The following is a 226,855-nucleotide window of genomic DNA, read 5'->3' on the forward strand; positions in this document are numbered from 1 at the left end:
TTCGGCAACACCATCGGTACCGCGCTGGCGGGCATCGACATGTGGATGCGTACGCTGAAGATCGGCCTGCCCTTTACGATGAAGCACAAGCCCGATGCCGAGAAGCTTTGGCGCAAGGACGCGTCGACGAAGATCGACTATCCCAAGCCCGATGGGGTGATCAGCTTCGACCGGCTGTCGTCGGTGTTCCTGTCGAACACCAATCATGAGGAGGATCAGCCGGTTCATCTGCAGCTCAAGGATCCGGCGATTCCGATTTCCTACAACCTGCCCCTTTATGACGAACCGGCGCAACGCTATTGTCCCGCGGGCGTCTATGAAGTGGTCGGGGTGGACGAGGGTAATCCGCGTTTCCAGATCAACGCGCAGAATTGCGTTCACTGCAAGACCTGCGATATCAAGGATCCGACCCAGAACATCAACTGGGTCGTGCCAGAGGGCGGTGGAGGGCCGAACTATCCGAATATGTAGGCGTCTGTTTGCTTCGATGATGCTGGTGCTGCCCGCCGCGGCGGGTGCATCGGTGGATCCCGGCAGCGCATTGCATGCCTATATGCGGGGGCGGCTGGCCGATGAGGATGGTGCTCCCGGCCTTGCGCTCAAGAGCTATCGGCAGGCGCTGGCCAGTGACCCGGCCAGCCTGGAGGTCGCAAGGCGCTCCTATTTCCAGGCGGTGATAAGCGGCGACATGGCGCTGGCGCTGCGTTCCGCCGCCGTGCTGGAGAGCGAGGGCATTCTCCCTCGCGACGGCACCCTGCTTCGGATTGCGGACGCGCTGAACCGCAAGGATTGGCCAGGCGCCCGTCTGTTGGTCGACCATATGGTTGCGGAGGGCAATTTCGCCTTTCTCGCGCCGATCATGCGCAGTTGGATTTCGGTGGGGGAAGGGCGTTATGCCGCGCCTGTCATCGATCCTGATGACCGCTTCGCTTCGCTGGCAAGGCGTTATCTGGGCGAGCATCTGGCGCTGCAGGCCCTGGGCAGGGGCGATCTTCAGGCCGCCCAGCCGGCGATCAATCGGGCCCTCGCGCTTCGGACTGCGGACACGGACGAAATGCGGCTGCTTTTCGCCGGGCAGTTGGCGGCGCGAGGCGCGAAGGCGGAGGCGCTTGCGCTTCTGCCTGAAACCCAGGCCAATTTCACGCGGGCGCGCGACGACATCGCCAGCGGCAGGGCTCTCTCGCCCTATGGCAGGGCGCTGACGGCGGGGCAGGGTTTTGCCCGGCTGCTTGCCCGGTTAGCTGCCGATATATCCTCGGATGGCAGTACGGGGTCGCTGGGAATCAGGCTTGCGCGAATCGCCGCCTTTGCCGATCCCAACGGGGCTGCGCCGCGCATCGTCGCCGCAGATCTGCTGAGCCGCGGCGGCTATGTGGCCTATGCCGTCGAGGAAGCCCGGATGGTTCCCGGTGCCGGCTGGTATGGTGCGCTGGCCCAGGCTGAACTGGTCGAGGCGTTGGCGGCGGCGGGCCAGCGGCCGGAGGCGATAGCGCTTGCTCGCAAACTGGCGGCCGTGCCCCATGCGGAGCCGGAGCGCCACGTTCGGTTGGGTCAGTTGCTGATGCAGGAAAAGGACTACCGGGCGGCCGCAGAGGCCTTCCGCACGGCGCAGGCCGGCTATTCGAACGACGCCGTTCCCTGGACGCTGCTGTTGTTCGAAGGTAGCGCGCTGGAACAGGGCGCGCGCTGGGACGAGGCGCGTGCCGTGCTGGAGCGGGCCGCGAGATTGGCGCCCGATGAACCCGCTGTGCTCAACTATCTGGGCTATGCGCAGATCGAGCGGCGGCAGAATATGGACGCGGCGCTGGCGCTGCTGAAGAAAGCGAGCGCGCTGAAGCCGGAGGATGCATCGATCACTGATTCCCTGGGCTGGGCGCAGTTCGTGACGGGTGACATCGATGCCGCGGTGCCAGTTCTGGAGCGGGCAGCGGCCGGAGCGCCGTCGGACGCTACCATCAACGAACATCTGGGTGATGCGCTTTGGGCCGCGGGACGCCGATATGAGGCCCGCTATGCCTGGCGCGCGGCAGCCATCTTCGCTGAGGGAGAGACGGCGCGGCGCCTGGCTGCCAAGACGAGAGAGGGGATGAAGCCCGAATATGCCGCACGCTGAAGCGGAGAATTTTGCCGGCTGCCCGTTTGAGGCCGGCGAACTGGTTGAAACCGCATTCGCCAAGATCAATCTGGCGCTGCATGTCCGCGGGAAACGGGCAGACGGTTATCATGCGCTGGAAAGCCTGTTCGTCTTCACCGAATTGGGTGACCGGCTGACCGGCCACATACGCGCCGATGGTCAAGTCAGCCTTGAAATAGACGGACCCTTTGGATCGCTGCTGGATGCCGGCCCGGATAATCTGGTGATCCGCGCCGCCCGCGCGTTGCAGGCGCATCTGGGGGAAGATCTTGGCGCTGATCTGAAATTGACCAAGATTCTGCCCGTCGCATCGGGAATTGGCGGAGGTTCGGCCGATGCCGCGGCTACACTGCGGTTGCTGACGCGGCTCTGGAACGCTCCCATGCCGCCGGAGGTCCTGGAGCGCATCGCCTTGTCCCTTGGGTCGGATGTACCAGCATGTATCGGCAGCATCCCGCAAATGGTGCGCGGAAGGGGTGAGATATTGCAACCGCAAGCCGTCGAAAACCTCTCCGCGATGCCGATCCTGCTCGTCAATCCCGGCGTCGCCCTGTCGACCGCGCAGGTCTTCGGTCGCTGGGATCAGCGTGATCGAGGACCGCTTGAGGCAATGGGGCTGGAGCAGCTTGTGAGCGAGGGACGCAATGATCTGGAGCAGCCTGCCATTGCCATGGAGCCGGTCATCGCGGATGTGCTGGCGGCGCTGGGTGCCTGCGCCGGATTGCGCCTTGCCCGGATGTCCGGATCGGGCGCGACATGTTTTGCCCTGTTCGATACGGATCGGCGGATGGCGGAGGCGGCGACCGCCCTGCGTGCCGCTCAAAGCGGATGGTGGATTGCGGAGACAAGGATCAGGGCGGCATGAGCGAGGCCTTCACACAGATCGACGGCGGCGACCTCAACATCCTGATCATTGCTGATCATGCGTCGGCTCACGTCCCAACGGACATCGATCTGGGAATTGATGCCGCCTTGCTGAGAGATCATATCGCGATCGACATCGGCGTGGCGGAGGTCAGCGCGCTGCTGGCGAGGGAATTGGGCTGCAAGGCGGTGCTGGGTGGCGTTTCGCGCCTCGTCATCGACCTTAATCGGGAAGAGGATGCGCCCGGCCTGCTGCCCGTCATGAGCGACGGCCACGTCATTCCGGGAAACCGTCATGCCGACCTGGCCGAACGGATGATACGCTTCCATCATCCCTATCACCATCATGTGGCGCGGCTGCTCGACGGCATGGCTTCGCCGTTCATCCTGTCGGTCCACAGTTTCACGCCCGGCCTTGCCAGCGATCCGAGCCAGAAGCGCCCCTGGGATATCGGCGTCCTCTATAACCAGGACGGCAGGGCAGCGCGGATCGCCATTCCCATGCTGGAGGAGGCGGGTCTGAAGGTAGGGGATCAGTTGCCCTATTCGGGCAAGGTGCTGAATGCCACGATGAACCGCCATGCGGAGGGGAACGGCATTCCCTATCTGGGGATAGAAATGCGACAGGATCTGGTCGGCGATGCTGAGGGGCAAAGGCGATTTGCCGGCATATTGGGGCCCGTGGTCCTGGAATGCCGCAGGCGTTTGGCCTGATGGCCGGCGCGCAGGAATGACAAGGCCCGGCGTCCTAGTTGGCAGTTTCTTCCTGTGCCTGGCGCTGGCCGGATGCGGCCGTCGTTCAGGGGCTGGGGAACAGGCTGGCGAAGGACAGGAAAGGATTTCCTGCGCAATCGGTCCAGGCGTAGGGTGGACAGAGGATTGCCTGGTCGAACAGGATCGCGATCTGCTGACCGTGCGTCACGTGGATGGCGGCTTCCGGCGCTTCCAGATAGTCCATGACGGGCGCGGGGTCGTGCCCGCGGATGGAGCCGAGCAGGCCGCGATTGTGGTCGTCGGCAAGGGCATGATCGAGTTGAGCGTCGGACAGGATCGCTATCGCCTTCCAGCGCGCCTTTCCGAAAGGAAGAGTTGATGCAGAGCCATGCGATCCTGACGGCAGCCGAGATGCGGCAGGCGGAACAGGCCGTCATCGCCGCCGGCGTCCCCGAATATACGCTGATGGAGCGCGCAGGGGCCGCAACTGCAGAGATTATCTGGCGTGCAGGTGGAAAACGCGATCTGCTGGTTCTCTGCGGTCCCGGCAATAATGGTGGCGACGGGTTCGTGATCGCGCGACTCCTTCGGGCGCGTGGCGTGCCGGTGCGCGTCGCTGCTCTTGACGAAAGCCGGACGGAATCGGGCATGAAGGCGCGTACGGCATGGGGTGGTCCCGTTGAAGCCTTGCTTGATGCCGCGCCGGCGACGCAGATCGTGGACGCATTGTTCGGGACAGGCCTGTCGCGTGGATTGGACGCGAAGGTTGCGGGGACATTGCGCGCCCTCACCGAACAGGCGAGCTTCAGCTATGCCGTGGACCTGCCGAGCGGGGTGGAGACGGATGGCGGCGCACTTCTGTCCCATGTACCCGTCATGGGGGTCTGTATCGCACTGGGTGCGTTCAAGCCCGCGCATCTGTTGCAGCCGGCGGCCGGATGCTGGCGGCGGCTGGTCTGCGCTGACATCGGCATCGACGTCTCCGGTGCGAAGATGCACCGGCTGGCGCGGCCGCAACTGGATCCGCCGGGGGCTGCCGCGCATAAATATAGCCGTGGGCTGGTGGCAATTGTCGGCGGCGAAATGGCCGGCGCAGGACTGCTCGCGAGCGAGGCGGCTGCGCGCGCAGGGGCGGGCATGGTCCGTCACTTGGTTCAGGAAGTGGCCCATGGCGGTCCGGCCGCCATCATCGCACAGCATACCCGTGAGGCGGACGATGTGGCGAATGCTCTGGATGACGGCCGGTTCAGGGCCGTCCTGGCAGGGCCGGGGCTGGGGCGCGGGAGCGTGGCTGCCGATCGGTTGAAGGCAGCTCTTGCCGCTGGGCATCCCCTCATTCTGGATGCCGACGCATTGGTCCTGCTCGCGGAACCGGGGTTGGACGCCATCCCGCCGAATTCGATCCTGACACCCCATGAGGGGGAATTTGTCCGCCTGTTCGGCGACTTGCCGGGCAGCAAGGTGGAGCGCGCGTTGGCGGCGGCGAAGCGGGCGCGCTCCACGTTGATCTACAAGGGCAGCGATAGTGTCATCGCAGCGCCCGACGGTCGCGCCGTTCTTTCGCCACCGGGTTCCTCCTGGCTATCGACGGCGGGGACGGGAGACGTCCTGGCGGGACTGGTCGCCGCTCGGCTCGCCGTCACGGGAGACGGATTCCGGGCGGCGTGCGAAGCGCTGTGGCTGCATGGTGAGGCCGCAAGACGGGCGGGAGCGGCCTTCATCGCGGACGATTTGCTTGTGGAACTGCCAGCGGCTATCGCATCCCGCCTGTGACCGATCCTGATACCGAAATCGTCGTCCGCGTCGCCGCCAAGGGCGATGGCGTGACCGCCCATGGCCGCCATGTTCCGCTTGCTGCGCCGGGCGACCGGATAGCGGAGGATGGCCGCATGCTGCGGGGCCCGCATCATGTCGACGCGCCATGCGTACACTTTCCGGCCTGCGGCGGATGCGAGTTGCAGCATATTGACGATGCAAGCTACGCGGAGTTCGTGACCGCGCGCGTTACGGGAGCCCTGGCGGGACAGGGCGTGACAGCCGACCTGCTCCTGCCGCCGCATATCTCCCCGCCGAAGGTTCGCCGCCGCGCATCGCTGCGGGCGAGCAGACAGGGGCGCAAGGTCGTCATAGGCTTTGCTGAATCGGGCAGCCACAGGCTGATCGACCTCACGATGTGTGAAGTCCTCGATCCCCGCCTGTTCGCGCTGACGGGGCCGCTGAGGAATCTGTGTGCAGTCATCCTGCCGGAAAAGCAGGCCGCACATGTGCGGATGTCGCTGACCGATCAGGGCGTCGACCTTTTGCTGGAAGGCGTGCGGATTGAAGGGCTTGCCGCCGATGAGGCGCTTCTGGCCTTTGCGCAGAACCATCGACTCGCTCGCGTGACCATCGATGAGGGGGACGGGCCGCAGACCCGATGGGAGCCGGATTCGGTCACGGTCAGCTTTGGCGGCGTGCCGGTCGCCTTTCCGCCTTTCGCCTTTCTTCAGGCAACACCTGATGGTGAGGCTGCGCTTGCGCAGGAAGCGGGGGCAGCCATGCCGGCGGAGGGGGCCATTGCCGACCTCTTCTGCGGCCTTGGCACATTCGCCCTGGCATTGGGGGACGGGCGCCCGGTCTATGCGGCGGAGGCTGCGCGTGATCTTGTCCTCTCCCTCAAATCGGCGGCAAATCGCGCGCAGCGCCGGATGGTGGCCGATCATCGCGATCTGTTCAGGCGGCCGTTGACGACTGCGGAGATCGACCGCTTTGCCGGGGTCGTCATCGATCCGCCGCGCGCTGGCGCCAGGGAACAGGTGATGCAGCTTGCCGCGTCGCGCGTGCCGGTCATCGCCTATATCTCTTGCAATCCTGCCAGTTTCGCGCGGGATGCGGCGCATCTGGTTGCGGGCGGCTACCGACTGGAAAGAGTGCGTCCGGTGGGGCAGTTCCGCTGGTCCACTCATGTGGAGCTGGTCGGCATCTTCCGGCGCTGAAAGCATTAGCCCCTCGCCGCGGGGGAGTGCGGCGAGGGGCCTTGCATCCTCTCCTTTAGGGGGAGGCCTTCGCCTCTACCCGAGCTTGATGACAGTTGCGCGACGACGGGCCGGAACCGCATCGACATAGAGGCTGGCCATCGGCTCATCCTCCACTTCGACGACCGCTTCCGACGTGAAGCCGTTGAAGCCAGTGCGCATCGCAGCGCCATAGGCGCCGAGCATGCCGATCTCTATATAATCGCCCGCCTGCACGTCGTCCGGCAGCATGAAGGGGCCGACCATATGATCCATATCGTCGCAGGTGGGGCCATAGAAGGAGAAGCCGGTCAACTCCGCCTCGCTCTCTTCCCCACGCAGCAAGGCCACCGGGAAGCGCCAGCCGATATGAGCCGCGTCGAACAGGGCGCCATAGGCACCGTCATTGATATAGAGTTCGTTGCCCCGACGCCGTTCGACGCGCACGACGACCGAGCTGTATTCGGCGGACAAGGCGCGGCCGGGTTCGCACCACAGTTCGGCCGAATAGCTGATCGGCAGGCTTTCGAACCCGCGGTGGATCGCGTCGAAATAATTTTCGAGCGCGACCGGCTCCATGCCCGGATAGATGGACGGGAAACCGCCGCCGACATCGATGATGTCGACCGTGACCGCCGCATCGACAATGGCGGCGCGCACGCGCTCTATGGCGTCGCTATAGGCCTGCGGGCTCATCGCCTGGCTGCCGACATGGAAGCAGATGCCCAGCGCATCGGCCGCCTGACGCGTCGCCAGCAGCAGTTCGCGGGTCTCGCCCAGCTCGGCGCCGAATTTCGACGCAAGGCTGAGTTCGGAATGTTCGGAAGAAACGCGCAGCCGCACGCATAGCTCAAGATCGGTCGCATCGTTCGTGGCGCGCATGATCTTCGCCAGCTCGTCCAGCGTGTCGAGCGAGAAGGTGCGCACGCCATGGACGTGGTATGCCTCCGCAATCGCTTCCTCTGCCTTCACCGGGTGCATGAAGCAGAGCTTGCCTTCGCCTTGCAGCGTCTCCGCCACCAGGCGCACCTCCGCGATGGACGCCACGTCGAAATGCGTGATGCCCGAAGCGAAGAGAGTGCGGATCAGATCGGGAGACGGATTCGCCTTGACCGCATAGAGCGAGCGTCCCGGAAACTTCTCAGAGAAGAAGCGGGCGGCCCGGGCCGCAGCCTGGGGACGAATCAGCGTTACCGGTGCTGCCGGTTTGAGGGCGGTCGCTACCCCCAGCGCGCTATGATGCTTGTGCAACTCAAGGGACCTCCAGTGTAGTCGTTGGCAAAGAAGCTGCCTTGCGGTGGAAGTCCCATGGGGCAGCGGAAGGGCGATATATGCGGCAGGGGTCCCGCTGTAAAGCGCGTGTGTAAAATTTGTTGCGCTGGCGGCTATGAGATGTGCGTCAGGAGAGACGGGACTTGAAATCCTGGTAGGAAAACTGCCGGATTTGCCTGAGTTCGTCGGTTTCGGAGTTCCAGAGCCAGATGGCGGGCAACGGCACGCCATTGAATGTGTTGGTCTTTACCATGGAATAATGGGCCTGATCGAGGAAGGCGATCCGTCGTCCCGGAGTCGCGCCGCCGGGCACGCGATAGTCGCCGATGATGTCCCCGGCGAGGCAGGATGGACCGCCGAGTCGCGTGACGGGCCCATCGGATTGCTCATGCAGCATGGCCGGGCGGTAGGGCGCCTCGATCACATCGGGCATGTGGCAGGTGGCGGAGATGTCCGTGATCGCGACGGGCATGCCGTTGTCGATCACGTCGAGGATTTCACCGACCAATATGCCCGCGTCCAGCGCCATCGCCTCACCAGGCTCGATATAGAGTTCAAGGCCGGTTCGGGCCTTTGTCGCCTGGAGGAAGGCGATCAGTTCGTCGATCTGGTAATCGGCGCGCGTGACATGGTGCCCGCCGCCGAAGTTCAGCCATTTGAGGCCGCCGACATGGGGCATGATGCGCGATTCGATGGCGGCCCAGGTACGCTGGAGCGGCAGGAAATCCTGCTCGCACAGATTGTGGACATGAAGCCCGTCGACGCCCACCAGATGTTCGGCGCGCAGTTGGTCGATGGGAAAGCCGAGGCGGCTATGGGGTTGGGACGGGTCATATTTGGGCACTTCGCCCTCCGCATGGAGGGGGTTGAGGCGCAGGCCGATGTCGAAGTTCACACCGTTCATTCGAGCATCGTCGATGATCGGGCGCAGGCGTGCGATCTGGCCGGGGCTGTTGAAGATGACATGGTCCGAAATGCGGAGGATTTCGGCCAGATCTTCGGGTTTGTAGGCAGCGCAGTAAGTGGCGACTTCGCCGCGATATTCTTCCCGGCCCAGGCGCGCTTCATAAATGCCGGAGGCGCAGACGCCGTCGAGATATTCGCCGATCACCGGCCCAAGCGACCACATGGAAAAGGCCTTGAGCGCGCCCAGAACCCTGATGCCCGCGCGGTCGCGAATGTCGCGCAGGACCGAGAGGTTGCGGCGCACCGCAGCCTCGTCCACCACGAAGGCGGGCGAAGGGACGCGGTGCAGGTCGAAATGGGCGAAGGCGGCGGGATCGCCGGCTTTGGTTTCCATCTATGTTCCATTCGATGCCGTGTTCCTGCGCAGGCAGGAACCCAGTTCAGACGGCGGGACTGGGCTCCTGCCTTCGCAGGAGCGCGTTGATTTAAAAGTCCAGCGGCGCGGCCAGTTCCTTCACCTGCCAGGGCAGGCCGTGCGCGTTCAGCATGTCCATGAAGGGATCGGGATCGAACTGTTCGATGTTGAACACGCCGCCACCTTCGGATTGCGGGGCCTTCCACGCGCCGGTGAGCATCAGCGCGGCACCGATCATCGCCGGGACGCCGGTGGTGTAGCTGACCGCCTGGTTGCCGGTTTCGGCATAGGCGTCCTCATGGTCGCAGACATTGTAGACATAGACCGTCTTCTGGCTTCCGTCCTTCAAGCCGGTGGCGATGTCGCCGATGTTCGTCTTGCCCTTTGTGGTCGGACCCAGGCTGGACGGTTCGGGCAGAACGGCCTTCAGGAACTGGAGCGGGATGATCTCCTGACCGTTGTACATCACGGGATCGATGCGGGTCATGCCGACATTCTGGAGCACTTCCAGATGCTTGAGGTAAGCGTCGCCAAAGGTCATCCAGAAGCGGATGCGCTTGATTTCGGGATAGTGTTTGGCGAGGCTTTCCAGTTCCTCATGATACATGAGGTACATGTTCTTTTCGCCGACCTGATCGAAGTCGAAGACCTGCTTGTGCTTGAGCGCCGGGCCTTCGACCCATTTGCCGCCCTCCCAGTGGCGCGACGGCGCGGTGACTTCGCGGATGTTGATTTCCGGATTGAAGTTGGTGGCGAAATGCTGGCCGTGGTCGCCGCCATTGCAGTCGAGAATGTCGAGCGTGTCGATCCGGTCGAGCAGATGCTTCTTGATGTAGGACGCAAAGACGCTGGTCACGCCGGGGTCGAAGCCCGAACCCAGCAGGGCCGTGATGCCGGCTTCCTTGAAACGCTCCTGATAGGCCCATTGCCAGCTATATTCGAACTTGGGCGTGTCGCGCGGTTCGTAATTGGCGGTGTCGAGATAGTCGGTCTTGGTCGCGAGGCAGGCGTCCATGATCGCCAGGTCCTGATAGGGCAAAGCGAGGTTGACGACCAGCCTGGGCTGCACCTTCTCGATAAGGGCAATGGTTTCCTCGACATTGTCGGCGTCGACCTGCGCCACGTCGATGGTGACGCCGGTGCGGGCCTTGACCGATTCGGCGACCTTTTCGCAAGAGACGATGCGGCGGCTGGCGAGCGTGATGTGGCTGAAGATATCAGGGTTCATCGCCATCTTGTGAACCGCGACAGACCCGACGCCGCCCGCGCCAATGACCAGAACCTTGCTCAATTCAACTGCTCCATAGCTGTGCCGCGCCTGACGCGCGAAAGCGCCCATATAGGGGCTGTGCGTGACAGCGCAAAGTCAGTCTGTTCAGAAGCTGGCGCCGTCGACTTTTTTGATTTTGAGCACGTCGATATCGACGTCCGGCACGCAGCGCAGGTTGATGGCGCGCATCGGGCCATTGGGCGACTTGCCGAGCGCGAAGGGCTGCGTGCCGCAGGTGGCGCAGAATTGATGGGTGATGTTGTGCTTGTAGAATTGATAGTCGGTGAGCTTGTCCGCGCCGCTGTCGAGGGTGAACTGGTCGGCGGGTACGAAGGTCAGCACGAAGCCTTTGCGGCTGCAATGGGAGCAGTTGCAGGTCATGGCTTCGCTGGGCGCGTCGGCGGCGACGGTGAAGGTGACTGCGCCGCAGTGGCAGCTTCCGGTGTAGGGCATGGGGACTCTCCTTTTGAGGGGAGTTTATGGCGTTGAGATGTTTAAGGGAATGACGGAGTTGGGTGGGAAAGTCGCTGTTCGACTATGGGAGCTTACGAACGCTCCCCAGATAGTCACGCTTGCCAATCGGGACGCCGCTCATGCGCAGAATGTCATAGGCTGTGGTCACGTGAAAATAGAAATTGGGTTGGGAAAAGCTCATGAAGAAGTCCCTTCCTATGAAATTCCAGAGCAGCTTGTCCCCGATCGTGAATGTCATCGGTTTGTCGCTCAACTTGTCCAAGTCGGCGACGCTGAGCGCCTCAAGCGCCTTCATCGCTTCGCCGACCCTGGCCTTTAGGCCGTCGAAGCTGTCGGGCGGCGGCGTAGTATCCGGCGAAAAATTCCCATGCTGGACGCCATGGATCGCGCCGATTGAGTGGACCGTGCAGCTTTTTACCTGATAGGCAAAGTCGAACATGTCAGGGGCAAGCCTCGCATAGATCAATTGCCCAGCCGGGAGCCCCTGCTCATTGCAATAGGCTTCCGCTTTTTCAAGCAGTCCCAGGACCGACTTCAACAGTTGAAGGCAACCCGGCACGAAGGCATCGTAGAGCGTCATTGTCCATCTCGTCCTTTGCGGAAGGCATGAAACAGGATGGACTATGTGATGGCGCATCTCACCGAGGTCCGCAATTGGTCGCTTTCATCCAACAGCGCCTGACTTCGCTTCGCTCAGCAAGGCTTCCATCCTTCTCCCGCCGAGTGAGAAGGATATGGGGCGTCAGCTTACCAGCCGCTTCAATCCCGTCACCGTATCCGCTTCCGACGCAGGCTTGTCCCGCCTGATCCGGGCGATGCGGGGGAAGCGCATCGCCAGGCCCGATTTGTGGCGTTTGCTCTCATGGATGCTGTCGAAGGCGACCTCCAGCACCAGCGATTTCTCTACCTCGCGCACCGGGCCGAAGCGGTTTGTCGTATTGGTGCGCACGAAGCGGTCGAGCCATTTCAGCTCCTCGTCGGTGAAGCCGCTATAGGCCTTCCCAACCGGCAGCAGTTCGCCATCCTCCGTCCAGCAGCCAAAGGTATAGTCCGAATAGAAGGACGAGCGTTTGCCGTGACCGCGCTGGGCGTACATCATCACGCAGTCGGCGGTCAGCGGATCGCGTTTCCATTTATACCAGAGCGCGGCCTTCCGCCCGGCGACATAGGGGCTGTCGCGGCGTTTGAGCATCACGCCTTCGATGGCGGCGTCGCGGGCGCCTGCGCGGATGTCGGCTAGCTGGGAGAAATCCTGCGCTTCTATGAGGGCGGAGATGTCGAAGCGGTGGGGTGCCAGCCGGGGGACGATGATTTCGAGCCTTGCGCGGCGCTGAGCCCAAGGAAGGGCGCGCAGGTCTTCGTCGGCGTCGAGCAATATGTCGTAGAGACGGACGAAGGCGGGATAGTCCTCCATCATCTTCGTCGTGACGGCCTTGCGGCCCAGGCGTTGCTGGAGCGCGTTGAAGCTGGCGGCCTCGCCACCCTGAAATTCGCCTTTGACGAGCAGTTCGCCATCGAGGACCGCGTGATGGTGGAAGGCTTCGGCTATGTCGGGGAAACTGCCCGTGATGTCGTCGCCTGCGCGGCTGTAGAGGCGCGTCTGCCCGCCCGTGCCGACGATCTGGACGCGAATGCCGTCCCACTTCCATTCGGCGGCATAGTCGGAGAGGTCGACGCTCTCCACCTCCAGCGGGTGGGCGAGCATGAAGGGCCGGAAGAAGGGCGTGCCGGCGGGGTCGGGGCGATCGGAGCGGCCCTCCGCCCAGGCGAACAGTTCGGCATAGGGCGGCGCGAGGGCGTGCCAGCATTCTTCCACATCGTCGACATCCAGGCCAAAGGCCTGGGCGAAGCCGGTCTTGGCGAGGCGGGCCGAAATGCCTACGCGCAGGCCCCCGGTCGCCAGTTTGAGGAGGGCGAAGCGGCCCGGGGCGTCGAGATGGTCCATCATCTTCGCCAATGTCGCGGGCGCGGCGGCCCGGCTGGTGTCATGGAGGCGGTCGACCATGGCGGAAAGGGTGAGGGAGCCGTCATCCACCTCCTGCGGCTGGTCCTGCGCCTTGGGCCAGAGGAGGGCCACGGTTTCGGCGAGGTCGCCGACATAGTCGCGGCTCATGTCGAACAGCACCGGATCGACGCGGGCGCGGGTCATTTCCGCTATGGTAGAGGCCTTGACGGTTTTCAGGTCCAGATTGCCGGTGAGGGCGGCGAGCGCCCAGCCACGGTCCGGGTCGGGGGCGTTGCGCATATAGCTGGCGATCAGGTCCAGCTTGCCGTTGCGGGAGCGGGTGTAGACGAGGCCGTCGAGGAGTTGGGAAAATTGTCTCATCTCACCAGCCGCGCACCTTTCTCTGGAAGATTGGCGATGGCGTCGAAGGGGGCAGTCCAGAGGAGGAGATCGCCGGGCGCATCACCCCTCATCCTCATCTTCGCGGCCGACCAGCGCGAGGGCGCGGGCGCGCATCTGGTGGGTCATGCACCAATGGAGCAGGGCTTCCTCCCGGCCATGGGTGATCCAGGTTTCTGCGGGGGCGACTTCGCGGATGGTGTCGGTCAGCTCGTCCCAGTCGGCATGGTCGGAAATCACCAGCGGCAATTCCACATTGCGTTGCCGGGCGCGCTGGCGGACGCGCATCCAGCCTGACGCCATGGCGGTGATGGGGTCGGGCAGGCGGCGGCTCCAGCGGTCATTGAGGGCGGAGGGTGGTGACAGGATGATGCGGCCGCGCATTTCTCCGGCGGGGAGGCCGGTTGCCGGGCGGAGATCGCCCAGGGGGACGCCGAACTGTTCGTAAAGGGCGCACATCCGCTCCAGCGCGCCGTGGATGTGGATCGGGTCGCGATGCCCCCTGGCGCGCAGTTCGCAGATCAGGCGCTGCGCCTTGCCAAGGGCATATGCGCCGACCAGGATGCAGCGTTCCGGATTGGCGTGCAGGGCCGCAAGCAGCCGGTCGACCTCGCTGCCCGTATCGGGATGGCGGAAGACGGGAAGGCCGAATGTCGCTTCGGTGACGAAGATGTCGCAGGGCACGGGTTCGAACGCCTTGCAGGTGGGATCGGGGCGGCGCTTGTAATCGCCGGTGACGACGATGCGTTCGCCCGCATGGGACAACAGGATCTGCGCTGAACCCAGCACATGGCCGGCGGGCACATAGCTGATCGTGACCCCGTTCATGCGGATCTCTTCGCCATAGGAGACCGCCGTGCCCGATGCGGTGCCGTAGCGCAGGGCCATGATCGCCAGGGTTTCCCGCGTCGCCCAGACATGGCCGTGCCCGCCGCGCGCATGGTCGGCATGGCCATGGGTGACGAGGGCGCGTTCCTGCGGGACGGAAGGATCGATCCAGGCATCCGCGGGGCGGACATAGATGCCGGTGGGGTGTGGTTCGATCCAGTGAGGCATTGCTGAGGAAGAAGGTGGAACGCGCCGCTTGGTTCCGCAAGGGCTTCATATTGTCGTAACCGGATCGTCACGGGGACGACATGCCATTGCCGTAAGCGCGCCCGGACGACCGATGGCGAGGAGGCGCGGCACATGGCATCTACGGCTCACCAGAATGTTATACGCGCGGTGCACCGGCATCGGCATCTGTCAAGGCAGGGGTTGTTGGAGCGGGCCTTCACCTTCGCCTTCCGGGGCCTTGTCTACGCGCAGATCTGGGAAGATCCGCAGGTCGACATGGAAGCGCTGGCGATCGGGCCGGACAGCCATGTCGTCACCATCGCTTCGGGCGGGTGCAATGTCCTGAGCTATCTGACGGCCAATCCCGCGAGGATCACCGCGGTCGACCTTAACACCGCGCATATCGCGCTCAACCGGCTGAAGCTGGCGGCGGCGCAGGCGCTGCCCGACCATGAGGCGTTCCATCGCTTCTTCGCCAGGGCGGACAGCAAGGAGAATGTGGCGGCTTATCGCGCCTTCGTCGCGCCTGTGCTGGACGATGCGACGCGGCGCTATTGGGAAGGGCGGGATTTCATCGGGCGTCGGCGGATCGGCGGCTTTGCGCGGGGGATCTACCGGCATGGGCTGCTCGGGCGCTTTATCGGTGCGGCACATCTGCTGGCGCGGCTGCATGGCGTCGATCCGCGCCGGATGCTGGACGCGAAGTCGCGCGAGGAGCAGCGGGCGATCTTCGAAACAGAATTGGTGCCGGTGTTCGACAGCGCGTTCATGCGGTGGCTGACGAGCCAGCCTGCTTCGCTCTTCGGCCTTGGCATTCCGCCCGCGCAATATGAGGCGCTGGCCGGGGACGAGCGGATGGACAGCGTGCTGAAGGCGCGGCTGGAGAAGCTGGCCTGCGGTTTCGACCTCAAGGACAACTATTTTGCGGTGCAGGCCTTTGGACGCGGTTATGCCGGCGGGACTGGCCCCTTGCCGCCCTATTTGCAGGCGGCGAACCATGCAGCCGTGGTGGAACGGGCCGGGCGGGTGGACGTCCGGCATGGGAATTTCACCGACTTCCTGGCGTCGCAGCAAGCCGGGTCGGCGGATCGCTACATCCTGCTCGACGCGCAGGACTGGATGGATGATGCACAGTTGAATGCGCTCTGGGCGCAGATCACGCGGACGGCCAGGCCCGGTGCGCGGGTGCTGTTCCGGACGGCGGGCGAGCCGAGCATCCTGCCGGGCCGGGTCGATGACGCGTTGCTGGCGCGCTGGGTCTATCGGGCCGGGGAATCACGCGACTATACGGCGCGGGATCGTTCGGCCATCTATGGCGGCGTCCACCTCTATGTGCTGGGCGACGCGTGATGACGGGCGGGCATGGGGGGCTGATGGACAGCGTCTATCGGCGCCAGCGGCATATTTATGACCTTTCCCGCAAATTCTACCTGCTGGGGCGCGATGCTCTGATTGCCGATCTGACCCCGCCGGCCGGTGGGGCGGTGCTGGAGATTGGTTGCGGCACCGGGCGCAACCTGATCGCCGTGGGCAAGGCCTGGCCGGAAGCGCGGCTTTACGGGGTCGACATATCCGAAGCGATGCTGAAGACGGCGCGGAAGGCCGTGATGAAGGCGGGGCTGGCGGATCGCGTCGTGCTGGCGCAGGGCGATGCCTGCGCTTTCGATGCAGGGGCGCTGTTCGGGCGGGAGCGGTTCGAGCGGGTGTTCATCAGCTATGCGCTGTCGATGATACCGGATTGGGAAAGCGCTTTGCGGCAGGCCGCAGGGTGCGTGGCGCCGGGCGGCAGGCTGGAATTTGTCGATTTCGGGCAACAGGATGATCTGCCGGGCTTCTGGAGGCGCGCCCTGTTCGGATGGCTCGCCCGATTCCATGTGTCGCCGCGGGCGGGACTGGGGCAGGCGATCGGAAGAGTGGCGGCGGACCTGGGCGGCTTTCCGCATAGCCGGAGCCTGTATCGGGGCTATGCGGTCAGGGGCAGGTTGATCCGGCTGTGAATCTTGGAAGGTGACCGTTCAGGCCGCCTTCCTGAATTCCAGTTCCAGACGATCCCAGATTTCCACCAGGGCATCGACCAGTTCGCGCATCATCGCTTCGCTGTGCGCCGGTCCCGGCGTGAAGCGCAGGCGTTCCGTGCCGCGCGGCACGGTGGGGTAATTGATCGGCTGCACATAGGCGCCATATTCCGCGAGCAAAATGTCGCTGATCCGCTTCGCCTTGACCGGATCGCCCACCATCAGCGGGACGATGTGCGTCACCGATGGCATGACCGGCAGGCCGGCTTCGGCCATCAGGCGCTTCAGGGTCGCGGCGGACGCCTGCTGGCCTTCGCGTTCCTCGCTCGACTGCTTGAGGTGGCGCACGCTGGCCAGCACGCCGGCCACGAGTACCGGGGAGAGGGAGGTGGTGAAGATGAAGCCCGGCGCATAGCTGCGGATCACGTCCACGATCATCTGGTCGGCGGCGATATAGCCGCCCATGACGCCGAACGCCTTGCCCAGCGTGCCTTCGATGATGGTCAGACGATGTGCGACATCATCGCGTTCCGAAATGCCGCCGCCGCGCGGGCCGTACATGCCGACTGCATGAACCTCGTCCAGATAGGTGAGCGCGTTGAATTCGTCCGCCAGGTCGCAGATCGCCGCTATCGGGGCGACGTCGCCGTCCATCGAATAGACGCTTTCAAAGGCAATCAGCTTGGGCACGTCGGGATCTTCGGCGGCGAGAAGTTCGCGCAGATGGTCGACGTCATTGTGGCGGAAGACGCGCTTTTCGCAGCCCGAATTGCGGATGCCCGCGATCATCGAGGCGTGGTTCAGTTCGTCGGAGAAGATGATGCAGCCGGGCAGGATCCGGGCGAGGGTAGAGAGCGTCGCTTCATTCGAGACATAGCCCGAAGTGAACAGCAGCGCGCCTTCCTTGCCGTGCAGGTCGGCCAGTTCCGCCTCCAGATCCACATGATAATGGGTGTTGCCGCCGATATTGCGGGTGCCGCCGGAGCCTGCGCCGACATCGTGCAGCGCCTCTTCCATCGCGGCGACGACCTTGGGGTGCTGGCCCATGGCGAGATAGTCGTTGGAACACCAGACGGTGATGGGCTTTGGCCCATTATGGCCGTGGAAGCAGCGGGCGTTGGGGAAGGCGCCCTTGTTGCGCAGGATGTCGATGAAAACGCGATAACGGCCTTCGCTATGCAGCCGGTCGATCGCCTGCGTGAAGATGTGCTTGTAGTTCACCTGAAAGCCCAGTCCCTATTCCCGCTTCCCCTCTTTCGAGGGGCATTTACCTGCTGTGTCCGCCCATTACCAGTGATAAACGTTCGCAGCCTTAGGGAGAATTACCTATCACACTGATAGAAAGGCTTGCGATTGGACCAAAGGTCCACCCGTTTCAAAGGCCCTCCATCCGCTGCAGCCCATAGCCGGCAAGCGCGGCGCGCAGAGGTTCGACGCCCTGGTCCAGCCGCGTGAACAGCGCTGTTCCGGGGGACGGGGCGGACGGCCATTCCTGCCCCACTGTCAGGTAGGCGATGCGGCGCGCAATGCCCTCACCCCCATGCACGAAGCGGAGCGGGCGCGGCGATGCGGCGGCCAGTTCGGCCTCTACCAGCGGAAAATGCGTGCAGGCGAGGACCACTATGTCCATCCTGTCGCCGCCGGGCTGATCGAGCAGGCCGGCCAGCGCGTCGCGCGCTATGGCGGGATCGAGCGGTTCGCCGCGCAATTTCGCCTCGGCAAGCTGGACCAGCGCGGCCGACCCATGGCGCAGGACCGTGCAATCGGCGCCATGTTCGGCCGCGAGCCGGTCGACATAGGGCTGGCGCACCGTGGCGTCCGTGCCAAGCACGCCGAAGACGCGGCTTTGGGACAGCAGGGCGGCGGGCTTGATCGCCGGCACCGTGCCGACGACGGGAATGTCGAGCGCCGCGCGCACCGCCGGCAGCGCGATGGTGGAGGCGGTGTTGCAGGCGATGACGGCCAGTCGCGGGCGGTATCGTTCCACCAGCCGGCCCAGCAGGGCGGGAACGCGGGCGGCGATTTCCGCCTCGCTCTTGGTTCCATAGGGGAATCCTGCACTGTCGGCCGCATAGACGACCGGCGCGTTGGGCAGTGCGGCGCGTGCCGGGCCAAGGATGGAAAGCCCGCCGACGCCGGAATCGAAGAACAGCAGGGGTGCATGGGGTGCGACGGTCATTATGCCCGATATGTCGCGACGTCCGGCATTCCTGTCAACGGGCGGCCTGTCAACGGCTGGGCTGTCAACGGGCGGCCTTTCATCGGGCGGCTGCCCAGGCCGGGTTCCGGTGTGTGCAAGGCGCCCCTCCAAGGGTTGCCCGGCGCGCCGGGAACGCTATGGTCGCGCCGCAACCATAATGGCGAGATCATGACTCCTCCCTGGCTACTTCCCGCATTCGTCCTGCTGATCGGTTATCTGCTGGGTTCCATTCCCTTCGGCCTGCTGCTGACGCGCGTCACCGGCGCGGGCGACCTGCGCAAGATCGGGTCGGGGAATATCGGCGCGACCAATGTGCTGCGGACGGGGCGCAAGGGGCTGGCGGCGGCGACGCTGCTGCTCGACCTGCTGAAGGGCGCGGCGGCGGTGCTGATCGGTTCGGCGCTGATCGAGGGCGGTGGGCCGATGGCGGGCGCCATGGCCTTTATCGGCCATTGCTATCCGGTCTGGCTCCGTTTTGCCGGTGGCAAGGGCGTGGCGACGATGATGGGCGTGGTGACGGCGCTGTACTGGCCGGCGGGAATCGTCTTCGCGGTCGTGTGGCTGGGGGCGCTATTCGGGACGAAATGGTCCTCCGTCGGCGGCATGTCGGCGGCGGTGAGCGCGCCTGTCGCCATGTGCTGTTTTGGCCGGATCGACCTGGTTCCCGTCGCGCTGGCGCTCGCGCTGATCGTGCTATGGCGGCATCGGGCGAATATCGCGCGGCTTGCCAGGGGGACGGAGCCGAAGGTCGGTGCTTCGAAAAAGGCTGTGGCCGGGGAATGAGCGAGCAGGAGCGGTTCAACCGCCTGCGCCTGATCCGTTCGCCGCGCATCGGCCCCGTGACATTCCGCCAGTTGATGGCGCGCTTCGGCACGGCGGGAGAGGCCTTGCGCGCCGTGCCGGACATGGCGGCGCGGGGCGGGGGCAAGGCGAGCATCATCGACGCGCAGATCGTCGAACAGGAAATTGCGCGCAGCCGGGCGGCTGGCGCGCGCTATCTCATCATCGGCGATGCCGATTATCCCTTCCTGCTGGACCAGATGGAAGGCGCGCCGCCGGCGCTGATCGTGCGCGGGCATGTGTCGCTGGCGGGGCGCGAATGCGTGGCGATGGTGGGCGCGCGCAATGCCTCCGCCGCGGCATGCCGTTTCGCCCGAACGCTGGCGCAGGAACTGGGGCAGCGAGGCGCCGTGGTGGTTTCGGGGCTGGCGCGGGGAATTGACACCGCCGCGCATCAGGGCGCGCTGGAAAGCGGCACCATCGCCGTCATCGCCTGCGGCATCGACATCGCCTTTCCGCCTGAAAATGCCGAGTTGCAGGAGCGGTTGGCGGAGGAAGGATTGCTGGTCACCGAGCATCCGCCGGGCACGCTGCCCCTGGCGCGGCAGTTTCCGGCGCGCAACAGGATCATCGCCGGGCTGGCGAGGGGCACCGTTGTCGTCGAGGCGGCGCCCAGGTCCGGTTCGCTGATCACGGCGCGGCTGGCGGGCGAGGCGGGGCGGGAGGTCATGGCCGTGCCCGGTTCCCCGCTCGATCCCCGCGCCCAGGGATGCAACCAGCTGATTCGGGAGGGCGCGGTGCTGATCCAGAGCGCGGCCGACGTGATCGAGGCGATCGGGGCCATCGATCCGCGCATGGTTCGCCAGCCGGGAAGCGATTTTTCGGGCGAGCCGCCGTCGGGCGACGTGGCCGATCGGGAGCGGGCGTCGATCGTCGCGCTGCTGGGTCCGGCGCCCGTGCCGGTGGACGAACTGATCCGCTTGTCCAGCCTTGGCCCCGCGGTCGTGCAGACGGTGCTGCTGGAACTGGAGCTTGCAGCGCGGCTGGAGCGGCATGCGGGGGGAAAGGTCAGCCTGTCCTGAGCGCGAGCGTTATGCCGCATGTTCGGATGCCCGCTGCATCGCGGCGGGTTGACGGGGGGCCAAAACAGCTTTCAGACTCGCGCGTGTACGTGAGAGACAATTTGAACCGGGGCATGAATGCAACTTGTCATCGTTGAATCGCCGGCCAAGGCGAAGACCATCGAAAAATATCTGGGCGGCGATTTCCACGTGCTGGCCAGCTATGGGCATATTCGCGACCTGCCGCCGAAGGACGGGTCGGTGGACCCCGACAACGGCTTTGCCATGAGTTGGGAAAATTATGGCGACAAGGGCAAGCAGCTGAAAGCCATAACCGATGAAGCCAGGAAGGCGACGCGCCTGATCCTGGCGACTGACCCTGATCGCGAAGGGGAGGCCATCAGCTGGCATGTGCAGGAGGTGCTGCGCGCCAGGAAGGCGCTGCCGCAGAAGGTCGACCGCGTCACCTTCAACGCGATCACCAAGCAGGCGGTGACGGACGCGATGGCGCAGCCGCGCGCGTTGGACGAGGATCTGATCGACGCCTATCGGGCGCGGCGGGCGCTGGATTATCTGGTGGGCTTTACCCTGTCGCCGGTGCTGTGGCGCAAGTTGCCGGGCGCCAAGTCGGCGGGGCGCGTGCAGTCGGTGGCGTTGCGGCTGGTGGTCGAGCGCGAACGCGAGATCGAGAGTTTCGTGCCGCAGGAATATTGGTCCGTCGCGGCCGAGATGGAGCAGGGCGGACAGGGCTTCACCGCCCGGCTCGTCAGGTGGCGCGGGGAGAAGATCGACCGGCTGACCATCGGCAGGGAAGGCGACGCCATGGCCGCGAAGGCGGATGTGGAGGCGGGGCGCTTCACCGTCGAGAAGGTCGAGACCAGGCCGGTTTCGCGCAACCCTCCGCCGCCGTTCACGACCTCGACGCTCCAGCAGGAGGCGGCGCGCAAGCTCGGCTTCTCGGCCAGCCATACGATGCGGGTCGCGCAGCAGCTCTATGAGGACGGCGCGATCACCTATATGCGTACCGACGGCGTGCAGATGGACGGCAGCGCCATTTCCGCCGCGCGCAAGGCGATCGCGGAGCGCTATGACGGCGGCTATCTGCCCGAAAAGCCGCGCCAATATCAGACCAAGGCCAAGAATGCCCAGGAAGCGCACGAAGCCATCCGTCCGACCGAATTTGGTCGTGAAAAGGTCGGTTCGGGCGATCATGCGCGGCTTTACGACCTGATCTTCAAGCGGGCGCTGGCAAGCCAGATGGCTTCGGCGCGCATGGAGCGGACCACCGTCGATCTGGTGGATGCGACCGGGCAACATGGGCTGCGCGCCACGGGTCAGGTGGTGATCTTCCCGGGATTCCTGGCGCTCTATGAAGAGGGCCGTGACGATCCAGAGCGCGGCTCCGGCAAACAGGCCTCCGCCGATGCCGAGGAGGATGACAGCAAGCTGCTGCCGCGCATGGTCGCGGGCGACGCGCCGGCGAAGAAGAAAGTGACGGCGGAGCAGCATTTCACCCAGCCGCCGCCGCGTTATTCGGAAGCGTCGCTGGTCAAGAAGCTGGAGGAACTGGGGATCGGGCGTCCGTCCACCTATGCCTCCACGCTTCAGGTGCTCAAGGACCGCGACTATGTGCGGGTGGAGAAGAACCGCTTCTTCGCCGAGGAGAGCGGGCGGCTGGTGACGGCCTTCCTCGAGCGTTTCTTCGAACGCTATGTCTCCTATGACTTCACCGCGGGGCTGGAAGAAGAACTGGACGATATTTCCGGCGGCCGCGCCCAGTGGCAGGCGGTGCTGGAAGCCTTCTGGCGCGACTTCAAGCCGAAGACCGCCGAGGTGATGGAGCAGAAGCCGTCCGACATCACGGCGGAGCTGGACAAGTTCCTGGAGCCGATGCTGTTTCCGCCCAGGGCCGACGGCAGCAATCCGCGCGCCTGCCCCATGTGCGGCGACGGGCAGTTGGCGCTCCGTGGTGGACGCTTTGGGGCGTTCATTGCCTGCTCCAACTATCCCGAGTGCAAATATACGCGGAAGTTCGGCCAGCCGGGCGGCAAGGAAGGCGACGAGGATACGGGTCCGGAGGTGCTGGGCAAGCATCCGGAGACCGGGCAGGACATCGTCCGGAAATCCGGGCGTTTCGGCCCCTATATCGAGATGGGCGAGGGGAAGGAGGCCAAGCGCGGTTCCATTCCCAAGGACCTGCCCGATGGCGAGATGACGCTGGATTGGGCCGTGAAGCTGTTGAGCCTGCCCCGCGAGGTCGGGCTGCATCCGGAGACGGGCAAGCCGATCGTGGCCAATATCGGGCGTTTCGGCCCCTATTTGCTGCATGACGGCAAATATGGCCGCCTGTCATCGACCGCCGAGATTTTCGAGGTGGGGATGAACAGCGCCGTCGCCAAGCTGGCCGACGCGGCGAACAAGGGCGGACGGGGGGCTTCCTCGCGGGAGCCGTTGAAGGTGCTTGGCAAGCATCCGCGCACGGAGGCCGAGATCAAGCTGATGGCGGGGCGCTATGGCTCTTATGTGACCGATGGCACGACCAATGCGACCTTGCCCAAGACGATCGAGCAGGATTCCTTGACGCTGGAGGAGGCGGCGCAGCTGATCGACGCGCGGGCTGCGGCGGCGCCGGCGAAGAAGGGGAAGAAGGCTCCGGCGAAAAAGGGTGCGGCCAAGAAGCCTGCTGCGAAAAAGGCGCCTGCGAAGAAGAAGGTGGCGGCGGAATAGCCATCCTTCAAGCGAGGCGCGACGTGCTCCTGCCCGCGCAGGAGCACGTCGCATTATTGGATGGATTCACTCCACCCAATCCAGACCGATGTCGCGGTAGATGAAGCGGTCATCCTCCCAATCCTCCTTCACCTTGACGTGGAGGTAGAGATGGACCTTGACGCCCAGCAGGCTGGCCAGTTCGGCGCGCGCCTTTGATCCGATTTCCTTGAGGCGCTGACCGCCCTTGCCCAGCACGATCGCGCGCTGGCTGGGGCGGCCGACCAGTATCTGCTGGTGGATTTCGACCGAACCGTCCTCGCGCTCGCTATATTTTTCGGTGTCCACTGCGGCGGCATAGGGCAGTTCGGCATGGAGTTGGTGATAGAGCTGTTCGCGGGTGATCTCGGCGGCCAGCATGCGATCGGTGGCGTCGGAAACCTGATCCTCAGGGAAATGCCAGGGGCCTTCCGGCATGGCCCTGGCAAAGGCGGCCTTGAGTTCGGGAAGGCCATCGCCGGTGGCGGCGCTGACGAAAAATGTCTCGGCGATATCGAGCTGCTCATAGAGCTTCTGGGTGTGGACCAGCAGCTTTTCCTTGATGGCGATATCGACCTTGTTGAGGATCAGCCATTTCTTTTCCGGGCGGGCGGCGAGGGCGGAAATGATCGGTTCCATCTTGGCGCCCAGCCCGGCCTTGCCGTCGACGACCAGCGCGATCAGGTCAGCGCCCTGCGCGCCGCCCCAGGCGGCCTGCACCATGGCGCGGTCCAGCCGGCGTCTGGGCGCGAAGATGCCGGGCGTGTCGACCAGCACCATCTGTGCCGCTCCCTCGATCGCGACGCCCATGACGCGGGTCCGGGTGGTCTGCGCCTTGGGGCTGGTAATTGCCACTTTCTGGCCGACAAGGGCATTTACCAGCGTCGATTTGCCCGCATTGGGGGCGCCGACGATGGCGATTACGCCGCAACGTTGATTGTCGAGATCGATCGTCAAACAAGAACTCCGTTCACCCGGCGCCTTTCGCCGGGCTTCTTTCCTACCGTAAAATCAGGCTTTGGGACAGGATCAGCCGCCCAGCTTTTCCAACAGGGCCTTTGCCGCCGCCGTTTCCGCTTCCTGCTTGGAACCGCCCGATGCGCTTGCCTCGCCCGCGCCCCTGATGCTGACGGTGACCGTGAATTTCAGGGCGTGGTGCGGGCCGGAGCGGTCGGTCATCGCATATTCCGGCGGCTTGCGCTTGTTGGCGGCCGCCCATTCCTGAAGAGCGGATTTGGGGTGTTTGGGCGCGCTCGCCTGGGTATCGACGCGGTCGGCCCAGAGGCGGCGAACCAAGGCGCGGACTTCCTCCAGCCCGCCTTCCAGATAGAGCGCGCCGATCAGCGCCTCCATGACGTCGCCCAGGACATTGTCGCTGTCCGCCGCGCCATCGTCGCGGGCCTGCTTTCCCAGCACCAGATGAGCGGGAACCCCGGCGCTGCGGGCGACGTCGGCGCAGGTCTCGCCCGATACCAGGGCGTTGAAGCGGCGGGAGAGCTTGCCTTCCGGTTCGCCGGAAAAGCGGTCATAGAGCCATTCTGCGACCAGCAGGCCGAGTATGCGGTCGCCAAGAAATTCCAGCCGTTCGTAATTCACCGCACTGGCGCTGCCATGGGTCAGCGCCTGATCGAAGGCGGCCGGATCCCGCGGCGTGCGGCCGATCAGGGTCTTGAGCCAGCCTTCGGTGTCCGGTTTCGTCAAAAGCCTTCCCCGATCCGGCTCCAGCGCGCGGCGGTGAACCATGTCCAGGGCAGCAGCCAGTTCGCGCTGCCGTCGGTCGAGAAGACGGAGACCATCGCCTTCCCCACCAGATTTTCCTCCGGCACAAGGCCGATGCCGCCGCCTTCGACCGCCGGGAAGCGGCTGTCCGCGCTGCGATCCCGATTGTCGCCCATCATGAAGAGATGGCCTTCCGGCACGACCACCGTGTCGCGGTCGTCGGCCGCGCCGTCCGGCACCAGGTCAAGCACATTGTAGCTTTTGCCGCCCGGCAGTGTCTCCCGATATTGGGGATAGCGGCACTGGCGCCCGCCATCGGGTGCGGCTTCCTCGAACTTCGGGCGGTAGCAGGGGGAGGGACTGCCTTCCTTTTCCGCCGCGTCGACCATATTGGGGGTGACGGGTATGACGAGGTCGGCCACCTTCTGCTTGGGAATCGCCTGGCCGTTCAGATAGACGGTGCCGCCGCGTACCGAGATCATGTCGCCGGGCAGACCGATGACGCGCTTGATATAGTCGTTCTTCTGGTTTGGCGGCGCCTTGAACACCACCACGTCGCCGCGATGGGGCGTGGATGCGAAGATGCGGCCGGGGATCAGCGGGATGCCGAAGGGCAGGGAATAGCGCGAATAGCCATAGGGCCATTTCGCCACCAGCAGATAATCCCCGATCAGCAGGCGCGGCTGCATCGATTCCGACGGGATGTTGAAGGGCGATACGATGAAGCTGCGAAGGACGAAGACGAACACCGCCAGCTTTGCGAGAAACCAGAGGAAATCCCGCGTTTCGGATTTTGCGCTCATGCTTTGGTCGTCTTTTCCTTCATTTCGCCCTGAAAACAGGCCGTCGCGGCTTTTGCGGGTTAGTAAAGCCGCCGTCAAGCGCGCTAGAGCGCGTCGCGTCAAATCCGACTCATCCAGCGCGTTCTATTCTTTTGATGTCGCATCGTTTTTGCGCAAAACCGGTTCCCGCTTCTGCGCACGATGCTCCAGGATGGATCGCCATTCAGCGCTGACGGCCCGCACATGATGATTTGCCGCGCTTCCGATGTTCCTATGCTGCACGAAAAACCGCCATTTTTCGGTTCGTCATCCTATGAAAGGCAACCTTTTTCGACGACCGGGAGATCGTCACCCGATAGACCCTTGCCGCCTGATTTTTCCTGCTTGACGGTGCAATAGCGGAACGACTTGGCTAGGATGGCAAGAATCGACAGGTGCAGCGTCGGTGTCGACCAACAGCGAAACAAGAGGATATTCCCAATGCCCAGCCCTGCACTGGCAGCGCTTTCGGCTCTTCCCCAGGCTGATCTGAAGTCCATCTTCACGACCGATCCCGACCGGTTGAGCAAATTCACCCTGACGCACGGGCCGATCCGCTTCGACTGGTCGAAGACGCACCTGACCGACGAATTGTTCGACGGTTTCCTGAAGCTGGCGGAGGAACAGGGCTTTGCCGCGCAGCGTGACGCCCTGTTCGCGGGCGAGGCGGTGAACAACACGGAAGGGCGCGCCGCCGAACATCCCGCCGAGCGGGGCGAGGGCAATGCGGACAGCGTGGTGCGGGCCAAGATGTTCCATGCGCGGATGCGCGCGCTGATCGATGCGATCGAGGGCGAGGCGCTGGGGCCGATCCGGCACATCCTGCACATCGGCATCGGCGGATCGGCGCTGGGCCCCGACCTGATCATCGACGCCTTGGGCGGGGACGGCGCGCGCTACGATGTCGCGATCGTCTCCAATGTGGACGGCACCGCCATGGAACGGGCGATTTCGCGTTTCGACCCGGAAGCGACGCTGATCGCTGTGGCGTCCAAGACCTTCACCACGACCGAAACCATGCTGAACGCGGCGAGCGCGATCAACTGGATGGTCGAGGCGGGCGTGGAAGACCCTTATGGCCGGGTGATCGCGCTGACGGCGGCGCCGGACCGGGCGATCGAATGGGGCGTGGACGAAACCCGCGTGCTGCCCTTTGCCGAAAGCGTGGGCGGGCGTTATTCGCTGTGGTCGTCCATTGGTTTTCCGGCGGCGCTGGCGTTGGGCTGGGACGCTTTCGAGAGCCTGCTGGAAGGGGCGGCGGCGATGGACCGGCATTTCCGCCTGTCCGATCCCAAGGCCAATGCGCCTTTGATCGCGGCCTTTGTCGATCAATATTATGCACGGGTGCTGGGTTGCCAGACGCGCGCGCTGTTCGCCTATGACGAGCGGTTGCGGCTGCTGCCCTCCTATCTCCAGCAACTGGAAATGGAGAGCAACGGCAAGAGCGTGACGCGGGACGGCCAGCCGGTGGACGGTCCCACGGCGCCGATCACCTGGGGCGGCGTCGGCACGGACGCGCAGCATGCGGTGTTCCAGTTGCTGCACCAGGGTACGATCCTGACGCCGGTCGAATTCATCGCCTCGATCGAGCCGGGCCATGCGCTTGATCCCGCGCATCACCGCGCGCTGCTGGTGAACTGCTTTGCCCAGGGCGCGGCCCTGATGCGGGGCAAGGACAATGCGGCCGATCCGGCACGGGCCTATCCCGGCAATCGTCCTTCGACCACGATCCTGCTGAATGACGTGACGCCGGAGGTGCTGGGCGCCCTGATCGCCTTCTACGAGCATCGGACCTTTGCCAATGCGGTGCTGATGGGGATCAATCCCTTCGACCAGTTCGGGGTGGAACTGGGCAAGGAGATTGCCAGGTCCATCGAGGCGGAGGGGCCGAGGGGGTTCGATCCCTCGACCATGGCGCTTATCGACATCGCGCTGGGCGGTGTTTGACGATCGGGTCTTTCCGGTTTCGGGAAGCAAGAAGCATTTGTAACTCCGCTGGCGAAGCTCCATATGCGGGCCCAGTCCAGCGGAGGGATGAATGAGCAATTACGACTTCGACCTTTTCGTCATCGGTGCGGGATCGGGAGGGGTCAGGGCGTCTCGGGTGGCCGCAGCACATGGCGCAAAGGTCGCCGTGGCCGAGGAATATCGCGTCGGCGGCACCTGCGTCATTCGCGGCTGCGTGCCCAAGAAGCTGCTCATCTATGGCGCGCATTTTGCCGAGGACCTGAAGGATGCGCGGCGTTTCGGCTGGAACGTGCCCGACTGCGGTTTCGAATGGACGACGCTGCGCGACAATGTGCTGGCGGATGTCGACCGGCTGGAGGGGCTCTACAGGAACACGCTCGACAGCCACAAGGTCGAGCTGATCGCGGAACGCGCCACGATCACCGGGCCGCATGGCGTGAAGCTCGCCAGCGGGCGGCAGGTGAGCGCGAAACATATCCTCATTTCCACCGGCGCCTGGCCCATCATTCCCGATATCGAGGGCGCGGAGCATGGCGTGACGTCCAACGAGGTGTTCCATCTGGAGGAATGCCCCAAGCGGATCGTGATCGTCGGCGGGGGCTATATCGCCAATGAATTTGCCGGCATCTTCCACCAGTTCGGCAGCTATGTGACGATCGTCAACCGATCGGGCACGCTGCTGCGCGGCTATGACGAGCAGATCCGCGACCGATTGCTCCAGATATCGACGATGAAGGGGATTAATTTCCGCTTCAATGCGGAGATGGAGAAGATCGAGAAGAATGAGGACGGCACTTTATGCGTCCGGTTCAGGAACGGCGATCCCGTCGCCTGCGACCTGCTGGTCTTCGCGACCGGGCGCAAGCCGCATGTCGATGGGCTGGGCCTGGAAAATGCCGGGGTCGAGTTGAACGACAAGGGCGCGATCAAGGTCGATGAATATAGCCGCACGAGCTGCGAGAGCATCTATGCGGTGGGCGACGTCACCGACCGGATGCAACTGACGCCGGTGGCGATCCGCGAGGGGCATGCCTTTGCGGACACGGTGTTCGGGGACAATCCGCGCACGGTGGATTACAGCTGCATCCCCTCCGCCGTGTTCAGCCATCCGCCGCTGGCCGGCGTCGGCCTGACCGAAGCGCAGGCGAAGAACAAGCTGGGCACGGTGAAGGTCTACACGTCCGACTTCCGGCCGATGAAGAACGTGCTGGCCGGGCGGGACGAGCGGGCGCTCTACAAGATGGTGGTGGATGCGACCACCAATCGCGTGGTCGGGCTGCACATGATCGGGCCGGATGCGCCGGAAATATTGCAGGCGGCCGCGATTGCGGTGAAGGCGGGCCTTACCAAGCAGCAGTTCGACGACACGGTTGCCCTGCATCCGAGCATGGCCGAGGAACTGGTGCTGCTGAAATAGGATCGGGAGCGGAGGACGGGCTGCCCGGACGGGTTCAGCCCTCCGCCACGAAGGTCAGGACCAGCGCGTCGCGCCAGGCCGGTTGCGCCGGATCGACGCCATGGATCTCAGTGACGCCATGCAGGATGCGGTGGTCGTCGATCAGTACGGCATCGCCCGCCTGCGCCAGGGTGAATTCGCCGAGCGGCTGGCCGTCGGGAGCGCCGATCCGGGTCACGCCCTCGCCGACATTGCGGCGGTCGACCAGCATCACGAACACCCAGTCCACGCCGTCGCGGTGCATGCCCTCCGGCGTCGGGCGGCCTGCCTCCGCCAGGCTTGCCTCGATACGGAACTGATGCATTTCGACATGCTGCGGCCCGGCGAGCGGGAAGCTGTGCGCGCAGAAGGCGAAGATGGAACGCATCGCGCCATTGTCGATCGTGGCCTGTTCCACGGGATCGAACCAGCGCTGCACGTCGCCGTTCAGCGGATTATAGTCGCGGCTCTGGAAATGGGGCTGATGCGGTTTGCGCGTGAACCGGCCCTGGTCGTAGGCGAAGGTCGCGTGGCGGCGGCGGCGGTAGCGACCGCCGTCCGCCATGTAGAGGTCGGGACCAAGATCGTTCCAGCTGCGTACGAGCGCTGCCCAGTGGTCCGCCGCGATCGCGAGCTGCCCGAACAGCCGGGAACCGTCCAGGCGCGCGAAGCCGGCGGCCTCCAGTTGCTGCCTAAGGGCGGTGTCCGCCAATATGTCCGTGTCGCGCATCCATCTTTCCTAACGGAACGGACGGACGAGCGACAGGGCCAGTTCCCGCATTCAGGATTGCCGCATGTTCCCGGGCTCAGGCGATCGTCGGAACGATCCCGCCCTCCGCCCTTATGGCGGCGCCGTTGGTGACGGCAGCGAGCGGGCTGGCGAGATAGGCGACCATCGATCCGATCTCGTCCGCCTCTATCAAACGGCGGATGAGGGAGAGCGGACGCATCGTCCGGAAGAACTCCGCCTCGCGATCGGCCTCCGGCGCGTCCTTGTTGTCGACTACGGACTGGATGAAATCGACTATCCCTTCCGACCGGGTGGGGCCGGGGAGGACGGAATTGACGGTCACGCCGGTGCCCCGGGTCTGTTCGGCAAGGCCGCGGGCGATGGCGAGCTGGGCCGTCTTGGTCATGCCGTAATGGATCATCTCTCCTGGGATCACCAATGCGCTTTCGCTGGCGATGAAGATGATGCGGCCCCAGTTCCGGTCGAGCATGCGGGGGAAATAATGGCGGGCAAGGCGCGCGCCGCTGACCACATTGACCTCGAAGAAGCGATGCCAGTCCTCATCCGAAATTTCGGTGAAGGGCCTGGCCTCATAGATGCCCAGATTGTTGACGAGGATGTCGATATCGGGCGCGGCCTCGACAAGGGTGGCTGCGCCGGCGGCCGTGGCTGCGTCGGCCAGTATCGGCCGGATCCTGCCCGATTGGGCGAGTTGCGCGGCGGCCTCCTCCAGCTTGTCCTGGTTGCGGCCGGTGATGACGACTTCGACACCTTCTTCGGCAAGGCGTTTGGCTATGGCAAAGCCGATTCCGGCGGTCGATCCGGTGACGAGCGCGGTCTTGCCGCTGAGTTTCAGATCCATGGGGCAACTCCTGTCTTGCGTGGTTGGGCGCAGAGATAGGAGAAGCAGTCATTGATGATTAGAATGATCATCTTCACTATAGAAGTGATTCAGGATCATGAGTGGCATATGGATAACCGCTTCGGGGACATAGAGACATTTCTGGCCGTGGCGCAGGAGGGCAGCCTTGCCTCCGCCGCCCGGACATTGCGGCTGACCCCGTCCGCCGTCAGCCGAAGCGTCGCGCGGCTGGAGCAGCGTCTTGGCGTCACCTTGCTGCGGCGGACAACGCGATCCCTGGCGCTGACCATGGAAGGCGCGGCCTATCGGGACCGGATGACCGCCCTGATGGCGGAAATGACCGATGTCGAAAGCAGGCTGGGGCAGGAGGACCAGGGACCGCGAGGGCTGTTGCGGGTGAATGCCTCCGTATCCTTCGGCATCCACTGCCTCTTGCCGATCCTGCCCCGGTTTCTGGCGCGGCATCCGGCGGTGACGGTCGATCTGGCGCTATCCGACGCGGTGGTGGACCTGGTGGAGGAGAGGGCCGACATCGCCGTCCGGATCGGACCGTTGCGCGACACGCGGTTGCGGGCGAAGAAGCTGGGGCACAGCCGCATGGTGCTGGTCGCCAGTCCCGCCTATCTGGCTGAGCGGGGCACACCGCGCACGCCCGACGATCTTGAAGGGCATGACTGCCTGCAATTCAGCTTTCGCAGGTCGGTGGACAGCTGGGCGTTCCGGATCGGGGGGCGCACGGTGATGCGGCCGGTACAGGGGCGCTTCTTCGGCAATTCCGGCGAGGTCGTTCGGCAGATGGCGATCGCGGGCGGCGGCATAGCGCGGCACGGGCGGTTCCACGTCGCCGCCGACCTGCGGGAAGGTCGGCTGGTCGAGGTGCTGGGCGATTTCAGCACGGGCGACGGCGAGGATATTCACGCCCTCTATTCCGCTCAGGACCGGCTGGCGGCGCGGCTGAGGGCCTTTCTAGACTTTCTGGAGGAAGAGCTGGAACTGCCGGTTTAGAGCGGGCTTCGATCTGGATTCCCTTTCTTAAGCAGCGATGCCTGGAAATCGCTCTAGCCAATCCAGTAGGGCACGATCTGGCGGTTGTCGGGATCTACGCGGATTGGTCGGTCGGCCGGTGGGAAGGCACGCTGGTCGCAGCTTTGGCGGGGGCAGAGGCGGCAGGTAACGCCTATGGGGGTCGCCGCGCCCTCCACCTCCAGCTGCAGGCCGTCGGCATAGACGAAATTGGCGGCGTGCGCGATTTCGCAGCCCAGCACGACGGCGAAGCGGCGCGGCGTGCGGCTGTAGCTGCCGGAGGGTTTCACCAGCCCCTTCGCCATGGACACATAGCGGACCCCGTCGGGCGTTTCGCCGAGCTGCACGTTGATCCGGTCGGGGACCGCCACCGCTTCATGGACGTTCCAGAGCGGACAGGCGCCGCCGAAGCGGGCGAACTGCAATCGGGTGGCGCTATGGCGCTTGGTGATATTGCCGGCCATGTCGACACGGCAGAAGAAGAAGGGGATGCCCCGCAGGCCGGGCCGTTGCAGCGTCGAGAGGCGATGGCAGGCCTGTTCGAAGCTGACGCCGAAGCGGCGGGCGAGGCGGTCTATGTCATGGCGCACTTCGCGAGCGGCTTCGCGGAAGGGCGCATAGGGCATCAGCAGCGCCCCCGCGGCATAGTTGGCAAGGCCGATGGCGAGCAGGCGGTCCGCGCCGGGGACGGGCAATGCCGCCTTGTTGACGACGTCGGCGATCACGGCCTGCCCCTCCAGCATCGTCAATTGATGGGCGAGCATGAACTTGCGGCTCTCGGTCGGGAGGGCGGCGTTCACGAACAGCCGCTTTTCGCTGCTGGTATAGGAGCGGAGAGCGGAATCCGGCGTTTCCGCGATCAGCGTTTCAATGCCGTGGCGACGGGCGAGCGCCTCCACCAGCATGCCTTCGTCGAGCGTCTGGCCGGCGGTGAAGCTGGCAGCCATGTCCTCCGCCAGGCAGTCCAGGACATGGACGTAATTGCCCGCTTCGTGGAACCAGTCGCGCGCCGCCTCCCAGGGGAGGCGGGCCTGCACCGCATGGTCGTTGGCGATCGCCTCCTCGATCATGTTGATGCGTTCATTGGCGCGCATATGGGCATTGTACAGGTCGACATAGCGCGCCGCGAATTCGGGGAATTGCAGGTGCAGCTTCTCGATCCGTTCAGGCTCCATCGGGACGCCGGGCAGTTCGGGATGGGCAAGGGCGAAGGTGAAGGCGCCAAGAAGCTGCTCCTCCTCCCGGCTGTCGAAGCTGGCCCAGTCAGTGGGAAAGGCGCTGGCGACGGCCGCCTTGACCTTCGCCGTCAGGGGGCGGTCGTCATTCTCAAGCTGACTGAGATAGGATACCGATATGCCGAGCGCATGCGCCATGGTCGACTGGTCCATGCGATGGTCCAGGCGGAGCTGGCGCAGGCGCGGACCTGCGAAGATTCGATTGCCACGAGCCATGGATCGTCCATAATTTGCAAAATCGCGATTTGCAAATTGGCAAAATTGCATTTGCGAAAATGCGGAAAGATTGAAATGGGGCGGACATAGACGTCCGCGACACGCCGGAGAAAAGCCAGATATGTCGAAGCTCGCCATTATCGAACAGCTCGAAGCCAAGCGGGAGGCCGCCCGTCTGGGTGGCGGACAGCGCCGCATCGACGCGCAACATGCCAAGGGCAAGCTGACCGCGCGAGAACGGCTGGACGTGCTGCTGGACGAGGACAGCTTCGAAGAGCTGGACATGTATGTCGAGCATAACTGCATCGACTTCGGCATGGATGGGCAGCATATCCCCGGCGATGGCGTCGTCACCGGATCGGGCACGATCAACGGCCGGCTGGTTTACGTCTTTTCGCAGGATTTCACCGTCTATGGCGGCGCGGTGTCGGAACGGCACGCGATGAAGATCTGCAAGATCATGGACATGGCGCTGAAGGTCGGTGCCCCTGTCATTGGCCTGAATGACTCGGGCGGCGCGCGCATCCAGGAAGGCGTGGCATCGCTGGCGGGCTATGCGGAGATTTTCCAGCGCAACGTGCTGGCTTCGGGCGTAGTGCCGCAGATCAGCGTGATCATGGGGCCGTGCGCGGGCGGTGCGGTCTATTCGCCTGCCATGACGGACTTCATCTTCATGGTGAAAGACAGCAGCTTCATGTTCGTGACTGGCCCGGACGTGGTCAAGACCGTCACCAACGAGGTGGTGACGCAGGAGGAACTGGGCGGCGCGGTGACGCATACGACCAAGTCCGGCGTGGCGGACGTGGCGTTCGAAAATGACATCGAGGCGTTGCTGGCGGTGCGCGACTTCGTCGATTTCCTGCCGGCGTCCAACAAGGAACCCGTGCCGGAACGGCCGAGTGCGGACCCGTGGGACCGGATCGAGGAAAGCCTGGACACGCTGATCCCGGCCAATGCGAACCAGCCCTATGACATGCATGAGCTGATCCGCAAGGTGGTGGACGAGGGCGATTTCTTCGAGGTGCAGCCAGCGCATGCAGGCAACATCCTCTGCGGCTTCGGGCGGATCGAGGGCAAGACGGTCGGCATCATCGCCAACCAACCGATGGTGCTGGCGGGTGTGCTGGACATCAACTCGTCCAAGAAGGCCGGGCGGTTCGTGCGCTTCTGCGACGCGTTCGAGATTCCGATCGTCACCTTTGTCGATGTGCCGGGCTTCCTGCCGGGAACGGCGCAGGAGCATAGCGGCATCATCAAGCATGGCGCGAAGCTGCTGTTCGCCTATGCCGAGGCGACCGTGCCGAAGATCACCGTCATCACGCGCAAGGCCTATGGTGGCGCCTATGACGTCATGTCCTCCAAGCATCTGCGCGGCGACCTCAACTATGCCTGGCCGACCGCCGAGATCGCGGTGATGGGCGCGAAGGGCGCGGTGGAGATCATCTTCCGCGGCAAGACGCCGGAAGAGATTGCCGAGAAGACGAAGGAATATGAGGACCGCTTCGCCAATCCCTTCGTGGCGGCGAGCAAGGGCTTCATCGACGAGGTGATCCAGCCGCACTCCACCCGCAAGCGGATCGCTCTGGGCCTGCGCAAGCTGCGCAACAAGAGCCTCGAAAACCCGTGGAAGAAGCACGACAATATTCCGCTCTGAGGAGAGGGCAGTCATGAAACTCGGTCGCTTGAACCATATCGGCGTTGCCACCCCCTCGCTGGAAGCGTCGCTGGCCTATTATCGCGACGTCATGGGCGCGACGCTGACGCACGAGCCGTTCGACCTGCCCGCCCAGGGCGTGAAGGTGTGCTTCGTCGATACGCCGGGCGAAAATGGCACGGCGGGCACGCAGATCGAGCTGATCGAGCCTTTGGGCGAGAACAGCCCGATCCACGGCTTCATCGCCAAGAACCCGGCCGGTGGGCAGCATCATATGTGCTATGAAGTGCCCGACATTCATGAAGCCAAGGCCTGGTTCGAAAAGCTGGGCAAGAAGGTGCTCGGCGAGCCGCGCATCGGCGCGCATGGGACGCTGATCTTCTTCGTCCACCCCAAGGATATGAACGGGGTGCTCACTGAAATCATGGAAACGCCGAAAGAGGGCGCGCATTGATATGACCGAGAAGCCGACGCTGGACCAGTGGGCCGCCGCCGCCGCCAAGGAGGTGAAGGGCAAGGATCTGAACTGGCATACCCCGGAAGGTATCACGGTGAAGCCGCTCTACACGGCCGAGGACGTGACCGTCGATCCGGGCCTGCCCGGCTTCGCACCGTTCACGCGCGGGGTGCGCGCGTCCATGTATGCGGGGCGCCCCTGGACCATCCGGCAATATGCGGGCTTCTCGACGGCAGAGGAATCCAATGCCTTCTATCGCCGCAATCTGGCGGCGGGGCAGAAGGGGCTCAGCGTCGCCTTCGACCTTGCCACCCATCGCGGTTATGACAGCGACCATCCCCGCGTCGTCGGCGACGTCGGCAAGGCTGGCGTGGCGATCGACACGATCGAGGACATGAAGATCCTGTTCGACGGCATTCCGCTCGACCAGATGTCGGTTTCCATGACGATGAACGGCGCGGTGATCCCGATCCTCGCCTTCTTCATCGTCGCGGGCGAGGAGCAGGGGGTCGAGCGCAAGTTGCTCGACGGGACCATCCAGAACGACATCCTCAAGGAGTTCATGGTCCGCAACACCTATATCTACCCGCCTGAACCGAGCATGCGTATCATTTCGGACATTTTCGGCTATACCAGCCGCGAGATGCCCAAGTTCAACAGCATCTCCATCTCCGGCTATCATATGCAGGAAGCTGGGGCGACGCAGGTGCAGGAACTGGCCTTCACCATCGCGGATGGTGCGGAATATGTGCGCTATGGCGTGGCTTCGGGCCTCGATATCGACAAGTTCGCGGGGCGGCTGAGCTTCTTCTTCGCCATCGGCATGAACTTCTTCATGGAGATCGCCAAGCTGCGCGCTGCCCGCGTGCTGTGGCATCGGGTCATGACGAAGCTGGGCGCGAAGGACGAGCGCAGCAAGATGCTGCGCACCCATTGCCAGACGTCGGGCGTGTCGCTGACCGAGCAGGACCCCTATAACAACGTCATGCGCACCACCATCGAGGCGATGGCGGCGATGCTGGGCGGCACGCAGTCGCTGCACACCAATGCGCTGGACGAGGCGATCGCGCTGCCGACGGATTTTTCGGCCCGCATCGCGCGCAACACGCAGATCGTCATCCAGGAAGAGACCGGCATGTGCAATGTCGTCGATCCGCTGGGCGGCAGCTATTATATCGAGAGCCTGACCCAGCAACTGGTCGACGCGGCGCAGGAGATCATCGACCGCGTCGAGGCCGAGGGCGGCATGGCGAAGGCCGTGGGCGCCGGCTGGCCCAAGGCGATGATCGAGACCGCCGCCGCTGCCCGTCAGGCGCGGGTCGACCTGGGCGAGGACGTGATCGTCGGCGTCAACAAATATCGCCTGGCGAACGAGGACCTGCTGGAAACGCTGGAGGTCGACAATACCAAGGTTCGCGAGGCGCAGATCGCGCGCATCAACCGGGTGAAGGCGGAGCGCGACGAGGCTGCGTGTCAGGCCGCGCTGGATGCGCTGCGTGCAGCGGCGGCCGGGCCGCAGTCGATCGAGAACAACCTCCTTGCCCATGCGGTCGAAGCGGCGCGGGCGCGTGCCACGCTGGGCGAAATCTCCTCCGCCATGGAGGACAGCTTCAACCGTTACGGCACGGTGCCGACGCCGGTGAAGGGCGTCTATGCCGAGCCTTATGCGCAGGACAGCCGCTGGAAACAGGTACTTGACGGGGTGCAGGCCGTCGAGCGGCGCCTCGGTCGCAAGCCGAAGATCCTTATCGCCAAGATGGGGCAGGACGGCCATGACCGGGGCGCCAACGTGATCGCGTCCGCCTTTGGGGACATGGGTTTCGACATCGTGTCGGGTCCGCTGTTCCAGACGCCGGAGGAAACGGTGGTGCTGGCGCTCGACAGCGGCGTCGATGTGGTGGGGGCTTCGTCGCTGGCCGCGGGGCACAAGACGCTGATCCCCGAACTCATCCGGCAGCTTCGGGAAAAGGGTCGGAACGACATCAAAGTGATCGCGGGCGGGGTCATTCCGCCGCAGGATTATGACTTCCTCCGTGACGCGGGCGTTCAGGGGATTTATGGACCGGGCTCCAACGTCGTGGAATGCGCCGCAGATGTGCTGCGCCTCCTCGGCCACAACATGCCCCCGGCGGGGCTGGAGGAAGTCGCATAATGACACTCACTGCCAAAGTCCTTGGCCGCACTGACTGGACCCGCGACGAGATCGCCGCGCTGTTCGACCTGCCCTTCAACGACCTGATGTTCGAGGCGCAGTCGATCCACCGGGCGAATTTTCCGAGCAATGAAGTGCAGTTGTCGACCCTGCTGTCGATCAAGACGGGCGGCTGCCCGGAGGATTGCGGCTATTGCAGCCAGTCGACCGAGGCGGAAAGCGGCCTCAAGGCCACCAAGCTGATGGACGTGCAGGCCGTGCTCCAGGCGGCGGCGCAGGCCAAGGACCATGGTTCGGGCCGTTTCTGCATGGGCGCTGCGTGGCGCAATCCCAAGGAACGGGACATGCCCAAGCTCATCGAAATGGTGAAGGGCGTTCGCCAGATGGGCATGGAAACCTGCATGACGTTGGGCATGCTGTCGTCGACCCAGGCGAAGCAGCTCGCGGATGCGGGGCTGGATTATTATAATCACAATATTGACACTTCGCCGGAAAATTACGCCAACGTCATCACCACCCGGACCTTCGAGGATCGGATCGAGACGCTGGAAAATGTGCGCGATGCAGGCATCAATGTGTGCTGCGGCGGGATCGTCGGCATGGGCGAGACGCGGAGCGACCGGATCGGCTTCCTGCATGCCCTGGCCACCATGCCCCACCCTGAGAGCGTGCCGATCAATGCGCTGGTTCCCGTCGAGGGTACGGTGTTGGGCGACATGCTGAAGGACACGCCGCTCGCGAAGATCGACGAGGTGGAGTTCGTCCGCACCGTCGCCGTGGCGCGTATCGTCATGCCGCAGTCGATGGTGCGGCTCTCGGCAGGTCGCGAAAGCATGAGCGAGGCGTGTCAGGCGCTGTGCTTCATGGCGGGCGCGAACAGCATCTTCACCGGCGACAAGCTGCTGACGGCGGCGAACGCTGGCGACGACAAGGATAGTGCGCTGCTTTCCAAGCTTGGGCTGACACCGATGATGGCGCAGCCGCATGGGCATCTGGAAGCGGCGGAGTGAGAAAGAGGCTGCCGCTGTTAATCGGCGGCTTCTTCACCTTCATCCTTGTCCTTTGGACTATCCAGACAATCGTTTTCCTTAGAGATCATACATAAAGAGCGGAAGCCGAGGACATAGATGGCAATCACCAAGATCCTGATCGCGAACCGTGGCGAAATTGCGTGCCGCGTCATCCGCACGGCGCGGAAGATGGGCATCAAGACCGTGGCGGTCTATTCGGATGCGGACGCGCGCAGTCCCCATGTGCTGATGGCGGATGAGGCGGTGCATCTCGGCCCGCCGCCTGCTGCCCAGTCCTATCTGCTGGCCGACAAGATTATCGAAGCCTGCAAGGCGACCGGCGCGGACGCGGTGCATCCGGGCTATGGCTTCCTTTCCGAGCGTGAGAGCTTCCGCAAGGCGCTCGACGCCGAGGGCATCATCTTCGTGGGGCCGCCCGCCAATGCCATCGCCGCGATGGGCGACAAGATCGAGTCCAAGAAACTCGCCAAGGCCGCGGGCGTCAATGTGGTTCCGGGCTATGTCGGCGTGATCGAGGATACGGAGCATGCCGTCCGCATCTCCAACGAGATCGGCTATCCGGTGATGATGAAGGCTTCGGCCGGCGGCGGCGGCAAGGGCATGCGCCTTGCCTATAGCGAGCAGGACGTGCGCGAGGGCTTTGAGGCGACCAAGCGTGAAGGTCTCAACAGCTTTGGCGACGACCGCGTCTTCATCGAGAAGTTCATCGAAAGCCCGCGCCATATCGAAATCCAGATACTGGGCGATCAGCACGGCAACATCGTCTACCTCAACGAACGCGAATGTTCGATCCAGCGCCGCCACCAGAAGGTGGTGGAGGAAGCGCCTTCGCCCTTCGTATCCCCTGAAATGCGCAGGAAGATGGGCGAGCAGTGCGTCGCCCTGGCCCGCGCGGTCGGCTATTTCAGCGCGGGTACGGTCGAACTGATCGTGTCAGGCGCGGACAAGACCGGCGACGGATTCTACTTCCTGGAGATGAACACCCGCCTGCAGGTGGAGCATCCGGTCACGGAAGAAATCACCGGCCTTGACCTGGTCGAGCAGATGATCCGCGTCGCCAATGGCGAGGAACTGTCCTTCCGCCAGGAGGATGTGAAGATCAACGGCTGGGCGATCGAGAACCGCGTCTATGCGGAGGATCCCTATCGTGGCTTCCTGCCTTCGACCGGCCGCCTGATCCGCTACAATCCGCCTGAAACGGGTGCGGACGAAACGGGCGCGCTGGTCCGCGTGGATGACGGCGTGGTCGAAGGCGGCGAGGTCAGCATGTTCTACGACCCGATGATCGCCAAGCTGATCACCTGGGCGCCGACCCGTCTGGAGGCCATCGACAAGCAGATCGCGGCGCTGGACCAGTTCGAGATCGAGGGGCCGGGGCACAATATCGACTTCGTCTCCGCGCTGATGCAGCATGAACGCTTCCGTTCGGGCAACATCACCACCGGCTTCATCGCGGAGGAATATCCGGAGGGGTTCACCGGCGCTCCGGCTTCCGAAACGCTGCTGAAGCGCCTGTCGGCCATCGGTGCCTTCGCCGCGATGGCGCAGGCGGACCGGGCGCGGCGGATCGACGGGCAGTTGGGCAAGCGCCTGTCTCCGCCGACCGATTGGCAGGTGAAGATCGGTGACGCGATCCACGATGTCGTGATCAACGGCGATGACGTCACGGTCGACGGCGAAGCCATGGAACTGGCGCTGGAATATACGCCCGGCGACCGGCTGATCGAGGCGGAGTTCGGCGAGGAGCAACTGGCGGTGAAGATCGCGCCGGTGCGGTCGGGCTTTGTGCTGACCGTCCATGGCGCCAGCCACAAGCTGCGCATCCTGCCCGCCCATGCCGCGGTGCATGCCCGGCACATGATCGAGAAGATCCCGCCAGACCTGTCGCGTTTCCTGATCTGTCCGATGCCCGGCCTTCTGGTCGCGCTGAACGTCCGGGAAGGGGACAAGGTCGAGGCTGGCCAGCCGCTTGCCGTGATCGAGGCGATGAAGATGGAGAATATCCTGCGCGCGCAGAAGGCGGGCGTGATCAAGAGCGTGTCCGCCGCGCAGGGCGAAAGCCTGCCGGTGGATGCGATCATCCTGGAACTGGAATAATCGGGCGGCGCCAAGGGAAAGTCGGGATGCGCCTCTCGACTTTTCCACCGCCGGCATTGCGAGCGATCGGTTCCGATCGCATGGAAATCGCTCTGGATTTCTTGCTTTCCGCGATTTCTTAACCAGCGATCGGTTCCGATCGCTTGGAAATCGCTCTAGCATGACCGTATGCATGTGAACCACGATTCCGGGGCGGTCGCCGCCGACCCCATCGGCTTCGACGATTTCCTGAAGGTGGACATCCGCGTCGGCACCATCGTTTCGGCAGAAGCTTATCCGGAGGCGCGCAAGCCCGCCTACAAGCTGCTGATAGATTTCGGGGCTGCCATCGGGCTGAAGAAATCAAGCGCGCAGATCACCGAAAATTATGCGGTCGAGGAACTGGCGGGCCGGCAGGTCGCGGCGGTCGTCAATTTTCCGCCGCGGCAGATCGGGAAATTCATGTCCGAGGTGCTGACTTTGGGTTTCGCGGATGAGGCGGGAGCGGTGATGCTGTTCGCGCCCGACCGGGTGGTGCCGAACGGGTCTCGCCTGTTCTGATCGGTAGGGCATAACCGGCCGGGGCAGATGCGCTGCCGATGCCGATCGCGCTTGCAGGGGTTCGGTGCGGCGGTAGAACGGGCTCAGGGAAATCGTGCAGTCGAACGGGGGTGGAATGAGGGACGATGCGGCCGACGCTGACTATGTGATGGACGCAAGGCGCGACCGGCTGGTAATCACCGCGTCGGCGCTCGGCACATTATTCGAATGGTATGATTTCTACATCTACGGCGTGTTGGCTCCGATCATCGGCAGGACATTCTTCCCGACCGACAATCCGACCGTCGAACTGCTCTATTCTCTCGCGGGGTTCGCCGTCGGCTTCGGCTTCAGGCCGCTGGGCGCCGTGTTGTTCGGCTATCTGGGCGACAGACTGGGGCGGAAATATACCTTCCTGGCGACGATCATGCTGATGGGGGCAGCAACGGCGGGGGTCGGGCTGACGCCTTCGGCCGCAAGCATCGGCATTGCCGCGCCGATCATCCTCATCACGCTGCGCATTGCGCAGGGACTGGCGCTTGGCGGCGAATATGGCGGCGCCGCCATCTATGTCGCCGAACATGCGCCCCCGCGCCGGCGCGGCTTTTACACCAGCTTCATCCAGGCCGGCGTGATCGGCGGCTTCATCCTTTCCCTGATCGTCGTGATCGGCACGCAATGGATCGTCGGCAAGGCGGTATGGGACGATTGGGGATGGCGGCTGCCCTTCATCTTCTCGCTGGCGTTGCTGGCGATTTCGCTCTGGATGCGGCTGATGCTGCGCGAAAGCCCGGTGTTCGTGGCGATGAAGGCGGGGGGGCGCGCAATCCCGCAACCCGCTGAAGGAAGCCTTCACCTATCCCGGCAACAAGCGGCGGATGCTGGTGGCGATGATCGGGATCGCGGCGGGCTTTACCGTCATCGCCTATACGGTGATGTTCCAGGCGCTCTATTTCCTTCAGAACGGGCTGCATGTCGCATCCGGCATGGCGCAGCTCCTCGTTGGAGGCAGCGCTTTTGCGGGCGTGGCGGCGTTTATTTTCTTCGGCTGGCTGTCCGACCGGGTGGGCCGGAAAAAGCCCATCGTCATCGGCTATGCGCTGGTCCTGCTGCTGCTGATGCCGCTTTATCAATTCATGGGCAGCATGGCCAATCCCGCCCTCTATCAGGCGGCGCAGCGCGCGCCGGTGGTCGTGAGCGGGCCTGATTGCCGCTTCGACCCCTTCGCCAAGGTTCAGCCGACCGCCTGCGGCAAGTTGCTCGATCATTTTTCCAAGCGCGGCATCCCGTATGAAAAGCGCGAGGCCGCGGTATCCTCCGTCAGCATCGGTGCGGCGAGTGTCGCCGATATCAGCGCGCAAGGGCTGGATGCCGCGCTGCATGACGCGGGCTATGCCTCCGCGCCCGTGACGCCGGACTGGCCCCGCGCCATGCTGCTTTTCATGGCCCTGTTGCTGCTCTGGACGCTGTCGGGGGCGACCTATGGGCCGGTGGCGGCGTTGCTGTCGGAATATTTTCCGGCGCGGATACGCTATAGCTCGCTGTCGATCCCCTATCATATCGGGACCGGCTATTTCGGCGGGTTCCTGCCGCTGGTCAGCCAGTATATCGTGGCGCGGACGGGGGATCCCTATGCCGGGCTGTGGTATACGATGGCGGTGGTGGCGGCGGCGCTGTTGACCTGCATCATCGCCCTGCCGGAAACGCGCGGGGCACGGATGGATGCCTGATCCCTCGACGCTGGCGTCGTGCAGCGCTATCGGACAGGCGATGGCTGATTTTTCCGCACCGCTGCGCCTGCGCCTGGATGGCGACGCCCTGCTTGCCAATTGGCGCTGGTTGAAGCGGCTGGGCGGCGCAGCGGCATGCGGGGCCGCGATCAAGGCCAATGGATATGGGCTGGGCAGCACGGCGGTCATGCGGCGCCTGCTGGAAGTGGGGTGCCGGGATTTCTTCGTATCCAACTGGGCCGAGGCGGCCGTGCTGGAGCCGTTGGCCGGCGAGGGCGTGTCCCTTTCCGTGCTGCATGGCGTGCGGGAGGAGGACATGACCGTTGCGCTGGCCTCCCGCGCCAGGCCGGTGCTGTGCACGGAGAGGCAGATTGCCCGATGGAGGGCGGCCGGCGGCGGGCCGTGCGACGTCATGGTCGACACGGGCATGAACCGGCTGGGGCTGGATTGGCGGGGTGATGTGTCAGCGCTAGTTGCGCGGATGGACATTGTGACGCTGCACAGCCATCTGGCCTCCGCCGACGAGGATACGCCGCTCAGCCAGGACCAGCTCGAACGGTTTTCAGCGCTGCGGAGCCAGGTGAAGGCGGCGCGCTACAGCCTGGCGAACAGCGCGGGGATCTGCCTGGGCGCGGCCTATGCCTTTGATATGACGCGGCCGGGAATAGCGCTCTATGGCGGAGTGCCGCGCGAGGAGGCCGCCGGACATATCAGGCAGGTGGTCTTTCCCGAGGCCCAGGTGCTGCAACGCCGCCGCGTCCGGGCTGGCGATACGATCGGCTATAATGCGACCCATCGGGCAGCGGCGGAGATGGAGATCGCGGTGGTGAACCTGGGCTATGCGGACGGATATCTGCGCGGTTTTTCCGGGCGGGGTTCCATGACCGTGGGCGACAAAAGCCTGCCGGTGGTGGGGCGGGTGTCGATGGACTTGACCGCTGTCGACGTGTCCGCATTGCCCGACATTGCGGAGGGGGATTGGCTGGGCGTCGATTATGCGCTGGTGGAGGCGGCGGCGGTTTCCGGCTTGTCGCAATATGAGTTGCTGACCGGCCTTGGCGCGCGCTTCGATCGGATCTGGCGCTGACATGAAAAGGGCCGCCGATCCGCAAGGGGATCGGCGGCCCAGCCATTATTCCATCACTCGCTCAGGGCCGTTCGACGCACATGGCGACGCCCATGCCGCCGCCGATGCAGAGGGTAGCAAGGCCCTTCTTCGCGTCGCGCTTCTGCATCTCGTAGAGCAGGGTGGTGAGGACGCGGGCGCCGGACGCGCCGATCGGATGGCCGATGGCGATCGCACCGCCGTTCACATTGACCTTTTCAGCATCCCAGCCCAGTTCCTGGCCGACGGCCAGCGCCTGCGCGGCGAAGGCCTCGTTGGCTTCGATGAGGTCGAGATCCGCGAGCGACCAGCCAGCCTTGGCCAGCGCCTGGCGACTTGCCGGGGCCGGGCCGATACCCATGATCGAGGGATCGACGCCGCAGGTCGCGAAACCGGCGATGCGCGCCAGGACGGGCGCGTTGCGCCTTGCCGCTTCGTCGGCGCTCATCAGCACGAGGGCGGCGGCGCCGTCGTTGATGCCGCTGGCATTGGCGGCGGTGACGGTGCCGTCCTTCTTGAATGCGGGGCGCAGGGCCTGCATCGCATCCAGCGTGGCACCGGCGCGGATATATTCGTCGGCGTCGACGATGGTGTCACCCTTGCGTCCCTTGACGGTCACTGCGGCAATCTCATCCCGGAAGCGGCCCGATGCGCGGGCGGCCTCCGCCTTGTTCTGGCTGCTGACGGCGAATGCGTCCTGCGCTTCGCGGCTGATCTGATATTTTTCGGCCAGGTTTTCGGCCGTGATGCCCATATGATAATTGTTGAAGGCGTCGGTCAGGCCGTCATGCGTCATCGTGTCGATGAAGGAGATCGGTCCCATTTTCGCGCCGGCGCGCAGATATTGGGCGTGCGGCGCGAGGGACATGCTTTCCTGGCCGCCCGCGACCATGATGCGCACATCGCCCGCCCGGATCGCCTGTGCCGCCAGGGCAACGGCGCGCAGGCCCGAACCGCAAAGCTGGTTGAGGCCGATGGCGGTCCGCTCGACCGGGATGCCGGCGTTGACGGCGGCCTGACGGGCGGGGTTCTGGCCCTGGCCGGCGGTCAGCACCTGGCCCAGGATGACTTCGTCCACTTCCTCCGGCGCGACGCCGGCCTGTGCAAGTGCCGCGACGATGGCGGTGCGGCCCAGTTCATGCGCAGGAGTCGATCCGAACGCGCCCATGAAGCTGCCGACGGCGGTACGCTTGGCAGCGGTGATGACGATGTCTGACAAAGCCTGATCCTCAATTCCAGGGGGTGATGTTTTCGCGGCTGCACATATCATCATCCGCCATGGCTGGAAAGCCATTGGGACAACGGCTCCCACAGCATTGCCCGGGCCGCGCCGCCCACGATCATGCCGACATGGCCAAGCATCAAGCTTATGTTCTCTGCCATCTGTGGCGCGGCGGCGGCGGGGACGATGCGGTCGGTTGTGGAACGGATCGAAAGCGTGGGACAGGAGAGCCGGCCGGGATCGATCGCCAGTCCGTCGACATGCCATTCGCCCCGCCCGCTCGCATTCGCAGCGTAGAACCCCTCGAAAAGATCACGACCCGCAGCAAAGCTGAGCGGCGGGCCGCCATTGGCCCAGTCCTCCACCGCGAGAAAGGCCTGTTCTTCATGAGAATGGGGCGCCATGTCGGCGAAGGCGGCATATTTGCGAATCGTCCGGCCAGGATCCATCGCCCAGAAGCCGGATTGCAGCACCTCCATCGGTACATAGCCCAGTCGCTCGCACATCGGCCTGGAGCCCTGCCAGAGCGACCCGATCTCCTGAAGGTCGGCGGCCGGGAAGCCGTCGAAATTCCAGGGGGCCGCGATCGTCGCCAGCGCCCGTGCCGGTTGCAATGCCGCCGCCGCGATCGCCAGATTTCCGCCAAGGCAATATCCGACGATGATCGGTGTCCGCTGCAGGCTGCCAAGCATCGGCAGCAGGCGCTCCGTCACGTGCCGGTCGAGGCCCAGCGCGCCATCGTCCGCGGCCGGCGTGCCCCAGTCGACCAGATAGGCATCATGTCCTGCTGCACCCATGTGGCGCAGCATGGAGCGGCTGGCCGAGAGGTCCAGCACCTGCGGCGGGTTGATCAGCGAAGGCACGAACACCACCGGATGGCGCCCGTTTTCCGTCCCATATCGAAGCAGCCTGGCGCTGCCCGCGCGGGCGACGACGGGGACCGGAGCGGGCGGGGCAGGGCGGTCAGCCTCCTGATATCTCCGCAAGCCCTGGAAAGCGCGTTTGCGCAGTTCGGCATCGCTCTCCGTTTCGCGCCATAAAATATTGAGAAAAAGGGGTAAGGGCCGCGGTCCATGTTGCGGCGCGGCATTCGCTTGTGCTATTGCGGAAAATACAGGTGTGGGAGAGGTATCCATGGCCAAATCTAAGACCGCGAACGAATCCGAACCGGTCGTTATCAAGAAGTACGCTAACAGGCGGCTCTATAACACAGAAACGTCGAGCTACATCACGCTGGATCTTTTGTCGCAGATGACTCGTGAGGGGCGCGAGTTCGTTGTCGTCGATGCGAAGACCGGAGAGGACATCACGCATAATGTCCTGACGCAGATCATCATGGAGGAGGAGCAGAGGGGCAAGAACATGCTGCCCGTCAACTTCCTGCGCCAGTTGATCGCGATGTACGGCGATTCCATGCAGTCCATGGTGCCGCAATATCTGGAAGCGTCGATGGACGCGTTCCGCAAGAACCAGCAGCAATTTCAGGAAGCCATGAAGGGCGCCTTCGGAGGAGGCCCGCTGGCCGAGATCGCCAAGCGCAACATGCAGATGTTCGAAGCGGCGGCGAGCGCCTTTGGCACCGGCATGCCGGGGATGCCCGGAATGCCGGGCATGACGGCGCCTGCGCCGGCAACGGCTGCCGATGAGAGCAAGGATGACGAGATCGCCCAGCTCAAGGCGCAACTGGCGGCGCTGAATGCGAAGATCGACAAGCTGAGTTGAGATCTTGGCAAAGGCCGACAGACTTGAGCGACTGGACGTCCGTCGCGAGGAAATGGAAGCGGAGTATCGTGACGCGCTGATCGCGGCGCTCCGCGAGACGGCAAGCGGCCGCTGGGGCTTGTTCGGCCATAATGACGATCGCTGGGCGCGGGCAAATGCCCAGCCGGCGATCGATCGCCTGGAAGAGCTGGCCGACGACATCGACCGGCTTCGCAGCCAATTGAGCCTCGACGTCTTCGCACTGCACCGGGAATTTCTGGCTGCTCGGGGCAAGCCCGCTGCCGATGCCGTCGGCGAACCCAAACAAGCGAAGGCCTGGCTGGAACAATTGGGCGCGGGCGCCTGATCCGGCATTGCTTGCTCGCCTGACGTCCGCCTCTTCTGCGGGTCGCCCTGCTCTTCTGGGGGTCGACATTGGCGGCGCGGTTCGCCTATGGCGCGCCATCCACTCGAATTTAAGGTCGATCCCGTGAAGCACGCCCTTTCCGTTACCCGCGATCAGGATTTCGCCGCCTGGTATCAGGCCGTCATTTCCGAAGCCGACATGGCCGAGGAAAGCGGCGTGCGCGGGTGCATGGTCATCCGGCCATGGGGTTATGGCATATGGGAACGGATGCAGAAGCTGCTGGACGAGCGCATCAAGGCGACCGGCCACGAAAACTGCTATTTCCCGCTGTTCATCCCGCTGTCCTATTTCGAGAAGGAGGCGGAGCATGTCGACGGCTTTGCCAAGGAAATGGCGGTCGTCACGCATCACCGGCTGATCCAGAAGGACGGGAAGATGATCCCGGACCCCGAAGCCAGGCTGGAGGAGCCGCTGGTGGTTCGCCCGACTTCGGAGACGGTGATCGGCGCGGCATTTTCCCGCTGGGTGCAGAGCTGGCGCGATTTGCCGGTGCTGATCAACCAATGGGCCAATGTCGTCCGCTGGGAAATGCGCACCCGCATGTTCCTGCGCACCGCCGAATTCCTCTGGCAGGAGGGGCATACGGCGCATGCCACCGTCGATGAGGCGATGGAAGAGACGCTCAAGATGCTGGAAGTCTATCGCAGCTTTGCCGAAGAATGCGTCGCCTTGCCCGTGATTGCGGGCGAGAAGCCGGAAAATGAGCGCTTTCCCGGTGCCGTGGCGACCTATTCCATCGAGGCGATGATGCAGGACGGAAAGGCGTTGCAGGCGGGAACGTCGCATTTCCTGGGCACGACCTTCTCATCGGCGCAGAACATCAAGTTCCAGAATGCCGAGGGGCAGCAGGAACTGGCGCAGACGACAAGCTGGGGCGTTTCCACGCGGATGATCGGCGGGCTGATCATGGTGCATGGCGACGATGACGGGCTGCGCGTGCCACCGCGGGTGGCGCCCTATCAGATCGTCGTCGTGCCCATGCTGCGCGATACGGACGAGGATGCGGCGATCCTGGAATATTGCAGCAATCTGGTGACGGAACTCAACAAGCAGGATGTGTTCCGCGAACCGGTGCGCGCGCTGCTGGACCGGCGGCCCGCCAAGGCCGCGAACAAGCGCTGGAGCTGGGTCAAGAAGGGCGCGCCGATCGTGATCGAGGTCGGCGGGCGTGACATGGCGGGTGGCAATGTGTCCGTCATTCGGCGTGATCGGCTCTATCGTGAGGATGGGAAGCTCGATAGCCGGATCGTGGCCAAGGATGATTTCCTGGGCAGTGTGGCCGGGATGATCGAGGAGATCCAGCAGACGCTGTTCGCGGACGCGCAGGCGCGGCTGCTGGGGAATATCGACAAGTCGGTGACGTCGCTCGATGGGCTCAAGGCCTATTTCGGGGCGAGCAGGAAGCCGGGTTGGGCGCTGGTGCAGTGGGCCAAGCCGACCGGGGCTGCGCTCGACAAGGTGGTTGAGTGGTTGAAGGGCGAGAAGCTGACGCTGCGCAATATTCCCTCTGATGCGGAAGCGGCCGACGGCGTTTGCGTGTTTACCGGCGAGAAGGCGGTGGAGCGGGTGCTGGTGGGGCGCAGCTACTGACTTTTAATCGGTAGGTGAAGTCGGGACCGGTCCCGACTTCACGTGATTGACAGAGGCGTCTGAATAACATGCACCATGTTCCTGCGCAGGCAGGAACATGGTGTCAGTAAGGGGCAGGTTCGCCCTTACAGCACATATTTGCTGAGGTCGGTGTTGCGCGCGATCGCGCGCAACTGCTTTTCCACATAGGCGGCGTCGACCAGCAGCGTTTCGCCCTGGCGGTCCTCCGCGTCGAAGCTCACATCCTCCAGCAGTTTTTCCATCACCGTCTGGAGGCGGCGGGCGCCGATATTCTCGACCTCGCTGTTCACTTCGGCGGCGATTTTGGCCACGGCGCGGATGCCGTCGGGCGTCAGGTCGATGGTGACGCCTTCGGTTGCCAGCAATGCGCGATATTGCGCAACAAGGCTGGCCTTGGTGTCGGACAGGATCGATACGAAATCATCCTCGGTCAGGCCCTTCAACTCCACCCGGATCGGTAGGCGGCCCTGCAGTTCCGGCAGCAGGTCACTGGGCTTTGCGACATGGAAGGCGCCGCTGGCGATGAACAATATATGGTCGGTCTTGAGCGGACCATATTTGGTCGAGACCGTCGTGCCCTCGATCAGCGGGAGCAGATCACGCTGCACGCCCTCGCGGCTGACGGAGCCGCCGCGCACGTCGCTGACGGCGATCTTGTCGATCTCGTCGATGAAGACGATGCCGTTCTGCTCCGCGCTGGTGATGGCGACGCGGGCGACATCGTCCTGGTCCAGGCGCTTGTCCTGCTCCTCCTCGACCAGCTTGTCCCAGGCGTCCACCACGCGCAGCTTGCGCCGCTTCTTCTGCTGCTGCCCGAAGGCCTTGGACATCATGTCGCTGAGGTTGATCATGCCGATCTGGCCGCCCATGCCGGGGATTTCCATGGGCATGGAGGGGCTGTCGGCGACTTCCACCTCGACCTCGACATCGTTCATCTGGTTGTTCTCGATCCGCTGGCGGAAGGAGAGGCGCGTGGCCTCGCTCGCTTCCTTGCCGGTGAGCGCGTCGAGCAGGCGGGACATGGCGGCTTCGGACGCGGCTTCGCGCACCGCTTCGCGACGGCGATCCTTTTCCAGACGCACGGCTTCCTCGACCAGGTCGCGCACGATCTGTTCGACGTCGCGGCCGACATAGCCCACTTCGGTGAACTTGGTGGCCTCCACCTTGACGAAGGGCGCGTCGGCGAGCTTGGCGAGGCGCCGGCTGATCTCTGTCTTGCCGCAGCCGGTGGGCCCGATCATCAGGATGTTCTTGGGCGTCACCTCTTCGCGCAGGTCGGCGGGAAGGCGCTGGCGACGCCAACGGTTGCGCAGCGCGACCGCAACGGCGCGCTTGGCGTCGGCCTGGCCGATGATATGCGCGTCGAGGGCGGAAACAATGGCTTTGGGGGTCAGATTGTCGTTCATCTTCATCTCACTCCCCTTCCGCATGCGGGAGGGGCCGGGGGTGGGGGCGACTGCCTCAGCAATCGCGTGCAGCGGTTCGGGACAGGCTGGAGGCTCGTCTTGCCCGCGGGAGGCGCGCCATTATGTGGCAGATGCCAGTTCTTCGACCACAAGCTGGTCGTTGGTGTAGACGCAGATTTCCGCCGCCACCTGCATCGCCTTGCGCGCAAGTGTTTCGGCGTCTTCCTCATATTCCACCAGCGCACGCGCTGCCGCGAGAGCGAAATTGCCGCCCGAACCGATGGCTGCCACGGTGCCCTTGGGATGGGACACCGGTTCCAGCACATCGCCATTGCCCGTCAGGATCAGCGTCACGTCCTTGTCAGCGACGATCATCATCGCCTCCAGGTTGCGGAGATATTTGTCGGTTCGCCAATCCTTCGCCAGTTCGACGGCGGCGCGCATCAACTGTCCGTTGTGACGCTCCAGCTTGGCCTCTAGCCGCTCGAACAGGGTGAAGGCGTCCGCCGTGGCACCGGCGAACCCGCCGATCACCGAGCCGTCGTGAAGACGACGGACCTTGCGGGCATTGGGCTTCATCACCGTCTGGCCCATGGAAACCTGGCCGTCGCCGGCCACGATCACCTTTCCGTTCTTGCGTACCGACATGATCGTCGTGCCATGCCAGACCGGCATGGATTGGGAGCGTTGGTCGTTCATGGCCGGCATATGGGAGCGATGGCGACGACGCGCAAGCATCGCCTGCACAAGCGCTGAATCGTGTCATTTTCTGGACAGATTTATTTCAATTCGTTCAGGAACCAACCTGGCGCAATTGACATTGTGCAACGCAGCAACAATCATTCAGCCATGTTGCAGAGAGGCAAGACCATGACCCTCCGGGCCAGAGCGCAGGAAAAGGTCGAGCGGGCGGGAATATCCAACTATTCCTTCGATCAGGATGTGCTGGTGATGTGCGGCGTGCGCTACACCATCGCGGCCTGCGACTGCGGTGAGCCGGAATGCGACGGCGTCCGGCTGGAGAAGGATGCGGCCGTCGCCAGCCGCATCCTCCAGTAAATGGGCCGGCTTCGGTAAACGAGCCGGTTGCCCGATCAATTAATGGCTTTTTCCCCGGCGCGACCGACGGATTCGATGTCGCGACCCGCACCCTTGACGGTGTTGCAAGCGGCCAGCGAGGTAAGAAGCAGCCCGGCAATGACGAGGGCGACGGTTTGACGCATGAACATGCACTCCTTTTGAAAGCGTATCGACTATAACGCGGATGGCGTGAATAAGTCCATTTTCGGAAAATTGCTTGTTGCACTGCTTGACAGGCGGCGCGGTGGATGCCAATGGCCGCCTCCTCCTTGAAAGGGGGCGCGTAGCTCAGCGGTAGAGCACACCCTTCACACGGGTGGGGTCACAGGTTCAATCCCTGTCGCGCCCACCATGACCTGCCTGGGAGCGGTCATGGTTTTTCCAGGAAATATTATTTCCCAACATTGATCTTTTCATCCGCTTGACGCTAATTTCGCGCCCATGTGCTGCTGCTTCGTCGCGGCTCAAGCAAGGGATGAAAATGTCGCCATATCTGAAATGCGGTGCGGCTGTCGGCGTGCTGCTGCTCTCCGTGATATCCGCCCAGGCGCAGGAAAAGCTGACGCTGGAGCGGGTGTTTGCCAGTCCCGACTTGTCCGGTCCACAGCCCAGAGCGCTGAAGCTGTCCCCTGACGGCAGGCTGGTGACGCTGTTGAAACCCCGGCCCGATGAAAAGGAGCGGCTTGATCTCTGGGCGGTGGACAGCTCCACGGGTGCGGAGCGGATGCTGGTCGATTCCAGGAAGACCGGCAGCGGCGCGGAGCTTTCGGAGGCGGAGAAGATGCAGCGGGAGCGGGATCGCTCCGTTGCGGGCAGCACCGGCATCGTCAGCTATGACTGGTCGCCGGACGGCAAGTCCATCCTCGTGCCGGTCGACGGGGACCTCTATCTGGCGGCGCTGGACGGGAAGGTGACCCGGCTCACCGACACGCCGGATGGCGAGTTGAACGCGGTGGTCAGTCCAAAGGGCGGCTATGTCTCCTTCGTGCGTGGCGGCGATTTCTTCGTCCAGCCGATGGGCGGGACGGAAAGGCAGTTGACGCAGGGCGCCAGCGGCACGGTAAGCTGGGGCGTGGCCGAGTTCGTTGCGCAGGAGGAAATGGACCGGCGCACAGGCTATTGGTGGTCGCCGGACGACAGGCTGATCGCGGTCGCGCGCGTGGATGAAGGGCCCGTCGGCGTGGTCACCCGTACCGCCATCGGCGGCGAGGGCACCAAAGTATATGAGCAGCGCTATCCGGCAGCCGGAACGCCCAATGCATTGGTCGACCTCTATGTGATGAAGCCGGAGGGCGGCACGCCGGTGAAGGTCGATCTCGGCGCGGAAAAGGACATTTATCTCGCCCGCGTCGATTGGTCGAAGGACGGCAAGACGCTTTACGTCCAGCGCGAGAGCCGGGACCAGAAGACGCTGGACCTGCTGGCGGTCGATCCGGCGACGGGAAAGGCGCGGATGATCCTGACCGAAAGGGCGAAGAACTGGATCAACCTCAGCAACAATTTCACGCCGCTGCGGGACGGCAGCTTCCTGTGGTGGTCGGAAAAGACCGGCCACGGGCATCTCTACCATGTGCGGGGCAGCCAGTGGACGGCGCTCACCAGCGGCAATTGGGAGGTGCGCGACGTGGTGAGCGTGGATGAGGGCGCGAAGGGGGGCGGGGGCACCGTCTATTTCACCGGCAACAGAGAGACGCCGCTGGAACAGCAGCTCTATGCCGCGCCGATCGCCAAGGCTGGGCCGTTGCGGCAATTGACCTCGGCCGGGTGGTGGAACGACGCCGTGATGGATGGCGCGGCCAGCCGGATCGTGGTTTCCCGAAGCAATACCGATCAACCGCGCCAGGTCTATCTCGCCGATAATTCGGGCAAGAGGCTGCAATGGCTGTCGGAGAATGCGATCAAGGGCGACCATCCCTATGCGCCCTATCTTGCCAGCCATGTGAAGACGAAATTCGGGACCATCAGGGCTGCCGACGGATCGACGCTCTACACCCGGATCATGACGCCGCCCCTGGAGGCCGGAAAGCGCTATCCGGTCTTCATGCTGCATTATGGCGGGCCTGGCACCGGGCGGCAGGTCACCAATTCCTGGGGTTCGCCCATCTACCAATATCTGGTGGACCAGGGCTGGATCGTCTTCGTTCTGGACAATCGCGGCACGCCCGACCGCGGCAAGGCGTTCGAGGACCAGATCTACCACGCCATGGGAACGGTCGAGGTGGAGGACCAGCTTGCGGGCGTGAACTGGCTCAAGAGCCAGCCCTATGTCGATCCCAGGCGGATCGCGACCTATGGCTGGTCCTATGGCGGCTATATGTCGCTCAAGCTGCTGGAAAAGGCGCCTGGGGTCTTCTCGGCGGCGGTGGCGGGCGCGCCGGTCACGAAATGGGAGCTGTACGACACCCATTATACCGAGCGCTATCTCGGCCAGCCGCAGGAGAAGCCCAGCGCCTATCCCGGCTCCGGCGCGGTGGAGGAGGCGGTCAAGATCAGCGATCCACTGTTGCTGATCCACGGCATGTCGGACGATAATGTGGTGTTCGACAATTCGACCGCCTTGATGGCCAGGATGCAGGGGGCGGCCGTGCCGTTCGAGATGATGGTCTATCCGGGCCAGACACATCGTGTGGGCGGGCCGGGGATCAGCGTCCATCTGTGGCGGACGATCGAGAATTTTCTCGCGCGGCATGGGGTGGGGCCGGAAACGCCTGGCAAATAACTGTTTCCTGTTCCTGCCTTCGCAGGAGCACGGAACCTCAATAGGATGCGTAGTGCCAAGAAGCCCGGCTTTGACGCAATAAACGGCTTGTCACTGGACAAATGGTGCAATGCCGCTATGGCGCGCACTCCGCAATGCAAGCATCGAGTGGAGTGTCAAGTCATGGGTTACAAGGTCGTCGTCGTGGGAGCCACCGGAAATGTGGGCCGCGAGATGCTGACCATTCTCGCCGAGCGCGAGTTCCCGATTGACGAGATCGCGGCGGTAGCCTCGCCCCGGTCGCAGGGCGCCGAAATTGATTTCGGTGACACCGGCAAGACGCTCAAATGCAAGAATATCGAGCATTTCGATTTCACCGGCTGGGATATCGCCCTGTTCGCCGCGGGTTCCGGCCCGACGGCCGAATATGCGCCCAAGGCGGCGGCCGCAGGATGCGTGGTGATCGACAATTCGTCGCTCTACCGCATGGACCCGGACGTGCCGCTGATCGTGCCCGAGGTGAATCCGGATGCGATCGACGGCTATAAGCGTAAGAACATCATCGCGAACCCCAACTGCTCGACCGCGCAGATGGTCGTGGCATTGAAGCCCCTGCATGACGCCGCGACGATCAAGCGCGTGGTCGTCGCCACCTACCAGTCGGTTTCCGGCGCGGGCAAGGCGGGCATGGACGAACTGTTCGAACAGTCGCGCAACATCTTCGTGGGCGATCCGGCCGAGCCGAAGAAGTTCACCAAGCAGATCGCCTTCAACGTGATCCCGCACATCGACGTCTTCCTGGACGATGGTTCGACCAAGGAAGAATGGAAGATGGTCGCGGAGACGAAGAAGATCCTTGATCCCAAGGTGAAGGTCACGGCGACCTGCGTGCGCGTGCCCGTGTTCGTCGGCCATAGCGAGGCGCTGAACATCGAGTTCGAGAAGGAAATCTCGGCCAAGGAAGCGCAGGACATCCTGCGCGAGGCGCCCGGCGTGATGCTCGTCGACAAGCGCGAGGATGGCGGTTACGTCACCCCTGTCGAATGCGTGGGCGACTATGCAACCTTCATCAGCCGCGTGCGCGAGGATTCGACCATCGAAAACGGTCTGAACCTCTGGTGCGTCAGCGACAATCTGCGCAAGGGCGCCGCGCTCAACGCGGTGCAGATTGCGGAACTGCTGGGCCGCCGGCACCTGAAGAAGGGCTGAGGCGCCCGATGATCTCCGGCGCTGTGGGGGTCTGGAAATCCGTTCCAGTCCAGCAGCGCCGGATGATCATGATGCTGGTCGCGGCCATTCTGGCCGCGAATGTCGACCAGCCCTATCCCGAACTCGCGCCGCTCCAGCATGGCCCGACCATGTTGCTGGCTCTCGCCGCGCCATGGCTGCTGCATCGCTGGCCCCTGTCGAACGGGTCGGCGGGATGCGTCCTGCTGTTCCTGCTGCTGCACACGCTGGGCGGACGCTATATCTATTCCTATGTGCCCTATGATGCCTGGGCGCGGGCGATCAGCGGGCATGATGTTTCAGACACATTCGGGTTGGCGCGCAACGGTTATGACCGGCTGGTCCATTTCGCATTCGGCGCCCTGCTGACCGCGCCTTTCGCGGAGCTGGCGCGGCGTCATGGCGCGATGCGGCCGGGTTGGAGCCTGGCCTTCGCCTTTGCCTTCGTCGGATTGGTAAGCGCCGTATACGAGATTTTCGAATGGTTGCTGAGCGTGTTCGCTGCCGGGCAGACCGCGGACTGGTATAATGGCCAGCAAGGCGACATATGGGATCCGCAGAAGGACATGGGAGCCGCGCAGGTCGGCAGCGCGTTGGCGCTTCTCTGGCTTTGCGCCACTCGACAAGGGTGGGGCGAGGCCATATCGCCGGACCCGCATTCATCCCCGGACCCGCATTCATCCAAGGAGTAGCCCTGTGTCCGACCTGCCCGTCGAAAAGTTGGAAATCAAAGGCCTGGGTGGGCTTCCCCTTGCCGTGCACATGGTGGGGGCGGGCCGTGACCTGGTGCTTATCCACGGCTATTTCTCCAATGCCTACACCAACTGGATACGCTATGGCCATGCCGCGAAGCTGGTGGAAGCGGGCTTTCGCCTCATCATGCCCGACCTGCGCGGCCATGGCGAAAGCGGCAAGCCGCATGATCCCGCCGCCTATCCGCCGGACGCATTGACGGAGGACGGGCTGGCGCTGATCGAGCAGCTCGGGCTGACCGACTATGATCTGGGCGGCTATTCGCTGGGCGCCCGGACGACGGTGCGGATGCTGGCGCGAGGGGCGACGCCGCGCAAGGTGATCCTGGCCGGCATGGGGCTGCGCGGCCTGGTCCAGACGCTGGACAATGGCGGCTATTATCGCAACGTCCTGACCAATCTGGGTAGCTTTGAGCGCGGCACGTCGGAATGGATGACGGAGGCCTTCCTCAAGACCACCAAGGGCGATCCGGTCGCGATGCTGAACATCCTCAACACCTTCGTCGATACGCCGAGGGAGGTCATCGCCGGGTTCCAGCAGCCCGTCGAGGTGATTTGCGGGGCCGACGACCGAGACAATGGCGTCGCGCAGGAACTGGCGAAACTGCTGCCCAACGGGCGCTATGTCGAGGTTCCGGGGAACCACATGAATGCGGTGACCCGGAAGGAACTGGGACAGGCGATGGTGGATTTCCTGACGGCCTGAAGCGCAGGAGCCGGTGCTTACCGAAAGGGCGGCTCGTTGAAGGCGCGCAGCTTGCGGCTGTGCAGCTTCGGCCCCTCCTGCCGCAGCAGTTCGCAGGTCATCAGGCCTACCCGCAAATGGCCCGCAATGGCTTCCTCATAGAAGCGGTTGGCCTGCCCCGGCAATTTCAGTTCGCCATGGATCGGCTTGTCGGAAACGCAGAGCAGCGTTCCATAGGGCACCCGAAACCGATAGCCCTGCGCGGCGATCGTCGCCGACTCCATGTCGATGCCGACCGCACGCGACAGGCTGAAGCGCAGCGCCGAACTGGAGTAGCGCAGTTCCCAGTTGCGGTCGTCGGTCGTGACGACCGTGCCCGTGCGCAGGCGGCGCTTGAAATCCTCCCGGTCGTCACCGCCCAGCACGGCTTCGGCCGCCTTCGCCAGCGCCACCTGGACCTCCGCAATGGCGGGAACAGGGATTTCCGGCGGCAGCATCTCATCCAGCACATGATCATCGCGCAGATAGGCGTGCGCCAGCACATAGTCGCCGATCCGCTGGCTGGGGCGCAGGCCGCCGCAATGGCCGATCATCAGCCAGGCTTCCGGGCGCACCACGGCCAGATGATCGCAGATGGTCTTTGCATTGGAAGGGCCGACGCCGATATTGACCAGCGTGATCCCGCTGCGATCGGGCGCGATCAGGTGATAGGCGGGCATCTGGTGCCGGCGCCATGCGCTGTCCGCGATCATCCGGGCGGGATCGGCGGTTTCCGGCGTCACATAGACTCCGCCTGCCCCGGACAGCGCGGTGTAGCGGTTTCCCTCCCGCTGCAATTCGGCACAGGCCCAGGCCACGAATTCGTCCACATAGCGATGATAGTTGGTGAACAGGATGTAGCGCTGCACATGCTCTGCCGGCGTGCCGGTATAATGTTTGAGCCGCGCCAGCGAGAAATCCGTGCGCAGTCCATCGAACAGGGCAAGCGGCCTTTCGCCCGCGCTGTCCTGCATGAACAGGCCGTCGGCGATCTCATCCCCGATTTCCGCCAGTTCGGTGGCCGGGAAGTGGCGTGCGAGTTCGGTCGGCGGCGTGCCGTCCAGCGCGCTCATGTCCAGGCCGTCCAGAACATAGGGAAAGGGAATCTGCTGCTCGCTGATCCCGGTTTCGACCGTCACGCCATAATCGCGGACGAGAAGGTCGATCTGTTCGGCCAGATAATCGCCGAACATGGCGGGACGGGTGACGGTCGTCACATAGCGGCCAGGCCTGGACAGCCGCGCGAAGGAACGGCCGGGGGGCGGCGCGTCCGACTCGCCATGATGGGTGATCCGCAATTCCGGATAGCAGAAACGTCCATCCGTCCGGGCTTCGGGAACCGGAACGCTGCCGTCGCTGGCGTAGGCACGCATGGCCTGGCGGAGATTTTCGATGGAATTCCGATAGATTTCGTCGAGCTCAGCGACGATCGCACTGCCGATGCTTTTTGTCATCGAACCTTGGTAACGCACTAATGTGACCGAAGAAAGATGCGCGCCCGATCAGAGGCGCGCATCCTGCAAGATTCAGATCTGATCGAGCATATATTCGGCCGACGACACCTTGTAGTCGCCCGGCGCCTCGACATTCAGTTCCGCGACGACGCCGTCCTTGACGATCATGGAGAAACGCTGGCCGCGCGTGCCCATGCCGAACTTGCTGCCGTCCATGGTAAGGCCGACTGCCTGTGCGAAATCCGCATTGCCGTCCGCCAGCATCGTCACCTTGCCATCGGCGTTGGCGGACTTGCCCCAGGCGCCCATGACGAAAGCGTCGTTGACGGCGGTGCAGGCGATCTCATCGACGCCCTTGCCCTTCAGTTCTTCCGCCTTCTCTACGAAGCCGGGCAGATGCCGCGCGGAACAGGTGGGCGTGAAGGCTCCCGGCACGGAAAAAAGCGCGACGGTGCGGCCGGCGAAGAAATCGTCCGAAGCGACCTGCTCGGGGCCGTTTTCGGTCATCTTGACGAAAGTGGTGCTGGGGACGCGTTCGCCCTTCGAAATGGTCATCGTCTGCCTCCTGGCCTTGTTTGGGTCGGCGGCACGTTGGGCTTGGAGACCGGTCTGTCAAGGGGTTGCGCGGAATATGGCGCACTGCCCCTTCCAAGCGATGGCTCGCCATTGGCAAAGGCGGCAAGGCGCGTATATTTGACGGATGACCCCAACACGCTCCTATGCCGGTCAATTCCTGCTCGCCCTGCCAGGGATGGAGGACATGCGGTTCGATCATTCCGTCATCGCCATGTGCGTGCATGACGAGGGCGGATCGCTGGGCATTGCCGTCAGCGACGAGATTGACGGCGTCAGCCTGCACGATCTGCTGGAGAGCTTTGACATCGAGCCGCGCAATGTCCCGGATGTGCCCGTGCTGCGCGGTGGGCCGGTGGAACCCCGGCGCGGCTTTGTCCTGCATTCGCTCGACTGGGGCGGGCATGACATGGTGGCCGTGGGCGAGGGATGGGGCCTGTCCGGCTCGCTCGAAATCCTGAAGGCGATTGCGGAAGGGAAGGGGCCGAGTCGCTATCTGGTCGCCCTGGGCTATGCTGGCTGGGGCGCGGGACAACTGGACGAGGAAATGAACGGCGAAAGCTGGTTCCCGACCAACTGCACCGCCGAGCTTCTGTTCGACGTCCCTGCGGCGCGGAAATGGTCCGCCGCCTATGCCTCTGCCGGAGTCGACGCCTCCCATCTGGTCAGCGGTGCGGGATCGGCCTGACCCGCAGGTCGGATCGCAGCCGTCAGCATGACGGCTGCGATGGCTTGTTTCTCCATCGTAGCTGAACCCTTTGGGGTGAAATTCGGATAATCTTCGCCGTTGATGATCCATCAAGGACGGGTGCAGCCTTGTCCTCTGCCGCTACGATCGGCCCGCATCGGTCGGACACGCGTTGAGACATCGTCACCGCATTGGCGGCCGATGATTCTTTGTCGAAGGAGCCGGTGAAGGTCGCTGCGCGGCCCGGCGGAATAGACATAAAGAAAACTTTATATTGAGTTGCCATGGACGGCGGCGATTGGTAAAGCCCAGCCCATCGCCGCCGTTCGTTCATTCGGGCGGCGGCCTCAATCTTAACGATATGGAGACAGGCTCGTGGCCACCGCACCCGCCACCCAGGCGCAGGATTATGTGATCCGCGACATCAGCCTTGCCGCTTTCGGCCGCAAGGAAATCGAAATCGCGGAAACCGAAATGCCGGGCCTGATGGCCCTGCGCGCCGAATTCGGCGCCGCCAAGCCGCTGAAGGGCGCGCGCATCACGGGGTCGCTGCACATGACGATCCAGACCGCCGTGCTGATCGAGACGCTGGCGGAACTGGGCGCTGAAATCCGCTGGGCATCGTGCAACATCTTCTCCACCCAGGATCATGCCGCCGCCGCCATCGCGGCGCGGGGCATCCCGGTGTTCGCCGTGAAGGGCGAGACGCTGGAGGAATATTGGGACTATGTCATCCGCATCTTCGATTGGGGTGACACGGTCTGCAACATGATCCTGGACGATGGCGGGGACGCCACCATGTTCGCGCTGTGGGGCGCCCGCGTCGAGGCCGGGGAAGAGCTGTTCACGCCCGGCAACGAAGAAGAGGAAATTTTCGTCGCCACGCTGAAGCGCTTCCTGGCGGAGCGTCCGGGTTATCTGACGGAGACGGTCAAGGCCATCAAGGGCGTGTCGGAAGAGACCACCACGGGCGTCCACCGCCTTTATGAGCTGGCGAAGAAGGGCAAGCTGCCTTTCCCGGCGATCAACGTCAACGACAGCGTCACCAAGTCGAAATTCGACAATCTCTATGGCTGCAAGGAATCGCTGGTCGACGCGATCCGCCGCGCCACCGACGTCATGCTGGCCGGCAAGGTTGCCGTGGTCGCCGGTTTCGGTGACGTGGGCAAGGGTTCCGCCGCTTCGCTCCGCAACGGCGGCGCGCGCGTGCTGGTCACCGAAATCGATCCGATCTGCGCATTGCAGGCGGCGATGGAGGGCTATGAAGTCGTCACGATGGAAGAGGCGGCCAGCCGCGCGGACATTTTCGTCACCGCGACCGGCAATGAGGACGTCATCACCGTCGATCACATGCGCGCGATGAAGAACATGGCGATCGTCTGCAACATCGGCCATTTCGACAGCGAGATCCAGATCGCGGGCCTCAACAACATGAAGTGGACCGAGATCAAGCCGCAGGTCGACGAGGTGGAGTTTGCCGACGGGAAGAAGATCATCGTCCTGGCCAAGGGACGGCTGGTGAACCTGGGCTGCGCCACCGGCCATCCGAGCTTTGTCATGTCCTCGTCCTTCACCAACCAGGTGCTGGCGCAGATCGAGCTTTGGACCAAGTCGGGCGAATATAAGAACGAAGTCTATGTGCTGCCCAAGCATCTGGACGAGAAGGTTGCGGCGCTTCACCTGGAGAAGCTGGGCGTGAAGCTGTCGAAGCTGACGCCCAAGCAGGCCGCCTATATCGGCGTGACGCAGGAAGGTCCGTTCAAGCCGGATCATTACCGCTACTGATCCAGAGCATTTTTCAACTTGGCCGTTTTCGGCCAGTTCGAAAGCGCTTTGCGGGGACGGGAAGGGGAGGTGTTGACCTCCCCTTTTTTTATTCGCGGCCCCGGCCTCAGTACAGCGACGAAGGGGACGAAAAATGCCTTTCTGTCGTACCGCTGTCGTCCTTCGGTTTGTGGATCAGCGGCACTCCGCCTGATGCAGATCGCTCAAGCGGTTGGATGTTGCTCGAATTTCAGATGTCCTTCCGCCGCCACTTCGGTCGCATCTATCCGCGCGACACGGGCCGCCGGCGGACCTTGGCCGGCGAGGGCAATGAACCGCTCGACCGCATCATCCTGCCCTTCGACCAGCGCCTCGACGCTGCCGTCGATACGATTGCGGACCCATCCCGCAAGGCCGAGCCGACGGGCGACCTCTACCGCCCAACCGCGGTAGAATACGCCCTGCACCTTTCCATGGATCGTCAGGTGCCGGGCGACAGTTCCCATCAATGCACCCGCTTGATCCAGGTCTGGCCGTCGCGGCTTTCGACCTTGAAATTCTTGATCGAGCGGACGAGGTCGGACAGCCGCTTGAACCCATAGTTGCGGGTGTCGAAGCTGGAGCGGTTGCCCGCAAGCTGGCCGACTTCGCTGAGGCGGGCAAAACCCTGATCGTCGCGTTTGACGGCGTTATAGGCGTCGATCAGCAGCTTGACGAGATCGGGCGCGACCTCGGTGGCGTCGGGGGAGGCGGGTTCCTCCATCGATTCCAGCTCAACGGGCGTCTCCCTTGTGCTGGTAAGCGCGCCGACATCGATGAAGCGGGTGCAGGCGCTGCGGAACGCCTGCGGCGTCTTGTCAGTACCGAAGCCGTAGACCGGCAGGCCTTCCTGCCGGATGCGCGTGACCAGCGGCGTGAAATCGCTGTCGCTCGACATCAGGCCGAAGCCCGTGACGCGACCCGACGCCATGAGATCCATGGCGTCGATCGTCATCTTCATGTCCGTCGCATTCTTGCCCCTGGTCAGGTCGAACTGCTGCTGCGTTTCGATCGCCTGCGTCACGGCCTGCCGCGCCCAACCCTTCAGCGCGGGCTTGCTCCAATTGCCGTAGGCGCGCCTTATGTTGACCGTGCCCAGTTCCGCCAGAACGGTCAGCACCGGATCGAAATGATCGGCAGAGACATTGTCTGCATCGATCAGCAGGGCGATATTGCCGCTGGGGATCGATGCGACCATCAGCCTTCCAGCGCCGCCGGGCTGAACTGTCCGCTCGCTTCGTCCAGCAGGTGAAGCTGGCCGTCGGCAATGGCGAAGAAGGCACCGACCAGCCTGATCTCGCCGGTCCGTTCCTTGGCGCGGACGCAGGGAAAGCTGCGCAGGTTGGCCAGGCTGACCTTGACGCCTTCCTGTTCCATGGCCCGTTCCGCGTCGCGGCTGCGGTCATCGCCGAAGCGTTCCACCACCTTCTCCCGCGCTTCGTCGAGCAGTTCGATCCAATTGTGGATGAAGCCGCCCTCGCCGGGGGGCGCATCTTTCAGCGAATGGCTGAGAGCCGCCTTGCAACCGCCGCATTTGCCATGGCCCATGACGACGATCTCTCCGACCTTCAGCACCTGAACGGCGAATTCCAGCGCCGCGGACACGCCGTGGCGGCCGGGGTTGGTTTCGAAGGGCGGGACCAGCGCAGCCACGTTGCGGACCACGAAAATCTCGCCAGGGCTGGTGTCGAATATTTGCGCGGGATCGACTCGGCTGTCGGAACAGGCGATCACCATAACGCGCGGGCTTTGCCCTTCGTTCAGTTCGTCCCATCGTCCCCGCTGCATCGTCCAGCCCGTATTCCGGAAACGGCGATAGCCGGCGAGCATGTCAGCAAAATCGGTCATGCGCCGGTCTGTGCCGAACAATGATGGGGCTGGCAAGAGCGCTCTCGCATCGCTATCTGGGGCGCATGACCGATATCGTCCCGATCCCCGCGCACGCCGAGCGGCCCGAACGCGCCCGCAAGCCCGACTGGATTCGCGTCAAGGCGCCGACCAGCCCCGGCTATAACGAGACGCGCAAGCTGATGCGGGAAAAGGGACTTGCGACGGTGTGCGAGGAAGCAGCCTGCCCGAACATCGGGGAATGCTGGACCAAGAAGCATGCGACCGTGATGATCCTGGGCGATGTGTGCACGCGGGCCTGCGCCTTCTGCAACGTCAAGACTGGCATGCCGCGCAAGGTGGATCCCAACGAGCCGCAGAACCTGGCCGACGCCTGCGCGGAAATGGGGCTGGAGCACATCGTCATCACCTCCGTCGATCGTGACGACCTGCCCGATGGCGGCGCGTCGCAGTTCGTGAAGGTGATCGAGGCGTTGCGCCGCACGACGCCGGACACGACCATTGAAATCCTAACCCCGGATTTCCGCAACAAGCATGAACGCGCGGTCGAGATGATCGTGGCTGCGCGGCCCGACGTCTACAACCATAATCTGGAGACGGTGCCGCGTTTGTACCCCACCATCCGGCCCGGTGCGCGCTATTATGCGTCCTTGCGGTTGCTGGAGACGGTGAAGAAGCTCGATCCGTCAATCTTCACCAAATCCGGCATCATGCTGGGGCTGGGGGAGGAACGGCTGGAAGTCCACCAGGTGATGGACGACATGCGATCGGCCGATATCGATTTCCTCACCATGGGCCAGTATCTTCAGCCCACGCCCAAGCATGCCAAGGTGATGGAGTTCGTCACCCCCGCGGCGTTCAACGCCTATGCGGCGATTGCGCGGGCCAAGGGCTTCCTGCAAGTGGCATCCAGCCCGCTTACGCGATCCAGCTATCATGCGGGCAAGGATTTTGCCGAGATGCGCGCGGCCAGAGAGGCCCAACTGGCGAAGGCAGCCCGATAAGCCGATGCCCAAGCATAACGAAACGAGGCCGCTTCCCTATACGCCTGAACAGATGTTCGACCTTGTGGCGAATGTCGAGGCCTATCCCGAATTCCTGCCCTGGGTCAGCGCGATCCGGGTCCGGTCCGACAGCGATTCGGAAATGGTCGCGGACATGATCGTCGGCTTCAAGGGGATCAAGGAGAGCTTCACGTCCCGCGTGCACAAGCACCGGCCGGATCATGTGCGGGTCGATTATCTCGACGGGCCGCTCAAGCATCTCCACAATGAATGGAACTTCCGCGATGACGGCAAGGGCGGGGTGCTGGTGGATTTCGAGGTCGAGTTCGAATTCAAGAACAGGCTGTTCGAGATGCTGGCGGGGCAGATGTTCGACAAGGCGCTGCGCAAGATGATCGGTGCGTTCGAGACCCGCGCGGCGGAGCTTTACGGCGCCGGCGAGTCGGGCAGCAATAGTTCGAGCGCGCAGAGCGCCGCCTGAAGGCGGACGCCGCCCCGGCCCGTATCCCCGAAATAATGCATGTCGGCGACGATCTTGTCGGGGCTGGCGCCGCGTTCGGCGCGGGCGAAAACGACGGTGCCGACGGGTTTCTGTTCCGATCCGCCGCCGGGACCGGCTATGCCTGTGATCGCGACGGCGACATTGGCGTGGCTCTTGTTGAGCGCGCCCTGAGCCATCGCCCAGGCAGTGGCGATGGAAACGGCGCCGAAAGTTTCAATGACATCCTGAGAAACCTTCAGAAGTTCGCTTTTCATGTCATTGGAATAAGTAATAAATCCGGCTTCGAACACTTCTGATGAGCCGGCTATTTCGGTCAGCGCGGCGGACACCAGTCCGCCCGTGCAGCTTTCCGCCACGGCAATGGTACGACCGGCGCGCCGGTTGGCGCTGATGACGCGCTCGGCCAGGTCGACCAGCTGCGCGGGAAGGATGTTATCGGGCATGGAGTCAGATTAGCGCGGGGAGGGAGAGGGAGGCAACAGCCTGTGCGGCGATACCTTCCCTGCGTCCGGCAAAGCCCAGCCGTTCCGTGGTGGTCGCCTTCACGCTGACCCGATCCAGGGTAATGCCCAGGATTTCGGCGATCCGGTTGCGCATGGCGTCACGGTGGGGGCCGATTTTCGGCGCCTCGCAGATCAGCGTCAGGTCGACATGCTCGATAAAGCCGTCCCGTTTTGCGACGCGTCCCGCCGCATATTCCAGGAAGCGGGACGAGGCCGCGCCGCGCCATTGAGGGTCGGAAGGCGGAAAATGGCTGCCTATGTCGCCCTCCGCCAGGGCGCCGAGCAGGGCATCGACTAGGGCGTGGATCGCCACATCCGCGTCGCTGTGCCCCGCCAGGCCGCGATCGTGCGGAATGCGTATGCCGCACAGCCAAAGCTCCTCTTCGGGCGCAAGTCGGTGGACGTCATAGCCCATGCCCGTCCGCACGCTTCGAGCAGCGCCCATTCGGGCTTCGGCGCGCGCAAAATCTTCAGCATAGGTCAATTTTTCCAGCCTTTCATCGCCCGCAATCAGCATGACGTCATGACCCGATTGCCGCACCATCTGGGCATCATCGGTTGCTTCCTGTGTACTGTCCCATAGCCGGTGCGCAGCCAGCAAGGCGTCGAAGCGAAAGGCCTGGGGCGTCTGGACACGGAACAGGCCATTGCGGTCGACGACCTCAGCGGCATTGTCCTGCTCGCTCCTGACCAATGTGTCTGCGACCGGCAAAACAGGGATCGCACCGATTGCCCCTTCCAAAGCGGCAAGCAGCCGATCGATCACCGGCGCAGGAAGAAAGGGGCGGGCCGCGTCATGAACGAATATGCGCGCCGCGCCGCCGGCGGAGGCGATATGCTCCAGGCCGGCACGCACCGACCCACGACGGCTGTCGGCGCCCTGAACGATTGCGGCGACGGGGCGATTTCCCAGCATGGCCCGCACATCGTCTTCCTGCCCCGCACCCACCACCAGCACGATGGAATCGATAGCCGGATGGCGTGCCAGCGCGTCGACGGCATGGATGAGAACCGGCTTGCCGCCGATCGGCCGGAATTGCTTGGGGATGTCGCCGCCCGCGCGGCTGCCCTGTCCTGCTGCAACCAGCAGGGCGACGGTTCGGTCTGTCATGGCCGCGCCTGTACCGCAGTGCCGGAGCGACCGCCAGCCCCGCTTCGCTTGCCGAGGATGCGGATTTCCGCTAAGGGCTGCCTGTTTTTTAGGCAGTGACGGAACGATGCAGAGGCTTTCCCCGATTTCCATAGGTCCGGTGACGATTGACATGCCGGTCGTGCTGGCGCCCATGACGGGCGTGACGGACATGCCGTTCCGCACGCTGGTGCGCCGCTATGGCTCCGGCCTGAACGTGACGGAGATGATCGCCACGGCGGCCATGATCCGCGAGACCCGCCAGTCGCTGCAGAAGGCGGCATGGCATCCGCTGGAGGAACCCGTTTCCATGCAGCTTGCCGGCTGCTCGCCCACGGAAATGGCGGAAGCGGCGAAGCTCAACGCCGATCGCGGCGCCGCGATCATCGATATCAACATGGGCTGCCCGGTGAAAAAGGTGGTGAACGGCGATGCCGGCAGCGCCCTGATGCGTGATCTACCGCTCGCCGCTTCGCTGATCGACGCCACCGTCAAGGCTGTCGACGTGCCCGTCACGGTCAAGATGCGCATGGGTTGGGACCATGTCAGCCTCAACGCGCCCGAACTGGCCCGGATCGCAGAGGATCTGGGTGCGAAGCTGATCACGGTCCACGGCCGTACGCGCTGCCAGATGTACAAGGGGTCGGCGGACTGGGCCTTTGTCCGCAGCGTGAAGGAAGCGGTGTCGCTGCCCGTCATCGTCAATGGGGACATCTGCTCCATCGACGATGCCGAGACAGCGCTGGAGCAGAGCGGCGCCGATGGCGTGATGATCGGGCGGGGCGCCTATGGCCGACCCTGGCTGATCGGTCAGGTGATGCATTGGTTCCGCACGGGCGAGCGCTTGGCCGATCCCTTGCTGGACGAGCAATATCGCGTGATTACGGAACATTATCGCGCGATGTTGGAGCATTATGACAGTCACACTGGCGTGAACATGGCCCGCAAGCATATCGGCTGGTACACCAAGGGGCTGCCGGGCTCTGCCGAGTTCCGCAACGCAGTGAACCAGGAGCCGGACGGTGATGTCGTGCTGGACATGCTTGCGCGCTTCTACGAACCGCTGATTGCCGACGAGGGTCTGGTAGAGACACGCAAGGCGGCATGACGGCGGACATGACCACCATCCCATCGCTTCGACCGCAGCGGGATGGGCCATCGCTTTCCGAACTCATGACTGCGCTGCCGGTCGCAACTTTGGTGGTGCGGCCGGACAACAGCATCGCCGACGCCAATGTCCGCGCCGAAACGCTGCTCAACATGGCGCGTTCAGCCATAGTCGGAAGCGATATAGCGCGGACCATCCGCATGGCGGAGATGGGGGCGCGCTTCGACATCTGGCATAGCAACAAGCCGATCGCGGCCTATGACATTCGCGTGCATGCCGGACGCACGGCGGAGATGGAAGTCGACCTGATGATCGCGCCTATTGTCGATCATGAAGGCTGGCGCGTGGTATCGGTCCACACCCAGAGCCAGGCGCGCAAGATCGGCCATCGCGGCACGGCGGGAGGCGCGCGCTCGGCCATCGGCGCAGCGGCGATCCTGGCCCATGAGATCAAGAATCCCCTGTCGGGCATAAGGGGCGCGGCTCAATTGCTGGAATCGGGCAATGGCGGGCGCGACGCCGCTTTGACGCAACTCATCTGCAATGAGGTGGATCGGATAGCCGCGTTGATCGACCGGATGCAGGATTTCACCACCGACCGGACCCTGGAATGCCGCAGCGGCAACATCTACCCGCTGATCGACCGGGCGGCGAATATCGCCGCCGCCGGATTTGCAAGAAATATAAAGATCATAAAGAGTTATGATCCATCCCTGCCATTTGCCAATATCAACGAGGACGCGCTGGTGCAGGTGATGATCAACCTGCTCAAAAATGCTGCGGAAGCGCTGGAGCATTGCAAGAAGCCGCGCATTCGCGTGGAAACGGCGTTTCGCCACGGTGTGTCGGTGGTTGTCGGCAAGGGGAAGGGCAGCGCGGTGCTGCCCATCGAAATCCTGGTCGTCGACAATGGTCCCGGGGTGCCGGAGCATATATTGGACCACCTGTTCAATCCCTTCATCACCGGCAGGCGGGACGGGACGGGACTGGGGCTGGCGCTGGTGGACAAGCTGGTGCGCGACATGAGCGGGTTCGTGCAATATTCGCGCGATCATCAGGCAGGGGAATCGACCTTCCGAATCCTGCTGCCGATGGGGACTGGATGAAGACGGCAGGGTGATGGCGGTGACAGGCTCGATCTTGATGGTGGATGACGATCCGGCGATCTGCCTCGTCGTCGGTGAGGCCCTGCGGCGGCAGGGATACAGGGTGAAGACGGCGGCATCGATCCGAGAGCGCAGCGTCCTGCTGGAAAGCTTTTCGCCTGATGTCCTGATCACGGACGTCATGTTGCCGGACGGTGACGGGCTGGACGGCATTGCGGACATATTGGAGCGGCGCCCCGCGCTGAGCATCATCATCCTGTCGGCGCAGAACACGCTGAACACGGCGATCCGCGCCACGGAAAAGGGCGCGTTCGAATATCTGCCCAAGCCCTTCGATCTGAACGAGCTCACGCGCGCGGTGTCCGATGCGATCGGATCGGGCAAGGGAGCTGCCGAGGAAGCGACCGATAGCGGGTTGCCGCATGACGGACTGCCGCTGGTGGGGCGCTCCCCGGCGATGCAGGAGGTCTATCGGACCATCGCCCGAGTCCTGTCGAACGACCTCAGCATATTGGTGCTGGGGGAATCCGGCACGGGCAAGGAACTGGTGGCCGAGGCGATCCACAGCCTGGGTCAGCGGCGGACACGACCCTTTGTGGCGATCAACATGGCCGCCATTCCGCGCGAATTGATCGAGGCGGAACTGTTTGGTTATGAAAAGGGCGCCTTCACCGGAGCCCATGCCCGCACCGCCGGCAAATTCGAGCAGGCGCAGGGCGGCACGCTGTTCCTGGACGAGATCGGCGACATGCCGATGGAGGCGCAGACGCGGCTGCTACGCGTTTTGCAGTCGGGCGAAGTCACGACCGTGGGCGGCTCCAAACCGGTGAAGGTGAATGTTCGCATCATCGCAGCCACCAACAAGGACCTGCCCAGGCTGATCGAGGAGAATCGCTTCCGGCAGGATCTCTATTATCGGCTGAACGTGGTTCCCATCGCGTTGCCGGCACTGCGCGAGCGGCGGGAAGATGTGATCCTGCTTGCTCGCCACTTCCTTGATCGCGCGGCGCAGGAGGGGCTGCCGCGCAAGGCGCTGTCCGACGATGCCGCGCAATTGCTGATGGCCTATCATTGGCCCGGAAATGTGCGGGAGCTGCAGAATATCATGCAGCGGCTGGCGGTGTTGAGCCGCGAGAATGTGATCACGGCCGACCTGCTGCGCAACAGCCTGCCGCTGGATGCCGTTCCGGCCGATTATGCCGCGCCCGGCGATCTGCTGGGCCAGGCGGTGCGGGAATGGGCAAAGCGGCAACTGGGCATCGGCCTCACCCAGCCGAACCGAAGCCTGCATGATGACCTGCTGGCCGTGGTGGAGCCAATCCTGTTCCAGGAAACGCTGGCCAGCGTCGATGGAAACCAGATCCGCGCCGCCGGGCTGCTCGGCATCAACCGGAACACGCTGCGCAAGAAGCTGACCGATTATGGCCTCGATCCCTTGCAGCTTCGGATCGCCGATTAAGGCATCGGCCGACGGTCCGGTCGCCGGCGACGAAGCGAAAGCGCTTTTCGACCGGAAGCCATATGTTCATCAATTACTGTGTTTGATCGGGCACATTAATGTTGTAACCAAGCCACTATGGAAGGCGCAGTAACTCTTCCGGCGCGGGGCCGGGCATGGAAAAGGCGTTTTCCGCTTTTCCTGCGCCGTCGGCTTGCCGCGGTGGTGGAGGCTGTGACGCTCGTCCTGTTTCTGGGCATGGCGGGGATCACCTATTTCCTGCTGAGCGGGCAGGGGCAGTCATACACATTGCTGACGCCGCCCATAGTGGCGCTGCTGCTGGTGGCGAACCTGGTGCCAGCCATTGCGCTGCTCGTGCTGCTGGGGCGGCGGGTGGCGAAGCGGCGCGCGGCTCAGTCAGCGATCGGCAGCGACGGTCAGTTGCACGTTCGGCTGGTGGCGATCTTCTCCATCGTCGCCAGCGTGCCGATGCTGCTGGTCGTGATCTTCGCCTCCCTGCTCTTTCAATATGGCGTGCAATTCTGGTTTTCCGACAGTGCACGGGGCATGTTGCAGAACGCCAGCGATCTGGCGCGGGGCTATTATGAGCAGAACCTGCGCGACGTGCGCGACGAAACCGTCACCATGGCGAGCGACCTGCGCGATTATCTGGCTCAGTCGAAGGTTTCCAGTCCACGCTTTGCGGAAGGCTATATCTACCAGGTAGTCACGCGGAAGCTGAACCGCTCGGCGATCATCGAGATCGGGAAGGATGGCGTGGCGCGCACGGCGGCTACGGTCGATCCGGAAAGCCGGCCGGTTTCGGAAATGCTGACCCCCGATGTGGTGAAGCGGCTGGCCTCCGGCGAGGATGTGGTGGTTGCGGCGAAACCCAACCAGATCGAAGCGGTGACGCTGCTCTACCCCAATGCGAAAATCTATCTCTACGCCACCCGCGATTCCGGATCGACGGCCTTCAGCAATGTGGAACGGGCGCAGAAGGTGTTGTCGGATTACGACATATTTGCCGCACAGTCCCGCGCGCTGCAGTTGCGGTTCAACATATTGCTGTTCGTGGGGTCGCTGCTGCTGGTCGGCGTGGCTGTGTATATCGCGCTCAAGGTCGCAGACTGGATGGTGCGGCCGGTGAACGAACTGGTGATGGCGGCACGGCGAATCACGGCGGGCGACCTGTCGGCCCGCGTGACCAGTCCCCAGAGCCGGGACGAGATCGGCACGCTGGCCGCGGCCTTCAACCGCATGACCCAGCGCCTGGAGGCGCAGACCGGGGCGCTGGTGGCGGCGAACAGCCAGCTTGACGAGCGGCGCGCCTTTATCGAGGCGATCCTGTCGGGCGTGTCGGCCGGCGTGTTGTCGGTGGATCGCGAAGGTATCATCCTGCTGCTCAACAGCTCGGCGGCGGCCCTGCTGGTGAGGGAGGGGGACGATCCGGTAGGGCGGCCGCTGACCGAAATTTCCCCCGAACTGGCCTCGCTCATCACGTCCGAGGACGGCGCCGGCATCGTTCAGATCCGCGCCCATGGCGATGTACGGACGCTGGCGGTCAAGGTGTCGGAGGACGCATCGCGCCACATTCTGACATTCGACGATATCACCCAGCAGCTTTCCGATCAGCGCCGCGCCGCCTGGTCCGACGTGGCGCGGCGCATCGCGCATGAGATCAAGAATCCGCTCACCCCGATCCAGCTCGCCGCTGAACGGTTGCAGCGCCGCTATGCCGAGGAAGTGACGAGCGACAGGGCCACCTTCACCCGCCTGACCGGCACGATCGTGCGCCAGGTCGGTGACCTGCGCCGTATCGTGGATGAATTCTCCTCCTTCGCGCGCATGCCAAAGCCGGTGTTCCGGCGCGAGCGGATCGACGATATCGCTCGCCATGCGCTGTTCCTGCATGAAGTCGCCCATCCCGACATTCGCTTCCAATATCATTCGACGGACAGCGATGCGGAATTGGTATGCGATCGCCGGCAACTGGGGCAGGCGCTCACCAATATCGTCAAAAATGCCGTTGAGGCGATCGAGCCCAAGACCGTCTCGGACGGCGATGACTGGCGTGGCCAGGTCTCCATGAGTGTGGAGTATGATGGCGGCAATCTGCTGATTGCGGTGCAGGATAATGGCATTGGCCTGCCCCCGGAACGCGAACGCATTTTAGAGCCATATATGACGACCCGGACCAAGGGCACGGGCCTGGGCCTGGCGATCGTGAAGAAGATTGTCGAGGAACATATGGGTGAAATCCGCTTCGACGATGCCGACGGTGGGGGCGCTCGTGTGGCCCTGCGCTTTCCGGTGGCGGCGCTCGAAAAATTGGAAGAGGGGCAGGTCATTGCCTTGTCCCATGGCAAAACGACTGGAAAAGTGACGGCCAATGGCGCTTGATATTCTGATAGTCGACGATGAAGAGGACATTCGCGATCTGGTGGCGGGTGTCCTGGAGGATGAGGGTTTCGCCACGCGCACGGCCGCGAACAGCGACAGCGCGATCGAGGCGCTGGATGCGCGGCGCCCTTCGCTGGTGCTGCTGGACGTCTGGTTGCAGGGTTCCAGGCTCGATGGCCTGGAACTGCTGGACGAGATAAAGCGGCGGGATGCGACCATTCCGGTGCTGATGATCTCCGGCCACGGCAATATCGACACCGCCGTCGCCGCCATTCGCAAGGGGGCAGCGGATTTCATCGAAAAGCCTTTCGAGGCGGACCGGCTTCTGCATCTCGTATCGCGGGCAACCGAAACCGAACGGCTGCGGCGCGAGAACCAGGTGCTGCGGGCGCGCTTCGGGCAGGATGATGAGCTTACCGGCACATCGGCGGCGATCAATGCCGTTCGCGCCACCATCAAGAAAGTCGCGGGTACGGGCAGCAGGGTGCTGATTTCCGGACCCGCCGGGGTGGGCAAGGAAGTCGCCGCACGCATGCTGCACAGCTGGAGCGGACGGGCCGATGCCCCCTTCATCATCGTCGCCGCGGCGCGGATGGACCCGGATCGCGTCGAGGAAGAACTGTTCGGCGTCGAAGATCCGAGCGGACTGGTGCGTCCGGGCTATCTGGAGCAGGCGCATGGCGGTACGCTCTACCTGGACGAGATCGCGGACATGCCGCTCACGACGCAGGCGAAGATCCTGCGCGTGCTGACCGACCAGAGCTTCACCCGCGTCAGCGGCCAGCGGCAGGTCAAGGTGGACGTGCGCGTCATTTCCTCGACCGCGCTCAACCTGGCGAGCGAGATCGAGGAGCGGCGTTTCCGCGAGGACCTCTTCTATCGGCTCAACGTCGTGCCGCTGGTCATTCCGCCTCTGGCCGAGCGGCGGGACGATATTCCTCCGCTGGTCGAACATTATCTCGCGCGTTTCGCGGCGGAACGCCGGGTTCCGTCGCCGGAAATCGCCAGCGACGCCATGGCCGCGCTCCAGGCCAATGAATGGCCCGGCAATGTCCGCCAGCTTCGCAATGTCATCGAACGCACCATGATCCTGGCTCCGGGCGAGCGGATCGGACGGATCGAACTGGACATGCTGCCACCCGAACTCACCAGCAATGGTGGTTCGGAAGGCATGGGTCAGTCCGCGATCATGGGCGCGCCCCTTCGGGAGGCGCGGGAAAGTTTCGAGCGCGAATATCTGCGCATCCAGATCCGGCGCTTTTCGGGCAATATTTCCCGCACCGCAACCTTCATCGGCATGGAACGTTCGGCGCTTCACCGGAAGTTGAAGCTGCTGGGTATTACGGATGGGAAGGACGGTTGAGGCAAAGAGAGGCCTCTTCAGCCAAACTGGGCATGGACGGCTCTTCGCAATTGCGGTAGACTTGCCTCGCTTCCGACAGGCGGGGGCGAGCAAGACATCCTGCTTAAGGGTGCGAGCGCGGGTAACGTCCCGCCAATAAAGGACTGGTGAAGACCATGGCCGACAAAGTGAACAACCTTCAAGACATCTTCCTGAACAGCCTGCGCAAGAGCAAGACGCCGGTGACCATGTTCCTGGTCAAGGGCGTTAAATTGCAGGGCATCATTACCTGGTTCGACAATTTTTCCGTCCTGCTGCGGCGCGACGGGCAGTCGCAACTGGTATACAAGCATGCGATATCGACCGTCATGCCTGCCCAATCCATGGACCTTACCGATCTTCGCAAGGCGAGTGACGGCAACGGCAAGTCGAAGCTGCTACAGGAAATCTTCCTGAGCGCGGTGCGCAAGTCGGGCAGCCCGGTGACCATGTTCCTGGTGAACGGCGTCATGTTGCAGGGCGAAATCGCCGCCTTCGATCTTTTCTGCATGCTGCTGGAACGGGACGGCATGGTCCAGCTCGTTTACAAGCATGCCATTTCCACCGTGCAGCCGCTGCACGCGCTCGACCTCACCGGCGAGGGTGAGGGCGAGGATTGAACGCTTTTTCTTGTCTCTGCCGGGTTTCCCGTGAAGCCGGCAGAGGCGGGAAGCGTTAAGCCGTCATGGCCGTTTTCAACCGAGATTCAGCTGACGAAGTATCGCGTGGTGCACGCGCCATTGTTGTGCGCGCCGATGTCCATGGTCCGGAACGGCGTGACAGCGATGCGCGGCTGGACGAGGCGAGGGGGCTTGCCCTGGCTATCGGCATCGACGTGCGCGCAGCGCAGGCCTTCCGTGTGCGCGATCGAAAGCCGGCGACCCTGTTTGGTAGCGGACAGGTGGATCAGATCGCGACGCTGGCGCGGGCGGAAGATGCCGAACTGGTCATTGTCGACAATGCGCTCAGCCCCGTGCAGCAGAGCAATCTGGAAAAGGCGACCGAAACGAAGGTCATCGACCGGACCGGCCTGATCCTGGAAATTTTCGGTGAGCGTGCGGCGACCAATGAGGGGCGTCTGCAGGTCGAACTGGCGCATCTGGACTATCAGGCAGGACGGCTGGTGCGCAGTTGGACCCACCTGGAGCGGCAGCGGGGCGGTTTCGGCTTTCTTGGCGGTCCCGGTGAAACGCAGATCGAAGCGGACCGTCGGATGATCCGCGATCGCATGGCGAAGATCAGGCGCGAACTGGATCAGGTGACGAAGACGCGCGGCCTGCATCGGGCACGGCGGCAACGTGCGCCCTGGCCCGTGATCGCGCTGGTGGGTTATACCAATGCGGGCAAGTCAACGCTGTTCAACCGCCTGACCGGGGCTGACGTCATGGCGGAGGATTTGCTGTTCGCGACGCTTGACCCCACCATGCGTCAGATTGCCCTGCCGGGACTGGACAAGGCCATTCTTTCCGACACTGTGGGGTTCGTTTCTGACCTGCCGACGCAGTTGATCGCCGCATTTCGCGCCACGCTGGAAGAGGTGCTGTCGGCCGATCTGATCATCCATGTCCGCGATATTGCACATCCCGACAGCGAAGCGCAGCGCGACGACGTGATGGACGTACTGGCCGAGCTTGGCGTCGCGGGGGAAGGGGCGCTTGACGCGAGCGAGGGTGGTGATCCGCCGCCCATTATCGAAGCGTGGAACAAGCTGGACCTGCTGGACGAAGAGGCTGCGCTACTGGCGCGCGAGACCGCTGCGCGGCGGGACGATGTGGTGATCCTGTCCGCTTTGACCGGGGAGGGGGTCGACGACCTTCAGCGGGCCATCAGCAGCCGGCTGACCGCCGGTGCGCGAGTGCACCAGTTGCATGTGCCTCTTTCTGACGGCGCGGCCATGGCGTGGTTGCACGAACATGGCGAAGTGATTGGAAGCAAGGCCGATGGCGCGGACATGCTGGTGGATGTCCGCCTGTCCGATTCCGCATTGGCGCGGTTCCTCAAGCGTCTTGGGAAATAGCCTTTCGGGTTACCGGCCTGTCGCCGGGAAACCACTCTATTTCGCCTGTCGTAACCGCTCCTTTGCCTGCAGCCACAAGCCTTCCTTCTCATCGAGGGAAAGGGCGACGAAATCGTCGCCGGCCAAGGCTTCCATGATGCGGAAGCGCTTGTCGAACTTGCCGCTCGCCGCGCGCAGGGCAACCTCCGGATCAACCTTCAGATGGCGGGCGAGGTTGACCACGGCAAAGAGAAGATCGCCCACTTCCTCCTCTCGTTCGGATTGGGAAGTCGCCTCCCGCACTTCGTCCAGTTCTTCCTCGATCTTGGCCATGACACCGCCAAGATCGGGCCAGTCGAACCCTGTTCGAGCGGCGCGGTTCTGGAGCTTTTCAGCGCGGAGCAGGGCTGGAAGGGCTGTGGCGACGCCCGCCAGCGCGCTCGGATCAGATTCCTTTTCGGCACGCTCGGCCGCCTTGATGGCTTCCCATTGGGCGTGGCCGTCCTTCCTGTCTGTTCCTTCGCCGAAGACATGGGGATGGCGGCGGATCATCTTTTCCGTGATACCGTCGATGACCTCCTGCAATGTGAAATGACCCGCCTGTTCCGCCATGCGGCTGTGGAACGCCACCTGCAGCAGCAGATCGCCAAGTTCATCGCGCAGGGCCGCCATGTCGTCACGTTCTATGGCGTCGGCGACTTCGTAAGCTTCCTCGATCGTATAGGGCGCGATGCTGGCAAAATCCTGTTCGATATCCCAGGGGCAACCCGTTTCCGGATCGCGCAAACGCGCCATGACATTGGCGAGCGGCATGATGTCGGCGGGATTCGCCTTGCTGTTGGATGACATGCGGTACTCTGGATTGAGGAGATCTATGGCAGGGATAGATTGTCGGGACGCAGAAGGCCAGCTTGTCGAGCAGCTATCAAAGTCCGATAATAAGGATTATGTTAAATTTAACGGGCTGGACACTCAGTCTTCCAATATCAGGCTGTGCCGCTGCGTGTCGCGCATGCGTATGTAAACGATCAGCGAAATACCGATCATCACCGTCACATAGATATAGAAGGCCTGCTCCACACCGAGCTTCTTGAACCAGAGCGCGACTAATTCCGCCGTGCCGCCGAACATGGTATTGGCCAGCGCATAAGGCAGCGCCACGCCCAGTGCCCGGATATGCGCTGGAAACAGTTCCGCCTTCACGACGGCGTTGATCGAGGTGTAGCCGGTCACGATCACCAGCCCGGCCATCACCAGCAGCCCGGCCATCCATGGGTCCTTGGTCACGGCCAGCGTCGCGAAGATGGGATAAGTGCAGGTGACGCCCAGCAGACCAAAGCCGATCATGAGCGGCTTGCGCCCGATACGGTCGGAAAGAGCGCCGCCGAGAGGCTGGATCAGCATGAAAACAAAGAGCGTTATCCCATTGATCTGGGATGCTGCTTCACGGCTGATGCCGCTGGTGTTGACGAGGAATTTCTGCATGTAGATGGAATAGGCGTAGAAGGCGATCGTGCCGCCCGCGGTCAGCAACATGACCGTCAGCGTCTCTTTCGGATGCCGGGTTACCAGTTCCACGAAACCCGATCTGGGCGCACCCTCTGCCTGGGCTTTGGCGAAGCTCTGCGTTTCGGCCAGGCCGCGCCGCAGCCAGAAGACGATGATCGCCAGCGCCCCGCCAATCAGGAAAGGAATGCGCCAGCCCCACGCATCCAGTTCAGCCTCGGTCAGCATGGCCTGAAGCGCCAACAGGACGCAGATGGCGACAAGCTGGCCGGCTATCAGCGTGACATATTGAAAGCTGGAGAAAAAGCCGCGGTGATTGCGCCCCGCCATTTCGGACAAATAGGTCGCGCTGGCGCCATATTCACCGCCGATCGACAATCCCTGCATCAGACGCGCCAGCACAAGCAGTAGCGGCGCGCCAACCCCGATACTGTCATAGGATGGCGTGACCGCGATCAGCAGCGAACCGGCGCACATCAGCGCCACGGACAAGGTCAGGCCGCTCTTGCGACCATGGCGATCGGCATAGACGCCCATCAGCCAGGCGCCGATGGGGCGCATCAGGAAGCCGACCGCGAAAATGCCGGCGGCGCTCAGCAACTGAGCGGTGCGGTCTTCGCTGGGGAAGAAATGCTGGGCGAAATAGAGGGTGAAGGCCGAATAGGCATACCAGTCATACCATTCCACCAGATTGCCCGTGGAACCGCCGATCACGGCTTTCAGGCGCTGTCGCTGATCGGGTGCGGCCATGTATGACGTCATGGTGTCAGCACCATCTCTCCATTCTGGACGGACCAGCTTTTCAGCCGTGACAGCATGTTCATCCCGATCACATTGACATCGCCAAAAGCCGGGGAAACGACGATGTCGAGATCGCTGGCGCGGATTGGGCCGACGACTAGCGTGGCGATTGTCGAGCGCTTGGCGTCGATCTTGCCGTTGGCGGTCATCATGCTGACGCCGGACGCATTCAGGTCGAAATTGAGGCCGGCGCCGCGCGCCGCCTCCACTGACAATGCGGTCACGCTGGCCCCGCTGTCGATCAGAAAGCGTGTCGGGTTCCCGTTGACCATTCCCTCGACCCAATAATGGCCGTCGGGCGCAACGGGTATTCGCAGTGCCTGCCCCTCCATGCGCGCGGTGGGCAAGGCTGTCGGCATATCATTGGTCGCCAGTGCGGGAGATCCGCCCCCTTCCCCCTTGATACGGCTGGCAAACAGGCCGTATTTCTCGCCAGCCTTGAACAGTCCAAGCAGCGCCGCGAAGATGACGATCCATAGCATGGCCATACGCAAGAGGCCGCCCATCGGCGCCCGCCGCGCGAGCAAGGCCGATCCGACCAGGACCAACGCCAGCACGTACCAGAGACTGGACATTGCTTGATCGCCACCCATTTCCCTGCCCTGCCCCTTATGATGCGCCCAGTTCGGCCACCAGCCCGTCATAACCCGGTTCGACGCCCGCCGGGAGTGTTCGGCAAAGCGACGCATAATCCATGCTCTGGTCCATATGGATCAATATGGCGCGGCGCGGTCGCACGGCCTGTACGGCATCCAGGGTAAGCGCCAGATGCGCGTGGGTTGGATGCGGCCGTTCCCGCAAGGCGTCGACCACCCAGATGTCCAGCGCATCGTACAGTGCCATCATATCAGTCGTTATATCATGAAAATCAGTAGCATAGCCAATGGAATGGCCATCATACGTGAAACGGAATCCGGTGGAGAATATCTCGCCATGGGGCTGGTCGGTGCAGGCGATGCTGATGTCCCCGATGCGCAGGCCATCCGGCAGCGGATGCGGTTCGATCGTCGGATGATAGCCATGACGCCCTTCGAAGGCATAACCGAAGCGCTCCCGGAGCAAGCGAAGCGTCTGCGGACGCGCATAGCCGGGGACAGGCGTGCCGCGATGGTGGTAAAGCTGACGGACATCGTCCAGGCCGTGGCTGTGGTCGGCATGGTCATGCGTCCACAGGATGGCGTCGATATGGATCACGTCGGCCGCGAGCAACTGCGCACGCATGTCCGGTGATGTGTCGATCAACAACCGGGTCGTGGGACTCTCGATCAGGATCGATGCCCGGGTGCGGCGGTTCCTGGGCTCCTGCGGATCACAGGCGCCCCAATCATTGCCGATGCGGGGCACGCCCGAGGAGGTGCCGCTTCCCAGGATGGTGAGCTTGAGGCTCATGCCGCCTTGCTGAAAAGTGTACGGAAATTGGCTGCTGTTGCCTCAGCCAGTTGCTCGACGCTTTCGCCCCGTAAATTCGCCAGAAAACGGGCAGTGTCGGCCACGAAGGCGGGTTCGCACGGCTTGCCGCGATGGGGCACGGGCGCGAGGAAAGGAGCGTCGGTTTCGATCAGCAGCCTTTCGAGCGGCAGACGGGCAGCCGTTTCCTGAAGATCCCTGGCGTTCTTGAAGGTCACGATACCCGAAATGCTGATGTAGAAACCCAGTTCCATCGCTGCATCGGCAAAGGCGCCGCTGGCGGTAAAACAATGGATGACCCCGCCATAGGTCCCCTTCCCCATTTCATCGCGCATGATGGCCAGCGTGTCCTCCTCCGCATCGCGGGTGTGGACGATCAGCGGCAGGCCCGTTTCGCGAGAGGCGGCGATATGGGACCGGAAGCTGCGTTGCTGCCGCTCGCGATCGCTATGGTCGTAATAATAATCCAGGCCGGTCTCGCCTATGCCGACGATGCGTGGATGGGCTGCCCGTTCGACCAGCTTCGCGGTGTCGACATGGGGATGCTCGTCCGCTTCATGGGGGTGAATGCCGACGGTCGCCCACACATCCGTTTCGCGCAAGGCCGTTGCCAGCACATCGTCCCATTCGCTTTCGCGCGTGGCAATGTTGAGCATCAGGTCGATTCCAGCGCCTCTCGCCCGTTCAAGCACATTATGTTGATCGTCGATCAACCCCTTGTAATTCAAATGACAATGACTGTCTATGAACATGACGTCACGCCTCTTCAGCGGGCAGTTCGAGGCGCGGGAAGAGCGGCTTGGGCGTGCTCAGGGTAAAGCCGGACGCACGAAGCTGCGTATACCAGTCGCTGCCGATGGCAGAATAGTTCCTGCCATTCTCGGCTGTCCCCATCTGCTCGAGCAGGGCGGAGGCGCTTGCGGGAATGATCGGCTGGACGATGATGGCAAGGTCCGCGATCGCTTCGTAAAGGGTGGCGAGCACCGCCTCCATCCTGGCAGGATCGGTCTTGCGGAGCGTCCAGGGCGCCTGGGCATCGATATAGGCGTTGCAGGCAAACACCGCGCGCATCCACGCTTCGATGGCTGTCGAGGGCGCAAGCTCCGCCATCGCGACCTGGAAGGTCCGGGCCGCTTCCCCGACCGTTGCAAGAAGATCGCGATCGACCTCCTGCGCTGCGGGTTCGGGCAGGCGGCCCTCCAGATTCTTGGCAATGAAGCTCAGCGTTCGCTGGGCAAGATTGCCGAAGCTGTTGGCGAGGTCGCTGTTCGAACGGGCGACGATCGCCTCCGCGCTGTAGCTGCCGTCATTGCCGAAGGTGACTTCCGACAGCAGGAAATAGCGGAGCTGATCCACGCCGAAGCGTTCGGCCAATTCCATCGGATCGGCCACATTGCCCAGCGACTTCGACATCTTCTCTCCCCGGTTGAGGAGGAAGCCGTGACCGAAGACCTGCCTGGGCAAGGGCAGCCGCGCACTCATCAGGAAGGCTGGCCAGTAAACGGTATGAAAACGCACGATATCCTTGCCGATGACATGCGTGATATCGCCACCTTCCGACCAGTAGCGGGCCATGCGGTCCGCATCATCGGGATAGCCGCAGCCCGTAAGATAGTTGGTGAGCGCGTCCACCCACACATACATGACATGGCCGTCGCTGCCGGGCACCTTGACGCCCCAGTCGAAGCTGGTGCGCGACACGCTGAGGTCGGACAGGCCACCCTCCACGAAGCGCATTATCTCATTGCGGCGGCTGTCAGGCTGGATGAAATCCGGCTGGCTGGTGTAAAGGTCCAGCAATTTCTGCTGATAGGCGGACAGGCGGAAGAACCAGCTTTCCTCCACCGTCCATTCGACAGGCGTGCCCTGGGGCGAGAGCTTCTGCCCGCCCTCTCCTTCGACCAGTTCCTTTTCGTCGTAAAAGGCTTCATCGCGGACGGAATACCAGCCTTCATAGCGGCCGAGATAGAGATCGCCATTGGCCTCCATCGCCTGCCAGATCGCCTGGCTTGCGCGGTGATGATCCGGCTCGCTCGTGCGAATGAAACGATCATAGCTGATGTTCAGACCGTCGTTCATAGCCTTGAAATGTCCTGACATTTCGTCAGCAAGCGCGCGCGGCTCCATGTCCCTGTTGCGCGCGGTCTGGGCCATTTTCAGGCCATGTTCGTCCGTTCCGGTCTGAAAGAAGACGTCGCGGCCCATCATACGCTGGAAACGGGCGATCGCATCCGTTGCGATCACTTCATAGGCATGGCCGATATGCGGGCGGCCATTGGGGTAGCTGATGGCTGTCGTGATGGTATAGGGCTTGGACATGCGCCCTCCCTAGCGGGTGTTAGTCCCGGCGCAAAGCCGCTTTTCAGCGGGCAAGGGCGGCGACATGCCCGGCAAGTTCGAAAACCACGGCCCCCGGTTCGAGCGACAGGATGACGGCTCCCCCGGCAAGCTGGCGTGCTGCTTCCCAATGGTCCAGCGCCTTGCCGAGATCGCTCCCCTTGCGTTGGCGCGCCGCCGCCGCGATGAAGGCCGGCGCCCGCTCAAGAAACGCTTCATAACGGGGCCGGGCGCTCTTTGACGCCAGCATCCTGGCCAGCATTAGTCGCTGGCGGTTGCCAGGGTCGCCGTCAGCGGCAATGGCGGCCAACGAATTTTCGATGTCCGCTATGTTGAGGCCCGCATAGCGTAGCGCCTTGCCGGGAGACCCCTCACCTGCCTGGATCAGCGCGGTCAGTTCATCCGGCGAAAGACTGTCGTCCGTCGCGCGCAAAATGCTGCGCATGGCCTCTTCGTTCAACATGTCGAAGCGCAGGGTACGGCAGCGGGAGCGGATAGTCGGAAGCAGCCGGCCGGGCGCATGACTGACCAGCAGGAACAGCATATCGGCCGGCGGCTCCTCCAGATTCTTGAGCAGCGCATTTGCCGCGCCGCGCTCCAGATCGTCGGCACTGTCGATGACCACGATCCGCCGTGACGACATGGAGGGCGCCGACTGGATCAGGCGCTGGAGGCTCCGGATCTGATCGACCGTGATGTTGCGGGCGGTGCCGCTTTCCTTTTCCAGGCAGAAGAGCTCGGCATAGTCGGGATGGGCATCCGCCTCGAACAGGCGGCGGGTCGGATGATCCTGCGGCACGTCCAGCCCATCAGCCGTGATGGGCGGCCCTGCCGCCTCCGCCAGCAGGCGCAGCGCCATGGCGCGGGCGAAGCTTGCCTTGCCAATGCCCCACGGGCCAGCAAGGATCCAGCCGTGGTGCAGACGACCGCTCCGCGCGGCATCGAGCAGCGTGCGGGCCTGCGCGTCATGGCCGATGAGTGACGTCATGGCAGCAGGTCCTGCAACGCCTGAAGCAGCCGTGCCGTCACTGCCCCGGCGTCTCCCGAAGCGTCGACGGCAAGGAAGCGCGCCGGTTCCTGTTGGGCGAACCGATGAAAGGCTGTTGCCACGGCGAGATGAAAATCCCGGTCGCGTCCCCCGATCCTGTCGGCCGCATCTCCATCGCGAGAACGGGCACGCGCGCTCGCTTCCTCCTCCGGCAAGGTGAGGAAGAGGGTCCGGTCGGGCAGGAAACCGTTGCTGCCAATCCGGTGAAGCGCCAATATATCCGCATCCGTCAGCTCGCTTGCGCCCTGATAGGCGCGGCTGCTGTCCAGAAAGCGGTCGGAAAGCACCCATGCGCCCCGCTCCAGCGCCGGACGGATCGTCTTTTCCACATGATCGGCACGGGCAGCAGCGAACAACAGCGCTTCGGCGCGGGGGCTCCAGCGGTCGGCTCCCCCGGTCAGCAACAGGGCGCGAATGGCCTCCGCCCCTTCGCTGCCGCCCGGCTCGCGCGTTTCCACGACTTCCACGCCGCGCGCGCGCAGGGCGGCGGCAAGCGCCCGCAACTGGGTCGACTTGCCTGCACCTTCCCCGCCTTCCAGCGAGATGAAGCGGCCCCGCGTCGTCCCTGCGGCCGTCACCCGAAGAAGGACTTCAGCCCGTTCCACAGTCGACCGAAAATGCCGGCTTCAGCGACATCCTCACCCGCGACCAGTGGCAGGATCTGGGGCGGCGTGTCAGGCGTGGAGACGATCAGCTGCGCAATCCTCTGCCCCTTGGTGATGGGCGCCTTGATCGGGCCGGTATAGGCGACCTTGACCGAGATGTTGGACGAAGCGGCGCGCGGCAATGTCACCGCCATATCCTGCGCCGCGACCAATGGAACGCTGGTTGCGCTGCCGAGCTGCACCTCGGCGGTTTCGACGGTCTGCCCCTTCTTGAACAGCGGCTGCGCCTTCCATGCGCGGAAGCCCCAGTCCATGAAGCGCACCGACTCCTCGATCCGCTGGTTGTAGGTGCCCAGCCCTGCCACGACCATGACCAGGCGGCGTCCCTCCTGTTCCGCCGATCCAGTGAAGCCGAAGCCGGCTTCTTCGGTGTGTCCGGTCTTGAGACCATCAGCTCCGGCAACCTTGCCCAATATGGGATTGCGATTGCCCTGCTCGATATCCGCGCCGTCCATCGTCTTGCCCCAGGTGAAGCTGCGCGTGGCGTAGAATTTCTTGTAGAGGTTGGGCGTTTCCTCGATCGTCGCTTCGGCCAGCGCCGCAAGGTCGGCCGCGGTCACATAAGTCACACCTTCGTCCGGCCAGCCATTGCTCGTGCCGAAATTGCTGTTCTTGAGGCCGAGGCGCTTGGCTTCCTGGTTCATCAGGGCGACGAAGGCCTGCTCTGTCCCGGCAATGCCCTCCGCCAGCACGACGCAGGCATCATTGCCCGAAAGCGTGACGATGCCGTGAAGAAGATTTTCCACCGACACCTGCTCGCCCGGCGACAGGAACATGGTCGATCCCGCCTGCGGGCCATGCCATCGCTGCCAGGTTTCCGGGCGGACGGTGAATTTCTGGTCGAGTTTCAGATCGCCCTTCTGGATCAGGCGAAAAGCGACATGGGCCGTCATCATCTTCGCCATGGAGGCGGGCGGCATCCGCGTCTCGCCCCCCTTGTCGTAAAGCACGGCGCCCGACGAGAGATCCTTCATATAGGCGATCGGCGCCTCGCTGCTATAGGGTGGCGCGGCGGCGGTCAGCGGCGTGGACAGCAACCCGACGAACAGGAGGGCGGCGATGGACTTCTTCATGCGGGATGCCTTTGGACTGGTGGATTCTTCGAATGCCTAGCGCATTCAATAGCCATGGCAGAACCAATATCAAGGCGCTCTATTGCTTCACCGCATCGGCCAGCAGGCCAACGGACAAGGCATAGAAATTCGAACAGTTATAGTCGAGGATCGCGCGGTAGTTGCTGGTCAGAAGATAGGCGGTCTTGCCCGGACCATCGGGCTCCAGCAATGTCGCCATCACCCGGTCGGCGGGCCAGCCGGCGCCGCTGGGCACGATTCCCATGCGCCGCCATTCGGCCATGCTGAGCCAGCGGCTATGGCGGCTGAAGACGCGGGGGCAACGGACCGCCGTGGTGCGCGCGGCGAGGCCGGAACGGTCCAATCCGACCGGAACGGACACGGCAATGCCCCAAGGCTCGCCGCGTCGCCATCCGGCGTGGACGAAATAATTGGCGATGGATGCCAGGGCGTCGGCTTCGCTGTTCCAGATATCGACCCGGCCATCGCCATCGCCATCCTTGCCCAGCCGCAGATAGACGCTCGGCAGGAATTGGGGATAGCCGGTCGCGCCAGCCCAACTGCCCACCAGGCGGCTGCGCGGCACGCCATCATCGAGCATCTTCAGCGTCGCCAGCAGTTCCGGTTCAAACAATGTCCGGCGACGCCCCTCATAGGACAAGGTCGCAAGCGAGCGGATCAGGTCGAAATCGCCGGTATAGGCGCCGTAATTGGTTTCGTGGCCGTAGATGGCGACCATGATCTCTTCCGGCACACCGGTTTCCGCTTCTATCCGGGCAAGGCGGGCGCGATTGGCCAGATATGCGGTCCGGCCCCGGCTGATGCGTGCCGCATCGACATGCTGGCGGCGATAGGGCTCGAAATTCGGGATCGGGGCATAGGTGCCGCCGCCGGGTTGATTTTGGTCGAGCTGGACTACGCGCGGATTGGGCGTCAGCCCCGGAAAGACACTGTCCAGAGTCGAATCCCGGATGCCCATCGCTCGGGTCTTGGGGCGCAGGGATTCAAGATAGGCGCGAAAGCCGACATCCTCCTGCGCGCTGACGCTGTCCGCCGTCAGACCGCCCGCCACGACGGCAGCAAGTCCCAGCAACAGCGACAGGATCGACGAACGCATTGAAGAATCTCCTTAAGCTCTTTTGTTGCACAGGGATGACGCGGCGTGAATCCCCTTATTGGCACTTGACGACATTGGCAGGATCAAACCGCCTTCACGCCATTTTACGCTTGGCAAGGCCGTCGGGTTCGCTAGGAAGCGTGGCGACGGACAGGTGGCCGAGTGGTTTAAGGCAGCGGTCTTGAAAACCGCCGTGGGTTTACGCTCACCGTGGGTTCGAATCCCACCCTGTCCGCCACAAACCTCCAATTTGCGTTGGTTTTTGGAGGTTTTGGCCTGCTTAGGAAATCCTTCCCCACCGAATTACCAACAGGAGGAATATGGCCCGCAGACCGGTTCAAAATGAGGCTCTCCAATCCGTCAGGCTCAATGAAAATGAGCTTAGAGCGGGGATCACAAGATTGAGCAAACGGGTCGCTGCGGTCGAATCATTCGATCCCGCGAGCGTGCGGGAGCAGTTTGGCGATCCGGGCTTGGAGGGACTGAGGGCGTCAATCGCTGATGCCCTGGATAGGACCTTCGGTAGCAACACGGTCGAGCGACGCCGTTACCGCTTGGCTTCGGAATTCTCGACGGGTGGCATGAACATGTATCATGAGACGCCGCTTAACGAGGTGCACGAGGCGGTCCGGCAATCGCGTGATCGCAACTTAGCGTTGCTGAGGCAGGCCGTCGCCTCATTGGAAGAGCAACTTGAGGAACTGGACGGCCAAGATGAGGACAGAGCCGGCAACGATGAACCAGTTGCTCGGGCGCCCAGCCGGAAGATTTTCGTCGTTCATGGGCACGATGAGGGCGCGCGAGAAACCGTGGCTCGCTTCATCGAAGGCATCGGGTTCGAGGCAATCATTCTCCATGAGCAGGCGAACCGTGGCCGCACAGTCATAGAGAAAGTCGAGGCGCACGGAGACGTGGGCTTTGCGGTTGTACTTTTGACCCCAGATGACGTCGGAGGGGTCAGCCCTGAAGCACTCCACCCTCGCGCTCGACAGAATGTCCTTCTCGAACTGGGCTATTTCATCGGGTTGCTTTCGCGCGCCCGAGTGTGCGCCCTGCGCAAGGGCGAGGTAGAGATTCCGAGCGACTTCGCAGGTGTCGTGTATCAGCCCCTGGACGATCATGGCGCGTGGAAGACGGCGCTTGCACGGGAGTTGCAGGACGCGGGATATGATATCGACTGGAACAAGGTAATGCGCTGAGGGTGCCGCCCCGATCCTTTCGAACTGGGGCGATAGCTTTGCCTTACGCTCAGAATTTACCGGCTCGCCTGAGGCGCCCCCACTCCTCAAGTGCCGTCGCCGTAGTCATCGGCCGCCCGCGACTGTGCCACACCGGCAAGGCGCGCTGATTGATGAGTTGCTGGGCAAGGGTTTCGCTGATCCCACCATGGGCAGCAATGGCGCTGACGCCGATTAGAAGCCGCGGGTTCATGCTGCTCATGGCAATGCAATCCCTCTCGCGATGAGCGTCTCTTCGGCGACCGCATCCATTCGCTGGATTCGCAGCTTGATCTGCCGCGCGAACTGGCTCGATCCGCAGCGCAGATGATCCTGATATTGATCGACCAGTTCCGCGCGTCGTGCGATCAGGTCGCCGTTGATAGCTCCGCGTGATTGGTCGGTCCCATAGGCTGGCCTGGCCTGATAGTAATCGACCAGCTCGCACTCATCGATCGCCTCGCCCTCGTCCTCCACATTGCCGCCGCCCGGATCGCTTACCTCACATCCTGGGCCGCGCCGCTCTCCGTAGCCGAGAGCATAGGGGGTGAATGTGAAATCATCCTCGGAGTCGGTGCCATCCTCCAGATCGGAATCACCATCTGCGAAGTTGAGCAGTTCGATCAGTCGCTCAATTTCCGCCTCGATCGCTGCGCGGGTGGCTGGGCTGAATGTTGAATGGATACCCATCACGCCACCTCCGCATCGATCGACGCCAGCAGAGGGGCGAGGATATGGTCGCAATCGCCGAACTCTCGGACGATCAGTTGCAGCTTGCGCGCGATGATGTTGGGGGAACGGGAAGGATAGGCGATGACGGCATCGATCGCGCTTCGGTGCGCATCGCAGGCGGCGACCTGGGCCTCGTCGGCTTCAGGACAGCCGGCCGCAGCGCGCAGGCGTGCAGGCGCCTCCTCCTTCTCTTTCCTGAAGGCCGCTCCATCCACATTCCACTGCTGCACGGCTTGATTGACGCGCTCCTCATGCTGGGCGTCAGTTTCGCCGTCGATCTTCGGAACGGCCGGAAATCGCCGAGCTTCGAAGCGGTCCCACCAATTGCAGTCGAACGCCTCGATCGCCTCATGGAATCGGTTGGCAGCTTCTTCGCTCAAGTCGATGGCCGCGCTGTATGCGGCATAGGCGCGCTGTTCCTCCGCGAGTAGAACGAGCCAAGCCGGATCTTCCGCAGCGGCGCAGACCAGAGCGGGGGCAGCGGCTGCAACAGCAGGCGCCGCGATCATGGCTGGAACGATGGCGATAGCGCGCATGACAGCGCGCCGCGAAGTTGGTACTTCGTGCATAGCTTCAATCCCTCTTCACCAGGGGTTGCGGTTAGGCCTGGGGGAAAGGGTGCAACCTTTCCTTCAGGCTGCTACTGTGTTAACGCGGTTTCTATGAGCAGTCAAGAAACTATGTTAACAGGGAAACGGCGGGGGCCAAAACCGACCGGAAAGGGGCATGTGGTCGGAGTTCGTTTGCAGCCCGACGATCTCGCGGCGCTCGATTTGTGGATAGCAAAGCAGGACGGGCATCCTTCCCGACCAGAGGCTATCAGGCTGATCCTCAAGGAGAGGCTTGCATGACTTATCGGCTCACAGATCGCGAGCGTAAGCTGCTGGACCACCTGCAAATGGATGACGAAACATTCCAGATCCGGGGGCAGCTTCCAGTTGGCACTGGGGAAATTACTCTCCATCGGCTGACAGAACTTGGACTGCTGGAAACGGGCGGAGGTCGCTTCGGTGAAACAGGCTGGCGGCTGACCGATAACGGCTGGCGCTGCATGTATGGCAAGAGCCAGGCCGAGATGATGACGAACGGCGAACGTAACCATCCCCTTAAAGTATGGAGTTGGCCACCCACCCTAGACGGCTCAGCAACTGCGGGTCAGCGACACCGCAGACTTCAGACGCTCGCACCAAAACTCGGGATGTTGCCGCCGAAAGTAAGGCCGCTCGATTGATGCAACGCAGTCGGCAGAGCATCCATCCGCCAATCTAGCGGCGCTAAGCGACAGAATATCGTAATTTTTCCCTAAGCCCCTGAAGCTTTCCCCACGTCCGTCACCATCAGATCCCGAGCGCGCTCCGGCTCATATTTTTTGATTAGCGCCAGATATCGGTCGAGCTGCCGGGTCGTCGTGCTGTACCCCTGAGCCTTCAGCGTCTTCACGATACGTGACTTGAATGCGCTGGTAGTCACATCCGGACACCGCGGCTTCTCACTTTCTGCAAGCCAACAATCTACCAGTTGCTCATGTGAAAAGCCAAAGGCGCCCGCCGCCAATTCAGCACACCCTTTCCGCTCCTCCACCGTTTCCGGATCTTCGATCGCCCATGACGCAAGCTCGTCAGCTTCATCGAAGTATGAATCGGTGTCTATTTTGATCGTGCGCCACTCGAGAAACAGATCGGTGACCATCCTAACGTCGAAATGTCGCTGAAGTCGTTCCTTCAATTCTCCGGTAAGAGCATGACACGCGGCCAGTAGCACGGGGTCGAGCGCCAGGAACCATCTATCGGCGCGGGCCATCTCAATATGATGAACAGCGTGGGAAGTGCCTCGGACGAAAAACAACTCGTTGCTCGGCCGCGTGTCAAATCCCATCCCGCGATTATTGTACCGGCGCCATACCGGGAAATCCGATCCAATATGATCTTCCAGCGCGGGGCCCCAACGATTCCATCCCCGTGGAAACCATTCAGCTTTGAAGTTGCCCTTGCTGGTCATCTCCAGAACGACGTCGATGCGCGGCTTTGCGGGGATGCCATCTGGCCCCCATCGATCGCGTTTGCGACGGAAAAGCTGTTCGGTGTTATATTCCCAGTAGTTATGCATCTCGGCCAAGGTTTCTTCATCAAGGCCGTCAGCGAGATCACGAAGCATTTCGGACTGATAGGGGGCGAGGTCATGGCGCTCCAAGCCGAGGCGCCCCATTTCCCGCCAGATCAGTTTGAGGTGACCGATACGCGAGCGGTGCCGGCTGAAGTGGCTGAGATCGAATTTCGGCGTTGATACGCCATTTCTTGCCATTGCCGAAACCCCACCAGACTGTCAGGCACGCCTTATGCTGCCTGTTGCCTTGCATTGGCAACTCAGTTCGGCATCTTCTTGCGTTCTGAAGGGGCGGGCAATGCGCGGAATTCTCATATCATTTTTGCTGATCGCGGGTTGCAGCAGCGAGGAAAGCGAACTGCTCGACCGCGCCCAAACAGAGAGCGCAAAGCGACTCAAAGACCCCTACTCTGCGAAGTTCGAGGGTGTGCAGTTATGCCCAACAAAGGGGATGGTGACCGGCTCGATCAACGGGAAGAACAGCTATGGCGCCTACACTGGCGCCGTGCCTTTCGTCTATGACGCAGGACGGGTTTTTATGTCAGGCGAAGGTGCGGGCGGTGAGCTGCTGGATGCTATTGACCGCTGCTATGGAAACAAGCCTGGGACATCTCGACGCGAGGTTGAAGGCGTAGGTGGCGTGACCGCAGCGGAATAATGCACGATATTAGCTGTTGCTCAATCAATCCAAGGCGATAGCTTTCTTTCGATCAAGTTGGGGGAAAGAATCGAGCATGAGCACCAATATCAAAATTCCGAAACGGGCTCAGGATCGCATCGCCGCAGGACTGAAGCAGTATCAGAAGATCGTCGGGAAGCTACGCGAGCGGGACATCTCCGAGGCCGATACTGTGACGGTGGTAAAGGACATGCTCGCCGATGTTTTCGGCTATGACAAATATGCTGAACTGACGAGTGAGCAGCAAATCCGGGGGACATTCTGTGACCTAGCCGTCAAGGTCGAAGGGAAGCTGTATTATCTCGCTGAGGTGAAAGCCGCTGGCATCAACCTCAATAACACGCATCTGCGCCAGGCAATCAACTATGGTGCTCATCAGGGCATCGAGTGGATCATCCTCACCAACGCCATCGAATGGCGCATTTATCGGATCAAGTTCGGGCAGCCGATTGATTATGAGGAGGTCTTTTCTCTCGACATCTGCAAACTTTCGACACGCTCGCAGGATGATATCGCCAAGGTATTTCTCCTTTGCCGCGAAAATGTTTCCACCGACGCGCTCACGGCGTTTCACCAGCAAGCCCAGATTGTAAACCGCTTTGTAGTGGCTGATCTGCTCCGAGGCGGTGCCGTTGCGGCGACGGTTCGCAAAGAACTGCGTCGGCTTTTCGATGTGAAAGTCACGGATGAGGAAATCGCGCTCCTGATTGGTACAGAGGTTCTGAAACGTGATGTCGTGGACGGCGATCCGCCAGCAGCAGCCTCTGCAATGGTCAAGAAGGCCGAAAAGGCGCTCGAGCGGAAGCGGGTAAAAGCGGCGGCGATTGCTGCCGAATGAGAGGCAACGGCAACTGAGGCATCAGTTTGGTGCCAACCACAGCGTTGGCACCGGCCGCAACTTCTCCCGCCCAAACGCCTGGAGCCGGTCACGCCAGCCCAGCCGATCGCCTAAGCCAAGGTCAATCGGGCGACCCACACGATCCGGCCACGCCTTCAACGTGGTGTGATTGATCCCGTCGCGGTCGACGCGGGTCAGGACAGCTTGCCCCCCCACAGCCGGCGCGCTGAAGCCCAAACTCAGATCGAAGTCGTCCGCCCGCTGGGCCTCCAGCAATTCGACGCCCTGGGCCGCCGGGTTCCAGCATTTCGGATCGCCGAATTCAGTATCCGCAAGCGCGGGATATTTCTCCTCATCGAAGCCGGTTAGATATTTCCGCGTCGGCACCAGCGAATAAGGCCGGGCGCGGAAAGCCATCGTGTTATTGCCGATCCCCCATCCATAAGCGCGTCCTGCTGCGCGATCGAACGCTGCAATAACAGCGGCGCATGACCCGCCGCCTCCTTCCGCTAACGAATCCGCCTCACCGGCTCGGAACGCATCAGGCATCGCTGCTAGGAACTCGCGAAGGGTTGACGCGCGGATCGCCTCAAGGTGCGGGCGCACATGGTGCAGGAAAAGGCGCCCACTGGTTGCGACGGCGACATAGGCGGCCTCGCCAATGACGATGCCATGAACCTTCGGGCCGAACGCTTTGACAGCTCCCGTCAAAACGTCGAAATATGCGGTGTCGGTCAGCACGAAAGCCGCCTTCGCCTGCTCCTGCACGATCAGATTCATGGCTGTCATATGGCATCCTCCTTCCAGTCCGCGCGCTCGAATAGTTTGCCGCTCGAGCCAGGCGGTTTGAAGGGGACAGAAGCAGTATCGGCTTTGCCCGCACTCGGTCCCATGCCCAGTAAGCCGCCTGCCGACTGAAGGCCCGACATGACCAGGCCGGCATTGAGGGCACCATAGAGGGTGGTGCCCACTGCCCCGAACGTGCTGACAAGCGCGCCACTGATCGCCTGCCCGACACCAGGAATGACATTGACCGCGACCGCCGCGCCGATCGTCAGGATGCCCGCAAGTGTTTTGCCCAAAATAGCCTCCTCTTACACGCCGTCGCGCTGGTATTGAGTGAGCCGCGAAGGAATGTTCTTATTCACCGCCGCCATGCCGTGCCCAACCATCTGCGCCGCGCTTTGATTGGCTTTGGCGAGGATCAAGGATGCGAACTGGTCATTCATCACCGCGCCGCGTGCGTCGACGCTGATATGCTGAACGACGGTCGAACCGCCACGCGGTGATGCCAGTGCCCTGCTGCCTACGCTCAGCGTTTCGCCGCGGCTGACGTTAGCGATCGGACGACCGTTGAGGCTGAGCATGTTCGTGTCGGTGCCGCCGCGCCCAGCGATCGTCATGGATCCGCCAGACGCGAAGCCAAGGACTGATGTTACGGCCGACCCCAAGAAGCTTCCGAAGCTGCCTCCACCGCCGCTACCGCCCAGCCCGCCGATTCTGGATAGCGTGAACCGTGCCAGCGTTTCCGCGATGATGCGCAGGCCAATGGTCTTGAAATCGTCCCAGATCGCCTTCGTCCCGCCCCGGAACGCATCTTCATACAGGGTAGCGAGGGTGCGCAACTGCGCCTCCTGCTTATGGCGAAAATCGTCCGCTATCCGGTCGTTCGCGTCTTGGCGCAGTTCCAGTTCCTGATTGATCTGCTTCTGGACGTTCGAACCGTCGAAAATCGCCGGCATTGAAGCCGATGTCTACCCAACGCTGTTCCTGATTCTTCCATGCGGCTTCCGCAACGGCCTTCGCCTGGTCGACGCCCGCCTGCATCCTGAAGCTGAGTGCATCGCCTTGGCTGATCTGACCCTTCTTCTCTGCCAGATTGATGTCATCAAAGATCTTGCCATACTCGCGGACCGCCGCGCGTGCGGGATCATATTTCGGCAGGATGCGATCAAGGGCGGCCTCTAATTCGCGTTGTGCTGCGGCCAGTTCACGGACCTTCTTCGCGGCCTCGCGCTTGGCATCGCCGTCTTTCTTGGTCGCCTTCTCGGATTTGTTCGCGGCCTCCAATTCCCGGTCGCGGGTGCGGTTGAGGCTCTCCAGTTCCGACCGATAGGCGGCCGGCGTGATCTTGCCGGCCTCGAACTGATCATTGAGCTTGCCCAAAGCGCGGTCATAGCGCCCGGTGGCGGCGGTTGCCCTGTCGGTCGCCTCTGCTGCCTGGCGCTGTAGGACGGGGATTCCAGCGCGACGCACATTCTCGCCCTGCTTGGCAATCTCGCTGTTCTGTTCCGCAATGGCGGTGGTCAGGCGCCGGATTTCGCGCTCCTGTGTGGCGCCGGCGACGACGCCGAAGTTCACGCCGCCCTCGGGATCACCCTGCGCATTGGCTTGCTTGTCGGCAGTTTCGAGGCGAGCGCGGGCCGCCTCCAGCAATGCGATCGTAGCCTTGCGCGCGTTCTGCGCCTTCACCAGCAGCGCACCGGCCTCGTTATAATGCTGCTGCTCCGCCTGCTGTGACGTCTGGATGGCACCTTTCGTCGCCTTTTCCATGTCGCGTATCGCGTCGGCGAGCGACTTGGCAGATTTCTCATGTTTTTGTGAGGCTTCATCATCGGCCAGCAGCGAAGCTGTGAGGGTGCCAACTACGGAAGCGGCAGCCAACAGCGCGGCGCCCCATGGACCGGAGAAGAACGATGCCACGGCGCCGGCTTTGCCGCCCAGGTCGGACATTACATCGGCAAGCTGCGGCCCCTGCTGGGCGATGACGGTAAACAGAGACTGCCCGCCTGAAAGCTGAGCGCCAACGTCTGCGAACTGCCGCCCTATCTGTCGGCCAGCATAGGCGGCACGCTCCGTCCCTTTCTGCATGGTGTCGGTGGCACGGACGGTCACGGATGCCGCACTCCGCATCCGGGCCTCATAATCGTTGGTTTCAGCCCGCAGGCGAACGACAACTTCGTCGGCAGTGGCCATCCCTATTTCTCCATCTCACGGCTGACGGCGAGCGAAACCAGCTTCGCCACCTTGTCTTTTGTCGCGGCTGCTGCTGGTCGCATGAAAGGCCGTTCCGCCATTTTGCTGGTGCCGAATTCCAGCGCCGCCGAGTATGGCGCGGTGGACTTCACATCGACGGCAAGCGGATCATCCTTCGCCTGCTCCACGATGATGCCGCGCAACAGCATGCCGGTGTCGTTGTTCGGAGGCTCTCCGGGGGCGCTCGCTATATGGCGGTGCTTCTTCGTCTTTCGACCTGATGACGATCCTGCGGTGATGAGCCCCTGTGCCTCGCTCTGCACCAATGAGCCTCCTGTGTAGAGCGCACTGCGGACCGCCTCCTTCATCTGCGGCGATGCCATTTTCTGGAACCGCCTCAGGAGGCGATCAGCGCCCTTCACATCAGACATGGTGGTCAATCCTGTGGGGAATGGTGCGCGCCCATGGCTGATCGCCTATGGATTGCTCGACCGATTGGGATGCGCTGGCGGACAGCACCTCCGCCCATCATGCCGCGCCTCCTGTTGGATCGAATGCCGGACCCAGGATGTCATCGAGCGAGAGGCGCCTGGGCGCTGGCGGACCGGCGTAGATCTGGCGCATGGCAGCCCGCTCGCGGTCTGCGCGGCGCTGCTGCGCGGCCCTCCAATGGCGAATGTCGAGGATGCGGGCGCTCACTCGCCGCCCCCGGTGTTATCCACGACAGGCCAGCCGTGCTTGAGGCGCAGGCCATCCGCCAGCGTGCGAGCCTCGCCATATGTGCGAAATTCCCGGCTGGGGCGATCGACGCGCCGCGGCTCGATGCTGACGACGAACCGACCGCCGAAAACGCATTCGGTCAGGTGGATCGTCGGTTGTTCGGCGGGTGCCGATCCGCTATATGCACCAGTGTCGCCGCCAAGCAGACACGTAGCGCCTTCGCCGTTATCGGCGGGGGCGTTGCTCTTTCTGGGCATCGCGGGTCACGCGGCTTCCACGAGGCGCTTCACGCTCTCGATCTTGACCAGCCGGCGCCCTCCAATCCGAACGCTCTCAACCCGCCCTTCCTTGATGTACTTGTAGAGGGTTACTCGACCGATACCGATCGCCTTCGCCGCGTCATCCACGCTGCAAGTGATGGGCTGCATTCCTTCGTCTCCATGCGTTCCCGGCTGAATGCCGTTGAACTATGGGGCGAACATGGTTGAACAGGTGGCGTCCCGGCTATTCAGTCGAATATGACCGACCGTATCCGGCTAAAGGGGTTCAACCGGATAGATACTTTCCCGGATCGGCAATCATCGCATCTCCCCCATAGATCGCCATGATAATGAACGCGGCTTCCTGAGACGCCTCCGTCTCCACATCGTTCTTTCTGGCGCGCGCGAGCTGCTCGTTTCTAAAGGCCTGATATGCACGAAAGCGATTGAAAAACGCCCAAGCCTCCGACGCCTGAGAAGGCTCATATCCAAAGTATGCTCCATCAGCATCTTGCAGACGGCCTACCTGCCGCTTCGCCTCATCGATCCCCATTCCGCCGGTGTGGAGCCGTTCAATCTCGCGGCCCGCAATAAGCCAGCGCTCTCTAACTTGAATCTGGCTGCCGATGTCTTCCGAGCCTCCTTTTCCCAAGCCGCCGATGCTGAGCCGAATGCCGGCTTCGTCCGGCGCCCGCTCCAAAGCTTTGGCCAAAGCTTCACGAACCTCCGGGAGTATAGGTGCTGATGAGCGAAATAGCGTGATGAGAGCGCTCTTCAATGCCTTGCCAGGACGAAGCCCTACCAGTGTGTGCAAGGCCTCGTCGTTCATGCGCTTCACTGAGTCGTCATTCATCCCGCCACCATCCGCACGACATTGCTGCCGCCCTCACAATAATTCGCCCACGCGTCCATCATCTCGCGCCGCTTCGCCAGCAGCTTACCGCGGCGATATGCTGCCTCGACTTTGTTCTTGATCGTGTGGGCCAGTGCCGCTTCCGCGACATCGCTAGGAAAGCTCGTCTCCTCGCTGATCCAATCACGGAACGCTGACCGCATCCCGTGGACCGTGCCCGCCTCCCTCGCCACCCCTGCCTCCCGCAGAGCCTTCGCCATCGTTGCGTCGGACATGGCTTTGCCCTTGTGGCCTGGAAAAACGATGTTACTGCACTGGAAGGTCTGAGCCCGCTTCACGATCTCGACGGCCCGCGCGCCCAGAGGCACGACATGCTCTTTCCCAGCTTTCATGCGCTCGGCCGGAATGGTCCATAAGGCCTTGTCTAAATCGATTTCTGCCCAGTCGGCGCCGCGGACCTCGCCCGAGCGAGCCGCTGTTAGAATCAAGAACTCCAGCGCGAGATTGCCGACCGTCTCTTTCGCCCGGAGGGTCAGTAGCAGGCCGGCAACGTCGACATAGGGAAGAGCCGCGAAATTGCCCTTGCTTTCTCTCTGCGGGCCAAGGCCCAAGCCCACCGCTTCATTGGAAACCTGAGTGTCCCTAAATTCGCGCGCATGTGCCCAGTTCAGCACCGCCATAATGCGCTGACGAACGCGGCGGGCCGTCTCGGGGCGTTTCTGCCAGACTTCGCCTAAGGCGTCGATCACCTGGGCAGCGCCGATCTTGTCGACGGTCAAATGCCCCAGCTTGGGATAGGCATATGTCTCCATCGTGGTTTTCCACTGGTCGACATGCTTGCCGTTGCTCCAGATGCCCTTTCGTTCGTCATGGACTATCCCGGCCGCTTCCTTGAAAGTGGGAATTTTACGGATCGCCCGTCGCCGCTCTGCGCGCGTCAGGATCGGCAATCCATCCCGACCTGTCTTGCGGAGAGCGCGAGCTTTCTCGCGGGCTTCGGCCAACGTCAGATCGGCGAACGGGCCGAGCCCCATGTCTCGCCGTTTGCCTTCCGCATCGCGGACGCGAGCAATCCAGCTTTTCGCGCCAGAGGTACTGACGCATAGGATTAGGCTTTCGCCAATCGAATGCCGCCCTGGCGACTTCGCAAGAGCATTTACTTCCGCAACTGTCGCAGGCTTCACCCGCCGAGGACGCAATATGGTCATTGACCGCTCCACACCACTTTCCCCACTCATATGCATGAATAGAGCTGAACGTCAATGAACGATGTTGACTTTATGTTCTTTCACAATCCCCAGAAATGCGTGGGTTATATGAATGGAATTGAATGCCGTTGGTTCGATTCCCGGCAGTCACCCTGTCCGCCATCCAGTTTGATCCGCGTTAAGGCGACGCGATTTTCTTCATGCTAGAAGCGGCCGATAATCATCGGAGGTGACAATGTCTGCCGATACCGACGCACGTTATCTGTTTCGGCGTGCAAGAGAGGAAGCCGCGAAAGCCGATGCCGCTGCAAAGCGGAGTGCGGCATCGCAGGAAATTGCCGCCCATCGTGAACTCGCGCTGCGCTATCGGGTACGGGCGCTTGCCATGTCCTGTGCCGATCAGGTTCTCCATGATGCGCTGGGGCGGGAACCCTGATCATCGGTATTTGCTGGTTGATGACGGTCAGCTTGCGGCTGCCTGATCCTCCGGACGTTTCGCGTTCCGGGATGCGGAATAAAAATGCGCCCCCGGGCAAGGGAATGCCGGGAGCGCGATCTGTTTGCTGTCGGGCATCCAAATCCATTTCCGCTTAGCAAGAATGGACGTTCATCGCAATCTATCCAAAGGTAGATCGTCGCCTTTCCGTAACGTCAATCGGCGGTCACGGGTGGGCAATCCTTCGAGCCGAAAGGCGGCCTGAACCATGCAAATGGCGATAGCACCGCACCTTCGTCATCAGGCTGAAATTGCGCGCGAGCCAATGTGATGACCCGGCGCGGGACGCTGCGAAGGCGCGCGTGGAACCATTCACCAGCGATCGGGACCGATCGCGGCAGGTGATTCCCGAAAAACCATAAGGCCAGGAGGGTGACCTGACCCAGTCAGGTCAGAACCCTTCTAGTTGAGCGCACCGTGGCAATGCTTGTATTTCTGGCCCGATCCGCATGGGCATGGCGCGTTGCGGCTGATGTCCAGATTGGCGAACTCGCCAGCCGGTCCTCCTGCGGCGGGACGAGGCAGGGTCGTCGTGATGCCGCTGATCTGACCACCGTCGAAGTCTCCGCTATTATCCTCGCCCGAAAACGGGTCGATATGCGTCGTGATGAAGTCGGGCAGTATCGGCAGGTCGAATTCCGGCAGCGGCTCCTCCATGCGGAACTGGACGCGGGCGATGGAGCCGGTCACATCCTCGCGGATATTGCCGAGCATGCGTTCAAACAGGGCGAAGGCTTCCTGCTTATATTCATTGATCGGTGTTTTCTGGGCATAAGCGCGCAAATGGACAACCTGGCGCAGCGCGTCGAGGGTCGACAGATGCTCCTTCCAATGATGGTCCAGACTTTGCAGCAGGATCGACTTTTCGATCATATGCCAACTCTCGGGATCAAGTTCCCTGACCTTCTCGGCCACGGCCGCGTCGGCCAACGTCCTGAGCCGTTCCTCGATCATCTCCGGATCGACATGGTCCTCGGCCAGCCAGGCGTCGAAATCGGGTTCGAGGTTCAGCACCTCGGCCGATCGAACCTTCAACCGATCGATATCCCATTGTTCGGGATAGGTACCCTGCGGGCATGATGCGCCGACAAGATCATTGACCGTTTCATGCCGCATGTCGGCAACGACATCATCAACCGTATCCGCATCCATGATGTCGCTGCGCTGTTCGTAAATGACCTTGCGCTGATCGTTCATCACATCGTCATATTCGACGACCTGCTTGCGGATGTCGTAGTTGCGGGCTTCCACCTTCTTCTGGGCAGTCTCGATCGCCTTGCTGAGCCATTTGGACGGGGGCAGCGCCTCGCCATCCTCCAGGTTGGAGCGGATCATCTTGGCGAACATCGTGTCCGGGCCGAAGATGCGCATCAGGTCGTCGTCGAGGCTCAGATAGAAGCGCGAAAGGCCGGGGTCACCCTGACGGCCCGAACGGCCGCGAAGCTGGTTGTCGATGCGGCGGCTTTCATGCCGTTCCGTGCCCAGCACGAAAAGGCCGCCAGCCGCGAGAACTTCCTGCTTTTCGGCCTCGATCTCTGCATCGATCCGCGCGATGGCGGCTTCCCGCTCCGGCCCTTCGGGCATGTCGCGCAGTTCGTCCTCGACGCGGAATTCAAGGTTGCCGCCCAATTTGATGTCGGTACCGCGACCGGCCATGTTGGTGGCGATGGTGACGGCGCCCTTGCGGCCTGCCTGCGCCACGATATGCGCTTCGCTTTCATGGAAGCGGGCGTTGAGGACGGCGTGCTTCACGCCTTCCTGCGTCAGGAATTCGGAGAGCATTTCCGATTTTTCGATCGAAACCGTGCCGACAAGGACAGGCTGGCCCTGCTCCGCATGGACCTTGATGGTCTTGGCGATTCCGCGGAACTTGTCTTCCAGATTCTTGTAGAAGCTGTCTTCCTCGTCGACACGTTGCACCGGCCGGTTGGTCGGGATGGTGACGACGTTCATCTTGTAGATTTCGTAGAATTCGGTGGCTTCGGTCGCGGCCGTGCCGGTCATGCCGCCCAGTTTCGGGTACATGCGGAAATAATTCTGGAAGGTGATGGAGGCGAGTGTCTGGTTTTCCGGCTCGATATTCACCGCTTCCTTGGCTTCCACCGCCTGGTGCAGACCGTCCGACCAGCGGCGGCCATCCATCATGCGGCCGGTGAACTCGTCGATGATGATGACCTTGCCATCCTTGACGATGTAATCGATGTCGCGGCGGAACATCACGTTCGCACGCAGCGCCTGATTGACATGGTGGACGACGGCGGTGTTTTCGAAATCATAGAGGTTGGCACCTTGCAGCAGCCCAGCCCCTTCCAGCATGCGCTCGATCTTCTCGGTCCCGTCCTCGGTCAGCGTGACGGTGCGCTGCTTCTCGTCCTTCTCATAATCGCTCTCGTCCAGCTGCTTCACGATGGCATCGACGGAGACATAGAGCTCCGACTTGTCATCGGTCGGGCCGGATATGATCAGCGGCGTGCGCGCTTCGTCGATGAGGATCGAGTCCACCTCGTCGACGATGGCGAAGTTGAAAGGCCGCTGCACCATCGACGCGCGGTCATATTTCATGTTGTCGCGCAGGTAATCGAAGCCGAGCTCGTTATTCGTCGCATAGGTAATGTCGGCACTGTACGCCTCGCGGCGCTGGTCCTCCGACAGGTTCGGCACGATGACGCCGGTGGTAAGGCCCAGGAAGCGATAGACCTGTCCCATCCATTCGCAGTCGCGGCTGGCCAGATAGTCGTTCACGGTGACGACGTGGACGCCCTTCCCTTCCAGCGCGTTCAGATAGGTGGCGAGCGTCGCGACCAGCGTCTTGCCCTCGCCCGTGCGCATTTCGGCGATCTCGCCGCGATGAAGCACGATTCCGCCCACCATCTGCACGTCATAATGGCGCTGGCCCAAGGTCCGCTTGGCGGCTTCCCGCACCGTGGCGAAGGCTTCGGGCAGCAGGCCGTCAAGCGTTTCACCCTGTGCCAGCCGCTCCCGGAACCGCACGGTCTGCGCCGCCAGTTCCTCGTCACTCATGGCCGAAATGGTGGGTTCGAAAGAGGCGATCTGTTCGACGGTCTTGCCCAGCGACTTCACATAGCGGTCGTTGGAGGAGCCGAAAATAGACTTGGCGAGTGCGCCGAACATGCAAATTCCTGACAAAAGGGGACGCGCACGCCTTTTGGGGCGATGCACGCGGACATGCGCGGCGATTTAGGACGCGCACAGGCGTTAGTCAATCAGAGCGGGCATGCCGGATAGCATCGGAAAGCTCCATGTCCGCCCATCTCTCCGTTGACGGACGGGCATATTGCGCTAAGCGACGGGCATGACAGAACGTTCGCCCCTTGCCCCCGCTGCCTTTCCTGAACTTCCGCCCATTGCGGGCGTCACCGCGCGCGTCGCCAGGGCGCGATACAAGAATTGGGACAGGTGCGACCTCACCTATGTAGAGCTGAGCGAAGGCACGGCCGTGGCGGGCGTCACGACGCAGAGCAAATGCCCCTCTCCTGAAGTCGAATGGTGCCGGGACGCCATTCCACTGGGTTCCGCGCGAGCCCTGGTGGTGAATGCGGGCAATGCCAATGCCTTTACCGGCCACCGGGGCCGTGCAGCGGTGGAGGCGATCGCCGCCAAGGTCGCGAACCATCTGGATTGCCAGCCTTCCAGCGTCTTCATCTCCTCGACCGGGGTAATCGGTGTTCCTTTGCCGGTGGACAAGGCGGAGGCAGGGCTGGAGGCCGCCTTTGTCGCCGCGCCCTGCGGCTGGGAAGAGGCAGCGACCACCATCGGCACGACCGACACCTATGCCAAGGGCGCCCGCGCCTCTGCCATGATTGGCGGCACGCGGGTCGAACTGGTCGGGATTATCAAGGGTTCGGGGATGATCGCTCCCGACATGGCGACGATGCTGGGCTATATCTTCACGGACGCCGCCATCGACGCCAAATTGCTGCAGCAGATTCTGTCCGCCGCCAACCGGAAGAGCTTTTCCTGCATCACGGTCGACAGCGACACGTCCACCAGCGATACGGTGCTGGCCTTCGCAACGGGCAAGGCGGGCAACCCGCCGCTCCTCTCGATGGAGGATGGCGGGGCGGACGCCTTTGCCGCGGCGCTCGACGATCTTTGCCGCCAACTGGCGCATCTGGTGGTGCGCGACGGCGAAGGCGCGACGAAATTCGTTCAGATCACCGTCGAGGGCGCGGAAAGCGACGCGAGCGCCCACCGCATCGCGCTTTCCATTGCCAACTCACCGCTCGTGAAGACCGCCATCGCGGGCGAGGATGCCAATTGGGGCCGCGTGGTGATGGCGATCGGCAAGGCAGGCGAGCCGGCCGATCGGGACAAGCTCTCCATCCGCTTCGGCGCGACGCAGGTCGCATCGGGCGGGCTGGCGGTGGAGGGCTATGACGAGGCGCCGGTGACGGCCCATCTCAAGGGGCAGGACATAGTGATCGGCGTCGACCTAGGGCTGGGCGATGGTCGGGCCACGGTTTGGACCTGTGACCTGACCCACGGCTATATCTCGATCAATGCGGATTATCGCAGTTGAGAAAAGGACGGGCCTGATGCCCACGGAATTGCATGAACCCGTCGTCGCGCTGATGCGCGAGGTGGCTCGTGACGTGGTGATGCCGCGCTACCAGAATCTCGCCAGCCACGAGGTGGCCGAGAAAGCGGCCGATGACTTCGTCACCATCGCCGACAAGGAAAGCGAATTCCGGCTGGCGGAGGGGCTTTCCGCCATCCTGCCCGAAGCAGGCGTCATCGGGGAAGAAGCATGCGCCGCCGATCCCGCCATGCTGGACCGCGCGGGCGAAGGGCTCACCTGGATCATAGACCCCATTGACGGGACCGGGAACTTCGCCGCGGGAAAACCGCCCTTCGGCATCATGGTCGCGCTGGCGGATGCAGGCACGATTTTGGCGGGTTGGATATTGGACCCGCTGACCGGACGCATGTGCCACGCCATATTGGGCGCTGGCAGCCATATCGACGGTCAGCAGGTCCATGCACGCGAAAGCGGCGAAGCGCTGCCGATTGCTGCGCTTGCCGTCCATTTCATGACGGAGGAGGAGCGCGCCGACGTCAGGCGCCGGTCGGAGGCGATCTTCCAGCTGGTGGACATTCCCCGTTGCGCTGCCGAGCAATATCCGCGCCTTGTGCTGGGGCAGAATGACGTATCGGTCTTTGCCCGCACCTTGCCCTGGGATCATGCGGCCGGGACGCTGTTCGTGAACGAAGCGGGCGGGCTGTGCCAGCGGCTGGACGGTTCACCCTATGTCGTGGGTGATCTGCGACGCGGGCTGCTTGGGGCTTCATCCCCTCGCCTCTGGGATCTGGCGGCAGACCGGCTGTTCCGTTGATGGAGCGAGGCGCGGGGAGCGCGATCGCGGAACGCCAGCTTCCAGAACGAAAAATGCTCCCGCAAATGCGGGAGCACCAAAGGGAAAGGCCGTTTCAGGCCTTTCCGGACATCATCAAAGGACGCTTTCGATCCAACCCTTGAGCGCGCTCTTGGGCGCCGCGCCCACCTTGGTGGCGGCGGCTTCGCCATTTTTGAAGAGGATCATCGTCGGAATGCCCCGCACGCCATAGCGGCCGGGTGCATCGGGGTTTTCGTCGATATTGATCTTCGCGATGGTGACCTTGTCAGACAGTTCGTCCGAAATTTCTTCCAGCGCCGGGCCGATCATCTTGCACGGGCCGCACCATTCCGCCCAGAAATCGACAAGCACGGGCTTGTCCGAATTGATGACGTCCTGCTGGAAGCTGAGGTCGGTGACTGCCTTGGTAGCCATTTAGATATCTCCTTCGATTGCGGAATATTTAGGATGATGACGCATCCGTCTCAACGGGCGGAAGCGGCAAATTCTCCTGCGTGGGCGGAAAGCCCGGCTTGTGCCGTTCCAGCAGCTCAGGCGGCAGGGTGATGAGCCTTGGAGCAGAAGTGTATAGCAGGCCGGCCTCTATCCTGCGGCCGGGAAATATCACCTGAAGCGCAGCGGAATAGGCCGCCATCTGCCGGATATGGGCCAATGGCACCTCTTCGATCCCCAGGGGCGATATGCGGCCGGTCTTGAAATCGACCAGCTGCACGACATCGTCACTGATGCGCAGCCTGTCCACGGTCCCGGCGATCACCGCTTCCCCCACCACGGCGGCGATCGGGGCCTCAGCCAGCGCATCGGCATGGAACAGCGGCGCGAATCGCGGATCTTCAATGATCCGCATGGCCTGTTCGATGACGTCATGCCGCTGCGCCGGATCGCCAAGGCCCTGCTGCGCCAGCCAGTTGCCGGCACGTGCACGGCGGCTGTCCGGCGGCACGTCGGCCAGCCGTTCGAACAGCCGGTGCAGCCAGCGCCCTCGTTCGGCTGCGTCCCGCATGGCCGGGGTCGGCGGCGGATAGGGCACATCATCCTCGATGGCGGCGGAGGGCGCCAGGGGACGTGGCGGCCGGGCCTCCACAGGCGCGCGGCGGCGAAGCCAGTCCGGTTCGACATGCGCTGTCCGGCTTTCGGGAACGCGTTGCTCCGCCGCCTTTGGAGGGAGCATTTCCCTGCCACGCCAGCGGCGGCGCGCGCCCCATAGCGGATCGGCCTCCCACTCCGCCTCCAGCGAAATCAGCGCGCCTTCGACGGCGGCGTACCAGCTTTCGGGCTTGACCTCGCCCTTGGCGCGCGGACCGAGCGAACCGGCGACCACCAGCTTTTCCTCCGCCCGTGTGAGGGCAACGTAGAGCAGACGCCAATGTTCGGCGCGCTCGACGGCACTGGCTTCCTCGGCCAGTTGGCCGATCGCTCCCTGCCGCTCCCCCTTCCGCGGGGCGATGATCGGCAGGCCATTCCACTCCAGCGAATCGGCCCGGTTGCCCGCGTCCGGATCAAGGCAGGCGTCGGCAAGAATGACGATGGGCGCCTGCAATCCCTTCGCCCCATGAACCGTGAGCAGGCGGAGCGAATCCCCCTGCGCGGCCGCGTCGCGCACGATCTCCACCTCTCCCCGGTCGAACCAGTCGATGAAGCGCTGAAGCGAGGGGTGATCATCATTCTCGAAGGCGAGCGCGGCGTTCAGCAATTCCTCTATCGGATCGGCCGCCTCCGAACCCAGTCTTTCGATCAGGCGACGACGGCCATCCATCGGGCCGGACAAGACCTCCTCCAGATAGCGATAAGGGGTGGTGAAGTCCGCCTGCGCCAGCAACTGCCGCAAGGGGTGCAGCAGTACGTCGTCCAGCGTTCCCGCCAGATGCTGCCACAGTCCGACGCGGCGGCCGACAAGGCGGCCCATCAGTTCGTCCTGCGTCCAGCCGACCAGCGGCGATACCAGCAGCGCCGCGAGGTTCAGGTCATCCTCCGGCTGAACCGCGAAGCGCAACGCGGCGAGCAGGTCACGCACGGCAAGCGGCTGGTTCAGGCGAAGGCGGTCAATGCCTGCAACCGCCACCTTCTCTTCATAGAGCCGCGCCACGATCAACCGCGCCAGTTCGGAGCGGCGGCGGACCAGGATCATGATGTCGCCCGCCGTTACCGGGCGGCCCCGGCTCTCCAGCATCAGCCCGTCATCGATCCACTGCCTGATCTGGCGGGCGATGCTCTGGGCCAGGACCCGTTCCTGGTCGGCGGCCCAATCCTCCTCCCCCTCCGCCTCGTCGGACAGCCCGGCGATGACAGGTTTCCAGAGCAGTACTTCGCCGGGAAAGCGGTTGGCGCTGATGTGCTGGACCTCGCCCGGCTCCAGGCCGAAGCGCTCGGCCCGCAGGGTCGCTATGGTGCGGTCGACCACATCCAATATAGCGGGTGTCGAGCGGAAGCTGTGCTGAAGCGAGAGGTCGTGGAACATCTGGCTTGCATCTTCCGCATGGCGTTGGAAGACGATCTGCGCGGCGCGGAAGGCTTCGGGACTGGTGCCTTGAAATCCGAAGATCGCCTGCTTGAAATCACCCACCGTGAAGAGGGTGCGAACCCTGTCGCCCTTCGCGCCTTCGCCCGCGAAAAATTCCGCCGCCAATGCGCCGACAATCTGCCATTGGCTGATATTGGTATCCTGCGCCTCGTCCACCAATATGTGATCGATCCGCTGGTCCAGCTTGTAGCGAATCCAGTCGGCGATGCCGGGCTGGGACAGAAGGCGGGCCGCATTGGCGATCAGGTCGTCGAAATCGACGGCGCCGGCAAGGCGCTTGGCTTCGGCATAGGCTCTTGCGTAGACGCGCCCCGCATGCAACGCCCTGGAGAGCAGCGCGGCATAGGCCGCCCGAACGCGCAGGCCCAGCAGTTCGGAACAGCATTCATGCATCCGCGCAATCGCATCGCCATAACCATCCACTGACGGCGCCCAACCCTTGGCGGTTGAAAGCAGATCGCCATCGGCCTTCGCCCAGACCGCGTGGAGATCGACCAGCCCGGTGGCGCGCGCCGTCGGATCGAGAGCCCGCCAGCGCGCTATCCTGTCGCAGCGTTCGAGCGCGCGTCCCGTGCCCCAATCCGCATTGGCCTGAGCGATCCAGCCGAGCGTCCGCATGTCGAACAGATCGTCCGCGCATCGTTCGGCAATGTGGGCTTCAATGTCTCCTTCAGGCAGGTTCAGTTCCCGCAGCAGCCATGGCGCGATATATTCCGGTAGGGCTTCGAGCGCATCCAGCCGGGCCGCGCAGCGCAGCAGGAAATTTTCCGCGCCGCCCTCCCCCATGCGTAGGCTCAGCGCCTGCAACGCTTCCATCAGGATGTCGTCGCCCTGCTCCTGCGCCACCACCACCATATCGGCCAGGGTCTGGCGCGCCAGCATCGCCTGCTCGCGCTGGTCGAGCGGGCGGAAACCGGGGGGCAGGTCGGCCTCCAGCGGGAAGGTGGTGAGCAATTGTTGGCAGAAGCCGTGGATCGTCTGGATGCGGAGGCCGCCGCCGGTCGATTCCAATACTTCGGCGAACAGGCGGCGGGCGCGGTCGCGGGCTTCCGGTCCCGACTCTTCGCCCAGCGCCTCCAGGTCATGAAAAAGGTCGGCCTCGTCCATGAGCACCCAGGCGGCGAGGCGATCATGGATGCGATCCGCCATTTCCGCGGCACCCGCCTTGGTGAAGGTGAGGCACAGGATATTTTCCGGCCGCACGCCCTGGAGCAGCAGACGGAAAACGCGGGCGGTCAGCACATGGGTCTTGCCCGTGCCGGCCGAAGCGGACAACCACACATGCGCATCAGGTGCGGCGGCCTGCGCCTGCGCACCAGCCAGCGGTTGCAGTGCCCCAGGCTTTCTAGCCATCGTCCCGGCCATACCATTCCTCCAGCCGCATGAGCTGGTCATAATCACCATAGCTGGCGACTTCCGGATTTACCTGGGCGTCGAAGGGCGCCGATCCGTTGAGCCAGGCGGCGGCGATGCCCTCGAACTGGGCATGCACCCCGGACGTGAAGTCGGCGGTGATGATCTTGTCCCGCTTGCCCAGCGGATCGACCGGGCTTTCCCGATAGCCGAAGGCCTCTCCCTTCCTGGCCAGCGACCAATATTCGAAACTCCCGACGACAGGCGCGGCGTCGGTGCCGGGAAAGCCGCCATGTTCCGCGATCAGGCCCAGCAGGCCGAGTTGCAGCGCATAGCCCGCCTTCACCTGCCGCGCGCTGGGCGGCTTGCCGGTCTTGTAATCCACAATGCCCAGCTTGCCGTCCGGCAGCAGGTCGATCCGGTCGGCCTTGCCGGTCAGCGTCACTCCGGCAATCTCCGCCCGGCCTTCGGTCTCGACCGAGAGGATCCTGCGCCCGGCGGCAAGGTCGCTCGCGACTTCAGCGGCGATCCATCTTATGGCTTCGATAAGGCGCGGTTGCCAGAGAGCCCTGAGCAAGGGATGGACATCGGGCCGGTCGAACATCGCCCGGGCCCGCGCCTCCAGATCGGACAGCTTGCCGTTGCCCTCCTCCGCCCATCGCTGAAGGATCTCATGGACGGCTGTCCCGCGCCAGGCGGGGCCGGCATCGGCATCCACCGGGTCGAGCCGCGCCAGGCGCAGGATGCGCTTGGCATAGAAGGCGTAGGGATCAGCCTTCAACCGATCGACATCGGTGACGGGAATGACCTTCGGTCGCACGGACAAAGGCGGCACAGGCGCGGGGCGCGCGGCGGGCCTGTGTTCCTCTGCCCGGTCGATCGCCTGCGCCAATGCGGCATAGCGGCCGGTATTCTTCCATTGCGGCCCGGCCATGGCCTTCAGCCGCAGCCAGAAGCGGGAGGCGACCGCCGGACCGCCCGCCCCGCGACGGGCGCGCGTGATCAGCACCTGCGGCGCGCCCAGGGCGCTGGCGAAGTCATGGGCGGCTAGGCCGATGCGGTTTTCGAGGCCCGGCAGTCCTATTTCCCGACGGATGCGCGGCGCGAGCCATGGATCGGGCGCGGGCAGGCCCGGCCAGGTACCCTCGTTGAGACCGGCCAATATCATGAGGTCGGTCTGCACCAGCCGCGCTTCGATGAGACCGAGGATGCTGATCCGGGGATGGCCACCCTGCGGCGGGCGAACCGACAGGCCGCCCAGAAGATGGTCGAACAGGGCAGGCAGCCCCCGTATGTCGGCCTGACGCGGCCCTTCGCTCGCCGCCTCCTCCATTTCCGCAAAGAGATCGGCGGCGGCGTGACCCTGATGCCCGGCCCAGACCGTATCATGGGAGAGACGACCGGCATGCTCGCGAATTGCCGCCAATTGGCCCGCAAGGTCCGGCGCGGCCATGAAGGCCTGCTCCAGCGGTTCGAGCAGCTCTCGGGCTTCTGCCCACCATAGCCGCGTACGGTCGCGCAAGGCCCGCTGCCGGTCCTCGCCCTCCCGTTCGGCCAGCAACAGGTCGAGCCCATGAATGCCCGCCTGCGGCCTTGGCCCGCGCAGCAACAGGTCAAGCCCGCGCACGCCCTCCAGCCAGGCAAGCCGCCCCTCCCCCCGCATGACGAGCGGATGTTTGAGCAGGGTCAGCAGCGCAACAGGAGCAAAGCGCTCCGCCAGCGCCTCCGCCATCGCGATCAGCAGTGTTCCGGGCGGCAGGCGCGAGAGCGGCTGCCCGGCGGAATCGTCCGCCTCTATGCCCCAGCGGCGCAAATGGGCGGACACGCGGGTCGCCAATTGCCGGTCGGGCGTCACCAGCGCCGCCGTGCGTCCCGGCGTCTCGACCGCCTCGCGCAAGGCAATGGCGATGGCCTGCGCCTCTTCGCCCGGCGTCGCGACCTCCAGCGTCTCGACGCCGGCGAGCAGACGGTCAGCGGTCCTGAGGTCTCGCCAGCGGCTGGTCAGCCGGGGCGGCAGCATGGCGTTTGAGATGTTGCGTCCCCGGACAGCGCGGGCGTCATGCTCGCTGCCCCAGCGCCAGAGCGCCACGTCATCGCGCGTGGCGCTCATCCGGTCGAGCAGGCGTTTCAGCGCATATTGCGGATGGCTCTCAAGCCCACCGGGCCCGATACCGGTTGCGCTGCCGGTCGGGGTATCGGCATCCGATGGACCAATGGCGTTCCAGGCGTCGGCGTCCATCTCCTGATCCAGCCCGGCAAAGACAACCGCCCCCTTGGGCAGCATGGCAATCCGCCGGAGCAGCATGGCCACTGCAGGCGCCGTGGTGGACATTCCCGCCGCAATGACGAAGCCATCGGGCGGCGCCTTGGCCCAGCGCGCCGTCATGCGGTCCAGCAGGCGATTGCGTCGATCCGCGAGGTCGATGCACCCCAATCGCGCCAGTTCCTGCGGCCATTGCGCCAGCAATATGCCGAACAGCCTGAGCGATGTCTGCCAATGCTGCGACAGGTCGTCCGACAGGCCAAGCTCTGCCAGCGCGCGCACGGGGACGCGCTCCACCTGCATCTGGTCGAGGACCGCGCCAAGCGCCTGGGCCAGCTTCAATGCCTGCCCCGCATCGATCGGGTGTGCCGATGCCTGCTGCACCATGCGCGCCAGGATCATCTGGCGGCGCATCGGCGCTATGGCGGGAGGGATCGGGTCATCCTCCCCCAACGGATCGAGCGCGCCACCCACCTGCTCGCCCAGATCGGGATCGCCCAGCGCGACGAGACGCGGCAACAACAGCCCGCCCCCCGATTTACGGACAAAGGCATCGCTCACCGACCGGATGGCGCGATTGTTGGGCAGCAGGATCATCCCCTGCGCCAACCGCACCAGATCATTGCCGTGCCGGGCCAGGATGCCCGTGACCAACGCGTCGGAAAAGGCGCGATGCGCGGGGATATTGAACAATGCGGGGCGGGTGCGTTCACCCATGGGCCAGCATCGACTCCACGATGGGAATGGCCTGCGGCGTGCCGACGTCGAACCAGAGCCCCTGGTGCGAGACACCGTAGAGGCGGCCCGACTCTATCGCGCGGTTCCAGAAGACATTGGTGGAAAAGACATCGGACGGCGGATCGACCAGCAGCGTGGGAGACATGATCTGGACGCCGGTGAAGACAAAGGGCGCGACATGGGCAGTCTTGCGCCGCGTCAGTCGCCCATTCGCGTCCATGTGAAAATCGCCCGGTCCCCGATGGCAATGGGCGCGGGCGAGCGGCACCAGCAGCAGCAGCGCGTCCATTCGATCCGGGTTCCAGATCCTGCGCATCATGCCCAGCGTTTCCTGCGGCCCATCAATCCACAGATTGTCGCTGTTGGCACAGAAAAATGGCGCGTCGCCCAACTGCGCCTTCGCGTGGATCAGCCCGCCGCCCGTCTCCAGCAGCTTCCCGCGTTCGTCCGAAATGGCGATCTGCATGCCTTCATTATGCGCCGCCAGATGCGCTTCGACCGTATCGGCCAGATAATGGACATTGACCACGAGCTTCCGGATGCCGCCAGCCGCCAGCCGGTCCAGTGCATGGTCCATCAGCGGCTTGCCGGCCACCCTGACCAGCGGCTTGGGGCGGGTCGCCGTCAACGGCCGCATGCGCTTGCCCAGTCCGGCCGCCATCAGCATCGCGGTGTCGATCATGCCGGGACATGGTCCTCTAGCGCATGGTGGCGCTTGTCCGGGGGGACGTTCGCGGCGAACCATTCCGCCACGGGCGCCAGCGCCGGATGGGCAAGGTCGCGTTCCAGCAAGTCCCACATGCGCGGCAGATAGGACAGGTAACGCGGCTTCCCATCGCGCTTCCACAGCCGGGTGAATATGCCGATGATCTTCGCGTTGCGCTGCGCGCCCAGCACGGCATAGGCGGTGTCAAAGTCAGCCGGCGGATTGGCGATGGCGCAATAATGGTCCAGCATCGCCGCCTCCAGCGTGGGCGGCACGTCGCGCCGCGCATCCTGCAGCAGCGAGACGAGATCATAGGCCGGGTGCCCCGCAAGGGCATCCTGAAAGTCGAGCAGGCCCAACCCGTGCGATGCCGTCCCGTCGATCAGCATGATATTTTCGGCATGGTAATCACGCAGCACCGTGACCACCGGGCTGGACGATTGCTCGACGATCGGAAGGACCATGTCCCATGCCCGGACATAGCCCTCCTCATCCACCGGCAGGCCGACGGCGGGACAATAATATTGGGTGAGCAACCCGGCCTCCCGTTGATAGACGGCACGGTCATAGGGCGGCACGTCAGCGGCAGGCAGTCGATGAAGCGCGGCGAGCAGGTCCACGGCCCGGCGATACACATCCCGTTCCGCCTCCGGCTGATCCTCGACATGTTCCTTCACGCGCAGATCGCCGAAATCCTCGATCAGGACCAGACCTTCCTCCAGGTCGCGCGCCAGTATCCGGGGCGCTGCGAAGCCATTTTCCGTCAGATGTTCGGCTATCGCGATGAAGGGGCGCGGATCCTCATGCGGCGGCGGCGCATCCATCAGCACGGCGCGGCGCGCGCCGTCGATCACCCGAAAATACCGCCGGAAGGAGGCATCGCCGGCGAGGGGAACGACGGCGGCCTGACCCCACCCCACCTGCGCGAGGAAGGCGGGAGCGGCAACGGGCGGGATCATATCTGTGACCATCGCTCCGTCCAAGCGTCCGGCACGTCCGCTGTCAAGCGCCGAGCGCCGTCGGGTTCCGTGCCGATGTGGAAACGCAGCGCGCCGGGCCAGGCCCCGATGCCCATCCGTTCCGGCCATTCGACGATCAGCAGGCTGTCCATCAGATAGTCGTCAAGCGCCAGTTCCTGCGCCTCCTCCGGCCCGTCCAGCCGGTAGAGATCGACATGGGCGACAGGCAGCCTCACATCGGGAATATCATAGGGCTGGACAATGGCGAAGCTGGGGCTCGGCGCTTCCTCTTCCAACCCCAGTCCTTCCAAAATCCCGCGGGCGAGCGTTGTCTTGCCCGCGCCCAATCCGCCTTCCAGCGCAATGACATCCCCAATGCGGACCAGCGCTGCCAGCCGATGCCCGAACGCCAGCATGTCGGCCTCCGTGGCCAGCAGGATACCGGCTTCAGCCACGGGGCAGCTCGATCACGACCATCGTTCCCTGCCCCGGCTCCGACACCAGTTGCAACGTGCCGCCATGGGCCTCTGCCAATTGTTTGGCGAGCGGAAGGCCGATCCCCGCCTTGCCGCCGTTGCGCGCCTGTTCGGTCCGGGAAGACGCGTCGAAGATCGTTGCCTGCCGCTTGATGCTGATGCCCGGACCATTGTCGGATACGACAAGGCGCGCCTTGTCATTGCCGCCATCGCCGTGCAGCAGCACGCGCCCCCCCCGGGCGCAATAACGCACTGCATTTTCCAGAAGATGATCCAGCACCTGGCCGATCCTTCGCTTGTCGCCCTGCACGGTGCCCAGGCTGGACTGGAGCGACGTGGCAAGGTCGATCCCCTTGGCCGTCGCATCGCCCTTGATCCGCGCGACAGCGTCGCGCGCTTCCGCCGCAAGATCCACCGTCGCCTTTTCGATGGGCAGCATCCCCGCCTCGCCCTGCGTCAGGTCAAGCACATTGTCGATCAGCATGGAGAGGCGACTGGTGCTTTGCAGGATGCCATCGACATAGTCCTTGGCGGAATCGCTCAGTTCGCCCGCATAGCCCGCACTCATCATCTCCGCGAAACCAGCGATGGTGGTGAGCGGCGTGCGCAATTCATAGCTCATATTGGTGACGAAGGCTGTCTTCACCTTGTCCGCCTGCTCCAGCGCGTCATTGCGGTCGCGGAGCACCTGTTCCACCCGGCGGCTGTCGGTGACGTCGAGCATGGTGAACAGCGCATTGCCGTCGGGCAGCGGGATCGCCGCGAATTCGAAGATGCGCCCATCCGCAAAACCGACATGGCCGACGCGCTGCTTGCGCTCCACCGTGGCGGCGCGCACCAGTTCGCGGACAAGGTTCGCCTGCTGCGGCTTGGCTAGGCGCGACTGGACGGCGCGCATCAGTTCGTCGATCCGAGGATGTTTGGCCAGCAAATCCTCCGGCACCTCCCAGATCGACCGGAAACGACTGTTCCAAAGGTGCAGTCGTCCGTCCGAGGAAAAGACCCCGATCGATTCGAACAGATTGTCGAAAGTCGCTGTACGGACGCGCAGCAGAGTGTCGCGGGCGCTCGACAACTGAACCTGCTCTGTCCGATCCTCGAATATCAGCAGCAGACCGCCATCGGGCAAAGGCTGCCCATAGACGCGCAAATGGGTGCCGTCCGCCAGCAGCCAGTTTTCCTCTCGCGGATCGGGGGAGAGGAACCAGTCGCGCCGTTCCGCGCGCCAGGCCGGAAAATCCCTGTTCTCGGGCAGCCGCCGTGCTTCCCGCATCTGGTCCAGTACCCGCTCGAACGGCGGATTGTCGGCCAGCCGTTCCTGATCCAGTCCGAACAGACTCATGAAGGGCTGGTTCCAGAAGCGCAGCGCACGATCGGACCCGAAGCGCGCCACCCCTGCGGACAGCCGGTCCAGCAGGTCGCGCTGCGCCGCCTCCAGCCGCCGATGTTCGACGCGGGCCTGCTCCAGCTCATTCTGGTCCATGGCAAAGCCCGCGACGCCCGCCGCGCCGAGCGGAACGTCGACCACCCGCATCGTCCGCCTTTCGCCGTCGATAGTCGCGGGGACCAGACGTTCGACCGGCGCGCCGTCGGCCAGGGTCTGCGCTGCGGCAGCCTGCGGCGTGACGCCGCCCACCGTCTCCACCAGTTCAGTGCCGTTGGCGATGACCTCCCGCGCGCTTTCACCGTCCACTGCCCGGACATAGGCCGTGTTGACCAGGCTGAGCCGCATGTCGGCGGCGCGATGCCACATGGGAAAGGGCGCCGCCTCGACCAGCCCCGCCAGCGCCTCCAGCGCCTCGCGAAGCTGCTCCACCTTGCCCTTCAGCGCCTGGATCTCCGCCTGGCTGTCGGTCGCGTCGAAGATCCACAGGACGACGCCGCCGCTTTCGGCCAGCACCGGCCCGGCAGGCGCACCGCGGACCAGCAGCAGGCGCGACGAATCGGCGCCCTTCACCGGCAGTGCAAAGCTGCGCCCGGCACGCTGGGCCGCAGCGATCTCCTGCGCCAGGGCGGCCGCATCACCGGGTTCCAGACCGCCGTCCGGCGCGGTGAATTCGGAAACGAAAGTGGGCACCCTATCCTTGCCCAGCCATTTGGCGAGCCGGTCGGCCGCCTCCAGCCGCCCATCCGGGTGGATGACGATGGGCGCGGCCGGCGCCGAAGCGAGCAGGACAGACAGCCTGTCGAGCTTTCCCTGCGCCTGCATGCCTTCGCGGCGCCGACGCTGACCACTGGACAGAGCCCAGACCGCAGCACCCAGCCACAAGGCCAGCACGACGCCCAGGATCACGCCGGAAAGAGGGGTCAACGCCATTAGACCTGCTTCACCCTCATTGCCTGATATCTGCCCTGTCCATTGTTCTGAGGGGACTAACCCAAGTCCGATGCAGCGTGAAGCACCGAGATGGAAAGAATCGCGCTTTGCGCCGCGCCGTGCCTACGAGCCCGACGGAAGCGCCCTCGCCCAGCCCGGAACACCCCGCCCAACGCCTCTCAAGCACGTCACCGGGCACAAAAAAAGGCCGATCCAAAAAGGACCGGCCGGAAAGTTTTAGGAGAGGATGCCTGAAAGGCCTTTCCTATGTGCAGTGCAGCACATTATTTTGCAAGTGCGAAAATGAAGCCCGTCATTGCAATGATTGCAATCCCTTGATCATCTCCGCACCGCATGGCGAAAATCAGCGCGTCAGCTTCTTATATGCGAGGCGCGTGGGACGGTCCGCCGCATCGCCCAGACGGCGGCGCTTGTCCTCTTCATACATTTCGAAATTGCCCTCGAACCATTCAACATGGCTGTCGCCTTCGAAGGCCAGGATATGAGTCGCCAGGCGGTCCAGGAAGAAGCGATCGTGGCTGATCACCACGGCGCATCCCGCGAAATTCTCGATGGCTTCCTCCAGCGCCGCCAGCGTTTCCACGTCAAGGTCGTTGGTCGGTTCGTCGAGCAGCAGCACGTTGCCGCCCTTTTTCAGCATCTTGGCGATGTGCACGCGATTGCGCTCACCGCCGGACAGCTTGCCGACATTCTTTTGCTGGTCCTGCCCCTTGAAGTTGAAGGCGCCGACATAGGCGCGCGTCGACATGTCGTGGCCGTTCACCTTCACATAATCGAGCCCGTCCGACACTTCCTCCCAGACATTTTTCGACGCATCGAGGTGATCGCGGCTCTGGTCGACATAGCCCAGGCGCACGGTCGAACCGATGTCGATTTCGCCCGAATCGGGCTGTTCCTGTCCGGTGATCAGCTTGAACAGGGTCGACTTGCCCGCGCCGTTCGGCCCGATCACGCCGACAATGCCGCCCGGCGGCAGCATGAAGGAGAGGTTTTCGAACAGCAGCTTGTCGCCATAAGCCTTGCTGATGTTCTTCGCCTCGATCACCTTGCCGCCCAGGCGCTCCGGCACCTGGATGACGATCTGGGCCTTGCCGGGGGTACGGTTCTCCTGGCTGGCGACCAGTTCCTCGAACTTCTTGATACGCGCCTTGGACTTGGTCTGGCGCCCCTTGGTGCCGGCCCTGATCCATTCCAGTTCGTCGTTGATCGCCTTCTGGCGACCTGTCGCTTCCCGGTCTTCCTGTTCCAGACGCTTGGACTTCTTCTCCAGATAGGTGGAGTAGTTGCCTTCGTAGGGGAAATATTTGCCGCGATCGAGCTCCAGGATCCAGCCGACCACATTGTCCAGGAAGTAGCGGTCGTGGGTGATCATCAGCACCGCGCCGGCATATTCCTTCAGGTGATTTTCCAGCCATTCGACGCTCTCGGCATCAAGGTGGTTGGTCGGTTCGTCGAGCAGCAGGATGTCCGGCTTCTGGATCAGCAGGCGGGTCAGCGCGATGCGGCGCTTTTCACCGCCCGACAGGCTGTCGACCGGCCAGTCCGAAGGCGGGCAGCGCAGCGCTTCCATCGCGATCTCCAACTGGTTGTCGAGCGTCCAGCCGTCGACCGCGTCGATCTGTTCCTGCAACGTGCCCATTTCCTCCATCAGCGCGTCGAAATCGACGTCCTCCGGCGGATCGGCCATGATCATGCTGATCTCGTTGAAACGGTCCAGCTTGTCGGCGACTTCCCGCGCGCCGTCCTTGACGTTTTCCAGCACCGTCTTGCTGGGGTCGAGCTGCGGCTCCTGCGGCAGGTAACCGACAGTGATATTCTCGCCAGGCCAAGCCTCGCCGCTGAAATCAGTGTCGATGCCGGCCATGATCTTCATCAGCGTCGACTTGCCCGCGCCGTTGGGGCCGACGATGCCGATCTTCGCCCCGCGATAGAATTGCAGGTTGATCTGGTTGAGCACCGGCTTGGCGGCGCCGGGAAAGCTCTTGGTCATGCTCTTCATGACGAAGGCGTATTGGGAGGAGGCAGACATGGCTTGAAGCAGCTCCGAAGGAATTATGTGAAAATTTGCGGCGGAGTTAGCGGAGGCAGAACGCGTTGGCAAATGGGGGATGCCCCGCTAAGCCTGATCCATGCATAAAATCCGATCGGGCACGCTGGCCGCCCTTATCCTGGGCGGCATCCTTACACCCTCCCCGCTCCTTGCCGCCTCCGGTGCCGATGCGATTCGAACCGCTGCCCTGGCGGACGAGATCGCAATGGACTTCACCGAAGGCCTGACCACGGAGGTCGGCCCCCGCCCCGCCGGTACGCCCCAGGAGGCGCGGGCGCGCGATTGGGCCGTGGCGAAGCTTAAAAGCCTGGGCTTCTCGAACGTCCGCGCAGAGCCCTACACCATGCCGGTATGGCTGCGTGGACATGACGAAGCCCGGGTGATCGCGCCCTTCCCCCAAGCCCTGGTCCTCGCCGCCCTGGGCAACAGCGCGTCGACCCCGGACAAGGGGATTGAGGGCGACATCGCCTATTTCCCGACGCTCGCCGATCTGGAGGCGGTTCCTGACGGCAGCCTCAAAGGCAAGATCGCCTTTGTCAGTCATGCGATGCATGCGACGCAGGACGGCAGTTCCTATGGCTATTTCGGCGCAACCCGTCGGCAGGGGCCCAGCGTCGCCTCCAAAAAGGGCGCCATCGCCATCCTGATCCGATCGATCGGCACCGACAATCACCGCCAGCCGCATAGCGGCGTCCAGATGTGGGCGGACGGCGTAAAGCCCATCCCCGCCGCCGCGCTCAGCGTGCCGGATGCGGACCAACTCGTCCGGATCGTCTCGCGGGGACAGGCCGTGCGGCTTCATCTCACGCTCACCTCGAAGATGCTCAAGGACCAGCCCTCGGGCAATGTCCTCGCTGAAATTCCCGGCAGCGATCCAAAGGCCGGCATCGTCGTCGCCGCATGTCATCTCGACAGCTGGGACCAGGGAACGGGGGCAATCGACGATGGCGCGGGCTGCGGCATCGTCGCGGCGGCCGCGCTCCAGGCGAGCAAGACAGGACCGCTCCGCCGCACCATCCGCGTACTGATGGCCGGCGCAGAGGAAGTGGGCGGAAATGGCGGGCGCGCCTATTTCGACGCGCATGGCAAGGAAGCGCATGCCATGGCGATGGAATCGGATTTCGGCGCGGACCGCGTGTGGCGCGTGGATTTCAAGCTGCCGCAGGGTCAGGACGCGCTTGCCCGCCGTGTCATCGCCGGACTGGCTCCGCTCGGCATCGGCGCCAGCCGGTTGCCCGCTGGCGGCGGCTCCGACATCGAACCGCTGGTGAAGGCGGGCGTTCCCGTGATCGACCTCCAGCAGGACGGCACCCGCTATTTCGACATCCATCACACACCGGACGACACGTTGGACAAGATCGACCCGGCGCAGCTTCGGCAGAATGTCGCGGCATGGGCAGTTGCACTTTTCGAAATCGCAAATGCGCCGGAATCGCTAGGAAGTAACTGAACTTTTATTGTAGACAACACCCTGTCGCGTGATTCTGTCGCTTCACCGACGCAGAAAAGCATTGATTTGTGCAGCGCACACGTTAATGCGGGTCGCTCGCGTAGGTCACGTTTTTTGGCGTGACGACGCGGCAAAATGCTATGGGAGCCGTACACAATGAAGAAGATCGCTGTTGTTTTCGCTTCGGCCGGCCTGATGGCCCTCGCCGCTTGCGGTGAGAAGCCGGCCAACGAGACCGCGAACGCTTCGAACGCTGTTGTTGAGAACGTTGTCGAAAACGCCACCAACGCTGCTGACAACGCCGCGAATGCCGCTGACAACGCCGCCAACGCTGCGAACGTCGCTGGCAACGCCGCCAACGCCAAATAATCTTCGCTTCCGCGAGATTTTCGAAAGGGCGGATCGTCTTGGCGATCCGCCCTTTTTCTATGCCAACGGAAATGAAGGCAAAAGCGCGATTGACGGGCGGCCTGCTTCACCGCTAAGGCCCGCGGGCGCCGGGGAGTAGCGCAGTCTGGTAGCGCGCCTGCTTTGGGAGCAGGATGTCGCAGGTTCGAATCCTGTCTCCCCGACCATTACCCGAATATATTGTGGATGCCGGTCATGCCGGTTGTTCAGTTCAATGGAACAGAAGCCACAGGACGATGATGACGGGAATGGGCACGCCCAGCAGCCACAGCAGAATGCCCTTGCCCATATAGTCGGTCCTCCGTCGTCTGGCTTTGCATGCTGAACGACAGGGGAAGCTCCGAAGTTCCCGTTCCTAAAGGCACGCCGTTCTGGCAGCGCGCCGGCTTATCCTTGCGTCCGGTGCCGGAACAGCCGACCGCCCGGAACAGCCGCCTGCGAAGCAAAAACCATCGCTGCCAACCCTGGGTCGGCAGCGATGGCTCATGATACCGGCATTCACGCCGGACAGGCGATTTCAGAGCGCGTAGTCGATCTGCGCCCAGAACTTCCTGGTGTCGGCATCGCCGGCATAGCTGGCGATCCCCTTGCGATCATATTCGGCATATTTGACGAGCGCGCTCAAATGCTTGTTCAGCTTCAGCGTTATCTGCGCATTATATTCGTCGCCATAATGGATCGACAGCCGGTCGCTGCTGAAATGATGGTAGATGAAGGAGGCGACGAGCGGCCCGGCCTTGCCGACCTTCGGCACGGTATAGGCGATGCCGGCATAATAATCCTGAAGGCCGGTGCCTGGTGTCGCCAGGAACTTGTCGGCCCAGCCGTTGAACTTGTGCAGCGTCGCGAAGGGCGTCTGAAAGGCAAAGCCGCCCGCGATACCGGTCGCGCCCGCATCCGATCCCAACAGTTCATAGCCGGCCGTCAGTTTGAACGCCGCAACATCCAACCCCAGTTCCGCCGTGGCATAGTCCGCCGAATAGTCGACCGGATTGGTCGCATAGTTGCTCTGCCGTGCATAGCTGGCGAGGTAGCTGAGCTTCACCTTCTTCGTCAGCGGCTGCGCGCCCATGAAGCGGACGCCATATGTCTGGCTGCTGTTGCGCCTCAGCGCGGCCACGGCCTCATCCTCGTCCACCAGATAGGCAAAGCCGGTCAGCGTCCCCAGCTTGGTCTTGTAGGAGATGTTCGCGAAAATATCGTCGCCGTCGATCTGCGTCGGCCGGTTGACGGAGCCGAACTTGCCCCCGTCAATGCCCCAGATGGTGCGCGCCGAAATGGCGTAGCTCAGGTCGATCTTCAGGTTTTTCACGCCCATATATTCGACGCGCACGGCATCGAATGTCTGCTCATTCTGCCGCCATGCGACGGAGCCGACGAAACGCTGGTCGTCCAGGTTGATCCGCTGGCGCCCCACGGTCACGATCAGCGGCTTGGTGCGATACTGGATCTGCACCCGGTTGGCCTCGACATTTTCCGGATCGGGGACGATGGGGTAGAGCGTCTTGCCGTTGACGCCGCTGTTATAATCCTCATCGATCGCCAGCGTGCCTTCCCCTTCGACCAGCAGCGCCCAGGGGCCCTTCGAAATCTCGCCCCCCGCACGCAGTCGCATTGTCACGGCATTGGCGTCCCGGCTGCTGCTGAGCGGCGCCGGGCCGGCCTGATCGACCGTCTCATAGCGCAGGCGCGCTTCCACGATCGGTTTGAACACGACCTCCTGCGCCTGCGCTGCGGCCGCGGACAGACCGATTATCGGTGCCGACGCCGACAACAGGAAATAAACCTTCTTCATAAATCCCCCTTCATTTGCTCCCGATGGCTATTCTGGGCCATTTCAGGGCAGCCTCTCCAAACCCGATTGTTCCTTTGATTTCAGGCCGCGAGCGTCGCCGGATTGCGATAGCGCTCATGCAGGAAGTGGATTACTGCCGAACGCGCTTCGGCATATTCGACGGTATCTATGGCCTCCAGCCGGTTCCGGGGACGCGCCAGCGACACCGTGAGATCCTCACCGATGCGGGCGGCCGGGCCGTTGGTCATCATGACGACCCTGTCCGCCAGCAAGACCGCCTCATCGACATCATGGGTGATCATCAACACGGTATTGTTCAGCCGCGCCTGCAAATTCATCACCACATCCTGCAACGCTGCCCGCGTCAGCGCGTCCAGCGCGCCGAACGGTTCGTCCATCAGCAGCACGCGCGGGTTCATTGCGATGGCGCGGGCGATGCCGACGCGCTGCTTCATGCCGCCGGACAGTTCGCCGGGGCGCTTGCCCGCCGCGTGGGCCATCTGGACCAGTTCCAGATTATGGATCACCCAATCCTTGCGCTCGGCCTTGCTCTTGCCGCCCGCCGTCTTGTCGACCGCCAGGCGCACATTCTCCTCGACCGTGAGCCACGGCAGCAGGCTGTGGTCCTGGAAGACCACCGCGCGATCCGGCCCGGGCACATCGACCAGTTCGCCGTCGAGGAAGATCGCGCCTCGCGTTGGTTTGACCAGCCCCGCCACGGCGTTGAGCAAGGTCGACTTGCCGCAGCCCGAATGGCCGATCAGGGCGACGAACTGTCCCTTGTCCACCTCCAGGTCGATCCCGTCGAGCGCGCAGAAGCGCCCCGCCCTGGTCGGAAATTCGACGCTGATGCCCTCTAGTGCGAGATAACTGCGCTGTTTCATGCCAATCCCCCTTTTCAGCCGGCGCGGCCGATGATGCGGCCCGCAAGCGCGACCATCCGGTCGAGCGCGAAGCCCACCATGCCGATCCAGATCAGCGCGACGATGGTGTCGGTGAGGAGCGAGCTGTTGTAGCTGTCCCAGATGAAGAAGCCCACGCCAGTGCCGCCCTGCACCATTTCCGCAGCAACGATGGCGAGCCAGCTCATGCCGACGCCGATCCGCAGGCCGGTGAACATGTGCGGCACGGTGGCGGGCAGCATGATGCGGGCGAAATATTCGACCGGATTGAGCGCCAGTACCTTGGCCACGTTGCGATAGGCCGCCGGAATGGTCTGCACCCCCACCGCCGTGTTCAGGATGATCGGCCAGATCGCGGTGATGAAGATCAGGAAGATCGCGGACGGCTGCGCCTGCTGGAAAATGGCAAGGCTGATCGGCAGCCAGGCCAGCGGCGGCACGGTGCGCAGCACCTGGAACAGCGGGTCGAGCGCTCGGAAGGCAAACACGCTCTGTCCGATCAATATGCCCAGCGCTACGCCGATCACCGCCGCGATGCTGTAGCCGATCAGCACGCGGCCGAGGCTGGTCAGCACATGGCCGGCAATGCCGACATCGCCGCCGTCCTGGATGCTGAGATGGGTAAGGCCGATCTCCACGCCCTTGAACGGGTGAACGATGACGTCATGGCTCTCCTGCCAGACCTTGAGCGGACTGGGAAAAGTCGCATCCAGCGATCCGCAGAGCAATTGCCAGAAGGCCAGCAGCGCGCCGACCATCAGCAGCGTCGGCGTGACGTTTGCGGCGACTGACCTGAGGCTGCGGATCAATGGATGAACCGGCGCCGCAACGGGTTCGAAGCTCCGGCGCGCAATGGCTTCCTCGGGATAGGGCAGGATGACCCCCAATTCGGTGGCGGACCCGCCGGTCGAAGCCGACGGTCCATTGGTCTTGCCGGGCGATGGCGATGCCATGCTGATCTCCTTCATCAGGCGCGCTTGATCGCCAGGCTGGCGAGGTAGGCCTTGGGGTTGGCGGGGTCGAAGGTCTTGCCGTCGAAGAACTTCTCGACGCCCCGGCTGTCGCTGGCCGGGCCCTTGCCGCCCAGCATGGCCGCTGCCTTCCGCCAGATGTCGGATCGGTTGACCTTTCCGATCACCCCCTTGGTGTCGAGGGACACGGGCAACTTCCCCCAGCGCTGGTTTTCGGTGAGGAACCACAGATCGTGGCTCTTGTACGGGAAGGAGGCATAGCCCGCGAAGAACTTCATCTTGAAGGCCGCGTTCGGGAATTTGCGTCCATCCCCCATGTTGAAATTGCCCTGCAGGCGGTCGGCAATGTCGGTGATCGGGCACTTCAGATAATCGCGCCCGGCAATCGTTCCGGCAAGGCGCGTGATGTTGCCGGGATTGTCCGCCCAACGTTGCGCCTCGATGATCGCCGCCGTGATCGCGACGGCGGCCCTGGGATATTTCGCGACCCAGTCGGACCGCATGGCGAAGCTCTTTTCCGGGTGGTTCATCCACATCTGCCCGGTCGAAACCGCCGTGTAGCCCAGTTGCTGCGCGACGAGCTGGTCGTTCCACGGCTCACCCACGCAGAAGGCGTCCATCGTGTCCGCCTTCATGTTAGCGACCATCTGCGGCGGCGGCACGGTGATCAGCTCGACATCCTTGTCAGGATCGATCCCTCCGGCCGCCAGCCAATAGCGCAGCCACAGGTCATGAGTGCCGCCTGGGAAGGTCATGGCCATGGTGATCTTCTTTCCCGCCGCCTTGCGCTGCGCGATCACGCCCTTCATCTTGCCGGCGTTCTGGTCCGCCTTGGCGCCCAGATATTCCTTGGAAACGGAAATCGCCTGGCCGTTGACGTTGAGGCGGGCGAGGATGCTCATCGGCGTCGCCTTGCCGATTGCGCCCAGCGTCAACAGATAGGGCATGGGCGTCAGGATATGCGCCCCGTCGATGCCGCCGGCGGCGGAACCCAGAACCAGATTGTCACGCGTCGCGCCCCAACTCGCCTGCTTCGCCACCTGCACGTCAGGCATGCCATATTTGGCGAAGAAGCCCAGCTCCTTGGCGATGATCAGCGGCGCAGCATCGGTCAGCGCGATGAAGCCCAGCTTGGCGCCGGTGACTTCCGGTCCCGCACCTGCGGCGAAAGCCCCTGATGGAAAGGCCTGCTGCACAGCAGCAAGCACCGCCGCCGTTCCGCTGGTCTTCAGCAGCCCACGGCGACTGACGCCATCCTGATTATCCCCCTCTGCCATTCCCCAATGTCCTTTCCTTGTTGATCGTGATCGCTGGAGGCGGCACGCGACTGGTCATCGCCGGAAAAGATCCAGCGCACGAAAATCGATGTCGAAAGCCGCCCCGCAGCACCTATGCCGCCGGTGAAAAACCAATAAAAAAGCCGCCGGAACGAAGGTCATCTGACCCTGTCCAGGCGGCATCATTGCCATGTCGGTTTTTCAGAAACCGGGCAGAATCCCAGCCGTCATCGGTGGGCTCAGCCTGAATGCCGAAGCGCCCCTGCCTCGACCGTTATGAAGCTGTCACTGATTCGCCTGAGTCGCAAGCAAAATTTTGCATTGCACAAATTGCAACTTCTTCGCAGCCTTCTGCATCGGGCACCATGTCCCGTCAACGCGGCAAGATTAGTCCGGTCGCGGCTTCGACAGGCATCGCGGAGAAAACACCAGCGCGACATCCTTTGCGATCTTGATCGCGTCCTGCGAAGACGCTCGTCCGAGCACCGCGTCGCCCAGATGGGCGTGGAAATGGGAGCGGCACCGCACTGACTGTCACCGTGACGGCGGGGCGAAGACCCGCCTGGGTGTCAAGGAAGGTCCTCTGTCCGCGAGGGGAGCAGACGGAATGCCTGTCCTGCGGGCGCGCGAGATACGGCCTTGACGCCATTTTCCCGCAGTAACCCACCGATTGCCAGCGCGCGCCGTTCCGAAAGATTGGGTTTGTCGGTATCCGTTTCAGGCAGCGCCGGAACGGAGAGCGCCTGCATATTCCACCGCCGCGCGGCCCATGCCGACGTCAGCACCGCCTGTCGGGCCACGCTGTCGAGCGTGTCGCTATTATCCGCAAAGCTTATGATCGGCAGGTCAGCCTGCGGCGGGATGATCGCCAGCTCCCAACCTTCGACCTGCGCCGAAGCACGCGCCTCCAGCGCTCGATAGGTCGCAAGCGTCGCACCAGGGAGCGGAGCCGCCGCTACGCTGGCCCGGTGGTGATCGCGATCCACGGTGACCTGATCGGTCGAGACGCCCGCGGACAGGGCGAGCGACTGGATGACCATATTGACGCGTGTGGTTTCCAGAGCCGCCGCCTCGCTGGCCTGGCGCAATTCTTCGCGCTGGGCATCGACGGCGCCCGCGCCAGGTTCCAGCAAGACCCGATCCAGCCGCAGGCGGACCGGTCTTCCCAGGCGCTGCTCCAGCTCGGATTGCAGGATGTCATTGGCCTTCGCCTGATTGCGCGGCGTGATCACCACGGCTCGCACCAGGAGCGGATGGGCATCAAAGTCCAGATCAAGCTGTGTGATGCGCGCGTTCGAACCGAAGCGATCCGAAAGATAGGAGCGCGCCTGATTGGTCGTCACGGCTTCGGTCGCGATCCGTTTCAGGGAAATGCCCAAGGGGATCGCCATGGCCGCAAAGACGAACAGCAATATGATGGTCTGCGTCCAGCTCTGCTGACTGGATAGATGGTGACCAAAGCCATAATAGCGGGCCATCACGGTGGCCGACAGAGCGATCGTGACGAAGTTGGTGACGAACAGCGCGACGGCGCCGCCCAGAACCGGCATATTCCAGGTAGCAAGGCCATAGCCGACCACGGCCAGGGGCGGCATCAGGGCGGTTGCAATGGCAACCCCGACAATCGTGTCCCCGCGACCGCGGATGATCGCGAAGGTGCCCGCGAGCGCTGCAAAAAGGGCGACGGCAAGATCGAAAAGATTGGGACGGGTGCGCGCGATGATTTCGGCGGTCGGCGCCTGAAGCGGCGAAAGCGCGACGATCAGCGCCGTGAAGAGCACAGCCGCGATGCTTCCTACGGCGAGCGCGATGAGCGAGCGGCGCATCTCCCCAAAGTCGAACAGTGCAAGGCTGAAACCCAGCCCCAATATGGGGCTCATCAGCGGCGAGATCAGCATGGCGCCTATGACAACCGCCGGCGACGACAGAAGCAATCCGAGAACCGCAATCCCGGCCGACATCATTGTCATGAAGGCATAGCGGGGCGACCACGCGCTATCGCCGAAAATCCGTTCCAGCACCCGCTCATGCTCGACCCGCCCTACGACCGCACGACGCCACCAACGATAAAGAGCGACCCGTTCCAGCCGCTCATCGGCAAATTGTGCAAGGCCTTGCAATTGCGCTGTCATGAAGTCCCCTTACGCGCCGTTTCCGGCATGGAGCAACTATAACGTCCGCCGCATTCAAAACCAGCTTCAGACCCAGAGTTGCTATTTTTCTCACTGTATGGCCCGGTTTTCTTGGACATTTCATGGCAAGGGCCGTTATCGGGTTTCACCATGCTGATGCTTGATGCCTTCGACCGCCCCCGCTCGGCGCTGCGCGAATTTCTCAGGACCGAGGCGGCCGGGGGTATCCTTCTGATCCTCGCGGCGCTGCTCGCGATGATCCTTGCCAACAGCAGATGGGCAGAGGTCTATTTCGAAAGTCTGCACGTCCATCTGGGCCCGCTGTCGTTGCTCCATTGGATCAATGACGCATTGATGGCGCTGTTCTTCCTGCTCGTCGGCCTGGAGATCAAGCGGGAGTTCATAGATGGAAGCCTGTCGAACTGGAGCGACCGCTGGCTGCCCGTAATCGCGGCGGCGGCAGGAATGGCGATCCCTGCCATAACCTATTTGCTGATTGCCGGTCGTACGCCGGGGCTCGCCAACGGATGGGCGATCCCGGCCGCGACCGACATCGCCTTTGCCATTGGTGTGCTCGCCCTGCTTGGCAAGCGCGCGCCAACGTCGCTCAAGCTGCTGCTGACCACCGTTGCCATCGTCGACGACATGGGCGCGGTTCTGATTATCGCGCTTGCCTACACCAAGGGGATCAGCGGGTTGGCGTTGCTGGTCGGCGCGCTTCTTTTCTGTGCGATGCTGATCCTCAACCGGTCGGGCGTGAAGAAGCTCTGGCCCTATATGGTGCTGGCCGTGGCCTTGTGGCTGGCGGTATTCTTGTCGGGGGTCCATGCGACGATAGCCGGGGTTCTGGCGGCGCTGGCCATTCCCATCCGCACGTCGCCAGGGGCTCCGGACGACGCAGAATCGCCGCTTCATCGCCTTGAGCACCGGCTGCACCCCTGGGTCGCATTTGCGATCGTGCCCCTGTTCGGCTTCGCCAATGCCGGCGTATCGCTGGCCGGCGTCGGCATGGAGCAGATCATGGGGCCACTGCCACTCGGCATCGGTGCCGGACTGTTTCTGGGTAAGCAGATCGGAATATTCGCCAGCATCCGGGGGGCGGTAGCCCTGGGAATAGCAGACCGGCCGGCAGGCGCTACCTGGCTGCAGGTCTATGGCCTCGCCCTCATCTGCGGCATCGGCTTCACGATGAGCCTCTTCATCGGCGGCCTTGCATTCAGCGATCCGCTTCTGTCCGACGAGGTCAAGATTGGGGTTCTGGGCGGATCGGTACTTTCTGCGGTCGCCGGTTTTCTGCTCCTGCGGCTCGCGCCCGGATCGCCGCGCAAAGAAGGCAGCATGGCCGATGCGTAATTCCTTGCGCCTGCGCGCCCGCCTGCGCCTCTACGGCCTGCGGCCGACCGTCTGGCGCAGGCGAGCAGCCTTCTTGGGCGGGGCAATATTGATCGGCCTTGTCGCGCTGACATTCGCGCGTCTGGCCGACGAGGCCAATCATGTCTTCCTGTCCGTCGTGGCGCGCTGGTGGTGGGCGCCGCTGCTGATCACGCCGGCGGGCTTTGCCGGGCTGGTCTGGGCGACGAGGCGGTTCGCACCGGCCGCCACCGGTTCCGGCATACCCCAGACGATCGCAGCGACCCGCAATCCGGAGCGGGGCATGGATCGGCTGGTTTCCGCGCGAACCGCGATCGCCAAATTCATTCTCACGATCTGCACTTTGCTGCTGGGCGCGTCGGTAGGCCGAGAGGGGCCGACGGTGCAGATCGCAGCTTCCATCATGGGATATGCGCACCGTTTCCTGGCGATCCCGGTACGGGCTTCGGTCTATATCGCCGGCGGCGCGGCGGGCGTCGCTGCGGCGTTCAACACGCCTTTGGCGGGCGTCGCCTTCGCCATCGAGGAACTGGCCGCAGCCTATGAGCAGAGGATGACCCTCCTGGTGATGGCGGCAGTGCTGATCGCCGGCATGGTCAGCCTGGGCCTTGCGGGGGATTATGTCTACTTCGGTGCCATGCAGCAGACGCTGAGCGTTCGTGAAGCATTGGTGGCCGCACCTATTGCCGGTGTGCTCGGCGGCCTGCTCGGTTCGTTTTTTTCCCGCGCCATGCTGGCGGTCGGAAACACGTCCTGGCGGCCGCTGGCATGGATGAGCCGGCGACCCATCATATTCGCCGGATGCTGCGGCTGCATCGTCGCTGTCACCGGCGTCCTGACGGGTCTCACCTGGGGCACTGGTTATTCCACGGCGCACGCGATCATCACCGGTTCGGACGTCCCGATCTGGTTCGGCGCGGCCAAGCTCCTGACGACACTTGCGACGGCGGTATCGGGCCTTCCCGGCGGTATCTTCGCCCCCTCGCTCTCGGTCGGTGCGGGCGTCGGAGATGTGCTTCGAAGCATTTTTCCGACCTATCCACCCGGAGCGATCGTCCTGCTTGGGATGGTGGCCTATTTCACGGGTGTGGTGCGGGCGCCCCTTACGGCTGTCATCATCATTTCGGAAACAACCGCAAGCCGGGGCCTCATGATGCCGCTCCTGGCCTCCGCGCTGGTAGCCGATTTTGTGGCTCCCTTTGTCTGCCGCAAGCGGCTTTACCACCAGATGTCGCTGCGTTTCATTGAGTCTGGCGGTGGAGGCACCCGCTGAGGGCTGATGCCCTCGCCGACAGAAGGCAAGTGAGGATGGCTTCAGCAACGCCCAAAAAATAGCTGGAAAGCACAACCGCCATGTAAAAGCTGGAAAAGGTGAACCGGTTGGGCGGATCCCACTGACCGAGCCACAGCCGAAAAGCAAGGCTTCCCAGAACCAGCAGCAGAATGATGAGAAGCCGGGGGAAAAAAGATTCCCACGTTAGCCGAAGCATAAGGCGGACCATATTCAATTTCCCGAAGGCATCCCAATGCTCCAACCACCCTCCGAATGCAATATGCGGTTGGCTAGGTTGGCCGAAGATGATCGATCCGCTTTGCCGCGCAGGACAAGAGCTACAGGGCAATCTTGCCTCACCCCCGGTCCGTCAATTGTTCTGCTGACATCTGCTTTTTCCAAGCTTGCGCTGAGCGAGGCATGGGCGCAATGCCCTCGTCGGCCCGGATTGGACCGACCACGGAACCTATGGTGACAATGCGGCGAAACTGGCAAGCACTCTTCAGGTCGTTCACCATCAGGCAACGGCGACGCCTGCGCGAAAGCGAGGCGGCCTTCATCCTGTTGGCCGTCGTCGCGGGCACCGCGGCGGGACTGATGACCAATGTGCAGCAATGGCTGGCCCATGGTTTACAGCGCATATTTTATGGCGTGACGGTGAATCGACTGAGCGCGCTGGAAACGATCCACCACCCCTGGCGCTTGCTGGCGCTGCCATTGGGCGGGCTGATGTTGATGGCTTTCGCCCTGCTGTTGAGGGGACGTAAAAGGGAGCCGATCGACGTGGTCGAGGCGAATGCCCTTCATGGGGGACGCATTCCGGCGACCGACAATCTTGTGATCGCCACCCAGACGATCATTTCCAACGGCATGGGCGCGTCGGTGGGGCTGGAGGCAGCCTTTGCCCAGTTGGGCGGCGGCGTCGCATCATTACTGGGTCAATGGCTAAAACTGAGGCGCAATGATCTGCGCACTTTGGTGGGCGCGGGCGCAGGGGCGGCTATCGGGGCTGCGTTCGGCGCTCCGCTGACCGGTGCCTTCTATGCCTTCGAGATCGTCATCGGCCATTATACGCCCTCGGCGATCGCGCCTGTAATCGCGGCCGCTCTGGCGGGCGTTTCCGTGTCACGGGCGATGGGGGTGGAGCCTTGGCTGATCGCAACAACTGCCGACAGGGTGATCTCCACAGCGGATTATATGTTGTTCGCCCTGCTGGGCATATTATGCGCCTTGTTGGGGATCATGATCATGCGGCTCGTCACCTTCGCAGAGGCGCGGGCGCAGGGTTGGCGGAGGCTGGGGCGGTGGAGACCTTTGATCGGCGGTCTGCTCCTGATACCTCTCGCTCTGGGCTCGCCGCAAACGCTGTCAGCAGGGCATGGAGCGCTGCATCTGGACCTCATCCTGCAACCTGCACTCGGACTGCTGCTGCTCATATTGGCACTCAAGATCGCCGCATCGGTGATTTCCTTAAGCTTCGGCTTCCGGGGCGGCCTGTTCTTCGCATCGCTTTTCCTGGGCGCCCTTGTAGGGCAGATTTTCGCTGGCGCGGTCAATGCGTCGGCAATTGGGTTCTCGCTCAATCCCCGAGATGCAGCCTTGGTAGGCATGGCGGGGCTGAGCGTGTCGATCGTCGGCGGCCCAATGACCCTGGCCTTGCTGATGCTCGAGACGACCCATGATTTCGGTCTGATGGCTGTCGTGCTGACCGCTTCCTTGCTGTCGAGCGCGATGACCCGGGAGTTTTTCGGCTATTCCTTCTCGACCTGGAGACTTCACCTGCGCGGTTCAAGCATTCGCAGTCCGCGCGATATCGGCTGGGTGCGAAACCTGACGGCCGCGCGCATGATGCGTCGCGACTGGATTTCGGTGGACGAGAATTGCACCGTGGCCCAGTTTCGGAGCAGAGTGCCGCTCGGCTCCGCGAGCAAGGCCGTGATTGTGAACCAGGACGGCCAATATTGTGGAATCGTACCGACGCCCTCAGCCTATGCGCCAGAGCTTGAGGAAGATACGCGAATAACCGAGCTTGCAGTGCTGCGCGAGGCCACGCTCAGTCCGGATACCGACATACAGAAGATTTTGCACCTGTTCGACCAATGGGTGGCTGACGAACTGGCGGTGGTCGATGCGTCCGGCAAGGTCTTGGGCTTATTGACCGAAAAGCATGCAAGACGGCGATATTTCGAGGAAATCGAGACATCGCAACGGGCTCTGTTTGGAGAGATTTGATGTTGCAAGCACGCTCTTGGCACAGCGCTTAGGCTAGCCGAACTCATGTTCAATATCGCTCACCCCTATCTCTCCCTGATCGCATCGATTGCAGTCGGCCTGCTTGTAGGGATGGAGCGCGGCTGGACGCAGCGAGATTTCGGCAAGGGGCGCAGGGTCGCGGGCTTTCGTACCTTCGGGCTGATCGGTTTGCTTGGTGGGCTCGGTGGCCTTTCCCCCGACTTGGTCGCCGCTGCCCTTGCCCTGGGAGTCTCGGCTGTGCTGACGGTCGGCTACAACCGAAGCGCCGATCAGGATCATTTGTCTGCCACGACTACGCTGGCGGGCCTGCTGACCTTTGGAGCGGGCTTTTGCGCGACGCGCCTCTCGCCCGCCCTGGGCTTGGCCATAGGTGCGGCGATCTTTGCGATGCTGAGCGCACGGCAATCGATGCACACTCTGCTCCGGGGAATGGATGAGAGCGAGATCGAGGGCGTGTCCCGCTTCCTGCTGGTATCCCTCATCATTCTGCCGTTGCTGCCGGATGCCTCTTACGGTCCTTACGACGCCTGGAACCCCAGGAAAATCTGGATGGTCGTCGTCTTCGTAATGGGGCTGTCCTTCGCCGGCTATGCCATCTCGAGGCGCTTTGGCCGCGACCGCGGCGTGTTGCTGGTGGCGCTCACCGGGGCCATTGTGTCCTCCACCGCCGTCACCGCAGACTATGCCAGGCGGCTGCGCGACGAACCCGATGGCCGAGGATTATTGACGGCCGGAATTGCGGTGGCATCCATCGTGATGTTCGTCAGGGTGCAGTTGGTGGCACTCGTTCTCGTTCCCCGCGCCTTACCGTCTCTGGCACTGACCATGGCGCCGGCGACGCTTGTAGCCGTCGCCTTCGCCCTGACTGCCTGGCGTGCCCAGGGCAAGGGTGGCAACGGCGTCGCCGTCGCCAATCCCCTGGGCTTCACCCCCGCGCTCATGCTGGCCGCCCTTGTCGCGGGATTGTCGCTTGCCGCGCGTTGGGCCTTGGAACATTTCGGCCAAGAGGGCATGGCATTCGTTCTCACCCTTACCGGCGTGTCGGACGTCGATGCAGCCGTGATGACCATGGCCGGGCTCCCCCCGCATGCTATCGACGATCAAACCGCCGGATTCGTACTGGGAGGCGCGGTTCTAGCCAACACTCTGGCGAAAGGCGTCATGACGGTGGTCATCGGTTGGGGGCACGGCGGCATGAGGGCCGCGATACCACTATTCGCCGCTCTTGCAGCGGCGGCAGCGAGCCTTGCAGTCTGGATTGTCATCGGCTGACCGTCCACGCCACGCCTATTACAGGAAGGAACGGCCATGCATGGAACGCCGTCGCCACACAGTTGCGTCAACCCGCGGCCTTCAATGCCTCCCCTCAGCCCTTCTCCAGATACCGTTCAAGAAGCTTCAGCCGATCCACAATGGAAAAGAAGAAAGCGGTGGACCAGCCGATCAGAATAATGCCGTTCGCACCCTCTATCACGCTCAGAATTCGGCTACCGACCGGCAAAACAACATCGCCATAGCCGATGGTCACATAGGTCGAGGTGGAAAAATACAGCGAATGCTCCAGATTGGGAAATGCATCCAATAGCAGGTAAAGAGCCGCCCAGAGCCAGATTTCCACGGCATGTAACGCGAAAAGCCCAAATGCAGCGAGCAGGATCGCTATTCCATTCACAAAAGAAGCGATGAGCAACTGCGATGCGTGACGGTGGCGCCGCAGGATCGCCAGCAATCCCGCCAGTCCCACCAAATGAATCAGCACGGTCGTCGCCACCATGGCAGTCGCGATCGCCAATTGCGTCGTCAAACTCATCCTACTTCGATCCCTCTCGGATAGTCCGCGAGGAGCCAGCATCCTCGCTTCGGGAGAGGGCTTGTTCGAGAGCCGTCAGAAACGGCGCCTGGCTCCTGAGTATTTTGACGCGCGCCTCGGCTAGCGAAAACCAAGCGGCGTGATCGATCTCGGGAAAGGAACCTATGATGCCACTTCGGGGCGGCCATTCGACTTCGAACGCATTGCTGGCAAGATCGGCGGGATCAAGGTCACCCTCGACGGCGTAAGCCTCCACCCATTTCCCGCCAGCCTGACGCAGGCGTGCGAGTGGCCACGGATTGCCGGCAGGCCGCGCACCGACTTCCTCCTCGAACTCCCGCAGTGCGGCGTTGTGAAGGGCCTCCCCCGGCAAGGCGCCGCCCTTGGCGATCTGCCATGCCCCCTCATCCTTTCGCTGCCAGTAAGGCCCTCCTGGATGAACGAGAAAAACCTGGAGGGCCCCACCGTGCCATCGATACGGAAGCAGCCCTGCACTTTCTTGCGCTACCATCATATTCGCTGCTTTCAATGTCCTGTTGCAGGGAGTCGCTCCGCTTCACGTCATCATGGCCGCGGCGTGCCTGGAAGCCATACGGAAAAGCCCCAATATCGCGGCCCAGGTCATTTGCGCGATGCTGTGCGAAAGGTGTGGCGTCGGCCGCCGATTCACGATCGGATATGCGGCCAGCCACCGGCAATCCAAGCCAGGAAAGACAAAGCCATGAAAATAGCTTCCGGCACAATCCTGTTGATCGTCGACGGCGCGAAGATGCTGTTGCTGAAGAACGAAGGGAGCGCCGTCTGCCCAGAACTGAAGGTTCTGGTGCATCGCACGATCGATAATCCGGCCAATCGCGAGCAGCGCACTGATGCGCCAGGTGTTAGTTATTCGAGTGCGGGCCCGGAGCGCAGTACCTATGAGGAAGCGGATTTACACCAGCAGAAGGAAGATCGGTTCGCGGTGGAAGCCGCCGGCGCTCTCGCCGAATTGGCAGTCAAGGAAGATGGGGACATCATTGTCGTAGCGCCTCCCTCCACCCTGTCCACCCTGCGCCACCATTATGACCGTGCGACACAGGACAAGCTCGTAGCCGAAATCGACAAGAATCTGGCCGGGCATCCAACCTCCCACATTGCCGAACTGGTTGGTGCCTGGACGCCGTCACAGTAACCGCGCCCCATGTCCCATCCATGGGAACGCCCCTGCCCCTTCGATTCGGGGCAGCTAGGCGAGAAGTCCGCTGCATCACGGTGAATTTATATCACTGAAGACGCTACGCTTCACGCGGTCCATGAGCCGTTGCCGCCCGGATTGATTGGAACCACCTGTACGCTCCGCCGAAAGCATTCGTCGTTCGCACCGGCAATCACAGGGCCATGCCGTCTTTCGCGGGCAGCACGGAGCATATGCACCGGGCGGCTCATGCCGCCCGGCAGAAAGGATGCTATCTGCCGCCTTCTTCTGCCCTTGAGCATATTCATCCAACACGGCCCCCGCTCCAGGCCAGGTCATACCCCACGGCACCGGAATAAACCTGGAAGCGTTCCGTAACGGTGATGATAGTAACATCGACGCGCAAGGCCTTCGCCAAGGCAAGACCATGGTCGTTGGTGGGCCCGGCAGGACTCGAACCCGCAACCTAGCCGTTATGAGCGGCCAGCTCTAACCATTGAGCTACAGGCCCCACCTTGTTGCCCGGATAGGCAGCATCAGGCGACTTGGCAAGCCCGTCCTCGCTCCGGAACAGCCTTCAGAAACGCATCCAGCGTCGCGGGGCGAACATTCCGACGGTCCAAGTGATCCAGCACCGCGTCCCACCAGCGATAAAAGGCCGTCCTGTCCCCCTCGTTCCGGACATAGGGCGTGTGCCCCGGTTCCAGCGTCGGGGAATGAAAACTGAAATTCAGCACTGGCGAACCTTCTTCAATCAGGGCATCGATCGCGGCGATCGCCTCCTGCGCGCTGATGCCTTCAGGCGTCAGCGGAATGCGGCTCAACATTCCCGTTCGCGCCAGGGCGCCGGACAGCGGACCGGCTCCTTGCGCCAGTCGGTACAGCCGCTCGCCTCCGCGCCTCAGCAAGCCGGCAAAGGCGGTGGACAGCGGCAATTCGACCAGGCTCCGGCCCGGCCCGGCCCAATAGGGATATTGTGGTAACCCCTGGAAATCCGGCCCATATTGGCCGCTATAGTCGAACCGGCTGCGCACCGAACTGTCGATCCGGAACCCGGCCTGCTCCAGCAGGCGGGCGCTATGGAGGCCAACGCCATAGCGGCCGGCTCGATAGACGATCGGCCTTGCGCCGAAACGCTCCGCGAGCCGCAAGCACAAGGCTTCCAGCTTCGCCCTTTCCACCGCCTCGGGCAGAAAGCCGACATAACTGTTGGCCGCCGTCACCTCCTCGATGTGCGGTGGATTGACCCAGGGATGAAGATGCGCGCCCACATCGGCCGCGCCATCGGCCAGCCAGCGTCCCATCATTGCCGCCGCCGCATCGCTGTCGACCACCGGATAGTCGGTCACGTAAATCGGTTTGATCCCGGCCGCCGCAAAATAGGCCTGCCCGCGCTCCATCCCTTCCAACGCCGTCACGCCATGCCCCGTCCGGCGGAAGGGCGCGTTCCAGTCAAACTCCTCCTCCGTGTCGACGAACAGCATGAAGCGCGTGCCGAAAGCCGGATCGAGCGTAATCCTGTCTTCCGGCGCAGGCGCGTGGAGCAGATTGCCGTCATGGGAAAGCAAGGTCATGCCACCACCGCTACCCGGATTTGGTTGCGATAGGGTTTCCCTCATGCGCGTGTCAGGCGCTGCCGACGGCATCCTCTGTTTCCGCCATGGCCGGCACGGCGAGCAGGAAGCGGCCCGGTTCGATGTCCAGCGCGCCGCCGCATCCCGTCGCCAGACTGCGGATCAGGCGCAGCGAAAAACCAAGGCCCAGCAACGGCCCGTCTGCCCAATTGCCGTCCGGCATATAGCCGGGGTCGAGCAACCGCTCCTCCTCCATACCCTCCAGCGTCGAGGGCCTGTCGATGGCCAGTACCACGCGCCCTTCCGCGCCGCCTGGCTGATGCCAGCATGTGCCGGTCAGCGCTTCCCCGGCTGGCGCCACGGAAATCAGCGTGCGCATCAGATGCTGGATCATGCGCTCGCCCTGCACCGGGTCGATCTGCACCATCGGCAGCCCCCGCGCCATCGCGATGTCAATCCGGGCACCGTCGCCCTGTTCGCGAAAGCGCGTCGAGACCTGCGTCACCAAAAGCGCGGGATCAACGGCGCGTAGCGCCCCATTGCCATCCTCGCCACGCGACACGCGGGCCGCAAGGTCCAGATCATCGAAGGCGGTCAGCAGATGCCGCGCATCCACCGCGATCTTGCCCGCCATATCCTGATATTCGGGACCAGCCGGACCGAACAGTTCCTGCTCGATGATCTCGGCAAAGCCCAATATGGCATTCAGCGGCGTCCTCAGTTCGTGCACCAGTTGCCGGATCGAATCGGCGGACAGGCCGGCGATCGACACCGCCTCTGCACGCGGTTCGGCGGCCACTTCGTGAAGATAGGGGCGCCTCGCCTGTCCACGATAGCCCTGGAAACGCCCTGATCGCGGATCGAAAAAGGGTGCGGCCGACAGCCGCCATTCACCGGCCATCGTGCCGCCCACGATCGTATAGCGGCCGTTCTGAAAACCGCTGCGCCGCATGAAGGCGCCCGCGACATGGCCATCCGGCCCGCTGCCCCCTTCCAGCGCCGTTTCATTGAGCGCAAGGCCGATCAGCGCCGCCCGCGGCCCCTGATCGACCCATACGATCGACCCGGATGCATCCGTTTCGAAGGCGAAGGTGCGCGGCCCGGTCATGGCGGCCCGTTGCGGCGCTTCGTCCAGATCACCTGTGCGCCGTGCATTGGTGAAGCGCGCGATGCGGTCGACCAGATTACGGATCTGGCTGCGGTCCTCCGCCGCCTCCTCGACCGGCTCGGCCTGTGGCTGCTCCTCTACCGGATCGGCAGGGACGATCATCGCCTCGGTCAGCAGCATGTCGTCCTGCTCCGCCGCGACATGGCTGGTCAGCACCAGATCGGTCGCGCCGAAAGCCTCAAGTCCCTGCACCGTCGCCGGTCCAAGGTCGCGCCGCGACCGCAGCACGCCGCGTGCCGTAGGCGTCAGGCGCGGCAACATCTCCACCCAGGCTGCATCGGGCAGGCGAGCGCGGGACATGGCGGCTGCCGCAATCGCCGGGCGATCATTGGCGAAGAATTCCACCAAGGCGGGTGACCGCAACCGCCCGCCCAATTCCACGACGGTCGCGATGCGCTGCGTTTCCGACAATTTCGGCAGCAGTCCGGTCAACCGCTCCAGCAGTGCCGCCCGCTCCGTGTCGGACATGATCGAACGGTCATGCCGGTCATTTTGCGCCAGCAGATCCACGCATTGCCGCCACAGCGTCACGGCCCCCAGGCCGCTACGCCCTTCCGCGGCGAGAACCGTCTGCATGAGATCGTTGAAGCGCACCCAAATTCCCCAATTCCGGCCCCGGCGCAGCGCTGAAAAAACCTTCCGCCGAGGGTATCGTTACACAGGAATAATGCTTCCCGCTGCAAAGGGGAAGGGCCGCGGAAGGGTTCTTATGCGAACGTTGCATAGTGGGACAATTGCATTGTCCTGAAATATTATTATGGTAACGCGATATTAACAGGCAAGGAAATAAGCGGAATAATGGCCGGCCCCAATATTGACGACATCGATCTCCAGATCCTTGGCGAACTGCAGGACGACGGCAGGATGACCAATGTGGAGCTGGCTCGCAAGGTGGGCCTGACGGCGCCCCCATGCCTCCGTCGCGTGCGGGCGTTGGAGGAAAGTGGCGCCATCAGTTCCTACCATGCCGTGGTGAACCCGTCGATGCTGGGCTACACCATCACCGTCTTCGCAATGGTCAGCCTCAAGAGCCAGGCCGAAGCGGACCTGAAGGCATTCGAGGATCATGTCGCGACCCTGCCCGAGGTCCGCGAATGCTATATGCTCAACGGTGAAATCGACTTCATCCTGAAGGTGGTGGCCAAGGATCTGCAAAGTTTCCAGCAGTTCCTGACGTCGAAACTGACGCCGGCTCCCAATGTCGTGAGCGTGAAGACGTCGCTCACCATCCGCACCTCCAAGAACCTGCCCGGCGTACCGCTTCCGGTTTGACTGGCTGGGGGGAGAAAGCGGGAACCCGGCTTTCGCCCATGATGACGCTACAGAAGCGAGAGCGCGTGACCTGCGTCATCCGACGCAGCGCGCTCCCGGCCCAGGCCCCCGCCCCGACCTCGCCGCGATTTTTCCCTCAGCCCGCCGACGGAACGACGACCGGCTTCGCTGCCGTCTTCCTGCTCTGCTGATCGACCCAGACTGACCAGAAGCCGGCGACATTCGCCCAATTGCCCGTCGTCGCCTGACCAAGCGCCGCCTTTGCGCCCGCCAGATCGCCCGACCTTGCCAGCGCCACGCCAAGCCGCGCATTCGCCTTTGCGGCATCAACGCCCCCCTTGCTCAGGGCGAGCCGATATTGCTCCACCGCCTGCGGAAACTGCGCGAGCGAAAAATAGGTGTCGCCGACCGCCATGGCCGCCGACCCGTCCTTCGCCGCTGCCGCCTTCTTCGCAGCAGCGGGCAGACCGGCTATTTCCTTGGCCGCCTTGGGCGTCGCGCCCTTCAGCAATTGCGCGGTCACCGCCTGCGTCGGGGTCAGCTTGCCGGCCGAGCGACCGGCCTCGATGATCGCCTTGGTCTCCGCGCTATAGCCGGTCTTTTCGGCCAGTTGGGCATAGGCCTGGTAATCGCGCTCGCTGGCCATGGCGCCATTGGCGGCCTGAAGACGGTAAAGGTCGAGTTGCACCTGCGAATCCATGCCGGGCGCCGTCAGGTAATTGGCCAGGGCCGACCGCCACTCGCCCGCCGAATCATAGTGGGTCAGGCGCTCCCGATACAGCGCGCCCACCTCAGCCCAGTCCCCGGCCTGATAGGCCATGGAGATCGCTCTGTCATACCAGGCCGCCGGGATCGGCTGCCCCGCCGCCCGCTGCCGCGCCAGGGCCTGCTGCACAAAGCCGCGCGCATCCTTCGTCCTGTTGCGCCGGATGGCGATGTCGGCGCGCAGCATGGTGGCGTCGATGGGATCGTAACCCAGCGTCTTGGCGTAATCGAGCTGCGCCGTCGCATCGTCATAATTGCCGACGATATAGGACAGGTAGCCCGCAACATAGCGCAGGCGCGGCATGTCGCCCTTGGGCACCGAGGACGTCTTGAACATGTCGTTCAGCGCCACGCGCTGCGCCTGCCGGTCGACCTTCAGCACCGCAAGCTCGAAGCGCAGGCCGGCCGCGACATAGGCTTCGAAGTCGCTGACCGGCATCAGGCCCGAAATCTGGGCCTGGGCAGTGGAGACATCACCGGCCTTGATCGCACTGTCCGCTGCCTGGGTGGCGGCGCGGAAACTGTCCGACATCTCGATTGCCGGGCCGACATTGGGCTTTTTCGCGATGACAGGCGTGGCCGTCAGCAAGGCGGCTCCCGTGAACATCCCACAGGTCAGAATCGAAAGTCTCGTCACGGCCATGGCAGCCATCCCCCTTGTTGCCTGGCTTCGGCCAGACGATCATGATGTTCGAAGGCGAAAAGGCGCAACACCCGCCGGGCAGTGCGCCTCTGTCAGGCGAGGATCAGGCCTTGGTACCCAGATAGGCCAGCCACAGATCGGCGATCTGCTTGCGCGAACCGGCCTGCACCGACTGGAAAGCGGCCTTGGCCGACGCATTGTCGCCGCTCAGCGCCTTGGCAATGCCCATGCGCGTGTTGATCTCGTCCGCGTCGACGCCGCCCTTCTGCTTGGCGAGTTCGAACATCGCCACCGCCTTGGCATAGTCGCCATAGCCCAGATAGGCGTCGGCCGTGGCTGCCGCGATCTTGCCGTTCGCTGCCTTGCGCGCATCGGCTTCCGCACTGCCCAGCGATCCCTTGTCGCCCGCGATCTTGGCGACGGCCGGCTGATACAGGTCGCCGCCCTGGCTGGCGCTCAGCACACCCTTGCTCCGGCCGGCATCGATGGCGGTCTTCACTTCGCCGTAAATGCCGGTCTTGGACGCCATTTCCGCATATTCCAGATAGTCCTGAGAGACCACCAGACCGCCGGACGTCGCCATCAGACGCATCACGTCCAGATTCTCGCGGTTGGAAATGTTGGGATTGGCCTGCTGGAACAGGCGGATCAGCGTGCGCAGATTCTCACCGCTGGGTGCCGCCTGATAGGCCGACTTCGCCCATTCGGTGACTTCCGGCAGCTTCGCGTTCGCAGCGCGGCTGACCCCGATCTGATACCATTGCGCCGGCACTTGGCCACCGGCGGCCTTGGTGGCGTCCGCCGCCGCCTTCAGCGCGGCGAGGCCCTGCTGGTTGAGGCCGCGCTGCGGCTCGACCGAGGAATTGGCGGTGCCTGCCTTGCCGAAATAGGCCTGCGCCAACGCGACGTTCACCACGTCTGGCTTGTACCCGGCCTGCAAGGCGGCCCGCGCATGGGTGATGGCAAGGTCGTAATTCTTCATCTGCAACGCCTGATCGGCGGCAATCGCATTGAACTGGCCCACCTGTTCCGGCGGCGTAAGGCCGCTGTCCAGCATCTGCGTCAGCGCCTCGCCCTGCATCGCGGCATCCTTGCTGGCGATGGAGGTGTTCAGCTTGACGGCGCCGATCTGATATTTGTCGTCGTTCGACTTCGCCTTGCTGTCGGCGTCGGCCAGCGCTGCCTTGGCGGCGGCGAAGTCCTGCTTCCCGGCCGCCTGCTGCGCTGCCTGCAAGGCCTTGATCACGTCGGGCGAGACGTTCAGCTTGGGCGCGCCGCCCTTCTTCTCGTCCTTCTTGGCCGCGAATGCCGGGGCCGAAACGGCGCCGCCAGCCAGCGCAAGAGTCAGCGCGAGCGCCACGGGGGTAACAAAACGCATGTTCATCTTCTCCTCTGCGCCCGGGGGACAGGCGGCTTTCGTTTGACGCCGATTAGGGGTCGGCGCGTGAATAACCATTGAACGACCTATATGCACCAGTTAACCGCCTGTCAGCCCCCCGGAAACGATCTGGCGCACCCTGCACGCATCTCATGCCATTGCGCGTGCGCGCGCGAGGGGTGACAGATTTGTTTCGCTCCGCTAGTGATGCGGCAGCACAATTCATCCATCCAAAAAGAGAATCGCTTTGACCGACGAGACTGCCCTCGCCGACCCCTCGGATATCAGCCCCATCTCCATCGTGGAGGAGATGAAGGCAAGCTATCTCGACTATGCCATGTCGGTGATCGTCGCCCGCGCCCTGCCGGACGTGCGCGACGGTCTGAAGCCGGTGCATCGCCGCATTCTCTTCTCGGCCCATGAATCGGGCTTCACCTACAACAAGCCCTATCGCAAGTCGGCGCGCATCGTCGGTGACGTGATCGGTAAATATCACCCCCACGGCGATAGCGCGATCTATGACGCCCTGGCGCGCATGACGCAGGACTGGTCGATGCGCGTGCCGCTGATCGACGGCCAGGGAAACTTCGGTTCCATGGACCCCGATCCACCAGCGGCCATGCGTTATACCGAAGCGCGCCTGGCCAAGGTGACGAACGCCCTGCTCGACGATCTCGACAAGGACACCGTCGATTTCCAGCCCAATTATGACGCCTCGGAAAGCGAACCGCAGGTCCTGCCGGCGCGCTTCCCTAATTTGCTGGTCAACGGCGCGGGCGGCATCGCAGTCGGCATGGCGACCAACATTCCTCCGCACAATCTGGGCGAGGTGATCCGCGCCTGTTTGGCCTATATCGACAATCCCGGCATCACTATCGACGAACTGATCCAGATCGTCCCCGGCCCTGATTTCCCGACTGCCCCGCTGATCCTGGGCCAATCGGGCGCCCGCAGCGCCTATCACACCGGACGCGGCTCGATCATGATGCGCTCGCGCTACAAGATCGAGGAAGGACGCGGCGATCGCCAGTCGATCGTCCTGACCGCAATCCCCTATCAGGTCGGCAAGAACGGTCTTGTGGAAAAGATTGCCGAAGCCGCCAAGGACAAGCGGATCGAAGGCATCAGCGACATTCGCGACGAATCGAACCGCGAAGGCGTCCGCATCGTCATGGACCTGAAGCGCGACGCCACGCCTGAAGTCGTGCTCAACCAGCTCTGGCGCAACACCCCCGCCCAGTCGAGCTTCCCGGCCAATATGCTCGCCATTCGCGGCGGCCGCCCGGAACTGCTCAACATTCGCGACATCATAGAAGCCTTCATCCGCTTCCGCGAAGAAGTCATCACCCGCCGCACCAAGTACGAACTCAACAAGGCCCGCGACCGCGCCCATATCTTGCTGGGCCTGGTCATCGCGGTCACGAACCTCGATGAAGTGGTCCGCATCATCCGCGGTTCGGCCAGCCCTGCGGAAGCCCGCGAGACCCTGCTCGCCCGGGAATGGCCGGTGGCGGAGATCGCGCCTTATCTCAAGCTGGTCGAGGCGATCGAGACCGAAGCATCGGGCGACACCTACCGCCTCAGCGACGTCCAGGTCCGCGCCATCCTCGACCTGCGCCTGCATCGCCTGACCGCGCTCGGACGCGACGAGATCGGCAATGAATTGGCCGAACTCGCCGCCGCCATCGCGGAATATCTCGCCATATTGGGTGACCGGGTGAAGCTCTACGCCGTCATGCGCGAGGAGTTCGAGGCGATCGAACGCGACTTCGCCACCCCGCGCCTGTCGGAAATCACCGCCGCCGCCGACGGCATCGAGGATGAAGACCTGATCGAGCGCGAGGAGATGGTCGTCACCGTCACCGTGCAGGGCTATATCAAGCGGACCCCGCTCGAAAGCTTCCGCGCGCAGGCGCGTGGTGGCAAGGGCCGCTCCGGCATGGCGACCAAGGATGAGGACGCGATCACCGAACTGTTCGTGACCTCCACGCACACGCCGGTCCTCTTCTTCTCCACCGCCGGCAAGGTCTATCGCCTCAAGGTCTGGCGTCTGCCCGAAGGCGGCCCGGCCACGCGTGGCCGTCCAATGGTGAACCTGCTGCCGCTCAGCCCCGGCGAGACGATCCAGACCGTCCTGCCGCTGCCCGAGGATGAGGAAAGCTGGAAGGATCTGCACGTCATGTTCGCCACCGCGAACGGCACGGTCCGCCGCAACAGCATGGACGCCTTCGCCAACGTGCCCAGCAACGGCAAGCTCGCCATGCGCTTCGACGATGACAGCGACGACCGCCTGATCGGCGTCGCCCTGCTGACCGAAGAGGATGACGTCCTCCTCGCCACCCGCCAGGGCAAGGCCATCCGTTTCCAGGCGACCGACGTGCGCGAATTCCAGAGCCGCACCTCCACCGGCGTGCGCGGCATGACGCTCAGGAAGGATGACGAGGTGATCTCGCTCTCCATTCTGCATCGCGCCGGCATCAAGGATCAGGAGGAGCGCGACGATTATCTCCGCTTCGCCCCCTGGAAGCCGGAGAAGGAAGGCGAACCGCAGATGGATGCGGAACGCTTCTCTGAACTCGCCGCGAAGGAACAGTTCATCCTTACGGTCTGCGCCAACGGCTATGGCAAGCTGTCCTCCGCCTATGACTATCGTCGAACCGGACGCGGTGGGCAGGGCATCACCAATATCGACAATATCGGTCGCAACGGTCCCGTCGTCGCCAGCTTCCCCGCGCGCCACGGCGATCACCTGATGCTTGTCACCGATCAGGCGAAGCTGATCCGCATGGGACTGGAAAGCCTGCGCGTCATCGGCCGCAGCTCGGCGGGCGTTCGCCTTTTCAACGTGTCCGACAACGAACATGTCGTCAGCGCGGCGAAGATTGAGGAAAGCGATGAAGAGGCGGAGGTCAGCACCCCGGCCGGCCTCGAGGTCGACCCGCAGGTCAGCCCCGAAACCGACCCGGACCTGACCGAGGAATGACCGACCTCTTCGCATACAAGATCCTGACGAAGGATCAGTATGACCAGCTCAAGGCCGACGGCACGTTCAAGGGCGCGCCCGTCGACCTTGCGGACGGCTATATCCACATGTCCACCCGCCAGCAGGCCGCCGAAACCGCCGCCAAACATTTCGCCGGGCAGGACTATCTGGTGATGGTCATGGTCGATCTCGCTCCCTTCGGCGACACCCTCAAATGGGAGGAATCACGCGGCGGCGCCCTCTTCCCGCACCTCTATGGCGACCTTCCCCTGAACGCCGTGGCGGGTAAGGTGATCCTCCGCCTGGACGAACAGGGCAGGCACCAGTTTCCCGCCGGCTTCTGATCCCCGCCTCCGCGCAACGCAGAAAGGCGCATCCTTCATCCTGCATCATTCCCGCTTAACAAGGGCGGGAATGACGAAACTGGATGGGCGTCCCCTCGACGGATCACGGCGCGTCATCGGGAAGCAGGCATGCAATTAATGCCGTCGACGGTCATTGCCGCCACCTGTCCGGTAGTTTAGAGGGGCCGCCATCATGACGTACTTGGGGGAGTACAATGGTGCAGAAGCAGACATATGCCGTCGCGAAGGATGTATTGACGTTCCTTCAACAACAGTGGCTCGTAGCGACACCAAGAAATTACGCATTAGGCTATGCGCTAAAGACCGATACGGATTCAGCTTTGGTGCGAGCCATGAACGCCATTATCGATGGCGGCGTTCGCATGAGTCAGCAGCAGGCGGATGACCTTTTCATTCAGTTCGTGGGCCATGTCGGGGTGGCTAATGCCATCGAGGCCGACAAGGGCCAGGACCTGGCGCGGCATCATGCCATACGCCTGGGCGAGATCGCGCAAAGCGCGGCCGCCGCAACGGGGGAATTCAACCGGGAACTGAGCGCGGGCTACGACAGGCTGGATGGCGAGACATCGGATCTTGCGCCGATCGTCGCGAGCATGATCGAGCGATCCTTGAGGGCCGAGAACGAGCTCGCGGCAGCCGCTCGCGAAGTCGAGGCGCTCCGGCGCGAGCTCGATGTCGCTCGCCATGACGCGACGAAAGACGCGTTGACCGGTCTTCACAACCGAAGAGCGCTCGACATGGAATTGGAGCGTTTGATCGCATCCGAAGGGCCCTATCTCGTCGCGATCTGCGACATCGACCGGTTCAAGTCGGTGAACGATCGTTATGGCCATGCTGTTGGAGATCGCGTCATCAAGACCGTCGCCGCCTCGCTTTCGGAGGGCTGCGCACCACATATGGTCGGTCGATGGGGCGGAGAGGAGTTCCTGGTCATCCTGCCCGATCTGGACCTGGAGGACGGCGTGGCGCTCGTTGACAAGGCGCGTCGAGATCTGGGGCAACGTCCTTTCAATTTGCGCGAGACCGATGAGCCGATGGGCGCCATAACCTTCTCTGCGGGTGTCGCCATGATCGGCAAGGATGAGGCGGATAATGTGGCCGTGCTTTCCCGGGCAGACGCGGCACTCTATCGCGCAAAGGATCAGGGCCGGAATCTGGTGCTTTCTGGCTGATTTTTGACCCGCATTCAGTTATTTCACCCGTTCCATTCGAACGACGCGCCTGTCCCTCGTCCAATAGTCATAGCCGTCTCATCTGATCCGTCGCGCCGCCCGCGCCTGGTCGCGCTTCACCACGCCCGCGATGCCGGGAGAAGGGGTGGCGGGATGAAAGCGGTTCTCACACCCTGCCGCACCGGCTAAAGCGCCCTCATGTCCCGACTCGCCATCAAGATTTGCGGCCTTTCGACGCCCGACACGATCGGCGCGGCCATGCGGGCGGGCGCCACCCATCTTGGCTTCGTCCATTTTCCGAAAAGCCCCCGGCATGTCGAAGCGGACCAGTTGCGATCGCTGGCCGCGCCCGTCCCGTCCCATATCGGGCGCGTCGCCGTGCTGGTCGATCCAACCGACGAAACACTCTCTGATCTGAGCGCCACCGGCGCCCTCACCGCCTTCCAGCTCCATGGCAGGGAAACGCCTGAACGCGCCGCCGCCATTCGCACACGCTTCGGCATTCCCGTCTGGAAAGCCATTTCGGTCAAGACCGGCGCGGATATCGCCGCCGCGGGGATTTACGCCGACGCTGTCGATTTCCTCCTGTTCGACGCCAAGACGCCCGACGGTGCTGCGCTGCCCGGCGGCATGGGCCTGCGCTTTGACTGGACATTGCTGCGTGGCGCCTCCCCCTCCCTGCCCTGGGGGCTTTCGGGCGGACTTGGCATCGACAATGTGGCCGAGGCCATCCGCATCACCGGCGCCCCGCTGGTCGACATTTCCTCCGGGGTCGAAAGCGCGCCGGGCATCAAGAGTGTGGACAAGATCATGGCCTTCTGCAATGCGGCATCGGCATGTTGACGCAGAGCATAAATTCAGAACGCATCAGCCTTCGATGGCGTTGATCACTTGGCCCAAGTGATCCAACCCATGCCCGAAGAGATGGAAATGATGACCGATAATATCACCCTGCCCAACAGCCTGCGTTCACAGCCCGATGCCTCCGGCCATTTCGGCACCTTTGGCGGCCGTTATGTGGCCGAAACCCTCATGCCGCTCATTCTGGAGCTGGAGAAGGTTTACAAGGAAGCGAAGCAGGATCCGGCCTTCGACGCCGAATTCACCGAATTGCTGCGCAGCTATGTCGGCCGCCCGAACCCGCTTTACTATGCGGGACGCCTGACCGAAGCGCTGCGCGCCGATGCCGGCCCCGGCAAGGGCGCGAAAATCTACCTGAAGCGCGAGGAACTCAACCACACCGGCGCGCACAAGATCAACAATTGCATCGGGCAGGCGCTTCTCGCCCGTCGCATGGGCAAGAAGAAGGTCATTGCCGAAACCGGCGCGGGCCAGCACGGCGTCGCCACCGCCACCGTCGCCGCGCTGTTCGGGATGGAATGCAAGATCTTCATGGGCGCAAAGGACGTGGAGCGGCAGAAGCCCAACGTCTTCCGCATGAAACTGCTGGGCGCGGAAGTGATCCCCGTCATTTCCGGATCGCAGACGCTGAAGGATTCGATGAACGATGCCCTGCGTCACTGGGTGTCGAACGTCCACGACACCTTCTATATCATCGGCACGGCGGCCGGGCCGCATCCCTACCCTGAACTGGTGCGCGATTTCCAGTCGATCATCGGCCGGGAAGCACGCGAACAGATATTGGAACTGGAAGGCCGCCTGCCTGATCTGCTGATCGCGCCGGTCGGCGGCGGCTCCAACGCCATCGGCCTTTTTCACCCCTTCCTCGACGATGCGGAGGTCAAGATGATCGGCGTCGAAGCGGCGGGCGAAGGCCTGCATGGGAAGCATGCGGCAAGTCTGGCGGGCGGCAAGTCCGGCATATTGCACGGCAACCGCACCTATCTGCTCCAGGACGAGGACGGGCAGATCACCGAAGCGCACAGCGTGTCCGCCGGTCTCGACTATCCCGGCATCGGACCTGAACATAGCTGGCTGCACGAAATCGGCCGCGTGCAATATATGCCGATCACCGACGACGAGGCACTGGCCAGCTTCCAGAAACTCTCCGCGCTGGAGGGCATCATTCCGGCGCTGGAATCCGCGCACGCCATCGCCAGCGTGGAAAAGGTCGCGCCCACTCTCGACGCGGAGCAGATCATCATCGTCAATCTTTCGGGGCGAGGCGACAAGGACATCTTCACGGTGGCGAGCGCCCTGGGGGTCGAGATATGAGCGCCGATCGTCTCTCCGCCCGCTTCGCCGCATGCAAGTCGCAGGGCCGCGCCGCGCTCGTCACCTTCGTGACCGCGGGCGATCCGACCGTGGCTGACACGCCCGCCATCCTCGACGCCCTGGTGGAAGGGGGCGCGGACATCATCGAACTCGGCATGCCGTTCACGGATCCGATGGCTGACGGGCCGGCGATCGAGCTCGCCAATCTGCGCAGCCTGGGCTCCGGCACGAAGACGAAGGACATCTTCGCCCTCGCTACTGCCTTCCGCGATCGACATCCCGACACGCCGCTGGTCCTGATGGGCTATGCAAATCCGATGCTGGTGCGCGGCGCGGCCTGGTTTGCGGACCAGTGCAAAGCCGCGGGCGTCGACGGCGTCATCTGCGTCGATGTCCCGCCGGAGGAAGATGCCGAAATCGGCCCCGCCCTGCGCGCCCAGGGCATTCACCTGATCCGCCTTGCAACGCCAACGACTGACGCCGCAAGGCTGCCCACCGTGCTGAACGGCGCCAGCGGTTTCCTATACCATGTCGCCGTCGCCGGGATCACCGGCAAGCAGCAGGCCGCCCAGACCGCTGTCGAACAGGCGGTGGCCAGGCTGAAGGCCGCCACCGACCTGCCCATCGCCGTGGGCTTCGGCGTCCGCTCCGCTGAACAGGCCGCCGCGATCGGACGGGTTGCCGATGGCGTGGTGGTGGGTTCCGCCATCGTCGACATCATCGGTTCGCATGGTGATGCCGCCGCGCCCTTCGTCAAGGATTTCATCGCCGCCCTTCGCGCCGCGCTGAACGCCAACAGCCCTCATTTCCGGGAGACCGCCGCATGAGCTGGATCAACCGCGTCCGCAACGCACTGCCCTTCATGGCGAAGAAGGAAACCACCGCCGAAACGCTGTGGCACAAATGCCCTTCCTGCGCCGAGATGATCTTCATCAAGGAATGGGAGGATAATCTCTCCGTCTGCCCGCGCTGTGACCATCATGGCCGCATCGGACCTGCGGAGCGGTTCGAACAGATACTCGATGCCGGCTTCATCCTGCTGCCAACGCCGCAGGTACAGGAAGACCCGCTCAAGTTCCGCGATTCCAAACGCTATCCCGACCGCATAAAGGCCGCCCGCGCCGCGACCGGCGACCAGGACGCGCTGATTAACGCCCGTGGGGCCATTGACGATGTGCCGCTCGTCATGGGGGTTCAGAATTTCGCCTATATGGGCGGCTCCATGGGCATGGGCGTGGGCGCCGCCTTCATCCAGGGCATCAACGAGGCCATCGCCCGCAAATGCCCCTATGTGATCTTCACCGCCGCAGGCGGGGCGCGCATGCAGGAGGGCATCCTCTCGCTCATGCAGATGCCGCGCTCGACCGTGGCCATCCGGAAACTCCACGCCGCGGGCCTGCCCTATATCGTGGTGCTGACCGATCCGACGACCGGCGGCGTCACCGCCAGCTATGCCATGCTGGGCGACATCCAGATAGCGGAACCCAATGCGCTCATCGGCTTCGCGGGCCAGCGCGTCATCGAAAGCACGATCCGCGAAAAGCTGCCCGACGGATTCCAGCGCGCTGAATATCTGCTGGAACACGGCATGCTGGACATGGTCGTCCACCGCAGTGACCTGCGCGACACGCTTGCCCGGGTGATCGGCTACCTCGCCCCCCGCGCCGCTGCCTGACGCTGCCTGAGACCAGAGCCGATGGCCGACCACGCCGTCTCCGACGATCCGGCTGTTCAGGTACAGCTTGACCGCCTGGCCACCCTGTCGCCGGGCGCCGACATATTGGGGCTGGAACGCATCGCCCGCCTGCTGGACCGCATCGGCAACCCGCATCGCGCCCTGCCGCCGGTCTTCCATGTTGCCGGCACCAACGGCAAGGGTTCGACCTGCGCCTTCCTCCGCGCTGCGCTGGAGGCGGACGGCAGGAAGGTCCATGTCTTCACCTCGCCCCATCTGGTCCGCTTCAACGAACGCATCCGCATTGGCGGCAAGCTGATCTCCGACGAAGCGCTGGCCCATTATCTCTCCCGCGTGCTCGACGTGGCGGAAGGGATCGGCGCCAGCTTCTTTGAGGTCACCACCGCCGCAGCCTTCCTCGCCTTTTCCGAACAGCCCGCCGACGCCTGCATCGTGGAAGTGGGCCTTGGCGGCCGCCTTGACGCCACCAATATCATCGAACGACCCGTGATCTGCGGCATCGCGCAGCTCGGCCTCGACCATCAGAGCTTCCTTGGCGCCACGATCAGGGAGATTGCCGCCGAAAAGGCCGGCATCGCCAAGCCCGGTGCGCCGCTGGTGACGCAGCGCTATGCCGACGCGCTCTTCCCCGTGATGCTGGAAGCCGCGGCCCGCAACCGGACCCAATGGTTTGCCATGGGCGAGAGCTGGGACGCGGCGGCCTATCGGGATCGCCTCCATTATCGCGATGATCAGGGACGGCTCGACACCCCCCTGCCGCGCTTGCCCGGCGCGCACCAGATCCACAATGCCGCGCTCGCCTTCGCCATGCTGCGGCACCAGAATGTCATACCCGTAGGCGAGGCCGCCTTGAAGGCAGCGCCGCTCTGGGCGCATTGGCCAGCCCGCCTGCAAAGGCTGGACCATGGTCCGCTGCTCGCTCCCCTGCCCGAAAGCACCGAAGCCTGGCTGGATGGCGGCCACAATGCCAGTGCGGGTGAGGCGATCAGCGCCTTCTTCACCAGCGAAAGGCTTGAGGAGCAGAAGCTCCAGCTGATGATCGGCATGTTGTCGAACAAGGATCTGGAGGCCTACCTCCGTCCTTTTGCCGGTCGGATCGCGCATATCCATGCCCTGCCGGTACCTGGCCATGACCATCATCCACCGGAACGATTCGCCGCCATTGCCGATCGCTGGGGCATTGGCTGCACCGCTCATGCCATGCCGGAAGACGCCATTGCCGCCATTGCCGCTGGACCGGACCACGCCTCAAAATTGCTGATTTCCGGCTCGCTCTACCTCGCCGGTGAAATTTTGCGACTGAACGGGCAATTTCCCGACTGATTTTACTTGCGATTGACTCGCAATAGCGTAACTTTGCCATCTGACGACAAGGCAGAAGGTAGTGACGCATGGTCCATGGAGACTCCCCCTCTCTCGATAATCTCCGGCCGCTTCCCGGTGGCTATGGCAACCGGCTTTTCCTCTACGTGATGCGCCGCATCGCGACGGCCGGCGTCAACGATGCCCATGCCGCCAATGCCATGCTCGGCGCCTTCGGCCGCAGCTATCGTCGGCCGCTGGTGCTGATGCGCGCGATGATGCTCGAATTGGCCCGGACCTCCAGCCGCAAGATATTGATCGCGCCCTGCTGCTGTTCGCGGATGACAAGCGACGAGGCGCTGATGATGCAGGCGATCGGCAGCGCCCTGCGCGATCCCCGATCGGCCTATGACGATGTGGCGGCGCTGCTGGGCAACGACCATGCACTGGGCGCCCTCACCTGCCTTCAGGCCGTGGCGCAGGCGCATCGCGATCTGGGGCGTCCTCTCGGACTTTATGGGGCGGTTTAGAGACTGTCTGGAAATACGCTGCTTCGCGCGTTTTCAAACAGATGCCGAGCGCATCGGTTCAGCCATCCTGCGTGGCCGCCGTGCCGACGCTGGCATCGATCAGTCCCGCGCGCATCATCAGCCAGAACAGGACGATGCCCGGCACCGCCAGGGCGGTGGTCAGCAGGTAGAAGTCGACATAGCCGAACCGTTCGATCATTCCACCCGCGGTCGTCCCGGTCAGGAACCGTCCCACAATGCTCGCCGCCGCCGAAATCAGCGCATATTGCGCGGCCGTGAAGCGCAGGTCACAGAGCGCTGAGAAATAGGCGACCACCGTCACCCCGCCGATCCCGCTCGCAAAATTCTCGAAGCCAATGGCACCGGCCATACCCCAATTGCTCTTGCCCAGCGCCGCCAGCAGCGCGAAGCTGAAATTGGACACGCCCATCAGCAGCAGGCTGACCAGCACAGACCGCTTCATCCCCATGCGCGCATAGAGCACGCCGCCGACGAAGATCCCGATCAGATAGGCCCAGAAGCCGATGCCAACATCGTAAATGGCGATCTCGTCATTGGTGTAGCCCATATCGTCAAACAGCAGGCGAAAGGTCAGATTGGCGAGCGTGTCCCCGATCTTGTGCAGCAGGATGAACAGCAGCACCAGCCAGGCGCCGCGCCGCCGGAAGAATTCCACGAGCGGCCCGGCGATCGACTGCCATATTTCGTCCAGCCCCCGCCGCGCCGTCGGTTCGCGGTGCCGCTCCGGTTCGCCGAGTGCGAGCCCGGTCAGCATGGCGGGTAGCGCGAATATGGCGCAGGCCATATAGGCGCCATGCCAGCCGATCCGCGCCGCCAGCACCAGCGCAAGCGCGCCCGCTGCAACCGATCCGATGCGCCAGCCATATTGCGACATGCCTGACCCCACCCCCAATTGCTCCGGCCGCAATGTCTCGATCCGATAGGCATCGATGACGATGTCGAAGGTGGCACCCGCAACGCCGACCAGGATCGCGGCATAGGCCGTCTGCAGCAGGCCGCTGGCGGGGTCGACCAATGCCAGGTTGATGACTGCCGCCATCACGAGTAATCCCGCGAGCAGCAGCCAGCTCACGCGTTGCCCCAGGCGACCTATGACCGGCAGCCGAACCCCGTCGACGACCCAGGCCCACAGCCATTTGAGATTATAGACGAGGAAAGCGAGGGTGAACGCCGTCACCGCCTTCTTGTCGATGCCGTCCTGCGCCAGCCGGGTGGTCAGCGTGGCGCCGATCATCGCATAGGGAAAGCCCGACGATATACCGAGAAAAAAGGCACCCAAGGGCGCCTTCTGCATATAGGGCTTCACCGCATCCAGCCAGCTTGTCGAGCCCTTCGCCATGTCGGTCATAAATTGATGCGCCCCCGGACGATGATAGTCCGGGCCACCATATGGGCAAATGTCAGTGTGGCAAGCCGTCCGCCCATCTTATATCGGCGATCGGATCAGACAGCATCCCCGAACAGGTGCAGGCCATCGGGCAAGCGAGGCAGAATCTTGCCCCGCAGCAGAGCATCCACGACATTGATCGCCGCCAACAGATCGCGCGGCGCATATGGCTTTGCCAGGCATCCCAGTGCCAAGCCTCGCGCGTCGACAGGGCAGGCGCCCGTCACGAACAGCACCGCAACTCCTCGACCTGCGGCAAAGCGCGCCAGGTCGATGCCGCTCTTCTCGCCATGAAGGGTCACGTCCGCGATCACCAGATCGACGCTTTCCTCCTCCATGACACTGACGGCATGGGCATATTCGTCGACGGTCGCGGCGACGCGATAGCCCGCCATTTCCAGCACATGTTCATTGTCGAAGGCAACCAGCGGTTCATCCTCGACCACCAGCACGCTGCGAATGGCCTTGCGGCGCTCCCGCGCTCCGGCTTCCCCTTTTACCAGCCCGAAAAACATTTGCCGATACGCCCCATTTGCGCCATTCAACCGACCAACGTGCAGCGCCCCGCAGGGGTTTCGCATCGTCCTGGCGCATGGGCGCAAGGACAGCACCATTCGTCAATTTCCTGGCTTCTCCAATATGGGGAGGCCATCCCGTTTTGAAAAGGAACTCTTCTGTGGAACCGCCGAAAAAATCTGGGCCGCCGCGTCGGCCGGGCTCCGGTGGTCCCAGACGTCCGAATGACGCCAAACCGGTGCCAGGGTCCCGCCCGGCTCGCCCGCCCTTCAAGAAGGCCAGGACGGCGCCCGCAAAACCGGCCAATCCCCATCCCGCCCGCGCCGCAGCCGTCGCTAGCGGCAAGAACGAGCCGCAGCGCATCGCCAAATTGCTCGCCCGCGCAGGCATTGCGTCCAGGCGGGAGATTGAGCGGATGATCGAGGAAGGACGGATCACGCTGAACGGGGAGACAGTGTCCACGCCCGCCACGCTCCTGACATCGCTTCACGGCGTCGCCGTCGACGGCAACCCGGTCGCCGCGCCGGCACCCGCGCGCATGTTCCTCTTTCACAAACCATCGGGTTTCCTGACGACAGAGCGCGATCCTCGCGGGCGGCCCACCATTTACGACAAGCTGCCGGCCGACCTTCCCCGCGTCATGCCGATCGGACGGCTCGACATGACGACCGAAGGCCTGCTGTTGCTCACCACCGATGGAGAGTTCAAGCGGCAGATGGAGCTGCCTTCGACCGGCGTGCCGCGCACCTATCGCGCCCGCGCTTTCGGAGAGGTCAGCCAGAACCAGCTTGAGGATCTGTTCGACGGGCTGGAGATCGACGGCATCCGCTATGGCCAGATAGAGGCCAATCTGGAACGCCGCACCGGGCGCAACCAGTGGATCGAAATGACGCTGACCGAAGGCAAGAATCGCGAAGTCCGCCGCGTGCTCGAACATCTGGGGCTTCAGGTGAACCGGCTGATCCGCACCAGCTATGGCCCCTTCCACCTGGGCGAACTCGCATCCGGCGCGGTCGAGGAGGTGCGCCAGCACGACCTGGTCCTGTTCCGCAAGAGCCTGAAGGACGCGAAATGAGGATCGTCGCAGGCCAGTGGCGCGGCCGCCCCCTCGTCGCGCCCCGCGGCGACGCGACGCGACCCACGGCGGATCGCACCCGCGAGACCCTCTTTTCCATGCTGCTGAGCCGGATCGGCTCCTTCGAGGGGTTGAGCGTCGGCGATTTTTTTGCCGGCTCGGGCGCCCTGGGTTTCGAAGCGCTTTCACGCGGCGCGGCAAGCTGCGTCTTTGTGGAACAGGACCGTGCCGCGCTCGATGCGATCCGCGCCAATGGCGACAAGCTTGGCGTCCGTCCCGACATTCGCCAGAGCAGCGTCCTGTCGCTTGGTCCGGCGAGCAAGCCGCTGGACCTTATCTTCATGGACCCGCCTTATCAAAGCGGGGCGGGCATGGTGGCGCTGGACAAGCTCAGCCGCCTGGGCTGGACCGGCCCCGCCACATGGATCAGCATCGAGACCGACCGCCGGGAAGATGTCGAGGTCAAGGGCTTCGCCACCGACGCGGTCCGGGACGTCGGCAAAGCCCGGCTGACGCTGCTACGCGCAACGGACCAGGCGGAATAATCCGCCCCTCCGATCGGCCCCGGTCCTCGCGGAAGCCCTTCACGCCGGATCACGCCGCTTCGGCATCCTCATAAGCCTGTGCCTCCTTGCCGATCAGGATATTGGCCAGGAACCAATAGGCCTGCCCCCAGGCGTCCAGCACGGCATCGGTCGCCACCTCCTCGCCCAGCACATCGCGGATGGCAGGCAGCAGCGCTTCGGCCACCTTGGGGTAATGTTCCGCCTTGACCCCCGTTTCGACATGGCGCTGCACCATCCGCGCGACGGCGCCGTCCAGAGCCTGCAACCTGTCGATATTCTCGGCATAGCCCAGGATCGCCGCAGCCAGCCGCTTGGGCTGCTCCCCGCTTTCCTGCGCCGCCTGATCGAACATATCCCTGATCGACGCATCCATGAACAGACGGGCGTACATGGCCGTCGTGATCTCCACGCCATGCTTGCGCAAGGCAGGGGCAGTCGCTTTCACGATGGCAATGGTGTCGTTGGTCAATTGGGTCATGGATGCACCTTTGTCGAGCAGTTACAAAGGTGCATCTACTATGCATGTTTTAAGATGTAAACAGGATATATGTTCAAGACCCGTCCTATGGCCTATAAGCGTGGATGCCATGCAGTTGACCCGCCACACCGACTATGCCCTGCGCGTTCTCATCCATCTCGCGGTCGCACCAGGCGGCCGCGCCACCATCCCGGAGATCGCTGACGCCTACGGCCTGTCCCGCAACCATCTGATGAAGGTGGTGCATCATCTCGCCCAAGGCAGCTTTCTGAAGACCCAGAGGGGACGTGGCGGAGGCTTCACCCTGGCGCGTCCGGCAGAGACTATCGGCCTGGGCGAAGTCGTCCGCCATAGCGAGCCTGACATGAAAATGGCCGACTGTGAGGGTTGCGCGCTACGTCAGGCCTGTGGCCTGTCGGGCATATTGCGGGCCGCCACCACAGCCTTCCTGTCTGTGCTCGACCAGCATAGCCTTGCCGATGCGGCGCGGGACCGGGCCGGGCTTGCGGCCATCATCGCCGCCCTGCCCGGCCCGAAAGCCGTCAGCGCCGCTTGCGCATAGATTTGGGCGCTTCGCTTCTGTTGATGCAGCTATCCTGCACGGTCTTGCTGCACAGCGGATAATCCTTCTGTTCAGTTGGCGGAGGAGTCATGTTGCCGCCGACCGTAGCGGGGTTGGCAGACGTGCCGACCGGAGCGGAGGGATCATGCGGCACGCCGGCGGGCGCCGGCTGCATGCCCGTCTCAGGAGGCACGGCACCCATCGGCTGGCCAGCATTGGGATCAGCGGCGGGCGGCGGTGTAGCCGGTGTCGCCGGACTGGCGGAAGCCGCTCCGGGGTCGGCCGGCGTGGCGGGTGTGGCAGGCGTCGCGCCCTGTTCGGGCGGAGGCGGCGCACCGGTCGCTGGCGGCTGCGTCGAAGCAGGCATGTCCTGCGCGATCGCCATACCAGTGACGCCAGTGCCAAAGGCCAGCATGGCCGCACCAGCCAACAGGATCGATTTCATCGGGATCATCCTTTCCTTGTTCTCACCCCGTTCTGCCTTCGGGCTGGACAAAGAACCGGATGCATTACGCCTGCGTTCCGGCGATGGCGACGAACCGTTGCGATCGCGCCGTCAGACGATGCCCCAATGACGCTCCCCGGTGGGGCCTCAATGCTCTGGATAGCGTTCGAACTTGGGCAATTCATGCGCACCCGCCATCCACGGCGCAGCCTCGGCGAATTGCACATGGATGGTGGGCGGCAGAACGGACTGGTCGTCCAGCGTTGCCGTCTGGATGTCGACCATCCCCGGAAAGAAAGCAGAGTTGCGATAGAACAACCCCGTGCCGCAGGTTCCGCAAAATTCCCGCGTCACATTTTCGGAGGACTGGTAGCTCACGGCTTTGCCCGTCACAGTCACCATATCTTCGCGAAACAGGGCCCAGCCGACCATCGGCGCTCCGGCGCTTTTCCGGCAATCCGAACAATGGCACAGCGCGCTATGGATTGGTTCCCCCCGCGCTTCATACTGGATAGCCCCACATTGGCATCGCCCAGAGACCATGGCCTTTCTCCTTGCATGATTCGCCTTTTGTTCTCATAGAAGGAACGGCAGCGCAAGGGGCCCGCTCTTGCCGCTTCCCGCCCAGCATCCTAGTTGACAGCTCATGACCCTGCCCGCTCCCTCGCCCGATGATCCCCCCTATCTTCAGGGGCTGAACGAACCCCAGCGGGAAGCCGTGCTCACGACCGAGGGGCCGGTGCTGGTCCTCGCCGGCGCAGGCACGGGCAAGACGGCGGCGCTCACCGCCCGCCTCGCCCATCTGATCGCTACCAGGCGGGCCTATCCGTCCGAAATCCTCGCTGTCACCTTCACCAACAAGGCAGCGCGGGAAATGCGGGAACGGGTCGGTCGCATGATCGGCCCCGCGGTGGAGGGCATGCCGTGGCTCGGCACGTTCCACGCGATCGCCGCAAAGATGCTGCGCCGCCATGCCGAACTGGTCGGCCTGCAATCCAATTTCACCATCCTCGACACGGACGATCAGCTTCGCCTGACGAAGCAACTCATCCAGGCCGAGGGTATCGATGAGAAGCGCTGGCCCGCCCGCCAGCTCGCCGGCCTCATCGACCAGTGGAAGAACAAGGGCCTGACCCCGGAGGAAATCGGCGCCGGCGAGAGCGAGGGCTATGCCAACGGAAAGGGGCAGAAGCTCTACGCCGCCTACCAGGCGCGCCTGCGCGATGTGAATGCCTGCGATTTCGGGGACTTGCTGCTGCATGTTCTCACGATTCTGAAACGCCACCGCGACGTTCTGGAAAGCTATCAGCAGCGTTTCCGCTACATCATGGTGGACGAATATCAGGACACCAACTCCAGCCAATATCTCTGGCTCCGCCTGCTGGCGCAAACGCGCAAGAATATCTGCTGCGTGGGCGATGACGACCAGTCCATCTATTCATGGCGCGGGGCGGAAGTCGCCAATATCCTTCGGTTCGAAAGGGATTTTCCGGGCGCGAAGATCGTCAGGCTGGAACAGAATTACCGATCGACACCCCATATATTGGGCGCTGCCTCAGGGGTCATCGCGGAAAATGGCAATCGCCTGGGAAAGACGCTCTGGACGGACATCGACGTGGGCGAAAAGGTCCGGGTCATCGGCGTATGGGACGGACCGGAGGAAGCGCGGCGCGTAGGCGAAGAAATCGAATCGATAGAGCGCGGAGGCGGGTCGCTGGACGAGGTCGCCATCCTCGTCCGCGCCCAGCACCAGACTCGCGAGTTCGAAGACCGCTTCATACAGATCGGCCTGCCCTATCGCATCGTCGGCGGCTTCCGCTTCTATGAACGCGCCGAGATTCGCGACGCGCTTGCCTATCTTCGCCTGGTCAACCAGCCTGCCGATGATCTGGCGTTCGAACGGATCGTCAACGTTCCCAAACGCGGCCTGGGCGACAAGGCGGTGGAAAAGCTGCATCGGCTTGCCCGCGCAGAGGGCATAGCGCTCGCCCTCGCCGCTGCGCGGATACTCGACACGGATGAGATGACGCCGCAGGCCCGGCGCAGCCTGGGCGCCTTCATCGGCGATCTCGCGCGCTGGCGCGACCGCGCGGCGCAACTGCCCCATGCCGAGCTGGCGCGGCAGATACTGGACGAAAGCGGCTACACCGCCATGCTCCAGGCCGAACGCACCGCCGAAAGCGCGGGACGACTGGAAAATCTGAGCGAACTGACCCGCGCCATGGAGGAATATGAGACGCTGGGCGCCTTCCTTGAGCATGTCAGCCTCGTCATGGACAATGAGGCGCAGCAGGACGAGCGCAAGGTCACGATCATGACCATCCACGCCGCCAAGGGGCTGGAGTTCGATACGGTCTTCCTGGCAGGGTGGGAGGAGGGAATTTTCCCCTCCCAGCGCGCGCTAGACGAAGGCGGCCTCAACAGTCTGGAGGAGGAGCGTCGCCTCGCCTATGTCGCGATCACGCGGGCGCGGAAATCCTGCATCATTCTCCACGCCGCCAACCGCCGCATCTATGGCCAGTGGACCAGCTCCATCCCTTCGCGCTTCGTCGGGGAACTGCCTCCCGAACATGTGGATGAGGAGAGCAGCATGGCTGGCGGCGCCTCGCTCTGGCGCGCCAACTGGTCCGAACGTGCAGATCCCTTCGCCAATGTTCAGCGGGGCTCCGGCCGCGGTCCGGGCTGGCAGCGCGCCCAGCAGGGCGGGCAATTCACCACCGAACCCATCCGGATCGTGGAAGCGCGCACATCAGCCGTCTCGCTCGGCAACAAGGGTCGCGACGACATGATCATCGGCCTGCGCGTCTTCCACCAGAAATTCGGCTATGGCACCGTGGCGCAGATCGAAGGCAACAAGCTGGAGATCGACTTCGAGACGGCCGGACGCAAGCGGGTGATGGACAGCTTCGTCCAGCCGGCTTGATTTTCAACATGCGTTTCCGGAATGGTTCAAAACAATGGGCATCAAATGCTCCGGCTCTCGCACCCCCCCGACAATATAGCCGGACATAAGATCACCGGTCCGTAACCCTGCATTTTTGCCTTTCAAAAGAAATCCGTATATTCCAATAAGATATACGGCAACAGCAACCGAGTCCGCGCCAGAGGCTCCGACGGCTTCCTGATCTCCGCGCAACGAAACTGGCCCCCAGGCGGTTTCAACTTCGCGCAGATGCCAGCTTAACCGTCCTCGTGTTCCGCCGGCGCTACTGCGAAAGGAAGATAGTACTTCTCCCCAGGCCGTTGCCCCGACAGGGATCGCCAACCTCCCGTCAACGCAGACAGGTGCTTCCACTCGAAGCCTGAACCTGTCCCCCGGCTTCGCCCCTCTGCTGCCTACGGCATCCACCACCGAAAGTTGCACAATGGTGCCGTCGATCCAGCGGGGAGCATCGGCTCTGTTCTGCGACACGCCTGGCAAAGGCGAAGCGAGGATCTGTGCATCTACTGCCGAGACCATGCAACTCGCGCTGAGCCATGCGCTCAAGACGAAACGCATCTTCATTGTGGCACCCCGTTGCGGAACTCCGTCTCGCCCCCGTCGGACATGGGTTGTTGCGTCGTTGCCAATGCCGATTGCGCCAACATGTCGCCGGCCGGCGCGCCCATGATGAACGGAAGATCCTCATCCAGAATGGCGGTGAACGCAGTTCCGCGAGGGATGCGGGCGCTTGTGCCGGTCATGATGAAACCCAATGGCCAGGAAGTCATGACAGCGCCTACGACTACCGCCGTACCCGTTACTCCCTTGTCGTTGATTCCGCCCGTCAAACGGACGCGGCGTCCGCTCATATTAAGGTGGACGGCGCGAACTTCGACGAAGCCCGACTTGCCCCACATGCCTTTGTTGCGAGCTTCAATGATCTCTCCTTCGCCGCGCGTTCCAGCGGGAATGACCACCAGCGGACCAATCATTACAGGAGCGACTGTTTCAATCGGAAATCTTTGACCGGAATAGGATTGCTTCTTCTTGGTGGTCAGGTCGGCCAAAATGCGAACCGCAAGCTTGGTGCCGACCGGCACATATTGGACGCTGGCGACACCCGCGGAGCTTGTCATCGGGGGCTGTGCCTGCGCCGGGATTACTCCAATCGAAGTCGACCATAAAATCGTAGCGAGTAGTTTCGGCACGTTCTTCCCCCTTCACGAACTGAACTTGCCGCGACACTACTGCCTTGTTTTATTTACGCTTCTTCGCATTTAGCATTAGCTCGAAAAATTCAGCAGCTAATCCAAATGGCTAGCTGACGATGATCGCGAGTCAGCCGGCTCCGCTAAGCTTTGCACTGCATATCGCGACAGGCGGCAGCATCTGCGATGCAGACGACCAAATAAGGCTCAACCGTAACCCAGCAGCAACAGCATCCTCAAAAAGCGTCCTATTTGTCCAACAGGGGATATTTTCGCCTGTCCTATTCCGTCCCGACCGACCTACCAGACGCCGTCTTTGAAATGTCCGGCATATCAGACCCCCGCGGATACGCGCGCCCAGGCACGCGCGCGCATACACTGTGAACTTCGGCGGAAAATCACGGAAATCGGCCGCAATCAGCAGCCTCCCGCCCGACAGGATCAAGCGGCCTGCCGATGGCAAGGCATTTCGGATGATAGGGAAATTTGGTGGAGCCTAGCGGGATCGAACCGCTGACCTCCTGCATGCCATGCAGGCGCTCTCCCAGCTGAGCTAAGGCCCCATCGTTTGCGGCATCATGCCGCATCCCAATGGATCAGACCATGTCCGGCGTCAAAGCCGTCGGCCTTATGTCTGGACGTCCCGTGCCCAAATCACCAGGAGCGTTGATCGAGGTCATTTGCAACCTCGCCAAGCCCCTTGCTTGCGCTCGGAAGTTTTTCGGAAAAATGTCCCAGGGACATTTCATTTCCCGAAAAACTGGTGGAGCCTAGCGGGATCGAACCGCTGACCTCCTGCATGCCATGCAGGCGCTCTCCCAGCTGAGCTAAGGCCCCGTTTCCAGTGTCGGCGCCGTTTGGGTCCGGCGCCTCGGAGGCCGCTGCCATTAGGTGGCAGCGAACTCCTTGGCAAGCACAAAATTCAATTAATTGTCGTCGTCGCCATCGTCCCCGCCGGCATCGACGCCCAGGTCGTCGTCGCCGCCCAGATCGACGTCATTGTCCGGCGAATCGCCGTCATCATCCACGTCCAGATCCAGGTCCAGATCGTCGTCGGCCGTCTCCATTTCACCGTCGGCGGTTTCGATGACCTTCTTGGGCGCTTCCTCATAGGGCAGCGGCTGCTTCGACTTCAGCACGGGTTCCGGTTCCCAGGCGGTGCCGCAGTTGATGCAGGTGACCGGGTCATCCTTGCCCAGGTCGTAGAAGCGCGTGGCGCATTTCGGGCAGGTACGCTTCGTGCCCCATTCAGCCTTGACCATGTCCGGCCTTATCCTTCTCTTGCGAGTGCTCAAAACAGAAATTACGCGGCACGACAGGGTCGCCCGCGAAGAGACGGCGCCTTGCCATAGCGAGGCCGCGCTGTCAAAAGCCGGGCGCATTTTTTCAAGTTTTGCAGACGGATTGACCCGTGACCGCTTTTTCCGACCAGCCGACCCCGATGACCTTCACCGCCTCCCCCGCCCTTTCCGGTTCGATCCACGTGCCGGGCGACAAGAGCATTTCGCACCGATCGCTGATGCTTTCGGCGCTGGCCGTGGGCGAAAGCCGGGTCGAAGGACTGCTGGAGGGAGAGGATGTGCTGGCCACCGCGGCCGCCATGCGGGCCATGGGTGCGGACATCAGCAAGGATGCGGACGGCATCTGGCATATCCACGGCGTCGGCGTCGGCGGCCTGCTTCAACCGGACGGCCCGCTCGACATGGGCAATAGCGGCACCTCCACCCGCCTGTTGATGGGTCTTGTCGCCAGCCACGCCATCACCGCGACCTTCGTGGGCGACGCCTCGCTCAGCAAGCGCCCCATGGCGCGCGTCACCGATCCGCTGTCCCGCATGGGCGCGAGTTTCACAAGCAGCCCCGGCGACCGCCTGCCGCTCACGATGCGCGGCGCCTGCCCGGCCGTACCGCTCGACTACCGCCTCCCCGTCGCGTCGGCGCAGGTGAAGTCGGCCATCCTGCTTGCCGGGCTCAACACGCCCGGCATCACCCGCATCGTGGAGCCGGTCCCTACCCGCGATCATAGCGAGAAAATGCTCAAGGGCTTCGGCGCAGACCTTGAGGTCGAGGTGGAAGCGGACGGCACGCGCATCATCACGCTCAGGGGCGAAGCGGAACTTCTTCCGCAATCGATCACCGTTCCCGGCGATCCTTCCTCGGCCGCCTTCCCGATGGTCGCCGCGCTTCTTGTGCCGGGATCGAAGGCCACGATCGCCAATGTCGGCCTCAACGCAACCCGCGCAGGCCTTGTCGATCTGCTGCGGGAAATGGGCGGCGACATCATTGTCGAAAATCCGCGCCAGGTCGGCGGGGAGCCGGTGGGCGACCTCGTGATCACCGCCTCGGCACTCAAGGGGGTGGAGCCGGATCCGGCGCGGGCGCCGTCGATGATCGATGAATATCCCGTCGCCTTCATCGCCGCCGCCCTGGCCGAAGGACGCAGCATATTCCGCGGACTGGAGGAACTGCGCGTCAAGGAATCTGACCGTATCGCGACCATGGCGGCGGGGCTGCGTGCCATCGGCGTGCAGGTCGAGGAACTGGAGGACGGCATCGTCATAGAGGGCAGCAATGGCACGCTCCTGCCCGGCGGCGGTCCGATCGCCACGAAGCTGGACCACCGCATCGCCATGAGCTTCGCGATTGCGGGCCTTGTCTCCAGCAATGGTGTAACCATAGACGACATGCGCCCCGTCGCGACCAGCTTCCCGGGTTTCACCACCCTGCTGCAATCGCTCGGCGCGCTGACATGACCTTCGATCTCGCCAGCATCATCGGGTTGATCGGCAGTGGCATGATGGTCTTTGCCTATGCCTACAGCAACATGGCGAAGACGCTGAACTTCATCCTGTTCAACCTGCTGAACCTGGTCGGCGCACTGCTGCTGATCTATTCGCTGACCATCCATTTCAACATCGCGTCCTTGGCGCTGGAGATCGTGTGGTCCATCATCGCGCTCATCGGCCTTGCCAAGGCATGGCGGAAAGGCAAAGCATCATGATCATCGCCGTCGACGGTCCAGCCGCTTCCGGCAAGGGCACCATCGCCAAGGCGCTCGGCCGTCATTATGGCCTGCCCGTCCTTGACACCGGCCTGCTCTATCGCGCTGTCGGGCTCGCCGTCTTGAAGCGGAGCGGTGATCCCGATCACGAAGCGGACGCTCTCGCTGCCTGCGATTTCGACGACGCCATGCTGAACGATCCTGCTCTGCGCAGCGAGGCCGTCGGTTCGCTCGCCTCCCGCGTCTCGATCCATCAGAGCGTGCGCCAGGCCCTCGTCAATCGACAGCGCGAATTCGCGACCCAACCCGGCGGCGCGATCCTGGATGGCCGGGATATCGCCACCGTCATCGCGCCCGATGCCGAAGCCAAGATCTTCGTCACCGCCAGCGTCCATGTTCGCGCCCAGCGGCGCTATCAGGACGCGCTCGACCATGGCGGCCATCCCGACATGGATAGCCTGATCGCGGACATCCAGGCGCGCGACACCCGCGACATGAGCCGCGACCATGCGCCGCTCCGTATGGCCGATGGAGCGGACTTGCTCGACACCAGCAATTTGACTATAGACGCCGCCGTCCGGCAGGCCATTGCACTGGTGGACGCCCAGTTGGAACGTCGGCGACAGGCCTGACGCGATGCCGGGTGCCGGGAGTTCCCAGGCGCCCTTTTCGCTTATCCACCGGGCGTCGACTCGTCAGGTCTTACGGATGTTCGCGCGGGTATTCGGCCCCGCGGACGATTTGGCCTGAAAGACCACCGGATACAACCGGTAGGCCAGCAATGAAGAATGAAGGAAACTACCATGGCCTCTACGGCATTCCCCTCGCGCGACGATTTCGCCGCGCTTCTCAATGATTCTCTCGGTGGCGAGGACGGCGGCTTCGAAGGTCGCGTCGTCAAGGGCACCGTTACCGGCATCGAAAACGACATGGCTCTGATCGACGTCGGCCTGAAGTCGGAAGGCCGCGTGCCGCTGCGCGAATTCGCCGCGCCAGGCCAGAAGGCTGACCTGAAGGTCGGCGACGAGGTCGAAGTCTATGTCGACCGCGTCGAAAACGCCCATGGCGAAGCCATGCTGTCGCGCGACCGCGCACGCCGCGAAGCCGCCTGGGACAAGCTCGAAGCCGAGTTCACCGAAAATGCTCGGGTCGAAGGCGTCATCTTTGGCCGCGTCAAGGGCGGCTTCACCGTCGACCTCGACGGCGCCGTGGCGTTCCTTCCCGGTTCGCAGGTCGATATTCGCCCCGTGCGCGACGTCACCCCGCTGATGGATATTCCGCAGCCCTTCCAGATCCTGAAGATGGACCGCCGCCGCGGCAATATCGTCGTGTCGCGCCGCGCCATTCTGGAAGAAACCCGCGCCGAACAGCGCAGCGGCCTCATCCAGACGCTGGCCGAAGGTCAGATCATCGAGGGCGTCGTCAAGAACATCACCGATTATGGTGCGTTCGTTGACCTGGGCGGCATCGACGGCCTGCTGCACGTCACCGACCTGTCGTACAAGCGCATCAACCACCCGAACGAGATGATCAACATCGGCGATACCGTCCGCGTGCAGATCATCCGCATCAACCGCGACACCCAGCGCATCAGCCTTGGCATGAAGCAGTTGGAAAGCGATCCCTGGGAAGGCGCTGCCGCCAAATATCCGGTGGGCGCCAAGCTGTCGGGCCGGGTCACGAACATCACCGAATATGGTGCGTTCGTCGAACTGGAAGCTGGCATCGAAGGTCTGGTCCACGTTTCGGAAATGTCCTGGACCAAGAAGAACGTCCACCCCGGCAAGATCGTTTCGACCAGCCAGGAAGTCGAAGTTCTGGTCCTCGAAGTCGATCCCGAAAAGCGCCGTATCTCGCTCGGCCTCAAGCAGGCCCAGAACAACCCCTGGGACAGCTTTGCCGAACGTCACCCGATCGGTTCGACCGTCGAGGGCGAAGTCAAGAACGCGACCGAATTCGGTCTGTTCATTGGGCTGGACGGCGACGTGGACGGCATGGTCCACATGTCGGACATCGCCTGGGGCATTTCGGGTGAAGACGCCCTGGCTCTGCACCGCAAGGGCGAGACGGTTCAGGCCGTCGTTCTCGACATCGACGTCGAGAAGGAGCGTATCAGCCTTGGCATGAAGCAGCTTGAGCGTGGCGGCCCGGCTGCCGGCGGCACGACCGCCGCTGCCGCTGGTCTCAACAAGAACCAGACGATCACCGTCACGGTTCTGGAAGTCCGCGACGGCGGCCTGGAAGTCCAGGCGGGCGAGGACGGCGCGACCGGCTTCATCAAGCGCAGCGACCTGGGTCGCGATCGCGACGAGCAACGTTCGGAACGCTTCCAGATCGGCCAGAAGTTCGATGCGATGGTCACTGGTTTCGACCGTGCGAAGAAGCCGACCTTCTCCGTCAAGGCCCTTCAGATCGCAGAAGAGAAGCAGGCCGTGGCGCAGTACGGCTCGTCCGACAGCGGCGCGTCGCTGGGCGACATTCTGGGCGAAGCGCTGAAGGCCAAGAGCGAAGGCTAAGCGCACATTCGATATGTAACTTAAGTAATATGGCCCGCCGGAACTTAACTCCGGCGGGCTTTTTATTTTCCCAAAATGAGATTGACATACCGATATTGGCCGATTGTCAGAAGGTCGCGGATTCATTATAAATAAACCGGGAACCAGAAGGGGGAGTCTGGAGGACCAATGATACGCTCGGAACTCATTCAGAAATTGGCTGAGGAAAATCCAAACCTCAACCTCCAGGAAGTGGAAAGGATCGTCGATCTTTTCTTCAAGGAAATAGTCGATCGCCTGTCCAGCGGAGGGCGAGTGGAACTTCGTGGTTTCGGCGCCTTCACGACCAGAGCGCGCGACGCACGGACCGGCCGCAATCCGCGGACCGGCGAACAGGTGCCGGTAGATGCCAAACGCGTTCCCTATTTCAAACCTGGAAAAGAGATGCGGGAGCGCCTGAACGGCAAAGCTGCTCTCTGACCAAACCATGTCCTTGACCTGCGCGCCGTTAGCCTTCAGGGGTGGCGGCCTCAAGCGGACGTGGCGAAATCGGTAGACGCAGCGGACTTAAAATCCGCCTCCCCCTGGGAATGCGGGTTCAAGTCCCGCCGTCCGCACCAGCACTGATTTTGCTGGCTTTTTCGAAGGCTGGCGTTCACCTTTTTGCGTCACGTTCCGACAGCATTCCGACAAGGCTGCGTGCGCTCACGAACCGTTCTGGCCAAGAGTAGCGGCAATCCAGGCATCCACGGCCTCCGCCACAATGGGCCCGTCGAGGCCCATCCCGCCGGCTTCGATGGCGACATCATGTCCCGGCCGTCATGATATTTCGTGGTCAGCAGTTCCACTCGAGCGCTGGATCGATAGCCTTCCCGGTCAGTAAATCCATCGATACTTCCTGCGTCAGGCAGACCATGTCCCGCCTGTCATCATTCGGCATTTTTCCGGCTTGCGGTGCTTAGCGCTGGATATCCGCGGCATTTGTCGCGATGATCCGCCATGGCCGGCGCGATCAATCCTCAGAGTTTCAGCGATTCCCTTGTCATCCTGGGCGCTGCGGGGGTCGTGATCCCCGGCTTTGCTCGGCTTCGGATCAGTCCCGTCATAGGCTTCATCCTTGTCGGGCTCGCGGTCGGACCGTCTGGGCTGGGTGCATTGGTCGGCCAATATCCCTGGCTTTACCATGTCACGATTTCGAACAGGGCAGCGATTGAGCCCTTTGCCGAACTGGGCGTCATCCTGCTGCTTTTTTCCATTGGGCTGGAACTTAGTTTCCGTCGCCTTTGGACCATGCGCACGCAAGTGTTCGGCGTGGGCGCGGCAGAATTGATCGGCGGCGGCACGCTGATCGCACTTGGCCTTTATCTCCTTGGGCAGGCGCCAGCAGGCGCCTTTGGCCTTGGCCTTGCGCTCGCGCTGTCATCCACGGCCGTCGTTCTGCCGATGGTCGGCACCCAAAGCGCGGTTGGACGCGCGGCTTTTTCCATGCTCCTCTTCGAGGATCTGGCCCTCGTCCCCATCATCTTCATGTTGGGCGCCCTGGCTCCCTCCGTAGCTGCCAGTCCGGATGGCCCGTGGACCGAACTGGCGGACACGCTGCTCAAAAGCGGTATCACCATCGCCGTCATGCTGGTTCTGGGACGGCTCTGCCTTCCGCACATCTTCAGCCAGGCCGCCCGTACGAAAAGCCCGGAAGTGTTCCTGGCCGCCAGCCTGCTGGTCGTCATCGTCTCCAGCATGGCCACGTCCATCGCTGGCCTCTCGCCGATCGTCGGCGCGCTGCTTGCCGGGCTGCTGATCGCGGAAACCGATTATCACGGCGAAGTCGAGGTCATGACGGCGCCGTTCAAAGGACTGGCGCTCGGCGTATTCCTGATTACCGTCGGCATGGGCCTGGACGTACGCGTCATCCTCGCCAACTGGCCTACGCTCATTCTGGCGGTGATCGGCGTCGTCCTCGCCAAAACGATCGTAACTGCTGCCCTGCTCTACCTCTCCGGCGCAAGAAAAGGCGTCGCGCTGGAAGTCGGCGTGCTGATGTCCAGCCCGTCGGAAACCACATTGATCGTGCTGTCCGCCGCCGCCGCGGCGCAGTTGATCCTCCCGTCTACCGCCGCCTTCTGGCAGATCGTGACCGCGATCGGGCTGACCATAACGCCGCTGCTTGCGCGGCTCGGGCACGATGTTGCCCGACGGTTGGAGATGGCGCTGGGCGAAGAAACGCCGGAATTCACCGAAGACCATATCCAGGCGGCGGCGGTCGTGATCGGCTTTGGACGCGTGGGACGCATGGTCTGCGACCTCCTCAACCTGCACAAGCAGCGCTTCATTGTCGTGGAATCCGACCCGGATGTCGTCGCGGAGGCGCGTCGCGGCGGATATCCCATATTGTTCGGCGACGTATCGCGCGCCGAAATGCTCGACAAGCTTCGTCTCGGCCATGCGCGGGCGCTGATCCTGACGATGGACGACCCTGTCCTTTCCGTGCGCGTTACAAAGCGCGTCAGGGGATGGGTGCCCGATCTGCCGATCATCGCGCGGGCGCGGGATACCGATCATGCAGCGCAGCTTTATCGCGCCGGGGCGAGCGATGCCGTTCCGGAAACGCTCGAAAGCTCTCTTCAGCTAGCGGAAACCGCGCTGGTTGACCTGGGCGTCGCAATGGGGCCAGTCATCGCATCGATCCACCAGACCAGGGAGGATCTGCGCATGGGTATCAAGGATGCGGCCCAGCTCGAAACCGCGCCCAAGCTGCGCAGGCTGAGGGCAGATGAAGTGCCCTAATCCGGCGCCGGGGGTGGACTGAAGACGGACCAGCCTGTTTGCCTGGCCAGTTCTTCGAGCGCCAGCGTGCCAAGCTTGCTGTTCCCATTGTCGTTCAGGCCGGGCGACCACACTGCTATGGAGGCGCGACCGGGCACGATCGCCAATATGCCGCCGCCCACGCCTGACTTGCCCGGAATGCCGACGCGGAAAGCGAAATCGCCCGAAGCGTCATAATGGCCGCAGGTCAACATCAGGGCGTTGATCCGTTTTGCCCTGTTCGACGAGACAACCCGGCCGCCTTCGGGGTGCCGACCATCAAGCATCAGGTAACGACCGGCGAGCGCAAGCTGGCGACAGCTCATCTCGATCGCGCATTGATGAAAATAGGTGCCGAGTACCAGATCGACCGGATGACGGATATTGCCGAAGGCGCGCATGTAATTCGCCAGCGCCATGTTGCGAAAACCCGTCGCTGTCTCCGACGCGGCAACGGTCTCATTGATCGCGATGCTGTCGTCATTTGCCAGAAAGCGAACGAAGCGCAGCATTTCGCCAATGGCCACGCGAGGTTGATGGCCGCCCAGATTGACGTCCGCGACGACCACAGCGCCAGCGTTGATGAAGGGGTTTCGGGGAATGCCTTGTTCCTGCTCCAGTTGAACGATCGAATTGAAGGCATTGCCGGACGGTTCCCGTCCGACCCGCTGCCAGAGCTGATCGCCTATTTTGCCAAGCGCCAGGGTCAAGGCGAACACTTTTGAGATGGACTGGATCGAAAAGGCGGTTTCGGAATCGCCACCTTCGATCAGTCGGCCGTCCGCCGTCGCAACCGCTATGCCGAACTGGCCGGGATCGATTTTGGCAAGCTCCGGGATATAGCTGGCAACGACGCCGTGGTCTTCCTGCTCCGCCATATGGGCAACGATGTCGGCCAGGATCGCGGGTAGGTCCATGAGGAAAGCGGCGTCCATTTGCTACGGGGCTCGGCGGAACAGATTACACAATGACGAGCAAGAGCATGCCATTTTTCGGCATGCTGTCGTGGCGCATGAAAAGACAATGCGCGTCGCCATCTTCCATAAAGGACAAAACCGCACTGCTTTCTAGGAAGGAGCACGGTTCGCCAGGAATTGTCCGCCTTTCGCTTGTGAGGACCGGACCTGTCGGTTGGTTACGCCGGCACGCTGGCCAGCGCCGCCTTGACGGATTCTATGGCCGTCTGCGCCTTGTCCCCGTCCGGCCCGCCGCCCTGGGCCATGTCGGGACGACCGCCGCCGCCCTTTCCGCCAAGCGCTTCAACACCGGCGCGAACCAGGTCCACGGCGCTTATCGTGGCCGTGAGATCGTCCGTGACGCCCACGGCGATGCTGGCGCGCCCATCGACCACTGCCAGCACCGCGGAAACTCCGCTGCCCAACGCCGCCTTGTTCTGATCCACCAATCCGCGCAATTCCTTGGGGTCCAGCCCTTCGATCACCTGACCGATGAAATTGATCGCGCCGACCTTTTCAGGACCAGCCGCCTGGGCACCCGCCCCGCCAGCTCCTGCCCCGCCGAGCGCCAGCGCCTTCTTCGCTTCGGCCAGTTCGCGTTCGAGCCTGCGGCTCTGTTCGACCAGCGCAGTGATGCGGGCGGGGACTTCCTCGGGCGTGGTTCTGAGCGTGGCGGCGGACTGGCGCAAGCGATCCTCGCGGTCGGACAGCCAGAGGCGCGCAGCCTCCCCCGTCAGAGCCTCGATACGGCGAACACCGCTGGACACGGCCGATTCCGAGATGATCTTGAAGATCGCGATGTCGCCCGTTGCGCGGACGTGCGTGCCGCCGCAAAGTTCGACCGAATAGCTGTTCGCGTCCCCCCTGCCCATGGAAAGCACGCGGACTTCGTCCCCATATTTTTCCCCGAACAGCGCCATCGCGCCGGCCGCAATGGCATCGTCTGGGGTCATCAGACGTGTGGTCACCGCTTCATTGTGGCGGATTTGCTCATTCACCTGGGATTCGATCGTCGCGATCTGGCCATGGGTCAAAGCCTCTGGGTGCGAGAAGTCGAAGCGGAGGCGATCCGGCGCAACCAGGCTACCCTTTTGCGTGACATGCGCGCCAAGCTGGTTGCGCAATGCCGCATGCAGCAGGTGGGTGGCGCTGTGATTGGCGCGAATCCGGTCGCGACGGCTGACGTCGACGCTGAGATGCACCGTATCGCCCAGCTTGACGCTGCCCGCGCCGATCTTCGCACGGTGGGCATGGAGCCGGCCAAGCGGCTTGGCGGTGTCCTCGACATCCGCGACGAGTCCGGATTGCGAACTGATCGTGCCCGCATCGCCCATCTGGCCGCCGCTTTCGCCGTAAAATGGCGTCTGGTTGGTGATGATCGTCACCGTCTCACCCGCGGTCGCGCTGTCGAAGTTCACACCGTCCTTGACGATGGCAAGCACCTCGCCCTCGCCCTCGGTCGAACTGTAGCCGATGAACTCGGTATTGCCCGCCTTTTCGGCTATGTCGAACCAGATTTCGTCCGACGCCTTTTCGCCCGAGCCCTTCCACGCCGCGCGCGCAGCGGCCTTCTGCTCGGCCATGGCGGCGTCGAAGCCGGCGCGGTCGACGGTCAGGCCGCGCGAGCGCAGCGCGTCTTCCGTCAGGTCATAGGGGAAGCCATAGGTGTCATAGAGCTTGAACGCGGTTTCACCGGGCAAGGTGTCGCCTTCGGCCAGATCGCCGGTTGCTTCGTCGAGCAGTTTCAGGCCCTTTTCCAGCGTCTGGCGGAATCGGGTCTCCTCACGCAGCAGCGTTTCCTCGATCAGTGGCTGCGCGCGGACCAGTTCCTGATAGGCGCCGCCCATTTCGGAGACGAGGCTGCCGACAAGCCGGTGCATCAACGGCTCCTTCGCGCCGATGATGTGGGCGTGGCGCATGGCGCGACGCATGATGCGGCGCAGGACGTAGCCGCGGCCCTCATTGGCGGGCAGCACGCCGTCCGCGATCAGGAAGCTGGTCGAACGAAGGTGATCAGCGATGACGCGATGGCTGGCCTTGAACGCACCATCGGTGGCGGTCTTCGTCAGCGCACCCGATTCCTCGATCAGTGCCCGGAACGTGTCGGTGTCATAATTGTCATGGACGCCCTGCAGCACCGCCGCGATACGTTCCAGACCCATGCCGGTGTCGATGCTGGGCTTGGGCAGTTCGCTGACGATCTCGTTCGCTTCCTGCTCATATTGCATGAAGACGAGGTTCCAGATCTCGACGAAGCGGTCGCCATCTTCTTCGGGCGATCCGGGCGGGCCGCCCCAGATATGATCGCCATGGTCGTAGAAGATCTCCGAGCAGGGACCGCAGGGGCCGCTGTCGCCCATTGCCCAGAAATTATCCTTGGTGGGGATACGGATGATCCGCTCCTCCGGCAGGCCGGCGATCTTCTTCCAGAGGTCAAAGGCCTCGTCGTCGGTATGATAGACGGTCGCCGTCAGCCTTTCCGGCGACAGGCCCCATTCCTTCGTCAGCAGGGTCCAGGCATGGGTGATCGCCTGTTCCTTGAAATAATCGCCGAAGCTGAAATTCCCCAGCATTTCGAAGAAGGTGTGGTGGCGCGCGGTGTAGCCGACATTGTCGAGGTCATTATGCTTGCCGCCGGCGCGGACCGACTTCTGACTGGATGTTGCGGTCGAATAAGACCGCGATTCCAGCCCTGTGAAGACATTCTTGAACGGCACCATGCCCGCATTGACGAACATCAGCGTCGGGTCGTTGTGCGGCACCAGAGGCGCGGACGGAACGATGGTGTGGCCGTTGGCCCCGAAATAGTCGAGGAAGGAGCGGCGAATGTCGTTGGTCGAAGTCATTCGGGCGATTTAGTGGGAAGCGCTCCAACGCACAAGCGGGGCTTTTCGTCGTTTATGGGAATATCGCTTGATGGGGCGGGGATTGGGATGGGCGGCAGCACCGCACGTCCCGCCCCTCAGCACGAGACATGCTCCCAGCGCGAGGCTTGGGAGGCAGGCAGTCGAAAACTGATGGGGGAATGAGCGGACGTCGCACATTCCCCCATCAGACGATTGCAGGATTACTGCGCCTTGACCAGGGCGCGGTATTTGTGGAGCAGCGGCTCGGTATAGCCGTTGGGCTGGGCGACGCCCTCGAAGACCAGCGCGCGGGCAGCTTGCCAGGCGAGGCTTTCCGGGTTGCCGCTCATCGGGCTGTAAAGCGGGTCGCCCGCATTCTGGGCATCGACCTTGGCCGCCATGCGCGTGAACGCCGCATCGACCTGTTCGGCCGTGCAGACGCCATGGAGCAGCCAGTTCGCCATATGTTGCGACGAGATGCGCAGCGTCGCGCGGTCTTCCATCAGGCCGATGTCGTGGATGTCGGGAACCTTCGAGCAGCCGACCCCCTGATCGACCCAGCGGACGACATAACCGAGAATGCCCTGGGCGTTATTGTCCAGTTCCTGGGCAACCTCCTCCTCCGACCAGTTGCGGCCCGGCTGCGCGACCGGGATGGTCAGCAGCTTGTCAAGGGCGGCGACTGGTTCGGCCGCACGTTCCGCCTGGCGGGCGTAGACGTCGATCCGGTGATAATGGGTCGCGTGCAGCGTCGCCGCCGTGGGCGACGGCACCCAGGCGGTGTTGGCGCCGCTCTTGGGATGGCCGACCTTCTGCTCCAGCATGTCGGCCATGCGGTCCGGCGCGGCCCACATGCCCTTGCCGATCTGGGCGCGGCCCGAAAGACCGCAGGCGAGGCCGATCTGGACATTGCGATCCTCATAGGCCGTGATCCAGTCGCTGGTCTTCATCTCGCCCTTGCGGATCATGGGACCGGCGCGCATCGACGTATGCATCTCGTCGCCGGTACGGTCGAGGAAGCCGGTATTGATGAAGACGATGCGGTCCTTCACCGCCTCTATGCAAGCGGCCAGATTGGCGGAGGTACGGCGTTCCTCGTCCATGACGCCGACCTTCAGCGTGTGGCGGCCGAGACCCAGAAGGTCTTCGATCGCATCGAACAGGCGGTTGGTGAAGCCGACCTCCTCCGGACCGTGCATCTTGGGCTTGACGATATAGACGCTGCCCGTGCGGCTGTTGCCGCCCTCCTTGCTGAGGTCGTGCATGGCGATCAGCGTGGTGACGATGCCGTCGAGAATGCCTTCAGGCGCTTCCTGGCCATTGGGCAGCAGGACGGCGGGCGTCGTCATCAGATGGCCGACATTACGCACGAAGAGCAGGCTGCGGCCCGGCAGGGTGAAGGTGCTGCCGTCGGGCGCGGTGTAGCTGCGGTCCGGGTTGAGGGCGCGGGTCATCTGCGCGCCGTTCTTCTCGAACGTCTCGACAAGGTCGCCCTGCATCAGGCCAAGCCAGTTGGAATAGGCGGCGACCTTGTCCTCCGCATCGACGGCGGCGACCGAGTCTTCGAGATCGCAGATGGTCGTCAGCGCGGACTCCAGGATGACGTCCGCTATGCCCGCAGGATCGGTCTGGCCGATGGGGTGCGCGCGGTCGAAGACGACTTCGATGTGCAGGCCATTATGGCGGAAGAGACGGCCCTTCTCACTGCGGCCGAGATATTGGCCGGGGTCGGCCAGATTGATGTCTTCGCTGGCAAGGTCCGCCCAGGAGCCGGAGGCGAGCGGGACGGCTTCGTCGAGGAAGGCCTTCGCCCAGGCGATGACCTGCGCGCCGCGCGCGGCGTCATAGCCCTTGCCCGCGGCTGCGCCGGGAATGGCGTCCGTGCCGTAGAGCGCGTCATAGAGGCTGCCCCAGCGCGCATTGGCGGCATTCAGCAGGAAACGGGCATTGAGGATCGGGACGACGAGCTGAGGCCCGGCCAGGCGGGCAACCTCGTCATCGACATTCTCGCTGCCGATCTGGAACGGCGCGGGTTCGGGGACGAGATAGCCGATGTCGCGCAGGAAGCCCTGATAGGCGGCGGCATCGATGGGCTGGCCCGCCCTTTCCTGATGCCATGCATCGATCTGGGCCTGGATCGAGTCGCGCTTGGCCAGCAGGGCGGCATTTTCCGGAGCGAATTGCGCGAAGATCGCGGCAACGCCACGCCAGAAGGCGTCGGCGTCGATCCCGGTGTTGGGGAGCGCGCGTTCCTCGATGAAGCTGGCAAGTGCTTGCGCGACCTGGAGGCCTGCGCGATCGGTCATGCTGGTCATGGAATGATCTCCTTTTGACGCGGGAACATAGACGCGTCGCATTATGTTCGGTAGACGATATTATTCGAATTCAGATTTTCCTCTGGTGAAACAAATGATGGACCCCGATTACGACCTTTTCGCGACCATCGTCGAGGAAGGCGGCATGGCATCGGCGGGAAGAAGGCTGAATGTCTCGCCCGCCATGGTGTCGAAGCGGCTGGTCCGGCTGGAGGAGAGGCTGGGGACGCGGCTGATCCATCGAACGACGCGGCGGCTGGCGCTGACCCCGGCGGGCGAGCGACTGCACGAGGATCTGCGGGCGATCATGGCCGCGCTTGACGAGGCGGAACGACGCGTATCCGGCGCTTCGGCAGAGGCGGCTGGGACATTGCGCGTGTCGGCGCCCACATCCTTCGGGCGGATGCATGTCGCGCCCTATCTGGGCCGGTTTCTGGAAGCCCATCCCAAGGTGCGCATGCAGATCGATCTGTCGGACGATTATGCCGACCTGGTGGCGACGCGCGCCGACGTGGCCATCCGCATCACGGCGGATCCGGGGTCCGGCCTTGCCGCCCGGCGACTGGCGACCAACAGGCGCGTGCTGTGCGCGGCACCGCGCTATCTGGCCCGTTTCGGCGTGCCCGAGACGGCGGCCGACCTGCGCCGGCATCGCCTCTTGGCGGCGGAAGGGCAATTGCCCTGGCGGCTGCTGGGGCCGAGGGGGCCGGTCTCGATCGAAGGGACCAGCCATGTGCGCACCAACAGCAGCGAAATGGTGCGGGAACTGGCGCTTTCGGGCGTGGGCATCGCGTTGCGTTCGCTCTGGGACGTCAGCGACGCGCTGGAGCATGGGGATATTCGACAGATCATGCCGGATCATGAGGGATCTGTGGACGTCGGCCTTTATGCCGTTCATCTGCCGCAGAATAATCCACCGCTCGCCATCGCGGCCTTCGTAGATTTCCTGGTCGGGCTCTATGCTCCCAGCCCGCCATGGGAACGGTCGGGCATTGCTCCGGCTGAAAACCGGCTTTAAGGGGCCTTTCATGGACGAAAACACCCGGCGCGCCGCCTTAGACTATCACCGCTATCCTCAACCCGGAAAGCTGAGGATCGAACCGACCAAGCGCATGGTCAACCAGCGCGACCTGGCGCTGGCCTATTCGCCCGGCGTCGCCGCGCCCTGCGTCGACATTGCCGAAGATCCCGACAAGGCGATGGACTACACCGCGCGGGGCAATCTGGTCGCGGTGATCTCCAACGGCACGGCGGTGCTCGGCCTGGGTTCCATCGGCGCACTGGCATCCAAGCCGGTGATGGAGGGCAAGGCGGTCCTCTTCAAGAAATTCGCCGATATCGACGTGTTCGACATAGAGGTCGACACCACGGACCCGGAGAAGTTCGTCGAGGCCGTCGCCCTGCTGGAGCCGACCTTCGGCGGCATCAACCTGGAGGATATCAAGGCGCCCGAATGTTTCGCCATCGAGGCGGAACTGAAGAAGCGGATGAAGATCCCGGTCTTCCACGATGACCAGCATGGCACGGCCATCGTGGTTGCGGCGGCCGTCCGCAACGCGCTGGTATTGCAGGGCAAGACGCTGGCCGATGCCAAGCTGGTGACGTCCGGCGCGGGCGCGGCGGCGCTGGCCTGCGTCGACCTGCTGGTGTCCATGGGCCTGCCAATCGAGAATGTGACGCTGACCGACAAGGACGGCGTGATCCATTCGGGGCGCGAGGGCATGTTGCCGAACATGGCCCGCTATGCCCGCACCACTAATGCGCGGACGTTGCCCGACGTGCTGCCTGGCGCGAACCTGTTCCTGGGCCTGTCGGCGCCGGGCGTGCTGAAGCCCGAATGGTTGCCGTTGATGGCGCCTAATCCGCTGATCTTCGCGCTCGCCAATCCGGAGCCGGAAATCCGCCCGGAAGTGGCACGGGAGGCACGGCCTGACGCCATTATCGCCACGGGACGGTCGGACTATCCCAACCAGGTCAACAACGTCCTCTGCTTCCCCTACATCTTCCGGGGCGCGCTGGATGCGCGGGCGACAGAGATCAACGAGGCGATGAAGGTCGCCGCCGCCGACGCCATCGCCAACCTCGCCCGGATGCCCGCCCATGACAGCGTCGCCCAGGCCTATGGCGGACGCAAGCTGGTCTTCGGTCCTGATTACATCATCCCCACCCCCTTCGACCCACGCCTGATCGCGGAGATCGCCTGCGCCGTCGCGAAGGCAGCGATGGACAGCGGCGTCGCCAAGAAGCAGCTCGACCTGGAAGCCTATAAGCGCCAGCTCATGCAGCAGAATACGCGCTCGGCCCAGCTGATGCTGCCGGTGTTCGAGGCGGCGCGGGGAACGCAGCGGCGCATCGCCTATGGCGAGGGCGAGGATGAGCGCGTGCTGCGCGCCATTCAGGATGCACTGGAAGAAGGCATCGTACGCCCGGTCATCGTCGCGCGCAGGCGGATATTGAACCAGAAACTGCCGAACCTTGAACTGAGCTTCGAACTGGACCGGGATGTCGAGGTGGTCGATCCCGAAACCGACCATCTGCTGATGGGCGAACTGGTGGAGGCCTATCGCGCCGTCGCGGCGCGTCGCGGTGTTTCGTCGGCAGAGGTGGTCCGCCATGTCTATCGCCGGCCCAGCGTGACGGCGGCCATGCTGCTGCGCACCGGGCGGGTGGATGCCGCTCTGGTGGGCGGCAACAGCGAATATTGGGGCGAGGTCGAGCATGTGCTGCGCATCATCGATCGCACGCCCGGCAACAGCCGGGTCTATGCGCTGTCGGGGCTGATCCTGGACGCGGGCGCGCTGTTCATCACCGACACCCATATGGTGCCCGATCCAACGCCCGAGCAGATCGCGGAAATGGCGCTGCTCGGCGCGACGGAACTCAGGCATTTCGGCCTGACGCCGCGGGTGGCGCTGTTGTCCCACTCCAATTTCGGCGCATCCCATTCGCCCAGTGCGCGCAAGATGCGCGAAGCGATCAAGCTGGTGAAGAAGGCCGCGCCCGACCTGATGGTCGACGGAGAGATGCATGCCGATGCAGCGCTCAGCCAGGGACTGCGCGAGCGGCTGATCCCGGATTCGCGGTTCGAGGGGCCAGCCAACCTGCTAGTCATGCCCAATCTCGACGCGGCGAACATCACATTGACGGCGCTGTCGGCTTCGTCCAGTTCGCCCACGGTAGGCCCGATGCTGGTGGGGCTGAAGCAGCCTATCCATGTATTGACCCCCGGCGTGACGGCGCGCGGCATATTGAACCTGACCGCCATCGCGGCGGCGGAGGTCGAGCGGGAAGGCTGAAGCCTTAACCTTTTCCTGCCATGGCTTGGCCGGCAATGGACCGGTACCGCCCCAAGGGTGGAGCCGGTTCCCGTCGATCCCTGCCGGAAACGGTCGGGAGAATGCGCCCTTCCGGGCGGGATGACGATGATCGGGTAGTGGCAGGTTCATGGCGGGACAGGTTTCGACTGGAGTCAAGCTGGCGATCGGGGGCGGCGCAGCGGCGGTAATGCTGGTGCTGGGGCTTTCCCTCGGCCGCGGGCGCGACCTGCCTCCGCCTGAAACTGAAAGCGCTCCCACAAAAGAGCCAAAGCCAGTCAAGGCGGCCAAGGCGGCCGAACGCACCCGTGCCCAGCCCGTAGCGGTCGATCCCCAGGCGCTCATGGTCAAACGGGTGCTGGCCATAGACGGCCCCTTCCGCCACGGCGATTATGTCTGGAACGAAAGCGGCGCGCCCGCGACGGGACGGATCATCATCACCGTCGATCTCAAGGCGCAGACCTTGTCGGTCTTCCGCGCAGGCTATGAGATCGGATCGGCGGTCATCCTTTATGGCGCGGATGACAAGCCCAGTCCGCTGGGCGCGTTTCCTGTCATCGAAAAGGACGCCGATCATTATTCGCGAACCTACAACAATGCGCCCATGCCCTACACGCTGCGGTTGACCAGCGACGGCGTCGCGATCCATGGCAGCGACGTTCGTTGGGGCTATGCCACCCATGGCTGCATCGGCGTACCCAAGCCCTTTGCGAAAAGGCTGTTCGGCGTGACGAAGCTGGGCGACCTGGTCGTCATCACCAATGGCAGGATGCTGGATACCAGCCATGCCAAACCCGCCGCCTGAGTTGCGCGGGCCATCATTGCACCTGCAATAAAGTCACGCTCCATGCGGCTTGATTTTCGCAGATAACGTTATCATGTGCGGGCCTCATTCCCATCGCATCGCAACATGGAGCAGCCAATGGCGCAGGCCAGCCGTCCCCCTTCTTCCGGCTCCGTTCACCCCGCGCTCGTCATTCTTGCGCTCTCCATGGGTGCCTTCGCCATTGGCACGACCGAATTTGCAGCGATGAGCCTGCTGCCCTTCTTTGCGAGCGATCTGCGCATCAGCGAACCAATGGCCGGCCATGCGATCAGCGCCTACGCGCTGGGCGTGGTGGTCGGCGCGCCGGTGATCGCAGTGCTGGGCGCAAGGCTGCCACGGCGAACACTGCTGATCGGGCTGATGGCGCTGTTCGCCATCGGCAATGGATTGAGCGCCCTGTCGCCTGATTATGCCACCATGCTGCTGTTCCGCTTCCTGAGCGGCCTGCCCCATGGCGCATATTTCGGCGTGGCGGCGCTGGTGGCGGCGTCGCTGGTGCCGAGCGACCGGCGTGCATTGGCGGTGGCGCGCGTGATGACCGGGCTGACCGTCGCGACCGTGATCGGCGTGCCGGTTGCAAACTGGATGGGACAGGCGCTTGGATGGCGTTGGGGTTTCGGCATCGTGGCGGTGCTGGCAATGATCACCATGTCGCTGGTCGCATTATATGCGCCGCGCGACGCGGGCGATCCGCAAGCCAGTCCGATGCGGGAGTTGGGCGCCCTCAGGAAGCCCCAGGTGCTACTGACGCTGCTGACCGGCGCCATCGGCTTTGGCGGGCTGTTCGCTGTCTATACCTATTTGGCCTCCACCATGATTTCGGTGACCCATGTGTCGGAGCGGTTCGTGCCGATCGTGCTGGCGGTCTTTGGCATCGGCATGACGATCGGCAATCTGGGGGCGGCGTGGGCAGCGGACCGGGCGCAGGGCAGAACCGGGATCATCGTGCTGCTGTGGAGTGCGGCGTCCCTTGCCCTTTTCCCGCTGATGGCTGGAAATATCTGGAGCCTGACGCTGGTGATCTTCATGATCGGCTGCGGCGGGGGATTGGGCAGCGTGCTGCAGACGCGGCTGATGGATGTGGCGGACGATGCGCAGACGCTGGCGGCGGCAGCGCATCACAGCGCCTTCAACATCGCCAATGCGCTGGGACCATGGCTGGGCGGGCTGGCGATATCGGCAGGCTATGGCCTGACCTCGACCGGGTGGATCGGTGCGGGCCTCTCCCTGGGTGGCCTTGCGATCTTCCTTCTGGCGCTTGACCTGCGCCGGAGGTCTTTGTCCTTGGTGGCCGTGGCCTGCGAGTGAGCCGAGCCGGCTTCTACTTTTCCGGGGACGCTTTAATCAGCTTCGCATAGCTGCCCGCCACGGCTGTCACGCGCGTTGAGGGCCGAGGCGGCATCGCTCGCCACGCGGGGGAAGCTGACGCCTTCCAGCGAGCCGCGTCCCCTGCAGAGTTCCGTGCATTTCATGTCGACCACGCCGGGCAATGACAGCTGATCGCCGTCATATTGGGCGACCACGATGCAATGATCGCTGCGGGAAAAGCTGAGTATCAGCTTGTCGCCTGCCCTTCGCGCCGTGCCTGCGCCCGCGCAACTCTGGTCCTCCCCGAAGGTCGCTTCCAGGCCGAAGCGATAATCGCCATTCTTTGCCGGGATTACGCAGAGCGCATCGCGTCCAGATTCATGTTTTCGCTGGTAGAGGCCGACGGGCGGCACTTTGGCGGCGTCCGCGATTACGCCGGTTTCGATGGCGGCGCGCTCCAGGCCCGAACTGGTCTGAATTCCAGTATCCCGCGGCCCCGGCGCGGAGCCCGCCTGACGCTGGCACGCCGCGAGCAGAAGCAACAGGGCAAGACTAGTTCGGCGCATCGACAGGTGCCAGGCCTTTCGGACCGATGCGGCGGAAGAAACAGGAACGCGCGCCGGTGTGGCAGGTGGGACCGGCAGGCGCGGCCTTTACCCAGACGGCGTCCTGATCGCAATCGATGCGGAGATCGCGCACCTGGAGCATATGGCCGGACGTCTCGCCCTTTTTCCACAGCGCCTGGCGGCTGCGCGACCAGAAATGCGCGAGGCCGGTATCGCGGGTGAGTTGCAGCGCTTCGGCATTCATATGCGCGACCATCAGCAGCTCGCCACTTTCCACATCGGTCACGACGGCAGTGATCAGGCCGTCCCTGTCATATTTCGGATTGAGGGTCAGGCCCTTGTCGCGCGCTTCGTCCATGAGCGGGCTATAGAGGGCTGCAACGCCCGTGCGAAGCCCTGAATGATGGAGAGGCGGGAGACGAACAACTCTTCGACCAGCCCGACGCAAATGGAAGAAGCCGTGCCTGCCCAATAGGGCTTCCAAGAGGAAAATGGGGCGATCGACGGGATCCGAACCCGCGACCTCCGGTACCACAAACCGGCGCTCTAACCAACTGAGCTACGATCGCCACAGGGGCTGTGCCCCTTGAGAGAAGGCCACATATGCGGCCCATCCCGCGCCGTCAAGCGACCTCATGGCGAAAAATCAGCGACACCGAAATAAAAAGAAAAAGGGGCGAAGAGCCTGACGCTCTCCACCCCTTTTCATGCCCGGAAAATCAGCGCGCATGGGAACCGTCGCCCCTGCTGCGTTCAATCCGGCAATCTCTCCAACAGAAACTTCCGCCAACCGCGATGCCGGCTTGGAATCAAAATGGGACGCCCACGAGGAAGCGCCCCTTGAGCCCTTTAGTTTACCGAATCCTTCAGGCCCTTGCCGGCCTTGAACTTCGGCTGGGCCGAAGCCTTGATCGTCATCGTCTCGCCCGTGCGCGGGTTACGGCCGGTCGAGGCCTTGCGCTGAGAAACGGAGAAAGTGCCGAAACCGACAAGGCGGACTTCGTCCCCCTTCTTCAGGGCTCCGGTGATGGCGTCGAAAACGCCCTCGACAGCCTTGCTTGCGTCGCTTTTTGAAAGGCCGCTGCTTTCAGCGACTGCGCTGATAAGATCCTGCTTGTTCATGCCTTGGGAACCCCCTTCTAGCTGTTTGGATAGTTTAGGAATCGCGGCGTAGGCGGCGCAATAAGGCCCAGCTTTCGGGCCTTGTCAAAGGGAAAGCGGCGTCAGCAGCCAGTCTGGCGAGATTTTATGGTAAATCCCCGCCGATCAGCCCGCCCAGGCCGCTTTCCTGATCCATATCAATGCCGAATGGAGGCTTCCCCATCCCGCCCCTGCGCCGGACTCGGCTGGGCGGCGAGATCATCCTCCTCGGTCCAGGCGATCGCCTCCGGCTTGCTCATCAGGGCGCGGGCCAGCACCTCGTCCACATGGGATACGGGGACGATCTCCAGCCCTTCCTTGATATTGGCGGGAATCTCCGCAAGATCCTTCTCGTTCTCCGCCGGGATGAGCACCGTCTTGATGCCGCCGCGCAACGCCGCCAGGAGCTTTTCCTTGAGGCCGCCAATGGGCAGTACCCGGCCACGCAGGGTCACTTCGCCGGTCATCGCCACATCCTTGTGCACCGGAATGCCCGTCAGCGTCGACACGATGGCCGTCACCATGCCGATGCCGGCCGATGGGCCATCCTTGGGCACGGCCCCTTCGGGAAGGTGGATGTGGATGTCCTTGCGCGTGAAGATGCTGGGCTTGATCCCATAACCGGGCGAACGCGCCTTCACATAGGAGAAGGCGGCCTGAACCGACTCGTTCATGACCTCGCCCAGCTTGCCTGTGGTCTTGATCGCGCCCTTGCCCGGCACGGTCACGGCTTCGATGGTCAGCAGTTCGCCGCCCACCTCCGTCCAGGCGAGGCCGGTCACGGCGCCGATCTGATGCTCTTCCTCGCCCACGCCGTGGCGGAACTTCCGCACGCCGGCATAATCAGCGAGATTCTCCGGCGTGATCGTCACCTTGTCATAGACGCCTTCAAGGATCTTGCGCAGTGCCTTGCGGGCGAGACGTGCCACTTCCCGTTCCAGGGTGCGGACGCCGGCTTCGCGCGTGTAATAGCGGATGAGGTCGCGCACCGCCTCTTCACTGACGTCCAGTTCGCCTTCCTTGAGGCCGTGGGCGTCGATCTGCTTGGGCAGCAGGTGCCGCTGCGCGATCTCTACCTTCTCATCCTCGGTATAGCCCTCGAGGCGGATGATCTCCATGCGATCGAGCAAAGGTTGCGGCAAATTCAAGGAGTTGGCCGTCGTCACGAACATCACGTCCGAAAGATCGACGTCGATTTCCAGATAATGATCCTGGAACTTGCTGTTCTGTTCGGGGTCGAGCACCTCCAGCAGAGCAGAAGCCGGATCGCCGCGGAAATCCTGTCCCAGCTTGTCGATCTCGTCCAGCAGGAAGAGCGGGTTCATCGTCCCGGCCTTCTTGAGGTTGGTTACGATCTTGCCCGGCAGCGAGCCGATATAGGTGCGGCGGTGACCCCGGATTTCCGCCTCGTCACGCACGCCGCCCAGCGACTGGCGCACGAATTCGCGGCCAGTGGCCTTGGCGATGCTGCGGCCGAGCGAGGTCTTGCCGACACCCGGAGGACCAACGAGGCAGAGGATCGGCCCTTTCAGCTTGTTCGTGCGCGCCTGCACGGCGAGATATTCGATGATCCGGTCCTTGACCTTCTCCAGCGCGAAATGATCCTCGTCCAGGATCGCCTGCGCCTTTTTGAGGTCGGTCTTGACCTTCCCCTTCTTGCCCCAAGGCAGGCCCAGCAGCACGTCGAGATAATTGCGCACGACCGTCGCTTCGGCCGACATGGGCTGCATGCCCTTCAGCTTCTTGAGCTCCGCCGTTGCCTTCGTCCGGGCTTCCTTGCTGAGCTTGGCCTTGGCGATCTTCTCGGTCAGTTCGGCGAGTTCGTCGCCCTCCTCGCCATCGCCATTGCCCAGTTCGCGCTGGATCGCCTTCAACTGTTCGTTGAGATAATATTCGCGCTGGGTCTTCTCCATCTGCCGCTTCACGCGGCCGCGGATCTTCTTCTCGACCTGAAGCACGCCCAGTTCGCCCTCCATGAAGGCGAAGACCATTTCGAGGCGCTTGACCGGGTCGGCCTCGACCAGCAGCGACTGCTTGTCGGCGACCTTGACGTTGATGTTGGCGGCAACGGCGTCGGCCAGACGACCCGCATCCTCGATCTCACGAAGTTGCACGGGCGTTTCCGCCGGCAGCTTCTTGTTGAGCTTGGCATAGTTTTCGAACTGTTCGGCGACTGACCGCATCAGCGCTGCGGCTTCCGGACCTTCAGCGGCGATTTCTTCAACCGCGGTCACGCCGGCGATCAAATGGCCACCGGCCTGCGCCATGCCGTCCAGGCGGGCACGCTGCTTGCCCTCCACCAGCACGCGGACCGTACCGTCGGGCAGCTTCAGCAATTGCAGCACCACGGCGATGACGCCGGTGTCGTAGAGCGAATCCTGCCCCGGATCATCCTCCGCCGGGTCGAGCTGGGACACGAGGAAGATTTCCTTGTCGCCTTCCATCGCGGATTCGAGCGCGGCCACGCTCTTGTCGCGGCCCACGAACAGCGGCACGATCATCTGCGGGAAGACGACGATGTCACGCAGGGGAAGCAGGGGATATTGCGTAGTCATTCACTCTCCGGGGTGAGAATCCACCCAGTCATGCGGTTCATCGCCTTTATGGGGACGATCACCGCATGGTTCAATCACGCGTTATGGGATCGCAATCATGAATAAAGGCTGATCCCCGGCATCGCTGCGATCAGAAAGGCAGTTTGAAGCCGGGCGGCAGAGGCAGGCCGGCGGTCATCTTGCCCATTTCGGCGCTGGAGACTTCGTCCGCCTTCTTGCGCGCATCGTTGAACGCGGCGGTGATGAGATCTTCCAGCATCTGCTTTTCCGATACGGCAAGCAGGCTGTCGTCGATGGCGACGCCCAATATGCGCCCCTTGGCCGAAGCGCGGACCTTCACCAGCCCGCCGCCGGCGCTGCCCTCGACTTCCAGCTTGTCGAGATTTTCCTGGGCGCGTTGCAGTTCCTCCTGCACGCGGTTCGCCATGCCCAATATTTCGTTCAGATCCTTCATCGCTCTGCGCTCCATTGTTCGAGCTCATTGCCAAGCTCGGCATCGGGGAAAGCGGCGAGCGCCGCCTTGACCACCGGGGTTTCCATGATTTCCGCGCGGGCGTCCGCCGCCTTGCGCATGTCCTGTTCCTGCAGCGTCGGCGCGGCGGGACCGTCGACCGCACTGACGCGCCAGGCCGTGCCGGTCACCTCGCGCAGCGCCGGGTTCAGGCGGGCGAGGAAATCGGACGGCAGCGAGGGCGTCGGGACGTAATCCAGTTCCGGCGCGGCATAACGGACAAGGCCGATGCAATCGTGCAGTTCCTGCGCCAATTGCCCCTTGCCCCGTTGCCAGAAGGCCTCGATCAGATCCTCAAAACTGCCTGGCAGCTTCGCGGCGGGCGAGCCGACAGGGCCGGCAACCGGCGCCTGACCCGGATCAGCAGCAGCGGACGCGCCAGTGCGGAGCAGGCGTGCGATCTCTCCCGGATCGGGCATGGTTGCGGCATGCATCACCCGCAGCAGCGCCATTTCACAGCTTTCGATCGGCAGGGTGGCGCTGGCGACCTCGTCATGGCCCTTCAGCAGCAACTGCCAGAGGCGGTGAAGCTGCGCGAAGCCGAGTTGCGACGCCCAATCGGCCAAAGCCTCGCGCTCCTCCGCCGACTGGCCCGGACTGGCGATGTCGCGGCCAGCCTTCACCAGCGTAACCGCATGAACCAGTTCCAGCAGGCCGCGCATCAGCGAAAGCGGCTCGACCCCCAGCGCATATTGGTCACGCACCGCGCCCAGCAGCGCGCCGGTGTCCCCCTCCAGCAGCAGGCCCAGGAGACGGCGCGTGGCCCCCCGGTCCGAAAGACCCAGCATGTCGCGGACCTGCAGGGCTGTGACGAGCGGGGCGCCGTCACCCATTTCGGCATGGGCGATGGCCTGATCCAGGATCGACAGGCCATCCCGCGCGGAACCCTCGGCAGCCTGGGCGATCAGCGCCAGCGCATCGGGTTCGGCGGCGACCGATTCCGCCTCCACCACATGGGCGAAATGGGCGGCCAGCAGTTCGGCGGGGATACGGCGCAGGTCGAAACGCTGGCATCGTGACAGCACCGTCACCGGCACCTTGTTCACCTCCGTCGTGGCGAAGAGGAATTTCACATGCGCCGGCGGCTCCTCCAGCGTCTTCAGAAGCGCGTTGAAGGCGTTCTTCGAGAGCATGTGGACTTCGTCGATGATGTAGATCTTGTAGCGGGCCGAGACCGCGGCGTAGCGCACAGCCTCTATGATCTCCCGCACATCGTCGACGCCGGTATGGCTGGCGGCGTCCATTTCGACCACGTCGATATGGCGACCTTCCGCAATCGCCCTGCATGGCTCACAGACGCCGCAGGGATCGATGGTGGGGCCGCCCTGCCCGTCGGGGCCGATGCAGTTCAGCGCCTTGGCAATCAGGCGCGCGGTCGAGGTTTTCCCCACGCCGCGCACCCCGGTCATCAGGAAGGCGTGGGCCAGGCGTCCACGCCGGATCGCGTTGCCCAGCGTTTGCACCATCGCGTCCTGCCCGATCAGTTCCCGGAAATTGCGCGGGCGGTATTTGCGCGCGAGCACGCGATAGGGCTGGGGGGAATCGGACATTTCGATGTTCTAACCGTTCGCGCCGGGCTTGTCGAAGCGCTGTCCTGACTTCGTGGAAAGAAAAGAACAGGGCTTTGACAAGCCCGGGCCCAACGGAATTTGGATGGAGGTGGGAGCCGGAACGACCCGCAGCGAAATCACTGTGGCTGCTTCCGTCAGGACCTGACCAGGTTCGCGACGACTACGCCCGCCCGACTCCCGGCGCGGCATATGGCGAAAGGTGGAAGGGATGGCAAGGGGTGGCGCAATCGTTGCGGCTTCCAAATGAGACATGTTCCTGCCTTCGCAGGAGCAGGATGGTTCCTGAAACGATGGTCGCGCGCCTTCTCGCCGGCTTATTCCAATCCCGTCTTCTGCGCCTTCCCCACAAAATCAAGCGCGGCGCGCGCCGTTTCGGCGATGGCGGCTTCGGCGGCCTTCGCATCCACCGTCGGGCGATCGAGATAGATGGCGAGGACATATTCCTCGCCCGACGGCGCCTTCACCAGCGCCACGTCATTATAGGCGGTGCCACAGCTTCCGGTCTTGCTGCCCGAGGTCCAGCCCTTGGGCAGGCCTGCCTTGATCCGATTGGCCCCGGTTGTGCTGGCATCGAGCCAGCCGCGCAGCTTTTCGGCACTGCCCGGCGCGAGGTCGCGAAAGATCAGGCGGCCCATCAGGCCGGCCATGGCGGCCGGACTGGTCGTATCGCGCTCGTCGCCCTCGACATTCTGATTGAGCGAAGGCTCGTTACGATCGAGCCGGGTCACCATGTCGCCATGGGCGCGGATGAAACGGGTCAGGCCTTCCGGCCCGCCGACCATGGGCAGCAACAGGTTGGCCGCGCTGTTGTCACTGACCTCGACCGCTGCCGCCGCCAGTTCCTCCATCGACATGCGGCCGCGCTTGAGGTTCGCCTTCACGACAGGGGCATAATCCAGAAGATCGGCCTTGCTGAAGCTGATCTGTCCCTCCAGCCCGAACTTGCCGCCTTCCGCGCCGGTCAGCACGGCAGCGGCGAGCGGTGCCTTGAAGGTCGAACACATGGCGAAGCGCTCGTGCGGGTTGAAGCCCAGCATCAACGCGCCCTTGCTGTCCACCAGCGCCACGCCCAGCCGGCCGCCGGTCGCGCTCTCAATCTCCTTGGGATTGCGGACAGACGCCAGCGCGGATTCGCTTATTATATAGCGAGGGGCGGGCGGCAGGAGCGATGGTCGCGGGGTTTCCTGCTGCGCGGACGCCGGCGCGGCGAGCAGCAGAACCGCAGGGATCAAGCGTTTTGGCAAGCTCACATTCCCTGCATATTGTAGGATTCGCCCGGAATGCGGACCGTCAGGCTGTCGAGCTTTTCGTCCAGTACGATCTGGCAGGACAGCCGGCTGGTGCGGGTAGCGGCGGCGGCAAGGTCCAGCATGTCTTCCTCATCCTCGCTCGCCCGCTTGAGCTTCGGAAAATCTGCGGCGTCGACGATGACATGGCATGTCGAGCAGGCCATCTGCCCCTCGCAAGTGCCTTCGAGCGGCTGGCCTGCGGCCTGCGCGACCTCCAGCAGCACGGCGCCCGTCGGCGCTTCGACCTCCTGCTTATGCTCTCCATCGGCGCTGACGAAGACGACCCTGGTCATGATATGCGTTCCCCGCTTTATGGTGTCACATGGGGCGCAAACGGTTTTCCGCTTTTCCGCACCATGCCTCAAGGCGCCCATATTTGGGCTGCCCTGTTCATTGTTTCCGCAGCATCCTCCAATTCGGTCAGCGTCGTGTACCGGCCAAAGCCGATCCGCACCGATCCGCGCGCCTCCGCATCTGAAAGGCCGAGTGCGCGCAGAACATGGCTAGGCCGCCCGGACCCACTTGCGCAAGCGCTGCCGAGCGAAAAAGCGACATCACGGCATTCCGACAACAGCCGCGCACCGTCGACTCCTGAACGACGGAGGTTCAGATTGCCATGATAGCGCAAATTTTCGCTGCCGTTGAGCGTCCATTGGGAGAAGAGATCGCGAGCAGCGGTCCAGAGCGCTTCCACATGAAGGCGGTCGCTTTCCGCCCGTTCACGCATCAGCCGCGCAGCGACGCCGAAGCCGGCGCACAGGGCCGGCGAAAGGGTACCCGAACGCAGGCCACCCTCCTGCCCGCCGCCGTGGATGATGGGCGCCAGGGCCACGTCGTCGCGCAGCCAGAGCGCACCGACGCCCTTGGGCCCATGGATCTTGTGGGCGCTGATCGCGATCATGTCGCATCGGGATGGGACAGGCACCCGGCCATAGCCCTGAACGGCGTCGCAGAGAAACAGCGCGCCAGCCGTGCGCGCAAGGTCCGCGAGTTCCGCGACAGGCTGGATAACGCCGATCTCGTTGTTGACCAGCATGGCCGCGACGAGCGCCGTGCCGGGCTGGATCGCCCTGGCTGCCTCTTCAAGGTCGACGATGCCGTCATGGCGAACCGGCAGGATCGTGACGTCCCGCCCGCCCCTGCGCAACGCGTCGACCGTGTCGAGGACGGCGGCATGTTCGGTCGCGATGGTGACGATGCCCCCCACCGGTGCGCCCTGAATACCCAGGTTGAGCGCTTCCGTCGCGCCGGAGGTGAAGATCAGGCGCCCGCCCTCCGGCAGCAGCCTCAGGATTTCCTCGCGGGCCAGTTCCACCTGCGCGGTGGCCGCCCGGCCCAGCCGGTGGGGGCTGTGCGGATTGGCGAACTGGTCGCGGAGCAGCGGAACCATCGCGTCGAAAGCTTCGGGCGCGAGAGGCGTCGTCGCCTGATAATCGAGATAGATCGTCATCGCGCCCGCGCCGCCATCGATGTCCAGGCCGCGGCGAAACGATCCACCTCCGCCTCGCCGGTATCCGGGCCGAAGCTGACGCGGACGACTTCGCCCGCCTGCGCATCGTCCCATCCCATGGCGTGGAGGACATGGCTGGTCTTGAGCGAGCCCGAAGAACAGGCGCTGCCCGCCGAAACGGAAATGCCCGCAAGGTCGAACTGGATGAGTTGGGCGCGAGCGGACAGGCCGGGCATGCGGTAGCTGGCGATGGCAGGGATGCGCGGAGCGTCGCGAGCGACGATCTCGCCGCCGGATGCCTCGATGGCGGCGTCCAGCCTGGCGCGAAGGGTCGCCGCTTTGGGCAGCCAGTCCTCGCGCGCCTCCAGCGCCGCCGCCATGGCGAGGATGGCGGGCAGGTTTTCGGTGCCGGGGCGATAGCCCTGCTCCTGGCCGCCGCTGGGATGGATCAGGGCAAGATCCTTGATCAGCAGCGCGCCTATGCCCGGAGGGCCGCCGAATTTATGCGCGCTGATCGCGATCATGTCGGCATCGGGGAGGGGAAGCTTGCCCGCGCTCTGGGCGCAGTCCGCGAAGAGGAGCGCGCCTTCACGGTCGAGCGCATCGAGAGGCTGGATGACGCCGGTCTCATTGTTGACGTGCTGGATGGCGAGGATGGTCTTACGCCCTTCATCCCCGTGCCGATGGGAAAGACGAAGAAGCCCATTCGCGTCCACCTGCAACCGTTCGGCATGCGGGGTGACGCGCAGGACCGAATCATGCTCCACCGGCGAGGTCAGGACTCGGTCCGCCTTGACGCGGCCGAGCGCGATGGCGATCGCTTCGCTCGCGCCGGAGGTGAAGATGATCTGCCCGCCCCATCCCAGCGCGGCACCGATGCGCCGCCGCGCATCCTCCAGCGCGGCACGGGCGGCGCGGCCGTCGCCATGCGGGCTGGATGGATTGGACCAGTTCGCCAGCGCCTCGACCATCACTGCCCTCGCCTGGGGCAGGATCGGCGTGGTGGCGGCATGATCCAGATAGAGACGGTTGGAAGCCACGGATCTGGGAAGACTCATTGATTGCGGAAATGGTGGCGACTTCTATATAGGCGGTCTGTCGCACAGCGCCAGCGCTGGCTGCTGCGCCCCCTCCATTCGCGGCCCGCCCTGTTTTGGGTCGGGCAGCCCAGAACCATAACAGGTGCCATGCCCGACGTTATTTTCCCCGGACCCGAAGGCCGTCTCGAAGGCCGCTTCAGCCCCCCGCCCCGCCCCCGCGCGCCGGTCGCGATGATCCTTCATCCGCATCCCCAGGGCGGCGGCACGATGAACGACCGCATCACCCAGGCGCTCTACAAGACCTTTGTGCGGCGCGGCTTCGCGACGTTGCGCTTCAACTTCCGGGGCGTGGGACGCAGCCAGGGCACGTTCGACAACGGCATTGGCGAATTGTCGGATGCCGCCGCCGCGCTCGACTGGGTGCAGAGCTTCCATCCGGAGGCCCAGACCACCTGGATCGCCGGATTTTCCTTCGGCGCGTGGATCGGCATGCAACTGTTGATGCGCCGTCCGGAAATTCGGGGCTTCATCTCGGTCGCGCCGCCGGCCAACATGTATGACTTCTCCTTCCTGGCGCCCTGCCCCTCCTCCGGCATCATCGTGCAGGGGACGGCGGACGAGGTCGTGACGGCAAGCGCGGTGCAGAAGCTGGTCGACAAGCTGCGCACGCAGAAGGGCATCACCATCCATCATGACGAAATCCGTGGCGCAAACCACTTTTTCGAGCATGAGCTGGAGCAGCTCATGAAGTCGGTCGACAACTATCTCGACATGCGCCTGTCGCCCGATTCGCCCATTCGGTGAGCCCGGCCCGATGCTGAAGTTTCAGGGGCTGCTCCGGCGGCCCCTTTTCTTTTCGCGCCTTGGGTCAGGCCCTGCAACGGTCCCGCACGCGAGAGGGAAGCTGGCGCTGAGAAGTTGGGGTTGAGGTGGCAGAGGAATTTTGCGCTTGGCCCGATGGTCTGTGCGATCTAGCCGCCAAGCGCGATGAGTGAGCAGAAGAACGAATCCCGGCTGATTTGGAGCCGTTATTACAGCGCCTTCGTTCCCGCGCCGGCGGGGCCGGGTTTTCTGGACCGGTTGAAGGCGGCGAGCGGCGCCATTGGCGGCATCGCCATTACCGGCCTGCTGTGCGGGCTGATGCTGGGTAACGGGATCGCCCACCCGCTGCTGGTTGCGCCCATGGGCGCCTCGGCCGTGCTGCTCTTTGCCGTGCCGGCCAGTCCGCTGGCCCAGCCATGGTCGGTCTTTGGCGGCAATGTGGTGTCGGCCCTGGCCGGGATCACCGTGGCGAAACTGATACCCGATCCCACCATCGCCGCCGCATTGGCCGTGGGTTGCGCAATTGGTGCGATGTCGCTCTTCCGGTGCCTTCATCCTCCGGGTGGAGCGGTAGCACTGTCGACGGTGCTGGGCGCCACCCACGGGGCGCCCGGCTATATGTTCGCTTTTGTGCCAGTGGCGGTGAACACCGCGTTGCTGGTGACGGTGGCGATCATCTTCCATCGGATAGCCGGACATAATTATCCGCATATCGTGCCGAAGGCGTCCAGCGCCCATGGCACCAGCGATCCTGTGCCGGTCCTGCGCACGCCGTCGGAACAGGACGTCGAGGAGGCGTTGCACGCCTATGGCGAGACATTGGACGTGGATGCGGCCGATTTGCAGATGGTTCTGCATGACGCGGAAATGCGCGCCGCCGAACGGGCGCATGGCCGGCTGACATGCGGCGAGATCATGTCGCGGGACGTCATCTCCGTCCAAGAAGACCGGCCGGTGGCCGAGGCGAGGGAACTGCTCCACCTGAGGCAGCTATTGTCCTTGCCGGTGCTGGACAGATCCGGGCGCGTGCAGGGCGTGGTGGGACCCCTGGACCTGGCGCGCCAGGGGGAGCGGGTGCGCGACATCGCCTCTGCGCCCTACGTGGTGCATGCCGATACGCCGGTGGCGGCGTTGCTGCGGCCCCTGACCGGCGGAGCGCGGCGCGAGGCGATTGTGGTGGACGACGACCGGATGCTGTGCGGCCTGATTACCCAGACTGATTTGCTGACCGCGGTGGCACTTCGCGCCTAGCGGCCATGTCCCGGCAGCGACAGGTCCGGCCCCGGAATGGCGGAAATGGCGACATTGGCGAACATCACCAGCCCGGCCAGGATCATCAGCGTGCCACGCTTGCGGTCGCCCCGCTTCGCGATGGCGTATATGCCGCCGCCGGTCAGCGCCATGCCCGTGAGCATCAATATCGATAAAATCGTGCCAGCCATGAAGCAGGCCATAGGTGGGCGGGTGGACTGTGGCAATATCGCGGATCAGCCCCTATGAGGCGCGGGAACGAATCACCTTTTGCGTGACAGGACGAATTTGCCGTGAAAATCGCTATCGCCTCCGACCATGCCGCCGTCGATCTGAAGGCGGAACTTGCCGATTGGCTGCGCGCTGAAGGGCATGAGGTCGACGATCTGGGTCCGGCGACTGCGGACCGGGTGGATTATCCCGACTTTGGTTACAAGCTCGCGACGGCGGTGGCTTCGGGTGCTGCCGAACGCGGCATCGCGCTGTGCGGGTCGGGCATCGGCATTTCCATTGCCGTGAATCGCAACCCTGCCTGTCGCTGCGCGCTGGTGTCGGAGCCGCTGTCGGCCGCGCTCAGCCGCGAGCATAATGACGCCAACGTCCTGGCCATGGGCGCGCGCCTGACCGGCGTGGACATGGCCAAGGCCTGCGTCTCCGCCTTTCTTTCCACCGATTTCGGCGGTGGCCGCCATGCCGGCCGTGTCGAGAAACTCTCCCAGCCCGCGCTTTAAGGAGCCTGCCCTATGAGCACCGCCACCCTCACCCAGCCCGCCCTGTCGGACATTCGTTCCGAAGGCTATTTCACGCGCAACCTGGCCGAAGCCGATCCGGCGGTCTTCGCGGGCGTCACCAGGGAACTGAAGCGCGAGCAGAACCAGATCGAGCTGATCGCTTCGGAAAATATCGTGTCCAGGGCGGTGCTGGAGGCGCAGGGCAGCGTCTTCACCAACAAATATGCCGAAGGCTATCCGGGCAAGCGCTATTATCAGGGCTGCGCGCCTTCCGATGAAGTCGAGCAGCTGGCCATCGACCGGGCGAAGGAAATCTTCAATTGCGGCTTCGTCAATGTGCAGCCCCATTCGGGCGCTCAGGCGAACGGTGCGGTGATGCTGGCGCTGACGAAGCCGGGCGACACCATCATGGGCCTGTCGCTGGATGCCGGCGGGCACCTGACCCATGGCGCCAAGCCCGCGCTGTCGGGCAAATGGTACAATGCCGTGCAATATGGCGTGCGCGAGGATACTCACCTCATCGACTATGACGCGCTGGAGGCGCAGGCGATCGAGGCCAAGCCGACGCTGATCATCGCGGGCGGTTCGGCCTATCCCCGCCACCTCGACTTCGCCCGCTTCCGCGCGATCGCGGACAAGGTCGGCGCACTGCTGATGGTGGATATGGCGCATTTTGCAGGCCTGGTGGCCGGCGGTGCGCATCCGACGCCCTTCGGCCACGCCCATGTCGTGACCACCACCACGCACAAGACGCTGCGTGGCCCGCGTGGCGGCATGATCCTGACCGATGACGAGGCCATTGCGAAGAAGATCAATTCGGCGGTGTTCCCCGGCCTTCAGGGCGGGCCGCTGATGCATGTGATCGCGGCGAAGGCGGTCGCCTTCGGCGAAGCGCTGCGGCCTGAATTCAAGACCTACGCCCAGGCGATCGTCACCAATGCGAAGGCGCTGGCCTCAAAGCTGGAGCAGCGCGGCCTGGCGGTCGTTTCCGGCGGCACCGACACGCACCTCGCCCTGATCGACCTGCGCCCCTATGGCATTTCGGGCAAGGATGCGGACGAGGCGCTGGAGCGCAGCTTCATCACCTGCAACAAGAATGGCGTGCCGGGCGACCCGCTGCCGCCGACCAAGACCAGCGGTATACGGGTCGGTTCCCCTGCGGGAACGACGCGCGGGTTCGGCGTTGCGGAGTTCGAGGCGATTGGCGACATGATCGCGGATGTTCTGGAAGGGCTGCGCGATCATGGCGAGCATGGCGATGCCGCCGTGGAAGCCAATGTCCGCGAGCGCGTTTCCGCCCTCTGCGCCCGCTTCCCGATCTACGAAGGGTAAGCGCCCTTGCGTTGCCCCTTCTGCGCCCATGACGACAGCCAGGTGAAGGACAGCCGCCCGACGGAGGATGGCGCCGCCATCCGTCGCCGGCGGCAATGCGAAGCCTGCGGTGCGCGCTTCACCACCTTCGAGCGGATTCAGCTTCGCGATATCTGGGTGGTGAAGAGCGAGGGGCGCAAGGAAGCCTTTGACCGCGACAAGCTGGCGCGCTCCATCGGCATCGCCTCCCGAAAACGGCCGATCGATCCAAGCCGGCTGGAGAAGCTGATTTCCGGCATCCAGCGGCAACTGGAGACTTCGGGCGACGGCGAGGTTCCTGCACGCGCCATCGGGGAGATGGTGATGGAAGGGCTGAAACGCCTCGACAGCGTCGCCTATATCCGCTTCGCCAGCGTGTACAAGGACTTCACCGATGCGCGGGATTTCGAGGATTTCGCCTCCACGGTGAAGGAGGTGGGGAGTGATTGAGGCTCTAGCCGACTCTCCCCCTCCCCCCGTCATCGTGCTCGTTCGCCCGCAGCTTGGCGAGAATATCGGCAAGGCGGCGCGGGCCATGCTGAATTTCGGGCTGACCGAAATGCGGCTGGTGTCGCCTCGCGACGGTTGGCCCAATCCCGATGCCGGGCCGTCTGCGGCAGGCGCCGATGCGGTGCTGGACAAGGCGGAGGTGTTCGAGACGCTGGCCGACGCCGTGGCCGATTGCGCGCATGTCTATGCGACGACCGTGCGCAAGCGGGGCGTGACCAAGCCTGTTGTGACGCCCGAAGAGGCGGCACGGGAAATCCACGGCGCCACGGGACGTTCCGCTTTCGTCTTTGGGCCTGAGCGATCGGGGCTGGAGACCGAGGATGTGGCACTGGCGCGGAAGATACTGACGGTGCCGATCAATCCGGAATTCGGATCACTCAACCTGGCGCAGGCGGTGATCCTGTGCGCCTATGAGTGGTCGAAACAGGCTTTGCTGGAGCAGCCGACCGTGGTCGATCTGGGCGAGCCGGCGCCGCAGGCGGAGCTGGAGGGGATGATCGCGCAGTTCGAGACGCTGCTGGAAGGGGCCGGCTATTTCTTCCCGCCGGACCGGGCGCCCGCGACCAAGCGAACCCTGCGGAACCTGCTGACCAAGCCCGGCTGGAACCATCTTGAGGTTCGGACCTTGCGCGGCGTCCTGTCCGCACTGGGCCATCCCCGCGCGCGCTGAACTACGTTGCGATTCTAGCTCCTGAGCCGATCGAACTCGTTCATTTCATAAGCGATCGACGCTTCGACCAACATTTCCCACAGCGCCCCGACCACATCGGCGGGGATACCGAGACGCTCTGCTTCGGCCTGTGCATTGGCTATGACCTCCGCCTTGCGCGCTTCGTCACGGACGGCGCCGCGATCCGGCTTGATGCGGGCAGCGGCGCGCATATGAGCGAAACGGCGGGCAAGCAGGGCGACAAGCTGGCGGTCGAGTTCATCCACGCCCGCGCGGACTTCGGCCATGGTCGTGTAGCTTTCGGGGTTCATGGCCCGCTCACCTAAGGCCGGAACGCCAGGCTGTCGAGGGTTGACATGCCCCGCGCCCTTCGCCATAGGCGCCGCTTCGCGATTGGCTCCGCATCCCGGTGAAGCGGTGGCCCTGCCCCTGAAATACGGATCGCAGGCGATACCGGGAACAACGTTGAAGCAATTGTCTAGGACCATATCATGTCGAAGCGTTCAAGCGCCAAGTACAAACTCGACCGCCGCATGGGCGAGAACATCTGGGGCCGCCCGAAGAGCCCGGTCAACAAGCGTGAATATGGCCCCGGCCAGCACGGCCAGCGCCGCAAGGGCAAGATGTCCGACTATGGCATTCAGCTGCGCGCCAAGCAGAAGCTGAAGGGCTATTATGGCGACATCACCGAAAAGCAGTTCAAGAAGAACTACACCGAAGCCGCGCGCATGAAGGGCGACACCGGCCAGAACCTGATCGGTCTGCTGGAGCGCCGTCTGGACGCCGTCGTCTATCGCGCCAAGTTCGCCCCGACCATCTGGTCGTCGCGCCAGCTGGTTTCGCATGGCCACGTCTATGTGAACGGCGTGAAGTGCAACATCGCGTCGCGCCTGGTGAAGCCGGGCGATGAGATCACCCTGGGCAAGAAGGCGCAGGAAATGGCGCTGGTCCTGGAAGCCCAGAGCCTGCCCGAGCGTGACATCCCCGACTATGTCGTCGCGGACGGCGCTGCCAAGGTCACCTATGTCCGCGTGCCGACGCTGGACGAAGTGCCTTATCCGGTGAAGATGGAACCCAATCTGGTCGTCGAATTCTATTCGCGCTGATCCGGTTTCGCTTCCGGCGAGATATTCAGGAAGGCGGTCCTTCGGGGCCGCCTTTTTTATTTGCCCGCCCGGCTTGTTGGCGCGCTCCGTTTGTTGCCCATCCAGCTTGTTTGCCCTCCCCGCTTGTTTGATGGCCGGCCAACTGGCATCAACGGCGCATTCGCAGTCTTTTCAAAGGCCTTGTCATGCGCGCGCTTTTCCTCACCTCTCTCATCGCCCTTGCCAGTGGGGGCGCGGCGATGGCGGCCTCCTCCGTCGGCGGTCCTTCGATCGAGACGATGAAGGAAGTGGTGAAGGAGATATCCTCCGACGCCTATGAAGGCCGCGCGCCGGGAACGGTGGGGGAGGAGAAGACCCTCGCCTATCTGGTGCAGCGTTTCGAGGCCCTGGGGCTGAAGCCCGGCAACAAGGGAAGCTGGTTCCAGGACGTGCCCCTGGTCGAGATCGACGCGAAGAATGTGTCGCCGCTGCGCTTCACCGGCGGCAAGACGGCGGTTTCGGCCAGTTACGGGCCTGAAATGGTGATCGCCACCTACCGCACCGGCCAGCCGCACATCGATGTGAAGGACAGCCCGGTCGTCTTCGTCGGCTATGGCATCAATGCGCCGGAAAAGAAGTGGAACGATTATGCCGGCATCAATGTGAAGGGCAAGACGGTCGTCATCCTGGTGAACGATCCCGATTACCAGACCCCGACGCTGCGCGGCCCGTTCAACGGGCGGGCGATGACCTATTATGGCCGCTGGACCTACAAGTTCGAGGAGGCCGCCCGGCAGGGCGCGGCGGCGGCGATCATCGTGCATGATACCGTGCCCGCCGCCTATGGCTGGAATGTCGTGCAGTCGAGCTGGACCGGCGCCCAGCATGTCGCCGACAGCGCCAATGGCAATGCCAACCAGTCGGCCGCCATAGGATGGATCCAGAAGGACAAGGCCGCGGCGCTGATGGCGAGTGCGGGCCTGAACCTCGACACGCTGATGGCGGCGGCGAGGAAGCGTGGCTTCAGGGCGGTTCCGCTCAGGAATGTGAAGGCCAGCGTCTCATTCGACAATGCCATCCGCAAACATAGCTCGAAAAATGTCGTGGCGCTGCTCCCCGGCAAGGCCCGACCTGACGAATATGTCCTCTATGCGGCGCATTGGGATCATCTGGGCCATTGCGAGGCAGCGCCCGACGGCGACGACATCTGCAACGGGGCCATCGACAATGCGACCGGGACGGCGGCGCTGGTGGCTCTGGCAGAAGCCAATGTGAAGGCCGGACCGACCGACCGCAGCCAGGTTTTCCTGGCCGTGACGGCCGAGGAATCGGGCCTGCTGGGGTCAGCCTATTATGGCGATCATCCCGTGTTTCCGCTTGGCCGGACGGTCGGCGGGGTCAATATGGACGCGCTCAGCATGGCGGGCCTTGCGAAGAATGTCGTGGTGATCGGCAAGGGCAAGTCACAGCTCGATGCCTATCTCGACCGCGCGCTGGCGGCGCAAAAACGGGTGGCCAGCCTGGAGCCGACGCCGGAAAAGGGCTTTTACTATCGCTCCGACCATTTCAGCTTCGCCAAGCATGGCGTGCCGATGCTCTATTTCGAAGGCGGCCAGGATCTGGTGAAGGGCGGCCCCGCGGCGGGCGCCAGAGCCGCGAAGGATTATGAGGAGCATCATTATCACGGCCCCAAGGATGAATATGATCCCAAATGGGATTGGAGCGGGGTGAAGGCGGACCTGAAGCTCTATTATGATGTGGGGCGTGCGCTGGCGAATACGACCGATTGGCCCAATTGGATGCCGGGCGACGAGTTCCGGGCAATCCGCGACAGGAGCCGAGCGGGGAAATAACGGTTTTCCGCCATTTTTTACAAAATTTCGCGCCGAAGTTCACACCATATGCGCGCGCGTGCCTGCGCGCGCGTATGCGTGAGGAAACAATCTGTCGGACGTTTCAAAGAGCGATGCCGCGATAGTCTGGCCGACACCGAGTAGGACAGGTCGGATTACGCTCCGTTGAAGAAATAGGATGTTTTTTGAACCCGTTGTTGCCGATTGGGCACGCATCATGAGCGGGATGTCATGGTTGACCTTCCCACGGCTGTCGACCAATCTCTGTCACTTCTCTCAGACAATCCGAACAATGATACCTGTCATTCACTTCGATGGCGGGTTGAATAGTGAATGACGAAATCCAGTGGCGAGCCGACATGGAACTTATACCCGAGTGGTAGGACAATTTGTCCCTTTTCCCAATTAAGCTCTCGCAGCTATGTCGCCGACGCGCGAAAAATGAGTTGCAGGGTGGTGTCTCCTGCGGCCGGCTTAGCCCGGCTTCTTCCTAGCCTCTGCGCCTAACCCTGCGTCGTCGGGGAAAGGCTCTGCACGACGCTATGAAAGGAGACAGGAACATATGCCCATCGCAATCCACCGCATCCTCACATCCCGCTGGTTCAACTTTCTGGCGCGCACGGTCCTGACATTTGTTTTCTGGAGCGCAGGTCTCGCTGGCATTTTCGATTTTTCCGGGAAAGTCATTGAGATGGAAATGGTCGGTCTTGAACCGGCAGCACTGTTCGCGTTGGCGGTTACAATTGTCCAGATCGGCGGCTCGACGCTCATAATCATAGACCGTTTCGCATGGCTCGGTGCTGGAGCGCTAGGGGTGTTTCTGGCACTCACGATACCTATCGCCCATCCCTTCTGGCAGATGTCCGAGCCGAACCGCACCTTCGAGTTCTACGTTGTTCTTGAGCATATCTCCCTGATCGGCGGACTGATGATTGCAGCAGCACTCAGCGGACGCAAGACGATCTCGTGAGGTGATCAGGATGTAGGCCAGCCATAACGGAGCGTCGATTTTGGCGCTCCGAACGGCCCAAATGGGGCGATTGCTGCCGAACGATTTTTATCGCGCAAGGTCAGCTATCGCCGATCATGTCTCCAAAAACTGACTGACTGAAAACCACCCATTTCCGCAAACGCTGTCGTGTTCCTTCAACGGGTCCCCTTCCCACCCAAATAGGCCGTTCATCATAATGCCTATGGAATGCGCAACGCGATCCTGTAGAGGGCGCGGAGGACAGCTTGCAATCAGGAGCCAGGCCGATGACTTTCCGTATGCCCGCCGAATGGGCGCCGCACGAGTGGAGCTGGATCGGCTTTCCCACCTCTGCCGAGGAATGGCCCGGCGCGTTCGAGGGTGCGCGGCGGCAGATCGCTGATTTTGCCAGCGCGCTGCATGCCGGCGGCAAGGGCGAGGAGGTGCGGTTGGTCTGCGCCAATGAGGGCGATGCGGAGGCCGCTCGCACCCTGGTGGCGCCTGGGGTTGCCGTTGTCGTGCACAGGCTGGGCGATGTGTGGCTTCGCGATACGGCACCCATCGCGGTGATGCGGGGCCGGGAAAGGGCGCTGGTGGACTTCGGCTTCAACGGCTGGGGCGGCAAATATCGGATGCCGGGCGACGAGGATATAGGCGCGCGGCTGGCGGCGACGACGGGATTGCCCACATCGACCCAGAATTGGGTGTTCGAAGGAGGCGCGGTCGACACCGATGGCACGGGCCTGTTCGTGACGACCGAGCAATGCCTGCTCAACCCCAATCGCAACCCCGAACTGGACCGGGGAAAGATCGAAACCCTGCTGGCGGGATCGCTGGGGCTGTCCGACATGCTGTGGCTGGGCGACGGCCTGCTCAACGACCATACCGACGGGCATGTCGACAATCTGGCCCGCTTCGTGGCGCCGGGCGTGCTGGCGCTGCCCGAAGCGAGCACGGAGGATGATCCCAACGCAGCCGTCTATGCCGATGCGTGGGCGCGGGCCAGGGCATTCGGGGTCGACATCGCCTCCATCCCCTCCCCCGGTCGGGTGATCGTGGATGGGGAGGCCATTCCGGCGAGCTACATGAATTTCTTTGTCGGCAATGCCGCCGTCATCGTGCCCATTTATGGCCAGCCCAATGACCAGGCGGCTCTCGATGCCCTCAAACCCTTCTTCCCTGATCGGGAGATTGTCGGGTTGCCCAGCGATGGGATCCTGTCGGGCGGCGGCAGCTTCCATTGTTGCAGCCAGCAGATGCCGTCGGCCTGAATGAGCGCGATGCTGGCGCTGCGGGCACTCCTTTCCGGGATCATCATCGCCATCGTGTCGGTGGTGTCGCGGCGGTATCCGGGGCTGGGCGCGCTGATCGCGTCGTTGCCGCTGATTTCGGTGCTGGGGATGATATGGCTGTGGAACGACAAGCCGGACGTGGAGAATATGGCCCGCCATGCGGAGGCCACATTCTATTTCGTCATCCCTTCCCTGCCCATGTTCCTGCTGATCCCCATGTTGCTGCGCCGCGGCGTTTCCTTCGCGCCCGCGCTGATCGCGGGTTGCGCGGTCACGATCCTGCTCTATCTCCTGACCGTCGCCATTGCGGCCCGCATGGGCATTCGTCTTTAGGGTGTTACCGATGACCAAGATTACCGTTGCCGCGCTCCAGCTCGCCTTTTCCGACGATCGGGCGGACAATATCGAAATGGTCGCGGGCCATGTGGTCAAGGCAGCGGCGCGCGGCGCGAAGATCGTCCTGCCGCCCGAACTGTTCGAAGGCCACTATTTCTGCAAGGTCGAGGAGGAGGAGCTCTTCGCCAGGGCCCTGCCCCTGGACGAGCATCCCGCCGTGCAGGAAATGCGCAAGGTGGCGAAGGCGGAGGGCGTCTATATCCCCGCCAGCTTCTTCGAGCGCGACGGCCATCATCATTACAATTCGCTCGCCATGATCGACGATGAGGGCGAGATCATGGGCGTTTATCGCAAGAGCCACATTCCCGACGGGCCGGGTTATGAGGAGAAATATTATTTCCGCCCCGGCAATAGCGGGTTCAAGGTGTGGAACACGAAATATGGCGTCGTCGGCGTCGGCATCTGCTGGGACCAATGGTATCCGGAAACAGCGCGGGTGATGGCGTTGATGGGGGCGGAGATGCTCTTCTATCCGACGGCGATCGGGTCCGAACCTTATGACGCCGATCTCGACACCAGCCGCATGTGGCGTCGGGCGATGATCGGCCATGCGGTGAGCAACTGCATGCCCGTGATCGCCGCCAATCGCATCGGCGAGGAGGATGGCCAGAAATTCTACGGCCACAGCTTCATCACCGACGAGTGGGGCGATTTTGCCGCGGAAGCCGACGGCAAGGACAATGGCGCGCTGGTGGCGACGCTGGACCTGGCGCAGGCGCGCCAGCATCGTGCCGGCATGGGCTTCTTCCGCGACCGGCGGCCGGAGCTTTATGCGCGGATCGCGCAGGACATATAGGCTGCGGCGGCTGGGGCGATTTCCTGACCGGCGATCGGTTCCGGCCGAATGGAAGTCGGGCTAGCCCGCCGCCAGTTCCACCGCCCTTTCGAACACCGCCTCGAACATGTCGGCGGTCAGGCGGCCGGTGTTCTGATTATATCGCGAACAGTGGTAGCTATCGATGACGATCCTGCCGCTGGGCATGCGATGCTCCGCCAGATGAGCGAAGCGCGCCTTGGGGAGCTTGCCACCCAGCGCCTTCACCACGGACTGGTGCGCGATCTGGCCCAGGGCGACGAAGACCTGCGCATGGGGCAAGGCCGCGACGGCGGGCTTCAGGAAGGCCCGGCAGTTGCGGACTTCATCCGGCAGCGGCTTGTTCTGCGGCGGCAGGCATTTGACGGCATTGAGAATGATGACGTTGCGCAGCGTCAGGCCGTCATCGGGCCGCGCATCATAAACACCCTCGGCAAGCCCGAATTTGCCCAGCGTGGCGAACAGCAGGTCGCCGGCATCATCCCCGGTAAAAGGGCGCCCCGTCCGGTTGGCGCCCATCTTGCCGGGCGCAAGTCCGACGACCGCGATCCGGCCGAGCGGATCGCCGAAGAGCGGGACCGGCGCATTCCACCAGCCTGGATGATCGACGCGATTCTGCTGCCGGAGAGCGGCCAGTCGCGGACAAAGCGGGCAATCATGCGGCGCTTCACTTTGCGGGATAGGACTTTTCAGCGTCATGGCGACGGGATAGGCGCTGCTCCATGGCCAAGACAAGCGCTCGTCATCTTTACGCCCTCGCTTTGGGATCAAACCGGGCCCTTTCGGCGCGGATGACTCCCGCGCGCCTGCTGGACGAGGCGGTTCGCCGGATCGCGGCGTTGGGCCAGGTTCTCGACGTCGCACCCGTCATGCGGACCCCGCCGATCGGTCCGTCGCGGCGGATCTTCGCCAATGGCGCGCTGCTGGTGGAGAGCCGCCTGCCGCCCGAGGAGATGCTGTCGCAATTGCAGGCGATAGAATGCATGCTTGGCCGGCGGCGGTTCAGACGCTGGGGGCCAAGGCGCCTGGACATCGACATCATTCTCTGGTCCGGCGGTCGCTGGAACAGCCGGTCGCTGCACATACCGCATCCAGACTTTCGCAGCCGCGATTTCGTGCTGGAACCGCTGCACGCCATCGTGCCTGGATGGCGCGACCCTGTATCGCGGCTTTCGATCCGCCATTTGCGCTTCCGCTTGCGAAAAGCGATTTCTGGAGGTTGACCAGCCGCACCGCCGCCTCTAGTGCGTGCGGACCTCAGGACATGAGGGCCCTTAGCTCAGTCGGTAGAGCAACTGACTTTTAATCAGTAGGTCGCTGGTTCGAATCCAGCAGGGCTCACCATCCCGCTGATCTTCGATGTCTCGTCAATCGACGGCGTGGATCAGCAGTGCGGCGAAGCACCAGATCTCGATTGAAACCAGCAGGCCGAACAATATGCCGAACATGGCATGCGGCTTTAGCGCATCGTCCATCTGCCTTCTCCCTTTCTTTCTGCAAGATGAACGACTTAACCACCGATCTGGTTCCAGTAACGGATCAGCGCGGCATTGTCTGGTTCCAGCGCGTAATCGATTTCGGCTTTTGCAGCCTCATGCGCTTTGCGTCGGCAGGCTGTTCGGGCCGCTGGGCTGTCCAGCCAGGATGGGCAGTACGGTTCGCGCAGGAACGTGCACGGTGCCGAAGTCGTGGGGCACATCATCGCCATTGATGAAGACGCTGAAGCCCGAACTGCGGAACCGCATCGCCAGACAGCGGCGGTCAGGTTGCTCCCATTGCGAGACGGTCATCGGCTGGCCCTGCTCGTCCAGCCATTCCACGTCGGCTTCGGACAGCCAGTCGGTACGATGCAAATCCGGCGTCGCTGCGCGCAGGGCGGCAAGGGCGAAGGCATGTGCCTCGATCTCCCGGTCCCGTCCCTGCCAGTCGATCCAGCCGATCGCATTATCCTGCGCATAGGCATTGTTGTTGCCATGCTGCGTCCGCCCGAACTCGTCGCCGGCGGTCAGCATGATCGCGCCGCGCGAGCAGAACAGCGTGCCGAGCAGCGCCATGATATCGCGTCGCCGCGCGGCCCGGACGTCCGGATCGGCGCTCTCCCCCTCGGCCCCGTTGTTCCAGCTGAAATTCTCGCCATGGCCGTCGCGATTCTGTTCGCCATTGGCTTCATTGCGGCGATGTTCATAGGCGGTCACATCCGCCAGCGTGAAGCCGTCATGAGCAGCCAGGAAATTGACGGTGCGCGTTGCCGGAGCGGCGTGGAATATGTCGGACGATCCCGCAAGCCGCGTCGCCAGTGCGCCGATCATGCCGTCATCCCCGCGCCAGAAGCGGCGCAGATCGTCCCGATAGCGATCATTCCATTCCAGCCAGTTCTCCCCGAACCGACCGAGTTGATAACCGCCTGGACCGATGTCCCACGGTTCCGCGACAAGGATGCGGTCGGAGAGGAGCGGATCGCCGCGTATCGCCGCCAGCAAGGGCGCGTCGCTGTCGAAACCCGCAGGCAGCCGCCCGAGAGCGGGAGCAAGGTCGAAACGAAAGCCATCGACGCCCGCCACGGTGACGAAATGACGCAACGAATCCAGGATCAGCCGCTGGGCGACGGGATGGTTGCAGTCGATGCTGTTCCCCGTGCCCGTATCGTTGATCAGGCGGCCGTCCGGTTCGTGCCGGAAATAGCTGCGCGCATCCAGGCCCCTGAGCGACAGGGTAGGCCCCAGACGGTCGCTTTCCCCGTCATGATTATAGACCATGTCCAGGATAACGCCGATCCCCGCGGCATGCAGCGCATCCACCGCGCCGCGCAATTCCGCCATGCCGCCGGGTGCCAGCCGGGGATCGAGCGCGAAATAGCTGACCGGATTATAGCCCCAGGCGTTGTGCAGCCCCAGCGACCCCAGATGCCGCTCATCGATCCAGGCATTGATCGGCATCAGTTCGATGGCGGAAACGTGCAGGCGGCGCAGATGCTCGACCACTGCGGGGTGGCCAAGGGCGGCTATGGTGCCGCGCTGCGCCTCCGGAACGTCGGGATGCAGCATGGTGAAGCCGCGGACCTGCACTTCATAGATCAGCCCGCCGGGCCGGAAGATCGGCGGTTCTGGAGCGATCCCGGGCAAGGGCGCGGTCACCACCCCCCTGGGCATCAGGGTCGCTGTGTCCCGGCCTTCGTGGCGCGGTGCGGCCAGCATGGGGTCATAGGTGAACGGCCGGTCGATGGCGGTGGCATAGGGATCGAGCAACAGCTTGGCCGGATCGAACCACAGACCAGTATCGGGATCATAGGGACCATCGGCACGCAGCCCATAGCGCGCGCCCTCCCCCACGCCGGGCGCATCGACGAACCAGCCCCCCGCATCGTCCCTTGCCATGGGCAGGCGTTGTTCGCGATCCCCGGCGTCGAACAGGCACAGCCAGAGCTGGTGCGCATCGGGCGCATGGACGCGGAAACGGGTTCCATGGCCGTGCAGGTCCGGACCCAGCGCCTCAGCGCTCATGCCCTGGTCTGGATCAGTGCGTGGAACAGCGCCGCGTAGCGCGCCGCGCTGCGGGTCCAGGAAAAGTCGGCGTGCATGCCGGCACGCTGCATCGCCTGCCATGTCGGCCGCTGCGCATGGAGCCGGATGGCGCGCGCAATGGCTCCGTGCAGGGCGAGCGGGTCGGACGGGGGGAAGACGATGCCGGTGGCCACTCCCGCGCCGACGGCAGCTTCATTGGCATCGATCACCGTGTCGGCCAGGCCGCCGACCCGAGCCACCACCGGCACGCAGCCATAGCGAAGGCCGTAAAGCTGGGTCAGGCCACAGGGTTCGAAGCGGGATGGGATCAATATGGCGTCGCCCCCCGCCTGCATCAGGTGCGACATCGGCTCGTCATAGCCGATCCGCGCGCCCACCCGCCCGCGATGCCGGTCCGCCGCCGCCAGGAACGCGCCCTCCAGCACATGATCGCCCGATCCCAGAAGCGCAAGCTTGCCGCCCAGCCCCACCAGATGGTCGATGGCGTCCATGACCATGTCCATCCCCTTTTGCCAGGTAAGGCGGCTGACGATGATGAAGATCGGCGCATCGTCGCGGTCTAGGCCGAACTGCGCTTCCAGGGCCCGTCGGCTGGCGCTGCGCCCGCCCAGGGCCCGCGCGCTGAACGGCCTGGCGATCAGGGGATCGGCGGCGGGATCCCATATGGCGGTATCCACGCCGTTCAATATGCCGTGCAGCCTGTCGGAGCGCCCGTTGATCAGGCCATCCAGTCCCATGCCATGCACCGGGGAGCGGATTTCGTCGGCATAGGTGGGGCTGACGGTGGTGATCGCGTCGGCCGAGACAAGCCCGGCCTTCAGATAGCCGGTGCCGCCATAATATTCGACGCCGTCGACGCCCCATGCTTCGGGCGGCAGGCCGAGCTGCGGAAAGACATCCGCGCCGAAGCGCCCCTGGAAGGCCAGATTGTGGATCGTCACCACGCTGGGCACCGCATGGGCCGGCCCGAAGCGCATATAGGCGGCGGTCATCGCCCCCTGCCAGTCATGCGCATGGACGAGGTCGGGTCGCCAGCCCTTCACCCCCTCGGCCGCTATGTCCGCCCCTGCGCGGGACAGGGCGGCGAAGCGTTTCCAATTGTCTGGCCATTCGCCCCCGGCCGAATCGCCATAGGGGCCGCCCTCCCGCGCGAAAAAGTCGGGGGCGTCCAGCACCAGCAGGTCCAGTTCGCCCAGCTTCGCCGCCAGTACCGCCGCCGATGCGCCGAACAGCGCGTCATAGCGGCGCAGCTGCTTTGCCTTGCCGAGGCGCGACAGAACAGCCGGATAGCCGGGCACCAGCGTCCTGACCTCCACGCCCTGCGCCGCCAGCGCGCTGGGCAATGCGCCGGCCACATCGGCCAATCCGCCGGTCTTCACCAGCGGATAGACTTCGGATGCGACCGAAAGCACCCGCATGGCCCCTGCCCTGCTTTCCCCTGCCTTGCCCAAGATCAGTCCACCAGCCGTTCGATCATATATTGGGTGATCAGCGTCACGCCGCTGTCCGTTCGTCGGAAACGTTGCGCGTCATGTTCGGGATGCTCTCCGACGATCAGGCCCGGCGGGATGATGACGCCCGAATCCAGCACGCATTTGTGCAGCCGCGCACCCCGGCCGATCACGCAATTGGGCATGACGACGCTTTCCGTCACGGACGAGAAACTGTGCGTCCGCACGCCCGTGAAGAGTAGGCTGTGGTGCAGCGAGGATCCCGACACGATGCACCCCCCCGCGATCAGGGACGATGTGGCGGAACCGCGCCGCCCCTCTTCATTATGGACGAATTTCGCCGGCGGCGTGACTTCGGAATAGGTCCAGAGCGGCCAGCTATGGTCATAGAGGTCGAGCGAGGGCACCACATCGGTGAGGTCGATATTCGCCTGCCAATAGGCGTCGATCGTTCCGACGTCGCGCCAATAGGGCACGGGTTCGCTTTCGGCGCGGACGCAACTGTTGGAGAAACGATGCGCCACGGCTTTCCCGTGGCGGACGATATGCGGGATGATGTCGCCCCCGAAATCGCGCTTGCTGTCCGGATCGTCCGCGTCGCGTCGCAGTTCCTCGATCAGCAGGGCGGTACGGAAGACATAGATGCCCATGGACGCCAGCGCCATGCCGGGACTGCCGGGAATATGCGGCGGGTTCTTCGGCTTTTCCACAAAGGCGGTGATCACGTCCTGCTCGTCCACATGCATGACGCCGAAGCCGCTGGCTTCCTTCACCGGCACCTCCATGCAACCGACAGTGACGTCCGCGCCGCTGTCGACATGCTGCTGGAGCATCAGTTCATAATCCATCTTGTACACATGGTCGCCCGCCAGGATGACCATATATTCCGGCGCATAGCTTTCTATGATGTCGATATTCTGGAAGACCGCGTCGGCCGTGCCTTCATACCATTGGCTTTCCGACACGCGCTGGCTGGCGGGCAGGATGTCGAAGCTTTCATTGCGTTCCGTGCGAAAGAAGTTCCAGCCGCGCTGGAGATGCCGGATCAGCGAATGCGCCTTGTACTGCGTCGCGACGCCGATGCGCCTGATGCCGCTGTTGAGCGCATTGGACAGGGCGAAATCGATGATCCTGGCCTTGCCGCCGAAATGCACTGCGGGCTTTGCGCGCCGGTCGGTCAGTTCGGCAAGGCGACTGCCCCTGCCCCCGGCCAGTACATATGCCATGGCGTCACGGGCGATCGGCTGGTTCCTTGGTTGCATCGCCCTCTTCTCCTTCATGCTCGCGAGCGTTGATATTCCGCCCGTTCGTTTCAATATTCCAGTTCCAGCATCAACGTTGCAAGCGGTGGAATGGTGACATTGGCCCACCCCTCTTCATCAGCGACGACAATTCCCATATTTCCTGCGCCGCTGCCCCCATAGTCGACGGCGTCGCTGTTGACGATTTCCCGCCAGCGGCCGCCGGAGGGAAGGCGCATCCTGTATCCGTGGCGCAATGTGGGCGTGAAGTGGCTGATGACGACGATGGGCGCCACGCCGGGCGCGCGTCGCACCCAGGCGAAGACCGAGTCCGCCGCCGCATCGACCAGGACCCAGTCGAACCCCTCCGGCTCGCAATCGCGGGCATGCAGCGCAGGACGGGAGCGGTAGAGGCGGTTGAGGTCGCTCAGCAGCAACTGCACGCCCCGATGCGGCGCGTGATCGAGCAAATGCCAGTCCAGCGCCCGCGCCTCGCTCCATTCATCGCGCTGGGCGAATTCCTGCCCCATGAACAGCAGCTTCTTGCCCGGATAGCCCCACATCATCGTGTAATAGGCGCGCAGGGTCGCGAATTTCTGCCAGTCGTCCCCCGGCATCTTGTGCAGCAGGGAAGCCTTGCCATGCACCACCTCGTCATGGCTCAGCGCCAGCACGAAATTCTCCGTAAAGGCGTAGAGCAGGCCGAAGGTGATGTCGTCATGGTGATGGGCGCGGTGCACCGGATCACGTGCCAGATAGCGCAGCGTGTCGTGCATGAAGCCCATATTCCATTTGAAGCCGAAGCCCAGGCCCCCTTCATGGACGGGATGCGACACCTTGGGCCAGCTCGTCGATTCCTCGGCGATGGTCATGACACCGCCATGGGTGCCGTAGAGCGCCTTGTTCATCTGCCGCAGGAAATCGACCGCCTCCACATTCTCCCGCCCGCCCTGGCTGTTGGGGATCCATTCCCCTTCCTTGCGGGAATAGTCGAGATAGAGCATCGAGGCGACGGCATCGACCCGCAGCCCGTCGACATGGTAGCGCTCCGCCCAGAAGAGGGCGTTGTTGACCAGATATTGCGCCACCTCCCGCCGGCCGAAATTGTAGATCGCCGTGTTCCAGTCGGGATGGAATCCCTTGCGCGGATCGGCATGTTCATAAAGGGCGGTGCCGTCGAAACGGGCCAGCCCATGGGCGTCGGTGGGGAAATGGGCGGGCACCCAGTCGAGGATGACGCCCACGCCAGCACGATGCGCGCCGTCGACGAAGCGGGCAAAGCCCTCCGGATCGCCAAAGCGCGCGGTCGGCGCGTATAGCCCGGTGGTCTGGTATCCCCAGCTCGGATCATAGGGAAATTCGCTGATCGGCAGGAATTCGATATGGGTAAAGCCCATGCCGACCACATAGGGGATCAACCGTTGGGCAAGGGCATCCCAGCAAAGGAAATTGCCGTCATCGTCGCGCTGCCAGGAACCGGCGTGCACCTCATAGACGGAAACGGGCTCGCGACGCGGATCGGCCTTTTGCCAATAGTCGCGGTGGCGTTCGTCGCCCCAGTCATGGTCCGGGGCGGCCGCCACGACGGAAGCGGTGGCGGGCCGCAATTCGGAGCGGAAGGCGAAGGGGTCGGCCTTCAGCGGCAGGACATTGCCGTCGGGCCCGACAATCTCATATTTATAGGCGCTGCCGACGCCCAGTTCGGGCAGGAAGATTTCCCATATGCCCGCATCCTGGCGACGCCGCATCGGCGCCCGGCGTCCGTCCCAGCGATTGAAGTCGCCCACCACCGACACACGCTGCGCATTGGGTGCCCAGACCGCGAAATGCGTGCCCTCCACCCCTTCATGGGTCATGATATGGGCACCCATCTTGTCGAACAGCCGCGCGTGAGACCCTTCGGCAAAATAATAATCGTCCATCGGCCCCAGTACCGGGCCAAAGCTGTAGGGATCGATCAGCGCATGTTCGCCGCCATCGGCATAGGTCGCCCGGTAACGCAGCGGCTGGCGCTTGCGGATGGCGATCCTGCCGAAGAACAGCCCTTCCGGATGGAGCCGGTCCAACATGCCGACCGCCTTGCCGTCCAGTCTGCAGGCCTCGACCCGCACCGCGTCCGGCAGGAAGACGCAGGCGGTGAAACCCTTTGCCGCCGGATGGACGCCAAGCGTGGCGAAGGGATCGTCCTCCCGCCCCTCCAGCAGGCGGGCGATCTGTTCCGGGTTCGGGCCCACGCTAGATCCGGCCTCGCTTCAAACCGGCACCTTCCAGATGTCCGTCGCATATTCCCTGATCGTACGGTCCGACGAGAACCAGCCCATGCGGGCGACATTGTGGATCGCCCTGCGCGCCCATAGCGCCTGATCCTGCCAAATTCCGTCCACCCGGCGCTGCGCGGCGGAATAGCTGTCGAAGTCGGCCGCGACCATGAACCAGTCATGATCATGGATGCCCTGCACCAGATCCTTGTACCGTCCCGGATCGTCGGGGGAAAAGACGCCGCTCGCGATCGCATCCAGCGCCTGGCCCAGTTCGCGGCTCTGGCCGATCACCTCGCGCGGGTCGTAGCCCTGGGCGCGCCGTTCGTTCACCTGCGCGGCGGTGAGGCCGAAGATCACGATATTCTCCTCCCCCACATGGTCGCGCATTTCGACATTGGCGCCGTCCAGCGTGCCGATGGTGAGCGCGCCGTTGACGGCGAACTTCATGTTGCCGGTGCCCGACGCCTCCATGCCCGCAGTCGAAATCTGTTCGGACAGGTCCGCCGCCGGAATCATCATTTCCGCCAGTGACACATTATAGTTGGGTACGAACTGCACCTTCAGCAGGCCATTCACCGCCGGGTCGTGATTGACCGCCCGCGCGACATCGCCCGCCAGTTTGATGATCAGCTTGGCATTGTGATAGCTGGGCGCCGCCTTGCCGCCGAACAGCTTGACGCGCGGCACCCAATGCCGCTCCGGATGCGACCGTATCTGGTCGTAGAGCGACACCGCCTCGATGATGTTGAGCAACTGCCGCTTATATTCATGGATGCGCTTGATCTGGATGTCGAACATGGCCGAAGGATCGATCCGGGCATTGACCCGCTGGCGCAGCAGATCGGCCAGCGCCACCTTGTTGGCGCGCTTGACGCCCAGGAATTTCTCCTGGAACGCGCTGTCGTCGGCGAAGCGGTCCAGCTCGCGCAGCGCTTCGGGATCGTCCATGAAGCGGTCCCCGATCGCTTCCCTGATCAGTTCGAACAGCCCGTGATTGCACTGCATCAGCCAGCGGCGGAAGGTGACGCCATTGGTCTTGTTGTTGATCCGCGTCGGGTAGAGCCGGTGGAAATCGGCAAAAACCGTTTCCTTCATCAATTCGGTATGCAACGCCGACACGCCGTTGACGCTGTGCGATCCGGCAAAGGCCAGATTGCCCATGCGCACCCGCCGCTCTCCCCCCTCGTCGATCAGGGAGATGGTGCCGATGGCCCGGTCGTCGAACTGGCCCGCGCCATCTTCGGCCTTCAGGCGTCGCGCCTCCCCCAGCAGCCGGCTGTTCACTGCATAGACGATCTGCATGTGCCGGGGCAGCAGCCGTTCGAACAGCGGTACCGGCCAGCTTTCCAGCGCTTCGGGCAGCAGCGTGTGATTGGTGTAGCTGAACGTCCGGCGGGTGATGTCCCACGCCTCGTCGAAGTCGAGGCCGTAATCGTCGAGGAGGAGCCGCATCAGTTCCGCGACGGCAACCGCCGGATGGGTGTCGTTCAGCTGGATCGCCGCCTTGTCCGGCAGGGTGCGTATATCGCCGAAATATTGGATATGCCGCCGGACGATGTCCTGCAGGGATGCGGAAGAGAAGAAATATTCCTGCCGCAGCCGCAATTCCTGTCCCGCCGGGGAACTGTCGGCCGGGTAGAGCACGCGCGTGAGCGCCTCCGCCCGATTGCTTTCCGTCAGCGCGCCCAGATGGTCGCCAGCGTTGAAGCGGTCGAGCAGGATCGGATCGATCGGCTGGGCTTCCCACAGGCGAAGCGTGTTGACCCGCTTGCCCCGCCAGCCCGCGATCGGCGTGTCATAGGGCGTGGCGATGACCCGCTCGGCCGGGCGCCAGCGCATCTGGTGGGGACCGGCATCCTCATTTTCCGACGGATCGACCCGGCCGCCAAAGCCGATCTCATAGCTCGCCTCGCGCCGTTCAAATTCCCAGGGATTGCCGTGGGTCAGCCAGGTTTCGGGCAGTTCCACCTGCCAGCCGTCCGAAATTTCCTGCCGGAACATGCCGTTCACATAGCGTATGCCATAGCCATAGGCGGGCACATCCACTGTCGCCATGCTCTCCATGAAGCAGGCCGCAAGTCGGCCAAGGCCGCCATTGCCCAGGGCGGCGTCGGGTTCCAGCGCGGCGATGATGTCGATGTCGACGCCCAGCGACGCCAAGGCCGCCTGCATGTCGTCCAGCATTTCCATGTTGGACGCCGCGTCGCGCATCAGCCGTCCGATCAGGAATTCCAGGCTCAGATAATAGACCCGCCGTCCCTGCTCCTGATAGGTTTTCTCCGTGGAGGCGATCCAGGCGTCGATTACCCGGTCGCGAATGGCGAGGATCACCGCATGCAGCCAGTCATGCGGCTTGGCTGCCGTCGCGTTCTTGCCGATCCGGTAGGTGAGCCGCTCGACGATCTCATGGGCAAGGACCTGTGGGTCGACCTGCCGCGGAGCGGGCTTGGGAAGGGTGGTTTGGCCTTTCAGGTTCATAAATGTGCCCCTTTCGCCTTTGAGTCCAGGCGCGATGATGGCACGCCGTCCCGAGGCGCGCCACCAGCAAATTTTGCAGCGCAGCAATTAATCGGTGCGGCTTTCGGCGATGGCACGGCGAACACCCTGCCTCAACTCGCGACGGACCGGATGGATGCTCGAGGGAAAATGCTGGGTCATGAATATGGCGATCAGCCGCTCGACCGGATCGATGAAGAAGAAGGTGGAGAACACCCCGCCCCAATAATATTCCTGCGTCCGAAGGTCCGTCGCGAAGCCCAGGCCGAAACCGACGCCCGCATAATCCGCTTCGCTGAACATGGAGGAGGACAGGCCGGCCAGGTCGCCGCCGCCGGGCAGATGGTTGGCGTGCATCGTCGCGACCGTTTCCGGTTTCAGCAGCCGCACGCCGTCCAGTTCGCCACCGCGCAGCAGCATCCGCGCGAAGCGGTGGTAATCAGCCACGGAGGATAGGAGGCCGCCGCCGCCCGAACGCAGCCTGAGCGGCCTGCGCCATCCGCTGCGCGCGCCCCGGTCGTAAAGCGAAAGCGTGCCGTCCGGTGTCCACTGCCACGCGTCCGTCATCCGCTCGACCCGGTCCTCCGGCAGTTCGAAGAATGTGTCGGGCATGCCCAGCGGATCGAAGATGCGCTCACGAAAATAGCGCTCCAGGTCAAGGCCGCTCAGCCGTTCGACCACGATGCCCAGCACATCGGTGGAAACCGAATAGTTCCATCGGTCACCGGGCGAAAATTCCAGCGGCAGCGCGGCGAGGGTCGCAATGAAGTCGTCGGAACTGCGCTTCTGCTGGAACTCGTCCAGGCCAAGATCGCGATAGCGCGCGTCAATGGCCGTCTGCCGCTGCAATCCATAGGTCAGGCCAGAGGTGTGCCGCAACAGGTCGATCATCAGTATCGGTCGCCGCATCCGCCCGATTCCATCGGCGCCGACGGCGAGGTCGGCAAATTCCGGCAGCACCTTCACCACCGGATCGTCCAGCGCGACCAGCCCCTGTTCCAACAGCATCATGAAGGCGACCGATGTCACCGGTTTGGTCATGGAGGCGATGCGGTAAAGCGCGTCGTCGCCCAGCGGCTCGCCGGTGGCGCGCGCCGCGCCGCTGCGGACGGAGACGATCGGCTGCTCGTCACGCGACACGAGCAACTGCATATGGGGCAGCTTGCCGGGCGCGACATAGCGGTCATGGACAAAATCGGCCAGCGCCTGCAATTTTCCGGCATCCATGCCGGCCGCTCGCGCCGCCGCCACGTCCACCTGCCCGATTAGCTGCATCGATCCTCCTGCCGACCTGACCATCCAGGACGGATCGACATTCAGTCCTGGCGGCCTGCAAATGGCGGCTTTCCGTGCTTCCCGTGCTCACCTACTGGAAGTAGGCTGCGCGCCGGGTCACGAAAAACCACCATTTTCGGCTCGTCATCACCTGAATGTCGATCCGTCCTAGAACAGGCATGGCCGCGGGTAAATGGCAAGATCCCATGGACCGCTTGACCGTTGCAACGCCCTCATCGGCCCTTTATGGCAACCGCCTGATCCCACTGGACGCACGTTCTTCATGGCTACCGGCCTCTCCGCCATCTTCCTGAACAATCGCCCTGCCCTGCTGCGGTTTTTGCGCGCGCGCGGCGCGGGCGATGAGTCCGAGGATCTGTTGCAGGACATGTGGATGAAGCTGGAGGAGAAGGATCTCGGCCCGATCGCCGATCCCCTGCCCTATCTTTACCGCATGGCGAACAACCTGATGCTCGATCGCTATCGGTCCGCCACGCGGCGGGAGCGGCGCGAACAGGATTGGGCGGAGGGTGCAGGCGGCGTGATGGCCGATCCGTCGGAGGATATCGCCGTCGATGAAAGGTTGGTCCTGAACGAACGGCTGGAGGAGGCCCGCGCCGTGCTGCGGTCCCTGGGGCCGCGGGTCGAGATGGTGTTCCGTCGCTTCCGTCTGGAGGGCGTGGGACAACGGCTGATCGCGGAGGAACTGGGCGTCAGCCTGACCACCGTGGAGAAGGACCTGCAGAAAGCCTATCGCGCGATGATCGCCCTCAAGCAGAAACTGGATACGGAATGAGGATGGCGGTGGCGTCTGGTTCAGATGAGGGGCTGAAATGAACGGGGCTAAGGCCATGATGAACGAGGAGGCGCTCGGATGGGTCATCCGGACGCGCGATCCCGAATTTGCCGATTGGGAAGCCTTCACCGCCTGGCTGGAGGCCGATCCCGCGCATGCGCCTGCCTATGACGCGCTGATGGCGGCGGACGCCGACCTGGTGCGGATCATTCCTGCAGAGCCGGTCGTCATCGCCGCGCCTGCCAATGATGCGGGCACGCGTGGCTGGCGCTGGCCGAGATCGCTGATCGGCGGCGGCGCAGTGGCCGCGGCGCTGGTCGCGGCGCTGTCTATCGGCATGTGGAACCGCAGCGACATCTACACCGTCACGACCCGGCCCGGCGAAACGCGCACCGTCGCGCTGGATGAAGGCACGCATATCGAACTGAACGGTGGCACCACCATGCGTTTCGATCGCCATGACGCGCGTTTCGCGGCACTCGACAGCGGCGAGGCCGCTTTCACCGTGCGACATGACCCGGCCGACCCCTTCCGCGTCACGGTGGGCAACGCGCTGTTCGAGGACGCAGGCACCGTCTTCAACATCGTCCGGACCGGCACAGCGACGCGTATCGGCGTGTCGGAGGGCGAGGTCATCTACAATCCGAAGGCGGAGGCGATCGCGCTCCCCGCCGGTCGCGCCCTGACCGATGACGAGAACGGCCTGCGCGTCATGGATATCGCGACCGATGCCGTGGCAAGCTGGCGCCAGGGCCGGCTGAGCTATGCCAATGCCCCGGTGACGCAGATCAGTGCCGACATCGCCCGTTCATTGGGCGTCCGGCTTACCGCCACGCCCGGCGCGGGGGCCATGCGCTTCACCGGCACGATCCGCCTGGACCGGGATCCGGCGCGGTTCTTTGGCCAGGCGGCGCCACTGATGGGCCTTAGCGCCGTCAGGGAAGGCGACGGCTGGCTGTTGAAGGAGGGGGATGGCCCGCCACGCTGACGTCCTGATCGTCACCGCCCTCGCCATGATGGCCGCTTCGCCCGCGCGGGCGGCGGATAGACAGCAAATCAGCATCGCCCCCGGACATTTGGGTGAGGCGGCGATAGCGCTCGGCCGCCAGACCGGAGCCAGCATCGGCATGTCCGACCAGTCGCTGGCGGGCATCGCCACGCCGGCCGTGGCAGGCCGCCTCTCGGTCGAAGCTGCACTGAAACGGCTGATCAAGGGCAGCGATGCCAGCATCCGGCGGATCGACGCGACCACCTGGCGGATCGTGCGGACTGCTGCCGCGCGCGAACAGGGCCGCCCTCACATAGCCCGGCCCGTTGCGCAGGCCGCGCCCGAACCTGCCGACATCATCGTCACCGCGTCCAAGCGCGACACCCCGCTGCCCCGCTATGCCGGCATGGTCGATGTGGTGGGCGATGACGCCTTCACCGCCGCCGAGGCGGCCGGGGGCACCGCCAGCCTGATCTTCCGCGTGGCGAGCCTCAGTTCCACCCATGCCGGCGAAGGCCGCAACAAGCTGTTCATCCGCGCCATCGCCGACAGCGGCGTTGCCGGCCCCACGCAGGCGACGTCGGGCCAGTATCTGGGCGACATGCGGCTCAACTATGCGGCGCCCGACCCCGACCTGCGGCTCTATGACATGCAGGGGGTGGAAGTGCTGGAGGGCCCGCAGGGCACGCTCTATGGCGCCGGTTCGCTGGGCGGCATCGTGCGCATGATACCCAATGCGCCCGATCTGGTGCGCACCGGCGGGCAAGCTTCCGCCGGCCTCAGCGCCACGCAACATGGCGCGCCCGGCGGGGACCTGTCCGCGACGATCAACCTGCCGATCGTGACGGAGAAGATCGCGCTGCGCGTCGTTGGTTACGGCGTGCAGGATGGCGGCTATATCGACGACGTCCTGCGCAACAGGCATGACGTCAACCGCATCCGCACCTATGGCGGTCGCGCCGCATTGCGTTTCGCGCCGAACGAGGACTGGACCATGGACCTCACCGGCGTTTTCCAGCGTATCAAGGGCGACGATGCCCAATATGCGGAAAAGGATGTCGGCGAACTCGAGCGCGCATCCGCCGTCGCCCAGCCCTATTCGTCCAGCTATGCGCTCGCCAATCTGCGCATCGAAAGGCAGTGGAACGATCTGCGTTTCATCTCGTCCACCGGCTTCGTCCACAACGTCCTGACGGAAAGCTATGACGCGACGCAATATGACCCGTTCGGGGCCGATGCGCCCGCCGCCCTGTTCCGGCAAAGGAACAAGGTCGATATCTTCTCGACCGAAAACCGCATTGTCCGCGATCTGGACAATGGTCTGGGCTGGATATTGGGCGCGTCCTATCTGGAAAGCACGTCGGACATCCATCGTTCGCTGACATCCTACAGCGCGGACATGATGCAGCCGCAGGTCATTCCCGGCGTGCCGATGTACGGGCGCGGCATGCCGGCGACGTCGACCGGCGTGCATAACCGCATCCGCGAGGCGACGCTGTTCGGCGAGGCATCCTTCGAACCCGTGCGCGGCCTGATCGCCACGGTCGGTGGCCGGCTGACCAACAGCCGCCTGACCGGCGAGGCGCTCGATCCCATAGCCCTCCTGTCCCTCGCCGCCATTGCGAGGGCCGAGGCGCAGGCGAACCGGAACGAAACGATCTTCCTCCCCTCCTTCTCGCTGCTGACCGACGCCTGGCGGGGAACCACCATCTACGCCCGTTTCCAGCAGGGATTTCGCCCCGGGGGGCTGGCGGTCGACGACCAGCATATCCAGCGTTTCCGCAACGACCGCGCCTCCACGCTGGAACTGGGCTTTCGCCGGGGCATTCCGGGCGTCGACAGGATCGCGCTGACCGGCAATCTCGCCTATACGAGGTGGAAGGACATCCAGGCCGACGTCACCGATCGCATCGGCATTCCGACCACCGACAATATCGGGGACGGACGCATCTATACGGTGGAGGGGCGCGTCGTCGTCCGCCCCATCCCGCGCCTGACGCTGGACGGCAGCATCATCTTCAACGACAGTCGGCTCAACCGTCCGGCGCAGTTCGTGCGGCTGCTATCTTATGAAGGGCAGTCGCTGAGCCTGCCCAATGTCGCCAATCTGGGCGGGCGCATCGGCGTCGACTACCGCGCGCGCGTGGGAGACGAGATGCAACTCCATCTCAGCGGATCGGCCCGCTATGTCGGCAAGTCGCGCCTGGGCGTCGGACCGATATTGGGACGCGAACAGGGCAATTATGTGGACACGGCGTTCAACGCCGCGCTGACCCGCGGACCCATGCAATGGTCGCTGTCTCTCACCAACCTGTTCGACAGCAGCGGCAACCGCTTCTCGCTGGGCACGCCGTTCGACATCAGCGGCGATTATGTGACGCCCCAGCGTCCCCGGACGATCCGGTTGGGGATGGATTTCGCCTTCTGATCCTGCGTCTCATTATTTTTAGGTGACGGACCGGCCGGTCCGGCGCCGTCTCCCCCGCATGCGCGCTCATCGACAAGAGGCGCGGCACGCAGAGGAGACATCATGCGCAATCTACTGGCCTGTACGGCCATCGCTTCCGTTCTGGCCGCTCTTGCAGTGGCCGATGCGGCGGCGGAAACCACCATAGGTTCCTCCACCACGACGGCGGTCAGGACAGCCACCGCCGCCAACGGCGCCCCCGATGACGTGACGGTCAGTTCCGCAGGATCGGTCACCCTGACCAGCGGCACCGCCATCACCCAGGACAGCAACAACAATGTCAGCAATGCAGGTACGCTGAAGATTTCGAACGCGGACGGCGCGACCGGCATTCTTTCGATCGCGGGCGTGAGCGGCAACATCGGCAACAGCGGCACGATCACCCTGGACGAGGATTATACGGCCACCGACACCGACAATGACGGCGATCTGGACGGCCCCTTCGCCAAGGGTTCGAACCGCAACGGCATCTGGGTCCGGTCCGGCGCGGCGCATATCGGCAATATCGACAGCAGCGGAACCATCACGGTGGAGGGCAACCAGTCGGCCGGGATCCGCATCGATGCGCCGTTGACCGGCAATCTGTCGACCAGCGGCTCCACCAGCGTGCTGGGCGACAATGGCTATGGCGTGCTGGCCAATGCGGTGACGGGCAATGTCACGATCCGCGGAACGACCACGGTCACGGGCGCCAACAGCATTGGCGTGGCCCTGCAGGGGGACGTGAACGGAGCGGTCAAGATCCAGGGCACGATCACCAGCACCGGCTACCGCTACACGACGCGGCCCAGTGACATTTCCAAACTGGACCCCGACGATCTGCTTCAGGGTGGATCGGCGGTGACGATCGCCGGCAATGTGACCGGCGGCATCATCTTCGACATCCCGCCCACGCTCGACAGCACGAAACCGGACGTCGACAATGACGGCCTGCCCGACGCTACCGAAGGGTCCGCCAATATCATCACCTATGGCTCGGCCGCTGCGGTGCAGATCGGCTCGGCCACGGCGGCCACGACCATCGGCGCGGTGGCAGCCGACAGTTCCGGCTATGGCCTGATCGTCAAGGGAACGATCATCGGGCAAGGCGTCTATGATGGCGTGAACGCCAACGGCCTGGTCATTGGCGGGCTGGGCGGCAATGTCACGCTGACCAAGGGATTGCTGGTGTCGGGATCGGTCGGCGCGGTATCCTATGACAGCAATGCCACGGCCATTCGCCTGGGCAGCGGCACCATGGCGGATACCATCCAGATCGGCGGCACGGTGGGCGCGTCGGGTTCGAAACTTGCCGGCACCTCCGCCCGCGCGCTGGTGATCGATGCTGGCGCGACGAGCCGCGCCATCGTCAACAGCGGCACCATCTCCGCCAGCGCGATCAGCAGCACGGACGGCACGGCCATCGCCATCCTCGATGCGTCGGGCACGGTATCCTCCCTGTCCAACAGCGGTGCGATTTCGGCAACGGGGGGCAAGAGCGGATCGAACGTCGCCATCGATATGACCGCCAACAGCAGCGGCGTTACCCTGACGCAGTCGCTTGCCTCGGCGACCGCAACGGCGCCGAAGATCACCGGGGACGTGCGGCTGGGGTCGGGCAATGATGTCATGACCGTGTCGGCAGGCAGCATCGCGGGCAATGTCGACCTGGGCGGGGGCAGCAACAGCCTGGCGCTGTCCGGTTCCTCCACCCTGGCGGGCAATGTGGCCATGGGCGGAAATGGTTCCAGCCTGGCGCTCTCCGGAAGCTCGCAGATCAACGGCGGCGTGGATTTCGGCGGGGGTCCATCGACGCTGACCCTCTCCGGCACCGCGGCCCTGAATGGCGCCGTCACCAACGCCGGCAATACCGCGGTCGTCGTGAACGGCGGCATGCTCAACGCCAGCAACAATGGTCCCGTCGCGCTTGCCTCGCTCTCCGTCGGCGCATCATCCGTCATCGGCGTGAGGGTCGACACGGCCAATGGCACCAATACGCTCTACAATGTCGCCGGAGCCGCAAACTTCGCCAGCGGATCGCAGGTGAAGGCGACCCTGACCCGCGTTGCCGGGTCCGAAGGCAATTATGTCATCGTCCGCGCCGGATCGCTGAACGGCACGCCTGCCCTCTCAAGCACGACGCTGATCCCCTATATGTTCAAGGGCGGCATCACCAGCAATGCGGCCACGGGGGAAGTGACCCTGTCGATCGCCGCCAAGACCGTGTCCGATCTGGGCCTGACCGGATCACAGGCGCGCGCCTATGACGCGATCTTCAACGCGCTGGACAAGGACAGCGCCTTTGCCAGCAACTATCTTGCCATTACCGACGGCGACACGCTGAAGGCCAATCTGCAGCAGATGCTGCCCGACCATGCCGGCGGCACGTTCGAGGCGGTGACCGCCGGTTCGCGCGCCACCGCCCGCATCCTGGCCGATCCGGGCGGCATCTATCGCACGGCTGACGGCAATCTGGGTTTCTGGCTGCAACAGGTCGCGTTCGGCAGTTCCAAGAGCGTGGGCGACACGGCGTCCTATGACATCAATGGATGGGGTGCGAGCCTTGGCGCGGAATATCTGACGGGGATCGGCGCGCTGGGCGCATCCATCGCCTATATTCACGGCAGCGATTCGTCCGGCAGCAACGACAATGTGGTCGATTCGGATCAGTTCGAACTGGCGGCGCACTGGCGCGGCGATTTCGGGCCGTTCCAGACCTATGCCCGTGTTTCGGCCGCCCATATCGACTTTCGCGGCGGTCGCCACTTTGCATCCGGCGACCTCGTCCGCACGGCGAACGGCGACTGGTCGGGCAAGCTCTATTCGGCGACGTTGGGCGGGTCCTATGAAATGCGCTTCAATCGCTTCACCCTGCGGCCGGCGGCCGGCATCGACTATTACAGGCTGAAAGAAGGCGGCTATAGCGAAACGGGCGGCGGCGACGCGTTCGACCTGATCGTCGACAGCCGCACCAGCGACGAGCTGACCGCCAGCGGCAATGTCACTGTCGGCTACGACTTCGGCAGCCGCAACCGCGAGGATGGCTGGATGCGGTTCGAGCTGGAAGGCGGGCGTCGGCAGATCATCGGCGGATCGCTGGGCGACACGACCGCGCATTATGTCGGCGGCGAGGACTTCACCCTGATCGCGGACAAGCGCACCAGCGGCTGGACCGGGCGCGCGCGCCTGATCGGCGGCACCGAGAGTTTCCGCGTCGGCGGCGAATTCGGAGCGGAACAACAACAAAATCACGTCGCCCTGTCCCTGCGGGCGACGGTTAACTTCATCCTGTGACGTCCTAGCAGTGAATTGGCGGGCCACACCCCACAGACCCTCCGGGCCCGCCGATCCGCCATGACCTAAGCCGTCTTCCCAACGGTGTCATGGCCCTAAAGGAAGGGGCGCTGCCTTCCCCCGGCAGCGCCCCTTTTATTGTCCCGCCTTCAGGGCCGGATCGCGAAATCGAAGATTCGCGCGCCGCCCGTGCCCCCGCCCCACATGCCGGGCCCGGAGCCGGCACTGACGGAATAGAGAAAGCCATATTCGCCCGTGCCCAGATCCACCCTCGGCATGACCTTGAAGACGCCGGGCGCCACCTGCTCATAGTCGAAGGCGATGCGGTCCTTGTCCATCACACCCGATTTGGCGCCGCCCAGATTCATGCTGCCGACGCGGGTTTCGCGACGGTCCTTCTTCACGTCGAACTGGATCAGGCTGAATTCATTGGGCGAGGTGATCGCCGTCGCCGGCCCTGCCAGCCAGAGAGACGGCGCCCCTGCCTGCGACAGGCTGCGATTGGCCTCATCGAAATAGAAGTAGAAGATGGGCCGCGCCTTGCCCGAGACGATGCGGGCGCTGACATTTGGAATGACCGCCTTGATGCTGAGGGAGGCGATGCCGCCGGTGAAGGCATAGCCCAGGATGCCGCCGGTCTTGCTCTGGTTGGAAATGGTAGGATCGATCCGGGCCATGCGGGCAGGCTGGGCGGCGTCGACCAGCATGTAGATGCCGGAGGGATGCGGCACGAGCGGATCGGGCGAGTCCGCCGACATCGCCGCCTTGGCGGAGGTGATGCCCTGCGATCCCGCCTCGATCATCGCGGCGATGACGGGGCCGGAAACGCCGCTCTTCTTGAGCGCGATCAGGTCATCGGTGGAGAGCCTGTACTGGGCGGGCGAAGCCTTGATCTTCGCGATCACGGCTTCATCCCCCAGGCCTGCGGAAACCAGCGCGACGACGCTGTCATTGTTGAGCGTTTCCGCCCGCGCCGCGACGGTCGCGACGCATGCCGTGAGGCACAGCCCCGCGACGAAAATCCCCCTGTTCATATCCACCCCCCATAGAAGGCCGGCATCCCCATGCCGGCCCTAGAAACAGATCAGCCCAATGCCTTCCTGACGAGTTCGTTGACGACCTGCGGATTGGCCTTGCCCTGCATGGCCTTCATCGTCTGGCCGACGAAGAAGCCGAACAGCGCCTCCTTGCCCGCCTTATATTGTTCGACCTTGTCGCCATTATCGGCAAGAACCCTGGCCACCGCCGCTTCGATCGCGCCGGTGTCGCTCGTCTGCTTCAGGCCCTTTTCCTCGACGATCTTCGGCGCGCTCTCGCCGGTTTCGAGCATGATCTCGAACACCTGCTTGGCAATGGTGCCGCTGATCGTGCCATCGGCGATGAGGGCCAGCAGTTCCGCGCCCTCTTCCGGGTTGACGGGACTTTCCTCCAGCGTCTTGCCGAGGCGGTTGAGCGCACCGTAAAGTTCCGACAGCAGCCAGTTGGCCGAAGCCTTGGCGACCTCGCCCTCGCTCTTCTTCTGGATGCGCGCGCCCTCTGCCAGCAGCGCCTCGAACCAGCGCGCGGTGTCGGCGTCGGCGGTCAGCGTGGCGGCATTATAGGCGGACAGGCCCAGCGCCTGCTCATAGCGCTGACGCTTGGCGTCGGGCAGTTCCGGCAGCGACTGGCGGCATTCCTCCAGAAAGGCGTCGTCCAGTTCCAGCGGCAACAGGTCCGGATCGGGGAAATAGCGATAGTCATGCGCGTCTTCCTTCGACCGCATGGAGCGCGTCTCATTCCGGTCCGGATCGTAGAGGCGGGTTTCCTGCACCACCTTGCCGCCGGCCTCCAGCACGTCGACCTGACGGCTGGCCTCATGTTCGACGACGGCCATGACGAAACGGACGGAATTGACGTTCTTCGTCTCGGTGCGGGTGCCAAAGGGTTCGCCCGGCTTGCGGACGGACACATTGACGTCGGCGCGCATCGACCCCTGGTCCATATTGCCGTCGCACGACCCGACATAGCGCAGGATCGTCCTGAGCTTCGACAGATAAGCGCCTGCCTCTGCGGGAGAACGCATGTCGGGCTTCGACACGATCTCCATCAGCGCCACGCCGGAACGGTTGAGGTCGACATAGGAACGGGTCGGATGCTGGTCATGCATCAGCTTGCCGGCGTCCTGCTCGACATGGATGCGCTCGATGCCGATCGTCTTGGTGCTGCTGTCGGGGTTCTTCTCGTCCAGCGTGATCTCGATCTCACCCTCGCCCACCAGCGGGTGGTAGAGCTGGCTGATCTGGTAGCCCTGCGGCAGGTCGGCGTAGAAATAATTCTTGCGATCGAAGCGGGACCATTTGTTGATCTGCGCCCTGATCGCCATGCCGGTGCGCACCGCCTGACGGATGCACTCGCGGTTCGGCACGGGCAGCATGCCGGGCATGGCCGCATCGACCAGGCTGACCTGCGTGTTCGGCTCCGCGCCGAAGGCCGTGGCCGCGCCGGAAAAGAGCTTCGCCTGACTCGTCACCTGCGCATGGACTTCCAGGCCGATCACGACCTCCCACTCGCCGGTTGCGCCCTGAATGCGATAGGTTGATTCAGTCATTTCGCTTCTTGCCCATCAATTTCCGTCGGAGCGATCCGATCCCTGCTTCGACGACCCTTGCCCCACAATCTTGTCTTGGGACGATCTACGGTCGCATCCGCCGTTGCAACGCTGATCCTGCGACGCTTGGCCGGACGATCATCGTTACGTTGATATTTCTGCCTCCCTGAACTTGTGAAACAGCTCAGCATATCGACTATGCCCTCCACGAGTTCCGCGAAGTGCATCTTACCACCACTTCTCCGGCCGCGCCGTGAAGCCTGCGCGTTCCTCGATGGCGAGGCCTGCGTTCAGCACGGTCTGCTCGTCCAGCGCCTTGCCGACGATCTGCAAACCCAAGGGCAACCCTTGCGCGTCCAGTCCGCCCGGCACCGCCATGGCGGGCAGACCCGCCAGCGACGCAGGCACGGTGAAGACGTCGTTCAGATACATGGCGAGAGGATCAGCCTGCTTCTCGCCCAGCGCGAAGGAAGCGCTCGGCGCGGTGGGCGTCAGCAGCAGGTCGCACTTTTCGAAAGCCTGTTCGAAATCGCGCGCGATCAACGCCCGGACCTTCTGCGCCTGCGTATAATAGGCGTCGTAGAAGCCCGCCGACAGCACATAGGTGCCGATCATGATGCGGCGCTTGACCTCCGGCCCAAAGCCCAAGGCACGCGTCGCAGCATACATGTCCTGCAGGCCCGCCCCATCGGGCAGGTCGCGCTGGCCATAGCGCACGCCGTCATAGCGGGCGAGGTTCGAAGAAGCCTCGGCGGGCGCAATGATATAATAGGTCGGCAGCGCATATTTGGTATGCGGCAGCGACACCTCCACCACCTCGGCGCCCGCGTCCTTCAGCCATTCGATGCCGCGATCCCACATGGCGGAGATTTCCGCGTTCAGACCGTCAGGGCGATATTCCCTGGGAATGCCGACCTTCTTGCCCTTGAGATCGCTGGACAGATTGGCTTCCCACTGCGGCACAGCCAGATCGAGCGAGGTCGAATCCTTGGGATCGAAGCCCGCCATCGTCTCCAGCAGGATCGCATTGTCGCGCACCGTCCGCGCCATCGGCCCGGCCTGGTCGAGCGAGGAGGCGAAGGCCACGATGCCCCAGCGCGAGCAGCGGCCATAGGTCGGCTTGATGCCGGAAATGCCCGTGAAGGCCGCCGGCTGGCGGATCGAGCCGCCCGTGTCGGTTCCGGTCGCCGCAGGGCAGAGCCGCGCAGAGATCGCGGCGGAGGAGCCGCCCGAGGAACCGCCCGGCGCCAGCGCGGCATTGTCGCCGCCGCCGCGCCGCCAGGGCGAGATCACATTGCCGTAATAGCTTGTCTCGTTCGACGAACCCATGGCGAACTGGTCGAGATTGAGCTTGCCCAGCATGCCCGCGCCCGCGTCCCACAGCTTCTTCGATACGGTGGATTCATAGGTCGGCGTGAAGCCTTCCAGCATGTGGCTGGCAGCGGTCGTCTGCACGCCCTCCGTGCAGAAGAGGTCCTTCATGCCGATCGGCACGCCCGAAAGCGGCTTCAAAGCCTCGCCCGCAGCCTTCGCCCTGTCGGCGGCGTCGGCGGCCTCCAGGGCCTTTTCCGGGGTCTCGACGATGAAGGCATTCAGCGCCTTGGCGGCGGCGACATTGGCGTTGAACGCCTCTGCCACTTCGCGCGCGGAAAAGTCACCGCCACGGAAGCCGTCGCGGATTTCCGCCACCGTCAGATCGGTCAGCGCGCTTTTGTCTGTAGGATTTGACATTATTCGATCACCTTGGGCACCGCGAAGAAGCCATGTTCGGCCTGCGGCGCATTGGCCAGCACCCGGTCGCGGACATTGCCGTCGGTGACGACATCCTCGCGCAGGCGCAGCGTGTTGGGAATGACGGCGGTCATCGGCTCCACGCCGGTCACGTCCACCTCGCCCAGTTGCTCCACCCAGCCAAGGATGTTGTTGAGTTCGGGCACCATCGCCTCGGCTTCGGCATCCGTCACCGAAATGCGCGAAAGGCTGGCGATCTTCTTTACGGTCTGAAGGTCTATCGACATGCGCCGCCGCTACCATCGGCACCTTCATGCTTCAAGTCCTTGCGCGCATGTTGCGCTTGCGCCAGACAGGAAAGCATCTGCACAGCATCCCGATGGAGAGCGCCGATTGGCCCGCAAATTTCTCTATGTCGTAGCCGGCCTGATCGTGCTGGTCATCGCGGCATTGCTGGCCTATCGCATCTGGGGCATGCAGATGATCCGGGCGGTCATGGTCCCGCGGGAGGCCTTTGCGCAGATTCAGCCCCTGCCGGCCAACGCCTATGACGATGCCGGCATGTGGATCGCGCGGCCCGACATCAGGAAGGACAATCCCGCCGCCTGGCTGCCGGAGGGGGTGAAGGATGCGCCCGCCACCAACAAGGCTGCGGTCTTTTTCATCCACCCGACATCCTACATCACGACGCTGGGCGACGCGCATTGGAACATGCACCTGGACGACCAGGATTCGCTCACGACGGCGCGGCGCTTCGTGCAGAATCAAGCGAGCGCCTTCAACGCGGTGGGCGCCATCTGGGCGCCGCGCTACCGCCAGGCCAATTATGGCGCCTTCCTGACCGACAAGCCCGCGGGCGACCAGTCGCTCGCCGCGGCCTATCGCGACGTCGCCCAGGCCTTTGCCGCCTTTCTCAAGGCCAATCCGCAGGGGCCGCTGATCCTCGCCGCGCATAGCCAGGGTTCGTTCCATCTGCTGAGGCTGCTGCGCGAGCAGGTGGCGGGAAAGCCGGTCGCTGACCGCATCGCCGCCGTCTATGCCGTGGGCTGGCCGATTTCGGTCGAGGCCGACCTGCCGGCGCTTGGCCTTCCCGCATGCGCGCGGCGGCAGCAGTCGCATTGCATCGTGAGTTGGCAAAGCTATGCCGAACCGGCCGATCCATCGGCCGCGATCGAGAGTTTCGAGCGCAAGCCCAGCTTCACCGGCCGGCCGCACAAGGGCACGCATATGCTCTGCACCAATCCGATCACCGGCGCCTTCAATGGCGCGGCCCCCGCCAGCGCCAATCGCGGCACGCTGGATGCGCGGGACGCCGGCAAGCCCACCCGGCTGGTCGCCGGCGTCGTCCCGGCGCGCTGCGACACCAGTGGCGTGCTGATGATCGGGGAACCGGTGGACATGGGCCCGTTCACCTTGCCGGGCAA

Annotated in this window: 201 protein-coding genes, 9 tRNA genes, 1 other RNA gene and 2 pseudogenes (2 of these 213 cut by a window edge); 103 read left to right on the forward strand and 110 right to left on the reverse strand. The window is 63.5% G+C overall.

The genetic code is table 11. The features are described 5' to 3' along the window. The 7 genes in view from MRBLMA1_RS02195 to MRBLMA1_RS02225 are tightly spaced (at most 19 nt apart) and all read left to right on the forward strand, a layout consistent with a single transcriptional unit that may run on beyond the window. A protein-coding gene (locus MRBLMA1_RS02195) for an electron transfer flavoprotein-ubiquinone oxidoreductase (RefSeq protein WP_363734766.1) crosses the window boundary here: on the forward strand, nt 1-471 show its 3' end. Its footprint begins 1,182 nt before the window's first position; 471 of the gene's 1,653 nt are visible here — the last part of the coding sequence; the start codon falls outside the window, past its left edge; its stop codon occupies nt 469-471. A 19-nt stretch (nt 472-490) separates the two neighbouring features. Then, the gene (locus MRBLMA1_RS02200; protein WP_363735377.1) at nt 491-2,113 is read left to right on the forward strand and encodes a tetratricopeptide repeat protein; all 1,623 of its coding nucleotides are present in this window, start codon (nt 491-493) and stop codon (nt 2,111-2,113) included. Beyond that, a complete protein-coding gene (locus MRBLMA1_RS02205; RefSeq protein ID WP_363734767.1) occupies nt 2,100-2,999 on the forward strand; it encodes a 4-(cytidine 5'-diphospho)-2-C-methyl-D-erythritol kinase in 900 nt (299 codons plus the stop codon). The genes MRBLMA1_RS02200 and MRBLMA1_RS02205 overlap by 14 nt, the downstream gene beginning before the upstream one ends. Next, nucleotides 2,996-3,712 (forward strand): N-formylglutamate amidohydrolase, encoded by a 717-nt coding sequence (locus tag MRBLMA1_RS02210; protein WP_363734768.1) that lies wholly within the window; start codon nt 2,996-2,998, stop codon nt 3,710-3,712. Before MRBLMA1_RS02205 ends, MRBLMA1_RS02210 begins: the two co-directional genes overlap by 4 nt. 16 nt (nt 3,713-3,728) lie before the next feature. Beyond that, nucleotides 3,729-4,091, forward strand: a complete 363-nt coding sequence (locus MRBLMA1_RS02215) for a hypothetical protein (protein WP_363734769.1) — start codon at nt 3,729-3,731, stop codon at nt 4,089-4,091. After that, on the forward strand, nt 4,091-5,485 hold the full coding sequence (locus MRBLMA1_RS02220; RefSeq protein WP_363734770.1) for an NAD(P)H-hydrate dehydratase: 1,395 nt from the start codon (nt 4,091-4,093) through the stop codon (nt 5,483-5,485). Before MRBLMA1_RS02215 ends, MRBLMA1_RS02220 begins: the two co-directional genes overlap by 1 nt. Then, on the forward strand, nt 5,482-6,687 hold the full coding sequence (locus MRBLMA1_RS02225) for a class I SAM-dependent RNA methyltransferase (protein WP_363734771.1): 1,206 nt from the start codon (nt 5,482-5,484) through the stop codon (nt 6,685-6,687). The genes MRBLMA1_RS02220 and MRBLMA1_RS02225 overlap by 4 nt, the downstream gene beginning before the upstream one ends. Before the next feature lie 75 nt (nt 6,688-6,762). Here MRBLMA1_RS02225 and MRBLMA1_RS02230 read toward each other — a convergent pair whose 3' ends face one another. The 7 genes from MRBLMA1_RS02230 to MRBLMA1_RS02260 form a co-directional block, all read right to left on the reverse strand. Continuing rightward, nucleotides 6,763-7,956 carry a type III PLP-dependent enzyme gene (locus tag MRBLMA1_RS02230; protein ID WP_363734772.1) on the reverse strand — a complete coding sequence of 398 codons (1,194 nt, stop codon included), beginning with the start codon at nt 7,954-7,956 and terminating at the stop codon, nt 6,763-6,765. 148 nt (nt 7,957-8,104) lie between these two features. Beyond that, nucleotides 8,105-9,277 (reverse strand): carboxynorspermidine decarboxylase, encoded by a 1,173-nt coding sequence (locus tag MRBLMA1_RS02235; RefSeq protein WP_363734773.1) that lies wholly within the window; start codon nt 9,275-9,277, stop codon nt 8,105-8,107. Between the two features lie 91 nt (nt 9,278-9,368). Continuing rightward, complete coding sequence (locus tag MRBLMA1_RS02240; RefSeq protein ID WP_363734774.1) at nt 9,369-10,589, reverse strand: saccharopine dehydrogenase family protein; 1,221 nt, start codon at nt 10,587-10,589, stop codon at nt 9,369-9,371. Between the two features lie 84 nt (nt 10,590-10,673). Further along, complete coding sequence (locus tag MRBLMA1_RS02245) at nt 10,674-11,021, reverse strand: GFA family protein (protein ID WP_363734776.1); 348 nt, start codon at nt 11,019-11,021, stop codon at nt 10,674-10,676. Between the two features lie 82 nt (nt 11,022-11,103). Then, nucleotides 11,104-11,622 (reverse strand): DUF1993 domain-containing protein, encoded by a 519-nt coding sequence (locus tag MRBLMA1_RS02250; protein WP_363734777.1) that lies wholly within the window; start codon nt 11,620-11,622, stop codon nt 11,104-11,106. A 162-nt stretch (nt 11,623-11,784) separates the two neighbouring features. Next, nucleotides 11,785-13,368 (reverse strand): cisplatin damage response ATP-dependent DNA ligase, encoded by a 1,584-nt coding sequence (locus MRBLMA1_RS02255; RefSeq protein WP_363734778.1) that lies wholly within the window; start codon nt 13,366-13,368, stop codon nt 11,785-11,787. An 81-nt stretch (nt 13,369-13,449) separates the two neighbouring features. Then, nucleotides 13,450-14,442 carry a ligase-associated DNA damage response exonuclease gene (locus MRBLMA1_RS02260; protein ID WP_363734780.1) on the reverse strand — a complete coding sequence of 331 codons (993 nt, stop codon included), beginning with the start codon at nt 14,440-14,442 and terminating at the stop codon, nt 13,450-13,452. 132 nt (nt 14,443-14,574) lie between these two features. On the opposite strand from MRBLMA1_RS02260, the gene MRBLMA1_RS02265 reads away from it, so the two are divergent. Next, complete coding sequence (locus tag MRBLMA1_RS02265) at nt 14,575-15,792, forward strand: DUF3419 family protein (RefSeq protein WP_363734781.1); 1,218 nt, start codon at nt 14,575-14,577, stop codon at nt 15,790-15,792. Beyond that, entirely contained in the window at nt 15,792-16,439 is a 648-nt protein-coding gene (locus MRBLMA1_RS02270) for a class I SAM-dependent methyltransferase (RefSeq protein ID WP_363734782.1), read from the forward strand. Before MRBLMA1_RS02265 ends, MRBLMA1_RS02270 begins: the two co-directional genes overlap by 1 nt. 18 nt (nt 16,440-16,457) lie before the next feature. On the opposite strand, the gene hemA is transcribed toward MRBLMA1_RS02270, so the two are convergent. Beyond that, nucleotides 16,458-17,678, reverse strand: a complete 1,221-nt coding sequence (hemA, locus tag MRBLMA1_RS02275) for a 5-aminolevulinate synthase (protein WP_363734783.1) — start codon at nt 17,676-17,678, stop codon at nt 16,458-16,460. Between the two features lie 154 nt (nt 17,679-17,832). Further along, the gene (murI, locus tag MRBLMA1_RS02280; protein WP_363734784.1) at nt 17,833-18,636 is read right to left on the reverse strand and encodes a glutamate racemase; all 804 of its coding nucleotides are present in this window, start codon (nt 18,634-18,636) and stop codon (nt 17,833-17,835) included. Between the two features lie 189 nt (nt 18,637-18,825). On the opposite strand from murI, the gene plsY reads away from it, so the two are divergent. The 3 genes from plsY to topA all read left to right on the forward strand — a co-directional run bounded on the left by plsY (nt 18,826) and on the right by topA (nt 23,225). Further along, nucleotides 18,826-19,440 (forward strand): glycerol-3-phosphate 1-O-acyltransferase PlsY, encoded by a 615-nt coding sequence (gene plsY, locus MRBLMA1_RS02285; RefSeq protein ID WP_363735379.1) that lies wholly within the window; start codon nt 18,826-18,828, stop codon nt 19,438-19,440. Further along, entirely contained in the window at nt 19,437-20,519 is a 1,083-nt protein-coding gene (dprA, locus tag MRBLMA1_RS02290) for a DNA-processing protein DprA (RefSeq protein WP_363734785.1), read from the forward strand. Before plsY ends, dprA begins: the two co-directional genes overlap by 4 nt. 117 nt (nt 20,520-20,636) lie before the next feature. Beyond that, nucleotides 20,637-23,225, forward strand: coding sequence for a type I DNA topoisomerase (gene topA, locus MRBLMA1_RS02295; protein WP_363734786.1), 2,589 nt, complete (start codon nt 20,637-20,639; stop codon nt 23,223-23,225). 66 nt (nt 23,226-23,291) lie between these two features. Here topA and era read toward each other — a convergent pair whose 3' ends face one another. The 3 genes from era to lepB all read right to left on the reverse strand — a co-directional run bounded on the left by era (nt 23,292) and on the right by lepB (nt 25,765). After that, nucleotides 23,292-24,200, reverse strand: a complete 909-nt coding sequence (gene era / locus MRBLMA1_RS02300; RefSeq protein WP_363734787.1) for a GTPase Era — start codon at nt 24,198-24,200, stop codon at nt 23,292-23,294. Between the two features lie 72 nt (nt 24,201-24,272). Continuing rightward, nucleotides 24,273-24,986, reverse strand: a complete 714-nt coding sequence (rnc, locus tag MRBLMA1_RS02305) for a ribonuclease III (RefSeq protein ID WP_363734788.1) — start codon at nt 24,984-24,986, stop codon at nt 24,273-24,275. Beyond that, a complete protein-coding gene (gene lepB, locus MRBLMA1_RS02310; protein WP_133652043.1) occupies nt 24,941-25,765 on the reverse strand; it encodes a signal peptidase I in 825 nt (274 codons plus the stop codon). Before lepB ends, rnc begins: the two co-directional genes overlap by 46 nt. Nucleotides 25,766-26,224: 459 nt before the next feature. Between lepB and pgi the strand changes: the two genes are divergently transcribed. After that, the gene (pgi, locus tag MRBLMA1_RS02315) at nt 26,225-27,730 is read left to right on the forward strand and encodes a glucose-6-phosphate isomerase (protein ID WP_363734789.1); all 1,506 of its coding nucleotides are present in this window, start codon (nt 26,225-26,227) and stop codon (nt 27,728-27,730) included. A 91-nt stretch (nt 27,731-27,821) separates the two neighbouring features. Then, on the forward strand, nt 27,822-29,168 hold the full coding sequence (gor, locus tag MRBLMA1_RS02320; RefSeq protein ID WP_363734790.1) for a glutathione-disulfide reductase: 1,347 nt from the start codon (nt 27,822-27,824) through the stop codon (nt 29,166-29,168). Nucleotides 29,169-29,202: 34 nt separating this feature from the next. Here gor and MRBLMA1_RS02325 read toward each other — a convergent pair whose 3' ends face one another. Together MRBLMA1_RS02325 and MRBLMA1_RS02330 are read right to left on the reverse strand one after the other, a co-directional pair. Further along, entirely contained in the window at nt 29,203-29,916 is a 714-nt protein-coding gene (locus MRBLMA1_RS02325; RefSeq protein ID WP_363734791.1) for a 2OG-Fe dioxygenase family protein, read from the reverse strand. A gap of 76 nt (nt 29,917-29,992) precedes the next feature. After that, nucleotides 29,993-30,778, reverse strand: coding sequence for an SDR family NAD(P)-dependent oxidoreductase (locus tag MRBLMA1_RS02330; RefSeq protein WP_363734792.1), 786 nt, complete (start codon nt 30,776-30,778; stop codon nt 29,993-29,995). Nucleotides 30,779-30,886: 108 nt separating this feature from the next. Here MRBLMA1_RS02330 and MRBLMA1_RS02335 point away from each other — a divergent pair, with 108 nt between their 5' ends. Continuing rightward, nucleotides 30,887-31,783: a LysR family transcriptional regulator gene (locus MRBLMA1_RS02335; protein WP_363734793.1), complete on the forward strand. Its 897-nt coding sequence runs from the start codon at nt 30,887-30,889 to the stop codon at nt 31,781-31,783. A 53-nt stretch (nt 31,784-31,836) separates the two neighbouring features. Here MRBLMA1_RS02335 and MRBLMA1_RS02340 read toward each other — a convergent pair whose 3' ends face one another. Beyond that, entirely contained in the window at nt 31,837-33,252 is a 1,416-nt protein-coding gene (locus MRBLMA1_RS02340; protein WP_363734794.1) for a helix-turn-helix domain-containing protein, read from the reverse strand. Nucleotides 33,253-33,373: 121 nt separating this feature from the next. Between MRBLMA1_RS02340 and MRBLMA1_RS02345 the strand changes: the two genes are divergently transcribed. From MRBLMA1_RS02345 to alr, 8 genes and pseudogenes are all read left to right on the forward strand, one after another. Further along, nucleotides 33,374-34,906, forward strand: a complete 1,533-nt coding sequence (locus MRBLMA1_RS02345; protein ID WP_133652036.1) for an acyl-CoA carboxylase subunit beta — start codon at nt 33,374-33,376, stop codon at nt 34,904-34,906. Between the two features lie 13 nt (nt 34,907-34,919). After that, on the forward strand, nt 34,920-35,360 hold the full coding sequence (mce, locus tag MRBLMA1_RS02350; protein WP_363734795.1) for a methylmalonyl-CoA epimerase: 441 nt from the start codon (nt 34,920-34,922) through the stop codon (nt 35,358-35,360). A 1-nt stretch (nt 35,361) separates the two neighbouring features. Continuing rightward, nucleotides 35,362-37,515, forward strand: a complete 2,154-nt coding sequence (scpA, locus tag MRBLMA1_RS02355) for a methylmalonyl-CoA mutase (RefSeq protein ID WP_363734797.1) — start codon at nt 35,362-35,364, stop codon at nt 37,513-37,515. Further along, a complete protein-coding gene (gene bioB / locus MRBLMA1_RS02360; RefSeq protein ID WP_363734798.1) occupies nt 37,515-38,525 on the forward strand; it encodes a biotin synthase BioB in 1,011 nt (336 codons plus the stop codon). Before scpA ends, bioB begins: the two co-directional genes overlap by 1 nt. Before the next feature lie 117 nt (nt 38,526-38,642). Beyond that, nucleotides 38,643-40,643: an acetyl/propionyl/methylcrotonyl-CoA carboxylase subunit alpha gene (locus tag MRBLMA1_RS02365; protein WP_363734799.1), complete on the forward strand. Its 2,001-nt coding sequence runs from the start codon at nt 38,643-38,645 to the stop codon at nt 40,641-40,643. A gap of 168 nt (nt 40,644-40,811) precedes the next feature. After that, complete coding sequence (locus MRBLMA1_RS02370) at nt 40,812-41,183, forward strand: tRNA-binding protein (RefSeq protein ID WP_133652031.1); 372 nt, start codon at nt 40,812-40,814, stop codon at nt 41,181-41,183. A 115-nt stretch (nt 41,184-41,298) separates the two neighbouring features. Then, a pseudogene (locus tag MRBLMA1_RS02375) lies at nt 41,299-42,892 on the forward strand (MFS transporter). 40 nt (nt 42,893-42,932) lie between these two features. Continuing rightward, on the forward strand, nt 42,933-43,979 hold the full coding sequence (gene alr, locus MRBLMA1_RS02380) for an alanine racemase (RefSeq protein WP_363735381.1): 1,047 nt from the start codon (nt 42,933-42,935) through the stop codon (nt 43,977-43,979). A gap of 61 nt (nt 43,980-44,040) precedes the next feature. Here alr and MRBLMA1_RS02385 read toward each other — a convergent pair whose 3' ends face one another. Next, nucleotides 44,041-45,216 carry an acetyl-CoA C-acetyltransferase gene (locus MRBLMA1_RS02385; RefSeq protein ID WP_363734800.1) on the reverse strand — a complete coding sequence of 392 codons (1,176 nt, stop codon included), beginning with the start codon at nt 45,214-45,216 and terminating at the stop codon, nt 44,041-44,043. 50 nt (nt 45,217-45,266) lie between these two features. Continuing rightward, nucleotides 45,267-46,355 (reverse strand): alpha/beta hydrolase, encoded by a 1,089-nt coding sequence (locus MRBLMA1_RS02390; protein ID WP_363734801.1) that lies wholly within the window; start codon nt 46,353-46,355, stop codon nt 45,267-45,269. On the opposite strand from MRBLMA1_RS02390, the gene phaR reads away from it, so the two are divergent. From phaR to proS, 3 genes are all read left to right on the forward strand, one after another. After that, nucleotides 46,354-46,941: a polyhydroxyalkanoate synthesis repressor PhaR gene (gene phaR / locus MRBLMA1_RS02395; RefSeq protein WP_363734802.1), complete on the forward strand. Its 588-nt coding sequence runs from the start codon at nt 46,354-46,356 to the stop codon at nt 46,939-46,941. The genes MRBLMA1_RS02390 and phaR overlap by 2 nt on opposite strands. A gap of 4 nt (nt 46,942-46,945) precedes the next feature. Beyond that, nucleotides 46,946-47,287 carry a hypothetical protein gene (locus MRBLMA1_RS02400; RefSeq protein ID WP_363734803.1) on the forward strand — a complete coding sequence of 114 codons (342 nt, stop codon included), beginning with the start codon at nt 46,946-46,948 and terminating at the stop codon, nt 47,285-47,287. Nucleotides 47,288-47,410: 123 nt separating this feature from the next. Then, a complete protein-coding gene (proS, locus tag MRBLMA1_RS02405) occupies nt 47,411-48,937 on the forward strand; it encodes a proline--tRNA ligase (RefSeq protein WP_363734804.1) in 1,527 nt (508 codons plus the stop codon). A gap of 125 nt (nt 48,938-49,062) precedes the next feature. Here proS and hslU read toward each other — a convergent pair whose 3' ends face one another. Continuing rightward, nucleotides 49,063-50,364 carry an ATP-dependent protease ATPase subunit HslU gene (gene hslU / locus MRBLMA1_RS02410; protein WP_363735382.1) on the reverse strand — a complete coding sequence of 434 codons (1,302 nt, stop codon included), beginning with the start codon at nt 50,362-50,364 and terminating at the stop codon, nt 49,063-49,065. A 120-nt stretch (nt 50,365-50,484) separates the two neighbouring features. Then, complete coding sequence (gene hslV, locus MRBLMA1_RS02415; RefSeq protein ID WP_414714615.1) at nt 50,485-51,063, reverse strand: ATP-dependent protease subunit HslV; 579 nt, start codon at nt 51,061-51,063, stop codon at nt 50,485-50,487. A gap of 171 nt (nt 51,064-51,234) precedes the next feature. On the opposite strand from hslV, the gene MRBLMA1_RS02420 reads away from it, so the two are divergent. Continuing rightward, entirely contained in the window at nt 51,235-51,423 is a 189-nt protein-coding gene (locus tag MRBLMA1_RS02420; RefSeq protein ID WP_363734806.1) for a hypothetical protein, read from the forward strand. Nucleotides 51,424-51,458: 35 nt separating this feature from the next. Here the strand turns inward: MRBLMA1_RS02420 and MRBLMA1_RS02425 are convergent, their stop codons facing one another. Continuing rightward, complete coding sequence (locus MRBLMA1_RS02425) at nt 51,459-51,587, reverse strand: entericidin A/B family lipoprotein (protein ID WP_007685859.1); 129 nt, start codon at nt 51,585-51,587, stop codon at nt 51,459-51,461. Nucleotides 51,588-51,721: 134 nt separating this feature from the next. Between MRBLMA1_RS02425 and MRBLMA1_RS02430 the strand changes: the two genes are divergently transcribed. From MRBLMA1_RS02430 to MRBLMA1_RS02450, 5 genes are all read left to right on the forward strand, one after another. After that, nucleotides 51,722-51,796 (forward strand) — tRNA-Val (locus tag MRBLMA1_RS02430). 129 nt (nt 51,797-51,925) lie between these two features. Continuing rightward, a complete protein-coding gene (locus MRBLMA1_RS02435) occupies nt 51,926-54,163 on the forward strand; it encodes a S9 family peptidase (RefSeq protein WP_363734807.1) in 2,238 nt (745 codons plus the stop codon). Between the two features lie 162 nt (nt 54,164-54,325). Further along, nucleotides 54,326-55,351 carry an aspartate-semialdehyde dehydrogenase gene (locus tag MRBLMA1_RS02440; protein WP_133652022.1) on the forward strand — a complete coding sequence of 342 codons (1,026 nt, stop codon included), beginning with the start codon at nt 54,326-54,328 and terminating at the stop codon, nt 55,349-55,351. Between the two features lie 8 nt (nt 55,352-55,359). Beyond that, nucleotides 55,360-56,061 (forward strand): DUF2238 domain-containing protein, encoded by a 702-nt coding sequence (locus tag MRBLMA1_RS02445; RefSeq protein WP_363734808.1) that lies wholly within the window; start codon nt 55,360-55,362, stop codon nt 56,059-56,061. A 4-nt stretch (nt 56,062-56,065) separates the two neighbouring features. Then, nucleotides 56,066-56,827, forward strand: coding sequence for an alpha/beta fold hydrolase (locus tag MRBLMA1_RS02450; RefSeq protein WP_363734809.1), 762 nt, complete (start codon nt 56,066-56,068; stop codon nt 56,825-56,827). Nucleotides 56,828-56,844: 17 nt separating this feature from the next. Here the strand turns inward: MRBLMA1_RS02450 and MRBLMA1_RS02455 are convergent, their stop codons facing one another. Further along, on the reverse strand, nt 56,845-58,299 hold the full coding sequence (locus MRBLMA1_RS02455) for an AMP nucleosidase (RefSeq protein WP_363734810.1): 1,455 nt from the start codon (nt 58,297-58,299) through the stop codon (nt 56,845-56,847). A gap of 72 nt (nt 58,300-58,371) precedes the next feature. Further along, nucleotides 58,372-58,854, reverse strand: a complete 483-nt coding sequence (locus MRBLMA1_RS02460; protein ID WP_133652018.1) for a peroxiredoxin — start codon at nt 58,852-58,854, stop codon at nt 58,372-58,374. Nucleotides 58,855-58,999: 145 nt separating this feature from the next. Between MRBLMA1_RS02460 and MRBLMA1_RS02465 the strand changes: the two genes are divergently transcribed. Both MRBLMA1_RS02465 and ahcY read left to right on the forward strand, forming a co-directional pair. Then, on the forward strand, nt 59,000-59,560 hold the full coding sequence (locus tag MRBLMA1_RS02465) for a YqgE/AlgH family protein (protein WP_363734811.1): 561 nt from the start codon (nt 59,000-59,002) through the stop codon (nt 59,558-59,560). A gap of 375 nt (nt 59,561-59,935) precedes the next feature. Next, nucleotides 59,936-61,345: an adenosylhomocysteinase gene (gene ahcY / locus MRBLMA1_RS02470; protein WP_363734812.1), complete on the forward strand. Its 1,410-nt coding sequence runs from the start codon at nt 59,936-59,938 to the stop codon at nt 61,343-61,345. 203 nt (nt 61,346-61,548) lie between these two features. Here the strand turns inward: ahcY and MRBLMA1_RS02475 are convergent, their stop codons facing one another. Genes MRBLMA1_RS02475 through MRBLMA1_RS02485 form a run of 3 tightly spaced genes read right to left on the reverse strand, consistent with a single transcriptional unit; the run spans nt 61,549 to nt 63,211 of the window. Then, the gene (locus MRBLMA1_RS02475) at nt 61,549-61,830 is read right to left on the reverse strand and encodes an acylphosphatase (RefSeq protein WP_363734813.1); all 282 of its coding nucleotides are present in this window, start codon (nt 61,828-61,830) and stop codon (nt 61,549-61,551) included. Further along, on the reverse strand, nt 61,830-62,561 hold the full coding sequence (locus MRBLMA1_RS02480) for an NYN domain-containing protein (RefSeq protein WP_363734814.1): 732 nt from the start codon (nt 62,559-62,561) through the stop codon (nt 61,830-61,832). The genes MRBLMA1_RS02475 and MRBLMA1_RS02480 overlap by 1 nt, the downstream gene beginning before the upstream one ends. Further along, nucleotides 62,561-63,211, reverse strand: coding sequence for a carbonic anhydrase (locus MRBLMA1_RS02485; protein WP_363734815.1), 651 nt, complete (start codon nt 63,209-63,211; stop codon nt 62,561-62,563). The genes MRBLMA1_RS02480 and MRBLMA1_RS02485 overlap by 1 nt, the downstream gene beginning before the upstream one ends. Before the next feature lie 20 nt (nt 63,212-63,231). Here MRBLMA1_RS02485 and lipA point away from each other — a divergent pair, with 20 nt between their 5' ends. Next, a complete protein-coding gene (gene lipA, locus MRBLMA1_RS02490; RefSeq protein ID WP_133652012.1) occupies nt 63,232-64,215 on the forward strand; it encodes a lipoyl synthase in 984 nt (327 codons plus the stop codon). Between the two features lie 4 nt (nt 64,216-64,219). After that, nucleotides 64,220-64,696 (forward strand): type II toxin-antitoxin system RatA family toxin, encoded by a 477-nt coding sequence (locus tag MRBLMA1_RS02495; RefSeq protein ID WP_363734816.1) that lies wholly within the window; start codon nt 64,220-64,222, stop codon nt 64,694-64,696. Here MRBLMA1_RS02495 and MRBLMA1_RS02500 read toward each other — a convergent pair. Together MRBLMA1_RS02500 and MRBLMA1_RS02505 are read right to left on the reverse strand one after the other, a co-directional pair. Then, nucleotides 64,642-65,160, reverse strand: a complete 519-nt coding sequence (locus MRBLMA1_RS02500; RefSeq protein WP_363734817.1) for a CinA family protein — start codon at nt 65,158-65,160, stop codon at nt 64,642-64,644. The two genes, MRBLMA1_RS02495 and MRBLMA1_RS02500, sit on opposite strands and share 55 nt — an antisense overlap. Nucleotides 65,161-65,164: 4 nt before the next feature. Continuing rightward, nucleotides 65,165-66,331: a bifunctional 2-C-methyl-D-erythritol 4-phosphate cytidylyltransferase/2-C-methyl-D-erythritol 2,4-cyclodiphosphate synthase gene (locus MRBLMA1_RS02505; RefSeq protein WP_363734818.1), complete on the reverse strand. Its 1,167-nt coding sequence runs from the start codon at nt 66,329-66,331 to the stop codon at nt 65,165-65,167. Nucleotides 66,332-66,437: 106 nt separating this feature from the next. Between MRBLMA1_RS02505 and dusB the strand changes: the two genes are divergently transcribed. The 7 genes from dusB (at nt 66,438) to hflX (ending at nt 75,802) form a co-directional block, all read left to right on the forward strand. Beyond that, nucleotides 66,438-67,457: a tRNA dihydrouridine synthase DusB gene (gene dusB, locus MRBLMA1_RS02510; protein ID WP_363734820.1), complete on the forward strand. Its 1,020-nt coding sequence runs from the start codon at nt 66,438-66,440 to the stop codon at nt 67,455-67,457. Next, nucleotides 67,454-68,563: a two-component system sensor histidine kinase NtrB gene (locus MRBLMA1_RS02515; RefSeq protein ID WP_363734821.1), complete on the forward strand. Its 1,110-nt coding sequence runs from the start codon at nt 67,454-67,456 to the stop codon at nt 68,561-68,563. Before dusB ends, MRBLMA1_RS02515 begins: the two co-directional genes overlap by 4 nt. A gap of 13 nt (nt 68,564-68,576) precedes the next feature. Continuing rightward, nucleotides 68,577-70,022, forward strand: a complete 1,446-nt coding sequence (ntrC, locus tag MRBLMA1_RS02520) for a nitrogen regulation protein NR(I) (RefSeq protein ID WP_363734823.1) — start codon at nt 68,577-68,579, stop codon at nt 70,020-70,022. A gap of 117 nt (nt 70,023-70,139) precedes the next feature. Next, entirely contained in the window at nt 70,140-72,404 is a 2,265-nt protein-coding gene (locus tag MRBLMA1_RS02525; RefSeq protein ID WP_363734825.1) for a sensor histidine kinase, read from the forward strand. Continuing rightward, entirely contained in the window at nt 72,394-73,767 is a 1,374-nt protein-coding gene (locus MRBLMA1_RS02530; protein WP_133652005.1) for a sigma-54-dependent transcriptional regulator, read from the forward strand. The genes MRBLMA1_RS02525 and MRBLMA1_RS02530 overlap by 11 nt, the downstream gene beginning before the upstream one ends. A gap of 155 nt (nt 73,768-73,922) precedes the next feature. Next, the gene (gene hfq, locus MRBLMA1_RS02535; RefSeq protein WP_133652004.1) at nt 73,923-74,405 is read left to right on the forward strand and encodes an RNA chaperone Hfq; all 483 of its coding nucleotides are present in this window, start codon (nt 73,923-73,925) and stop codon (nt 74,403-74,405) included. Nucleotides 74,406-74,470: 65 nt separating this feature from the next. Then, nucleotides 74,471-75,802, forward strand: coding sequence for a GTPase HflX (gene hflX / locus MRBLMA1_RS02540; protein WP_363734827.1), 1,332 nt, complete (start codon nt 74,471-74,473; stop codon nt 75,800-75,802). Nucleotides 75,803-75,838: 36 nt separating this feature from the next. Here the strand turns inward: hflX and mazG are convergent, their stop codons facing one another. From mazG to MRBLMA1_RS02590, 10 genes are all read right to left on the reverse strand, one after another. After that, on the reverse strand, nt 75,839-76,630 hold the full coding sequence (mazG, locus tag MRBLMA1_RS02545) for a nucleoside triphosphate pyrophosphohydrolase (protein WP_133652002.1): 792 nt from the start codon (nt 76,628-76,630) through the stop codon (nt 75,839-75,841). A 123-nt stretch (nt 76,631-76,753) separates the two neighbouring features. Further along, entirely contained in the window at nt 76,754-78,049 is a 1,296-nt protein-coding gene (locus tag MRBLMA1_RS02550; RefSeq protein WP_363734828.1) for an MFS transporter, read from the reverse strand. Continuing rightward, a complete protein-coding gene (locus MRBLMA1_RS02555) occupies nt 78,046-78,681 on the reverse strand; it encodes a retropepsin-like aspartic protease family protein (RefSeq protein ID WP_363734829.1) in 636 nt (211 codons plus the stop codon). The genes MRBLMA1_RS02550 and MRBLMA1_RS02555 overlap by 4 nt, the downstream gene beginning before the upstream one ends. A gap of 16 nt (nt 78,682-78,697) precedes the next feature. Beyond that, nucleotides 78,698-79,477, reverse strand: a complete 780-nt coding sequence (locus MRBLMA1_RS02560) for an MBL fold metallo-hydrolase (RefSeq protein ID WP_363734831.1) — start codon at nt 79,475-79,477, stop codon at nt 78,698-78,700. Further along, nucleotides 79,474-80,247 (reverse strand): TatD family hydrolase, encoded by a 774-nt coding sequence (locus tag MRBLMA1_RS02565; protein WP_363734832.1) that lies wholly within the window; start codon nt 80,245-80,247, stop codon nt 79,474-79,476. Before MRBLMA1_RS02565 ends, MRBLMA1_RS02560 begins: the two co-directional genes overlap by 4 nt. 4 nt (nt 80,248-80,251) lie before the next feature. Further along, nucleotides 80,252-81,814: a methionine--tRNA ligase gene (gene metG / locus MRBLMA1_RS02570; protein WP_363734834.1), complete on the reverse strand. Its 1,563-nt coding sequence runs from the start codon at nt 81,812-81,814 to the stop codon at nt 80,252-80,254. A 43-nt stretch (nt 81,815-81,857) separates the two neighbouring features. Then, nucleotides 81,858-82,820: an AAA family ATPase gene (locus MRBLMA1_RS02575; RefSeq protein ID WP_363734835.1), complete on the reverse strand. Its 963-nt coding sequence runs from the start codon at nt 82,818-82,820 to the stop codon at nt 81,858-81,860. Next, on the reverse strand, nt 82,817-83,458 hold the full coding sequence (gene tmk, locus MRBLMA1_RS02580; RefSeq protein WP_363734836.1) for a dTMP kinase: 642 nt from the start codon (nt 83,456-83,458) through the stop codon (nt 82,817-82,819). The genes MRBLMA1_RS02575 and tmk overlap by 4 nt, the downstream gene beginning before the upstream one ends. Beyond that, nucleotides 83,455-84,618 carry a D-alanyl-D-alanine carboxypeptidase family protein gene (locus MRBLMA1_RS02585; RefSeq protein WP_363734838.1) on the reverse strand — a complete coding sequence of 388 codons (1,164 nt, stop codon included), beginning with the start codon at nt 84,616-84,618 and terminating at the stop codon, nt 83,455-83,457. The genes tmk and MRBLMA1_RS02585 overlap by 4 nt, the downstream gene beginning before the upstream one ends. A gap of 79 nt (nt 84,619-84,697) precedes the next feature. Continuing rightward, a complete protein-coding gene (locus MRBLMA1_RS02590) occupies nt 84,698-85,735 on the reverse strand; it encodes a lytic murein transglycosylase (RefSeq protein WP_363734839.1) in 1,038 nt (345 codons plus the stop codon). Nucleotides 85,736-85,883: 148 nt separating this feature from the next. On the opposite strand from MRBLMA1_RS02590, the gene MRBLMA1_RS02595 reads away from it, so the two are divergent. Together MRBLMA1_RS02595 and MRBLMA1_RS02600 are read left to right on the forward strand one after the other, a co-directional pair. Then, nucleotides 85,884-85,973 (forward strand) — tRNA-Ser (locus MRBLMA1_RS02595). Between the two features lie 82 nt (nt 85,974-86,055). Further along, nucleotides 86,056-86,934: a nucleotide-binding protein gene (locus MRBLMA1_RS02600; RefSeq protein WP_363734840.1), complete on the forward strand. Its 879-nt coding sequence runs from the start codon at nt 86,056-86,058 to the stop codon at nt 86,932-86,934. Nucleotides 86,935-86,983: 49 nt separating this feature from the next. On the opposite strand, the gene MRBLMA1_RS02605 is transcribed toward MRBLMA1_RS02600, so the two are convergent. Genes MRBLMA1_RS02605 through MRBLMA1_RS02615 form a run of 3 tightly spaced genes read right to left on the reverse strand, consistent with a single transcriptional unit; the run spans nt 86,984 to nt 88,253 of the window. Continuing rightward, a complete protein-coding gene (locus tag MRBLMA1_RS02605) occupies nt 86,984-87,175 on the reverse strand; it encodes a hypothetical protein (RefSeq protein ID WP_363734841.1) in 192 nt (63 codons plus the stop codon). Continuing rightward, a complete protein-coding gene (locus tag MRBLMA1_RS02610) occupies nt 87,172-87,642 on the reverse strand; it encodes a hypothetical protein (RefSeq protein WP_363734842.1) in 471 nt (156 codons plus the stop codon). Before MRBLMA1_RS02610 ends, MRBLMA1_RS02605 begins: the two co-directional genes overlap by 4 nt. Further along, the gene (locus MRBLMA1_RS02615) at nt 87,642-88,253 is read right to left on the reverse strand and encodes a DUF5059 domain-containing protein (protein ID WP_414714748.1); all 612 of its coding nucleotides are present in this window, start codon (nt 88,251-88,253) and stop codon (nt 87,642-87,644) included. Before MRBLMA1_RS02615 ends, MRBLMA1_RS02610 begins: the two co-directional genes overlap by 1 nt. A gap of 278 nt (nt 88,254-88,531) precedes the next feature. Here MRBLMA1_RS02615 and MRBLMA1_RS02620 point away from each other — a divergent pair, with 278 nt between their 5' ends. Continuing rightward, a complete protein-coding gene (locus MRBLMA1_RS02620; RefSeq protein WP_363734844.1) occupies nt 88,532-88,915 on the forward strand; it encodes a hypothetical protein in 384 nt (127 codons plus the stop codon). A gap of 71 nt (nt 88,916-88,986) precedes the next feature. Here MRBLMA1_RS02620 and MRBLMA1_RS02625 read toward each other — a convergent pair whose 3' ends face one another. Further along, nucleotides 88,987-89,985 (reverse strand): hypothetical protein, encoded by a 999-nt coding sequence (locus tag MRBLMA1_RS02625; protein WP_363734845.1) that lies wholly within the window; start codon nt 89,983-89,985, stop codon nt 88,987-88,989. Between the two features lie 100 nt (nt 89,986-90,085). On the opposite strand from MRBLMA1_RS02625, the gene MRBLMA1_RS02630 reads away from it, so the two are divergent. Together MRBLMA1_RS02630 and MRBLMA1_RS02635 are read left to right on the forward strand one after the other, a co-directional pair. Beyond that, nucleotides 90,086-90,445, forward strand: a complete 360-nt coding sequence (locus MRBLMA1_RS02630) for a hypothetical protein (RefSeq protein ID WP_363734847.1) — start codon at nt 90,086-90,088, stop codon at nt 90,443-90,445. Between the two features lie 76 nt (nt 90,446-90,521). Beyond that, nucleotides 90,522-91,304: a type I restriction enzyme HsdR N-terminal domain-containing protein gene (locus MRBLMA1_RS02635; RefSeq protein WP_363734849.1), complete on the forward strand. Its 783-nt coding sequence runs from the start codon at nt 90,522-90,524 to the stop codon at nt 91,302-91,304. 21 nt (nt 91,305-91,325) lie between these two features. Here MRBLMA1_RS02635 and MRBLMA1_RS02640 read toward each other — a convergent pair whose 3' ends face one another. The 10 genes from MRBLMA1_RS02640 to MRBLMA1_RS02685 form a co-directional block, all read right to left on the reverse strand. After that, on the reverse strand, nt 91,326-92,084 hold the full coding sequence (locus MRBLMA1_RS02640) for a hypothetical protein (RefSeq protein WP_363734851.1): 759 nt from the start codon (nt 92,082-92,084) through the stop codon (nt 91,326-91,328). 5 nt (nt 92,085-92,089) lie between these two features. Next, nucleotides 92,090-92,386 carry a hypothetical protein gene (locus MRBLMA1_RS02645; protein ID WP_363734852.1) on the reverse strand — a complete coding sequence of 99 codons (297 nt, stop codon included), beginning with the start codon at nt 92,384-92,386 and terminating at the stop codon, nt 92,090-92,092. Nucleotides 92,387-92,398: 12 nt separating this feature from the next. Continuing rightward, entirely contained in the window at nt 92,399-93,046 is a 648-nt protein-coding gene (locus MRBLMA1_RS02650; RefSeq protein WP_363734855.1) for a hypothetical protein, read from the reverse strand. Beyond that, nucleotides 92,943-94,280 carry a phage tail length tape measure family protein gene (locus MRBLMA1_RS02655; RefSeq protein WP_363734857.1) on the reverse strand — a complete coding sequence of 446 codons (1,338 nt, stop codon included), beginning with the start codon at nt 94,278-94,280 and terminating at the stop codon, nt 92,943-92,945. Before MRBLMA1_RS02655 ends, MRBLMA1_RS02650 begins: the two co-directional genes overlap by 104 nt. A 2-nt stretch (nt 94,281-94,282) precedes the next feature. Continuing rightward, nucleotides 94,283-94,711 carry an HK97-gp10 family putative phage morphogenesis protein gene (locus tag MRBLMA1_RS02660; protein ID WP_363734859.1) on the reverse strand — a complete coding sequence of 143 codons (429 nt, stop codon included), beginning with the start codon at nt 94,709-94,711 and terminating at the stop codon, nt 94,283-94,285. Nucleotides 94,712-94,808: 97 nt separating this feature from the next. Next, complete coding sequence (locus MRBLMA1_RS02665) at nt 94,809-94,979, reverse strand: hypothetical protein (RefSeq protein ID WP_363734861.1); 171 nt, start codon at nt 94,977-94,979, stop codon at nt 94,809-94,811. Then, a complete protein-coding gene (locus tag MRBLMA1_RS02670) occupies nt 94,976-95,257 on the reverse strand; it encodes a hypothetical protein (RefSeq protein ID WP_363734862.1) in 282 nt (93 codons plus the stop codon). Before MRBLMA1_RS02670 ends, MRBLMA1_RS02665 begins: the two co-directional genes overlap by 4 nt. A gap of 6 nt (nt 95,258-95,263) precedes the next feature. Continuing rightward, nucleotides 95,264-95,428 carry a helix-turn-helix domain-containing protein gene (locus MRBLMA1_RS02675; protein WP_363734863.1) on the reverse strand — a complete coding sequence of 55 codons (165 nt, stop codon included), beginning with the start codon at nt 95,426-95,428 and terminating at the stop codon, nt 95,264-95,266. A 118-nt stretch (nt 95,429-95,546) separates the two neighbouring features. Next, entirely contained in the window at nt 95,547-96,089 is a 543-nt protein-coding gene (locus tag MRBLMA1_RS02680; RefSeq protein WP_363734864.1) for a hypothetical protein, read from the reverse strand. 20 nt (nt 96,090-96,109) lie between these two features. Further along, nucleotides 96,110-97,321 carry a tyrosine-type recombinase/integrase gene (locus MRBLMA1_RS02685; RefSeq protein ID WP_363734865.1) on the reverse strand — a complete coding sequence of 404 codons (1,212 nt, stop codon included), beginning with the start codon at nt 97,319-97,321 and terminating at the stop codon, nt 96,110-96,112. A gap of 235 nt (nt 97,322-97,556) precedes the next feature. Between MRBLMA1_RS02685 and MRBLMA1_RS02690 the strand changes: the two genes are divergently transcribed. Continuing rightward, a complete protein-coding gene (locus tag MRBLMA1_RS02690; protein ID WP_133654158.1) occupies nt 97,557-97,757 on the forward strand; it encodes a hypothetical protein in 201 nt (66 codons plus the stop codon). Nucleotides 97,758-98,219: 462 nt separating this feature from the next. Here MRBLMA1_RS02690 and secA read toward each other — a convergent pair whose 3' ends face one another. Continuing rightward, complete coding sequence (gene secA / locus MRBLMA1_RS02695) at nt 98,220-100,949, reverse strand: preprotein translocase subunit SecA (RefSeq protein WP_363734867.1); 2,730 nt, start codon at nt 100,947-100,949, stop codon at nt 98,220-98,222. Nucleotides 100,950-101,130: 181 nt separating this feature from the next. On the opposite strand from secA, the gene argJ reads away from it, so the two are divergent. Beyond that, complete coding sequence (gene argJ / locus MRBLMA1_RS02700; protein WP_363734868.1) at nt 101,131-102,357, forward strand: bifunctional glutamate N-acetyltransferase/amino-acid acetyltransferase ArgJ; 1,227 nt, start codon at nt 101,131-101,133, stop codon at nt 102,355-102,357. Between the two features lie 16 nt (nt 102,358-102,373). Then, nucleotides 102,374-103,171: an inositol monophosphatase family protein gene (locus MRBLMA1_RS02705; RefSeq protein WP_363734869.1), complete on the forward strand. Its 798-nt coding sequence runs from the start codon at nt 102,374-102,376 to the stop codon at nt 103,169-103,171. 114 nt (nt 103,172-103,285) lie between these two features. Here the strand turns inward: MRBLMA1_RS02705 and trxA are convergent, their stop codons facing one another. From trxA to ettA, 8 genes are all read right to left on the reverse strand, one after another. Then, nucleotides 103,286-103,606, reverse strand: coding sequence for a thioredoxin TrxA (gene trxA, locus MRBLMA1_RS02710; RefSeq protein WP_363734870.1), 321 nt, complete (start codon nt 103,604-103,606; stop codon nt 103,286-103,288). 28 nt (nt 103,607-103,634) lie between these two features. Beyond that, the gene (addA, locus tag MRBLMA1_RS02715; protein ID WP_363734871.1) at nt 103,635-107,078 is read right to left on the reverse strand and encodes a double-strand break repair helicase AddA; all 3,444 of its coding nucleotides are present in this window, start codon (nt 107,076-107,078) and stop codon (nt 103,635-103,637) included. Further along, a complete protein-coding gene (gene addB / locus MRBLMA1_RS02720; RefSeq protein ID WP_363734872.1) occupies nt 107,059-110,046 on the reverse strand; it encodes a double-strand break repair protein AddB in 2,988 nt (995 codons plus the stop codon). Before addB ends, addA begins: the two co-directional genes overlap by 20 nt. Continuing rightward, nucleotides 110,039-110,749, reverse strand: coding sequence for a nucleotidyltransferase family protein (locus tag MRBLMA1_RS02725; protein WP_363734874.1), 711 nt, complete (start codon nt 110,747-110,749; stop codon nt 110,039-110,041). The genes addB and MRBLMA1_RS02725 overlap by 8 nt, the downstream gene beginning before the upstream one ends. Beyond that, complete coding sequence (locus MRBLMA1_RS02730; RefSeq protein WP_363734875.1) at nt 110,746-111,732, reverse strand: aminoglycoside phosphotransferase family protein; 987 nt, start codon at nt 111,730-111,732, stop codon at nt 110,746-110,748. Before MRBLMA1_RS02730 ends, MRBLMA1_RS02725 begins: the two co-directional genes overlap by 4 nt. Further along, a complete protein-coding gene (gene tsaE / locus MRBLMA1_RS02735; RefSeq protein WP_363734876.1) occupies nt 111,729-112,187 on the reverse strand; it encodes a tRNA (adenosine(37)-N6)-threonylcarbamoyltransferase complex ATPase subunit type 1 TsaE in 459 nt (152 codons plus the stop codon). Before tsaE ends, MRBLMA1_RS02730 begins: the two co-directional genes overlap by 4 nt. Beyond that, nucleotides 112,180-114,525, reverse strand: a complete 2,346-nt coding sequence (locus tag MRBLMA1_RS02740) for a sensor histidine kinase (RefSeq protein ID WP_363734878.1) — start codon at nt 114,523-114,525, stop codon at nt 112,180-112,182. The genes tsaE and MRBLMA1_RS02740 overlap by 8 nt, the downstream gene beginning before the upstream one ends. Nucleotides 114,526-114,889: 364 nt before the next feature. Beyond that, a complete protein-coding gene (gene ettA / locus MRBLMA1_RS02745) occupies nt 114,890-116,575 on the reverse strand; it encodes an energy-dependent translational throttle protein EttA (RefSeq protein ID WP_363734879.1) in 1,686 nt (561 codons plus the stop codon). Between the two features lie 100 nt (nt 116,576-116,675). On the opposite strand from ettA, the gene MRBLMA1_RS02750 reads away from it, so the two are divergent. The 3 genes from MRBLMA1_RS02750 to MRBLMA1_RS02760 all read left to right on the forward strand — a co-directional run bounded on the left by MRBLMA1_RS02750 (nt 116,676) and on the right by MRBLMA1_RS02760 (nt 118,621). Further along, nucleotides 116,676-118,046, forward strand: a complete 1,371-nt coding sequence (locus tag MRBLMA1_RS02750) for a M28 family peptidase (RefSeq protein WP_363734880.1) — start codon at nt 116,676-116,678, stop codon at nt 118,044-118,046. A gap of 156 nt (nt 118,047-118,202) precedes the next feature. Beyond that, nucleotides 118,203-118,415 (forward strand): hypothetical protein, encoded by a 213-nt coding sequence (locus MRBLMA1_RS02755; protein WP_133654171.1) that lies wholly within the window; start codon nt 118,203-118,205, stop codon nt 118,413-118,415. 129 nt (nt 118,416-118,544) lie between these two features. Further along, nucleotides 118,545-118,621, forward strand: a tRNA-Pro gene (locus tag MRBLMA1_RS02760). Between the two features lie 350 nt (nt 118,622-118,971). Here the strand turns inward: MRBLMA1_RS02760 and MRBLMA1_RS02765 are convergent. The 5 genes from MRBLMA1_RS02765 to MRBLMA1_RS02785 all read right to left on the reverse strand — a co-directional run bounded on the left by MRBLMA1_RS02765 (nt 118,972) and on the right by MRBLMA1_RS02785 (nt 125,531). Next, nucleotides 118,972-120,249, reverse strand: a complete 1,278-nt coding sequence (locus tag MRBLMA1_RS02765; RefSeq protein WP_363734881.1) for an alginate export family protein — start codon at nt 120,247-120,249, stop codon at nt 118,972-118,974. Between the two features lie 80 nt (nt 120,250-120,329). Continuing rightward, nucleotides 120,330-121,133 carry an ABC transporter ATP-binding protein gene (locus MRBLMA1_RS02770; RefSeq protein WP_363734882.1) on the reverse strand — a complete coding sequence of 268 codons (804 nt, stop codon included), beginning with the start codon at nt 121,131-121,133 and terminating at the stop codon, nt 120,330-120,332. Between the two features lie 14 nt (nt 121,134-121,147). Next, nucleotides 121,148-122,104, reverse strand: coding sequence for a nitrate ABC transporter permease (gene ntrB, locus MRBLMA1_RS02775; RefSeq protein ID WP_363734883.1), 957 nt, complete (start codon nt 122,102-122,104; stop codon nt 121,148-121,150). A 14-nt stretch (nt 122,105-122,118) separates the two neighbouring features. After that, nucleotides 122,119-123,399 carry a CmpA/NrtA family ABC transporter substrate-binding protein gene (locus tag MRBLMA1_RS02780; protein ID WP_363734885.1) on the reverse strand — a complete coding sequence of 427 codons (1,281 nt, stop codon included), beginning with the start codon at nt 123,397-123,399 and terminating at the stop codon, nt 122,119-122,121. Nucleotides 123,400-123,968: 569 nt separating this feature from the next. Further along, nucleotides 123,969-125,531 carry a DUF389 domain-containing protein gene (locus MRBLMA1_RS02785; protein WP_363734887.1) on the reverse strand — a complete coding sequence of 521 codons (1,563 nt, stop codon included), beginning with the start codon at nt 125,529-125,531 and terminating at the stop codon, nt 123,969-123,971. 150 nt (nt 125,532-125,681) lie between these two features. Here MRBLMA1_RS02785 and nhaA point away from each other — a divergent pair, with 150 nt between their 5' ends. The 4 genes from nhaA to MRBLMA1_RS02805 all read left to right on the forward strand — a co-directional run bounded on the left by nhaA (nt 125,682) and on the right by MRBLMA1_RS02805 (nt 131,700). Beyond that, nucleotides 125,682-126,884 carry a Na+/H+ antiporter NhaA gene (gene nhaA, locus MRBLMA1_RS02790; protein ID WP_414714614.1) on the forward strand — a complete coding sequence of 401 codons (1,203 nt, stop codon included), beginning with the start codon at nt 125,682-125,684 and terminating at the stop codon, nt 126,882-126,884. Next, complete coding sequence (locus MRBLMA1_RS02795) at nt 126,877-128,175, forward strand: chloride channel protein (protein ID WP_363734889.1); 1,299 nt, start codon at nt 126,877-126,879, stop codon at nt 128,173-128,175. Before nhaA ends, MRBLMA1_RS02795 begins: the two co-directional genes overlap by 8 nt. 477 nt (nt 128,176-128,652) lie before the next feature. Further along, nucleotides 128,653-130,407: a chloride channel protein gene (locus MRBLMA1_RS02800; RefSeq protein ID WP_363734890.1), complete on the forward strand. Its 1,755-nt coding sequence runs from the start codon at nt 128,653-128,655 to the stop codon at nt 130,405-130,407. A gap of 45 nt (nt 130,408-130,452) precedes the next feature. Beyond that, nucleotides 130,453-131,700 (forward strand): MgtC/SapB family protein, encoded by a 1,248-nt coding sequence (locus tag MRBLMA1_RS02805; protein ID WP_363734892.1) that lies wholly within the window; start codon nt 130,453-130,455, stop codon nt 131,698-131,700. 94 nt (nt 131,701-131,794) lie between these two features. Here MRBLMA1_RS02805 and MRBLMA1_RS02810 read toward each other — a convergent pair whose 3' ends face one another. Together MRBLMA1_RS02810 and MRBLMA1_RS02815 are read right to left on the reverse strand one after the other, a co-directional pair. Then, entirely contained in the window at nt 131,795-132,238 is a 444-nt protein-coding gene (locus tag MRBLMA1_RS02810) for a potassium channel family protein (RefSeq protein WP_363734894.1), read from the reverse strand. A gap of 1 nt (nt 132,239) precedes the next feature. Beyond that, complete coding sequence (locus MRBLMA1_RS02815; protein WP_363735384.1) at nt 132,240-132,752, reverse strand: NUDIX domain-containing protein; 513 nt, start codon at nt 132,750-132,752, stop codon at nt 132,240-132,242. Between the two features lie 207 nt (nt 132,753-132,959). Here MRBLMA1_RS02815 and MRBLMA1_RS02820 point away from each other — a divergent pair, with 207 nt between their 5' ends. After that, nucleotides 132,960-133,409, forward strand: coding sequence for a host attachment family protein (locus tag MRBLMA1_RS02820; protein ID WP_363734896.1), 450 nt, complete (start codon nt 132,960-132,962; stop codon nt 133,407-133,409). A 438-nt stretch (nt 133,410-133,847) separates the two neighbouring features. Here MRBLMA1_RS02820 and MRBLMA1_RS02825 read toward each other — a convergent pair. From MRBLMA1_RS02825 to MRBLMA1_RS02835, 3 genes are all read right to left on the reverse strand, one after another. Then, nucleotides 133,848-133,923 (reverse strand) — tRNA-Ile (locus MRBLMA1_RS02825). A 25-nt stretch (nt 133,924-133,948) separates the two neighbouring features. Continuing rightward, the gene (locus tag MRBLMA1_RS02830) at nt 133,949-134,986 is read right to left on the reverse strand and encodes a polysaccharide deacetylase family protein (protein ID WP_363734898.1); all 1,038 of its coding nucleotides are present in this window, start codon (nt 134,984-134,986) and stop codon (nt 133,949-133,951) included. A gap of 52 nt (nt 134,987-135,038) precedes the next feature. Then, complete coding sequence (locus tag MRBLMA1_RS02835) at nt 135,039-136,748, reverse strand: sensor histidine kinase (RefSeq protein ID WP_363734900.1); 1,710 nt, start codon at nt 136,746-136,748, stop codon at nt 135,039-135,041. A 204-nt stretch (nt 136,749-136,952) separates the two neighbouring features. Here MRBLMA1_RS02835 and MRBLMA1_RS02840 point away from each other — a divergent pair, with 204 nt between their 5' ends. Then, nucleotides 136,953-137,426: an Lrp/AsnC family transcriptional regulator gene (locus tag MRBLMA1_RS02840; protein WP_133654704.1), complete on the forward strand. Its 474-nt coding sequence runs from the start codon at nt 136,953-136,955 to the stop codon at nt 137,424-137,426. Between the two features lie 136 nt (nt 137,427-137,562). On the opposite strand, the gene MRBLMA1_RS02845 is transcribed toward MRBLMA1_RS02840, so the two are convergent. Together MRBLMA1_RS02845 and MRBLMA1_RS02850 are read right to left on the reverse strand one after the other, a co-directional pair. After that, nucleotides 137,563-138,834 (reverse strand): hypothetical protein, encoded by a 1,272-nt coding sequence (locus MRBLMA1_RS02845; RefSeq protein WP_363734902.1) that lies wholly within the window; start codon nt 138,832-138,834, stop codon nt 137,563-137,565. Between the two features lie 103 nt (nt 138,835-138,937). After that, nucleotides 138,938-140,218, reverse strand: a complete 1,281-nt coding sequence (locus tag MRBLMA1_RS02850) for a hypothetical protein (RefSeq protein WP_363734904.1) — start codon at nt 140,216-140,218, stop codon at nt 138,938-138,940. Between the two features lie 241 nt (nt 140,219-140,459). Here MRBLMA1_RS02850 and gyrA point away from each other — a divergent pair, with 241 nt between their 5' ends. The 9 genes from gyrA (at nt 140,460) to MRBLMA1_RS02895 (ending at nt 150,435) form a co-directional block, all read left to right on the forward strand. Beyond that, complete coding sequence (gene gyrA / locus MRBLMA1_RS02855) at nt 140,460-143,195, forward strand: DNA gyrase subunit A (protein ID WP_363734906.1); 2,736 nt, start codon at nt 140,460-140,462, stop codon at nt 143,193-143,195. Next, complete coding sequence (locus MRBLMA1_RS02860; protein WP_363734907.1) at nt 143,192-143,539, forward strand: DUF952 domain-containing protein; 348 nt, start codon at nt 143,192-143,194, stop codon at nt 143,537-143,539. The genes gyrA and MRBLMA1_RS02860 overlap by 4 nt, the downstream gene beginning before the upstream one ends. Nucleotides 143,540-143,754: 215 nt before the next feature. Further along, the gene (locus tag MRBLMA1_RS02865; protein WP_363734908.1) at nt 143,755-144,732 is read left to right on the forward strand and encodes a GGDEF domain-containing protein; all 978 of its coding nucleotides are present in this window, start codon (nt 143,755-143,757) and stop codon (nt 144,730-144,732) included. Nucleotides 144,733-144,930: 198 nt separating this feature from the next. Further along, nucleotides 144,931-145,575 (forward strand): phosphoribosylanthranilate isomerase, encoded by a 645-nt coding sequence (locus tag MRBLMA1_RS02870; RefSeq protein ID WP_363734910.1) that lies wholly within the window; start codon nt 144,931-144,933, stop codon nt 145,573-145,575. 90 nt (nt 145,576-145,665) lie between these two features. Beyond that, nucleotides 145,666-146,907 carry a tryptophan synthase subunit beta gene (trpB, locus tag MRBLMA1_RS02875; RefSeq protein ID WP_363735385.1) on the forward strand — a complete coding sequence of 414 codons (1,242 nt, stop codon included), beginning with the start codon at nt 145,666-145,668 and terminating at the stop codon, nt 146,905-146,907. Next, nucleotides 146,904-147,734, forward strand: a complete 831-nt coding sequence (trpA, locus tag MRBLMA1_RS02880; RefSeq protein ID WP_363734911.1) for a tryptophan synthase subunit alpha — start codon at nt 146,904-146,906, stop codon at nt 147,732-147,734. Before trpB ends, trpA begins: the two co-directional genes overlap by 4 nt. Further along, nucleotides 147,731-148,582: an acetyl-CoA carboxylase, carboxyltransferase subunit beta gene (accD, locus tag MRBLMA1_RS02885; RefSeq protein ID WP_363734912.1), complete on the forward strand. Its 852-nt coding sequence runs from the start codon at nt 147,731-147,733 to the stop codon at nt 148,580-148,582. The genes trpA and accD overlap by 4 nt, the downstream gene beginning before the upstream one ends. A 21-nt stretch (nt 148,583-148,603) precedes the next feature. Further along, nucleotides 148,604-149,926: a bifunctional folylpolyglutamate synthase/dihydrofolate synthase gene (locus MRBLMA1_RS02890; protein WP_363734913.1), complete on the forward strand. Its 1,323-nt coding sequence runs from the start codon at nt 148,604-148,606 to the stop codon at nt 149,924-149,926. A gap of 68 nt (nt 149,927-149,994) precedes the next feature. After that, complete coding sequence (locus MRBLMA1_RS02895; protein ID WP_363734914.1) at nt 149,995-150,435, forward strand: DUF6628 family protein; 441 nt, start codon at nt 149,995-149,997, stop codon at nt 150,433-150,435. 58 nt (nt 150,436-150,493) lie between these two features. On the opposite strand, the gene MRBLMA1_RS02900 is transcribed toward MRBLMA1_RS02895, so the two are convergent. Both MRBLMA1_RS02900 and MRBLMA1_RS02905 read right to left on the reverse strand, forming a co-directional pair. After that, nucleotides 150,494-151,804 (reverse strand): AmpG family muropeptide MFS transporter, encoded by a 1,311-nt coding sequence (locus MRBLMA1_RS02900; protein ID WP_363734916.1) that lies wholly within the window; start codon nt 151,802-151,804, stop codon nt 150,494-150,496. A gap of 95 nt (nt 151,805-151,899) precedes the next feature. After that, nucleotides 151,900-152,358, reverse strand: a complete 459-nt coding sequence (locus MRBLMA1_RS02905) for a response regulator (protein WP_363734917.1) — start codon at nt 152,356-152,358, stop codon at nt 151,900-151,902. Between the two features lie 161 nt (nt 152,359-152,519). On the opposite strand from MRBLMA1_RS02905, the gene MRBLMA1_RS02910 reads away from it, so the two are divergent. Next, a complete protein-coding gene (locus MRBLMA1_RS02910) occupies nt 152,520-153,434 on the forward strand; it encodes a pseudouridine synthase (protein ID WP_363734918.1) in 915 nt (304 codons plus the stop codon). Next, complete coding sequence (gene rsmD / locus MRBLMA1_RS02915; RefSeq protein ID WP_363734919.1) at nt 153,431-153,979, forward strand: 16S rRNA (guanine(966)-N(2))-methyltransferase RsmD; 549 nt, start codon at nt 153,431-153,433, stop codon at nt 153,977-153,979. The genes MRBLMA1_RS02910 and rsmD overlap by 4 nt, the downstream gene beginning before the upstream one ends. A 49-nt stretch (nt 153,980-154,028) precedes the next feature. On the opposite strand, the gene MRBLMA1_RS02920 is transcribed toward rsmD, so the two are convergent. Continuing rightward, nucleotides 154,029-154,478, reverse strand: coding sequence for a globin domain-containing protein (locus MRBLMA1_RS02920; RefSeq protein ID WP_363734921.1), 450 nt, complete (start codon nt 154,476-154,478; stop codon nt 154,029-154,031). Between the two features lie 109 nt (nt 154,479-154,587). On the opposite strand from MRBLMA1_RS02920, the gene MRBLMA1_RS02925 reads away from it, so the two are divergent. Then, complete coding sequence (locus tag MRBLMA1_RS02925) at nt 154,588-155,040, forward strand: RrF2 family transcriptional regulator (protein WP_363734922.1); 453 nt, start codon at nt 154,588-154,590, stop codon at nt 155,038-155,040. Here MRBLMA1_RS02925 and MRBLMA1_RS02930 read toward each other — a convergent pair. Both MRBLMA1_RS02930 and MRBLMA1_RS02935 read right to left on the reverse strand, forming a co-directional pair. Continuing rightward, nucleotides 155,021-155,485, reverse strand: a complete 465-nt coding sequence (locus MRBLMA1_RS02930; RefSeq protein WP_363734924.1) for a Fe-S oxidoreductase — start codon at nt 155,483-155,485, stop codon at nt 155,021-155,023. The genes MRBLMA1_RS02925 and MRBLMA1_RS02930 overlap by 20 nt on opposite strands. A 147-nt stretch (nt 155,486-155,632) precedes the next feature. After that, nucleotides 155,633-156,028: a GFA family protein gene (locus tag MRBLMA1_RS02935; RefSeq protein WP_363734925.1), complete on the reverse strand. Its 396-nt coding sequence runs from the start codon at nt 156,026-156,028 to the stop codon at nt 155,633-155,635. A 103-nt stretch (nt 156,029-156,131) separates the two neighbouring features. On the opposite strand from MRBLMA1_RS02935, the gene MRBLMA1_RS02940 reads away from it, so the two are divergent. After that, the gene (locus MRBLMA1_RS02940; RefSeq protein WP_363734926.1) at nt 156,132-158,408 is read left to right on the forward strand and encodes an ATP-dependent helicase; all 2,277 of its coding nucleotides are present in this window, start codon (nt 156,132-156,134) and stop codon (nt 158,406-158,408) included. Nucleotides 158,409-158,411: 3 nt separating this feature from the next. Here the strand turns inward: MRBLMA1_RS02940 and MRBLMA1_RS02945 are convergent, their stop codons facing one another. The 5 genes from MRBLMA1_RS02945 to MRBLMA1_RS02965 form a co-directional block, all read right to left on the reverse strand. Next, the gene (locus tag MRBLMA1_RS02945; RefSeq protein WP_363734928.1) at nt 158,412-158,990 is read right to left on the reverse strand and encodes a hypothetical protein; all 579 of its coding nucleotides are present in this window, start codon (nt 158,988-158,990) and stop codon (nt 158,412-158,414) included. Next, nucleotides 158,987-159,544: a hypothetical protein gene (locus MRBLMA1_RS02950; protein WP_363734929.1), complete on the reverse strand. Its 558-nt coding sequence runs from the start codon at nt 159,542-159,544 to the stop codon at nt 158,987-158,989. Before MRBLMA1_RS02950 ends, MRBLMA1_RS02945 begins: the two co-directional genes overlap by 4 nt. Before the next feature lie 559 nt (nt 159,545-160,103). Next, nucleotides 160,104-160,179 (reverse strand) — tRNA-Ala (locus MRBLMA1_RS02955). A 198-nt stretch (nt 160,180-160,377) separates the two neighbouring features. Beyond that, nucleotides 160,378-160,453 (reverse strand) — tRNA-Ala (locus MRBLMA1_RS02960). Nucleotides 160,454-160,542: 89 nt separating this feature from the next. After that, entirely contained in the window at nt 160,543-160,878 is a 336-nt protein-coding gene (locus MRBLMA1_RS02965; RefSeq protein WP_133654682.1) for a TIGR02300 family protein, read from the reverse strand. 149 nt (nt 160,879-161,027) lie between these two features. Between MRBLMA1_RS02965 and aroA the strand changes: the two genes are divergently transcribed. The 7 genes from aroA (at nt 161,028) to MRBLMA1_RS03000 (ending at nt 167,895) form a co-directional block, all read left to right on the forward strand. Then, complete coding sequence (gene aroA, locus MRBLMA1_RS02970; RefSeq protein WP_363734930.1) at nt 161,028-162,368, forward strand: 3-phosphoshikimate 1-carboxyvinyltransferase; 1,341 nt, start codon at nt 161,028-161,030, stop codon at nt 162,366-162,368. Further along, nucleotides 162,365-162,616 (forward strand): CBU_0592 family membrane protein, encoded by a 252-nt coding sequence (locus tag MRBLMA1_RS02975; RefSeq protein ID WP_133654680.1) that lies wholly within the window; start codon nt 162,365-162,367, stop codon nt 162,614-162,616. The genes aroA and MRBLMA1_RS02975 overlap by 4 nt, the downstream gene beginning before the upstream one ends. Continuing rightward, a complete protein-coding gene (gene cmk / locus MRBLMA1_RS02980; protein WP_363734932.1) occupies nt 162,613-163,248 on the forward strand; it encodes a (d)CMP kinase in 636 nt (211 codons plus the stop codon). Before MRBLMA1_RS02975 ends, cmk begins: the two co-directional genes overlap by 4 nt. Nucleotides 163,249-163,419: 171 nt before the next feature. Next, nucleotides 163,420-165,132 (forward strand): 30S ribosomal protein S1, encoded by a 1,713-nt coding sequence (gene rpsA, locus MRBLMA1_RS02985; RefSeq protein WP_133654678.1) that lies wholly within the window; start codon nt 163,420-163,422, stop codon nt 165,130-165,132. A gap of 168 nt (nt 165,133-165,300) precedes the next feature. Next, nucleotides 165,301-165,591, forward strand: coding sequence for an integration host factor subunit beta (locus MRBLMA1_RS02990; protein ID WP_133654677.1), 291 nt, complete (start codon nt 165,301-165,303; stop codon nt 165,589-165,591). Nucleotides 165,592-165,645: 54 nt separating this feature from the next. Next, a tRNA-Leu gene (locus MRBLMA1_RS02995) sits at nt 165,646-165,731 on the forward strand. 379 nt (nt 165,732-166,110) lie between these two features. Continuing rightward, on the forward strand, nt 166,111-167,895 hold the full coding sequence (locus MRBLMA1_RS03000; protein WP_363734933.1) for a cation:proton antiporter: 1,785 nt from the start codon (nt 166,111-166,113) through the stop codon (nt 167,893-167,895). Here the strand turns inward: MRBLMA1_RS03000 and MRBLMA1_RS03005 are convergent. The 3 genes from MRBLMA1_RS03005 to MRBLMA1_RS03015 form a co-directional block, all read right to left on the reverse strand. After that, complete coding sequence (locus tag MRBLMA1_RS03005; RefSeq protein ID WP_363734935.1) at nt 167,892-168,830, reverse strand: glutaminase; 939 nt, start codon at nt 168,828-168,830, stop codon at nt 167,892-167,894. The two genes, MRBLMA1_RS03000 and MRBLMA1_RS03005, sit on opposite strands and share 4 nt — an antisense overlap. Nucleotides 168,831-169,048: 218 nt before the next feature. Beyond that, nucleotides 169,049-171,715, reverse strand: coding sequence for an alanine--tRNA ligase (gene alaS / locus MRBLMA1_RS03010; RefSeq protein WP_363734937.1), 2,667 nt, complete (start codon nt 171,713-171,715; stop codon nt 169,049-169,051). 221 nt (nt 171,716-171,936) lie between these two features. Next, nucleotides 171,937-174,030, reverse strand: coding sequence for a malate synthase G (locus tag MRBLMA1_RS03015; RefSeq protein WP_363734939.1), 2,094 nt, complete (start codon nt 174,028-174,030; stop codon nt 171,937-171,939). Between the two features lie 94 nt (nt 174,031-174,124). Here MRBLMA1_RS03015 and MRBLMA1_RS03020 point away from each other — a divergent pair, with 94 nt between their 5' ends. The 4 genes from MRBLMA1_RS03020 (at nt 174,125) to MRBLMA1_RS03035 (ending at nt 179,478) form a co-directional block, all read left to right on the forward strand. Continuing rightward, nucleotides 174,125-175,048 carry a LysR family transcriptional regulator gene (locus tag MRBLMA1_RS03020; protein ID WP_363734940.1) on the forward strand — a complete coding sequence of 308 codons (924 nt, stop codon included), beginning with the start codon at nt 174,125-174,127 and terminating at the stop codon, nt 175,046-175,048. 10 nt (nt 175,049-175,058) lie between these two features. After that, on the forward strand, nt 175,059-177,326 hold the full coding sequence (locus MRBLMA1_RS03025; RefSeq protein WP_363734942.1) for an NADP-dependent malic enzyme: 2,268 nt from the start codon (nt 175,059-175,061) through the stop codon (nt 177,324-177,326). Nucleotides 177,327-177,474: 148 nt separating this feature from the next. Continuing rightward, nucleotides 177,475-178,149 carry a L,D-transpeptidase family protein gene (locus MRBLMA1_RS03030; RefSeq protein WP_363734943.1) on the forward strand — a complete coding sequence of 225 codons (675 nt, stop codon included), beginning with the start codon at nt 177,475-177,477 and terminating at the stop codon, nt 178,147-178,149. A gap of 117 nt (nt 178,150-178,266) precedes the next feature. Then, entirely contained in the window at nt 178,267-179,478 is a 1,212-nt protein-coding gene (locus MRBLMA1_RS03035) for an MFS transporter (RefSeq protein WP_363734944.1), read from the forward strand. A gap of 32 nt (nt 179,479-179,510) precedes the next feature. Here MRBLMA1_RS03035 and MRBLMA1_RS03040 read toward each other — a convergent pair whose 3' ends face one another. The 12 genes from MRBLMA1_RS03040 to MRBLMA1_RS03095 form a co-directional block, all read right to left on the reverse strand. Continuing rightward, on the reverse strand, nt 179,511-180,044 hold the full coding sequence (locus MRBLMA1_RS03040) for a hypothetical protein (protein ID WP_363734945.1): 534 nt from the start codon (nt 180,042-180,044) through the stop codon (nt 179,511-179,513). Continuing rightward, complete coding sequence (gene hisI, locus MRBLMA1_RS03045; protein WP_363734947.1) at nt 180,031-180,402, reverse strand: phosphoribosyl-AMP cyclohydrolase; 372 nt, start codon at nt 180,400-180,402, stop codon at nt 180,031-180,033. The genes MRBLMA1_RS03040 and hisI overlap by 14 nt, the downstream gene beginning before the upstream one ends. 134 nt (nt 180,403-180,536) lie before the next feature. Beyond that, nucleotides 180,537-180,613, reverse strand: a tRNA-His gene (locus MRBLMA1_RS03050). A 280-nt stretch (nt 180,614-180,893) separates the two neighbouring features. Beyond that, entirely contained in the window at nt 180,894-181,166 is a 273-nt protein-coding gene (locus tag MRBLMA1_RS03055) for an HU family DNA-binding protein (protein ID WP_007688799.1), read from the reverse strand. A 176-nt stretch (nt 181,167-181,342) separates the two neighbouring features. Then, a complete protein-coding gene (lon, locus tag MRBLMA1_RS03060) occupies nt 181,343-183,739 on the reverse strand; it encodes an endopeptidase La (protein WP_363734948.1) in 2,397 nt (798 codons plus the stop codon). A 130-nt stretch (nt 183,740-183,869) separates the two neighbouring features. Further along, a complete protein-coding gene (locus MRBLMA1_RS03065) occupies nt 183,870-184,193 on the reverse strand; it encodes a YbaB/EbfC family nucleoid-associated protein (RefSeq protein WP_363734949.1) in 324 nt (107 codons plus the stop codon). Then, nucleotides 184,190-185,800: a DNA polymerase III subunit gamma/tau gene (locus MRBLMA1_RS03070; RefSeq protein WP_363734951.1), complete on the reverse strand. Its 1,611-nt coding sequence runs from the start codon at nt 185,798-185,800 to the stop codon at nt 184,190-184,192. The genes MRBLMA1_RS03065 and MRBLMA1_RS03070 overlap by 4 nt, the downstream gene beginning before the upstream one ends. A gap of 105 nt (nt 185,801-185,905) precedes the next feature. Further along, nucleotides 185,906-186,003, reverse strand: an RNA gene (ffs, locus tag MRBLMA1_RS03075) — signal recognition particle sRNA small type. A 132-nt stretch (nt 186,004-186,135) separates the two neighbouring features. After that, nucleotides 186,136-187,053 carry an SGM family class A beta-lactamase gene (blaSGM, locus tag MRBLMA1_RS03080; RefSeq protein WP_363735386.1) on the reverse strand — a complete coding sequence of 306 codons (918 nt, stop codon included), beginning with the start codon at nt 187,051-187,053 and terminating at the stop codon, nt 186,136-186,138. Nucleotides 187,054-187,067: 14 nt separating this feature from the next. Next, nucleotides 187,068-187,403 (reverse strand): 2Fe-2S iron-sulfur cluster-binding protein, encoded by a 336-nt coding sequence (locus tag MRBLMA1_RS03085; RefSeq protein ID WP_133654664.1) that lies wholly within the window; start codon nt 187,401-187,403, stop codon nt 187,068-187,070. Between the two features lie 68 nt (nt 187,404-187,471). Continuing rightward, complete coding sequence (locus MRBLMA1_RS03090; protein WP_363734952.1) at nt 187,472-188,560, reverse strand: cysteine desulfurase family protein; 1,089 nt, start codon at nt 188,558-188,560, stop codon at nt 187,472-187,474. Beyond that, on the reverse strand, nt 188,557-189,600 hold the full coding sequence (locus tag MRBLMA1_RS03095; RefSeq protein WP_363734953.1) for a cysteine desulfurase family protein: 1,044 nt from the start codon (nt 189,598-189,600) through the stop codon (nt 188,557-188,559). Before MRBLMA1_RS03095 ends, MRBLMA1_RS03090 begins: the two co-directional genes overlap by 4 nt. Nucleotides 189,601-189,747: 147 nt before the next feature. Here MRBLMA1_RS03095 and MRBLMA1_RS03100 point away from each other — a divergent pair, with 147 nt between their 5' ends. Together MRBLMA1_RS03100 and MRBLMA1_RS03105 are read left to right on the forward strand one after the other, a co-directional pair. Then, entirely contained in the window at nt 189,748-190,404 is a 657-nt protein-coding gene (locus MRBLMA1_RS03100) for an alpha/beta hydrolase (RefSeq protein WP_133654661.1), read from the forward strand. Nucleotides 190,405-190,587: 183 nt separating this feature from the next. Further along, the gene (locus MRBLMA1_RS03105) at nt 190,588-191,673 is read left to right on the forward strand and encodes an HPP family protein (protein ID WP_363734955.1); all 1,086 of its coding nucleotides are present in this window, start codon (nt 190,588-190,590) and stop codon (nt 191,671-191,673) included. Here MRBLMA1_RS03105 and MRBLMA1_RS03110 read toward each other — a convergent pair. Continuing rightward, nucleotides 191,670-191,864, reverse strand: a complete 195-nt coding sequence (locus MRBLMA1_RS03110; protein ID WP_363734957.1) for a hypothetical protein — start codon at nt 191,862-191,864, stop codon at nt 191,670-191,672. The genes MRBLMA1_RS03105 and MRBLMA1_RS03110 overlap by 4 nt on opposite strands. A 102-nt stretch (nt 191,865-191,966) precedes the next feature. Between MRBLMA1_RS03110 and rpiB the strand changes: the two genes are divergently transcribed. The 4 genes and pseudogenes from rpiB to MRBLMA1_RS03130 form a co-directional block, all read left to right on the forward strand. Then, on the forward strand, nt 191,967-192,404 hold the full coding sequence (rpiB, locus tag MRBLMA1_RS03115) for a ribose 5-phosphate isomerase B (protein WP_363734958.1): 438 nt from the start codon (nt 191,967-191,969) through the stop codon (nt 192,402-192,404). Nucleotides 192,405-192,416: 12 nt separating this feature from the next. Next, the gene (gene glyA / locus MRBLMA1_RS03120) at nt 192,417-193,736 is read left to right on the forward strand and encodes a serine hydroxymethyltransferase (protein ID WP_363734959.1); all 1,320 of its coding nucleotides are present in this window, start codon (nt 192,417-192,419) and stop codon (nt 193,734-193,736) included. Nucleotides 193,737-193,742: 6 nt separating this feature from the next. Further along, nucleotides 193,743-194,204 carry a transcriptional regulator NrdR gene (nrdR, locus tag MRBLMA1_RS03125; protein WP_133654656.1) on the forward strand — a complete coding sequence of 154 codons (462 nt, stop codon included), beginning with the start codon at nt 193,743-193,745 and terminating at the stop codon, nt 194,202-194,204. Nucleotides 194,205-194,220: 16 nt separating this feature from the next. Continuing rightward, nucleotides 194,221-194,934: pseudogene (locus tag MRBLMA1_RS03130) on the forward strand (RNA methyltransferase); the annotation flags it as partial. Between the two features lie 14 nt (nt 194,935-194,948). Here MRBLMA1_RS03130 and MRBLMA1_RS03135 read toward each other — a convergent pair. Beyond that, nucleotides 194,949-195,245 carry a chorismate mutase gene (locus tag MRBLMA1_RS03135; RefSeq protein ID WP_363734960.1) on the reverse strand — a complete coding sequence of 99 codons (297 nt, stop codon included), beginning with the start codon at nt 195,243-195,245 and terminating at the stop codon, nt 194,949-194,951. 180 nt (nt 195,246-195,425) lie between these two features. On the opposite strand from MRBLMA1_RS03135, the gene rpsD reads away from it, so the two are divergent. From rpsD to aguB, 6 genes are all read left to right on the forward strand, one after another. Next, a complete protein-coding gene (rpsD, locus tag MRBLMA1_RS03140; RefSeq protein WP_363734962.1) occupies nt 195,426-196,040 on the forward strand; it encodes a 30S ribosomal protein S4 in 615 nt (204 codons plus the stop codon). Between the two features lie 185 nt (nt 196,041-196,225). Next, a complete protein-coding gene (locus MRBLMA1_RS03145; RefSeq protein WP_363734963.1) occupies nt 196,226-197,872 on the forward strand; it encodes a M28 family peptidase in 1,647 nt (548 codons plus the stop codon). Between the two features lie 562 nt (nt 197,873-198,434). Beyond that, nucleotides 198,435-198,842, forward strand: coding sequence for a DoxX family protein (locus MRBLMA1_RS03150; protein WP_363734964.1), 408 nt, complete (start codon nt 198,435-198,437; stop codon nt 198,840-198,842). Between the two features lie 287 nt (nt 198,843-199,129). Further along, nucleotides 199,130-200,113, forward strand: a complete 984-nt coding sequence (locus MRBLMA1_RS03155; protein WP_363734965.1) for an agmatine deiminase family protein — start codon at nt 199,130-199,132, stop codon at nt 200,111-200,113. Next, the gene (locus MRBLMA1_RS03160; protein WP_363734966.1) at nt 200,114-200,467 is read left to right on the forward strand and encodes a DUF3147 family protein; all 354 of its coding nucleotides are present in this window, start codon (nt 200,114-200,116) and stop codon (nt 200,465-200,467) included. 10 nt (nt 200,468-200,477) lie between these two features. Further along, nucleotides 200,478-201,326, forward strand: a complete 849-nt coding sequence (gene aguB / locus MRBLMA1_RS03165; RefSeq protein ID WP_363734967.1) for an N-carbamoylputrescine amidase — start codon at nt 200,478-200,480, stop codon at nt 201,324-201,326. Nucleotides 201,327-201,386: 60 nt separating this feature from the next. Here the strand turns inward: aguB and MRBLMA1_RS03170 are convergent, their stop codons facing one another. Then, nucleotides 201,387-202,043 (reverse strand): uracil-DNA glycosylase, encoded by a 657-nt coding sequence (locus MRBLMA1_RS03170; protein ID WP_363735387.1) that lies wholly within the window; start codon nt 202,041-202,043, stop codon nt 201,387-201,389. Between the two features lie 23 nt (nt 202,044-202,066). Here MRBLMA1_RS03170 and folK point away from each other — a divergent pair, with 23 nt between their 5' ends. Together folK and MRBLMA1_RS03180 are read left to right on the forward strand one after the other, a co-directional pair. Then, on the forward strand, nt 202,067-202,567 hold the full coding sequence (gene folK, locus MRBLMA1_RS03175; RefSeq protein ID WP_363734968.1) for a 2-amino-4-hydroxy-6-hydroxymethyldihydropteridine diphosphokinase: 501 nt from the start codon (nt 202,067-202,069) through the stop codon (nt 202,565-202,567). Nucleotides 202,568-202,612: 45 nt separating this feature from the next. Then, a tRNA-Lys gene (locus MRBLMA1_RS03180) sits at nt 202,613-202,688 on the forward strand. A 248-nt stretch (nt 202,689-202,936) separates the two neighbouring features. Here MRBLMA1_RS03180 and glgX read toward each other — a convergent pair. The 6 genes from glgX to MRBLMA1_RS03210 all read right to left on the reverse strand — a co-directional run bounded on the left by glgX (nt 202,937) and on the right by MRBLMA1_RS03210 (nt 213,589). Next, nucleotides 202,937-204,844 carry a glycogen debranching protein GlgX gene (gene glgX, locus MRBLMA1_RS03185; protein ID WP_363734969.1) on the reverse strand — a complete coding sequence of 636 codons (1,908 nt, stop codon included), beginning with the start codon at nt 204,842-204,844 and terminating at the stop codon, nt 202,937-202,939. Continuing rightward, nucleotides 204,841-206,283 carry a glycogen synthase GlgA gene (gene glgA / locus MRBLMA1_RS03190; RefSeq protein ID WP_363734970.1) on the reverse strand — a complete coding sequence of 481 codons (1,443 nt, stop codon included), beginning with the start codon at nt 206,281-206,283 and terminating at the stop codon, nt 204,841-204,843. Before glgA ends, glgX begins: the two co-directional genes overlap by 4 nt. 35 nt (nt 206,284-206,318) lie before the next feature. Further along, the gene (gene glgC / locus MRBLMA1_RS03195; RefSeq protein WP_363734971.1) at nt 206,319-207,578 is read right to left on the reverse strand and encodes a glucose-1-phosphate adenylyltransferase; all 1,260 of its coding nucleotides are present in this window, start codon (nt 207,576-207,578) and stop codon (nt 206,319-206,321) included. Nucleotides 207,579-207,628: 50 nt separating this feature from the next. After that, nucleotides 207,629-209,791 carry a 1,4-alpha-glucan branching protein GlgB gene (gene glgB, locus MRBLMA1_RS03200; RefSeq protein WP_363734972.1) on the reverse strand — a complete coding sequence of 721 codons (2,163 nt, stop codon included), beginning with the start codon at nt 209,789-209,791 and terminating at the stop codon, nt 207,629-207,631. 18 nt (nt 209,792-209,809) lie between these two features. Further along, nucleotides 209,810-212,296: a glycogen/starch/alpha-glucan phosphorylase gene (locus MRBLMA1_RS03205; RefSeq protein WP_363734973.1), complete on the reverse strand. Its 2,487-nt coding sequence runs from the start codon at nt 212,294-212,296 to the stop codon at nt 209,810-209,812. Nucleotides 212,297-212,383: 87 nt separating this feature from the next. Next, nucleotides 212,384-213,589, reverse strand: a complete 1,206-nt coding sequence (locus MRBLMA1_RS03210) for a serine hydrolase domain-containing protein (protein WP_363734974.1) — start codon at nt 213,587-213,589, stop codon at nt 212,384-212,386. A gap of 283 nt (nt 213,590-213,872) precedes the next feature. Between MRBLMA1_RS03210 and MRBLMA1_RS03215 the strand changes: the two genes are divergently transcribed. The 4 genes from MRBLMA1_RS03215 to MRBLMA1_RS03230 all read left to right on the forward strand — a co-directional run bounded on the left by MRBLMA1_RS03215 (nt 213,873) and on the right by MRBLMA1_RS03230 (nt 221,113). Beyond that, nucleotides 213,873-214,385 (forward strand): RNA polymerase sigma factor, encoded by a 513-nt coding sequence (locus MRBLMA1_RS03215; protein WP_133651998.1) that lies wholly within the window; start codon nt 213,873-213,875, stop codon nt 214,383-214,385. A 55-nt stretch (nt 214,386-214,440) separates the two neighbouring features. Continuing rightward, nucleotides 214,441-215,373: a FecR family protein gene (locus MRBLMA1_RS03220; RefSeq protein ID WP_363735388.1), complete on the forward strand. Its 933-nt coding sequence runs from the start codon at nt 214,441-214,443 to the stop codon at nt 215,371-215,373. Continuing rightward, entirely contained in the window at nt 215,357-217,801 is a 2,445-nt protein-coding gene (locus tag MRBLMA1_RS03225) for a TonB-dependent receptor domain-containing protein (RefSeq protein ID WP_363734975.1), read from the forward strand. Before MRBLMA1_RS03220 ends, MRBLMA1_RS03225 begins: the two co-directional genes overlap by 17 nt. A gap of 102 nt (nt 217,802-217,903) precedes the next feature. Further along, on the forward strand, nt 217,904-221,113 hold the full coding sequence (locus MRBLMA1_RS03230) for an autotransporter domain-containing protein (protein ID WP_363734976.1): 3,210 nt from the start codon (nt 217,904-217,906) through the stop codon (nt 221,111-221,113). Between the two features lie 149 nt (nt 221,114-221,262). On the opposite strand, the gene MRBLMA1_RS03235 is transcribed toward MRBLMA1_RS03230, so the two are convergent. The 4 genes from MRBLMA1_RS03235 to gatC form a co-directional block, all read right to left on the reverse strand. After that, nucleotides 221,263-222,147, reverse strand: a complete 885-nt coding sequence (locus MRBLMA1_RS03235; RefSeq protein WP_363734977.1) for a hypothetical protein — start codon at nt 222,145-222,147, stop codon at nt 221,263-221,265. Between the two features lie 50 nt (nt 222,148-222,197). Continuing rightward, nucleotides 222,198-223,700: an Asp-tRNA(Asn)/Glu-tRNA(Gln) amidotransferase subunit GatB gene (gene gatB / locus MRBLMA1_RS03240; protein ID WP_363734978.1), complete on the reverse strand. Its 1,503-nt coding sequence runs from the start codon at nt 223,698-223,700 to the stop codon at nt 222,198-222,200. A gap of 228 nt (nt 223,701-223,928) precedes the next feature. After that, nucleotides 223,929-225,431, reverse strand: a complete 1,503-nt coding sequence (gatA, locus tag MRBLMA1_RS03245) for an Asp-tRNA(Asn)/Glu-tRNA(Gln) amidotransferase subunit GatA (RefSeq protein WP_363734980.1) — start codon at nt 225,429-225,431, stop codon at nt 223,929-223,931. Beyond that, a complete protein-coding gene (gene gatC / locus MRBLMA1_RS03250; RefSeq protein ID WP_133651941.1) occupies nt 225,431-225,718 on the reverse strand; it encodes an Asp-tRNA(Asn)/Glu-tRNA(Gln) amidotransferase subunit GatC in 288 nt (95 codons plus the stop codon). The genes gatA and gatC overlap by 1 nt, the downstream gene beginning before the upstream one ends. A gap of 106 nt (nt 225,719-225,824) precedes the next feature. Here gatC and MRBLMA1_RS03255 point away from each other — a divergent pair, with 106 nt between their 5' ends. Next, nucleotides 225,825-226,855, forward strand: the 5' portion of a protein-coding gene (locus MRBLMA1_RS03255) for a DUF3089 domain-containing protein (RefSeq protein WP_363734982.1). Its footprint extends 88 nt past the window's final position; the window shows 1,031 of its 1,119 coding nt (coding positions 1-1,031); its start codon is at nt 225,825-225,827; the stop codon falls past the right edge of the window.

Origin of the sequence: Sphingobium sp. LMA1-1-1.1 (assembly GCF_040676365.1) — a bacterium.
In the GTDB taxonomy this organism is placed as follows: Bacteria; Pseudomonadota; Alphaproteobacteria; order Sphingomonadales; family Sphingomonadaceae; genus Sphingobium.

Excerpts from the sequence above, each read along its gene's own strand:
- MRBLMA1_RS02625 (WP_363734845.1), bottom strand. The coding sequence starts at position 89,985 with ATGGCAAGAAATGGCGTATCAACGCCGAAATTCGATCTCAGCCACTTC.
- MRBLMA1_RS03220 (WP_363735388.1), top strand. The coding sequence starts at position 214,441 with ATGATGAACGAGGAGGCGCTCGGATGGGTCATCCGGACGCGCGATCCC.
- MRBLMA1_RS02565 (WP_363734832.1), bottom strand. The coding sequence starts at position 80,247 with ATGTTCATAGACAGTCATTGTCATTTGAATTACAAGGGGTTGATCGAC.
- MRBLMA1_RS03090 (WP_363734952.1), bottom strand. The coding sequence starts at position 188,560 with ATGACGATCTATCTCGATTATCAGGCGACGACGCCTCTCGCGCCCGAA.
- MRBLMA1_RS02445 (WP_363734808.1), top strand. The coding sequence starts at position 55,360 with ATGATCTCCGGCGCTGTGGGGGTCTGGAAATCCGTTCCAGTCCAGCAG.
- MRBLMA1_RS03205 (WP_363734973.1), bottom strand. The coding sequence starts at position 212,296 with ATGAACCTGAAAGGCCAAACCACCCTTCCCAAGCCCGCTCCGCGGCAG.
- secA (WP_363734867.1), bottom strand. The coding sequence starts at position 100,949 with ATGTTCGGCGCACTCGCCAAGTCTATTTTCGGCTCCTCCAACGACCGC.
- MRBLMA1_RS02485 (WP_363734815.1), bottom strand. The coding sequence starts at position 63,211 with ATGACCGATTTTGCTGACATGCTCGCCGGCTATCGCCGTTTCCGGAAT.
- MRBLMA1_RS02460 (WP_133652018.1), bottom strand. The coding sequence starts at position 58,854 with ATGACCATTTCGAAGGGCGAACGCGTCCCCAGCACCACTTTCGTCAAG.
- lon (WP_363734948.1), bottom strand. The coding sequence starts at position 183,739 with ATGACTACGCAATATCCCCTGCTTCCCCTGCGTGACATCGTCGTCTTC.
- MRBLMA1_RS03015 (WP_363734939.1), bottom strand. The coding sequence starts at position 174,030 with ATGACCAGCATGACCGATCGCGCAGGCCTCCAGGTCGCGCAAGCACTT.
- rpsD (WP_363734962.1), top strand. The coding sequence starts at position 195,426 with ATGTCGAAGCGTTCAAGCGCCAAGTACAAACTCGACCGCCGCATGGGC.
- MRBLMA1_RS03070 (WP_363734951.1), bottom strand. The coding sequence starts at position 185,800 with ATGTCCGATTCCCCCCAGCCCTATCGCGTGCTCGCGCGCAAATACCGC.
- MRBLMA1_RS03030 (WP_363734943.1), top strand. The coding sequence starts at position 177,475 with ATGGCGGGACAGGTTTCGACTGGAGTCAAGCTGGCGATCGGGGGCGGC.
- MRBLMA1_RS02255 (WP_363734778.1), bottom strand. The coding sequence starts at position 13,368 with ATGAGACAATTTTCCCAACTCCTCGACGGCCTCGTCTACACCCGCTCC.
- MRBLMA1_RS02800 (WP_363734890.1), top strand. The coding sequence starts at position 128,653 with ATGCGGCGAAACTGGCAAGCACTCTTCAGGTCGTTCACCATCAGGCAA.
- pgi (WP_363734789.1), top strand. The coding sequence starts at position 26,225 with ATGCCCAGCCCTGCACTGGCAGCGCTTTCGGCTCTTCCCCAGGCTGAT.
- MRBLMA1_RS02515 (WP_363734821.1), top strand. The coding sequence starts at position 67,454 with ATGACGGCGGACATGACCACCATCCCATCGCTTCGACCGCAGCGGGAT.
- glgX (WP_363734969.1), bottom strand. The coding sequence starts at position 204,844 with ATGAGCGCTGAGGCGCTGGGTCCGGACCTGCACGGCCATGGAACCCGT.
- MRBLMA1_RS02325 (WP_363734791.1), bottom strand. The coding sequence starts at position 29,916 with ATGCGCGACACGGACATATTGGCGGACACCGCCCTTAGGCAGCAACTG.
- MRBLMA1_RS02795 (WP_363734889.1), top strand. The coding sequence starts at position 126,877 with ATGCGTAATTCCTTGCGCCTGCGCGCCCGCCTGCGCCTCTACGGCCTG.
- MRBLMA1_RS03135 (WP_363734960.1), bottom strand. The coding sequence starts at position 195,245 with ATGAACCCCGAAAGCTACACGACCATGGCCGAAGTCCGCGCGGGCGTG.
- phaR (WP_363734802.1), top strand. The coding sequence starts at position 46,354 with ATGGCCAAATCTAAGACCGCGAACGAATCCGAACCGGTCGTTATCAAG.
- hslU (WP_363735382.1), bottom strand. The coding sequence starts at position 50,364 with ATGAACGACAATCTGACCCCCAAAGCCATTGTTTCCGCCCTCGACGCG.
- MRBLMA1_RS03065 (WP_363734949.1), bottom strand. The coding sequence starts at position 184,193 with ATGAAGGATCTGAACGAAATATTGGGCATGGCGAACCGCGTGCAGGAG.
- MRBLMA1_RS02250 (WP_363734777.1), bottom strand. The coding sequence starts at position 11,622 with ATGACGCTCTACGATGCCTTCGTGCCGGGTTGCCTTCAACTGTTGAAG.
- hisI (WP_363734947.1), bottom strand. The coding sequence starts at position 180,402 with ATGGACGAAGCGCGCGACAAGGGCCTGACCCTCAATCCGAAATATGAC.
- MRBLMA1_RS02810 (WP_363734894.1), bottom strand. The coding sequence starts at position 132,238 with ATGAGTTTGACGACGCAATTGGCGATCGCGACTGCCATGGTGGCGACG.
- MRBLMA1_RS03150 (WP_363734964.1), top strand. The coding sequence starts at position 198,435 with ATGCCCATCGCAATCCACCGCATCCTCACATCCCGCTGGTTCAACTTT.
- MRBLMA1_RS02555 (WP_363734829.1), bottom strand. The coding sequence starts at position 78,681 with ATGGGTGGCGATCAAGCAATGTCCAGTCTCTGGTACGTGCTGGCGTTG.
- hflX (WP_363734827.1), top strand. The coding sequence starts at position 74,471 with ATGGCCGTTTTCAACCGAGATTCAGCTGACGAAGTATCGCGTGGTGCA.
- MRBLMA1_RS02770 (WP_363734882.1), bottom strand. The coding sequence starts at position 121,133 with ATGAAACAGCGCAGTTATCTCGCACTAGAGGGCATCAGCGTCGAATTT.
- MRBLMA1_RS02920 (WP_363734921.1), bottom strand. The coding sequence starts at position 154,478 with ATGACCCAATTGACCAACGACACCATTGCCATCGTGAAAGCGACTGCC.
- MRBLMA1_RS02965 (WP_133654682.1), bottom strand. The coding sequence starts at position 160,878 with ATGGTCAAGGCTGAATGGGGCACGAAGCGTACCTGCCCGAAATGCGCC.
- MRBLMA1_RS02610 (WP_363734842.1), bottom strand. The coding sequence starts at position 87,642 with ATGGGTATCCATTCAACATTCAGCCCAGCCACCCGCGCAGCGATCGAG.
- dprA (WP_363734785.1), top strand. The coding sequence starts at position 19,437 with ATGAGCGAGCAGGAGCGGTTCAACCGCCTGCGCCTGATCCGTTCGCCG.
- rsmD (WP_363734919.1), top strand. The coding sequence starts at position 153,431 with ATGAGGATCGTCGCAGGCCAGTGGCGCGGCCGCCCCCTCGTCGCGCCC.
- MRBLMA1_RS02370 (WP_133652031.1), top strand. The coding sequence starts at position 40,812 with ATGCATGTGAACCACGATTCCGGGGCGGTCGCCGCCGACCCCATCGGC.
- lipA (WP_133652012.1), top strand. The coding sequence starts at position 63,232 with ATGATGGGGCTGGCAAGAGCGCTCTCGCATCGCTATCTGGGGCGCATG.
- mce (WP_363734795.1), top strand. The coding sequence starts at position 34,920 with ATGAAACTCGGTCGCTTGAACCATATCGGCGTTGCCACCCCCTCGCTG.
- MRBLMA1_RS02550 (WP_363734828.1), bottom strand. The coding sequence starts at position 78,049 with ATGACGTCATACATGGCCGCACCCGATCAGCGACAGCGCCTGAAAGCC.
- MRBLMA1_RS02650 (WP_363734855.1), bottom strand. The coding sequence starts at position 93,046 with ATGCCGGCGATTTTCGACGGTTCGAACGTCCAGAAGCAGATCAATCAG.
- trpB (WP_363735385.1), top strand. The coding sequence starts at position 145,666 with ATGACCGATAATATCACCCTGCCCAACAGCCTGCGTTCACAGCCCGAT.
- MRBLMA1_RS02500 (WP_363734817.1), bottom strand. The coding sequence starts at position 65,160 with ATGCCCGATAACATCCTTCCCGCGCAGCTGGTCGACCTGGCCGAGCGC.
- MRBLMA1_RS03025 (WP_363734942.1), top strand. The coding sequence starts at position 175,059 with ATGGACGAAAACACCCGGCGCGCCGCCTTAGACTATCACCGCTATCCT.
- MRBLMA1_RS02660 (WP_363734859.1), bottom strand. The coding sequence starts at position 94,711 with ATGTCTGATGTGAAGGGCGCTGATCGCCTCCTGAGGCGGTTCCAGAAA.
- mazG (WP_133652002.1), bottom strand. The coding sequence starts at position 76,630 with ATGTCATCCAACAGCAAGGCGAATCCCGCCGACATCATGCCGCTCGCC.
- MRBLMA1_RS02690 (WP_133654158.1), top strand. The coding sequence starts at position 97,557 with ATGTCTGCCGATACCGACGCACGTTATCTGTTTCGGCGTGCAAGAGAG.
- MRBLMA1_RS02205 (WP_363734767.1), top strand. The coding sequence starts at position 2,100 with ATGCCGCACGCTGAAGCGGAGAATTTTGCCGGCTGCCCGTTTGAGGCC.
- MRBLMA1_RS02755 (WP_133654171.1), top strand. The coding sequence starts at position 118,203 with ATGAAGAAGATCGCTGTTGTTTTCGCTTCGGCCGGCCTGATGGCCCTC.
- MRBLMA1_RS02785 (WP_363734887.1), bottom strand. The coding sequence starts at position 125,531 with ATGACAGCGCAATTGCAAGGCCTTGCACAATTTGCCGATGAGCGGCTG.
- MRBLMA1_RS02990 (WP_133654677.1), top strand. The coding sequence starts at position 165,301 with ATGATACGCTCGGAACTCATTCAGAAATTGGCTGAGGAAAATCCAAAC.
- MRBLMA1_RS02655 (WP_363734857.1), bottom strand. The coding sequence starts at position 94,280 with ATGGCCACTGCCGACGAAGTTGTCGTTCGCCTGCGGGCTGAAACCAAC.
- addA (WP_363734871.1), bottom strand. The coding sequence starts at position 107,078 with ATGGCCGGGACGATGGCTAGAAAGCCTGGGGCACTGCAACCGCTGGCT.
- MRBLMA1_RS03085 (WP_133654664.1), bottom strand. The coding sequence starts at position 187,403 with ATGACCAGGGTCGTCTTCGTCAGCGCCGATGGAGAGCATAAGCAGGAG.
- MRBLMA1_RS02425 (WP_007685859.1), bottom strand. The coding sequence starts at position 51,587 with ATGCGTCAAACCGTCGCCCTCGTCATTGCCGGGCTGCTTCTTACCTCG.
- MRBLMA1_RS02890 (WP_363734913.1), top strand. The coding sequence starts at position 148,604 with ATGGCCGACCACGCCGTCTCCGACGATCCGGCTGTTCAGGTACAGCTT.
- MRBLMA1_RS03035 (WP_363734944.1), top strand. The coding sequence starts at position 178,267 with ATGGCGCAGGCCAGCCGTCCCCCTTCTTCCGGCTCCGTTCACCCCGCG.
- MRBLMA1_RS03170 (WP_363735387.1), bottom strand. The coding sequence starts at position 202,043 with ATGACGCTGAAAAGTCCTATCCCGCAAAGTGAAGCGCCGCATGATTGC.
- MRBLMA1_RS02805 (WP_363734892.1), top strand. The coding sequence starts at position 130,453 with ATGTTCAATATCGCTCACCCCTATCTCTCCCTGATCGCATCGATTGCA.
- folK (WP_363734968.1), top strand. The coding sequence starts at position 202,067 with ATGGCCAAGACAAGCGCTCGTCATCTTTACGCCCTCGCTTTGGGATCA.
- MRBLMA1_RS02220 (WP_363734770.1), top strand. The coding sequence starts at position 4,091 with ATGCAGAGCCATGCGATCCTGACGGCAGCCGAGATGCGGCAGGCGGAA.
- MRBLMA1_RS02365 (WP_363734799.1), top strand. The coding sequence starts at position 38,643 with ATGGCAATCACCAAGATCCTGATCGCGAACCGTGGCGAAATTGCGTGC.
- MRBLMA1_RS02260 (WP_363734780.1), bottom strand. The coding sequence starts at position 14,442 with ATGCCTCACTGGATCGAACCACACCCCACCGGCATCTATGTCCGCCCC.
- MRBLMA1_RS02870 (WP_363734910.1), top strand. The coding sequence starts at position 144,931 with ATGTCCCGACTCGCCATCAAGATTTGCGGCCTTTCGACGCCCGACACG.
- MRBLMA1_RS03005 (WP_363734935.1), bottom strand. The coding sequence starts at position 168,830 with ATGGACCTACCCGCGATCCTGGCCGACATCGTTGCCCATATGGCGGAG.
- ntrB (WP_363734883.1), bottom strand. The coding sequence starts at position 122,104 with ATGGCATCGCCATCGCCCGGCAAGACCAATGGACCGTCGGCTTCGACC.
- MRBLMA1_RS02940 (WP_363734926.1), top strand. The coding sequence starts at position 156,132 with ATGACCCTGCCCGCTCCCTCGCCCGATGATCCCCCCTATCTTCAGGGG.
- glgA (WP_363734970.1), bottom strand. The coding sequence starts at position 206,283 with ATGCGGGTGCTTTCGGTCGCATCCGAAGTCTATCCGCTGGTGAAGACC.
- MRBLMA1_RS02585 (WP_363734838.1), bottom strand. The coding sequence starts at position 84,618 with ATGAAGAAGTCCATCGCCGCCCTCCTGTTCGTCGGGTTGCTGTCCACG.
- MRBLMA1_RS02480 (WP_363734814.1), bottom strand. The coding sequence starts at position 62,561 with ATGGTCGCATCGATCCCCAGCGGCAATATCGCCCTGCTGATCGATGCA.
- alaS (WP_363734937.1), bottom strand. The coding sequence starts at position 171,715 with ATGACTTCGACCAACGACATTCGCCGCTCCTTCCTCGACTATTTCGGG.
- MRBLMA1_RS02675 (WP_363734863.1), bottom strand. The coding sequence starts at position 95,428 with ATGCAGCCCATCACTTGCAGCGTGGATGACGCGGCGAAGGCGATCGGT.
- rpsA (WP_133654678.1), top strand. The coding sequence starts at position 163,420 with ATGGCCTCTACGGCATTCCCCTCGCGCGACGATTTCGCCGCGCTTCTC.
- MRBLMA1_RS03055 (WP_007688799.1), bottom strand. The coding sequence starts at position 181,166 with ATGAACAAGCAGGATCTTATCAGCGCAGTCGCTGAAAGCAGCGGCCTT.
- MRBLMA1_RS02865 (WP_363734908.1), top strand. The coding sequence starts at position 143,755 with ATGGTGCAGAAGCAGACATATGCCGTCGCGAAGGATGTATTGACGTTC.
- MRBLMA1_RS02670 (WP_363734862.1), bottom strand. The coding sequence starts at position 95,257 with ATGCCCAGAAAGAGCAACGCCCCCGCCGATAACGGCGAAGGCGCTACG.
- MRBLMA1_RS03105 (WP_363734955.1), top strand. The coding sequence starts at position 190,588 with ATGAGTGAGCAGAAGAACGAATCCCGGCTGATTTGGAGCCGTTATTAC.
- hslV (WP_414714615.1), bottom strand. The coding sequence starts at position 51,063 with ATGAACGACCAACGCTCCCAATCCATGCCGGTCTGGCATGGCACGACG.
- MRBLMA1_RS02950 (WP_363734929.1), bottom strand. The coding sequence starts at position 159,544 with ATGACAAGCTCCGCGGGTGTCGCCAGCGTCCAATATGTGCCGGTCGGC.
- MRBLMA1_RS03155 (WP_363734965.1), top strand. The coding sequence starts at position 199,130 with ATGACTTTCCGTATGCCCGCCGAATGGGCGCCGCACGAGTGGAGCTGG.
- MRBLMA1_RS02440 (WP_133652022.1), top strand. The coding sequence starts at position 54,326 with ATGGGTTACAAGGTCGTCGTCGTGGGAGCCACCGGAAATGTGGGCCGC.
- MRBLMA1_RS02895 (WP_363734914.1), top strand. The coding sequence starts at position 149,995 with ATGGTCCATGGAGACTCCCCCTCTCTCGATAATCTCCGGCCGCTTCCC.
- lepB (WP_133652043.1), bottom strand. The coding sequence starts at position 25,765 with ATGAGCGCAAAATCCGAAACGCGGGATTTCCTCTGGTTTCTCGCAAAG.
- ntrC (WP_363734823.1), top strand. The coding sequence starts at position 68,577 with ATGGCGGTGACAGGCTCGATCTTGATGGTGGATGACGATCCGGCGATC.
- bioB (WP_363734798.1), top strand. The coding sequence starts at position 37,515 with ATGACACTCACTGCCAAAGTCCTTGGCCGCACTGACTGGACCCGCGAC.
- MRBLMA1_RS02455 (WP_363734810.1), bottom strand. The coding sequence starts at position 58,299 with ATGACAAAAAGCATCGGCAGTGCGATCGTCGCTGAGCTCGACGAAATC.
- MRBLMA1_RS03100 (WP_133654661.1), top strand. The coding sequence starts at position 189,748 with ATGCCCGACGTTATTTTCCCCGGACCCGAAGGCCGTCTCGAAGGCCGC.
- MRBLMA1_RS03000 (WP_363734933.1), top strand. The coding sequence starts at position 166,111 with ATGGCCGGCGCGATCAATCCTCAGAGTTTCAGCGATTCCCTTGTCATC.
- MRBLMA1_RS02640 (WP_363734851.1), bottom strand. The coding sequence starts at position 92,084 with ATGAATCTGATCGTGCAGGAGCAGGCGAAGGCGGCTTTCGTGCTGACC.
- MRBLMA1_RS02850 (WP_363734904.1), bottom strand. The coding sequence starts at position 140,218 with ATGAACATGCGTTTTGTTACCCCCGTGGCGCTCGCGCTGACTCTTGCG.
- ettA (WP_363734879.1), bottom strand. The coding sequence starts at position 116,575 with ATGTCTGCCTCCTCCCAATACGCCTTCGTCATGAAGAGCATGACCAAG.
- MRBLMA1_RS02930 (WP_363734924.1), bottom strand. The coding sequence starts at position 155,485 with ATGAAATCGATCCTGTTGGCTGGTGCGGCCATGCTGGCCTTTGGCACT.
- MRBLMA1_RS02925 (WP_363734922.1), top strand. The coding sequence starts at position 154,588 with ATGCAGTTGACCCGCCACACCGACTATGCCCTGCGCGTTCTCATCCAT.
- rnc (WP_363734788.1), bottom strand. The coding sequence starts at position 24,986 with ATGGTTCACCGCCGCGCGCTGGAGCCGGATCGGGGAAGGCTTTTGACG.
- MRBLMA1_RS02705 (WP_363734869.1), top strand. The coding sequence starts at position 102,374 with ATGCCCACGGAATTGCATGAACCCGTCGTCGCGCTGATGCGCGAGGTG.
- MRBLMA1_RS03040 (WP_363734945.1), bottom strand. The coding sequence starts at position 180,044 with ATGCGCCGAACTAGTCTTGCCCTGTTGCTTCTGCTCGCGGCGTGCCAG.
- MRBLMA1_RS02345 (WP_133652036.1), top strand. The coding sequence starts at position 33,374 with ATGTCGAAGCTCGCCATTATCGAACAGCTCGAAGCCAAGCGGGAGGCC.
- MRBLMA1_RS02575 (WP_363734835.1), bottom strand. The coding sequence starts at position 82,820 with ATGACGTCACTCATCGGCCATGACGCGCAGGCCCGCACGCTGCTCGAT.
- MRBLMA1_RS03210 (WP_363734974.1), bottom strand. The coding sequence starts at position 213,589 with ATGCAGCTAATCGGGCAGGTGGACGTGGCGGCGGCGCGAGCGGCCGGC.
- MRBLMA1_RS03230 (WP_363734976.1), top strand. The coding sequence starts at position 217,904 with ATGCGCAATCTACTGGCCTGTACGGCCATCGCTTCCGTTCTGGCCGCT.
- topA (WP_363734786.1), top strand. The coding sequence starts at position 20,637 with ATGCAACTTGTCATCGTTGAATCGCCGGCCAAGGCGAAGACCATCGAA.
- MRBLMA1_RS02420 (WP_363734806.1), top strand. The coding sequence starts at position 51,235 with ATGACCCTCCGGGCCAGAGCGCAGGAAAAGGTCGAGCGGGCGGGAATA.
- murI (WP_363734784.1), bottom strand. The coding sequence starts at position 18,636 with ATGACCGTCGCACCCCATGCACCCCTGCTGTTCTTCGATTCCGGCGTC.
- MRBLMA1_RS02590 (WP_363734839.1), bottom strand. The coding sequence starts at position 85,735 with ATGCGTTCGTCGATCCTGTCGCTGTTGCTGGGACTTGCTGCCGTCGTG.
- gatA (WP_363734980.1), bottom strand. The coding sequence starts at position 225,431 with ATGTCAAATCCTACAGACAAAAGCGCGCTGACCGATCTGACGGTGGCG.
- MRBLMA1_RS02505 (WP_363734818.1), bottom strand. The coding sequence starts at position 66,331 with ATGACAGACCGAACCGTCGCCCTGCTGGTTGCAGCAGGACAGGGCAGC.
- MRBLMA1_RS02465 (WP_363734811.1), top strand. The coding sequence starts at position 59,000 with ATGACCCCAACACGCTCCTATGCCGGTCAATTCCTGCTCGCCCTGCCA.
- MRBLMA1_RS02685 (WP_363734865.1), bottom strand. The coding sequence starts at position 97,321 with ATGACCATATTGCGTCCTCGGCGGGTGAAGCCTGCGACAGTTGCGGAA.
- MRBLMA1_RS02635 (WP_363734849.1), top strand. The coding sequence starts at position 90,522 with ATGAGCACCAATATCAAAATTCCGAAACGGGCTCAGGATCGCATCGCC.
- MRBLMA1_RS02615 (WP_414714748.1), bottom strand. The coding sequence starts at position 88,253 with ATGCACGAAGTACCAACTTCGCGGCGCGCTGTCATGCGCGCTATCGCC.
- MRBLMA1_RS02935 (WP_363734925.1), bottom strand. The coding sequence starts at position 156,028 with ATGGTCTCTGGGCGATGCCAATGTGGGGCTATCCAGTATGAAGCGCGG.
- MRBLMA1_RS02475 (WP_363734813.1), bottom strand. The coding sequence starts at position 61,830 with ATGGGAACTGTCGCCCGGCACCTGACGATCCATGGAAAGGTGCAGGGC.
- MRBLMA1_RS02340 (WP_363734794.1), bottom strand. The coding sequence starts at position 33,252 with ATGGCTCGTGGCAATCGAATCTTCGCAGGTCCGCGCCTGCGCCAGCTC.
- MRBLMA1_RS02725 (WP_363734874.1), bottom strand. The coding sequence starts at position 110,749 with ATGATCGACACCGCGATGCTGATGGCGGCCGGACTGGGCAAGCGCATG.
- MRBLMA1_RS02335 (WP_363734793.1), top strand. The coding sequence starts at position 30,887 with ATGGATAACCGCTTCGGGGACATAGAGACATTTCTGGCCGTGGCGCAG.
- MRBLMA1_RS02900 (WP_363734916.1), bottom strand. The coding sequence starts at position 151,804 with ATGACCGACATGGCGAAGGGCTCGACAAGCTGGCTGGATGCGGTGAAG.
- MRBLMA1_RS02750 (WP_363734880.1), top strand. The coding sequence starts at position 116,676 with ATGCATAAAATCCGATCGGGCACGCTGGCCGCCCTTATCCTGGGCGGC.
- MRBLMA1_RS03020 (WP_363734940.1), top strand. The coding sequence starts at position 174,125 with ATGATGGACCCCGATTACGACCTTTTCGCGACCATCGTCGAGGAAGGC.
- accD (WP_363734912.1), top strand. The coding sequence starts at position 147,731 with ATGAGCTGGATCAACCGCGTCCGCAACGCACTGCCCTTCATGGCGAAG.
- MRBLMA1_RS02975 (WP_133654680.1), top strand. The coding sequence starts at position 162,365 with ATGACCTTCGATCTCGCCAGCATCATCGGGTTGATCGGCAGTGGCATG.
- cmk (WP_363734932.1), top strand. The coding sequence starts at position 162,613 with ATGATCATCGCCGTCGACGGTCCAGCCGCTTCCGGCAAGGGCACCATC.
- argJ (WP_363734868.1), top strand. The coding sequence starts at position 101,131 with ATGACAGAACGTTCGCCCCTTGCCCCCGCTGCCTTTCCTGAACTTCCG.
- alr (WP_363735381.1), top strand. The coding sequence starts at position 42,933 with ATGGCTGATTTTTCCGCACCGCTGCGCCTGCGCCTGGATGGCGACGCC.
- gatB (WP_363734978.1), bottom strand. The coding sequence starts at position 223,700 with ATGACTGAATCAACCTATCGCATTCAGGGCGCAACCGGCGAGTGGGAG.
- dusB (WP_363734820.1), top strand. The coding sequence starts at position 66,438 with ATGCAGAGGCTTTCCCCGATTTCCATAGGTCCGGTGACGATTGACATG.
- scpA (WP_363734797.1), top strand. The coding sequence starts at position 35,362 with ATGACCGAGAAGCCGACGCTGGACCAGTGGGCCGCCGCCGCCGCCAAG.
- MRBLMA1_RS02330 (WP_363734792.1), bottom strand. The coding sequence starts at position 30,778 with ATGGATCTGAAACTCAGCGGCAAGACCGCGCTCGTCACCGGATCGACC.
- MRBLMA1_RS03145 (WP_363734963.1), top strand. The coding sequence starts at position 196,226 with ATGCGCGCGCTTTTCCTCACCTCTCTCATCGCCCTTGCCAGTGGGGGC.
- nhaA (WP_414714614.1), top strand. The coding sequence starts at position 125,682 with ATGCTGATGCTTGATGCCTTCGACCGCCCCCGCTCGGCGCTGCGCGAA.
- metG (WP_363734834.1), bottom strand. The coding sequence starts at position 81,814 with ATGTCCAAGCCCTATACCATCACGACAGCCATCAGCTACCCCAATGGC.
- trxA (WP_363734870.1), bottom strand. The coding sequence starts at position 103,606 with ATGGCTACCAAGGCAGTCACCGACCTCAGCTTCCAGCAGGACGTCATC.
- MRBLMA1_RS02235 (WP_363734773.1), bottom strand. The coding sequence starts at position 9,277 with ATGGAAACCAAAGCCGGCGATCCCGCCGCCTTCGCCCATTTCGACCTG.
- MRBLMA1_RS03215 (WP_133651998.1), top strand. The coding sequence starts at position 213,873 with ATGGCTACCGGCCTCTCCGCCATCTTCCTGAACAATCGCCCTGCCCTG.
- MRBLMA1_RS02945 (WP_363734928.1), bottom strand. The coding sequence starts at position 158,990 with ATGAAGATGCGTTTCGTCTTGAGCGCATGGCTCAGCGCGAGTTGCATG.
- MRBLMA1_RS02630 (WP_363734847.1), top strand. The coding sequence starts at position 90,086 with ATGCGCGGAATTCTCATATCATTTTTGCTGATCGCGGGTTGCAGCAGC.
- MRBLMA1_RS02815 (WP_363735384.1), bottom strand. The coding sequence starts at position 132,752 with ATGATGGTAGCGCAAGAAAGTGCAGGGCTGCTTCCGTATCGATGGCAC.
- MRBLMA1_RS03110 (WP_363734957.1), bottom strand. The coding sequence starts at position 191,864 with ATGGCTGGCACGATTTTATCGATATTGATGCTCACGGGCATGGCGCTG.
- glgC (WP_363734971.1), bottom strand. The coding sequence starts at position 207,578 with ATGCAACCAAGGAACCAGCCGATCGCCCGTGACGCCATGGCATATGTA.
- addB (WP_363734872.1), bottom strand. The coding sequence starts at position 110,046 with ATGGGTGAACGCACCCGCCCCGCATTGTTCAATATCCCCGCGCATCGC.
- MRBLMA1_RS02730 (WP_363734875.1), bottom strand. The coding sequence starts at position 111,732 with ATGATCCCGCCCGTTGCCGCTCCCGCCTTCCTCGCGCAGGTGGGGTGG.
- MRBLMA1_RS02215 (WP_363734769.1), top strand. The coding sequence starts at position 3,729 with ATGACAAGGCCCGGCGTCCTAGTTGGCAGTTTCTTCCTGTGCCTGGCG.
- MRBLMA1_RS02390 (WP_363734801.1), bottom strand. The coding sequence starts at position 46,355 with ATGGATACCTCTCCCACACCTGTATTTTCCGCAATAGCACAAGCGAAT.
- gatC (WP_133651941.1), bottom strand. The coding sequence starts at position 225,718 with ATGTCGATAGACCTTCAGACCGTAAAGAAGATCGCCAGCCTTTCGCGC.
- MRBLMA1_RS02245 (WP_363734776.1), bottom strand. The coding sequence starts at position 11,021 with ATGCCCTACACCGGAAGCTGCCACTGCGGCGCAGTCACCTTCACCGTC.
- aguB (WP_363734967.1), top strand. The coding sequence starts at position 200,478 with ATGACCAAGATTACCGTTGCCGCGCTCCAGCTCGCCTTTTCCGACGAT.
- MRBLMA1_RS02860 (WP_363734907.1), top strand. The coding sequence starts at position 143,192 with ATGACCGACCTCTTCGCATACAAGATCCTGACGAAGGATCAGTATGAC.
- MRBLMA1_RS02780 (WP_363734885.1), bottom strand. The coding sequence starts at position 123,399 with ATGGCAGAGGGGGATAATCAGGATGGCGTCAGTCGCCGTGGGCTGCTG.
- MRBLMA1_RS02600 (WP_363734840.1), top strand. The coding sequence starts at position 86,056 with ATGGCCCGCAGACCGGTTCAAAATGAGGCTCTCCAATCCGTCAGGCTC.
- MRBLMA1_RS03160 (WP_363734966.1), top strand. The coding sequence starts at position 200,114 with ATGAGCGCGATGCTGGCGCTGCGGGCACTCCTTTCCGGGATCATCATC.
- MRBLMA1_RS02210 (WP_363734768.1), top strand. The coding sequence starts at position 2,996 with ATGAGCGAGGCCTTCACACAGATCGACGGCGGCGACCTCAACATCCTG.
- MRBLMA1_RS02845 (WP_363734902.1), bottom strand. The coding sequence starts at position 138,834 with ATGGCCGTGACGAGACTTTCGATTCTGACCTGTGGGATGTTCACGGGA.
- MRBLMA1_RS02495 (WP_363734816.1), top strand. The coding sequence starts at position 64,220 with ATGCCCAAGCATAACGAAACGAGGCCGCTTCCCTATACGCCTGAACAG.
- MRBLMA1_RS02905 (WP_363734917.1), bottom strand. The coding sequence starts at position 152,358 with ATGTTTTTCGGGCTGGTAAAAGGGGAAGCCGGAGCGCGGGAGCGCCGC.
- MRBLMA1_RS02525 (WP_363734825.1), top strand. The coding sequence starts at position 70,140 with ATGGAAGGCGCAGTAACTCTTCCGGCGCGGGGCCGGGCATGGAAAAGG.
- MRBLMA1_RS02820 (WP_363734896.1), top strand. The coding sequence starts at position 132,960 with ATGAAAATAGCTTCCGGCACAATCCTGTTGATCGTCGACGGCGCGAAG.
- MRBLMA1_RS02620 (WP_363734844.1), top strand. The coding sequence starts at position 88,532 with ATGACTTATCGGCTCACAGATCGCGAGCGTAAGCTGCTGGACCACCTG.
- MRBLMA1_RS02680 (WP_363734864.1), bottom strand. The coding sequence starts at position 96,089 with ATGAACGACGAGGCCTTGCACACACTGGTAGGGCTTCGTCCTGGCAAG.
- MRBLMA1_RS03235 (WP_363734977.1), bottom strand. The coding sequence starts at position 222,147 with ATGAACAGGGGGATTTTCGTCGCGGGGCTGTGCCTCACGGCATGCGTC.
- MRBLMA1_RS03225 (WP_363734975.1), top strand. The coding sequence starts at position 215,357 with ATGGCCCGCCACGCTGACGTCCTGATCGTCACCGCCCTCGCCATGATG.
- MRBLMA1_RS02740 (WP_363734878.1), bottom strand. The coding sequence starts at position 114,525 with ATGGCGTTGACCCCTCTTTCCGGCGTGATCCTGGGCGTCGTGCTGGCC.
- trpA (WP_363734911.1), top strand. The coding sequence starts at position 146,904 with ATGAGCGCCGATCGTCTCTCCGCCCGCTTCGCCGCATGCAAGTCGCAG.
- glyA (WP_363734959.1), top strand. The coding sequence starts at position 192,417 with ATGAGCACCGCCACCCTCACCCAGCCCGCCCTGTCGGACATTCGTTCC.
- plsY (WP_363735379.1), top strand. The coding sequence starts at position 18,826 with ATGACTCCTCCCTGGCTACTTCCCGCATTCGTCCTGCTGATCGGTTAT.
- MRBLMA1_RS02765 (WP_363734881.1), bottom strand. The coding sequence starts at position 120,249 with ATGAAGAAGGTTTATTTCCTGTTGTCGGCGTCGGCACCGATAATCGGT.
- MRBLMA1_RS02560 (WP_363734831.1), bottom strand. The coding sequence starts at position 79,477 with ATGAGCCTCAAGCTCACCATCCTGGGAAGCGGCACCTCCTCGGGCGTG.
- MRBLMA1_RS02265 (WP_363734781.1), top strand. The coding sequence starts at position 14,575 with ATGGCATCTACGGCTCACCAGAATGTTATACGCGCGGTGCACCGGCAT.
- MRBLMA1_RS02605 (WP_363734841.1), bottom strand. The coding sequence starts at position 87,175 with ATGAGCAGCATGAACCCGCGGCTTCTAATCGGCGTCAGCGCCATTGCT.
- MRBLMA1_RS02530 (WP_133652005.1), top strand. The coding sequence starts at position 72,394 with ATGGCGCTTGATATTCTGATAGTCGACGATGAAGAGGACATTCGCGAT.
- hfq (WP_133652004.1), top strand. The coding sequence starts at position 73,923 with ATGGCCGACAAAGTGAACAACCTTCAAGACATCTTCCTGAACAGCCTG.
- MRBLMA1_RS02435 (WP_363734807.1), top strand. The coding sequence starts at position 51,926 with ATGTCGCCATATCTGAAATGCGGTGCGGCTGTCGGCGTGCTGCTGCTC.
- MRBLMA1_RS02840 (WP_133654704.1), top strand. The coding sequence starts at position 136,953 with ATGGCCGGCCCCAATATTGACGACATCGATCTCCAGATCCTTGGCGAA.
- gor (WP_363734790.1), top strand. The coding sequence starts at position 27,822 with ATGAGCAATTACGACTTCGACCTTTTCGTCATCGGTGCGGGATCGGGA.
- MRBLMA1_RS02200 (WP_363735377.1), top strand. The coding sequence starts at position 491 with ATGCTGGTGCTGCCCGCCGCGGCGGGTGCATCGGTGGATCCCGGCAGC.
- MRBLMA1_RS02270 (WP_363734782.1), top strand. The coding sequence starts at position 15,792 with ATGACGGGCGGGCATGGGGGGCTGATGGACAGCGTCTATCGGCGCCAG.
- MRBLMA1_RS02830 (WP_363734898.1), bottom strand. The coding sequence starts at position 134,986 with ATGACCTTGCTTTCCCATGACGGCAATCTGCTCCACGCGCCTGCGCCG.